At 36.3% G+C, this 230,686-nt stretch carries 201 protein-coding genes, 13 pseudogenes and 2 riboswitches (1 of these 216 cut by a window edge); of the genes and pseudogenes, 116 read left to right on the top strand and 98 right to left on the bottom strand.

The genetic code is table 11. The features are described from left to right. From ACIQZI_RS20595 to ACIQZI_RS20545, 11 genes and pseudogenes are all read left to right on the top strand, one after another. A protein-coding gene (locus tag ACIQZI_RS20595; protein WP_403076733.1) for a hypothetical protein crosses the window boundary here: on the top strand, nt 1-177 show its 3' portion. 258 nt of this gene lie to the left of the window's left edge; the window shows 177 of its 435 coding nt (coding positions 259-435); the start codon falls outside the window, past its left edge; it ends in the stop codon at nt 175-177. A gap of 303 nt (nt 178-480) precedes the next feature. After that, the gene (locus ACIQZI_RS20590; protein ID WP_403076731.1) at nt 481-621 is read left to right on the top strand and encodes a hypothetical protein; all 141 of its coding nucleotides are present in this window, start codon (nt 481-483) and stop codon (nt 619-621) included. Between the two features lie 249 nt (nt 622-870). After that, nucleotides 871-1,029, top strand: a complete 159-nt coding sequence (locus ACIQZI_RS20585; protein WP_403076728.1) for a hypothetical protein — start codon at nt 871-873, stop codon at nt 1,027-1,029. 526 nt (nt 1,030-1,555) lie between these two features. Beyond that, nucleotides 1,556-1,790 (top strand): annotated as a pseudogene (locus tag ACIQZI_RS20580) (transposase domain-containing protein); the annotation flags it as partial. 127 nt (nt 1,791-1,917) lie between these two features. After that, a complete protein-coding gene (locus tag ACIQZI_RS20575) occupies nt 1,918-2,961 on the top strand; it encodes a LacI family DNA-binding transcriptional regulator (protein ID WP_403076727.1) in 1,044 nt (347 codons plus the stop codon). A gap of 350 nt (nt 2,962-3,311) precedes the next feature. Next, on the top strand, nt 3,312-4,178 hold the full coding sequence (locus tag ACIQZI_RS20570) for a sugar phosphate isomerase/epimerase family protein (RefSeq protein WP_403076724.1): 867 nt from the start codon (nt 3,312-3,314) through the stop codon (nt 4,176-4,178). Next, the gene (locus tag ACIQZI_RS20565) at nt 4,175-5,284 is read left to right on the top strand and encodes a Gfo/Idh/MocA family protein (protein ID WP_403076721.1); all 1,110 of its coding nucleotides are present in this window, start codon (nt 4,175-4,177) and stop codon (nt 5,282-5,284) included. The genes ACIQZI_RS20570 and ACIQZI_RS20565 overlap by 4 nt, the downstream gene beginning before the upstream one ends. A 236-nt stretch (nt 5,285-5,520) precedes the next feature. Further along, a pseudogene (locus tag ACIQZI_RS20560) lies at nt 5,521-6,489 on the top strand (sugar phosphate isomerase/epimerase family protein). Between the two features lie 55 nt (nt 6,490-6,544). Further along, nucleotides 6,545-7,636: a Gfo/Idh/MocA family oxidoreductase gene (locus tag ACIQZI_RS20555; protein WP_403076718.1), complete on the top strand. Its 1,092-nt coding sequence runs from the start codon at nt 6,545-6,547 to the stop codon at nt 7,634-7,636. A gap of 198 nt (nt 7,637-7,834) precedes the next feature. Then, nucleotides 7,835-9,109, top strand: coding sequence for an MFS transporter (locus ACIQZI_RS20550; protein ID WP_403076715.1), 1,275 nt, complete (start codon nt 7,835-7,837; stop codon nt 9,107-9,109). A 254-nt stretch (nt 9,110-9,363) separates the two neighbouring features. Beyond that, the gene (locus ACIQZI_RS20545) at nt 9,364-10,332 is read left to right on the top strand and encodes an ROK family glucokinase (protein ID WP_403076822.1); all 969 of its coding nucleotides are present in this window, start codon (nt 9,364-9,366) and stop codon (nt 10,330-10,332) included. 126 nt (nt 10,333-10,458) lie between these two features. Here the strand turns inward: ACIQZI_RS20545 and ACIQZI_RS20540 are convergent. The 3 genes and pseudogenes from ACIQZI_RS20540 to ACIQZI_RS20530 all read right to left on the bottom strand — a co-directional run. Then, nucleotides 10,459-10,668, bottom strand: a pseudogene (locus tag ACIQZI_RS20540) (DDE-type integrase/transposase/recombinase); the annotation flags it as partial. A gap of 174 nt (nt 10,669-10,842) precedes the next feature. Next, nucleotides 10,843-12,255 (bottom strand): 6-phospho-beta-glucosidase, encoded by a 1,413-nt coding sequence (gene ascB, locus ACIQZI_RS20535; protein ID WP_403076712.1) that lies wholly within the window; start codon nt 12,253-12,255, stop codon nt 10,843-10,845. Then, nucleotides 12,252-14,093, bottom strand: a complete 1,842-nt coding sequence (locus ACIQZI_RS20530) for a beta-glucoside-specific PTS transporter subunit IIABC (RefSeq protein WP_403076709.1) — start codon at nt 14,091-14,093, stop codon at nt 12,252-12,254. Before ACIQZI_RS20530 ends, ascB begins: the two co-directional genes overlap by 4 nt. Nucleotides 14,094-14,369: 276 nt before the next feature. On the opposite strand from ACIQZI_RS20530, the gene ACIQZI_RS20525 reads away from it, so the two are divergent. Together ACIQZI_RS20525 and ACIQZI_RS20520 are read left to right on the top strand one after the other, a co-directional pair. Then, complete coding sequence (locus ACIQZI_RS20525) at nt 14,370-15,224, top strand: MerR family transcriptional regulator (protein WP_403076705.1); 855 nt, start codon at nt 14,370-14,372, stop codon at nt 15,222-15,224. A 52-nt stretch (nt 15,225-15,276) separates the two neighbouring features. Continuing rightward, nucleotides 15,277-16,143 carry an arginase family protein gene (locus tag ACIQZI_RS20520; RefSeq protein WP_403076702.1) on the top strand — a complete coding sequence of 289 codons (867 nt, stop codon included), beginning with the start codon at nt 15,277-15,279 and terminating at the stop codon, nt 16,141-16,143. Nucleotides 16,144-16,543: 400 nt separating this feature from the next. Here the strand turns inward: ACIQZI_RS20520 and ACIQZI_RS20515 are convergent, their stop codons facing one another. Continuing rightward, nucleotides 16,544-17,458 carry a tetratricopeptide repeat protein gene (locus ACIQZI_RS20515; protein WP_403076699.1) on the bottom strand — a complete coding sequence of 305 codons (915 nt, stop codon included), beginning with the start codon at nt 17,456-17,458 and terminating at the stop codon, nt 16,544-16,546. A 30-nt stretch (nt 17,459-17,488) separates the two neighbouring features. After that, nucleotides 17,489-17,710, bottom strand: a pseudogene (locus ACIQZI_RS20510) (IS1595 family transposase); the annotation flags it as partial. A gap of 221 nt (nt 17,711-17,931) precedes the next feature. Between ACIQZI_RS20510 and ACIQZI_RS20505 the strand changes: the two are divergent. From ACIQZI_RS20505 to xerS, 5 genes are all read left to right on the top strand, one after another. Beyond that, complete coding sequence (locus ACIQZI_RS20505) at nt 17,932-18,951, top strand: rod shape-determining protein (protein WP_403076819.1); 1,020 nt, start codon at nt 17,932-17,934, stop codon at nt 18,949-18,951. Between the two features lie 455 nt (nt 18,952-19,406). Then, complete coding sequence (gene mntA, locus ACIQZI_RS20500) at nt 19,407-19,814, top strand: type VII toxin-antitoxin system MntA family adenylyltransferase antitoxin (protein ID WP_403076696.1); 408 nt, start codon at nt 19,407-19,409, stop codon at nt 19,812-19,814. Continuing rightward, entirely contained in the window at nt 19,804-20,211 is a 408-nt protein-coding gene (gene hepT, locus ACIQZI_RS20495) for a type VII toxin-antitoxin system HepT family RNase toxin (protein ID WP_403076693.1), read from the top strand. The genes mntA and hepT overlap by 11 nt, the downstream gene beginning before the upstream one ends. Nucleotides 20,212-20,222: 11 nt before the next feature. Then, on the top strand, nt 20,223-20,381 hold the full coding sequence (locus tag ACIQZI_RS20490; RefSeq protein WP_403076691.1) for a hypothetical protein: 159 nt from the start codon (nt 20,223-20,225) through the stop codon (nt 20,379-20,381). 134 nt (nt 20,382-20,515) lie between these two features. After that, nucleotides 20,516-21,643, top strand: coding sequence for a tyrosine recombinase XerS (gene xerS / locus ACIQZI_RS20485; RefSeq protein ID WP_062187890.1), 1,128 nt, complete (start codon nt 20,516-20,518; stop codon nt 21,641-21,643). 865 nt (nt 21,644-22,508) lie between these two features. On the opposite strand, the gene ACIQZI_RS20480 is transcribed toward xerS, so the two are convergent. The 10 genes from ACIQZI_RS20480 to glpX all read right to left on the bottom strand — a co-directional run bounded on the left by ACIQZI_RS20480 (nt 22,509) and on the right by glpX (nt 34,662). Then, nucleotides 22,509-22,919 (bottom strand): hypothetical protein, encoded by a 411-nt coding sequence (locus ACIQZI_RS20480; RefSeq protein ID WP_403076688.1) that lies wholly within the window; start codon nt 22,917-22,919, stop codon nt 22,509-22,511. Nucleotides 22,920-24,582: 1,663 nt separating this feature from the next. Further along, entirely contained in the window at nt 24,583-24,987 is a 405-nt protein-coding gene (locus ACIQZI_RS20475; RefSeq protein ID WP_403076685.1) for a cupin domain-containing protein, read from the bottom strand. 131 nt (nt 24,988-25,118) lie between these two features. Next, nucleotides 25,119-26,363, bottom strand: a complete 1,245-nt coding sequence (locus tag ACIQZI_RS20470; protein ID WP_403076682.1) for a M24 family metallopeptidase — start codon at nt 26,361-26,363, stop codon at nt 25,119-25,121. A 180-nt stretch (nt 26,364-26,543) separates the two neighbouring features. Next, nucleotides 26,544-27,707, bottom strand: a complete 1,164-nt coding sequence (gene solA / locus ACIQZI_RS20465) for an N-methyl-L-tryptophan oxidase (RefSeq protein WP_403076680.1) — start codon at nt 27,705-27,707, stop codon at nt 26,544-26,546. A gap of 567 nt (nt 27,708-28,274) precedes the next feature. Continuing rightward, the gene (locus ACIQZI_RS20460; protein WP_403076677.1) at nt 28,275-28,418 is read right to left on the bottom strand and encodes a GapA-binding peptide SR1P; all 144 of its coding nucleotides are present in this window, start codon (nt 28,416-28,418) and stop codon (nt 28,275-28,277) included. Nucleotides 28,419-28,789: 371 nt separating this feature from the next. Beyond that, the gene (gene rpiB / locus ACIQZI_RS20455; protein ID WP_062187877.1) at nt 28,790-29,236 is read right to left on the bottom strand and encodes a ribose 5-phosphate isomerase B; all 447 of its coding nucleotides are present in this window, start codon (nt 29,234-29,236) and stop codon (nt 28,790-28,792) included. A gap of 102 nt (nt 29,237-29,338) precedes the next feature. Next, nucleotides 29,339-30,298 carry a 6-phosphofructokinase gene (gene pfkA / locus ACIQZI_RS20450; protein WP_403076674.1) on the bottom strand — a complete coding sequence of 320 codons (960 nt, stop codon included), beginning with the start codon at nt 30,296-30,298 and terminating at the stop codon, nt 29,339-29,341. 463 nt (nt 30,299-30,761) lie between these two features. Beyond that, nucleotides 30,762-32,765: a transketolase gene (gene tkt, locus ACIQZI_RS20445; protein WP_403076671.1), complete on the bottom strand. Its 2,004-nt coding sequence runs from the start codon at nt 32,763-32,765 to the stop codon at nt 30,762-30,764. A gap of 33 nt (nt 32,766-32,798) precedes the next feature. Continuing rightward, nucleotides 32,799-33,662, bottom strand: coding sequence for a class II fructose-1,6-bisphosphate aldolase (gene fba / locus ACIQZI_RS20440; protein ID WP_403076669.1), 864 nt, complete (start codon nt 33,660-33,662; stop codon nt 32,799-32,801). A gap of 25 nt (nt 33,663-33,687) precedes the next feature. Continuing rightward, nucleotides 33,688-34,662: a class II fructose-bisphosphatase gene (glpX, locus tag ACIQZI_RS20435; protein WP_403076666.1), complete on the bottom strand. Its 975-nt coding sequence runs from the start codon at nt 34,660-34,662 to the stop codon at nt 33,688-33,690. 567 nt (nt 34,663-35,229) lie between these two features. Here glpX and rpe point away from each other — a divergent pair. The 4 genes from rpe to hxlB (ACIQZI_RS20415) all read left to right on the top strand — a co-directional run bounded on the left by rpe (nt 35,230) and on the right by hxlB (ACIQZI_RS20415) (nt 38,324). Beyond that, nucleotides 35,230-35,895 carry a ribulose-phosphate 3-epimerase gene (gene rpe / locus ACIQZI_RS20430; RefSeq protein ID WP_403076663.1) on the top strand — a complete coding sequence of 222 codons (666 nt, stop codon included), beginning with the start codon at nt 35,230-35,232 and terminating at the stop codon, nt 35,893-35,895. A gap of 519 nt (nt 35,896-36,414) precedes the next feature. Beyond that, nucleotides 36,415-36,762 (top strand): winged helix-turn-helix transcriptional regulator, encoded by a 348-nt coding sequence (locus tag ACIQZI_RS20425; protein ID WP_403076660.1) that lies wholly within the window; start codon nt 36,415-36,417, stop codon nt 36,760-36,762. A 360-nt stretch (nt 36,763-37,122) separates the two neighbouring features. Beyond that, entirely contained in the window at nt 37,123-37,764 is a 642-nt protein-coding gene (hxlA, locus tag ACIQZI_RS20420) for a 3-hexulose-6-phosphate synthase (protein WP_403076658.1), read from the top strand. 2 nt (nt 37,765-37,766) lie between these two features. Beyond that, nucleotides 37,767-38,324 carry a 6-phospho-3-hexuloisomerase gene (gene hxlB / locus ACIQZI_RS20415; RefSeq protein WP_049683920.1) on the top strand — a complete coding sequence of 186 codons (558 nt, stop codon included), beginning with the start codon at nt 37,767-37,769 and terminating at the stop codon, nt 38,322-38,324. A 412-nt stretch (nt 38,325-38,736) separates the two neighbouring features. On the opposite strand, the pseudogene ACIQZI_RS20410 reads toward hxlB (ACIQZI_RS20415), so the two are convergent. The 17 genes and pseudogenes from ACIQZI_RS20410 to ACIQZI_RS20330 form a co-directional block, all read right to left on the bottom strand. Continuing rightward, nucleotides 38,737-38,957, bottom strand: a pseudogene (locus ACIQZI_RS20410) (recombinase family protein); the annotation flags it as partial. Nucleotides 38,958-40,096: 1,139 nt separating this feature from the next. Next, nucleotides 40,097-41,053, bottom strand: a complete 957-nt coding sequence (locus tag ACIQZI_RS20405; RefSeq protein ID WP_403076654.1) for an ROK family glucokinase — start codon at nt 41,051-41,053, stop codon at nt 40,097-40,099. A 138-nt stretch (nt 41,054-41,191) separates the two neighbouring features. Beyond that, entirely contained in the window at nt 41,192-42,268 is a 1,077-nt protein-coding gene (locus ACIQZI_RS20400; RefSeq protein WP_403076651.1) for a Gfo/Idh/MocA family protein, read from the bottom strand. 18 nt (nt 42,269-42,286) lie between these two features. Beyond that, nucleotides 42,287-43,078: a sugar phosphate isomerase/epimerase family protein gene (locus ACIQZI_RS20395; RefSeq protein WP_403076647.1), complete on the bottom strand. Its 792-nt coding sequence runs from the start codon at nt 43,076-43,078 to the stop codon at nt 42,287-42,289. A gap of 395 nt (nt 43,079-43,473) precedes the next feature. Then, entirely contained in the window at nt 43,474-44,388 is a 915-nt protein-coding gene (locus ACIQZI_RS20390) for a sugar phosphate isomerase/epimerase family protein (RefSeq protein ID WP_403076645.1), read from the bottom strand. A gap of 302 nt (nt 44,389-44,690) precedes the next feature. Beyond that, nucleotides 44,691-45,467, bottom strand: coding sequence for a Cof-type HAD-IIB family hydrolase (locus ACIQZI_RS20385; RefSeq protein ID WP_403076642.1), 777 nt, complete (start codon nt 45,465-45,467; stop codon nt 44,691-44,693). Between the two features lie 159 nt (nt 45,468-45,626). Beyond that, nucleotides 45,627-47,501, bottom strand: a complete 1,875-nt coding sequence (locus tag ACIQZI_RS20380) for a PTS sugar transporter subunit IIABC (protein ID WP_403076639.1) — start codon at nt 47,499-47,501, stop codon at nt 45,627-45,629. Nucleotides 47,502-48,223: 722 nt separating this feature from the next. Continuing rightward, nucleotides 48,224-49,591, bottom strand: a complete 1,368-nt coding sequence (locus ACIQZI_RS20375; protein WP_403076636.1) for an MFS transporter — start codon at nt 49,589-49,591, stop codon at nt 48,224-48,226. A gap of 319 nt (nt 49,592-49,910) precedes the next feature. Continuing rightward, nucleotides 49,911-50,078, bottom strand: coding sequence for a Spo0E family sporulation regulatory protein-aspartic acid phosphatase (locus tag ACIQZI_RS20370; RefSeq protein ID WP_403076633.1), 168 nt, complete (start codon nt 50,076-50,078; stop codon nt 49,911-49,913). 125 nt (nt 50,079-50,203) lie between these two features. Continuing rightward, nucleotides 50,204-50,305 (bottom strand): C-glycoside deglycosidase beta subunit domain-containing protein, encoded by a 102-nt coding sequence (locus tag ACIQZI_RS20365; RefSeq protein WP_403076630.1) that lies wholly within the window; start codon nt 50,303-50,305, stop codon nt 50,204-50,206. Nucleotides 50,306-51,068: 763 nt separating this feature from the next. Then, nucleotides 51,069-53,525 (bottom strand): GH39 family glycosyl hydrolase, encoded by a 2,457-nt coding sequence (locus ACIQZI_RS20360; protein WP_403076628.1) that lies wholly within the window; start codon nt 53,523-53,525, stop codon nt 51,069-51,071. A 363-nt stretch (nt 53,526-53,888) separates the two neighbouring features. Further along, entirely contained in the window at nt 53,889-54,629 is a 741-nt protein-coding gene (locus ACIQZI_RS20355; protein WP_403076625.1) for an amidohydrolase family protein, read from the bottom strand. 83 nt (nt 54,630-54,712) lie between these two features. After that, entirely contained in the window at nt 54,713-56,071 is a 1,359-nt protein-coding gene (locus ACIQZI_RS20350) for an MFS transporter (protein WP_403076623.1), read from the bottom strand. Nucleotides 56,072-56,199: 128 nt separating this feature from the next. Further along, a complete protein-coding gene (locus ACIQZI_RS20345; RefSeq protein ID WP_403076620.1) occupies nt 56,200-57,273 on the bottom strand; it encodes a Gfo/Idh/MocA family protein in 1,074 nt (357 codons plus the stop codon). 54 nt (nt 57,274-57,327) lie between these two features. Beyond that, complete coding sequence (locus ACIQZI_RS20340; RefSeq protein ID WP_403076618.1) at nt 57,328-58,434, bottom strand: Gfo/Idh/MocA family protein; 1,107 nt, start codon at nt 58,432-58,434, stop codon at nt 57,328-57,330. 17 nt (nt 58,435-58,451) lie between these two features. After that, the gene (locus ACIQZI_RS20335; protein WP_403076616.1) at nt 58,452-59,585 is read right to left on the bottom strand and encodes a sugar phosphate isomerase/epimerase family protein; all 1,134 of its coding nucleotides are present in this window, start codon (nt 59,583-59,585) and stop codon (nt 58,452-58,454) included. 16 nt (nt 59,586-59,601) lie between these two features. Then, the gene (locus tag ACIQZI_RS20330) at nt 59,602-60,060 is read right to left on the bottom strand and encodes a C-glycoside deglycosidase beta subunit domain-containing protein (protein WP_403076613.1); all 459 of its coding nucleotides are present in this window, start codon (nt 60,058-60,060) and stop codon (nt 59,602-59,604) included. A gap of 695 nt (nt 60,061-60,755) precedes the next feature. Between ACIQZI_RS20330 and ACIQZI_RS20325 the strand changes: the two genes are divergently transcribed. Continuing rightward, complete coding sequence (locus tag ACIQZI_RS20325; protein ID WP_403076610.1) at nt 60,756-61,463, top strand: IS6 family transposase; 708 nt, start codon at nt 60,756-60,758, stop codon at nt 61,461-61,463. Nucleotides 61,464-61,729: 266 nt separating this feature from the next. Here the strand turns inward: ACIQZI_RS20325 and ACIQZI_RS20320 are convergent, their stop codons facing one another. Together ACIQZI_RS20320 and ACIQZI_RS20315 are read right to left on the bottom strand one after the other, a co-directional pair. Next, nucleotides 61,730-63,187: a glycoside hydrolase family 1 protein gene (locus ACIQZI_RS20320; protein WP_403076607.1), complete on the bottom strand. Its 1,458-nt coding sequence runs from the start codon at nt 63,185-63,187 to the stop codon at nt 61,730-61,732. A 19-nt stretch (nt 63,188-63,206) separates the two neighbouring features. Further along, the gene (locus ACIQZI_RS20315; protein WP_403076604.1) at nt 63,207-65,057 is read right to left on the bottom strand and encodes a beta-glucoside-specific PTS transporter subunit IIABC; all 1,851 of its coding nucleotides are present in this window, start codon (nt 65,055-65,057) and stop codon (nt 63,207-63,209) included. A gap of 354 nt (nt 65,058-65,411) precedes the next feature. On the opposite strand from ACIQZI_RS20315, the gene ACIQZI_RS20310 reads away from it, so the two are divergent. Further along, nucleotides 65,412-66,536: an NADH-dependent flavin oxidoreductase gene (locus tag ACIQZI_RS20310; protein WP_403076601.1), complete on the top strand. Its 1,125-nt coding sequence runs from the start codon at nt 65,412-65,414 to the stop codon at nt 66,534-66,536. A 365-nt stretch (nt 66,537-66,901) separates the two neighbouring features. Then, nucleotides 66,902-67,090, top strand: a complete 189-nt coding sequence (locus ACIQZI_RS20305; protein WP_403076599.1) for a hypothetical protein — start codon at nt 66,902-66,904, stop codon at nt 67,088-67,090. An 8-nt stretch (nt 67,091-67,098) separates the two neighbouring features. On the opposite strand, the pseudogene ACIQZI_RS20300 reads toward ACIQZI_RS20305, so the two are convergent. Then, nucleotides 67,099-68,442, bottom strand: a pseudogene (locus ACIQZI_RS20300) (IS4 family transposase). Nucleotides 68,443-68,845: 403 nt separating this feature from the next. Between ACIQZI_RS20300 and ACIQZI_RS20295 the strand changes: the two are divergent. Both ACIQZI_RS20295 and ACIQZI_RS20290 read left to right on the top strand, forming a co-directional pair. Continuing rightward, a pseudogene (locus ACIQZI_RS20295) lies at nt 68,846-68,959 on the top strand (IS6 family transposase); the annotation flags it as partial. Nucleotides 68,960-69,078: 119 nt separating this feature from the next. Then, nucleotides 69,079-69,273, top strand: a pseudogene (locus ACIQZI_RS20290) (DDE-type integrase/transposase/recombinase); the annotation flags it as partial. Nucleotides 69,274-69,308: 35 nt separating this feature from the next. Here the strand turns inward: ACIQZI_RS20290 and ACIQZI_RS20285 are convergent. The 5 genes and pseudogenes from ACIQZI_RS20285 to ACIQZI_RS20265 form a co-directional block, all read right to left on the bottom strand. Further along, nucleotides 69,309-70,745 (bottom strand): 6-phospho-beta-glucosidase, encoded by a 1,437-nt coding sequence (locus ACIQZI_RS20285; RefSeq protein ID WP_403076596.1) that lies wholly within the window; start codon nt 70,743-70,745, stop codon nt 69,309-69,311. A gap of 13 nt (nt 70,746-70,758) precedes the next feature. Beyond that, entirely contained in the window at nt 70,759-72,708 is a 1,950-nt protein-coding gene (locus ACIQZI_RS20280) for a beta-glucoside-specific PTS transporter subunit IIABC (RefSeq protein ID WP_403076594.1), read from the bottom strand. 766 nt (nt 72,709-73,474) lie between these two features. Next, nucleotides 73,475-74,371 carry a MurR/RpiR family transcriptional regulator gene (locus ACIQZI_RS20275; protein WP_403076592.1) on the bottom strand — a complete coding sequence of 299 codons (897 nt, stop codon included), beginning with the start codon at nt 74,369-74,371 and terminating at the stop codon, nt 73,475-73,477. Nucleotides 74,372-75,579: 1,208 nt separating this feature from the next. Then, nucleotides 75,580-77,511, bottom strand: a complete 1,932-nt coding sequence (fbp, locus tag ACIQZI_RS20270; protein ID WP_403076589.1) for a fructose-1,6-bisphosphatase — start codon at nt 77,509-77,511, stop codon at nt 75,580-75,582. 128 nt (nt 77,512-77,639) lie between these two features. Continuing rightward, nucleotides 77,640-77,847 (bottom strand): annotated as a pseudogene (locus tag ACIQZI_RS20265) (fructose-bisphosphatase class II); the annotation flags it as partial. A gap of 23 nt (nt 77,848-77,870) precedes the next feature. Here ACIQZI_RS20265 and ACIQZI_RS20260 point away from each other — a divergent pair. Continuing rightward, nucleotides 77,871-78,074 carry a type 2 periplasmic-binding domain-containing protein gene (locus tag ACIQZI_RS20260; RefSeq protein WP_403076586.1) on the top strand — a complete coding sequence of 68 codons (204 nt, stop codon included), beginning with the start codon at nt 77,871-77,873 and terminating at the stop codon, nt 78,072-78,074. Nucleotides 78,075-78,465: 391 nt separating this feature from the next. On the opposite strand, the gene ACIQZI_RS20255 is transcribed toward ACIQZI_RS20260, so the two are convergent. The 17 genes and pseudogenes from ACIQZI_RS20255 to zwf all read right to left on the bottom strand — a co-directional run bounded on the left by ACIQZI_RS20255 (nt 78,466) and on the right by zwf (nt 99,102). Beyond that, on the bottom strand, nt 78,466-79,194 hold the full coding sequence (locus ACIQZI_RS20255; RefSeq protein WP_403076583.1) for a Fic family protein: 729 nt from the start codon (nt 79,192-79,194) through the stop codon (nt 78,466-78,468). Between the two features lie 55 nt (nt 79,195-79,249). Further along, entirely contained in the window at nt 79,250-79,372 is a 123-nt protein-coding gene (locus tag ACIQZI_RS20250; RefSeq protein WP_403076580.1) for a hypothetical protein, read from the bottom strand. 17 nt (nt 79,373-79,389) lie between these two features. After that, nucleotides 79,390-79,527: pseudogene (locus tag ACIQZI_RS20245) on the bottom strand (hypothetical protein); the annotation flags it as partial. Nucleotides 79,528-80,268: 741 nt separating this feature from the next. Next, complete coding sequence (locus ACIQZI_RS20240) at nt 80,269-80,421, bottom strand: hypothetical protein (protein ID WP_403076578.1); 153 nt, start codon at nt 80,419-80,421, stop codon at nt 80,269-80,271. Between the two features lie 271 nt (nt 80,422-80,692). After that, entirely contained in the window at nt 80,693-80,941 is a 249-nt protein-coding gene (locus ACIQZI_RS20235) for a ferredoxin (RefSeq protein WP_403076576.1), read from the bottom strand. A 32-nt stretch (nt 80,942-80,973) separates the two neighbouring features. Then, complete coding sequence (locus ACIQZI_RS20230) at nt 80,974-81,990, bottom strand: NAD(P)/FAD-dependent oxidoreductase (protein WP_403076573.1); 1,017 nt, start codon at nt 81,988-81,990, stop codon at nt 80,974-80,976. A 187-nt stretch (nt 81,991-82,177) separates the two neighbouring features. Further along, complete coding sequence (locus ACIQZI_RS20225) at nt 82,178-83,326, bottom strand: aromatic ring-hydroxylating oxygenase subunit alpha (protein WP_403076570.1); 1,149 nt, start codon at nt 83,324-83,326, stop codon at nt 82,178-82,180. Between the two features lie 254 nt (nt 83,327-83,580). Continuing rightward, nucleotides 83,581-86,025 (bottom strand): FAD-dependent oxidoreductase, encoded by a 2,445-nt coding sequence (locus ACIQZI_RS20220; protein ID WP_403076567.1) that lies wholly within the window; start codon nt 86,023-86,025, stop codon nt 83,581-83,583. Nucleotides 86,026-86,952: 927 nt separating this feature from the next. Further along, complete coding sequence (locus ACIQZI_RS20215) at nt 86,953-87,621, bottom strand: TetR/AcrR family transcriptional regulator (RefSeq protein WP_403076564.1); 669 nt, start codon at nt 87,619-87,621, stop codon at nt 86,953-86,955. 316 nt (nt 87,622-87,937) lie between these two features. Beyond that, a complete protein-coding gene (locus ACIQZI_RS20210) occupies nt 87,938-89,464 on the bottom strand; it encodes a glycine betaine uptake BCCT transporter (RefSeq protein WP_403076561.1) in 1,527 nt (508 codons plus the stop codon). A 1,144-nt stretch (nt 89,465-90,608) separates the two neighbouring features. Next, the gene (locus ACIQZI_RS20205; protein ID WP_062186866.1) at nt 90,609-90,788 is read right to left on the bottom strand and encodes an IDEAL domain-containing protein; all 180 of its coding nucleotides are present in this window, start codon (nt 90,786-90,788) and stop codon (nt 90,609-90,611) included. Nucleotides 90,789-91,640: 852 nt separating this feature from the next. Further along, complete coding sequence (gene eat, locus ACIQZI_RS20200; RefSeq protein ID WP_403076558.1) at nt 91,641-93,005, bottom strand: ethanolamine permease; 1,365 nt, start codon at nt 93,003-93,005, stop codon at nt 91,641-91,643. 519 nt (nt 93,006-93,524) lie between these two features. After that, the gene (locus ACIQZI_RS20195; RefSeq protein WP_403076555.1) at nt 93,525-94,103 is read right to left on the bottom strand and encodes a hypothetical protein; all 579 of its coding nucleotides are present in this window, start codon (nt 94,101-94,103) and stop codon (nt 93,525-93,527) included. 281 nt (nt 94,104-94,384) lie between these two features. Then, nucleotides 94,385-95,032: a 3-hexulose-6-phosphate synthase gene (hxlA, locus tag ACIQZI_RS20190; RefSeq protein ID WP_062186860.1), complete on the bottom strand. Its 648-nt coding sequence runs from the start codon at nt 95,030-95,032 to the stop codon at nt 94,385-94,387. Nucleotides 95,033-95,175: 143 nt separating this feature from the next. Continuing rightward, the gene (locus ACIQZI_RS20185; RefSeq protein WP_157279684.1) at nt 95,176-95,307 is read right to left on the bottom strand and encodes a GapA-binding peptide SR1P; all 132 of its coding nucleotides are present in this window, start codon (nt 95,305-95,307) and stop codon (nt 95,176-95,178) included. Nucleotides 95,308-96,376: 1,069 nt separating this feature from the next. Beyond that, nucleotides 96,377-97,408: a glyceraldehyde-3-phosphate dehydrogenase gene (locus tag ACIQZI_RS20180; RefSeq protein WP_403076551.1), complete on the bottom strand. Its 1,032-nt coding sequence runs from the start codon at nt 97,406-97,408 to the stop codon at nt 96,377-96,379. A gap of 233 nt (nt 97,409-97,641) precedes the next feature. Then, nucleotides 97,642-99,102: a glucose-6-phosphate dehydrogenase gene (gene zwf, locus ACIQZI_RS20175; protein WP_403076816.1), complete on the bottom strand. Its 1,461-nt coding sequence runs from the start codon at nt 99,100-99,102 to the stop codon at nt 97,642-97,644. Nucleotides 99,103-99,362: 260 nt separating this feature from the next. Here zwf and ACIQZI_RS20170 point away from each other — a divergent pair, with 260 nt between their 5' ends. Continuing rightward, nucleotides 99,363-99,740 (top strand): winged helix-turn-helix transcriptional regulator, encoded by a 378-nt coding sequence (locus tag ACIQZI_RS20170; RefSeq protein WP_172796909.1) that lies wholly within the window; start codon nt 99,363-99,365, stop codon nt 99,738-99,740. Nucleotides 99,741-99,984: 244 nt separating this feature from the next. Here the strand turns inward: ACIQZI_RS20170 and ACIQZI_RS20165 are convergent, their stop codons facing one another. The 3 genes from ACIQZI_RS20165 to ACIQZI_RS20155 form a co-directional block, all read right to left on the bottom strand. Next, nucleotides 99,985-101,973, bottom strand: coding sequence for a PAS domain S-box protein (locus tag ACIQZI_RS20165; RefSeq protein ID WP_483878426.1), 1,989 nt, complete (start codon nt 101,971-101,973; stop codon nt 99,985-99,987). A gap of 88 nt (nt 101,974-102,061) precedes the next feature. Further along, nucleotides 102,062-102,904: a CheR family methyltransferase gene (locus tag ACIQZI_RS20160; protein ID WP_403076542.1), complete on the bottom strand. Its 843-nt coding sequence runs from the start codon at nt 102,902-102,904 to the stop codon at nt 102,062-102,064. 38 nt (nt 102,905-102,942) lie between these two features. Then, nucleotides 102,943-105,699, bottom strand: a complete 2,757-nt coding sequence (locus ACIQZI_RS20155; RefSeq protein WP_403076539.1) for a response regulator — start codon at nt 105,697-105,699, stop codon at nt 102,943-102,945. A 503-nt stretch (nt 105,700-106,202) separates the two neighbouring features. Between ACIQZI_RS20155 and gnd the strand changes: the two genes are divergently transcribed. After that, nucleotides 106,203-107,114, top strand: coding sequence for a phosphogluconate dehydrogenase (NAD(+)-dependent, decarboxylating) (gene gnd / locus ACIQZI_RS20150; RefSeq protein ID WP_403076536.1), 912 nt, complete (start codon nt 106,203-106,205; stop codon nt 107,112-107,114). Between the two features lie 93 nt (nt 107,115-107,207). Next, nucleotides 107,208-107,357: a hypothetical protein gene (locus ACIQZI_RS20145; protein ID WP_403076534.1), complete on the top strand. Its 150-nt coding sequence runs from the start codon at nt 107,208-107,210 to the stop codon at nt 107,355-107,357. 197 nt (nt 107,358-107,554) lie between these two features. Here ACIQZI_RS20145 and ACIQZI_RS20140 read toward each other — a convergent pair whose 3' ends face one another. The 9 genes from ACIQZI_RS20140 to ACIQZI_RS20100 form a co-directional block, all read right to left on the bottom strand. Then, complete coding sequence (locus ACIQZI_RS20140; RefSeq protein WP_062186847.1) at nt 107,555-108,226, bottom strand: hypothetical protein; 672 nt, start codon at nt 108,224-108,226, stop codon at nt 107,555-107,557. A 3-nt stretch (nt 108,227-108,229) separates the two neighbouring features. Further along, nucleotides 108,230-108,919: a GNAT family N-acetyltransferase gene (locus tag ACIQZI_RS20135; RefSeq protein ID WP_403076813.1), complete on the bottom strand. Its 690-nt coding sequence runs from the start codon at nt 108,917-108,919 to the stop codon at nt 108,230-108,232. A 40-nt stretch (nt 108,920-108,959) separates the two neighbouring features. Continuing rightward, a complete protein-coding gene (locus ACIQZI_RS20130; RefSeq protein ID WP_062186843.1) occupies nt 108,960-109,814 on the bottom strand; it encodes a carbon-nitrogen hydrolase family protein in 855 nt (284 codons plus the stop codon). 378 nt (nt 109,815-110,192) lie between these two features. Beyond that, nucleotides 110,193-110,714: an RNA polymerase sigma factor gene (locus ACIQZI_RS20125; RefSeq protein ID WP_403076530.1), complete on the bottom strand. Its 522-nt coding sequence runs from the start codon at nt 110,712-110,714 to the stop codon at nt 110,193-110,195. 21 nt (nt 110,715-110,735) lie between these two features. Then, nucleotides 110,736-112,706: a DUF6449 domain-containing protein gene (locus tag ACIQZI_RS20120; RefSeq protein WP_403076527.1), complete on the bottom strand. Its 1,971-nt coding sequence runs from the start codon at nt 112,704-112,706 to the stop codon at nt 110,736-110,738. Then, nucleotides 112,681-113,580 carry an ABC transporter ATP-binding protein gene (locus tag ACIQZI_RS20115; protein ID WP_403076811.1) on the bottom strand — a complete coding sequence of 300 codons (900 nt, stop codon included), beginning with the start codon at nt 113,578-113,580 and terminating at the stop codon, nt 112,681-112,683. Before ACIQZI_RS20115 ends, ACIQZI_RS20120 begins: the two co-directional genes overlap by 26 nt. Continuing rightward, nucleotides 113,573-113,962 carry a GntR family transcriptional regulator gene (locus ACIQZI_RS20110; RefSeq protein WP_403076524.1) on the bottom strand — a complete coding sequence of 130 codons (390 nt, stop codon included), beginning with the start codon at nt 113,960-113,962 and terminating at the stop codon, nt 113,573-113,575. Before ACIQZI_RS20110 ends, ACIQZI_RS20115 begins: the two co-directional genes overlap by 8 nt. A gap of 233 nt (nt 113,963-114,195) precedes the next feature. After that, the gene (locus tag ACIQZI_RS20105) at nt 114,196-114,654 is read right to left on the bottom strand and encodes a hypothetical protein (protein WP_403076522.1); all 459 of its coding nucleotides are present in this window, start codon (nt 114,652-114,654) and stop codon (nt 114,196-114,198) included. 57 nt (nt 114,655-114,711) lie between these two features. Beyond that, nucleotides 114,712-115,962, bottom strand: a complete 1,251-nt coding sequence (locus tag ACIQZI_RS20100; protein WP_403076519.1) for a hypothetical protein — start codon at nt 115,960-115,962, stop codon at nt 114,712-114,714. A 585-nt stretch (nt 115,963-116,547) separates the two neighbouring features. Here ACIQZI_RS20100 and ACIQZI_RS20095 point away from each other — a divergent pair. After that, nucleotides 116,548-117,450, top strand: coding sequence for a hypothetical protein (locus ACIQZI_RS20095; RefSeq protein ID WP_403076517.1), 903 nt, complete (start codon nt 116,548-116,550; stop codon nt 117,448-117,450). 73 nt (nt 117,451-117,523) lie between these two features. Beyond that, nucleotides 117,524-117,673 carry a Fic family protein gene (locus ACIQZI_RS20090; RefSeq protein WP_403076514.1) on the top strand — a complete coding sequence of 50 codons (150 nt, stop codon included), beginning with the start codon at nt 117,524-117,526 and terminating at the stop codon, nt 117,671-117,673. A gap of 1,143 nt (nt 117,674-118,816) precedes the next feature. Here ACIQZI_RS20090 and ACIQZI_RS20085 read toward each other — a convergent pair. Next, entirely contained in the window at nt 118,817-119,020 is a 204-nt protein-coding gene (locus ACIQZI_RS20085; protein WP_403076512.1) for a phosphatase PAP2 family protein, read from the bottom strand. A gap of 674 nt (nt 119,021-119,694) precedes the next feature. Between ACIQZI_RS20085 and ACIQZI_RS20080 the strand changes: the two genes are divergently transcribed. The 7 genes and pseudogenes from ACIQZI_RS20080 to ACIQZI_RS20050 all read left to right on the top strand — a co-directional run bounded on the left by ACIQZI_RS20080 (nt 119,695) and on the right by ACIQZI_RS20050 (nt 125,706). Beyond that, complete coding sequence (locus ACIQZI_RS20080; protein WP_403076510.1) at nt 119,695-120,339, top strand: tyrosine-type recombinase/integrase; 645 nt, start codon at nt 119,695-119,697, stop codon at nt 120,337-120,339. Between the two features lie 273 nt (nt 120,340-120,612). After that, on the top strand, nt 120,613-121,674 hold the full coding sequence (locus tag ACIQZI_RS20075) for an FtsK/SpoIIIE domain-containing protein (protein WP_403076508.1): 1,062 nt from the start codon (nt 120,613-120,615) through the stop codon (nt 121,672-121,674). A 323-nt stretch (nt 121,675-121,997) separates the two neighbouring features. Beyond that, nucleotides 121,998-122,336: a hypothetical protein gene (locus ACIQZI_RS20070; protein WP_403076505.1), complete on the top strand. Its 339-nt coding sequence runs from the start codon at nt 121,998-122,000 to the stop codon at nt 122,334-122,336. A gap of 210 nt (nt 122,337-122,546) precedes the next feature. Beyond that, nucleotides 122,547-122,735, top strand: a pseudogene (locus tag ACIQZI_RS20065) (SDR family oxidoreductase); the annotation flags it as partial. 193 nt (nt 122,736-122,928) lie between these two features. After that, a complete protein-coding gene (locus tag ACIQZI_RS20060) occupies nt 122,929-123,735 on the top strand; it encodes an SDR family NAD(P)-dependent oxidoreductase (RefSeq protein ID WP_403076503.1) in 807 nt (268 codons plus the stop codon). A gap of 209 nt (nt 123,736-123,944) precedes the next feature. Next, nucleotides 123,945-125,123: a YhgE/Pip domain-containing protein gene (locus tag ACIQZI_RS20055; protein ID WP_403076500.1), complete on the top strand. Its 1,179-nt coding sequence runs from the start codon at nt 123,945-123,947 to the stop codon at nt 125,121-125,123. 43 nt (nt 125,124-125,166) lie between these two features. Then, on the top strand, nt 125,167-125,706 hold the full coding sequence (locus ACIQZI_RS20050) for a PadR family transcriptional regulator (protein WP_403076497.1): 540 nt from the start codon (nt 125,167-125,169) through the stop codon (nt 125,704-125,706). A 307-nt stretch (nt 125,707-126,013) separates the two neighbouring features. Here the strand turns inward: ACIQZI_RS20050 and ACIQZI_RS20045 are convergent, their stop codons facing one another. Next, the gene (locus tag ACIQZI_RS20045) at nt 126,014-126,241 is read right to left on the bottom strand and encodes a hypothetical protein (RefSeq protein ID WP_403076494.1); all 228 of its coding nucleotides are present in this window, start codon (nt 126,239-126,241) and stop codon (nt 126,014-126,016) included. 519 nt (nt 126,242-126,760) lie between these two features. Between ACIQZI_RS20045 and ACIQZI_RS20040 the strand changes: the two genes are divergently transcribed. After that, nucleotides 126,761-127,612 (top strand): protein-glutamine gamma-glutamyltransferase, encoded by an 852-nt coding sequence (locus ACIQZI_RS20040; protein ID WP_403076491.1) that lies wholly within the window; start codon nt 126,761-126,763, stop codon nt 127,610-127,612. A 293-nt stretch (nt 127,613-127,905) separates the two neighbouring features. Here the strand turns inward: ACIQZI_RS20040 and ACIQZI_RS20035 are convergent, their stop codons facing one another. The 3 genes from ACIQZI_RS20035 to ACIQZI_RS20025 form a co-directional block, all read right to left on the bottom strand. Continuing rightward, a complete protein-coding gene (locus tag ACIQZI_RS20035) occupies nt 127,906-128,088 on the bottom strand; it encodes a PspC domain-containing protein (protein WP_403076488.1) in 183 nt (60 codons plus the stop codon). Between the two features lie 148 nt (nt 128,089-128,236). Continuing rightward, on the bottom strand, nt 128,237-128,824 hold the full coding sequence (locus ACIQZI_RS20030) for a hypothetical protein (protein WP_403076483.1): 588 nt from the start codon (nt 128,822-128,824) through the stop codon (nt 128,237-128,239). 454 nt (nt 128,825-129,278) lie between these two features. Continuing rightward, nucleotides 129,279-130,262: an aldo/keto reductase gene (locus ACIQZI_RS20025; RefSeq protein WP_403076478.1), complete on the bottom strand. Its 984-nt coding sequence runs from the start codon at nt 130,260-130,262 to the stop codon at nt 129,279-129,281. A 281-nt stretch (nt 130,263-130,543) separates the two neighbouring features. Between ACIQZI_RS20025 and ACIQZI_RS20020 the strand changes: the two genes are divergently transcribed. Beyond that, entirely contained in the window at nt 130,544-130,990 is a 447-nt protein-coding gene (locus ACIQZI_RS20020) for a MerR family transcriptional regulator (RefSeq protein ID WP_403076808.1), read from the top strand. Between the two features lie 157 nt (nt 130,991-131,147). On the opposite strand, the gene ACIQZI_RS20015 is transcribed toward ACIQZI_RS20020, so the two are convergent. The 4 genes from ACIQZI_RS20015 to ACIQZI_RS20000 form a co-directional block, all read right to left on the bottom strand. Continuing rightward, the gene (locus tag ACIQZI_RS20015) at nt 131,148-131,333 is read right to left on the bottom strand and encodes an aspartyl-phosphate phosphatase Spo0E family protein (protein ID WP_403076472.1); all 186 of its coding nucleotides are present in this window, start codon (nt 131,331-131,333) and stop codon (nt 131,148-131,150) included. Nucleotides 131,334-131,368: 35 nt separating this feature from the next. Further along, a riboswitch (cyclic di-GMP riboswitch) is annotated at nt 131,369-131,451 on the bottom strand. Between the two features lie 199 nt (nt 131,452-131,650). Next, nucleotides 131,651-131,791, bottom strand: coding sequence for a DNA-binding anti-repressor SinI (sinI, locus tag ACIQZI_RS20010; protein WP_403076271.1), 141 nt, complete (start codon nt 131,789-131,791; stop codon nt 131,651-131,653). Nucleotides 131,792-132,038: 247 nt separating this feature from the next. Next, nucleotides 132,039-132,272, bottom strand: a complete 234-nt coding sequence (locus tag ACIQZI_RS20005) for a hypothetical protein (RefSeq protein WP_403076470.1) — start codon at nt 132,270-132,272, stop codon at nt 132,039-132,041. A gap of 59 nt (nt 132,273-132,331) precedes the next feature. Then, the gene (locus ACIQZI_RS20000; protein WP_403076466.1) at nt 132,332-132,526 is read right to left on the bottom strand and encodes a DUF6366 family protein; all 195 of its coding nucleotides are present in this window, start codon (nt 132,524-132,526) and stop codon (nt 132,332-132,334) included. Nucleotides 132,527-132,798: 272 nt separating this feature from the next. On the opposite strand from ACIQZI_RS20000, the gene ACIQZI_RS19995 reads away from it, so the two are divergent. Then, the gene (locus ACIQZI_RS19995) at nt 132,799-133,314 is read left to right on the top strand and encodes a helix-turn-helix domain-containing protein (RefSeq protein WP_403076463.1); all 516 of its coding nucleotides are present in this window, start codon (nt 132,799-132,801) and stop codon (nt 133,312-133,314) included. Between the two features lie 38 nt (nt 133,315-133,352). Here ACIQZI_RS19995 and ACIQZI_RS19990 read toward each other — a convergent pair whose 3' ends face one another. Next, nucleotides 133,353-133,853 carry a hypothetical protein gene (locus tag ACIQZI_RS19990; protein ID WP_403076461.1) on the bottom strand — a complete coding sequence of 167 codons (501 nt, stop codon included), beginning with the start codon at nt 133,851-133,853 and terminating at the stop codon, nt 133,353-133,355. Nucleotides 133,854-134,010: 157 nt separating this feature from the next. On the opposite strand from ACIQZI_RS19990, the gene ACIQZI_RS19985 reads away from it, so the two are divergent. Beyond that, on the top strand, nt 134,011-134,475 hold the full coding sequence (locus ACIQZI_RS19985; RefSeq protein ID WP_403076459.1) for a hypothetical protein: 465 nt from the start codon (nt 134,011-134,013) through the stop codon (nt 134,473-134,475). Nucleotides 134,476-134,737: 262 nt separating this feature from the next. Further along, the gene (locus ACIQZI_RS19980; protein ID WP_403076456.1) at nt 134,738-135,721 is read left to right on the top strand and encodes a hypothetical protein; all 984 of its coding nucleotides are present in this window, start codon (nt 134,738-134,740) and stop codon (nt 135,719-135,721) included. A gap of 452 nt (nt 135,722-136,173) precedes the next feature. Here the strand turns inward: ACIQZI_RS19980 and ACIQZI_RS19975 are convergent, their stop codons facing one another. Together ACIQZI_RS19975 and ACIQZI_RS19970 are read right to left on the bottom strand one after the other, a co-directional pair. Then, nucleotides 136,174-136,674: a DUF3986 family protein gene (locus ACIQZI_RS19975; RefSeq protein ID WP_403076453.1), complete on the bottom strand. Its 501-nt coding sequence runs from the start codon at nt 136,672-136,674 to the stop codon at nt 136,174-136,176. A gap of 233 nt (nt 136,675-136,907) precedes the next feature. Next, nucleotides 136,908-137,273: a DUF4030 domain-containing protein gene (locus tag ACIQZI_RS19970; RefSeq protein WP_403076450.1), complete on the bottom strand. Its 366-nt coding sequence runs from the start codon at nt 137,271-137,273 to the stop codon at nt 136,908-136,910. Nucleotides 137,274-137,481: 208 nt separating this feature from the next. Between ACIQZI_RS19970 and ACIQZI_RS19965 the strand changes: the two genes are divergently transcribed. Next, nucleotides 137,482-138,033, top strand: coding sequence for a site-specific integrase (locus ACIQZI_RS19965; RefSeq protein WP_403076447.1), 552 nt, complete (start codon nt 137,482-137,484; stop codon nt 138,031-138,033). A gap of 752 nt (nt 138,034-138,785) precedes the next feature. On the opposite strand, the gene ACIQZI_RS19960 is transcribed toward ACIQZI_RS19965, so the two are convergent. Continuing rightward, nucleotides 138,786-139,907: a hypothetical protein gene (locus tag ACIQZI_RS19960; protein ID WP_403076444.1), complete on the bottom strand. Its 1,122-nt coding sequence runs from the start codon at nt 139,905-139,907 to the stop codon at nt 138,786-138,788. Between the two features lie 1,365 nt (nt 139,908-141,272). Here ACIQZI_RS19960 and ACIQZI_RS19955 point away from each other — a divergent pair. Further along, the gene (locus ACIQZI_RS19955) at nt 141,273-141,758 is read left to right on the top strand and encodes a hypothetical protein (RefSeq protein WP_062186774.1); all 486 of its coding nucleotides are present in this window, start codon (nt 141,273-141,275) and stop codon (nt 141,756-141,758) included. Beyond that, complete coding sequence (locus ACIQZI_RS19950) at nt 141,758-143,413, top strand: helix-turn-helix domain-containing protein (protein WP_403076441.1); 1,656 nt, start codon at nt 141,758-141,760, stop codon at nt 143,411-143,413. Before ACIQZI_RS19955 ends, ACIQZI_RS19950 begins: the two co-directional genes overlap by 1 nt. A 459-nt stretch (nt 143,414-143,872) precedes the next feature. Here ACIQZI_RS19950 and ACIQZI_RS19945 read toward each other — a convergent pair whose 3' ends face one another. Both ACIQZI_RS19945 and ACIQZI_RS19940 read right to left on the bottom strand, forming a co-directional pair. Continuing rightward, nucleotides 143,873-144,502 (bottom strand): hypothetical protein, encoded by a 630-nt coding sequence (locus tag ACIQZI_RS19945; RefSeq protein ID WP_403076438.1) that lies wholly within the window; start codon nt 144,500-144,502, stop codon nt 143,873-143,875. Next, on the bottom strand, nt 144,483-144,956 hold the full coding sequence (locus tag ACIQZI_RS19940) for a hypothetical protein (RefSeq protein ID WP_403076435.1): 474 nt from the start codon (nt 144,954-144,956) through the stop codon (nt 144,483-144,485). The genes ACIQZI_RS19945 and ACIQZI_RS19940 overlap by 20 nt, the downstream gene beginning before the upstream one ends. Before the next feature lie 785 nt (nt 144,957-145,741). On the opposite strand from ACIQZI_RS19940, the gene ACIQZI_RS19935 reads away from it, so the two are divergent. The 6 genes from ACIQZI_RS19935 to ACIQZI_RS19910 all read left to right on the top strand — a co-directional run bounded on the left by ACIQZI_RS19935 (nt 145,742) and on the right by ACIQZI_RS19910 (nt 152,251). After that, a complete protein-coding gene (locus tag ACIQZI_RS19935; protein ID WP_403076433.1) occupies nt 145,742-146,842 on the top strand; it encodes a carbohydrate kinase in 1,101 nt (366 codons plus the stop codon). Between the two features lie 249 nt (nt 146,843-147,091). Then, nucleotides 147,092-148,006: an EamA family transporter gene (locus ACIQZI_RS19930; protein WP_062186764.1), complete on the top strand. Its 915-nt coding sequence runs from the start codon at nt 147,092-147,094 to the stop codon at nt 148,004-148,006. A 92-nt stretch (nt 148,007-148,098) separates the two neighbouring features. Further along, a complete protein-coding gene (locus ACIQZI_RS19925; protein WP_403076429.1) occupies nt 148,099-149,073 on the top strand; it encodes a carbohydrate kinase family protein in 975 nt (324 codons plus the stop codon). After that, nucleotides 149,057-149,986: a pseudouridine-5'-phosphate glycosidase gene (locus ACIQZI_RS19920; RefSeq protein WP_062186759.1), complete on the top strand. Its 930-nt coding sequence runs from the start codon at nt 149,057-149,059 to the stop codon at nt 149,984-149,986. Before ACIQZI_RS19925 ends, ACIQZI_RS19920 begins: the two co-directional genes overlap by 17 nt. A gap of 130 nt (nt 149,987-150,116) precedes the next feature. Continuing rightward, nucleotides 150,117-151,298, top strand: a complete 1,182-nt coding sequence (locus ACIQZI_RS19915; protein WP_403076426.1) for a NupC/NupG family nucleoside CNT transporter — start codon at nt 150,117-150,119, stop codon at nt 151,296-151,298. Nucleotides 151,299-151,321: 23 nt separating this feature from the next. After that, nucleotides 151,322-152,251 (top strand): nucleoside hydrolase, encoded by a 930-nt coding sequence (locus ACIQZI_RS19910; protein WP_403076423.1) that lies wholly within the window; start codon nt 151,322-151,324, stop codon nt 152,249-152,251. Nucleotides 152,252-152,498: 247 nt separating this feature from the next. Here the strand turns inward: ACIQZI_RS19910 and ACIQZI_RS19905 are convergent, their stop codons facing one another. After that, nucleotides 152,499-152,858, bottom strand: a complete 360-nt coding sequence (locus tag ACIQZI_RS19905; RefSeq protein WP_403076421.1) for a hypothetical protein — start codon at nt 152,856-152,858, stop codon at nt 152,499-152,501. Nucleotides 152,859-152,942: 84 nt separating this feature from the next. On the opposite strand from ACIQZI_RS19905, the pseudogene ACIQZI_RS19900 reads away from it, so the two are divergent. Next, nucleotides 152,943-153,148: pseudogene (locus ACIQZI_RS19900) on the top strand (IS66 family transposase); the annotation flags it as partial. Between the two features lie 364 nt (nt 153,149-153,512). On the opposite strand, the gene yppF reads toward ACIQZI_RS19900, so the two are convergent. After that, the gene (yppF, locus tag ACIQZI_RS19895; RefSeq protein ID WP_062186751.1) at nt 153,513-153,716 is read right to left on the bottom strand and encodes a YppF family protein; all 204 of its coding nucleotides are present in this window, start codon (nt 153,714-153,716) and stop codon (nt 153,513-153,515) included. Between the two features lie 315 nt (nt 153,717-154,031). Between yppF and ACIQZI_RS19890 the strand changes: the two genes are divergently transcribed. The 10 genes from ACIQZI_RS19890 (at nt 154,032) to lpdA (ending at nt 165,228) form a co-directional block, all read left to right on the top strand. Further along, nucleotides 154,032-155,411 (top strand): amino acid permease, encoded by a 1,380-nt coding sequence (locus tag ACIQZI_RS19890; protein WP_403076414.1) that lies wholly within the window; start codon nt 154,032-154,034, stop codon nt 155,409-155,411. A 357-nt stretch (nt 155,412-155,768) separates the two neighbouring features. Further along, nucleotides 155,769-155,871, top strand: a riboswitch (glycine riboswitch). A 262-nt stretch (nt 155,872-156,133) separates the two neighbouring features. Beyond that, nucleotides 156,134-157,384, top strand: a complete 1,251-nt coding sequence (glyA, locus tag ACIQZI_RS19885) for a serine hydroxymethyltransferase (RefSeq protein ID WP_403076411.1) — start codon at nt 156,134-156,136, stop codon at nt 157,382-157,384. A gap of 15 nt (nt 157,385-157,399) precedes the next feature. Then, a complete protein-coding gene (locus ACIQZI_RS19880; protein WP_403076408.1) occupies nt 157,400-157,912 on the top strand; it encodes a serine dehydratase beta chain in 513 nt (170 codons plus the stop codon). Beyond that, complete coding sequence (gene sdaAA, locus ACIQZI_RS19875; RefSeq protein ID WP_403076805.1) at nt 157,912-158,793, top strand: L-serine ammonia-lyase, iron-sulfur-dependent, subunit alpha; 882 nt, start codon at nt 157,912-157,914, stop codon at nt 158,791-158,793. Before ACIQZI_RS19880 ends, sdaAA begins: the two co-directional genes overlap by 1 nt. A gap of 13 nt (nt 158,794-158,806) precedes the next feature. Continuing rightward, nucleotides 158,807-159,916 carry a glycine cleavage system aminomethyltransferase GcvT gene (gene gcvT / locus ACIQZI_RS19870; protein ID WP_062186744.1) on the top strand — a complete coding sequence of 370 codons (1,110 nt, stop codon included), beginning with the start codon at nt 158,807-158,809 and terminating at the stop codon, nt 159,914-159,916. A gap of 94 nt (nt 159,917-160,010) precedes the next feature. Then, nucleotides 160,011-160,406 (top strand): glycine cleavage system protein GcvH, encoded by a 396-nt coding sequence (gene gcvH / locus ACIQZI_RS19865; RefSeq protein WP_403076404.1) that lies wholly within the window; start codon nt 160,011-160,013, stop codon nt 160,404-160,406. A 1-nt stretch (nt 160,407) separates the two neighbouring features. Next, nucleotides 160,408-161,760, top strand: a complete 1,353-nt coding sequence (gcvPA, locus tag ACIQZI_RS19860) for an aminomethyl-transferring glycine dehydrogenase subunit GcvPA (protein ID WP_403076401.1) — start codon at nt 160,408-160,410, stop codon at nt 161,758-161,760. Next, nucleotides 161,753-163,237 carry an aminomethyl-transferring glycine dehydrogenase subunit GcvPB gene (gene gcvPB, locus ACIQZI_RS19855; RefSeq protein WP_403076398.1) on the top strand — a complete coding sequence of 495 codons (1,485 nt, stop codon included), beginning with the start codon at nt 161,753-161,755 and terminating at the stop codon, nt 163,235-163,237. Before gcvPA ends, gcvPB begins: the two co-directional genes overlap by 8 nt. Nucleotides 163,238-163,428: 191 nt before the next feature. Continuing rightward, nucleotides 163,429-163,734 (top strand): iron-sulfur cluster biosynthesis family protein, encoded by a 306-nt coding sequence (locus ACIQZI_RS19850; RefSeq protein WP_403076393.1) that lies wholly within the window; start codon nt 163,429-163,431, stop codon nt 163,732-163,734. 93 nt (nt 163,735-163,827) lie between these two features. Beyond that, complete coding sequence (gene lpdA, locus ACIQZI_RS19845; protein ID WP_062186735.1) at nt 163,828-165,228, top strand: dihydrolipoyl dehydrogenase; 1,401 nt, start codon at nt 163,828-163,830, stop codon at nt 165,226-165,228. 235 nt (nt 165,229-165,463) lie between these two features. Here the strand turns inward: lpdA and ACIQZI_RS19840 are convergent, their stop codons facing one another. Beyond that, complete coding sequence (locus ACIQZI_RS19840; protein ID WP_403076389.1) at nt 165,464-166,348, bottom strand: LysR family transcriptional regulator; 885 nt, start codon at nt 166,346-166,348, stop codon at nt 165,464-165,466. A gap of 295 nt (nt 166,349-166,643) precedes the next feature. On the opposite strand from ACIQZI_RS19840, the gene ACIQZI_RS19835 reads away from it, so the two are divergent. From ACIQZI_RS19835 to ACIQZI_RS19820, 4 genes are all read left to right on the top strand, one after another. Continuing rightward, nucleotides 166,644-167,984, top strand: a complete 1,341-nt coding sequence (locus ACIQZI_RS19835; protein WP_062186731.1) for an ArgE/DapE family deacylase — start codon at nt 166,644-166,646, stop codon at nt 167,982-167,984. A gap of 408 nt (nt 167,985-168,392) precedes the next feature. After that, nucleotides 168,393-169,889, top strand: coding sequence for an NCS1 family nucleobase:cation symporter-1 (locus ACIQZI_RS19830; protein WP_403076386.1), 1,497 nt, complete (start codon nt 168,393-168,395; stop codon nt 169,887-169,889). 390 nt (nt 169,890-170,279) lie between these two features. Then, on the top strand, nt 170,280-172,421 hold the full coding sequence (locus ACIQZI_RS19825; protein WP_062186722.1) for a hydantoinase/oxoprolinase family protein: 2,142 nt from the start codon (nt 170,280-170,282) through the stop codon (nt 172,419-172,421). 6 nt (nt 172,422-172,427) lie between these two features. After that, a complete protein-coding gene (locus ACIQZI_RS19820) occupies nt 172,428-174,227 on the top strand; it encodes a hydantoinase B/oxoprolinase family protein (RefSeq protein WP_403076383.1) in 1,800 nt (599 codons plus the stop codon). A gap of 85 nt (nt 174,228-174,312) precedes the next feature. Here ACIQZI_RS19820 and ACIQZI_RS19815 read toward each other — a convergent pair whose 3' ends face one another. After that, nucleotides 174,313-175,155, bottom strand: a complete 843-nt coding sequence (locus tag ACIQZI_RS19815; protein ID WP_403076380.1) for a helix-turn-helix transcriptional regulator — start codon at nt 175,153-175,155, stop codon at nt 174,313-174,315. A 111-nt stretch (nt 175,156-175,266) separates the two neighbouring features. Between ACIQZI_RS19815 and fabF the strand changes: the two genes are divergently transcribed. Further along, complete coding sequence (fabF, locus tag ACIQZI_RS19810; RefSeq protein WP_403076377.1) at nt 175,267-176,502, top strand: beta-ketoacyl-ACP synthase II; 1,236 nt, start codon at nt 175,267-175,269, stop codon at nt 176,500-176,502. 203 nt (nt 176,503-176,705) lie between these two features. On the opposite strand, the gene ACIQZI_RS19805 is transcribed toward fabF, so the two are convergent. Beyond that, entirely contained in the window at nt 176,706-178,415 is a 1,710-nt protein-coding gene (locus tag ACIQZI_RS19805; protein ID WP_403076375.1) for a PucR family transcriptional regulator, read from the bottom strand. Between the two features lie 463 nt (nt 178,416-178,878). On the opposite strand from ACIQZI_RS19805, the gene ACIQZI_RS19800 reads away from it, so the two are divergent. The 12 genes from ACIQZI_RS19800 to ACIQZI_RS19745 all read left to right on the top strand — a co-directional run bounded on the left by ACIQZI_RS19800 (nt 178,879) and on the right by ACIQZI_RS19745 (nt 193,447). After that, complete coding sequence (locus tag ACIQZI_RS19800; RefSeq protein ID WP_403076372.1) at nt 178,879-180,180, top strand: MFS transporter; 1,302 nt, start codon at nt 178,879-178,881, stop codon at nt 180,178-180,180. 213 nt (nt 180,181-180,393) lie between these two features. After that, the gene (locus ACIQZI_RS19795) at nt 180,394-181,632 is read left to right on the top strand and encodes a M24 family metallopeptidase (RefSeq protein ID WP_403076369.1); all 1,239 of its coding nucleotides are present in this window, start codon (nt 180,394-180,396) and stop codon (nt 181,630-181,632) included. Between the two features lie 362 nt (nt 181,633-181,994). Continuing rightward, nucleotides 181,995-183,407 carry an amino acid permease gene (locus ACIQZI_RS19790; protein WP_403076366.1) on the top strand — a complete coding sequence of 471 codons (1,413 nt, stop codon included), beginning with the start codon at nt 181,995-181,997 and terminating at the stop codon, nt 183,405-183,407. A 182-nt stretch (nt 183,408-183,589) separates the two neighbouring features. Then, a complete protein-coding gene (locus ACIQZI_RS19785; RefSeq protein WP_403076363.1) occupies nt 183,590-184,369 on the top strand; it encodes a creatininase in 780 nt (259 codons plus the stop codon). A gap of 319 nt (nt 184,370-184,688) precedes the next feature. Beyond that, on the top strand, nt 184,689-185,258 hold the full coding sequence (locus ACIQZI_RS19780) for a DeoR family transcriptional regulator (protein WP_403076360.1): 570 nt from the start codon (nt 184,689-184,691) through the stop codon (nt 185,256-185,258). A 265-nt stretch (nt 185,259-185,523) separates the two neighbouring features. Next, a complete protein-coding gene (locus tag ACIQZI_RS19775) occupies nt 185,524-187,485 on the top strand; it encodes a primary-amine oxidase (RefSeq protein ID WP_403076357.1) in 1,962 nt (653 codons plus the stop codon). A gap of 488 nt (nt 187,486-187,973) precedes the next feature. Beyond that, the gene (locus ACIQZI_RS19770) at nt 187,974-188,207 is read left to right on the top strand and encodes a hypothetical protein (protein WP_062186699.1); all 234 of its coding nucleotides are present in this window, start codon (nt 187,974-187,976) and stop codon (nt 188,205-188,207) included. Nucleotides 188,208-188,265: 58 nt separating this feature from the next. Beyond that, nucleotides 188,266-189,675 (top strand): purine-cytosine permease family protein, encoded by a 1,410-nt coding sequence (locus tag ACIQZI_RS19765; RefSeq protein ID WP_403076354.1) that lies wholly within the window; start codon nt 188,266-188,268, stop codon nt 189,673-189,675. 682 nt (nt 189,676-190,357) lie between these two features. After that, nucleotides 190,358-191,518 carry a replication initiation protein gene (locus tag ACIQZI_RS19760; RefSeq protein WP_403076352.1) on the top strand — a complete coding sequence of 387 codons (1,161 nt, stop codon included), beginning with the start codon at nt 190,358-190,360 and terminating at the stop codon, nt 191,516-191,518. Nucleotides 191,519-191,771: 253 nt separating this feature from the next. Then, a complete protein-coding gene (locus tag ACIQZI_RS19755) occupies nt 191,772-192,164 on the top strand; it encodes a winged helix-turn-helix transcriptional regulator (RefSeq protein WP_062186694.1) in 393 nt (130 codons plus the stop codon). A gap of 166 nt (nt 192,165-192,330) precedes the next feature. Beyond that, nucleotides 192,331-192,972: a 3-hexulose-6-phosphate synthase gene (gene hxlA, locus ACIQZI_RS19750; protein ID WP_403076345.1), complete on the top strand. Its 642-nt coding sequence runs from the start codon at nt 192,331-192,333 to the stop codon at nt 192,970-192,972. Nucleotides 192,973-193,036: 64 nt separating this feature from the next. Further along, nucleotides 193,037-193,447: a cupin domain-containing protein gene (locus ACIQZI_RS19745; RefSeq protein WP_403076341.1), complete on the top strand. Its 411-nt coding sequence runs from the start codon at nt 193,037-193,039 to the stop codon at nt 193,445-193,447. A 330-nt stretch (nt 193,448-193,777) separates the two neighbouring features. Here the strand turns inward: ACIQZI_RS19745 and ACIQZI_RS19740 are convergent, their stop codons facing one another. Continuing rightward, nucleotides 193,778-194,014 carry a hypothetical protein gene (locus tag ACIQZI_RS19740; protein ID WP_403076339.1) on the bottom strand — a complete coding sequence of 79 codons (237 nt, stop codon included), beginning with the start codon at nt 194,012-194,014 and terminating at the stop codon, nt 193,778-193,780. Between the two features lie 452 nt (nt 194,015-194,466). On the opposite strand from ACIQZI_RS19740, the gene ACIQZI_RS19735 reads away from it, so the two are divergent. The 18 genes from ACIQZI_RS19735 to ACIQZI_RS19650 all read left to right on the top strand — a co-directional run bounded on the left by ACIQZI_RS19735 (nt 194,467) and on the right by ACIQZI_RS19650 (nt 212,191). After that, nucleotides 194,467-195,483, top strand: coding sequence for an ABC transporter substrate-binding protein (locus tag ACIQZI_RS19735; protein ID WP_403076336.1), 1,017 nt, complete (start codon nt 194,467-194,469; stop codon nt 195,481-195,483). Between the two features lie 173 nt (nt 195,484-195,656). After that, on the top strand, nt 195,657-197,825 hold the full coding sequence (locus ACIQZI_RS19730) for a BglG family transcription antiterminator (protein WP_403076333.1): 2,169 nt from the start codon (nt 195,657-195,659) through the stop codon (nt 197,823-197,825). Nucleotides 197,826-198,052: 227 nt separating this feature from the next. Continuing rightward, entirely contained in the window at nt 198,053-199,492 is a 1,440-nt protein-coding gene (locus ACIQZI_RS19725; protein ID WP_403076330.1) for a PTS transporter subunit EIIC, read from the top strand. Nucleotides 199,493-199,718: 226 nt separating this feature from the next. Further along, entirely contained in the window at nt 199,719-200,174 is a 456-nt protein-coding gene (locus ACIQZI_RS19720) for a cupin domain-containing protein (protein ID WP_403076803.1), read from the top strand. A gap of 366 nt (nt 200,175-200,540) precedes the next feature. Beyond that, a complete protein-coding gene (locus ACIQZI_RS19715; RefSeq protein WP_403076327.1) occupies nt 200,541-201,296 on the top strand; it encodes a hypothetical protein in 756 nt (251 codons plus the stop codon). Nucleotides 201,297-201,418: 122 nt separating this feature from the next. After that, nucleotides 201,419-202,837 carry a purine-cytosine permease family protein gene (locus ACIQZI_RS19710; RefSeq protein ID WP_403076324.1) on the top strand — a complete coding sequence of 473 codons (1,419 nt, stop codon included), beginning with the start codon at nt 201,419-201,421 and terminating at the stop codon, nt 202,835-202,837. A gap of 464 nt (nt 202,838-203,301) precedes the next feature. Further along, nucleotides 203,302-203,943, top strand: coding sequence for a 3-hexulose-6-phosphate synthase (gene hxlA, locus ACIQZI_RS19705; protein ID WP_062186692.1), 642 nt, complete (start codon nt 203,302-203,304; stop codon nt 203,941-203,943). 2 nt (nt 203,944-203,945) lie between these two features. Beyond that, on the top strand, nt 203,946-204,503 hold the full coding sequence (gene hxlB, locus ACIQZI_RS19700) for a 6-phospho-3-hexuloisomerase (RefSeq protein WP_049683949.1): 558 nt from the start codon (nt 203,946-203,948) through the stop codon (nt 204,501-204,503). A gap of 135 nt (nt 204,504-204,638) precedes the next feature. Then, nucleotides 204,639-205,385: an IclR family transcriptional regulator gene (locus tag ACIQZI_RS19695; RefSeq protein ID WP_062187925.1), complete on the top strand. Its 747-nt coding sequence runs from the start codon at nt 204,639-204,641 to the stop codon at nt 205,383-205,385. A 71-nt stretch (nt 205,386-205,456) separates the two neighbouring features. After that, nucleotides 205,457-205,870, top strand: coding sequence for a hypothetical protein (locus ACIQZI_RS19690; protein WP_049683945.1), 414 nt, complete (start codon nt 205,457-205,459; stop codon nt 205,868-205,870). Between the two features lie 388 nt (nt 205,871-206,258). Beyond that, nucleotides 206,259-206,621: a transcriptional activator HxlR gene (gene hxlR, locus ACIQZI_RS19685; RefSeq protein ID WP_062187923.1), complete on the top strand. Its 363-nt coding sequence runs from the start codon at nt 206,259-206,261 to the stop codon at nt 206,619-206,621. 237 nt (nt 206,622-206,858) lie between these two features. Further along, nucleotides 206,859-207,500 (top strand): 3-hexulose-6-phosphate synthase, encoded by a 642-nt coding sequence (gene hxlA, locus ACIQZI_RS19680; protein WP_062187921.1) that lies wholly within the window; start codon nt 206,859-206,861, stop codon nt 207,498-207,500. Between the two features lie 61 nt (nt 207,501-207,561). Next, nucleotides 207,562-207,975, top strand: a complete 414-nt coding sequence (locus ACIQZI_RS19675; RefSeq protein ID WP_049683945.1) for a hypothetical protein — start codon at nt 207,562-207,564, stop codon at nt 207,973-207,975. Nucleotides 207,976-208,114: 139 nt separating this feature from the next. Then, on the top strand, nt 208,115-209,110 hold the full coding sequence (locus ACIQZI_RS19670; RefSeq protein ID WP_403076316.1) for a heme-dependent oxidative N-demethylase family protein: 996 nt from the start codon (nt 208,115-208,117) through the stop codon (nt 209,108-209,110). 18 nt (nt 209,111-209,128) lie between these two features. After that, a complete protein-coding gene (locus ACIQZI_RS19665; protein WP_403076311.1) occupies nt 209,129-209,929 on the top strand; it encodes a dimethylamine monooxygenase subunit DmmA family protein in 801 nt (266 codons plus the stop codon). 23 nt (nt 209,930-209,952) lie between these two features. Next, the gene (locus tag ACIQZI_RS19660; protein ID WP_062187915.1) at nt 209,953-210,906 is read left to right on the top strand and encodes a PDR/VanB family oxidoreductase; all 954 of its coding nucleotides are present in this window, start codon (nt 209,953-209,955) and stop codon (nt 210,904-210,906) included. An 80-nt stretch (nt 210,907-210,986) separates the two neighbouring features. Continuing rightward, nucleotides 210,987-211,790, top strand: a complete 804-nt coding sequence (locus ACIQZI_RS19655; RefSeq protein WP_062187914.1) for a helix-turn-helix domain-containing protein — start codon at nt 210,987-210,989, stop codon at nt 211,788-211,790. 53 nt (nt 211,791-211,843) lie between these two features. Beyond that, nucleotides 211,844-212,191, top strand: a complete 348-nt coding sequence (locus ACIQZI_RS19650; protein ID WP_062187913.1) for a metal-sensitive transcriptional regulator — start codon at nt 211,844-211,846, stop codon at nt 212,189-212,191. 343 nt (nt 212,192-212,534) lie between these two features. On the opposite strand, the gene ACIQZI_RS19645 is transcribed toward ACIQZI_RS19650, so the two are convergent. After that, a complete protein-coding gene (locus ACIQZI_RS19645; protein ID WP_403076307.1) occupies nt 212,535-212,669 on the bottom strand; it encodes an FbpB family small basic protein in 135 nt (44 codons plus the stop codon). Nucleotides 212,670-212,918: 249 nt separating this feature from the next. Here ACIQZI_RS19645 and ACIQZI_RS19640 point away from each other — a divergent pair, with 249 nt between their 5' ends. From ACIQZI_RS19640 to ACIQZI_RS24315, 3 genes and pseudogenes are all read left to right on the top strand, one after another. Further along, nucleotides 212,919-213,437: a flavodoxin domain-containing protein gene (locus tag ACIQZI_RS19640; protein WP_403076304.1), complete on the top strand. Its 519-nt coding sequence runs from the start codon at nt 212,919-212,921 to the stop codon at nt 213,435-213,437. A gap of 16 nt (nt 213,438-213,453) precedes the next feature. Further along, nucleotides 213,454-213,615 carry a Fur-regulated basic protein FbpA gene (locus tag ACIQZI_RS19635; RefSeq protein ID WP_157279719.1) on the top strand — a complete coding sequence of 54 codons (162 nt, stop codon included), beginning with the start codon at nt 213,454-213,456 and terminating at the stop codon, nt 213,613-213,615. A 4-nt stretch (nt 213,616-213,619) separates the two neighbouring features. Continuing rightward, a pseudogene (locus ACIQZI_RS24315) lies at nt 213,620-213,852 on the top strand (transposase); the annotation flags it as partial. Nucleotides 213,853-214,039: 187 nt separating this feature from the next. Here ACIQZI_RS24315 and ACIQZI_RS19625 read toward each other — a convergent pair. The 4 genes from ACIQZI_RS19625 to ACIQZI_RS19610 all read right to left on the bottom strand — a co-directional run bounded on the left by ACIQZI_RS19625 (nt 214,040) and on the right by ACIQZI_RS19610 (nt 218,055). Beyond that, the gene (locus ACIQZI_RS19625) at nt 214,040-214,468 is read right to left on the bottom strand and encodes a ribbon-helix-helix protein, CopG family (RefSeq protein WP_403076300.1); all 429 of its coding nucleotides are present in this window, start codon (nt 214,466-214,468) and stop codon (nt 214,040-214,042) included. Beyond that, nucleotides 214,440-215,237, bottom strand: coding sequence for a ParA family protein (locus ACIQZI_RS19620; protein WP_403076297.1), 798 nt, complete (start codon nt 215,235-215,237; stop codon nt 214,440-214,442). Before ACIQZI_RS19620 ends, ACIQZI_RS19625 begins: the two co-directional genes overlap by 29 nt. A 1,070-nt stretch (nt 215,238-216,307) precedes the next feature. Continuing rightward, nucleotides 216,308-216,976, bottom strand: coding sequence for an RNA polymerase sporulation sigma factor SigH (gene sigH, locus ACIQZI_RS19615; RefSeq protein WP_403076798.1), 669 nt, complete (start codon nt 216,974-216,976; stop codon nt 216,308-216,310). A gap of 857 nt (nt 216,977-217,833) precedes the next feature. Further along, nucleotides 217,834-218,055, bottom strand: a complete 222-nt coding sequence (locus tag ACIQZI_RS19610; protein ID WP_403076294.1) for a hypothetical protein — start codon at nt 218,053-218,055, stop codon at nt 217,834-217,836. Nucleotides 218,056-218,152: 97 nt separating this feature from the next. Between ACIQZI_RS19610 and ACIQZI_RS19605 the strand changes: the two genes are divergently transcribed. The 3 genes from ACIQZI_RS19605 (at nt 218,153) to ACIQZI_RS19595 (ending at nt 219,628) form a co-directional block, all read left to right on the top strand. After that, a complete protein-coding gene (locus ACIQZI_RS19605) occupies nt 218,153-218,545 on the top strand; it encodes a hypothetical protein (protein ID WP_403076291.1) in 393 nt (130 codons plus the stop codon). Nucleotides 218,546-219,019: 474 nt separating this feature from the next. Beyond that, nucleotides 219,020-219,214 carry a DUF6366 family protein gene (locus ACIQZI_RS19600; protein WP_403076289.1) on the top strand — a complete coding sequence of 65 codons (195 nt, stop codon included), beginning with the start codon at nt 219,020-219,022 and terminating at the stop codon, nt 219,212-219,214. Nucleotides 219,215-219,397: 183 nt separating this feature from the next. Next, the gene (locus ACIQZI_RS19595; RefSeq protein WP_403076286.1) at nt 219,398-219,628 is read left to right on the top strand and encodes a hypothetical protein; all 231 of its coding nucleotides are present in this window, start codon (nt 219,398-219,400) and stop codon (nt 219,626-219,628) included. Between the two features lie 202 nt (nt 219,629-219,830). Here ACIQZI_RS19595 and ACIQZI_RS19590 read toward each other — a convergent pair whose 3' ends face one another. Further along, a complete protein-coding gene (locus ACIQZI_RS19590; protein WP_403076283.1) occupies nt 219,831-220,748 on the bottom strand; it encodes an aldo/keto reductase in 918 nt (305 codons plus the stop codon). Between the two features lie 79 nt (nt 220,749-220,827). Here ACIQZI_RS19590 and ACIQZI_RS19585 point away from each other — a divergent pair, with 79 nt between their 5' ends. The 10 genes from ACIQZI_RS19585 to ACIQZI_RS19540 all read left to right on the top strand — a co-directional run bounded on the left by ACIQZI_RS19585 (nt 220,828) and on the right by ACIQZI_RS19540 (nt 229,901). Next, a complete protein-coding gene (locus tag ACIQZI_RS19585; protein WP_403076280.1) occupies nt 220,828-220,962 on the top strand; it encodes a hypothetical protein in 135 nt (44 codons plus the stop codon). A gap of 404 nt (nt 220,963-221,366) precedes the next feature. Next, the gene (locus tag ACIQZI_RS19580; protein ID WP_403076278.1) at nt 221,367-221,576 is read left to right on the top strand and encodes a DUF6440 family protein; all 210 of its coding nucleotides are present in this window, start codon (nt 221,367-221,369) and stop codon (nt 221,574-221,576) included. 273 nt (nt 221,577-221,849) lie between these two features. Beyond that, nucleotides 221,850-222,551 (top strand): class I SAM-dependent methyltransferase, encoded by a 702-nt coding sequence (locus ACIQZI_RS19575; RefSeq protein ID WP_403076275.1) that lies wholly within the window; start codon nt 221,850-221,852, stop codon nt 222,549-222,551. A 270-nt stretch (nt 222,552-222,821) separates the two neighbouring features. Then, the gene (locus ACIQZI_RS19570) at nt 222,822-223,271 is read left to right on the top strand and encodes a DinB family protein (RefSeq protein ID WP_049681166.1); all 450 of its coding nucleotides are present in this window, start codon (nt 222,822-222,824) and stop codon (nt 223,269-223,271) included. Between the two features lie 1,079 nt (nt 223,272-224,350). Beyond that, entirely contained in the window at nt 224,351-224,491 is a 141-nt protein-coding gene (gene sinI / locus ACIQZI_RS19565) for a DNA-binding anti-repressor SinI (protein WP_403076271.1), read from the top strand. A gap of 696 nt (nt 224,492-225,187) precedes the next feature. After that, complete coding sequence (locus ACIQZI_RS19560; RefSeq protein ID WP_403076268.1) at nt 225,188-226,093, top strand: AEC family transporter; 906 nt, start codon at nt 225,188-225,190, stop codon at nt 226,091-226,093. Nucleotides 226,094-226,319: 226 nt separating this feature from the next. Further along, entirely contained in the window at nt 226,320-226,907 is a 588-nt protein-coding gene (locus tag ACIQZI_RS19555; protein ID WP_403076265.1) for a hypothetical protein, read from the top strand. A gap of 234 nt (nt 226,908-227,141) precedes the next feature. Next, nucleotides 227,142-228,131, top strand: coding sequence for an S-layer homology domain-containing protein (locus tag ACIQZI_RS19550; protein WP_403076263.1), 990 nt, complete (start codon nt 227,142-227,144; stop codon nt 228,129-228,131). A gap of 435 nt (nt 228,132-228,566) precedes the next feature. Then, entirely contained in the window at nt 228,567-229,112 is a 546-nt protein-coding gene (locus ACIQZI_RS19545; protein ID WP_403076260.1) for a GNAT family N-acetyltransferase, read from the top strand. A gap of 228 nt (nt 229,113-229,340) precedes the next feature. Continuing rightward, nucleotides 229,341-229,901: a DEAD/DEAH box helicase family protein gene (locus tag ACIQZI_RS19540; RefSeq protein ID WP_403076258.1), complete on the top strand. Its 561-nt coding sequence runs from the start codon at nt 229,341-229,343 to the stop codon at nt 229,899-229,901. 205 nt (nt 229,902-230,106) lie between these two features. Here the strand turns inward: ACIQZI_RS19540 and ACIQZI_RS19535 are convergent, their stop codons facing one another. Then, a complete protein-coding gene (locus ACIQZI_RS19535) occupies nt 230,107-230,262 on the bottom strand; it encodes a YjcZ family sporulation protein (RefSeq protein WP_403076255.1) in 156 nt (51 codons plus the stop codon). A 236-nt stretch (nt 230,263-230,498) separates the two neighbouring features. After that, on the bottom strand, nt 230,499-230,686 hold a 188-nt coding region (locus ACIQZI_RS19530), incomplete at its 5' end, for a hypothetical protein (protein WP_403076252.1).

The following is a 230,686-nucleotide window of genomic DNA, read 5'->3' as shown; positions in this document are numbered from 1 at the left end:
TTTAACATGCTCGATACAGATGAACTGTTTACTTTCAATGATATTCCTGCACTTGATGCTTATGGAAAGTCAATCCCTTATTATTGTAAGGTGACAGTTACAAAGGACCATATGTTTGAAATTGGTTACAAAATATATGATGCCAAAACAAGAAAGTTAATATTAACAAGCCCGTAGCCGTGTACACAGTGGTAAATGATAAAAGAGGCAATTACCTTTTTATCATTGATAGAAATTTTTCATTTGTGAAGAAATGCACTTAAACTATCGGCTGCTTGAATTCAACAACGCGACCACCAATTTGGTGGTCTTTTCAATGTACGAAAATAACTAAAATCATACATTTGAAAAGACTCCTTCTTCAACTAATGAAGCAGTTTAACACAATAATGTAGTTGGTTTTTCATGGTAAGATAAACAAAAAAATGATATAAGGAGGATTAGTTTGTGTAAATTAAGAAAGAGTTGGTTGGTAAAGCTATGATTGAATTAATTGTGGGTATTGCATTAGTGATTATTTTATTCACATCAACGTCAATGATAGAAAAACACTTAAAAGATTTAAAGCAGCAAAATGAACAAATCTTAAATGAGTTAAAGAAATTAAATAATCGATCATAAACGAAAATCCCCTCGACCAATTAAGGCGGGGGGATTTTTTATGCAAAAAGTTTGGTGAATGCATTTACTCCTGCTATTTCATGCGTGAAGCCTTTCACGGCTGCCCATGTTCCATTCCCATAAATAATACCTATTTAATTATTTATCACAACCTATAACATGTGATTATGTTAACGTACTTGAAGGTCATACGTATTTCACATGGAATCATACATATCTGAGTTTGAGTGAAATGAGGGTGAACAATCTATGAGTGTAGATCAAAAAGCATCCATACGAAGCATTTTAGAAGGATTAGCACAAGAAGGAGTAAAGACAGGTGATGTGGCTAAACAAATACCTGGCATAAGTGAAAAAACATTTAGACATGCATTTATAAAGGAGGAACTAACTACTTGCGTGGGCTAATTAATAGTATGTTTGAAACTAATAAAGTGACATAAATATGTATGAATCAAAAACCCACAGAGTACTTTGATAAGGATTTTCACTTTGATGTCGAAACTTGCGTTCTATTAATAGTAGTAAATGTAAGCGTTTTCTATTATAATGATAATGGGTTGGATGGCATGTGTGGCCGTCATAGTATCTGGCGTAGGTGGGGCCGATACCAGGGAGAGGGCTTAGATGAAATGTCCTTTTTTATTAGTTTAAAACTAGCATTTTTTATGAAGTTGAGAGGTTTCTTCAGAAGACGAAAATGCTGATGTACCAACGATATATAAAATCATGCATAAATAATAAAAATAAAAGACATTAAACCCTTTGGTACTCGAGGGGTTTTTGGTATGGTTACTTCCTGAAATTGCGATTATGTAAACTCTTCTTGAAATAAAATAAGAGGGTTCTGGTGCAAAAATTTCAGCTAACTTGAAATCAATCTCTAAATCTTGGACATACTGATACTACTAAACTAAAAAGGACGTGTATCGGTATGAAAAAACCAGTAGAATTCAAATGGAAACATTATCAGCCTGACATTATTTTATTAACGGTAAAGTCTCAGTTTTCGTGATTTGGTGGAATTGATGGAGGAACGAGGCTTATCCATGGCTCACACAACGATTATGCGTTGGGTACATCAATATGGGCCTGAATTAGATGAAAGAGTACGGCGTCATCTTAAGTTAACCAATGACTCCTGGAGAGTAGATGAAACCTATGTGAAAAGTCATCCTTAATAACTATGCGAATAACAATTAGACGAAATGTATAAGATAAGAGCAGTTGACAATTGGAAAGATAGTATGTGAAAATAAAGTAAAAACGTTTACATAATTAAGGGCTGAAGATTATATGAAAGTTACGATTAAAGATGTAGCTCGTGAAGCAAATGTATCAATAGCAACGGTTTCCCGCGTAATAAACGGAAAAGATAGGGTGAAGAAGGAAACCAGATTAAAAATTGAAAAAGCCATCAAAAAACTTAATTTTCGACCGGACCAGGCTGCAAGAACCATGATTATGAAAGAAACAAAGACGATTGGCTTGATGATTCCGGTGTTGACTAATGAATATTGGGCTGGATTATCCGAGGTGATTCAAGATACCTTGGGGGAAAAAGGATACACGTTGATTATTGGATCAGATAACATGAATCCGGATAAACAAGAAGCCTTATTCAATGTATTTCAGGAAAGAAAAGTAGATGGAATTATTGTAGGATCTGTCCTGTCGGATAAAACTGTAAAACATGTGGATGATTTGAAACAAGAAGGTACTCCGATCGTTTCCCTATACCCATTTTACTCGAATGTGAATTGTGTAACGGGTGATCATGTGCAGGGGGCAATGGATGCTGTTCAACATCTCCTTCAATTAGGTCATAGAAAGATTGCTTATATAGGAGCTGCCTCCACTTCCGATTACAGAGAAATGGGGTACAGGAATGCTTTAATGATGAGTAGCATTAAAATGGATGAATCAATCATCATAAAAACAAATGATATGGTGCGTAAATTCAGTCATTACGGCTATGAGTCAATAAATAAATTAATCGAAAGTAAAGGGGAATTTACTGCGGTTTTTTGTGCGAATGATTTAATGGCCATCGGAGCTATAAAAGCATTAAAAGAAGCAGGGATAAAAGTTCCTGAAGATGTAGCAGTTGTTGGGTTTGATGACATTAGTATGGCAGGTTTGTATCAACCTTCCTTAACAACTGTTCAACAGCCTATTAAAGAAATGGGAAAAGCAACGGTAGATATGTTATTGGAATTAATCCTTCACAAGGATGAACCCATAGCAAAGAAAGTGACGTTTCCGATGAAATTAATTGTTCGAGAAAGTTGTGGAGCTAAAAAGTTCATGCCTTCAGATAATAAGCAACTCTCATTATAGAACACGTAGGCTTGGTAGATTTTATTGTTCACGTTTATATAATTTAAACGTGAACAATATTTTTTATAAAGAATGGATACTGTAAACGCCTTTTTGTAGAAATTTATCATGGTGGATTATAATGGGATTTTCTAACGCGGAATGTAAACGTTTTTACTTTTTTGTGATAAATATCTAATAATTTTGTTGACCTAACTTTATTTTATGTGATATAACATATAATGTAAACGATATCAAAGGCTGATTAATAACAAAGTCAAAATGTTTATATGAGTTGAAAGTCTTTAAAATAAAATGTAAACGTTTAGACTTTTTTTGATTATCTATTACTACATGAGGAGAGGTTGGAGATGACCCTGCAAATTGGATTACAATTATTTTCGGCAAAGAAAGCTTTTGTTAATGATCGTCTAGGCACTTTGAAAAGAATAGAAGAAATTGGATATAAAAATATCGAGGTTCCTGTAGATTTTTCTGGGAAGGACCTTTTTGGAATCGGAGAACTGAAAGCATCTGATTTAAAAGAAATGACGGAACAAGCTGGTTTGAACATCATTGCTACTCATGTTTTGGTAACGGAGGAATCTCAATTCGATAAAGTAATTGCTTATAATAAAGAATTAGGGTGTGAAAAAGTAATTATACCGATTGCTTTTTTCAAGAATTATGAAGAGGTAATAGCATTTAGTGAAACATTAAATCGATATGGAAAACAATTACAGAAGCGTGGAATGAAATTATACTACCACAATCATTTCCATGAGTTCCAACGTTTCAACGGTCAATATGCGATGGAAATTATTTTGGAACATACAGATCAAGAGTTAGTTGGGGTTGAGCTAGATACGTACTGGGCGTTGAGAGCTGGAATCGATGTGAATGCTTATCTTGAAAAGCTGGCTGGTCGTTGTAGCTTAATCCATCAAAAAGATTTACCAGCCTCTGTGACACCAATCAATCTTTTTGAGATGTTGGATGAGAGAGAAGTAATTACACTAGAGACCTTCTCGCAATTTGGGAAACCTGAAAACTTTGCAGAAATTGGGGAAGGTGTAATGGATATTATGAGTATCATTCGTACAGCAGAGAAACTGAAAGATATTCAATATATTATTGTAGAACAAGATGCCACTGCGAAAGATGAATTGGAAAGTATTAGAATTAGCTATAAAGGTTTATCTAGATTAATCGAAAAAGTATTGGAGGGAACAGCATGAGTAAATTAAGAGTTGGGATGATTGGTTGCGGGGCGATTGCTGTACAGAAACATTTACCAGCCTTAATGAAGTTAAGTGATAAAGTGGAAGTGGTTGCGTTTTGTGATGGCAATGAACAAAATGCACGTAAGGTAGCAGAAAAGTTCAATAAACATGCGAAAGTTTATACAGATTATGAGGAAATGGTGAAAGATAGTGATATAGATATGGTTCATATTTGCACACCTAACGTATTTCATGCACCTATGGCAGTAGCAGCTCTTGATGCAGGGAAGCATGTCATGTGTGAAAAACCGATGGCCATTAACTCAGGAGAAGCAAAGAAAATGTTAGACGCAGCTAAGCGCTCGGGAAAGAAATTGACGATCGCTTATCAAAATCGTTTTAGAAAAGATTCATTATTATTAAAAGAAGCATGCGCAAGAGGGGATTTAGGAGAAATTTATGTAGCGAAAGCTCACGCTGTTCGCCGTCGCGGTGTACCAACTTGGGGTGTATTCATGAATAAAAAATTACAAGGTGGAGGACCGTTAATCGATATTGGAACACATGCGCTAGACTTGACGTTATGGTGTATGGATAACTATGAAGTAGAATCTGTCATGGGAGTGACCTACAACAAATTAAAAGATCAAAATCAAACGAATCTATTTGGACCATGGGACCCAGAAACGTTTAATGTAGAAGAATCTGCCTTTGCTTTTATTAAGATGAAGAACGGAGCAACGATTTACTTAGAAGCGGCTTGGGCATTAAATACTCTAGATGAGCGTGAAGCCATGACCACTTTATCAGGAACTAAAGGTGGAGCAGAAATGCGAAGAAACAAAGTAACGAACACGGACGAACTAGCCTTTAATGGGGAGATGTATGGGAATCTTGTGGAAACAAAATCGCAGGACGCAACAGGAATTGCTTATATCTCGCCAAACGAAGAGACAGAAGCAGATCGTGAAATTGGTCAATGGATCAACGCGATTTTAGAAGATAAAGATCCAGTTGTAACACCTGAACAAGCATATACAGTAACGAGAATATTAGAAGCTATTTATGAGTCTGCTGAAACAGGTAAAACAATCGAATTTCGTGAATTAAGTGTTCTTTAATAGGAAAGTATCAAAGTAGAGTTGGTTGATTATTGGCAATCAAAAATATAAACGTTTACACTATTTATGATGGAAATCATCATTAGTATTCTTATAAATATGTATTAATAAAGATGTAAACGTTTATATATTTTAGATGTTTTTATCAAAAGCTTGTCATAATCGACCCATACTCTTTTTAATTTATACTTGTATTTAAAAGGTACAAAGAGTTGCATACGAAAGGGGCAACCTACATGAAGCTAGGAGTATTTACGGTTTTATTTTCCAATCAGTCTTTTGAAGATATGTTAGATACTGTACAACGGGCTGGGTTGGATACGATTGAGATTGGAACAGGGAACTATCCTGGGAATGCACATTGTCCACTTGATGAGCTGTTAGTGAGCGAACCAAAAAGAAATGAGTATATGAATGCGATTCATTCTAGAGGACTACAAGTGAGTGCATTAAGTTGCCATGGCAACCCACTTTCTCCAGACAAAAATTTTGCAACAGAGTAGCACGAAACATTTGTGAAGACAGTGAGATTAGCTTCATTACTAGGTGTTCCGGTAGTGAACTGCTTTTCTGGAACTCCTGGGGATCACGAGGGTGCTAAATATCCAAACTGGCCGGTTGTCGCATGGCCGCCTGAGTATAACGATATTTTACAATGGCAATGGGAAGAAAAGTTAGTTCTATATTGGAAAAAATGGGGAAAATTTGCTCAGGATCTTAATGTGAAAATCGGTTTAGAATTGCACGGAGGATTTTTAGTTCATTCCCCATATACCTTGTTAAAGCTTCGCGAATTAACTTGTGAGGCAGTAGGGGCTAACCTCGATCCAAGCCATCTGTGGTGGCAAGGGATTGATCCTGTAGGAGCGATTAAAATTTTAGGAAAAGAACAGGCGATTCATCATTTTCATGCTAAAGATATTTATTTAGACCAAGATAATATCAACATGTATGGTTTAACAGATATGCAACCTTATACAACCTTACAAACAAGAGCATGGACATTCCGTGCAGTGGGCTGTGGTCACGGAATAGAAGAATGGTCCAATATCTTAAGTGCCTTACGGCTATATGGATATGACTATGTTGTCAGTATCGAGCATGAAGATGGCTTAATGTCTGTTGAGGAAGGATTTAAGCGGGCTGTTGATAATATGCAATCGATTATGATTCGGGAACAAGCAAGTGAAATGTGGTGGGCTTAATCCGCTGCATCATCCTGCTTATAAATAAAAACATAATGAATAGAGAGGAAGAGGTATGATGAGTAAAGTATTAAACGTTGGAATCGTTGGAACAGGGGAAGTAGCACAAGTTATCCATTTACCAATTTTGGCGTCCATGCCTGATAAGTTTCGTATTACTGCACTATGTGATGTCTCAGAAGAATCCTTGGCATACAACGGTAAGAAATACGAAGTAGAAAACTTATATACGGATGCGAAAGAATTGGTGAAACAATCCAACTTAGACGTAGTGTTTGTTTTAAACAGTGATGAGTATCATGCAGAAGTTGCTATTGATGCAGCAAACGAAGGAAAGCATGTCTTGATTGAAAAACCAATGGCCCTGACAATGGAAGATGCAGATGCCATTATTGAAGCGAAAAACAAGAATAATATCAAAATTATGGTTGGATACATGAGAAGGTATGCACCTGCATTTGAAGCTGCAGTGAAGGAAATCGGTGGATTGGACAAGGTGTTATATGCTCGAGTACGAGACATCATTGGTCCAAATGAATTCTTTGTCAATCAATCTGGTGCGAATCCAAAGAGATTTATGGATATTCCAGAAGCAGCGATTGTCGATAAGCAAGAGCGTGCTAAAAAATTAGTAACAGACGCAATTGGTGACGTAGATGAACAACTAACATTTGTGTACCGATTACTAGGTGGTTTAGGCAGTCATGATCTTTCAGTAATGCGAGAAGCTTTAGGGATGCCTCAATCTGTTATTGGTGCTGGTGTGAAAGGGAGGTTCTTAAATACACTGTTTGAATACGAGAACTTTAATGTGAGTTACGAAACAGGGATTGACCAACAAGGAAGATTTGATGCCCACTTAGAAATATACGGAGAAACAAAGTCCGTGCGAGTAGAGTATGATACACCGTATATTAAGGGTTTACCGATTAAATTTATTGTGAATGAAACAGTAGATGGTGCGTTTAAAGAAACGGTCATTCGTCCTACTTATAAAGATCCGTATACCATCGAACTTGAGAATTTCTATGAAGCACTTACAGGAGACGGTGAAATCAAAACGACTCCTGAAGACTCTAAAAATGATTTAGTAATCTTTAAAATGATCATCGATGCGTTAAAAACAAAAAAAGTACCCGTTTGTTAATGTTGAATCCCTTCAGAGATTGGTCGTTCGCTCCAATCTCTGAAGAACCATAGTTTTTTGGTACATTAATGAAAGCGTTTAACGAATCTTCGTATGAAGTAATTGTCATCGACATTGAAGGATACGAGACAGGGGATATGGGATCAAAACGACTCCTAAAGATGAAAAAATCAACGATTACAAATGGGCGGTGTAAACATGAACAGTGTAGCTGGAAAACAAAACATATTAGATAAAATAGGGATTCCATCCAATTTGGTATGGGGGTATATTGGCATTATCATTTTTATGATTGGCGAGGGATTGGAACAAGGATGGATTTCTCCATATATGATGGAGAGGGGACTTTCAATAGAAAGCGCGTCGCTGATGTTATCTGTATTTGGAATTGCCGCAGCGATTGCATCATGGTTATCAGGTGTGTTTGTTCAGACATTGGGACCTAAAAAGACAATGTTGATGGGTTTTGGGATGTTTGTGATCGGATCCATCATATTTATCAGTCTAGGAATCATCCCATTGAATTATCCTGTTATGTTAATCGCTTATGCAATAAGAGGATTCGGATACCCATTATTTGCTTTTGGCTTTTTAACTTGGATTTCATATCGTGCTCCTCAAGCTAAAATGGCAGCAGCAATTGGATGGTTCTATTTTGTATTCTCGCTTGGAATGAGCGTGATTGGACCTTTTTACTCAGGAATGATGATTCCTAAGATTGGTGAAATTCATTTACTATGGACTTCCATGATTTTCGTGACAATCGGCGGGATATTAGCACTGGTAGTTAATAGAGATAAGTTTGATCTAACTCAAATAAGTAGCGGTAATAAAAAAGAGGAAGTACTTAAGGGAATTACCATCATGTACACAAATCCAAAGGTTGCATTAGGTGGGGTTGTAAAAGTAATTAATGGTATTGGTATAGGTGGTTTTGTCATTTTCTTACCCACATACCTTGCGGAGTATGGTTTTTCAACGAGTGAATGGCTTAAGTTGTATGGATCTTTATTTACTGTAGCTATTATTTGTAATTTAGTATTTGGAACATTAAGTGACAAAATCGGCTGGAGAACTACTATTTCTTGGTTTGGTGGTGTAGGGAGTGCTCTCGCTGTGTTAGCTATTTATTACACACCACAGTTATTCGGACATAACTATTTCATGATGTTATTGGCAATGGCTTTTTCTGGAGCAACTTTAGCTGGGTATGTTCCCCTTTCAGCTTTAGTACCTTCGTTAGCTCCACGAGATAAAGGAGCAGCAATGTCCGTTCTAAACTTAGGTTCAGGATTATCACATTTTGTAGCGCCTGCTCTTGTTGGTATTTTTATTGGTAGTATAGGTGTAGGTGGGATCATGTGGATTTTCGTCATTTTATACTTAGCAGGTGCTGTTATGACTAAATTCCTTACATTGCCTAATGAAAAAAAAGGGAGTAAAGAGGAGAATCGTGAGGTAGTGAACCTATAATAGAAAGGACAAGAAACTTATTCAACTTAGATATACAGGTGCTATTATTCTAAATAAGTGCGTGTTCAGCATGAAAAAGCTACACAAGAGGCAAAAAAAGCTGCAAAGCGCTTTGAAGAGAGCTTTGCGGCCTTTTTTCTTTCTCTAAGACTCCTGTGTCACCTTGCGGGCGTGTGGAAAGGAATTATAACATACAAAGACCTAAAGAAAACGACAACTGAAACATTTAACTAAAGGGAAAAGGATGAATGATGATGTATGAAAAATGGTTAGTGGGCGTTGATATTGGTGGTACTACTATAAAAATGGCGTTTATCAATCAAAATGGCGAGATGATTCATAAATGGGAAATCCCAACAAACAAAAGTGAAAAAGCGCAACATATCCCAACTGATATAGCTAAATCGGTTGATCAAATTTTGGATGAATTGGGGCAACGCAAAAGTAAGTTAATTGGGATTGGAATTGGAGCTCCGGGTCCTGTTAATTTGAGAAAGGGTTCTATTGATGTGGCGGTTAACTTAGGGTGGGAAAACTTCCATTTGAAAGATCGTCTTGAAATGGAAACATCCTTACCCGTGATTGTTGATAATGATGCAAATGTGGCAGCGATTGGAGAGATGTGGAAAGGGGCTGGAGAAGGAGCAAAAGAGTTATTATTTGTAACGTTAGGGACAGGTGTTGGGGGTGGAATCATCGCCAATGGTGAAGTTATACATGGTGTAAATGGAGCAGGTGGTGAAATTGGTCATATCACCTCTATTGTGGAAGGGGGAGTACTTTGTAATTGTGGAAAAACAGGATGTCTTGAAACCGTAGCCTCTGCTACAGGCATTGTCCGTTTAACCATTGAAGAGTTATCTTCCACCCATATACCTAGTAAATTGAGGGACTTTTACAATGAACATCAAACCTTATCATCCAAACTAGTGTTTAATGCAGCGAATGAAGGTGATGAATTGGCTAAAAGAGTGATTGATTACGTCGCCTTTCATTTAGGTTTAGCGCTAGCGAATGTGGCAAACGGCTTAAATCCTGAGAAAATTGTCATCGGTGGCGGTGTTTCTAAAGCTGGAGAAGCACTGTTGGCACCGTTGAAAGAGCAATTTACCCGTTTTGCTTTTCCGAGAGTGGCACAAGGTGTAGAGCTAGCTATTGCCACATTAGGTAATGATGCTGGCGTGCTTGGCAGTGCTTGGCTTGCAAAAAAGAGGTTTACATGATATTAACATGCAACAATACCATGAAGTGGAACAATCGAACATTTTATCAATAATTAAACGAGAAGGTTCTGGTGCAAAAACTATTTGATGGAGGTATAGAATCTATATGACCTGTTCAATGACAGATTATGATGCCATTCCAAACAACTTATGTATGAATTTGACTTCATTTTGGACAGACTGCAACCGTTGGTGAAGCTGTCCTCGTTTCATCATATGCATGGCTTCGATGCCACTCAATATAGAAGTAGCTGTTTGAAAGGACTTGAATCCCAGCATGGGGCGTACTCGTTTCTTAATGAAACGGTGATCCTGTTCAACAATATTGTTCAGATATAGAAGAAACTCGTCAAAAAAGTAGTATCTGCCGATAAGCAAAAAGGAATACATAGGGATGAATAAATAGGTTGCACATCTTCAACAAACGGATCATTGATTGTTGAAGATGTTAAAAATGTGGGACAGATTGATAAAAAGCCAGGAATCAAGATCCTGGCTTTTTTACATACATTAACAATCTGGATATAGAATACGACCATTGCTTTGAATAACGCTCTTATACCAATAGAAACTATCTTTCTTTATTCGATTATAGGTTCCCGTTAAATCATCATATTTATCCACAAAAATAAAACCATATCTCTTTCGAAATTCACCAGTTGATTGACTGACCAAGTCCAAAGGCCCCCAACTTGTATAACCCATTAAATATACACCGTCTAGCAAAGCCTCGCCAACTTGTATTAAATGTTCCTTTATATAATCAATGCGATAGCCATCGTGAATTTGACCATCAACAACCTCATCATTCGCACCTAGGCCATTTTCAACAATGAATAGAGGTTTCTGATAACGATCATATAAGTGGTTGAGTGTAATGCGTAAACCTTTTGCATCAATTTGCCATCCCCATTCAGAAGATTTGAGATGTGGATTCGGTATGGTTTTAAAAATATTCGCTTCTTGCTCTTCTATATCATCCCTAGAAGTAGCACAACCACTCATGTAGTAACTAAATGAAACAAAGTCAACAGTGTGTTTTAATATTTCTTTATCCTCTTCCTCCATAGTGATAATGATGTTATTCTCCCTAAAAAAACGATTCATGTAACTCGGATAGTAACCCCTTGCTTGTACATCAGAAAAGAAATAAGATTCTCGTTCCCTTTTTATAACTTCAAGAGAATCATCTGGTCTTGGTGTAAGTGGATAAACGGCTAAACCTGCAATCATACAACCTAATTTTGCTCCATCAATGATTTCATGACATAATTTGACGGCTTTTGCACTTGCCACGAATTGATGATGTATAGCTTGATAAAGAAGCTGATTCGTTATTTCAACTTTGTCAGGTCTAATACCTGCTGCTATAAATGGAGCATGAAGTATCATGTTAATCTCATTAAATGTAATCCAATATTTCACAACATCTTTGTATCTATTAAATACAGTCTTAACAAAGTTCTCAAAGAAACCTATGACTGAACGACTGATCCATCCACCGTATTCTTCAACTAAATACATAGGCATCTCATAGTGTGATAGTGTTACTAGGGGTTCAATATTATGTCTTTTTAACTCGCTGAATAAAGAGTCATAAAATCTTAATCCATCTTCATTCGGTTCTGATTCATCCCCGTTTGGGAAGATTCTAGTCCATGCTATAGATACCCTTAGGCATTTAAATCCCATCTCTGCAAACAGGGCTATATCCTCTTTATATCGGTTGTAAAAATCAGAAGCCTTATGCTTTAGATATTCTCTATCTGGAGGGGATACAATTCTCCCGAGTATTCCTTCTGGTAAGACGTCTGCAACAGACAATCCTTTTCCATCTTCTAAATATGCGCCTTCTACCTGATTTGCAGAAAGTGCGCCCCCCCATAAAAAGTTAGAAGGGAATGTTAGACTATTATTATTCATTGATATTCACTCTTTTCTATTTTCATAATTTCTGCCCCTAGATCTGTTTGATTAGATGAATACAGAAGGGAAATATTATAGCCAGTACTGTTTGTGATAATTATTGGGGTGGTTATATCGTAACCCTTGTTGAGTATACTTTCTCGATCAAATCTTATGAGAATGTCACCAGACTTAATCTTTTGACCCTGCGTAACATTTTTGATGAAATGCTCTCCATTAAGTTCGACAGTATTTATTCCAATATGCAAAAGAATCTCAATGCCTTCGTTTGAACGAATACCTACTGCATGACCTGTCTCAAAGATCATAATGACCTCACCGTCTACCGGAGACACTAGGTCCATTTCTTTAGGCTTAATAGCCAAGCCAGGACCCATCGCTCCGGAAGAAAATACCGAATCATTCACTTTGGCTAGTTCAACTATTTCTCCAGCTAAGGGACTTTTAATAATTGTAGGATTACCGGTCTGGTTTGAGTCTGTATCCTTTTTAATATTTTTATTCTCGTATCCGAATAACCAAACAAAAAGAAGTGCTAATATAAATGAAGCTACTATACCAATAACGTAAGGCATTAATGGTGTAAAAGCACCAATGGATAATACGTTAGACAACATAAAACCGGATGTTGTTGAACCACCCATACCGATGATCGCCCCACCAATAGCACCAGTTAGTACTAAGATTGGTAAAGTTCTTCTATATCTAAGTATCAAACCGTACAAAATCGGCTCAGATACTCCGGCTAGCAACCCTGAGAGTGTAGCAGATCCAGCAATACCCTTAATGTTTTTGTCTTTTGTTCTCAACATAATTCCTAACGCTATTCCAAACATAGCGAAGTTAGTTGCGCCGGAGACAGCGATAATGGGGTCACCGCCCATTGCAATGTTAGAGAGCATAATAGGAACGAGTGCCCAGTGTAATCCTAAAATAACTAAGAGAAAATATGTTGCTCCTAAAACAGCTCCAAAAAGGAGAGAACTAAGGTCATTGAAATAAGCAATAACCCATGCAATTCCATTTCCTACATAAGTTCCAAAGGGACCAAAAATTAAAATAGTTAGCGGAACAATGATAATGATAGATAGTGTAGGGACTAGAATCATTGCCAAAGTCTTTGGCGTATAGCGTTTTAATACCTTCTCGATATAATAGAAGATGATGACCGCTATAAAAGTAGGGAAAACTGAAGTTGAATAATTAAAGAGTACAATAGGGATGCCTAGAAATTCGTGACTAGTTTCTGATGTCAACAACGCTGTGAAATTAGGCTCTAATAATGCAGCTCCGATAACCCCTCCAATGTAAGAATTAGCACCTATTTTAGAAGAAGCGGTAATACCAATTAAAATAGGGAGAAAATAAAATACCGCATTGCCTGCAGCAGATAAAACGGCATATGTTCCACCTTCATTAGACATCCAACCAAGAGTGGTTAAAACAATCAATATCGCTTTAATCATCCCAGATCCAATCAGGGCAGGTAATAAAGGCGAGAAAGTTCCAGAAATCAATTCAAACAAACGAGAGATTAACGTTTTATTGGCATCATTAGAGTTTTTCGGTTGTTTCTTCTCCTTAAATTCTTTGTCTGTCTGTTTCATTATTTCATCGTAAACGTTTGCAACTTCTTGCCCGATAACTATTTGGTTTTGTCCACCACTATTTACAACACTAATTACCTCTGGAATCTTATTCAAATCATGTTTATTCACTTTGCTTTCGTCGTTCAAGTTAAAACGTAATCTCGTTGCACAATGAAGAAGGCTGTGGATATTCTCTTTCCCTCCGACACCATTTATAATTAAATGTGCAGTCTTTTTATGATCCATTTGTTAGTTACCCCTTATTTTTTATTATGAACGTTTTATTATGTTTTTTGGACAGCGCTTGCAATTCCCCCTTCCATAAAGCAATATCCTCCAATTATTTCCTCAAATGAGTATAAGTCGTTCATTCTTAATTTCTTCATGCAGTGGGAAGGTGTAAGGAAATCCTTGAATAAGGAAATAATAAACCCTATAGTAACTATAGAGTCAACGCTTAACCTCATCTATATCTGTGAAATAAATATGTGTTGATTAAGATAATTTAGAGGAGAATTTTATATGAGCAAAAAGCTTTATTCAATAGGGGAAGTTGCTAAATTAAATAACATTTCTATTCAGACGCTGCGATATTACGACAAAATCGATTTGTTTAAACCCGTTTCTGTAGATCCGACAAGCAATTACAGGTACTATCATGAGAAACAGTTCTTTTATCTGGATATTATTAAGTATCTAAAATACATAGATACACCTCTGGGCCTGATTAAGGAAGTACTGACAAAAGACGCTACGCAAATGTTACCTTTTTTAGAAGAACAGGAACTTAGGATTGAGGAGAAAATGAGACAACTACGGCAAGCTAAGAACTTACTTTACAAACGTAAACTTCAAATAAAAGAGCAAAATATGTTAGCAAATAAACCGTTGGGACAAGTGTTTACTCGATTTGTAGAAGGGCAAGGTCAGTTACACGTATATACTAAAGACCTTACGCCTTACGGCAACCCAGATATATACATGCGTGACTTAGCGCTCTTATTAGAAACAAAAGAAGGTAGTATTGTTGATAATTTTTATGGGTGTGTTTATGGATTTAAAGATTACAAAGATACTTGCCAGATTTTTTATTCAAGTATCTATACAACGTTGTTTGGAGACGAAGAATTACCTAATAAGCCACAACCTAATATGACTAAAGAATACATTTCTAGTGGGATTTATGTGTGCATTTGTTTTAAGTGGTCCAAGTCTAATTATTTTCAGCATTACCAGATGTTATATGATTACATCATAAAAAATAACATCATTACCGAAGGTCCAGTTTACGAAGTTTCTTTGCCTAACAAATATCTTTCTTATGAAGAAGATGACTTTATAACAGAACTTAGAATTAAGAAGATAGAAAATGATTGACCCTATAGTTTGTATAGACTCTATGATTTAAACCATGAAAGGAGTAGATCATATGAGTAATAATAAACAAAAAAATACGTTAAGATTATTGTTCCCCCAATGGCAAGGTGGAGCTAATCCGAACTATTCATTAGGGGCAGAACTTTTGGCTTGGCTGGCTCCGGAAAATAAACAACCCATTGTGAGGGTCCAGGTAAGTCAAATTAGCACAGTAACTGAAGAGAAAGGAATTGTGGCAAGGAGTCAACTTCTTGAACAATTAGAAGCCGCTAATCATATCATTCAAGCTCATAAGCCAGATCGTATTGTTATGTTTGGTGGAGATTGCCTAGTTAATCAAGCTCCACTTGCATACTTGAATGAACGGTATAACGGTGATTTAGGGTTATTATGGATAGATGCTCATCCTGATGTTACAACGCCAAAACATTTTCAGAATGCTCATGCTATGGTGTTAGGTAACCTCTTAGCGGAAGGAGATCAAGAGTTTGCAAGTCAAGTAAAAACGCCATTCGATCCCCAAAAGGTAATGTTTGCTGGCTTAGAAGCAACAGCTATCCATGAAGCTGAATTTATTCAGAGAATGGGCATTAAAACAGCCTGTACAGAAGAGTTAGAAACAAATAGCAAACCAGTATTGGATTGGGTAAAAGAAAATAACATTAAGTATTTGGCTATCCATTTAGATTTAGATGTACTTGATCCGAGCATTTTTAGGTCGTCGCTTTTTGCTAACCCTTATGCAGAAGAGGAAATTGATGCCCCTTCTGGAAAAATGAATTTTCCTCAGCTCACTCGTTTAATACAAGATGTATCGAATCAAACAGAGGTGGTTGAATTAGGAATAACTGAGCATATACCATGGGATGCTATTAACTTAAAAAGCATGTTAAATAGTATACCAATACTCAATGATTAAAGTCTGATTAATAAACTGGCCATGAGTCTATTAGCTCATGGCCAGTTTATTAAGAATTGCTAGATAATCGTGCCCTTTTGTTGTAAAGAACTTATAAATAACAATTTATCGTGCTTTTTTTCATAAATGGTATGAATCACTTACATTATAAAATCAGTCGATTATATTGAATGCCAACTATCGAATTCAAATGGAGTTGCTTCTATTACTCAGTCGAATAAACAAGCTAAGTAGCAAGTACCTAGTTTGTTTATCTGATTTTTCTCTCCTCGACAGTTTTTTTATTTAAAACTATATATGTTGTTTCTTAAAAAAATGGCTCTGTTAGTTAATATTGTTGATATTCGTGTAAAAGAAAGGGACTTCCTATTGGAAACCCCTGTTCTTTTTCTATAATGTATTATGGTTGATACTCAGCATGATTATGGCGTGTGCAACCAAATAGATAACATGCTGTCTGGATAGATGTGTCAAATTTCATAATGGGAATATAACCAGACGAGAATTGTTCATACATTTGTTCATACTCTGTCTTTTCATCAAGTAACTCTTTAATGTTGGCTTCTTTATCGTTTTCTGACCAATTTTCATCACATTCATCTTCATATGCTTCTTTAATTTCTTCTATTTTTTGATGGATCACTTCATTCAGTATTTCATGAGAACGAGTTGTATTATTTAATTTCAACATTGAATAAGCATATCGACTAATCCAATTAGGTTGTTTCCAATAAACATTCCAACCCTTTTCAAACCATCTTATAGCTTCTTTATAACAACCCAATTCTACATATAAATCCGCAACATCAACTTCACCGACAAACTCATCGTCATTTTCAGCAAATGTATCAAGTTTAAGTTTTGCATCACTACTATTTCCTAATTCAATTAAACACTTTACATGACTATACATTGCATAATCAGAGTTTTCTGAAGCCAGAAGAAAATATTTTGAAGCATCTTTTATGTTACCAAGATGATAATTAGCAACGGCTAAATTATTATAAGCAGTTTTAGAAGGGAAGATAGAGATTGATTTTAGCAAAATATCTTTTGCGTATTTCCACTTTTCTTGCCTAATATAAATTTCACCTAATAAATTATATGGAAAATGTGAAGTAGAATTCATATTTATAGCTTCTTCCACTAAACCAAGTGCTTTTGTGTCATCATATTCCTCATAACAATATACCCAAGCAAGATTAGTTAAAGATTGTACATTTCTTGATTCGTATACTGCTTTTTGAAATAACATTAATGCATCTTCATATTCATTTTTTTCAAGTAAATCAATTGCTTTTTGATTGATATTCAAATATTTGCCCCTCTTGTTTGCAGTTTAAATTCAAAGGTCAAAGACTGATAGCCTTATCTTATCACAGGTAACATTAGTAGAGAATAAGCAACTATCCACAATCATTTTACTTATCGTAGTATTATCGTTACGGTGCTTAATAATTTCTAAGAATTGAAACCAACTCAAATAATGGTCGAGGTATTTAGAAGCCACGCCATTGAATCGGTCAATCCAACCTTTAAGACGACCGTGATAGTTATTTACATTTTTGGTTTATATTCATTATTTTATTAAGGAGCGTTAGAGCATGTGGATGAAGGGGATTGGGTTTTTATAGCAAGAAAAGGAACAGAAGCGTATCAACAAACATTTTAATTACCAACTACCTCCGATAAAGAACTTGTTCAATATCTTTTACAACAAATGGGTATGTAATATATAATTTATTCATTGTTCTGAAAATACAGTTTTTTCACGAAGGGGAAACCATGATGTTTGGGATAGGTACAAGAGATATTGGAATCGATTTAGGAACAACCAACACACTTGTTTTTGTAAAAGGGAAAGGTATTGTTTTACGGGAGCCTTCTGTCGTTGCTGTAGAAACAGATACAAAAAAAATTATTGCTGTCGGTAATGATGCGAGAAACATGATTGGACGTACTCCTGGGAACGTGGTTGCCGTGCGCCCAATACAAGATGGTGTCATTGCGGATTATGAAACAACGACAACGATGTTGAAACATTTCATAAGAGAAGCGCAAAAACAAAGTGTATCTGCCAACAAGCCGCATGTAATGGTGTGTGTACCATCTGGAATTACAACGGTAGAAATGCGTGCCGTGATTGAAGCAACTAAACAAGCAGGAGCACGCGATGCCTTTCCGATTGAAGAACCAATTGCTGCGGCAATTGGAGCCGGCTTGCCAGTTTGGGAACCGACAGGAAGCATGGTTGTCGATATCGGCGGCGGTACAACAGAAGTAGCAGTCGTTTCTCTTGGCGGAATAGTAACTAGCCAATCTATAAGGGTTGCCGGTGATGAAATGGATAGGGCAATCATTAGTTATATACGAAAAAATTATAATTTAATGATTGGAGAACGTACCGCTGAGAACATTAAAGTGGAAATCGGTTCTGCCGGAGATACGGACGGCATTAAAAACATGGAAATTCGGGGCCGCTATCTATTGACAGGACTGCCAAAAACTATTGAAATTCCGGCAGAGGAAATTCAGGTTGCATTAAGTGATACTATTTATGCCATCGTCGATACGGTAAGAAACACATTGGAAGAAACACCACCTGAACTTGCTGCCGATATAATGGACAGAGGTATCATGTTAACAGGTGGCGGTGCTTTGCTGCGTAATTTGGATAAAGTTATTAGTAAGAAAACAAAAATTCCTGTCCATATAGCGGTGGATCCTCTTGATTGTGTATCAATTGGAACTGGGAAATCCATAGATAACATTCATTTATTTAAAACCAAGGCAAGTGAGATCAGATAAATCCCCCCGTCAACCGGAAATTCATATTTGCAGCTTAATTCCATATTAAACAAACAGGGAATTTAATCGAAGTTCCATCGGTTATTATTTACTAGTATAGATCTTCAAGAAGAGGGCGTGATTGTGAAATAAAGAAAGTCTAATTTCTCGTTTGTAATACTGAGAAATTGGGCTTTTAACATTGGGATAACCTAAAGTTGTAAATCCGCTTTTATCTATACCTAGGAAAAAAAATCTTGATTTGAAAAGGGGTTTGATATTGTATAAATTTTTATGTCATTTTTAAGAATTCCTGTTTAAAAGTCTAAACTTTTGTGTCACTCGTCAAAATGAAAGGGAAGTAATCCTTTCATTTATTCAGTTTAATTATGCGTAAAATACTCATTTTACGATCAATTGGACATAGGAATGAATGTTTGGTATACTGTGTATATAATCATTAGGGAGCGTGTATTATGAAAACAGAAATGTTTCAAAAAATTCAAGAGTTCCTAATAAGCAAATTTAATCCTACATATATTATTGTTTTTGGTTCCTATGCTAAAAACTCTACACATAAAGAGAGCGACATTGACGTAGCTTTCTACAGCCAAGAGCCACCACTTACTTCATATGAAATTTTTTTAGCAGCTCAAGAATTAGCTGATAACCTTAAAATAGAAGTTGATTTGGTTAATCTAGAGACAGCATCAACCGTTTTTAAGGCACAAGTCTATACTACTGGTACTGTGATCTATTCAAAAGATGACACTCTTCTTAAAACTCATCAAATGATCGCACTTAGTATGTATGCAAAATTGAATGAAGAACGTGAGGACATCTTAAAAAATATCAAGGAAAGCGGGACCATTTATGAAAAATGATGTGATACTAAACAAAATCAGTGTGATTGAACGTTGCATAAACCGCATCCAAGAAGTATATACGAATGAACCCTCAAATTTAAAGGACTATACGAAGCAGGATTCTATCATCCTAAATATACAACGCGCATGTGAGGCCTCTATAGACTTGGCAATGCATATCGTATCCGAACAGCGCCTAGGTTTGCCTCAGAGCAGTAGAGATGCTTTTGATATGCTGCAGTCCCACTCTATTATAGACGAAGGTATTGCAAAACGACTAAAGGCCATGGTTGGATTTCGAAATATTGCTGTTCATGATTATCAAACCCTCAATATAGATATTCTGAAACAGATCGTCGATAACCATCTTAGCGATTTTACTGATTATACAAAACAAATCCTGAAGGCTCAGTAATGGGGTTTAATATGAAATACAAAATACGTGTTTTTTATATAAACTCTAATAAAGAAGCTTTAATTGTGGATGATGTTTTCGATACTAAGAACGCTGCTGATACGGCTATTGAGGAGATGAAAAGTAAATTTCCAGACATGTATGAGTACGTTAAATTGCCCGTTCAATAATGTGATTATTATTTACCCCTTCTTAGGTACATACAGATAAAATGAACCTTTAATATAAAATAATTATGTAAATAACTATTCGTAAAAATTGAATTTTACGCATAAATGACAACTTTCTACAAAGGAGACGACATATGGCCAATACTAGACAACATCAAGTCCACGAACAAAAATTAGAACAGTTGGTTATGTCCATGCCTTTCTACATCGTTGAGTACGTTGATAATAAAATGGATACCCGATCTCCTTCTACTCTTTTGAATTATGTTCTTGATTATAAATTGTTTTTGGAGTGGTTGATTGCAGAAGGACTTGTAGAAGTGGAGCATATTAGAGATATCCCACTTTCCGTGCTGGAAAATTTGAAACTAGTAGAAGCTCGGTCTTTTATTAAGTTTTTAGAACGAAGAAATATTCCCATCAATAAAAAAGAAACAAAAAAAGCCGAAAAAGTGTCCATTAATCGAAAAATCTCAGCTTTACGCTCCCTCTTTAAGTATTTAACTACACAGACAGAAAATGATGAAGGTGAACCTTACTTTTATAGAAACGTTATGCTTAAAATTGAAGTAAATAAGGTTAAGGAAACGCTAGGAGCACGTGCTTCTAGAATCTCAACAAAAATCTTTCACAATGATGATGATGCTCGATTTCTCGACTTTGTTAAACATGATTATAAAAAGGAACTACCTGAAACATCTCGAAAACTGATCTATTTTACAAGGGATAAGGAACGGGATTTTGCGATTTTATCTTTATTTTTAGGAAGCGGCATTCGAGTAAATGAGTTATCTAACTTAAGGCTACTGGATCTTGATTTTGAGGGAAACCAAATACACGTATTGCGTAAAGGTGGAAAAAAGGATGTTGTAGCGGTATCTCCTCCATCCATGCAAGACATTAAAGATTACCTAGCTATACGACCAGAACGTTATAACGGGTCAACTGAAGATATGGACTATGTCTTTTTGACTAAGGTCAATCATGCAGCAACTCCCCTTTCTAACCGGGCGATCGAAGCGCTTGTAAAGAAATATACAAAGGCTTTTAAATCAAATAAATCGATGTCGCCACACAAATTAAGGCATACGTATGGAACGAACTTAATGGAGCAGTCAGGAGATATCCATCTACTAATGACTCAATTGGGTCACACTTCAACAACAACAGCCGCGCTATATACGAACCCAGAACAGGAAAAGGCAAGAAAAGCGGCCGAACAGTTAGGCGAGCGTAGAACTAATTATAGTGAGCACCCTTAGGGCTAAATATCCTTCTTCTTACTATAAGTCGAATCTATGGATTTCGTTATTATCATACATTCATTTCCTTGATTATAGTCCGCAAGACTACTTTTGTATTTTAAGGAGATGTATGAATAGTTAACTATTTAAACTCAATAAATGGAGTAACGCTTGTCTTAACACTTTCATATTATATACAAGACGTGAGGAAGCACCTCGCGTCCCCTTAGATTGACTGTGAAAAGTCAGTCTTTTTTTGAGAATTTTCTATCACTTCATTATGAGGCTATAGCCAGCCTATCAAAACTCAACACTAATGCGAGAGCAACGGCTAGTACCATAGAAACAAGTGGTGGATTACTATCAAAAGCCACCCTCTTTTTGCACTTTTAATTATTGATTCAATAATAATATTTGGTCTATCAAGGTTTATCGGTATTAGGCGAGATGAATCTCTTTTTTTGTAGAGGAACACTCGCTCTTATTTTGCGATATTCTTGTACTAGTTGTTCTTTGAAAACTGAAGATATAGGGTTCTAGCAGGAAAAACGTCTGCTAGGTAAAATTTTCAACGTTCTTTCGCCCCACAGGCATCGAAGTTACTAATCCTTATCTGTATCACAACGTACAAGATAGAATGCTCTCTAACCGTTGGGACAATGGGGTTAGCTTACTCCAAAACTAGTGGATACACTGGTGTTCGTAGGAATCCCCCCCTTCAAATTTTCCATAGAAAATTATGTGGATGGTAGTTCAATGAATGGCATGAATACTAAAAAACCGATTGTTCTCAAGGAAAGAAAGATCGGTTTCGGTTCCACCCTTTTAATAAATTGAGTTAGGAATGGATATATTTTAGATTTATTTGTATCTCAGAGTAGTCCTACATCCGTACAATGACAGTTCCACCGCCACCCTGGACACACTTAGTATCTTCTTGATTTTGCATAGATTGTAACAATTGATTGTTCTGCGCAATCAATTTACTCAGTTGATCCAATTGATTCTCAAGACTGGTCAGGATTTGGAGTATATGTTGCGTATCTGATGATGTACCAGTATATGAATTGGTCGGATATGACGAATATGAATAGCCTTGAGTATTCCCATATCCATGGTTATTAGTGTCTTGAGAAGGGGACGGATAGGACATACCACCATGAGCTTGTGTTCCTAAGCTTGATCCCTGCGCTTTTATACTGTCCTGACTCAAGGATCTACCTTGATGGCGGATTTCCCTTTGAGTTTGAGGATAATAGTGCCAATTTGGTTCATAAGAATTGTGAGAAGACATCCGTCGTTAACCTCCTTTCATCATACAAACAGTTTATTCAGTTTTTCTTTTCCTGGTACATTCATCTAAAAGTTGATTGATTTGTTCAGCAATGTTTACATCTAAGAACAGTATAATGTTGTAAATCCGCATTGGGGTTTCATTCACTTTTTATCAAGGTTTGTAGTTTTAACGTACATTTTCTCCTGAGAGTTGTCTGTACCACATGCACTTCATAAGATTTGTATCCAAAAGATTATCATCGTATGTTGACTTTTATCTCAAACCTCCTCGACAGTCACGCCATATTATTATCCTTCCTGCTTATTTAGCATTAACGAGATAGAAGTGGAGTAAGCAACAGAAAGCTAACCCTCAGCTTTATATCTGAACAAACTTCTCGGTAGAATATCTATAAAAACTGTTATCCCACGTTCAGTAAGAACTCCAAAATTCTTTATTTAGGCCCTCTTTCATGTCAGGATGCTACAAAAAGGTCTCCGCGCAACATTGTATACAGTGCGGCAATAATGGATGAACCTTTTCACAATATGATTGATTTTCGGTCACACACTTTTTTTCAGAGTGTCGCAGGATGATAGAAAATATGGATTTTTACTAGCTTATGATTGTGAATAATGATGCAAAAGCTTTGTAATGGAATGAATGAGCAATAACCTTATAAAACAAATGTAATTTCGTCTGAGAGCGGATCTCAGATAGTGAAAATTAATTTATGTAGCAACTGAAAACCACACACAGAACGAACATTCCATTCTAAAATAGAAGTAAAGATAATTAAGGATTATCTTTACTATACATAATAATGTTATTTTATACTGAGTATAAAAGCAATAAAAATTAAATCTTTGAAAATTCTTAATAATTTGACTAGAGATCAATACTTGGCACATTACAAGAACGACAGCTACTCAACGAAAACAGAAATCTTTCTCTCTCAGAAAGTACTGAACAGGATTTTTCCACAAGATAAGCAGCTGTCTCCGCATACGGTAAAGCGTATCGTTCGGACGCCAAAACGCTGCTCCATTTTTTAACGAACCATTTCCTTTCTTTTCGGGATATTGGTTTTCCAGAAGTCAAAGCATATAATCAATATATTAACGAACAATATGCAGCTAAATCCACGATAAAGGAAATTGGCACTATATAATAGAAGAAACTCGTCACGAAGAAGCACAAACACGTGTTCAAGTCAGGGAATTGAGTCAAAAAGAGGCGGAATATCTAATCTCCTTTTTCCCAAAAGTGGTGAAAGTAAAATGGGATCAGGACCAGTTGGAGAAGTTGAATTATATGGAAGAAACTCGGATTATATCTGTGGAGAACCATGAAAAGAATAATAGCTACGAAACCTAGAAAAGATCATTACATGTAGCAGAGAGTGAAGCTTAGAATGAACTTATTAAAAAAAAATTACAGTATAAGATATTTTAGCTTAGAAGATTAATTAAATATTCTATCGAGTTGCTTTTCACGATATATGAGACGAATTATTATAACAGGAATCTTTCCACCTAATGCTTGGTGGATGGTATCAGACCAAGAATTCATTTGTATTATGCTGATTAAAAAAAAGAAAGTGATGGGGAGAAGTATCGCCCATCACTTTCTTTTTTTCTGTAGTTCCTATGTTCCAAGTTACCTTGATCTGACGGATGTCTTATAAATAAGAAGAATTAGCCGCTACGTTTTTGAAGTAAACTGCTTCCCCGTCACTTTCTCCATCGAAAATAACAGTTGTTTTAGGTGAGAAGATTAATACATCTCCTACTTCACCAACATATTTATTCCCTTCAACATCACGTACAACCATTTTTCCTCTTGTTACGATTTTAACTTCAGTAAAGTCAAATTCTGCTGAGTAATCAACGGATGGTTGCAAAGCGAAATAACCTAATGTTAATTCTTCTTTTACGTCCGTTAGAGGTAAATCAAGAATTTGTCCTTTTAATTCTGGCGTACCTCTTAATTCGCTTAACTCATGTAATTGATACGTTCCGGCCTTAATCAATTGAATTCCAGGTTTTTCACATAACAATTTTACGTCTTTAAGTTGTTGAGTCACTATTTTTCCACCTCTATACGTTTTCTAACTGTTGCAAGTGTATTTCATCACTTGACAGTTGAATTTGATTCATTTGTTTTAAGATTTGACGAAACTCTTGTTGTCATATCGCAAGTTATTGCGCAGTTATATTATTTTTTAATGATGTTATGCTCTGGTCCAAATGGGAATTTAGTAATGTTTTCTACGCTGTTGTTTTCACCAATTACAAGGATGTCATGCTCACGATATCCACCAGCACCTGGCTCTCCTTCTGGAATCATGATCATTGGTTCCATCGATATAACCATGCCTGGCTCAAGCACTGTTTCGATATCTTCACGGATCTCTAATCCTGCTTCACGACCATAGTAATGGCTAAGTACACCGAAAGAGTGACCATATCCAAACGTACGGTTTGCTAATAGGTTGTGCTCACGATAGATTTCATTCAATTCTGCTGCAATGTCCATACATTTTGCACCTGGTTTGATTAATTCAAGACCACGTCTGTGGACTTTACAGTTGATTTCCCATAGCTCTAGATGACGATCAGAAGATACTTCTTCTAAGAACAATGTACGCTCAAGCGCTGTATAGTAACCAGCGATCATTGGGAAACAATTTAGGCTCAGAATATCGCCGCGTTGTAATTTGCGGGAAGTTGCCCAGTTATGTGCACCATCTGTGTTAATGCCAGATTGGAACCAAATCCATGTGTCTCTTAGCTCTGCATGTGGGTATGTGCGTGCAATTTCACGTACCATTGCTTCTGTACCATGAAGAGCCACTTCGTATTCTGGGACGCCTTCACGAATCGCTTCTACAACTGCAGCTCCACCGATATCGGCAATACGAGCACCATTTGTAATCAAATCGATTTCTTCTGCTGATTTAAACATCCGTTGTCTCATTACATCTTGGGAAACGTCAACAAGCTCCGCTTCTGGTAGTGCATCTTGTACTTGGCGGCGTAAGCTTAAGTTTAAGTGATCGTCTTCAATCCCTACACGTCCACCTTTGAAGCCTGCTTCTGATAATACCTTTTTCACAGCATATAAGAAGTTATCTCTTCTCCAGTCTGTGTAGACTATGTTCTCATCAAAGCTGCGTCTCCATGGCATACCAGCATCGATATTTGCACTCACTGTTACATGCTTGTCCTGCGTCACAACAAGCGCATAGTTACGGTTGAATGAAGTAAATAAGAAATCACTGTAATAGTTAATATTATGGTAAGAAGTAAAGACCACTGCTTCAATGCCCGCATTTGCCATATATTGACGTAAATTGGAGTTACGGCGTGTCATTTCTTCTTTTGAGAAAGTAGGTTGTACTTTTTTTCCGCCATTTTGTAGAATCTTTGTTCTTTCAAGATCTGTCATTTGTTGTACCATCTGATTCACCTATCCTTTTCTACCATTTATATTTGAGTTTTTCTTTTATATCATTCTGTTTATACCGATGAAAAACAGATAACTCACTATTTGTGACTAGCTTTTTGGACATTGTTACATATCGTTCTAGCGCTGTAAGCTAGTAACTTAAACTTTGTTTCTTTATACAAAATCTCTAAATTAGATTGTTGTTGTTTGTTTTAAAGCAGGACGATTTATTGAGAATAAGGAAATATCATGTTCTGTTTTACCAGTTGTCGCTAATTGACTTAACACTTCACCGACTACACTTGAAAATTTAAAGCCATGCCCAGAGAAACCAGCTGCGATAAAGACGTTCGAATGTTCAGGGTGCGTATCGATAACGAAATGCTCATCTGGTGTTTTCGTGTACATGCAGACGGCCCCTCTTTTTAATTCTCCATTTGCTTCTGGCATATATTTTCCTAGGAAGTCGCGAAGATTACTTTCATCTTCCGGATAAGCGCCAAATTCACGGTTAATCGTATCTGGATCAATTTGTTGCCCATACGTATGGTAGCCGATTTTCAATCCACAGCCACCGAAGCTTGGGAATCCGTAATAAATACCATTTGGGACTTCAACCATGAACCCTGGATAGTCAGCAGCATTGCTGTACTTCGATTCATCGGATTCAAAGAAACCGACAACTTGACGGTATGGCTGTAATGGGATATCAAGATTTAATTTAGAAAGGAGTTTGCTATTCCAAGCTCCCATACTAACGATTAATTTATCAGCTGTATAAGATCCATTTGCTGTTTGGATTTTAACTATGTCCTGTGAAACTTCAAAATCCTCAACACGTGTATAGGTTAAAACTTTTGCACCTTTCGCTTCAGCTAGCTCGCGATACGCACGAATACAATTTTCACTGAACAATACGCCTGAGTTTGGTTCAAAAATCGCATTATAATTTTCAGGAACTGTTATTCCTGGCCAACGCTTATTGATTTCATCGCCTTCAAGTAAATCAACTGTCAATGAATGTTCCGCTGCTGCTTCCATCGTTTCTGCAACGAAATCAGATTCGCCTTTCGGACCAAATACTAGCACGCCTGTTTTCGTAAAAATTTTATGGTGTGTTTCATTTTCAAGTTCATACCATAACTCTTGTGCTCTTAGTGCAAAAGGAACATATTCTCTTCCTTCACCATAAGCATGGCGGATGATACGAGTATCACCGTGATGGCTTCCTTCTGTATGCGGCGGATCATAGGCATCCACCAATAATGTTTTGACTCCTTGTTTTGCTAATTGGTACCCTGCAGCCATTCCCATTGATCCTGCTCCAACAACAATCACATCAAAATGTGTACTCATAGTCGTCCCTCCAAATATAATGAATATGGATAATGAGTATAAGTGAAATCTATTCCACTTAATTCATTATTTTTAATGCAAGATAGTATTTACCTTGCAACAAGACTAAATCTTACAGATCTTCCTTATTCCTTTTTCAGCAGTTTTTGAATTTTACCTACTCCTTCATAAGTGAAAACCTATTTTCACAAAATAAATGTGAATTCATATAAAAGCGCTTTCACTTCACAAACCGCTATTTTACTAACTTGCAAAAAAACGTTTATAAATTGTAAGTATTGGGAATATTTACTCTATATCTGTATCTTACAGTCATTCAGTATGTGTAGCAATTGTGTAATGTTGCTTAATATTTTTTCGAAAAAAACTAATTATTGTGCATCATGAACAAACAGGTGAAATAATCGTTTTTTCAAGCCTCCATGCTTTATCTGTGCCCGCACTTTCCTTCTTGCATAATGAAAAAATAAAAAGTCGATTTCCTTCACATTTCAGGAAATCGACTTAATCTAAGTAATTTGATTTTCATAGAGTTTTTTAGCGGTTTAAGCAAAACAGATTCTGTTCTTAATCCTCTAGTAATTCACGGCTTTCACACTGTTCTTGCTTACACTCTGAATAGTAGACAGTCACTTTTTCTGTAGGCATCGTGTCAATGAGCTCTCCACAATGTTTACAAATAATCGAACCTTGCGCTATAGAATTTGACATGTTTCTCCCACCTTTTTTATAGACTACTTGTACCCATTCTCATATTATACAAATATTACCAATAAAACTTTGTAGTGATACTCTTTACGAGTAATAACTAATGCCCCCTGAATCTATAAATACCATTTCTACTTTTAAGTCCGTTGTTCCCTAAACTCTTTGTAAGCGTTTCCTTAATTTAATTATTACGCAAATGAGCCATCTAAACAAGTACACACTTTATTTTTACATAGTGTGTTAAAGGATACTTTCTTTACATTCCTCTGTTCTTCTTCCAAAGAAACAAAGACTGCTAAAACGAAGCTCAGCAGTCTGATCCATTCATTGAAATGCTTTAATCATATACTCACCCTTCTAATATTCTCGGTTTATTATCCAAGAGCGTTTTCATACTCGGTTATTTTACAGACGCGACTTTCGTGTCTGCCTCCTTCAAAAGGGGTCGTTAACCAGATTTCGGCAATTGCTCGAGCTAATCCCGGACCGATGACACGTTCTCCCATCGCTAACATATTGGTATCATTATGCTCCCTTGTTGCTTTAGCGCTAAACATATCATGCACTAATGCACATCGAATTCCCTTTACTTTATTTGCCGCAATACTCATGCCAATCCCTGTCCCACAAATCAAAATCCCTCGATCCACTTCACCGCTTGCTACTTTTTCAGCAACTGGAACAGCATAGTCTGGATAGTCAACCGATGTACTGCACTCACAGCCTAAGTCCTCGTATTCAATGTTCATTTCTTTCATTAAATTGATAATTTCTTGGCGAATATTTACTCCCCCATGATCTGAAGCAATGGCTACCTTCATGTCTTTTTCCTCCCTTTGATCCTTATCTAAGTCCTTCACAACATAGCTCTTCATCCTGCTGGTTCTACTAGTTCACGCTAATAATCTCTCATATCGCTCTCTTTATATAGACAGACTTCTTGCTAAATGGTACGTATCCATATCAATCATACGCTTATGCTCTAGTGCTTCTTCAAATGATGTATGAACGAGTTTTCCATCCCTTAATCCTACCATTACGCCTGAAACGCCCTCTACAAAGAGATCCACAGCTTTTGCTCCCATTTGCGTACTCATCATCCGATCGTAAGCGCTAGGTGAACCTCCCCGTTGAAAATGACCGAGAATGGTCACTTTTGTTTCAAATCCGGTTCTTTCTTCAATTACTTTACCAATTTCGTGACCTTTTCCTACACCCTCCGCTACTACGATAATGCTATGGATTTTCCCACGCGCCGCTCCCCGTTGAACACGATCAATCACATCTTCTACGTCATCAATCGCTTCTGGTATGATAATAGACTCTGCTCCAGCACACATACCTGCCCATAATGCAATGTCCCCTGCATTTCTACCCATGACCTCAATTACATACGTGCGTTCATGAGAAGAAGCCGTATCACGAATTTTATCAATAGCATCCACAGCTGTATTGACAGCTGTATCGAATCCAATTGTATAGTCCGTTCCTGCAATGTCATTATCAATCGTGCCTGGAATACCAATCGTAGCAAAGCCTTGGGCATTTAGTTTACTTGCCCCTTGAAATGAACCATCTCCACCGATGACAATCAAACCAGAGATCCCTGCACTTTCCATTTGTGCAATCGCTGTGTTCTGACCTTCTGCTGTCTTGAATTCGTCACATCGTGTACTTTGTAAAATCGTGCCTCCTCGATGCAGGATATCACCGACACTTTTAAAGTCCATCGGCGTAAAATTCCCAGCGATTAACCCTTTGTAGCCGTTTTGCACCCCATAAACTTCCAAACCTTTAAAAATTCCTCTTCTAACGACTGCCCGAATAGCAGTATTCATACCTGGCGCATCTCCGCCACTCGTTAATATGGCAATTTTATTCATCGCTCATTTCCTCCATCTTTACGGCATCATGATGTGCCAACATATAGACGCCTCGTATAGTGGTGAATAAGATTTATTTCATCTTGACGTACAAATGCTTCTCCTACTTGTATAGATAGAAAGTAGACAGGCTAATGGAATTCCTGTTATTATCTATATTTATTCTGAGAGACGACTATAATTCTCCTACACTTACCTTAATGGACCAAAACTTTAAAATAAGTAATCATTATAATCGCTCTACCTTTTTTTCAATGAAATGAATAGTATGGTTAAAAAAGGGCAGGTTCACCTATTGGTGAAATCTGCCCAAAATCCATACCAGCTTATTATAAAAACAAGCCATTTGAATTTGAATTCTGAGCCGTAACTTTCGTCTAGTTGGGCTCTTTTTCGTTCATTCAGATCATAATCGATTAACTGATTTTGCTAATTGCCTCGATTTTCATAGATTTCATCATGTTTACAGTAATCTTTTAAAGCGAGCGACGACATTTTCAACGGTAAAACCGTATGCCTCAATAATCTTGTCATAAGGTGCTGAAGCGCCAAATTGATCAATAGCTAATACATCTCCACTATCGCCAACATATTTGCTCCAGCCAATTGATGCACCCATTTCAATGCCCAAACGTGCCTTTACATGTTTCGGAATCACTGTTTCTTTGTATGCAGTCGTTTGTTTTTCAAAACGGTCCCAACATGGCATACTAATAACAGACACATATATTCCTTCTTCTGCCAACACCTCTTGTGCTTCAACTGCCAAGGAAACTTCAGAACCAGAAGCCAATAACAAGCCTGCAACATCCCCTTTTGCTTCTGAAATGACATATCCACCATTGCTAACACCGGCATACGCTTTTTCAGAATCAGCTAGGGTTGGTAAGTCTTGACGTGTAAGAATAAGAGCCGTTGGTTGATCTTTACTTTCTAGGGCAAGCTTCCAAGCAGCCGCCGTTTCATTTCCGTCAGCAGGACGAATGGTAGAAAGTCCAGGCATTGCTCGTAAAGAAGCTAAATGTTCAATTGGTTCGTGGGTTGGACCATCTTCCCCTACAGCAATACTATCATGTGTAAACACATACGTAACCGGAACCTGCATTAAGGCTGAAAGACGAATGGCCGGCCGTAGATAATCGGAGAAGACAAAGAAAGTAGCTCCAAATACTTTTACTCCTCCGTGCAGTGCCATTCCATTGAGAGCAGCACCCATACCAAACTCCCGAACACCAAACCAGATATTTCGCCCACCATAATTACTAGCGCTAAAATCCGTTTCCCCTTTTAATAAGGTTTTATTTGAAGAGGATAAATCAGCAGAACCTCCGAATAACTGAGGAACATTTTTATTAAGACCATTTAACACTTCACCGCTAGAAGTACGAGTAGCAAGCTTGTCTTCCCCTACACGGTAAATGGGAACATTCACATCCCAATTGGCAGGAAGTTCACCATTTATTGCAAGGGTTAACTCTTTTGCAGCATCCGGATACAGTTTTTCGTATCGAGTGAATAATTCATTCCACTCTTGTTCTTTTTGATTGGATGCCTCTTTAAGTTCAGCAAAATTCGCTTTTACCTCTTCTGGAATATAAAAATCTTCTTCATAATTCCAGCCGTATTGTTCCTTTACAAGCTTCATTTCTTCCTTACCTAACGGTGCACCATGTGAATCAGACTTACCGCCTTTATTCGGTGATCCATAACCAATGACTGTTTTCACTTCAATTAGAGTGGGTTGGTTCTCATTAGCTTTTGCTTTACTTAAAGCGTCTGCTATTGCTTTAATATCATTTCCGTCCTCAACACGAAGTACTTGCCAACCATATGCTTTGAAACGATCTTCAGCACTTTCACTAAAGGATTTATTCAGATCCCCATCTAGTGAAATATCATTTGAATCATATAGGACAATTAATCGGCCAAGCTGAAGATGACCAGCTAATGAAGCTGCTTCTGCAGAGACTCCCTCCATTAGATCACCATCACCACAAATGCTATATGTATAGTGATCAATGACATTCAAATCATCCACATTGTACGTAGTAGCTAAATGTCTTTCAGCCATCGCCATCCCAACAGCCATCGAAATCCCTTGACCAAGTGGTCCAGTCGTAGCATCTACACCTGCTGTATGGCCGTATTCAGGATGTCCCGGTGTTTTACTGCCCCATTGACGGAATTGTTTTAACTCCTCCATGGATAAATCATGCCCCGTTAAATGTAACAAACTATATAACAGCATCGAACCGTGGCCAGCTGACAATGTAAAACGATCACGATTAAACCATTTCGGATTACTTGGATTATAGTTCATAAACTGTGACCAAAGTGTATAAGCCATTGGAGCGGCCCCCATTGGCATACCAGGGTGGCCTGATCCAGCTTTTTCAATGGCATCGATGGAGAGGGTTCTAATTGTATTAATCGACAATTGGTCAACAGTTACTTTTTGTTCAATCATGTTTTTTCCCCTTTCTTTTCATAGATTTACGGATTAAGCTTGACCTGATGAACCAAATTCACGCATTTTGCCTTGTACAGTTTCTTGAATCGCATCGCGAGCTGGTCCTAAGAATTTACGAGGATCGTATACTTTATCATCATTACTCAACACTGCTCGAACAGCACTAGTAGAAGAGATTTGGCTTTCTGTATTCACATTAATTTTCGCTGATCCAAGTGAGATCGCTTTTTTAATATCTTTTGTTGGGATACCTGTTCCACCATGAAGTACGAGAGGTACACCCGTCAGTTCCATTACTTCCTTCATACGATCAAATCCAAGATTCGGCTCACCTTTATAAGGCCCATGGACAGAACCTAAAGCAGGGGCAAAGCAGTCTACGCCTGTTTCACGAACTAATTGATCACACTCTGCAGGGATCGCATAAAATGCATCTGCTGCATCAACACTAAGATCATCTTCTTGCCCACCAATTCGACCAAGTTCCGCTTCAACGGATACACCAACTGCATGAGCGATTTGAACGACACGTTTAGTGATCTCGATATTTTCTTCAAGTGGATGATGAGAACCATCGATCATAACCGATGTAAATCCAGCATGAATCGCTTGTACACATTTTTCTAAGCTAGAGCCATGATCAAGATGGATCGCGACAGGAACCGTTACATCATATTCTTCAATTAATTCTTTGACCATTGAAACGATTAATTTAAAACCGCCCATATAACGAGCAGCCCCTTCAGATACCCCAAGAATAACCGGTGAATTTTCTGCTTTTGCAGCGAATAGAATGGCTTGAGTGAACTCAAGGTTATTAATATTAAACTGTCCTACTGCATACCCTTTTTCTTTTGCTTGGATTAACATGTCCTTCATCGATACTAATGCCATATGAATCTCTCCCTTTTTTTATTTATTAGTGAAACGCTTCAACAAATTGATAATTCTTCGCGTTACCGCCAACTGCTACAAAAGAATGTGAAAGGATGAAACCATCATTGCGATTTCTAATCCCTCTCATTAGAATGCCATCAGTAATGCCTGTTGCGACAAAAAAACAATCTTCAGATTTCACAATTTCATCGATTGTTAAGGATTTTTCGGGATCCTTTATTCCCATTTTAATACAGCGTTCAAACTCTTCTGGTTCTTGAGGAGCAAGTTTTGCTTGGAAATCTCCTCCCATACACTTCAGGGCAACCGCAGCAATAACTCCCTCTGGAGCCCCACCCATACCTACCAATATATCCACATCTATTTCGTCGATTGCAGTAGCGATGGCACCTGTAACATCCCCATCAGCAAACAACTTAACTCTGGCTCCTGCATCAAGCACTTGTTTGATCAAATGATCATGACGTGGTCTGTCTTGGATCATAACCGTTAGTTCACTCACGTCTTTACCTATCGCTTTAGCAACTGATATCATATTTTCTGTCAACGTTGCATCTATGTTGATGGAACCTTTCGCCTTTGGCCCTACCGCGATCTTGTGCATGTACATATCCGGAGCATGTAATAAACTGCCTTTAGTGGAAACGGCAATAACGGTTAAGGCATTATCTTGACCCTTCGACATCATCGTAGTCCCTTCAACTGGATCAACCGCAATGTCTACTTCGGGACCATTCTTCGTCCCAAGCTCCTCACCAATATAAAGCATCGGTGCTTCATCCATTTCACCTTCACCAATCACAATCAAACCACTCATATCAATAAGATTCATTTGATTGCGCATAGCTTCAGTTCCTGCTCCATCCGCTTCTATCTTGTTTCCTTTTCCTACCCAAGGATAAGAAGCGATAGCCGCTTTTTGTGCGACAGTAAGAAAGTCCATAGCTAGTGTCTGAATATCTTTTTCATGAATGACATTATTGTTCAACTGATTCATCAGGTCACCTCCTGGTTAAGTATTCTAACAATCCATTACACAGTTTCTAAATTTAGTTCCCACCTGTACAGCCATAGTATATCTCGTATATTCTGCATCTGTAAGTACGCACTTTATTAACATATAGTATCGGGGAGTATACCTTTTACTAAATTTTCTGAATATTAAGCTCTTCAAAATTGTACTTTTTCAAAAGGTGAAGCTGGGCTAAACTTGATTGATCCCATTATTTTTTTTAAAAGATTCTGTTGTTTGTCTTCTTTTCACGCTTAATCTTTATTAAAATATGTTTTATAAGAAAATCCCATTATTCGGGAAAATACAGTTTCTTTATGTAAATATTTATGTAAGCATAAGTTCAACCGGGATATTTAATACATCCAATACAAAATGATAGTATAGTATAGGAGCTAGGGAACTACCCCAGTCCACACTGTTAAACAGACTCTATCTATTTTTGTCAACACACTAGTATCGAAGTATTTTCTAATTCAACAGGGAGAAACAGACATCATTCTAGCGAAAATGAATGTTTTTTTACTACTAAAAAAATCGGAGGATTTCATTATGATTAAAATTGCACCTTCTATTCTTTCAGCTAACTTTGCCACGCTTGGAGAAGACATAAAAGATGTTGAACGGGGGGGAGCTGATTACATCCACGTCGATGTGATGGATGGTCATTTTGTCCCGAATATAACCATTGGACCACTAATCGTCGATGCCATTAGACCCGTCACTCAGTTACCGTTAGATGTACATTTAATGATTGAAAATCCGGATCAATATATCGAAATGTTCGCAAAAGCAGGGGCCGATATTATTTCTGTACATGTAGAAGCGTGTCCACACCTACACCGCACCATTCAACTGATTAAATCAACTGGTGCAAAAGCTGGCATCGTCTTAAATCCGCATACACCTGTTTCCATGATTCATCATGTGATTGAGGATGTTGACCTTGTATTGCTGATGACAGTGAATCCAGGCTTTGGAGGGCAGTCGTTCATTCACTCGGTTCTACCTAAGATCAGAGAAGTTGCTGACCTTGTAGCGGAGAAAAACTTGGATGTTGAAATTGAGGTGGATGGTGGCGTGAATCCGGAAACAGCTAGACTTTGCGTCGAAGCAGGGGCCAATGTTCTTGTCGCTGGATCCGCCATTTATAATCAACAAGATCGTAGTCAGGCCATTCAATCCATTCGGCACGGAGTTAATACAGCTGCCATTTAACAATTCGTACATGTTGATTAGTAGTGTATCGTCCAGTAAACTTATGTGATAAATACACTCACCTATTCAAATTATATAGCCTTTTCTTTGTTGCATGCTAGTCATGCTACAGAATTCGCCAAGTGCCTTTCCTAAAAGCCTTGGCTTTTTCTTAAAATAAATTGTATAGGGAAAATAGTTTGTTTTAGCTAATCGCAGGTAGTTTAACGCGAATCAGTAGGAAATTAACGGGTTTTCAATAAAAAGTTCTAGAATATTTTATTTATCTTAAACATTTTAATCATTTTTCGTTTGAAGCAAAAAAATTACTTGCCCAACGATAACATTCTCTATCTCCTAAAACAAACAGGTTGTGCATGATTTGTGACACCGATATTCTTAATGAACCGTTCACCTTCTTCTATCATTTTCCCACCTGTATAGAATGTATTATCCTCATCCAGAAGTAATGAACTGGTAAGTAATGATTAAACTGATTATTGACGGGTTTATATCTTGTCCGGATTGGAGGTGACAAACATGATAGAGCTTTGCGGTAAGTCTTATAACTGTGAAAAAGAATTAACTCTTTCTGTTATCGGGGGAAAATGGAAAATGTTGATTTTATGGCATTTGGGCAAAGAAGAAAAGAAACGATTTAATGAACTGAGGTCTCTCATGCCAGGTATCTCTCCAAGAATGCTCGTCAGTCAATTGCGAGAATTGGAAGATAATTTCATCGTGCATCGTGAAGTTTATGCTGTCGTCCCGCCCAAAGTAGAATACTCGCTTACGGATCAAGGAAAAAGCTTAATGCCGATTTTGGAGGCTATGTATAGCTGGGGGAAAGAGTATATGGAAACGACCAATACTGTAAAAACACAATAAATATCATATACTAGATTAATAATGGGATTTTAATTTTCTAAATAATCAGTTTTTTTATCAAAAATACCACATACAAACACTTGTCAATAATGTCTCATAACCGTGTGCGGAACCCTAGTGGCAACTTACACACGGTTTTTTTGTTGCTCGTGTCTTGAATGTTGATTAATACGAGGATATAGTTCAATCCTATCATCGCACGATCAAAGTAAAACCTCCTACATACTACCTATTTTACTTTGATGGTGTATTTTTTAACACTATATGATAAAAAAGTGCGTACTTTGTTTTTTGAAAGTTAGAATATATACTATCTTTAGTAGCAATTATTTACAAACTATATTAAGGAGTGGGTTATTCATGGAACTACAATTGGCGATAGACCTAGTAAATACTGAAGAAGCAATTAAATTGGTGGAAGAAGTTAAAGATTTCATTGATATCGTAGAAATTGGTACACCGGTTGTTAAAATTGAAGGTCTTCAAGCAGTAAAAGCTATGAAGGAAGCATTCCCTCAATTACAAGTTTTAGCTGACATGAAAACAATGGATGCAGCAGGTTATGAAGTTTTAAAAGCAGCTGAACATGGCGCTGATATCGTCACTATTCTAGCTGTAGCTGAAGATGAGTCTATCAAAGGCGCTGTTGCAGAAGCAAAAAAACAAGGTAAAAAGATTCTTATTGATTTAATTGCTGTAAAAGATCTTGCTAAACGTGCGCAAGAAGTTGACGCAATGGGCGTAGACTATATTTGTGTACATACAGGTTACGACCTACAAGCAAAAGGTCAAAACTCATTTAAGGACCTTGAAACAATTAAAGGCGTTGTGAAAAATGCAAAAACTGCAATCGCAGGTGGTATTAAATTAGAAACACTTCCTGAAGTTCTTAAATCAAACCCTGACCTTATCATTGTAGGTGGCGGTATTGCTAACCAAGATGATAAAAAGGCTGTAGCACAAGAAATGCAACGCTTAATTAAAGAAGCGGTGACCGTTTAATTATGCAAACAACTCAGTATACCGAACTCGTTTTGCAAGAACTTCAACGAACAGCAGCGCTCGTTCGCGATGAAGATGCCGAACAACTCGTAAACGGCATTCTGAGCGCAAAAAAAGTATTTGTGGCAGGAGCTGGCAGATCAGGCTTCATGGCTAGATGTTTTGTCATGCGTATGATGCATATGGGGCTTGACCCTTATATTGTGGGCGAAACCGTGACACCTAATTTGGAAGAAGGCGATATCTTTATCATCGGCTCCGGATCTGGTGAAACGAAAAGCCTGGTTGCCATGGCAGAGAAAGCAAGAAGCATCGGTGCAACAGTAGCGGCAGTAACGATTTTTCCGAACTCCACCATTGGTGATTTGGCAGATATCGTCATTGAAATCCCTGCTCAAGCGAAGTCCGGTGTCGATACAGGGAATAAATCCATTCAACCAATGGGCTCTCTGTTCGAACAAAGCCTGCTATTATTCTATGATTCTATTATTCTCCGCTTCATGGAGAAAAAAGGCATGGATTCCGACAAAATGTATGGACGCCACGCAAATCTAGAATAGAATAACTGAACTTCCATAACGTAGAAATACGTTTTCAAAAAAAGGATGACTTTAAAGTCAATGACTCATTGACTTTATCGCATCCTTTTTTGAACTTTATCGTCTTGTCTTTTTTTCTCTCCTTCAGAAATTATAACAGATCCACTTATCTTTTTTTTAAATGATGTTCATCTCTGATTCTCTTTTGTTGAGAAATGTTTCCTAAAATTATAATCTTGCCTCTTTTTTCATTAGAAATCTCCTGAATTGAGGATATATTTTATTATCATAATTATCACCTGTTTATGTTAAATTACAACATTTATTCGCCGGTCATACTTTCGCATCACTATACAAGCATGGACATTTAAGGTTAAGTCTAAAAGCTGATACCGTCTAAAGACGGTGGAGTTAGACCACGTATTTGTAAATTAAATTGAGTAGTATCCAACAATAGCATATCCAAAACTACGATATCCGCCTGAATATTTTTTGTGATGTCATTAGAATATCTTCCTTATTCCCGTCAAAACGATCTAAGAAATGGATGTATAACACATCTCCTTTTCTCACCATTCGTTTAAGCAACTGATATTGAATTCGATTAAAATCTTTACCACTTTGTTTATCTATGAAAACATCTCGTTCACCAATCTCCTATTCTTTCATTGCTTCAAGTTGCCGTCCCTTATTTTGATCCTTGCTGCTAATAGATCTTTGAATATCCATCTGTTTCTACCTCATTTTCATTCCTTTTCCTATTATTCTACTAAAAACGTTCATAAAAGTATGCAAGCACAAACGAACGTTCTTAAATACTTTTTCTAGTTTTACGAACACGAAAGACTGCTGATTTAAAACAAAATAATTCGTTCTCAAAAGTGTACTTTTATGAACGATAAAACTAAAAGACCTTATAATATCAATTATAAATATTAAATCATTCATAGATTCTTAGCTGTACATATTTGGTTAAATTTGAAGGTGAAACTTAATTTTCCACTACATCGTTTAGGTTACATCATGCCGCCCGTAAGGTGAAAGTGTGTAATATCGTTAACGTTTTGTGCAAAAAGTGCGAGTTTATCAGGGTTCGGTTAATTTCTATCTGTAATATCTTTAATGGGAATTAACCCTTTTTCACAAGATTGCGTTAGCAAAATGTTAGCATTTTATATTAGGAAACTCTTGTGCGGTAAAACAATTATGTTACCTTTTTTTAACATTACACAAATATCAATGTTTATCTGTAGATAGACATCCAATCTATATTCATTGTCATTAAATAGTGTCTTATTTTGAGTTTCGATTGCTATATTCATTTTTCAAGAAATTGTTTACCACTAAGAATCTTTACCATTGTTTAAGCCGAACTTTATACCGGTATGTTCTACTACACTGGGCCAACTAAGTTTTAACCTACGGCAAATAGTAGTACTATAGACTTGACACTTCCTCTTTAGCAAATCATAGTCCCTTTGACTTGTTGATCCGATTCTTAGTAATTCTTTTTTCAAATTATCAAGAGTCTCTTCCATTGTTCTCACAACCATCACCTAGACGTTTGATTTTTTTGAAATTTTAATCATTTTTAACCAATTATTATAATAAGCTAGGTTAGACCAACATTAAAGAATATCCTTGCAGTATCCCATTCTAAAATATATAAGCCTTCCGTTTTAACATAATAAAACCACAAAAAAAAGAATACCGAGCAGAAAAAACTACTCAGTAAAATATTAAACCGTATTATCAGCTCATTCTATCACAGAAACAACAACTTTTTTCACTTGCTATCGGGAAATATTAACCAAAGAGGCAGCACCAATAACCCCAGCATCATTTCCTAACTGCGCTAGTCTCAGTTTTGTGCTTGTTTTTATCTGTGGGAATGCATATTTTTTGAAATACTTTTCGACTCCACTAATTAACATCTCTCCAGCTGCAGATACTCCACCACCAATGACGATTGTTTCAGGATGTAATACATTGGCGATATTACTACAAGCTAAACCTAAATAAAAATAAAACTTATCGACTACTATTTCAGCTAATTGATCCCCTGTTTTTGCTTGATCAAACACTGTTTTAGCAGTCACTTCTTGGCCATCATCAATCAGATACTTTAATTTGGAATCACCAGCATATTCTTCTGAAAGATCTCTTGCTATTCGAACTATACCCGTTGCACTTGCTACTGTCTCTAAACATCCAACGTTACCACAAGTACACTCGTAGCCAGTAGGATCAACATTAATATGACCGATTTCACCTGCAGCACAAACACCATGGACTAAATTACCTTCTGCAATAATTCCCCCACCTACACCTGTGCCAAGTGTCACGAATACAACATTGCCACTTCCTTCACCTGCACCTTTCCATTGTTCTCCCAAGGCAGCAACATTGGCATCATTGTCAATGTAAAAAGAAATTCCTGTTCCCGCTTCGATTTGTTCTTTTACTGGTTGTAATGTACGCCAGTTTAAATTATACGCACCAATTACAGTACCTTTATCTATATTCACTGATCCTGGAGAACCCATCCCGATACCAGAAAAATCATCAGCCGATAGTCCGTATATTTCAAGACGGTGATTAATGGATTTAACAATGTCAGGAAAAATATTCTTTCCTTCGTTTTTAATATCCGTTTTAATACTCCACTTTTGTTGTACTTCTCCCTCTGCTGTTAAAATAGCAAATTTTACTGTTGTTCCACCTAAATCAACACCAATTAATTTTTTCATGTTATCCTCCGCCTTTATTAAAAAAATACAGGTGAGATACCCCACTTTTCTATTTTTTTGTTGCATTTGACGATTTCATAATGATACTACGACAAGGTATCCGTTAAAATTAGTTGCCAATGAAGGAAACATTATTTTTTATACATTCACTACAGCTTTATGCTCAAATAAAACTGGTGCTTTGCTATCGGCAGCTTTATAGAAATGATCAATAATATTCATCATGTATACCCCGTCTTCTGCAGTTGCGTACAGTATCTCTTCATTTAATATACAATTCGTAAAATGTTTAAACTCATTCTTCAGTGTGATATTAGGATTTATATCAGGAATAATATCAATACATGTATCAAAGTGTTCGGAAAACAGCTTTAACTCTCCATTTTTATAGCTAGCCCCACCTCTTGTACCAAAGATCTCTACAAAAGTTTCATCTTTCTCAATGTTTGATGCCCAACTAAATTCGAAACTAATCGTCGCTTCATTCTTAAATCCAATTAATCCAACAGCTGTATCCTCAACATTAAAAATACCTTCTGGATTTCCTTTATAACCGTTACGATTTCGTGTAGTCGTGTTAGCAAAATTTTGATAAGTTGCACCAGTTATATAAGAAGGTTCTGGTAGTCCAAGGAGAAATAGTGGCAAATCAAGAAAATGCACCCCTAAATCAATCATGACACCACCACCTGATAATGCTTGATTTGTAAACCATGTACCTCTGCCTGGAATACCACTTCTTCTTTTCCAGCCAGCTTTTGCATGATATATGTCTCCGAAAAATCCTACATCTATATATTGTTTAAGTTTCACCATTTCGTTTGTAAATCTATTGTTGAGCCCAACCATTACCTTTTTCCCAGATATATTTTTAGCATCTACTATTCTTTGAGCCTCTGCTGCATTAATAGCTAATGGTTTTTCACAATGGACATTCACTCCATTTAAAAGTGCATAAACAGCAATGTCTGCATGAAGATGATTTGGTGTACAAATGCTGACAATATCTAACTTCTCATGCTTTAACATTTCACGATAATCACTATAAACACTTTCTATGTTGTATTTTCTTGCAACTTTAGTTGCATTTTCAATATTAATATCACATACTGAGACAAATTCAATATGATCAAGTTTCGTATAATTGCTTACATGCTTTTTTACTGCATTACTACCTGCACCAATCAATCCATATCTCAGTTTTTCATTAGTCATAATATTTCTCTCCAATTCTTATTTCAAAAACAATAATTCTCTCATGTAAGAAATTGTATAATCGATTCCTTGTTCCCCTAATTCACCCTTCCATACCGGCGAATGTGGCTCTATACTTAATCCACCTGTATAACCTTTCACTCTTAGTAAGGAAATAAATGTTTTCCAATCAGTTTGATCAAGTCCAACTGGGGGATCATCCACTCGTTCACCATTGATAATCATCGACCCCTTCAGGTGTACATGGTTAAAACGGTGACCCCAATCCATCGTCTCCTGTAAATAATCTCCGCCAAAATATCGACTATGGGAAGGATCAAATTTTATCCCTAACTCATTCAAGTGTCCGTGCACTAATTTCCAAGCGACAGGATTATGGACAAAGTTTACTTTGCGACAGTTATATGAAGATACCTTTACTCCCTTAGGTTTGGCATAGTCAATTAATTGCGAAATTAAATCTATAGCTGCTGAACAATTTTCAAAGTAGGATAGTTCCTCTACATAATTACAGCCGCTTACAAAATTAGGACATTCTAACTCACTTGCAACATCAATTAATTGAAAACACTTCTCTAATTCCTCATCTAGCACTTTGCCCTTTTCATCAATGCGCAGTGATTTCCATCGACCAATCGATTGCACATTGACAACGTATTTATTTTTATTATTAAATAATTCATTACGAGATTGATAAAACTCCTCTACATTGTTACCTTCGTTTATACATAATTCTATAAAATCCAAACCTTTTTCTTTAGCTCGCTTAAAATTTTCAACAGCTGGAGCAGATATGATTCCTAGTTGCATTGTTTCTTACTCCATTTCTTTATGATTAAATGAATACAAATTTATAAAGTTTATAAATCTATTTTAAGAAAGAATCTTGATATGTTCTTCCTAATAATTAAGGGATTTAATGATAAAATTTAATACAAATTAGCATATCTTTTTTGTCAAAACACAAAAAGGATAAAAATTAACATATTACTTTAATCCTCTTCACTACAATTATTTTGTTTAAACTATTAGTATCTTCTAACATAAAAACTCCTCCGAATACTGTTATGTTGGTTGGCGATCCAAACATATTCTAGCACCACGGAAGAGTTTTTTAATACCTCGCTGTAAGCTTTCCTGAATCCTAGACCGAGCCCAATTTTCTCCATAATAAGAGAGCGAAACATTTTCGCTCTCTTAATAAGTTAAACAACAAAGTTACGCATATAACGAGAACTTTGTTTAATTGAACGTTTTACATCATCGTAATCCTTCTCAAAAGCTTTATCTTCAATTTCAATACAAGTATATCCGTTATACCTAATATCCGTTAAAGTAGAAACATACTTAGCCCAATCAACATCACCTAAACCTGGCAGTTTTGGACTCATATATTCCAAAGGTGTAGCCATTACTCCTACATCTGCAAGCTTTTCATGAAACACTTTAATATCCTTATAATGAACATGAAAGATCTTTTCCTTAAATTGATAAAGCGGTTTTATATAATCAATTTGTTGCCAAATAAAATGAGATGGATCATAATTAAGACCGATAAAATCACTATTTAATATTTCAAAAACTTGTCGCCAAATATTAGGAGTAGTCATAATGTTTTGTCCTCCTGGCCATTCATCTTCCGTAAATAACATTGGGCAGTTTTCAATTCCAATTCGGACATTTTGTTTTTCAGCATATTTCACTATTGGCTTCCAAACAGTTTCAACTTCTTTTAGGTTTTCAGATATCGTCTTATGTTGCATGCGTCCAATAAAGGTAGTAATCATATTTACCTCAAGCATTTTTGAGGCATCAATTAGACTGTATAAATGATCAATCGCCTCTTGACGTTTCTCCAAATCTTCATCTAAAGGATTGGGATAGTATGCTAAAGCCGAGATTTCAACTCCTCTATCTCCACAATATGATAATATTTCTTCTGCTTTTTCTTTCGTCAAATTAACTGTATCAATATGAGAAACTCCAGCATAACGTCTTTCAGCTTTTCCCTTCGGCCAACAGGCAACCTCTACACAGTCTAATCCATTCTCGGCTACAATATCTATCATTTCCTCAAAATTACTTTGGTCTAAAATTGCGCTTACAATTCCTAGTTTCATATTCTGTCCTTCCTTCTTTTTAATTTCATGAAATATCAATATAGGGATGAGATAATACTCATCGACTTTTCCCTTTACTTAATAATATATCCAACGATAAAAACATTCTTCGTAAGTTATGGCCAATATGTACTAGTTATTTGGTAAATTAAAAGAATCAAGAACTTTTTAATTAGCAAAAAGACAAAATCTGATATATATTTGTTGCTGTCAAATATTAATCTTTTATTAATTACCTGATATATGAATTTAAAAGAACTCTGCCGAAATAATCAGACAGAGTTCTTCTTAAATTGCTTCGATTATAAAACTTCTAGATTTTTTAATGCTCGGTATATCCCATCATTGTCATTTGAATCAGTAATTATATCAGCTACTTGTTTTACTTGCTGACTAGCATTTCCCATAGCTATTCCAACCCCAGATAATTTCAACATCTCTAAATCATTATTTCCATCACCAAAAGTAATGATATCTTTTCTGGAGATATTCAGTTTCTCAGCAAGCTGAATTATAGTGGCAGCTTTAGATCCCATTTTTGGAATGACATCTACGCAATATTCATGCCATCGAACAAATCGGAATTCAGGAAAATCCGCTTCGAACTTATTATCAACTTCTTCACCAAAGAAGGCCAATCCTTGATAGATTTCATTTTCATCTGCATAATTCAAATCGTATTCTGGAAGTGAGCCACCAAGAGAGATCATTACTTCATCCATCTTTGGAACATTAATTGAGGAAGTTCGACGTATTCCATCTAAGCTTGTTACCGCAATATCAATTTTCTTTTGATTCAAAGAGCTAATTAATTCTTGTAATATCTTAGAATTAAGGGTATTTTTATAGACTTGCTGATGATTCATAAAAGCTGCAGAACCATTGCAAACAACGTAATTTTCAAGCTCTAATTTATCCAATATATCTTGAATGAGAAAACGGCTTCTACCCGTCGCTACCATTACAACATGTCCACTTTTTCTTAAGCTATCGAGAGATGTTACAGTACTATCGAGTATTTCTTTCTGACTATTCAATAGTGTTCCATCAATATCAAAGGCAAATAGTTTTCTTTTCAATTTAGATTCTCCTTGAATATATCCAAAAATTATTTAATTAGAGTTTTTTAATTCTTGACTATTCTACTAGCTTGTAATTTTATCGATAAAATTTTATGTTTTCTACTTAAAGCTAAAACACTATCATATTAGGGTTTGAAGCTAATAACCTTAATTTTCTCAATTATCATATGCTGCGTCATCAAAGCTAAACATCCATGTCGCTAGAAATGTAACTACTATCGTTATTCCTATACTGCACAATGCTAAAATAAAGTTTGTATTTGTACCATCTGGATTCATAAAAATTGGTAATGTAAAAAATGATGGCGGAGCAAAAGCAAATATTTTCACATTAGCAATTGCGCAAAAAATACCATTTGCTATACATCCAATGAATGTAGCATATAAAGGTTTCTTCAACCGAATAGTTATCCCGTAAAGCGTCGGTTCTGTAATACCACTAAAAAAAGCAGTAAATGCACTGTTAGCCGCCAATTGTCGAAGCTTATTTTTCTTAGTCTTAAGCATTACAGCTAAAGCTACTGCAAATTGAGAAAAATTCATACCGATGAATGCAATTAATAATAAATTATCATAACCAAGGTTTTCAAAATTAGATAAAATTAATATTGGTGTTAAGGCAATATGCATACCTGTCATAACAAGTAATGGAGCTAAGGAAGCTACTAAAAGTATAGCTAGCCAACTTGCATTGCTATAAATTACTGATAAAACACTACCTAATCCTTTACCCAAAAGAAATCCCGTTGGTCCAGTAATACCCAGAGTTATAGGTAACATAATTAATATTATAAGAAGAGGTTTAAAAACATATTTTGCGGCATCGGGTACATACCTGTCTGCAAATTTTTCTACATAAGATAAAACCCAAATGCTTAGAATAATAGGAATCAGGCTTGATGAATAATCAATTAGAGTTATAGGTATTTTAAAAAGATCTATGTTTCCCCCAATTTTTACTAATTCCAATATATTAGGATGAAGCATTAACCCACCAATGAATAAAGAATAAATAGTATTACATTTAAACCTAACGGAAGAAGTGTAAGCCAACAATATTGGTAAAAAATAAAAAACTACATTGGCAGCTGTACTTAAGATAGTATAAGTACTACTTTCTTGATTCATTCCGATTTTTGAAAGAACAACTAATAACGCTGAGACAAACCCACTAGCCATAATTAGTGGCACAGTTGGACTCAGTATGTCAGATAATACATTTAGAACTCTATTAACTATAGATCCTTTAACGTTTTCTTTTGCATCATCATTGGCACCCACATTGTAAAAATTTCGTATATTTTGATAGACCTTATTTACCGTATTTCCGATAACAATTTGTAGGCCTCCCATGGAGTCTACTACCCCCAAAACCCCAGAAATATTTTTTAGCCTCTCTCTATCAACTAATTTGTCATTGTTAAGAGTTACTCTTAATCTTGTTGCACAATGTCCCATCGATCGGATATTCTTTTCACCGCCTAACGCTGAAATAATCGAACTCTCCAATCTATTTTCTATATTTATATGCTCATTTGAATTCTCTATCTGATTTTCTGCCTCAATCTTTTCTAACCCAATTAATACTTTTTCTTTAGAAGCATGATTTTCACAAGTGAATTCAATCACTTCATAAGAAGAACTGTTTAATATTACTATAGGAATTACTGAATCATAACCATTTTGTTCGATTTCATTTAGATTAAACTTCATTATGAGATCTCCTGATTGGACAGAATCATTCTCTGTTACCATAGGCTCAAAAAAAACACCATTTAACTTTACGGTGTCTATCCCAATATGAATAAGTAACTCACATCCATTATTGCTTTTCAATGATATAGCATGTTTTGAAGGAAACACACTGACCACTGTGCCATCAAAAGGGGCATAAATTTCTCCAATTTCAGGTTTAATCGCAATTCCTTTTCCCATGATTTCATCAGCAAAAATTGGATCATTGACTTTTTCAAGCGGAACAACTTCACCCTTAGAAATTCCAATGATTTGTTCGACTATTCTTTCTCCCATTAGTTAAAATCCTTTCCTATTTTATATGATTAAAGAAAAATAAATCGCTTACATATTTTATTTTTATACAAAAACTACTTAATAAGAAGCTCAATGATTTACTTTTGTTAATGCTTTCAATCTATATTGTATAACATATCCCCTCTAAATTATTTGCGAATCATGTCCAAAATCTAATTGTTATTTGATGAAAAAGAAAAAGTCGAAAAAAATCTAAAAAAAACAGCAAAATTTAATATATATTTATTGTCCTTCATAATTATTATAGTGATAATATTGCACTGAACAATGGAATGGTTACGGAAAGTTTCTATTTGGCATGAGAACCTATACGATGAACAGTAAAACTACCAGAGGACTATCAAAAAAGGAGATTATAAAGAGCAAATTGACTCATGGGCCGTCTATTGCAAAATAAAAGTACAGAGATATACAGAGAATTCGTGAAGAAGATCACTGCATAAAAAAAGGCTTGCCCGCCCCAAAAATAACCTCTACTGTTTGATTGACGAAGTCTTACAGGTGGAGGAATCGAAAGGATGCTTATGGTTTCCGTAATTATCATAATTTCAAAAATACGGTTTTCATGTACCTTGAAAATATTTCCGAAAGACACAAAGAAGCAGCCAAGCGACTAAGGTCACCTGACTGCCGGCTGATTTCTATAGAATTTCTGTTAACCAACACTCGTTGACAAAGAGCCAAAAAATATTATTTAGTTTTTATTGTTCAGTAGGAATTGCATTCACTTTCAAAGCACTTTTATTTTCGAAATATTTCGTTTGAAGATTGATAATAGTAATTGACAACGCTGCTACAATCCCTGGAATAGCAAAAGTAAGAAACCAAACTGTGATTGATACATTAGCTGTTAAAAGCATACCACCTACGATTGGACCTAGCATTCCACCAATTCTACCTGTAGAATTAGCAAATCCTAAACCTGTGGTTCTGATTTCCGCAGGATAATATTGCGAAGTAAAAGTATTCATTAATGAATGTGCTGAAAAAGCAAACATCCCAATTAAAGCAACAAAAAAGTATAAAACAATTAAGTTAGCTTTAACACCCATTCCAAATAAACTAATTGCTCCAATTACATAAATCACAGGCATTAAAATTTTGAAACCAATTCTATCAACTTTTATTGCCCATAGAATTGTTCCAATCAAAGTCCCTAGATTTAAAACAATTGAAAATGTTAAACTTGAGCCAAGGGCATAACCATTTTGATTCATCACTTGTGGCAACCAAATATTCACACCATTTATTGTCAGTAAACCACAAATATAAATCAAAGTAATTAAGACTGTTCCAAGAAAAAATCTTTTGCTGAAAAGTTGTAAATAAGGTAGTTTTTCCACTTTTTTCTCTTGAACTTTAGTCGTTTCCATTGATTGTGCCGTAATTTCTAAAGTTTTTTTATAGTTTTCGTCAATTTTGTAAAGTAACTTATCTAATTTTTCATTTTGATTGTTTTTAGCTAAAAATTGCGCTGATTCTGGAATTATCTTTATAAAGATCGGAATTAAAATCAGTGGTAAAATTGATAACCATAAAACAGGTTCCCAACCAAATCGTGGCATAACATTCATCGCTACGAAAGGTGCAAGCATCCCTCCAACTTGGTTCCCACAGATAGCAAATGCAACCATTTTTGCTTTACTTGTTTTAGGGGAATATTCTGTTAGAAGTGAAATCACAATAGGTGTCGCTCCGCCACTTCCTACACCAGCCATAAATCGGCAAATCCCAAACATTAAACCACTATCGGTAAAAGTTGCAAGGACAATGAAAAAATTAAAAATGAAGATAGAAACAATCAATAATTTTTTCACACCAAATTTGTCAGCCAAAAAACTTAAGGATATTGCTCCAAACATCATCCCAAACATCGCTGAACTGCCGATAAATCCAACTTGTGTTGAACTAATATTCCATTCCTTTATAACAACTGGAACAATTGAACCAAAAACAGAAAGTTCGTATCCTGAAAAAGTAATGATGAAAAAACAAATGAATAATAACAACTTGTGAAATTTGGTAAACTTGCTATTATCGAGAAAAGAACTAAGGACTATTTTATTCATAAAAAAACTCCTTTTCTTATAAATTTTACAGATGGAAAATCATAAAAAATAAAACGATACGCCGCGTTTGATTTCTTCAAATGTTCTAGGTTCTTTCCTATTGATATCAAATATTTGAAGTTTACGTGTACAGTAACAATAAAGTCATTTAATTTTGAAGCGTTAAACTCGCATAAAACCCTTTTAAATTCAGATCAAACAAAAAATAAGTTGTTTAATTTCGATCGTAACATGAAGAGTAAATTCCAAAACTAATGATAATAAAGTTGTTTAAAATGTTAATATTCAAACTACTTTGTTGCCATTCAACAACATATTTTTATTTTTTATAAGAAAATTTTTGATAGATCGTGATGAGTTGGTCTAATTGCTGACTGCAATAGATGGTCTCACGGCTATTTAATCCACTTATTTTAGCAATCTGAAACAATTCTTTTCTCAGTTGATTAATTCTATATTCTATTGCATCTAACTCTATAAATATCATACAAACTCCCCTAATTACCTTAAACTGGTTATTAATAAAAATCCTTTCTTAGGTCGGTAGATTGATGAAGTCTTATATTTATTTAGTCTTTTCGCCTGCACATGTAATATTAAACAACTTTATTATCACTCAACATTACGTGGATATTCAACTCCATCCACTTTAATGTAGTAGCCATTATGTGAGGATAGGAAAACGCCTCGATAATTGGCAATTTTCATTTTCATCAACATCATTTTAGAGACTGCCTTAGCAGATTAAGACATTAGCAAACATTGTTTATCCTCCTTTGATTTATTTGCTTTCTATAATTTTATGCTATATTGTAAGCGGCAACTATGGGATATTTATTCTCAATATTGCTAAAATCATTCTTCTTTTCCACTTTCTATTGTTTGCATTTTTTGAGACAACAAAATCATAATGTTAAATTTTGTCTTCATCAAGAAATGTAGTTTTTCCCCAAAAAATAAGGGATCTAGCAACTTCCTAATGTAAAGTTACTCGATTCCCTATTGTGATTAAAACTTGGGACCATAGAGAGCAGGAAACTGATCGGCAGGAACTCCGCAAAAATATTAGACAAGACCTATGAATAAGTCATGATGCCTGTCAGAATGAACACAAATACAGAGATAATCAGATCTTAATTTTGATATTTTTCCATTTATTAAAAAGTAAGCGTCAAAAAGCCCCCACCTTCATGAGGATGGGAGCTTATATTATTATTTTGATAACTTGTTAAAGGCTACTGATAAAAAAGGAAATAGGCGAAACTCATTTATTATTATTAGTAAAATCTGATATATATTATCCTTTTAAATTATTGCGAGTTTAATCTTAACTTCCAACCTATTCAATTCCTTTGTTGAAAACGTGGAGAAATAGTATTACAAAAGGTTCAAGAATATACCATTTTACTTTTCACTCTGTAAACTAGTGTCTTTTTTCATATCAAACATCCAGTAGCCCAAATAAAACAATTTAATGTTACTTAGCAAAAATATGAAGATTGCGAAATTCGTTTGGTTTTAGCTGAACATTAAAATCTAATACATGCTTTTCTACTGTTATATAAGTATTTAAAAGTCTTGGTGTACTAATACGCTTCAGGTAATTTTGCTCACTTATGTTCAATTTTTCTTCTGAATTGAGTCTGATCCACTCATCCTGTACACTACCGTACTCACTGTTTATCAAACTTGTTTTAATAACATAAACGCCATTCTCGATGTTTTTTATCCTAATTTTTATATTGAGGGATTCGTGTTCTTCAAATAAATGAGACAAACTACTTACCTCAATTTTGCTTTCATCCATTAAGTAATAGTTAAAATTTAGTTTCTTAAAATTATGACAGGCTATTCTAAATGATCCTCTACTATTTCCTGTAATAACATAATTTTTTTCTCTTTTATAAATATTTTTATAAAGTAGTTTTAAAAAGGATAAAGCATAAAATGCTGGCTTAGGCACACCAGTTTTGGTTAACAATCCGCCCCCACCGAAAAGAAAACTTTGTGAATCATGAAAATCAGCATAAATATCAGTTCCAAGCCAATGTCCAAATATATCAGCGCATCCAATAGTTGAAATTGCATTTTGAATGAGAAAAGCCCCTTTCGCGCAGTGGTCATTAATCGGATTTCTATTAGATAGTGTTAAATTATACTCTGATACATGAACCGGTACGTCAGGAAAAGAGCTTAATTCCATAGATTCTCTTAGAGTTTCAAGGTTATGTTGAATAAAATACATATCTGTAGATTTTTTTTCATAATATGTGTTGGACTCCCTCTCTAATTGATATGGATAACAGGTAATTGATAAAAAATCTGGATATTCATTGTAACTCTTCCACATCTCCAATAATTCTGTAAAACCCATTTTTCCATAATGCTGTATAGGAAATCCACCACCTCCAATTTTTACTTCAGGCAAAATTTCCCTAAAAGTCTTAGCGATAATCTCAAACCTATGAAAATAATCTCTATGGACTGACTCTGTTTGAGGTTTATAATTATATTCCAAATCATAAAATACAATATCTTCCTTTTTCCAATATTCGAAATACCATTTTTGAACCTCTTCAGATCCATAGCGTTTTATAAAATGTGTTAATAACTCACCAAAAAATGAGGTCATTTCGTTTTCGGAGTCAAATTTTTGATTCCGTGGTATTTCCATTAGTGCACTCTGCGTATTCTTTAGAAGTCTTATCGGCTTGAACCCCAACTCAATATACGGTTTTAATTGATTATTAACTAAAAAATCGGTAACACTATCAAGTCGACTAAAGTTCAGATTTTCTTTAGGAGCATGAATATCCAAATATAATTCAGGTGCATAAATGTCCCAAAATCGTACATATTCTGCACCTAAATGTGTTTTCATATATAACATTTGTTCTTGGAAATCCGATTTAGTTAAGTCTACAGCAGTTCCTGCATTAATTAGTAGGGTGAAGTTACTATTCCATTCTTCTTCATCTAAATCACCTAGATCAAGAAATAAATGAATATCTTTAATCTCACCTTCTTCAAAAATCTGAACCGGATTCTCACTCAAATAATCTTCAAGTCGTTTCTTAACATTATTATTTTCATCACTTTTCTTATTACTTTCATTTTGTTTTGAAGTGTTTTTATTTTTTTTGAATTGTGAAGGTGTCATATTGTATGCTTCTTTGAAAGCTTTGTTATAAGCAGCTACGCTTGCAAACCCATTATTTATAGCAATTTTCATAATTGGTAAATCGCTATAAAGCAAATCAACCATAGCATGAGATAAGCGTATTGAAGTAATTAGCTCACTAAAATTAATATTAAACTTCTTTTTAATATATTTTGATAAATAAGCGGTTGATAAATAAAACTGGTCAGCTATATCTTGCAGAGAGATACTATCTTGATAATTGGCTCTTATAAATTGAAGAATCTCCTTCATCCTATCATCAGAATTATTATTTTCTTTTTCATACTTTATGTCATCGGAAGTCAATAAAAAGTTTTTAGTAATGACATGGAGTAGTTGATAATATAAACTTAATTTATAAATACTATTTTTTTTTGGTTCTATCAGATGTTGATTTAAAATTTGATCTATAATTCGTTTCAGTTCATCATATGACTCATTCTTTTCAAAAGTGGAATTACACCAAAAAATCATCATGTCTTTTGACAATAATTCTCTCACTTTACTATATGAGATAATAAATCTGGCTACAAATAAATCATCACTGCCATTAAAACTGTGTTTTCGGTTATAGTTCACAATAATTATGTCTCTTTGTGTTAATAAATAGTTTTCCCCTTCAACAGTAATCGACATATTACCACTTAAAACATATAATAGTTCAAAGTTTTCATGGTAATGAAGCTTAGTCTCAGAGTTAGTTATGAATTCTAAATCCATTACGGAGTCTGAAGAGAGGTAATCTTTTTCCACGTTTAATCACTCCACTTTTTCCATGTTTTAGCACTCTACTCTTTTTCATCTATGTTCCTAAGTATAACAAAAGTATATAGCTAAACATTAAGCTTTCTTTGACAAAAATAATGTAATCACTTTAATTGTGGTGTGAATCTAGGTCAAAAGTTAACCTTCCAATTCAAATTTATTACGTTGTAAACTGAGTACACAACATAAAGAAGAAATCTATAGTGAAAACAAATTTAAAAACCTTTTTAAACTCAAGTCAAGAGAAGCAGTTTTGTAGTTGATATGTTATTAAAAAAATAAGTAACAAAAAGAGCTAACTGTAGGTAGTAGAAATTTAAGGATTTACTACCTACAGTTAGCACGCTTAATTTATTTATCATCTTTCAAGCGGAAAACTCTTTGAAAATTACCGCCCATGATCATTTTCATTTCTTCAGTCTTATTTACTTCTTTTGCTGCAAGTTTTTGCTTCATAATTTCCATTTCAAATTCATAAAACGGATAATCACAGCCCATAAACACTTTATCTGGACATTGTTCGAGAACATGCATTACAGCCATTAGTGATGTAATTGAGGTATCCAAATAAACGTTAGGCACACGCTTAGCAACATCAATCGCATACTCTCCAGCCATTACCTCACCCATATGCGCCATCTGAATCGTAACATTTGGAAACTCGTTTCCAAGTCGTTCAAACATCACAGGATGAACACGATAGTCTTCAGAGGTACAATGAATAACAGCGTAAAGTCCCCGATCATTTAAAAGTTCAAACAATGGTCTTAACAACTCAATATTGGCTACACTAAAATTGCTAAACCATGGATGCAATTTGATACCATTGAATTTGAGTTCATCTAAACAATATAACAGTTGTACTTTAGCATCAGCATCGTTAGGATTGATAAACGCTATCGGGATAAATCGGTCAGAATAAGGCTTAATGATTTCCGACAATTTTTTTTGCTTTTCTAAGCCTGAAGCCAAAGTAAAACATACCACTTTGTCTATTCCGTTTTCATCCATTTTCCTAACTACAGTTTTCACCTCACTTCTGTCAAAACCAACCTCATCTGTCTTAATATGAACGTGTGCATCAATAATCATTTTTTATCACCTTTTCTTGCATTAATTTCTTTTCAAATAAATTCGAAAATATTTCATTACCAGGATGTCTTATCTAATTTTTATTAGAGATTTTCCGTAGTGTTTATATTATTTAGTACAGCCGTCTTTCTTTTTATAGTTAAATTGATAAGAACAAAAGAAAACGCTGCGATTAATCCAGTTGCTCCGAAAGTGATGAACCATACACTGATTGAAGCATTTGCAGACAATAGGATGCCACCTACAATAGGTCCTAATATACCACCAATTCTTCCAACACTGTTCGGAAATCCCACGGCTGTTGATCTAATTTCATTTGGATAATGCTGTGAAACAAAAGCATTGACTAAACTGTGTGCTGCAAACAAGAAGAAACCAATCAGAACTACAAATATATAAAGCATGACAATGTTTGCTTTAATTCCCATTAGCATAAGTGATAATGCTCCAATGCTATAAATAACAGGAAGTAAAACAGTAAATCCCTTTTTATCTGCAATACTTGACCAAGTAGCAGTACCCGCTATCGTACCTAGATTTAGAAAAACAGCAAACGCCAAACTAGAAGTTAAAGGATAACCATTACGAACCATAAGACCCGGTAACCAAATAATAACACCATTGATAAACAATAGACCCATGATATAAATAACACAAGATAATATGGTAACAAAAAGGAATTTTCTATCGAATAATCTTAAATATGAGACTTTATTGTCCTTTCTCATATGTTCTTTATTATTCTCTACTACCTGATCAACATTTATTTCTTGACAATACTCTTTGCTTATCTTTTCTAAAATTGCTTTTAACTGGTCTATTTTTTTGGCTTTAACCAAATATTGAGCAGATTCAGGTACATATTTAACTATAAAAGCCATGAACAGAATGGGGATTAATGCCATCCACAGCACTGGTCGCCAACCTAATTGAGGAATCACTATAATGGCAATTAGTGGCGCGATAAGCGATCCAACTTGATTGCCACATAAAGCAATAGCTACAGATTTACTCTTACTCGTCTTAGGTGCATATTCTGTAAGAAGTGAAATAACGATAGGAATTACACCACCAAAACCCATACCTGCAATGAATCTACAAAAAGCAAATAGATTAATATTATTTACCATTGATTGTGCAAAAGTAAAAATACTAAATATCAAAACTGAACTAATCAATAATTTCTTTGCACCAAATTTATCGCTAAAATAACTTAGGAAAAGCGCACCAAACATTGTACCAAACTCCGCTACACTTCCAACAAACCCTAGTTTTGTTGGGTCCACATTCCACTCCTCTGTAATTAGCGGAAGTATCGAGCCATATGCAGCAGCACCGTACCCGGTAAAAGCTATTAGAAAAAGCCCCAAACCTATTAAAGTAATATGAAACTTACTAAATCTACTATTATCAATAAACTGAGTTACGCTGTTCTCTTTCACCAGCAACACTCCTTTTTCTATCACAATTATACCTGTGAATTTGATCGATTTAGTTCTTATTACATCAGCTAATTCTCCGTAGAAACACCAACCCAAATCTAACGAACATAGATATAACGCTTACAAATTTAACCAAAAGGTACACTATTGAAAGTTTCTGCAGATTTCCAACAGGCTTCCATAACAGATAAAACTTTTCGAACTTCTTCAGGTTTAACAAGCATTTCAGCGTTTCCATCCAATGTTTGAAAATAGTTATTGAAAAACTCAATATAATCACTGCTAACCTTTGGAATTTCTTCTGTTACAATTAGTCCCGGATCTGGAATACCAAATGAGCGTGTTGGCCCGTAAGAAGCGGCGGATTTATCTTGATCTCCTGCGACATTTTCTAGTAATTTTGTTGTACGTACTATTTTCCCCTCTGGATCAAATTTATTTGCGTACATACTTCCCTTGTTGCCACCCATAAACCAATGTCTTTCAAACCAATCTGATTGATCCGATAGATAATATGTGCCAAGTTCGATTTCAGCAGTGACACCATTTTCAAATCGCAGGAGGATATTGAAGTAATCGTCTACCTCTTTATTGATTACATTCCTAACATCCGCAAAAACTGACTTCAAAGGACTTTCAATCATAAAAAGAATTTGATCTATCAAGTGTACTCCCCAATCGTAGAGCATGCCCCCACCTTCAGACTTAATAACATGCCAGTCATGCATATTTCCGTTAAATCCATATAATGAGCTTTTGATAGTATATACATCTCCAAGCAATCCATCGTCATAACATTTTTTAATACTACGAAAATCTTTGTCAAACCTTCTTTGTTGATGTACAGTAAAATGTACTCCTGCTTTTTCAACTTCTTCCATCATTTCATCAAATTCTTTTACTGATAGAGCAGCGGGTTTTTCACAGATAATATTCATCCCTGCTTGGGCTGATTTAATTACAAGTTCCTTGTGTTGATTATTATTCGCTGATATAATCACTCCGTTAATATCTGTATTCTCCAAAAGTTTATCTATATGATCATATACTTCAATATCAGGGTATAGCTCCCTTGCTTCATCAAGTCTTGCTTGGTTAATGTCACAAACCGCTACACAATCGCAGTTTTCAAAATTTTTCAAGATGGTGACATGTCTTCGACCAATAAAACCATAACCAATGACAGCATATTTGTATTTCATTGCTATTTTCCTTTCTATTAATAAAAGGCGGTTTTAAACCGCCCTATATTATTATTAGTCAAATTTTACTGTTACATTTTCATTAGAAGCCTTATAAATTGCGTCTAAAATCTGTGTCACTCTAAATGCTTCTTCTGGTTTCACACATGGCTCAGTGTCATTTAATATAGCATCAATCCACTGTTTTGCTTCAACAACACCAGGTGGCTCATTAACACCTTCAAAATAATCAACCAAAGCCTCACCTGATAATGTCTCTTCGCTCATTTTTCCATGCCGAACATGATTGAACCACAATTCGGCTGTCTGATAACTACCACCGTATTTAATTTCCGCACCTTCTAAGGTTCCACACAAAGTAGTTGCAGCTTCACGCGCGTCCATGTAGTTTAATGCCCAAGAGGCCCTTAGATTCACTAAAGCTCCATTTTTAAATTTAATGAATCCCATAGCAGAATCTTCAACTTCAAATGTATCAGTATCCCATGCCCCATAAGTATTCCCTAGAGCAGCTTCTGGTAGATTACCTAACTTATAGAAAACTTGACCACTAACACTGTCAACATCATAATTATCCATACACCATAAAGTGATATCTAAAGCATGAGTGCCGATATCAATTAATGGTCCTCCACCCTGTTGAGATTTGTCAGAGAAAACTCCCCAGGTTGGAACTGCTTTACGACGAATCGCATTTGCTTCTCCATAGTAAATATCTCCCAGTTCACCTGCTTCACTAGCTTTTTTAAGGACTTGCACATCATGACGAAAGCGATTTTGGTATGCAACTGTAAATTTTTTACCGTATTTTTTCCATGCATCCATCATTTTTTGTGCGTCTTCAGTTGTCGCTGCCATTGGCTTTTCACAAAGTACATGTTTATCAGCTGCGAAAGCATCAATTGTAATTTGACAATGAGAAACATTAGGTGTGCATACATGAATAACATCAATATCTTTATCTTTAAGCATCTCACGGTAGTCTGAATAAATTTTGACATTTGTTAAATTGTGTCGTTCCACAGTCGCTCGAGCTTTTTCTTCAATAATGTCACATAATGCGACCACTTCTGCTTTATCAGCTACTTTTGCTAAAGAAGGTAAATGCTTATTATTACAAATCCCACCAGTACCAATAATACCAATCTTCAATTTCTTCATTGTTGTATCCCCTTTCATTACTCACCAATTAGCCTTTTTAGCATTTCTTGATGTTTTCTTACTTGATCAATTTCACTAATCAAGTCCTCTACACCACGGTCTTGAAAACGACGTTGACCTTCATATTCTGAGTTTATATACCCCTCATAGCCATTCTCTTTCAAGAATTTGATAGGACCTTCATAGTCAATTGCAATATCTTGATATTGTCCTGTATTCCCTGGAATTTCAGACATATTATAGAATTTACCGTGAATACTAACGATATATGGCAGTATAGATTTCAAATCACTTGGTTTAGTACGTGATAACAGTAACGCCTGAGCCATTACTTCAAAGTCGATTTCTGTATAGTTAGGAACATTGTCCTTGATTAATTTTTGCATCTTTTGAAAAGCTGGTAATAGGTTTTCAGGTGCTTCGTTATGTTTTAAGTAACGATGGAATAATGATTCAACATTGCCCGCACTATATAGAGATAAATCAATATCATTTAATTCATTACTCTTACCTAGATAATTGTCCATGCACAGCTCAACTACTAAATCACAGCTTTCTTTTTTTGCACCTTGTCTAATATACCAATCTAAAGTAACCTCTGAAGGGCGAAAAGCGAAAATCCCCCAATCTGGAACAAGCCCTAAATGTTTTGTTCCAGTTTTTTCGCAATACTCAACAATCTCATTAACATATTGACCATTAATTGGAATTGGAGCATGAATTTCTTTCCCTAATTTGATATTGCATTCTTCAGCAACTGGTAAAGCTTCAATCATAATTTCTACTGGAGTTGTTGCTAAGGTTCGAACATTCTTAAATCCTAATTTTTTTGCTAATCTAATATCATTTTTCAAACGGTCAGCAGATTCAGAATATGTCATAACATGGTCTCTAAATTGTAAAACGTCGTGAAAGGCATCCATTGTAACTGGGTTTGTTCCATACTTATCCATCCAATCGAACCACTGGTTAAAAAACTCTTTTGGTGGATTTGGATACTGACGAAGAGACATCTCATCTAAAATTTCAATACCATCAGCACCATAAAGATTAGTACCAACTTCCTTAATCTGGCCCTCTAAATCTAACTCTTTGAAAAACTGAGTTTGTTGATAACTGTACAACGATACTCCACGTTTAATTTTTCCCATTTTAAGATGCTCCTTTCTATTCTTGCAGTTCTAATTCATACTTAATGACTTTTCTTGTTTTATCTGATCCAGCTCCAGTACCTGGCTCAGGTGAGTTTTTCACCCATTCCTCATCCGTCGGTAAGTATCCATAACCAGCAAGTACTGATTGCTGAAACTCAATTATGTGCTTTCCTGGTTCAAGTCCACCTTCTTTGGCAATATGAATGATCCCCTCATCATCGTAATCCCAATGTTCCCAAACTGCATGTTTGATTTCTTGAAACGATCTAGGCTCTTTCCCATTAATTTCAAACTTCTGTACATCACGCTTATAGTCAACACCGTCAACTTTAATGTAGTAACCATTATGCAAGGATAAGTAAACACCACGATAGTTTGCGTTTCTTGTTGCAAATTGAAAACCGATGACTTTTCCATTCTCATCCACATCATTTTTGAGACTGTCTTTTCTAATTAAGAAATTATCGAACATTTATATATCCTCCTTTTAATATGAAAGATTTTTGAAATCATGATCTTCACACATCGATGCTTAGTTCACGCATCAAAAATTTAGGAATTAACGAATTCTCTCCAGAAATACCAAGAGTGTATTATGTTTAATTTCTATAGTCATAATTTTATTCTTTTTCTGTCCTTTATAACTACAGCTTATTTAAGCAAATAAATAGTAAAAACCCACCACTTTATGCTCGACTAGTTTTATATAAAACAGCTTATAACAATATTTGATAGTTAAATTTTGTCCTACTAACTCTTGAGTACAGCTGCTCTATTTTGTGGGTCAATGCTCGGTTGCAGTGAAAACACACCTACGAGTCTATTAGACTGAAAAATGATTGTCTTTTTCATACACTTTAAAAAGTTGCTATAGGTAGTAACCTTCCTTAAAGAAGAAAAAATCCCACAAACCAGAAAAAGACGCACGTATCCCTGAAGGTAACGCTATCTAAAAAGGTAGCGTTACTTCCAAAGGGCGGTGCATCCGCTCACTCTATGTTTGTGGGATTTTCCCATTAAATTTAATATGAATTTTTATTTTGAGATAATAACTTAATGTGAATATGCTTTGTGCGGTTCTGGTGCAAAAACTTCAGAATATCTGCAAGTATTCTCTCAACCTTGGACATACTGATACTAGTACTCTAAAAAAAGGACGTGATCGGTATGAAAAAGCAAAATCTATTCAAGTGGAAACATTATCAACCTGATATTATTTTATTAACTGTGAGATGGTACCTACGGTACAACCTCAGTTTTCGTGATTTAGTCGAAATGATGGAAGAACGCGGATTATCTATTGCTCATACAACCATCATGCGCTGGGTTCATCAGTATGGTCCTGATTTAGATGAGCGAGTACGACGTCATCTTAAGCCAACCAATGATTCTTGGCGAGTCGATGAGACGTATGTAAAAGTCAAAGGTCAATGGATGTACCTATATCGTGCCGTTGATTCAGAGGGAAATACGATTGATTTTTATTTAAGCAAAACAAGAGATCATAAGGCTGCAAAGTGCTTTTTCAAGAAAGCTTTGCGGTCTTTTCATGTTTCAAAGCCTCGTGTTATCACAGTAGATAAGAACCCAGCCTATCCTATCGCAATTGAAGAGTTGAAGAAAGAGAAAAAGATGCCCGTAGGCATCCAAATAAGGCAGGTAAAATATCTTAATAACATAGTGGAACAAGATCATCGTTTTATTAAAAAGAGAGTTCGTGCGATGTTAGGATTAAAATCTTTTCGTACAGCCAAATCTATTCTTTCGGGAATAGAAGCGATGCATATCATTAAAAAAGGACAACTTGCTTTAGGGGACAAGTCTGTCCAAAATCAAGTAAAGTTCATTCATCAACTATTTGGAATGGCTGCATAAGCACAGATCCCATTAGGAATCTATATACCTCTTTTAAATAAATGCAATCTTTGCACCAGAACCCTTTATTAGATATGTAAATTCATATGCTTCATGATATGAAAATTCGTGGCAATTCAAACAAACGCAACCGTTTGAACTTTCACCATCATAAACTTATAGAAAATAATATTAATGCCCTAATAGTAATACACAAGGAATTATTTACGCGGTATCAAAAGAAGAAAATACACCGATCATCCGACCGATGTATTTCCCCCATAGATTTATAGATTTTCACCATTACTTTCAATAACTTTTTTGTACCAGAAGAAAGAATCTTTACGACTTCTCTCTAATGTACCGCCACCTTCATCATCTTTGTCTACATATACAAAACCATAGCGTTTCGACATTTCGCTTGTTGACATTGAGATGAGGTCAATCGGTGCCCAAGATAAGTAGCCCATTAAGTCGACACCATCACCAACGGCTTCCTTCATCTGTTCAATATGCTTACTTAAATAATCAATGCGGTAATCATCATGGATTGAACCGTCTTCTTCCACTTTATCATAAGCACCTAAACCATTTTCCACGATAAAGATTGGCAGTTGATAACGGTCATACATATCATTTAGTGCAACCCGTAAACCAACCGGGTCAATTTGCCATCCCCAGTCTGAAGCCTCTAAATACGGGTTTTTCAAACTGTTCATGAGATTTCCTGCTGTTACTTCTCCCTCTGGTGAATCAGAAGATAACATTGAGACATAATAACTCATTGAAATATAATCTACTGGATATTTTTTCAAGATATCATCGTCCCCAGCTTCTTTCACAATCTCAATATTGTTTTTGGCAAAGTAACGATCTAAATACTTAGGGTATTCTCCGCGAGCATGGACGTCTGTATAAAATAGATTATTTTGATTATCTTGCTGCGCTTTTAATACGTCGATAGGATTTGATGTGTTTGGATAGTGACTCATTCGCGCAAGCATACAGCCCATTTTTCCACCAGGAACAATCTCATGTAATTTCTTTGTTGCAAGTGAACTAGCTAGAAATTGATGATGTAGCCCTTGATATTTCGCTTGCACTGGGTCTTTTTCTTGGTCTGATAAAATTCCACCACCCGTATATGGGCTAATCGTAATCATGTTAATTTCATTAAATGTAATCCAAAACTTTACTTTGTCTTTATAACGAGCAAACACCGTTTCTGCATAGCGTACGAAGTGGTCAACTGTCTCACGACCAACCCAGCCATTGTATTTTTCTGTTAAGCCATAAGGCGTTTCATAGTGAGATAGTGTCACAACTGGCTCGATATTATGTTTTGCAAGTTCATCAAACACATTGTCGTAAAATTGTAATCCTGGTTCATTTGGCGTTTCATCGTAGCCGTTCGGGAAAATTCTTGCCCAGTGAATGGATAGGCGAAAAGCAGTGAAACCCATTTCAGCAAGCAATGCGATGTCTTCTTTATAGCGGTGATAAAAATCAATCCCCTCGCGCTTAGGGTGACGTGCTGTAGATTCGCCACTTAATGACTTTCTAATTTGTTCTGAAGTAATTTCCATTGCATTATCTTTCGTTCGTTGATCTTTTGGAATATATTCTACAAAGTCAGCTGCTGATAAGCCTTTTCCGCCTTCATCATACCCACCTTCGATTTGATTGGCTGCTGTTGCTCCGCCCCAATAAAAGTTCTTTGGAAATTGCGCTTTAAAGTGTGTCATAACGATCTCTCCTCGATTTTTATTTTACAACTGTCAAAACTATATGATTTAACGTAACATGCTGTGATTGTACGGGTATGACATCTAAATAATTTGCCGTATTCGTAATAATCACAGGTGTTGTCACCTTATACCCTGATTCTTGAATACCTTGAATATCAAATGTAACTAGTTTATCGCCTTTTTTAACGATTGCATCCGATTCTACATGTGCATTGAAATATTTCCCTTCCAATTGAACGGTATCAAGCCCGATATGGATTAACACCTCAACCCCATCTTCGCTAACTAGTCCAATCGCATGTTTTGTTGGGAATAACGTCACCACCTTTCCATCAAACGGTGCCACAACAATACCTTCTGTCGGCTCAATTCCAACTCCTTTGCCCATTACAACACTTGCAAATACCGGATCGTCTACTTCTTCCAACGGAATCACCTTACCCGTTAGTGGCGCTGTTAAAAGATAGGTTGCTTTTGATTCACTGCTTGTTGTTTCTATATTTGGATTTTCTTTTGTTACCTCATTTTGTTTTTTCTTACCTGTCGTACCAAAAATAAAGGCTAAGATTGTAGCCAAAATAAAGGATACACCAATTCCAATGCTATACCCTACTATTGGTGTAAACGCTGGAATGGTAAATAAACCAGGAATCGCAAATGCGAAGATTCTTACATCGAATGTTGCAATAATTGCACCACCAACTGCGCCCGATATAAATAATAACGGTAGTAATTTCCTGTACCTAAGGATTAGACCGTAAAGAATCGGCTCCGTAACCCCTGCAAATAAACCTGATAATGTTGCCGCAAAGGATAAGGAACGTAAATCTTTATCTTTAACCTTTAAATAAATCCCAAACGCGATTCCTATTTGAGCAAATGTCGCTGCTCCAGTAATCGGACCAATTATATCCCCACCGCGTGTGTAGTTATCAATTATAATTGGCACAATACCCCAATGCACACCTAAAATGACAAGAACTGGCCAAATACTTGCAATTAAAATCCCGGTAAGAATTGTTGACACACTTAATAAAAATGTAATCCCTGAGGCAATCGCTAAGCTAACATACTCTGCAAACGGCCCAAAAACGAGGGCTGTTAAAGGAACCATTACTAATAAACTGACCATTGGCACAAAAAATAACTGAATAGTATCTGGTGTATATTTTTTCAAAAAACGTTCTAAAGGTGCATACACTGCAATTCCAATTAACAATGGAAAGACCGTTGACGAGTAATCTGTTGCAATCAATGGGATACTTAAAAAACTTATATCACCCGTAAGATCAAGTAAAGCCGTAAAACTCGGTTCTAGCAACCCTGCCGCTATCGTCCCCCCTACAAATGGATTTACATTTAATTTCATAGCTGCTGAAATCCCTACAAAGATTGGTAAAAAGTAGAATATACCACCTGATGCTGCATTTAATACGGAATAAGTCGAGCCTTCGACGTCTATCCAATTTAAAATCGAAAGAATTGCAAGTAACGCTTTAATCATCCCTGCCCCTGCCAATGCAGGAATTAAAGGTGAAAATGTACCTGAGATGTATTCAAAAATCTTCCCCATTGTACCCGTTTTCTCTTTATTTTCACCTTTGTCAGCAGAACCACCACTTATATTGTGATTCTTCATAATTTCCGCATGGACTTTCCCTACTTTATTTCCAATAACGACTTGGAATTGCCCACCATTTTCTACCACTGTCATGACATCTGGAATATTGCTCAATGCTTCTTTATCCGCCTTACTATGGTCCCCTAACTTGAATCTTAACCGTGTTGCACAATGGACAAGCGATCGGACATTGCCTTCGCCACCTACCAATTCAATAATTTTATTGCCTAACTCTTTATTATTCATCCTTCTTCCTCCTTCTCCAATAAATTCAATTAAAAAAACCCGAAGAGAATACAAATAGACCGACGTCTATTTATACTTCTCCTCAGGTTTTGCCTGCCTAACAGTAACAATCCTGTGATTACTCGCATTATAAATGACTTACAATAAGCCGTTTCTTAACTATACAATCCGCGAAATATATCTGTTTGAAATTACATCATAGCAAAGCATATATATTTACATATCTATCAAAGTAGATATAATTGGTGTATGGATACAGTACTACTATATTAAAGCTTTGTCAAATGAAAAATAGCTTTAGTAAAACATCCATTACCTTCAAACAAAGTAGTATAAAAAATTAGGAGGATTACAATGAATCCAAATTACAGTAAATTATTTGAACCTTTTACCTTTCCATCTGGTGTAACTATTAATAATCGTATCGTAATGGCGCCGATGACAACCAATTCATCTTTTGAAAATGGCATGGTAACCACAGATGAGCATAGATACTATAAACGTAGAACAGCAGGACTTGGTGCAGTCATAACTTCTTGTGCGCAAGTAATGGAGAATGGTAGATTTGCAGGTTCACTTAGCGTAGCTTCTGATGATCACATTGAGAGTCTTTCAAAATTGGCAAAGACGATACAAAGCACAGGTACTAAAGCAATTTTACAAATCTTTCATGTAGGACGAATGGGCCCAAGCAGTACGTTGAAAGGAGAGCAACCGGTTAGTGCGAGTGCGATACCAGCACTGAGAGATTACGCAGAGAAGCCAAGAGCATTAACGGATCAAGAAGTTCGTGAACTGGTAGAAGCTTATGGACAAGCAACTAGAAGAGCGATTCAGGCAGGCTTTGATGGCGTTGAACTTCATGGAGCAAACACATACCTGATTCAACAATTTTTTTCTCCACACTCGAATCGCAGAGATGATGATTGGGGAGGTACACGTGAAAAACGGATGAATTTTCCACTTGCAGTAGTACAAGCAGCAAAAGAATCTATCAAAACATATGCAGAAAAACCATTTATACTTGGATATCGAATTTCCCCCGAGGAATTAGAAGAACCAGGGATTACATTGGATGATACACTACAATTATTAGACAAACTTAAAAATCAAGGTCTGGATTATATCCATATTTCAGTCGGTAGTGTGATGCAAAGCCCATTGCGAGACAAAAGTAATAAGAAGCCTATTATTCAAATCATTCAAGAACAAATAGGAAATGATATTCCTATTATCGGTATTGGACAAATTCAAACACCCGATGATGCTCTCAGCGCTTTAGATCTAGGAATTCCGCTTATTGCCATTGGGCGTGAATTAATTGTAGAGCCTGACTGGATCAAGAAAGTTAAAGAAGGAAAAGAAAGTTCTATTCGAACAAAAATTTATCCTCAAGACAGAGCAGATTTAATGTTGCCCGATGCCATGTGGGTAACTATAGAAAGCAGAGCTGGCTGGCTTCCGATTGTTGAGAAATAAATTAAAACTGATTATTAATAAAATCGAATAATGGATTTCAATCGAGGATGGGGGAGTGATTCACTTTCACACTTCCATGATTACTCTTTACACCAATAGAAAAAAGTAACCATTCCCTGCTATCAGCTAAGTAAGCAGGATGGTTACTTTTTATTCCCACAACAAGTCAAGCGCTATGTAAGCTGTATTGACTTAGTGTTGACGCACTCAGTCTTTTTTTAATATATATTTACTTTATCACAATATACACACTTTTTGCTCCTTGCGCTTCCCCTCCCTAAGCAAATCAGATTAGATAAAACTTCACATTTATGCGATAACAACAAAACTAACGTTCCTATTAGCGAAACCAAAGAGGTGTTGTTATGAAAACAGTTATTTTAGCAGAAAAACCAGATCAGACGGCTAAGTTGGCAGCTCCCTTTTCCTTTATGGGGTTCAGCCGCATACCCATCAAGCTAACGGCAGAAATTGTTAGAAGCGTGGCGACTCTTGCTCCAACACCGGTGAATATCAGAAAAATAAGCATAACAAAGAAACCTATTAAAATTTGATTTTTTCGCTAGGCAGCTTGTTTCTGCTTTACTGTCGTTTCATACACGATACCGAGAATGTCAAAGATTGTCTTTTTCTGATACCGATGACACTTACGCCCATTCTTTTTAAGCAATTGATAGAGGCGATGGAGAATCTTTAAGAGTTCATGTGTGCCACCAGACATAGCCTCAAATAATAATGGAAAATAGTCCTTAATCATATAAATCGACTTGTATTCGCTTAGCTCTTGTTTTTTCTTTTCCAGCAGGAGCTGTCGCATTTGAATCATCGTGGAGGAACAAAGGAGAATCCCAATGAGTTGTCCATATAAATGGCACTCTAGACGTTCTTTCTTGATGGTTTTACATTCATCGATTTCAAAGAAGGTCTTCCATGTTTTAAATAAAATTTCTATTTGCCAACGTAATGAATAAAGAGCGTGTACGCCATTTCTCGGAATTTCTTTTGGTGGTGTGTTTGTGATATATACGTTCATCCCCATTAGCTGTTTACTTTTTCCTTCATGACAACGGCTTGGTTTTTTAGCCGTGTCTCGGTTTGATCAGTTGTTAATCGGTGGATGATGACACGTGTTGGTAATTTGCTTATTTTCCCAATATAGACTTCCGAAATTTCCATGGTCTCACCTGGTGCCAGCTCTTTCATGATTTGCGCCATATCAAGCTGAATATATTCGGTCTGTTTCTTCATTGTACCGTTCTTGAAATATTCTGGCTCAGGGTTCTTGATATAAATGCGTGTATTCAACTTTAACCGTGAGATATAGTAGGCTTCCTTCTCATGAATGGCTTGTAAATCTCGCAAATCAAAATAACCTAAGTCACGTAGACATAAATCGCCTGCCACCACGCTTTTTAGACAATCTGTGCCATAGGTTTTGTCATTATTTTTACCCGGTCCTAGTTGCACGTTTAAGAATTGGCCACTCAGTAAATCGTATTCTAATTGGATTCTTCACACCTGCCGTATGACTACTTCCACCTGAACCTTGATAATCACTTGCGAAGGCATCTGGCAGCTGAAACACCGTCGCATCCAGAATCCGAATACATTTGAAAGTAGAAATCATGTGTGAAGATAGCGATTGTGTCGCACAAAGTTTCTGTGTTAGGAGCGAAGTAAAGACTTTTCGGAGGAATGCGACAGCCTCTGAATTAAACCGTTGATTCAGTCTTTCTTGGCTTATCAGTACACCTGTCGAAGCCTCTAACCGACTACATAGTTGCGTGAGTGATGTACTCGCGACTTCTTGGCTGAGCCAAACGCAAAGGGCGATGAGTTCATCTGCTTGATACTTACTAGATCGCTTCACAAAACCAACCTGTTTAGCGACTTTTTGTAGGACGATTGGAGATAGAAAGCGTTGTAATTCTTATGAGAATAGATGTAATTCTTCAGAAAACGAGAGATCCATGAAAAAACGTCATCCTTTTCAAGTATTTTACTGAAAGAATAACGTTTTTTTCATTTTGGGGGAAATTCGTTTCTTTAGCTTGATGGGTATGGGGTTCAGCCGACAAAACGCGGATATTATACGCTAACGACTACCAAAAACGGTCGTTTATAAATTAGTCTCGGTATCTACTTAAATAATGGTAATTATAGCTTGATTTCATCACCAAAACTCATAACCAAAATCAAAATACCAAAAGAAGTGTTAGAAACCCTTTTTGGTTATTTATATTTAAAAGCTTTATATATCAAGGTGTTGAGTCTTAACGTATAAAATATGCGTTTTGTCAGTGCTACCCCTAAGTGGTATAGAAGCCATGCATATGATTAAAAAGAAGCAGGTTCATCAAGGAGTGAAGTCTGCCCAAAATCAAAAAGAATTCATCCATAAATTGTTTGGATTAGCTTCATAAGTTAGCAATTTAAAGGAAACTCACACTCTATGTTTCTAACGAGTGATTTTTGCACCAGAACCGATTATTTCGTACCTAGTCATTTCCATCCTTAGCTTGATGGGCATGCGGCTGAACCCCTAGAACAGGATCATCGTTTTATAAAGAAGCGAGCTCGTTCCATGTTAGGATTGAAATCATTTCGTACAGCCACTTACATACTGAGTGGCATAGAAGCCATGCACATGATTAAAAAGAAGCAGGTCCATCAAGGGGTGAAGTCTACCCAAAATCAAAGAGAATCCATCCATAAATTGTTTGGATTAGCTTCATAAGTTAGCAATTTAAAGGAAACTTACACTCTATGCTTCTAACGAGTGATTTTTGCACCAGAACCCAATATTTCACCATTTGAGGAAATCAGTTCTGTATACCAATAAAATGAATCTTTTCTTAATCGTTTAAATGTTCCATTTCCTTCATCGTCCCTATCGACATAAATGAATCCATATCTTTTCTTGATTTCGCCACTTCCCGCAGATACAAGATCTGTACATCCCCACATGGTATATCCCATCAGATCAACACCATCGATTTCTATTGCATCTTTCATGGCGCTTAAATGCTCTTTTAAGTAATTAATTCTGTATTCATCATGGATCTTACCGTCATCTTCAATTTTATCAATAGCTCCCATTCCATTTTCCACAATAAACAAAGGCAACTGATAACGATCATACAGATTATTTAATGCAACTCTTAATCCTATCGGATCTATCTGCCAACCCCATTTGGTAATATTGAGATATGGATTTCTTCCTCCTTTTGCTACATTTCCAACCAGTTCCATCAACGGTTCATCACTTTCTACCTGGGAGAAATAATAGCTTAAACTAATAAAATCAACAGTACCATTCTTTAATATTTCTTCATCACCAGGTTCCATTGTAAATTCTCCATCTATTGATTCCTGAAACGTTTTGCATATATTTGTGTATTTTCCCCTAATCTGCACATCACCGAAATAATAAGTTTTGAGCATCTTATTCCTAGTCAACACCTGATCATAAGGCTTGCAAGTGTATGCATAAGTCAGTGGATATAAAAGCATACACCCAATCTTAAAATTCGGATTGATTTTACGTCCTTCGATGACAGTTAAGGCACTCGCTACCAACTGATGATGTGCTGCCTGTAATTTAACATTATTTTCATTTTCGTTCTCTCCATAAATGATTCCAGCCTGATGCCAAGGTCTCGGTGTAATCAAAATAGAATTTATCTCATTGAATGTCAACCAATACTTTACCTTATTCTTATAACGTTCAAATACCACCTTAGCATATTTTACTGCAAAATCTATGAGCCTTCTGTTTCTCCACGCTCCGTATTTTTTTACTAGATTTAAGGGCATTTCATAATGATGCAGTGTTACCACAGGCTCGATTCCATATTTCAGGAGTTCATCAAAGACATCATCATAAAATTTTAATCCTTCTTCATTAGGAACTTCATCATCTCCGTTTGGGAAAATCCTACTCCAAGCAATACTCATTCGATAACATTTAAATCCCATTTCTGCAAATAAAGCAATGTCTTCTTTATAATAATGATAAAAATCAGTCGCTTCATGACTAGGATAAAAAACTCCTTCTTTTACATAGTCGTCAATTGTTCGTATAGTTCCATGTTTTCCACCTCTTTCAACATCGGCAATACTTAATCCTTTTCCAGCTTCCAGATACGCTCCTTCATATTGATTTGCCGCAGTTGCTCCGCCCCATAAAAAGTCTTTTGATATTTTCATAGTTATAAACTCCTTATTGTCTAATTTTAAAAATTTCTTTTCCTGTTTCAATAATTTCATCTTTTTCAACTATTACATCTACCGCTTTATATGACGCAGTATTGGTTACAACTACTGGCGTGACCAATTCATATCCTTCCTGAACGATTTTTTTCATGTCAAATTTTATTAACAGTTGCCCTTTTTCTATTTTTTCGTTAATTTGAACAGGACATTCATAATATTTTCCATTAAGTTCTACTGTATCCATACCCACATGAATCAGTACTTCAACCCCATCTTCTGAGACAAGACCAATCGCATGTTTTGTTTCAGGAATCATTACAACGGTCCCATCGAATGGGGCTCTTACTTCACCAACAGAAGGAAGTATGGCAATTCCTTTTCCCACAGCTTCACTTGAAAAAACAGGATCTTTTATATCGGATAATAATTGCAAGCTACCAGGAATAGGTGAATTGACAATCATCTCTTTGGTTTTATCATTTCTTGTTTCAGCATCATTAAATTTAGTGTTTTTAACTCCAGCTACAATATTCAGATTTCCATCACCTGTTATGGTAACTACCTCTTCCTTATCCCTGTAGATGATTGCAGTAAGAATAAATGTGATTAAACAACCTATAATAATACTACTTACTATTCCAATGACACCATTCATATTCCCTGTATTAGGATCAATAAAGTTTGCAATTGCAAAAATACCAACTCCACCAGAATAAATACGTAATTTCATCATTCCGACCAATGCTCCACTAATACCAGCTCCCACACAGGCACAGAAGAAAGGAGATTTCTTAGGAAGATTGATTCCATAAATAGCCGGTTCTGAAACTCCAAACAGTCCGGAAATTGCAGCTGAAGCACATAAACCTTTTAGTTTCTTATCCTTTGTTTTTAACCAGACAGCGCAAACTGCAGCAGCCTGATTAAATGGTGCCACGAAATTTGGTGTAATTACCGTATCATATCCTAAAGTTGCAAAATTGTTATATCGAATTGCTGCGTAACTCCAGTGTAATCCAAAAATAACCAGAATCTGATGAACGAATCCTAATATCGCTCCAGATAACCAAGGAGCTAGATCGTAGATACTAACAGTTACATTACCAAGCATTTGGGATAATGTACTTGTAATTGGTCCTAAGATTAAGAAAGTTAAAGGTATAATAATAACCAATGTGAAAAAAGGCACTAAGAAAGATTTAACTACAGTTGGAATCACTTTTTTCAATTGTTTTTCCAGATATGCTGCAGCTACTACTGCGATAATCGCAGGTAGAACAGATGATGTATAGTTTCCAGTAGTAGGAAGAATCATAGGAATACCCAAAACTGTGGAGTAATAATCCAGTCCCATGATATTTCCAATAACACCCCCGTTTGAAATTCCTACAATAACTGGTGAACACATTGTCAAACCAATCATAAGACCTGTAAATTCATTTAGTTTGAATTTTCTTGCCGCTGTAAAACTGACGATAACTGGTAGAAAATAAAATAATGCATCACCTGTATTATATAGAAGAATATATAATCCATCTGTCTTTGATAACCAGCCAAATCCAAATGACATGGCTAGAAATCCTTTCAGCATACCACATGCACAAAGCGTACCGAGCAGTGGTGTAAATACCCCAGTCACTATTGAGATAAATTTAGCCAAGATTCCTTTAGGAAGCTCTTCATTTTCTTCTTCTGAATCTTTATTGGATAACTTTGCAATAGAAACAACGGCATCGTAGACATTTGGTACCTCCTGTCCAATAACTACTTGATATTGTCCTCCAGATTGAATAACGCTGATGACGCCATCAGTGTTTTTTAGAATCTCTGTTTGCGCTTTGCTTTCATCTTTCAGACTAAACCTTAATCTAGTCACACAATGTGTCAAGCCTACAATATTAGATTTACCACCAACATTTTGAATGATGATTCTTGCAAGCCCATCATATTTTTTCATATCGTACCTCCATGTTCTTCTATTTCCTTATAGCCAATTACCTATTTGATGGTACTAGTGTAGCACGTTCAATATAGAACAGCGTTTCGTAATTTCGGTCTTATAATCGCAAAATCATAACACGATGTTTTATTTTAAATTTATCCAAAAACAGTGATTTTGATATGTTTTTCTAGCTAAAAAAGGGAAGGCACTCTATCACAAATGTATGCCTCGCATGGCAAATACATTTATGATAGAGCCCTTCCAACAGAACGTATATTATCAAGAATTTATGGATTAATAAAGGGAACAGAAAATCTAATTGAGTTTGAGGAATAGCTGCAAAGGAATAGAAGAGATTTGAAAAGTCCCTATCGGTTATTATTCCTAGTAACAGCAGCCATTGCATTTATGTCACCAAAAACAGAAAAGAAAAACAGCTTTTTTATAACGTTATCCAACGTGCACAAATAATTAAAAATAACAATAAAAATGTATGTATACCGATTTTCATCAGGAATAAGAACTATCTTAAATAAAGATTCACAAGAAATCCATCATTTCAAATATATAGAAAAGGGATATTCTAACCAACTGGTATTAAAACTTTGAACAGGTAACTGGGTTGTTCGAGAATGATATTAATTTCACACTAACACCCTGTTTTACGCTGTTAACGTTTATTTAGAAGAAAGAAATACCGATGTATAATTTTCGCAATTTTTGATCTTTTTTTAAAAAATTAATTCGTATAAATGTTTTTATATTGATTTTATCACCTTTATTATTTTGTATTTTCCTCCATAATTCCTTCAGAAGTTGACACGCGATTTCTTTCAACTTTTCGAGAAATATCAATTTTATATTCCATATTCTTATCATATTCCACATTAAAATAACAGGAATAAAGAATATCCAGCAATAAAGCGATAGAAGATTCTGTCGCATAAGAAGCAATTTTTGAGTAAAGACGTTCTCTTGATGCGATAGACAACGTGCAATCTGCAGAATTACGAAGCAGATTTTCACCTAAACTTGTTATACCAATGATAGATACATCAGCCATTTTTAATTCTCTAGGTAAGGATATAGGCATTCTGTTCTCATCATTTCCAGAATAGGAAATAATGATTGCACAATCTCCTTTCTTTAATGTATATGATAATAATTTCATTTCTGATTGCGTGATAATCTCTACTGGTTTTCCTATTTGGATCATCTTGTGCTGGAATAGCTGTGCTAAAAAACTGTTAACACTTACTCCAAACATGCATACTCGATTTGCGCTTTTTAATATGTCTGCTGCTTTTGTTAATGAATATTCATCCAATAGTTCCAGAGTTTCCTTCATACTGATTGTTTTTATTGTATTTATTTTCCCAGCTATTTGCATGTATGTATCGTTTTGTGAAAATGGTATATTCATATCTCCATCTTGTAAATGGTTATCCATATAGACAATCTCTTGTTTATATCGTGAGATAAAATCAGTCCATCCAGAAAAACCTAAATTTTTTGCTACTCTTACTAACGTAGACTTAGAAGTATAGGTGGCATCTGCAATTTCCTGCATCGAATAGTTATTTAATTTTCTTCTTTCTTTTAAGAGGAAATCTCCAACAGTCCTTCTAGCATCATTATATCTATATGTTAACTGCTCGATTTTTTGAACTATTAGCATTGTAAACAAACCTCCTAAACCCAGTCACCACTTAGTAAAATACTATAATCGTCAAATTTAACCATCTTCTCATCAGGAGATCAAAAGCATCAATTGCTTATATGTCAGTTTCTGTTTTCCCCCGTGATAAAGGTTCATGTTTCCATGTACCCTAAACCCCATTTACATATTTCATGTAAGATCGGCATAAGAGATTTTCCTCTTTCAAGAGATAATATTCCACTTTAGGTTGTATCAGCGGGTATCATGTCCTATAATAAGATCATTGCATTCAAGTTCCTTTAACCTATCAAATTGTTACACCATTCAAAGCTCTCTTCAATCAACGATAATACGTAAGCAAATGGTTCAATATCCATATTCTCACACAATTCCTCTATTTTATACTTCTTTATAATAGTATCTATTAAAACAGTAAGTTCTTTTTAAAATAATATACACTGATTATAGTAATTCTGCAATAAAGTAAACTTTAAGTTTACTCTTTTCAGTCGATTTAAAAAAATTCAAATGATATGTTTTTATCAATTACCAAATTCAAAGGACTAATTCAAGTTGTCTCGGAAACCTAAATTTTCTGTTAATTTAAAATATTTTAATTCATCAACATCTTTTTCTAGCATTGCCTTCATTACTGCGGAGAACCCAGATAATGGTTCTGGTGCAAAAAATTCAGGGCAATTGCAAGTAATCTCTAAACCTTGGACATACTGATACTATTGGGATACCGCCACATTCCCCTAAAACATAGACAAGCTGCCTAGTAAAAAAATCGTATTTTAATAGGCTTCTTTGACATGCCTACTTTTTCATCACTCGCTAGTTTGAACCAAGAGTTCTTTCTTATCTAGTCATTTACGTTGTTAGCTTGATGGGTATGTGACGGTACCCTTATAATAACGGGACAGTCCAGAAAGTCAGTAAAAACTAACTTTCTGGACTGTCCCTAGAAATTGATTAAACTAAAATTTTTAGAATTAATTTAAGATTTTTTACATAATTCCTTGTATATTGGCCATTATCTTTCGATTCATCGACTTTTATGGTAATTGGTTTTAATCTCTTGGCTGATCAAATCGCGGCTTCCTGTCGTGCAAAATTAGGAAGAGTTATCCTTGGTTGTAAAAGTGAAGGCCCTGCTTGTTAACACAATGTTACTAAGCATTACTCTATATTATAGAATCTATTAAATAGTAATGCTTGATAACTCAATTCATATAGCGATATTCCATAAGACTTCGCAAAATAGAGACTTCCTGCAATAATTCCTCTCCAACATTCGTTTCTAGAACCTTTTTTCTTTCTAGTTCTTTATCCACCAATCTTTTTACTGATAAAACATCAGTTCCATTTAGCAGAACATCTTCTTTTGAATTAAAATGTTTATGCGCGACAAGTTGCATACCGTAGGAATTATATAATAAAGTGTATCCAGCAATCCCTGTTTTTGATTGATAAGCCTTAGAAAAGCCTCCATCAATGACAATCATCTTTCCATTTGCTTTAATTGGATTTTCTCCGTCAATTTCTTTAACTGGTGTATGGCCATTTATTACATGCCCTTGATCAGGATTAAGATCAAATTCTGTTAGAATTTTGCGGCAGGTTTCCTCATTTTCACGTAAATGGTAGTATGGATTCTTTCTCTCCTTGTGGGTTGCCTTATCCTTAATGAAATATCTTTCAAAGGTTGTCATTTCTCTTTTTCCAAAGAGTGATGAATATTCTCCTGTCCATAAATACCAGACCATATCTGTTGCAAGATCATTTGTCTCTTCGGGATGTGCAAATGCATGTCGTAAATAATGTTCAAAAATATCTAGTAAATCACGACCTGCATAGGTTTTATTTTCAATCACCATTTTTTCCATATTTCCTTTTTCATTTAAAGGAATACAGCCATGTATTAATAAGTTCCCGTTATATTTCAAATAAAGACTGCCTTTCTTCATAAGAAACTTCATATGTCTTGCTAACTTTTCTGAATGTTGGACAGAAAATAAAAGCTTATCCAGCACTTGCTCTTCTTCCTTCAATAGTTGATCAGCTTGTCCTTGATTTACCGTTGCAAAGCAAGTATTTTCTAGTGGGTACGTTTTCCCATGAATTGTTATTTCGTTTTTGCCATAATCAATTTTCTCCAGCAAAAGCCTTTCTGACATATTAAAGTTCGGGCGTCTCTTTATGATAGAGCTTTCAAGTTTGAACTGAATCATGGCAATGGCTTGATGAATTTTTGTAATTTGTAATAGTTCATGATTAGATAGTTTTTTATCTGAATGTCTCTTCGGTCTAAAGGCTGGATTGTCCTCATAGTATTTCTCCGCAAGATTAAGAAGTGGTCTAAGATTGATTCCATACACATCTTCAATAATATCCAAATTGTCGTACCTGGCACATATACGAATAATATTAGCGAGACAAACCTTTGAACCAGCAAAGGCACCTAGCCATAGTACATCATGATTTCCCCACTGAATATCAACAGAATGATAATTGATTAGAGTATCCATGATTTTATCAGGCTCTGGTCCGCGATCATAAATATCTCCCACTACATGAAGATGGTCAACAACCAACCTCTGAGTACTATAAGCAAGACCTATAATAAGCTGATCAGCCTGTCCTAGGGAAATAATTTGCTGGACAATTTTTATGTAATACTGTTCCTTATTCGTGGATTCATCCGTTTTGTATAGTAGCTCTTCTATAATATAAGCAAACTGATTAGGCAATGCTTTACGTAATTTTGAGCGTGTATATTTGGAGGAGGCATAAGAAATGAGCTTAATCATATGATCAATAATTTCTGTATACCATTGGTTTAATTCTTGTTCCTTATCAAAATCATTCTTTATTATCTGCAATTTCTCTTCAGGATAATAAACTAATGTCGCCAATTCATTAATTTCTTTTTCTGATAATACATCGTTAAAAATATCTCTTATTTTCTCTTTTACTCTCCCCGAACCATTTCTTAACACACGTTGAAAGGCTTGATACTCCCCGTGTAAATCACTGACAAAATGTTCTGTCCCCTTTGGTAGGTTAAGAATGGATTCAAGATTAATAATTTCAGTTACCACTTTTTCTTCACTATCATATTTTTTGGCGAGTAAATCTAGGTGTTTTGTGTTCAAGATCATGCATCCCCTTCAATTCCATCTAAAAGATTCCGAGTAAATACTTACACTAGAAAACTAAAATTGAGATTTTAACTATAATAACATTTTGATACAATTTTTGCTTGGCGATTGGATAAACTTCATTTCAAGGCAACAACCGCCAACATCCCTTCAGGAGCTTCTCCAGAACCAAGCATGATATCCACGCCTTGTATTCTCAATATCTGTATTAATCGCTGCTGCAACATCCCCATCTTCAACTAATTTAATTCGAGCACCAGAACGAACCTCTTGAAAGATTTGTTCATGCCGTTCTCGGTTTAAAATAGCAACAACCAAATATTCAATATCGAGTACATGATGATTATACGATTATGTCTATGATTGATCAGGCGCTAGGCATTTCTATTTTACCAAAACTTGTTTTAAGTAAATGCTCGTATAATATTGTAACGAAAGAAATCTCTCCATCTGTCATTCGTACTATTAGTCTTGCATACAAGGACAAAAGGGTATTGCCAATAGCAAGTAAATATTTTATTGACTTTATCATTGAAAGATATAGAAATCCTTTATGAAGTTTAATTAAACTTCATGTACACATAATTAAAAAATACATGGAAACAGTAAAATGTTAAATAATTAGTATAAGACATTCTTTCAAGGTATTTCTTTTTGGCTTTCAAATCATGTAATCAAGTTTCGTTATGAATAACTAAGATCTTCATTTAAATATCTACCATTCCTTTATTAAACAATCTGACCCAATTGCTGAACAAGAAAAAATCCTGCATATCAATACAGGATTTTTGATCAGATTTTTTTAGAAATATCGCAACTTTATTCAAAGCTTCACGTTTTTTTATAAACATCGTGTGAATCTATGTTTATGGCAAACAGAGTGAATCCATTTTGAAAAAGGATTGATCAATTTTAGTGGTGCTTCTCGACCTAAACACACCAATTATTTCAATATATAGCACTTAAATACAGATTTAGTGAATCTTCTACTTCTTTTGCAATTAACTGAATGAAATCACAATAATCCTTTGTCGTATGAGATTTATCTAAGGCTTCATAATAAGCTAATCGGTTTTCCACTTTAATAACAACTGCAGGAAAACCTGCCTTCATCAATTCTAAATTTAAAAGAAGTCGAGATGCACGCCCATTCCCATCAATGAACGGATGGATGCCAACGAATATTGCATGCAACATAACTCCTCGCTCCACTGGATGTAACTTTTGTGCCTCGGTGTCATACCATTTAATCAACTGTTCCATTTGTTCCTTGATTAAATAAGGTGCTGGAGGTATATGCTTTGCCCCAGCAATAAACACTTGTTGGTCACGATACACACCTGCGTAATCATCAACAATACCTTTTAAAACGAGCCGATGGAGATTTTTTATTTGCCATTCTGTTAGTGGCTCTCCTTTTTGCACAATTTCGTAAACGTACGCAATCGCATCTCGATGATTGATGACTTCTAAATGCTCTCGCATCGTTTTACCGCCGACAGTAATCCCTTCTAACACGACCTTTGTTTCGTTCATTGTTAATGTATTACCCTCAATAGCATTGGTATTATATGTCCATTCAAGCAATAGCTTTTCACGTAAACTCTTTAGCGTATATTTTGGCAATGGTCGTAAGGTATCTAAGCTCGCCTTTTTCTTATTTATTTGTTCAAACATCTAATTTCACCTCTATGCGCCGTCCTAATTTCTTATCTCAATTTTACACTAACTGTTAAATAAAAACAGCTTGCATTATTTCAATGATTAGCAAGCTGAAAACGTACATAATAACCAAAGCAGCAGCGACAAATACAATCATAAAAAATAAGAAATTTTTCTTTTTGATTGGCTCCATACCCTGCACCCCCGTTTCTAGATTTGTCTAAAACCTAAGAAAGGATATAAGTTTTTCCATTCTTCAACAGACAAATAAGAAGTACTACCACTGCTGTTTGCATTGATAAATTGACCATTCCCCACATAGGTGCCGACGTGAGAAACCCCAGGCTTAGATGTAGAGAATAAACGAAGTCACCCGGCTTCTGAGCTTCTGAAGCGGTACGTTCAAAACCGCGGGCTGTTTGGCCAGCGACTGTACTTTTGTTGATTGCCTATAAAAAACTGAGAAAAACAGTAAAATAGTAAGTAAACAGCATATGAGGCCGTTTTCATCGTCTTTGTTATCGTTTTCATTCCGAATGTTACCGATTTCAACAGCGTTGTTAAAATATTACTTATAAACCATAATAAGAGTATAAGAAAGGGGATGATATAAATGAAAAATTTCGTAGACACAGTTAAGTGGGGTATGAATATGTATGCAAATGCACTTGAAAGAATATGGGGAAAGTAATTGTAAAACCAAAGAAAATAATCGCATAAATTAGAAAGGGGATGACACATTTGAAAAAGTTCTTAGAATCATTAAAGTTCGGAATGGATATGTACGGGAAATCACAAGAATTAATGCGTAGAAGATAATTGAAAAACTAAATACAGAAAACATCTAACCAATTCTCAAGATATACTGAGAATTTTTTTATAAATCTCAATGAATCTGTCTCCACGCTTATATGACACCTTATCTTGTCCGCCCCTGTTCCTAAAAAAGCACGAAGGAGCAGACTTCTGGTCTTTTCCCCTGCATATAACACTCCGTTCCCCCTTTTATCTTGCTCTTCTTGAATATCCTGAGAAAAACATAAACGTCAAATAATACTATCGAGATGGCATTGCCATTTTTCAAACATCTCAACAAGCTGTGGGAGCAATTGAGATTGCCCTAATGGTTTCGATTTTCTCTGCACAATAAGCAAGTTCTTTAGCAGATGGAACTATGCTACCTGTAGCTGCTACATCTCGTTCATCACTTGTGTTTAACATCCGTTTAATTTTAGCCCTCATCCATGTTATCTTTTCATTGTTAATGAAAAAAACGCAATAATTGAATGAAACGAACAATAAGAAAGAGTAAAGGCAATGGTTCTAAAAAGGATTATCGCCGTGAATATGGCAAAAGTCATTTTTCACACATCCCCGTATAAAGCTAGATGAAATGACAAGGTTGTTTTATGAAAAAAAGAACTGGTTCTACGAATATGTGTAGAGTCAGCTCTTTTTATATCTCGAGCGTCAAATCTTTAATTGATGCTCCCTTTAGTAAAAATCCATCTGTTTATTCGAATTTATTTGCGTCACTGTCAAACTGGGCTTTTGCAACTTTAATAGATCCACTTGGGCAGCTTTCCAATGCATCTTGCATATCTTCATGAAGGTCAAAAGGAATTTCAACCATCCCTCTATTAGCATCCAAGGTTACGAAAGCAATCCCTTCCTCATCATAATCGTAGATGTCAGGAGCACATGCTCCACAAGTCCCACAAGCGATGCATGTTTCCTGATCAACCATTGTGTACTTGGCCATTCATATACCCTCCTGCAGAAAAAGTGACAAAGCTAACGAGTTGTGACGAAATCTGGTTTTTCCAAATTCATTGACGTACTGTGGCCTGGTTGTAATTTAGCTTCAGGATCGATATAGGCTTTTGCATTATTCACCGCAGTTGGCGCTTCCCCGAATCCAACTGCAATTAACTTTACTTTCCCCGGATAAGTAGTAATGTCCCCTGCCGCGTAAATACCAGGAATTGATGTTTCCATTTTTGAGTTGACTACGATACTCCCTTTTTCTATCTCTAATCCCCACTCTTTAATAGAGCCAAGTGAAGATTTAAAACCGAAATTCACGATGACCGCATCCACTTCAAGGATTTTTTCTTCTTGAGTTTTACTAGTAGAAATGACCAGCTTCTCAATCCTTTCGTTCCCTATAAGATCCTTTACTTCATAAGGTGTCAAAATATTGATGGTAGAGTTTCTAAGATTTTCTACACTATGCTCATGAGCACGAAACTTATCTCGGCGATGAATAATATGAACCTCTTGAGAGATAGATTCCAACATAAGTCCCCAATCAACAGCAGAATCCCCCCCGCCAACAATCGCAACCTTTTGATTCGCAAACTGATTCAAATCTTCAACAAAGTAATGAAGATTCTTTCCTTCAAATATTGCTGTTTTAGGATGGTCTAGCCGTGTTGGTTCAAAGGCACCTACCCCCGCTGTTAGAATGATCGCCTTTGAAAAGTGAACACCTTTGTTTGTTATCATTTCAAAATGACCGTCGAGTTTTTTTATATATCGAACACGTTCCTCTAAACAAACGGTCGGACTAAAATGAAAAGCTTGTTCTTTTAAAGCATGGATTAGTTCTTTAGCACGTATTTTGGGATAACCAGCAATATCGTAGATAAATTTCTCTGGGTAAAGGGCAGCTAATTGTCCTCCTAATTGTGGCAGACTCTCAATAATTTTCACTGTGCATTGACGCATTCCGCCATAAAAGGCGGTAAATAAACCAGTAGGCCCACCGCCAATAATGGTAAGGTCAAACAATTGATCATTCTGGGACATACCATTCACTCCTCAAAAGGATAAAATCTCATATCTATAATGATTTATAGTAAGATTCATATGAAACTAAGAGTCTAAGTTAACAGCTATCATTCCGGTATTTTCCAAAATAGTAGATTATCTTGTTATACGTTTCTGACTAACACTTCACTTTAGAGGAGATCACATCCTACATTAGATTTTTCTGTTAGGCATCTTTCATACCAACGGACTCTAAAACATAATCGTAAAATTTAGATACGTGATGTTCAATTGGTACTAAGATTCCACCATTTTTATAGGCTTTTGAGCCCATATTATCTTGACACCATTGACAAGCTTCGAAATCCTGCTCGTTCACGCGATGGAATAGTTCAACAGCGTCCATTGGATCAAAATCTGGTTTGGCCATTTCTTCAGGATCGAATAGCCAATCACAAATCACAATCGATCTTTCCGCACTTATTGGAATAATCCGGTGCGTAATAACATGATCCGGTGTTAAGTTGATGAATACATGCGGAATCATGGTCATGCCAAAATATAAACGGTCATCTTCAGGAAGCAATCCTTTTAACATCGGCCTATTGCCTTTCCCGCTAATGGAGAAGGCTTCTAAATTTTCATTAAAACTGGCCCCTAGACCCACTTGATTTTGTGTTCCGATACCTGATTTGAATTCAGGAAGAGCTGCTGTTAATTCAGGGTGAATGGCCGAGCAATGGTAACATTCCTGGAAGTTTTCTACAATGATCTTCCAGTTTGCTTTCACATCATACTCCTTAGAGTGAGCGACTCTTAACGTTGGAATTTGGTATCTGGCGAATGTCTCAAGTTCGCCAAAGCGATCCATAATTTGCGTGTCTAATTGCTGTTCCACCGACTCTGGATTTTCAGAAAAATTCAGCCAGATCAAGCCATGCCAGGTTTGAAGATGTACTTCTTCTAAGCCGTACGTATCATTATTCACTAACTCTTCATGGCATTCACTTGACTTGGGAACGCCACGTAAAGAACCATCAAGTCCATAACTCCAAGAGTGATATGGACAGCGGATGATCCCTACCTTGCCAGAAGGTTCGCTGCAGAGGGTTGCTCCACGATGACGGCAGGCATTTAAGAAAGCACGGAGCACATGGTCTTTGCCCCTCACAATCAGAATATTTTCGCCCTCAACTCTTGTTGTAATATACTGACCTGGGTTCGCTACCTCATATTCATAGCCAACGAAAAGCCATGATTTTGAAAAAATCTCCTTTTTCTCCAATTCAAAAATGGCTGGGGATGTATAAAATTCTCCTTTTAGTGTAGATCTGATTTTACCTTTACCATTTATCACGCTTTGATCCATCGCCATCTATTATTCCTCCTTTAGTCTTTTGAAAAGTTAACGAAACTATGTGGGAGCTTCCTTATAAATTCACAAAAATACATAACGCTACAGGCTGAATAATTCAATGGGATGATTTGTTTTACCACTTATCATCAGATCTGCTAATTGCTTCTACAACACTAGTAAATGTAAATCGATCCCTGCTGTACTACTTATCGTTCCAAATCGATCATCATGACATCATAATGTGTTCCCCTGTATAATTAGTTATCCTGACCTTATTGATGAGCAATCACAGCTGGCTTTGTCATCATTTTAGCTGTGTAACATTGTCCAAAGTATTCAATACTTAATTTGCCCTCTCTATTTACCGCTTCAGGTGATAACAGCGCATACACGATCCCCTTGCCTATGCTGTATTTATACCCAGCACTTGTCACAAATCCGACAACCTTTCCTTCATCTACTACCGGTTCATGCCCCATCACAACCATGGACGGATCATCTAGTAATAGTGTCGTTAACAATAACTTAGGCCCCTTTTCCTTACGATCTATCAATGCTTGTTTCCCAATAAATGTTGGTTTCGCAAGGTCAACCATATGATCGAGTCCTACTTCATATGGGTCATGTTCACTCCAGTAATCTTTCCCACTTCTTAATGAAAGGGATTCAATCCGTATGCTTTCAAGGGCCCGGTCACCTACAGGTACAAGCTGATATCGGTGGCCCGCTTCAAATAGTGCATCCCATAGCTGTAATCCTTGATCGAAAGTGGTGAAAAACTCCCATCTATCTGTACCTGCATAGGTATCGCATACAGCGAGGACTGGAGCATTTCCGATAAATACGTCTTTGGCTTGGCCAACCTCCCATTCACTACTGTCAAAAGTCTTTGGATCAAGAGCTTGCATCATCTCACTCGCTTTAGCACCTATGACACCTAGACCACACATTCCCGATGTTACATCTTGAATCACAACCTGGCTCGATATGGATACGTGTTTTTTCATCCAACTTGCTTCCACTGCTCCTGTACAAAGAACAAAGAACGTGGAGGCTTTTGTACGAATCACCTTTATTTCATCTTTTATCCCTGCTAATTCATGTAACATCAATGTACTTGTCACATGTCCAATCGGAATATCCATATTACTTGTGGTCAATTGTTGTAAAAACGCAAGCGCTCCTTCGCCACTAATTTCCAACCGCTTTTTCGCAGCTGTTGCGTCATAAAGCCCAACATGTTGCTGTAAATGAAGCTGTTCCACCTCAATAATCGGTGACCAATATTGGGCGGACCAGCCTTTTCGCTTCAAGATGGTATTTTCATAGTTTGCAACAAGCGAATCATTGGCTTCATACCATTGTGGCTGCTCCCAGCCAGATTTTTCGTTAAAATAAGCCCCTGCTGTTTTTTGCCGCATATAATATGGACTTACACGCATATCACGCGATGTTTCCGGCGGCATAAATGGATGGTGAACGTCATATACTTTTTCATAATTTTCAATCGAGCGCTTTTTATAATAAGCCGGGCTTTGTCCGTAGGTGTCAAAACGATTAATATCACATAATTCTAAATCCACAGTTGGCGCGCCATTGACAATCCATTCAGCCATTTGTTTACCAACGCCAGCAGAATGGGTGACCCAAATCGCTTCTGCTACCCAAAACCCTCGTACTTTCTGTGATTCACCGAGTAATGGCATCCCATCCGGTGTAAACGAAAAGATCCCATTTATTCCCCGTTTCACACCTGCTTGTTTCAACCCAGGAATGAGTCTTTTGGCATCTTGCCAAGGCTTTTCAAAAAAATCTTCCGGCGTAAATGGCTTTACAGATGGCATTTCTTTTGCTTCTCCATATTTTGAAATGTCACTCACTTCAACTGGCAGTGGGCGATGTTGATAGGAACCAATCCCGATCCCATTGAATACTTGACGAAAATACATGGCATTATCTTGATCACGGATCAGCGGGGCTGTTACTTCTTCTGATTCGCCAGCTAGTTCTTGTAAATCATTCGAAAATACATATTGATGAGCAATTGGTTGAAGGGGAATCGTGACGCCTACCATTTCCCCAATCCGAGGTCCCCAAAATCCGGCACAGCAAATAATCAAGTCAGCCTCGAATCTTCCAGCACTTGTTTCAACTGCTTTTACTTGACCATCCACAACTTCGACACCGGTCACTTCTGCGTGTCCGTAGAACTTCGTCCCACAGGATTCAGCAAACTTCGCCATTGTGTCAACTGCATGAAGGGGTTTAGCAATTCCATCTGACGGTACATACAGTCCACCTAAAATGTTATCTGGGTTAATGAGTGCGCATTTTTCCACACATTCTTCTGGTGTAAGAACAAATGCCTCCATCCCCCACGATTTTCCTACTCCTGCTTTTCGTTTCAAATCGTCTAATCGGTCCTTTGTATTGGCAACTTCAAGACTTCCTACGGAATAGAAAGATGGTTGTCCTGCATGACTCAACTCTTTAAAAGCCTCCACCGTTTGATTCGCTAATGTTGTCAGAACTTTGGAAAAGCCAAGTTGAAACACAAGTCCTGGTGCATGCGAAGTGGAGCCCCCTGTTTCAAATAATGGACCTTGTTCAATCACCGTAATGTCTCGTAGCCCCATTTTGCTTAAATAATAAGCGATACTACAGCCAACAACACCAGCACCAATGATGACCATTTTCTTTTTCTCCATCCCCTGCATCCCGCTCCCCCTGGATCATCTATAGTACATATTGTTGTGATCCTTCTTATTTTTTATGGAAATCAATTCAACCCCTATCTACAATTATTCCATTATAATCAGTAGATTGTGAGTGGCTCTCAAGCCTTAAAGGTTATAAAATGTTAGCGTTTACAATTATTAGAGTTAAAAGTCTAGGGTAATTTTTTGCGCTCCTTTTTATAAAGGGACTCTTCTAAATTCATCAGCCTCATTTCGTAATCATGATTAATTTATAATTATGATATCAACTTCTATCAATATTGTAAATGATAATTTTTATAACTTTTTAAAAATTATAAAAATTAAATATGATTACTTTTTTAATATATTGTAATCTTGATTGACTATTGCTAAAAATCCACGAAAGAGGTTTGTATATGCCGACTAAAAGTCGAGAAAAAATTAGGGACATGTGGAAAGAGTCCCTTGTATCATTTCACTGTTTATTTGATTTTAGGAGATTTTTATATGATTGGGTATTTTCGTCAATGTTCTTTTGGCAGACTTAACTGGAGGTTTTTTTATATTGACAAGATGAGGATTGGATGAGTGTTTTGGGGAGTAGTGGAACGAATCGTACAGTATACATCATCACCTTTGGGATAAGGGGATACAGTGGGATCTGCAAATAGAGCGATGATGTACACTTTTTTTCACTGGGGATTGTACCTTAGGGCGTCTATACATTTCTTGGTCTATGCTTCACTTTTTCCGATATCGTAAAAGTTTACTGGGATTAATTAGCTCCATTTTTTATCCCATTCTTGGTAATTGGATTATAGTTCTCGTATCAATAGGATTCTTAGTAAGTGGCAACTTAGAAACATTGCAATCAGTATTTCCGTTTGCTATCCACATAAACAAGTCAACAAATCACAATCATTCGAAACAAGAAGTTGATATGAGTTATCCAATTAAAGGTGTAGTATTACGAATATGATTGACCGTTATTTCTGTTGCTTCTTCAACTGTATAGATCGTTCTGTTATTGACGAACATCGTAAGCATCCCTTGCCAGATTAAATAATGACATTCTGCGATTCCCTCAGCATGCGTTTCTTGAATGTATCCTTCTTTGATACACTGTTTAAGGGAGATAAATGTTCGTTTAGATTGATCAGATTCTATAAGCATAAGCTTTAAATCATCATCAGCTAAAAATGCTAATAAATCTGTTGGGGAATAATCATAATACTTTTCCATATTGACCGGATGAGTACCTAAATCAGCCGAAAATACAGCATAGTAGATTTTTGGCGATTCAAAAGAAAATTTACAAAAGCATTCCCAAATCAAAAAATATCTTTCTAAAGGGGTTTTCGCTTTCTCAATATATTGTGGTAAAGCATCCGTATATTTTTTTACCATACTCATAGAAGCAAAGAAATTTAGATGGGATAAGTCTTCAAAGTAGTTATAAATGGTTGCACTATTATAACCGGCTATATCGGCGACCTTCCTTATTGTAACCTTATCAATCCCTTCTTTTTCGATAATATCAGCAGCTGCGTTAATAAAGTAAGACATCATACGGACCGTTTGCTTTTCCTTGTTTTTTTCCGTTTGTTTTTTCAATCTTTAACACCCCAAAATCACGATAATTAATTTTGAGTGTAACATAAAATAACTGATTCGCAAAAAACTTCAAGTCATTTGCAATGAATCTCTAAATCTAGAGCATACTTTTATTATTTTACGAATTCTTAAAATAGATGGCTTTCACCCAGAGTTCAATCCTCTGTAGGCTCAACAGAGGAGGATTGAACTTTGGGTGTTGAAATCTTCATGAACGTTACATTTTTCACTAGCTTCAGCTTTGTCGTGCGTAAGTCTACTCTACGGTATTCATAAAACGTAGATTTTCTATCATTCTTTCCCATAGGTCCGCTCATTATGAAATTTTTTCTTTAGGTTCTGAGATTTTATCTTCTTTTACCTCATTCTTTAATCCTTTATATAGAGACCAACACATGAAAACCATAATAATTGCAAAAGGGAATGCAACTGCAATAGAGGCCGTTTGAAGTACCTCTAAGCCCCCTGCTAAAAGTAATACAGCGGCAACCATTGACTGGATAATCCCCCAAGTAATTTTAATTCTATTCGAGGGATTTAAATTACCACTTTCACTAAGCATACCCAACACAAAAGTTGATGAATCAGCTACTGTTATATAATAAATAATCACCACTGCAAAGCCTATGATGTTTAACACAGAACTTGCTGGAAGATAATCAAAGAAACGAAACATTGATAAATCCACATTTGAAATAACTTGTTGTGCCAATTCCTTTTGACCTAAGTTATGGATCAGATGGAGAGCTGATCCTCCAAAGATCGACAGCCAAACAAACGTACCAAGTGCAGGGACAAACAAAACGCCTATTACAAACTCCCTGATCGTTCTTCCTTTCGATATTCTGGCAATAAACAGGCCTACAAAAGGGGCCCATGCAATCCACCATGCCCAATAGAATAAGGTCCAACTGCCATTCCATTTGTTGTCACCAAAAGGTTTTGCGTTTAAACTCATACTGATGAAATCATCTACATATCCGCCCATCGTATTAAAAAATACTTTAAAAATCGTAAAAGTAGGGCCCATGACTAAAACTAATAACATAATCAAAAACGATAGGACCATAGCAGTATTAGATAAGTATTGAATCCCCCTTTCTAATCCAGTGGATATCGAGATTAAGTACAGAATGGTTGCGACTACGATAACTGTGATTTGAATAGCAAGTGTATTTGGAATGTTAAATAGGGAATGAAGCCCACCTGAAACTTGCATTGCGCCTAAACCAAGTGAAGTAGCTATGCCAAAGACTGTGGCAAAAACAGCCAGGATATCTATTGTTTTTCCAATCGGACCATGAATTTTGTCTTTTAAAAGAGGGTAAAATGCAGAACTCACTAATGCGGGTAATTGTTTGTTAAATTGGAAAAAAGCAAGAGCTAAACCAATAACGGTGTAGATCGCCCAGGGGTGAAAACCCCAATGGAAAAATGAATACTTTAACGCTACATTAGCTGCTGCTTCTGTATAACCTTCTCCAGTAGGAGGGCTCGTATAATGAAATACAGGCTCTGCAACACTCCAAAAGAGAATGCCTACTCCCGTACCGGCAGCAAATAACATAGCCAACCAAGATATTGTTTTGAATTCTGGCTTGTCCGTTTTCTTTCCCAACCTAATATGACCATATTTAGACAACAATAAATAAACAGAAAATAAGACAAAGAACAGAGCTGCACTAAGATAAACCCACCCAAAATACTCAATGGTACCATCGAAAATGATATCGGTAATAGCTGAGAGACTCTCTGTAAAAAAAATACCCCAAATAATAAATGCGACCGTTAGTAGAACTGAAACATAAAATACAATATTTGCGTTTTTTCCTTTTTTACTCAAATTAACTCCTCCTTTACTTTTAAAAGTGGTTCATGAGTATTGGTTGTACGCGTTATGCTTGTATTTTCAATGAATAGATCCATAAGGTTAGCCAGGGATTTAAGGCTAATTTTAGAATACAATAGATTGATTGAAAAATGAGACAACATAAAGTCGTCATCGTATAAAGCCATCCAAGAATTCAATTATTTTTGTCACAAGCACTTAAAAAGACACGACTCTTTGTTTTAGCGAATTAATATGAAAATGAACCACAGGATGCAATCTCTAGTGAAAACACGCCACATAAAACAACATTTCGCTAATCGCAATGAAGCTACAAAAACCACATTATTCTTTCATTTTACGGAAACATCCCCTCCCCATTTTTATAAATGGATTTACCACCTAAATTGAAAACGCTTCCAAAAAAATCTTTCCTAGTAATCAAGATGTTAGCATATTAACTAAAGGACATTTCAAACAAAAATTTTGGAATGACTAATTACAAATACAGTCCCTTTCTACCTGGCTCTTCATGCTTAATTCTAATTATTTTCAAACTTGGGGTGCTCTCCTTTTTATAATCATGATTATCTAATTATTGTGATTAATTATAGTAGCATTTCCGAAGAATGTAAATACAAAATCGCTAATTAAAAAGAATATTCTGAATCACAATAATATTACTTATATTTTTTTGTGGAGTTGTTGCATATCTACCAAGTCGATGCTACGGTAGTCGTGATTATTTCTTGGAGCTCTTTCATTTAAATAAGAATTCGGTTCCGAACGGAGAATGCATGGTTGCCGATCACATAAGAGATTGCCCTAGATTTTTTGGCGTTTCAAAACCCGTTGCGATGAGCAGCAACCATTTACGCAAAAAATGCAGTGAGGATTGACTGCCTCACTGCATTTTCCATATCTCTTACCTCTTCAACTGTTGGATTGAAATAACATTTAATAACAAGCGTTATATATATTGCATATACGACTAATCGGGCTCTACATAGGAATGGATTGGTTTTTTAAACTGTTCATTTTATCAGGTACAGGTGAGCGACCCCTTCCTACTTATTGAGCTAACGCCCTACACATTCCTTGAAGAAGGGGACTTCTATTATTATTTGTTGAATTTTTACAATTAGTTGTATCAACTGTATTAATTCATATTTTTTAATTCTTCCGTTAATCGTATGAATTCTTCCTTATTTCGGGTTTTCAATGAGTGATCGATTGCCTTTTCTAGTTTCTCTTTTCGGAAATCACGAATGGCTTTGTCTAATACCATCTCAGCAGTCACTTCGGGCTCTAACGGGGTTCTAGGCAATTGCTTTTCCATATGCAATCAAGCTCCCTTCACCTTTTTCTATTCTACCTCTTAGTTACGCATAGCATAGATTATTAGTTTTTTATCGAAACGAGTGGATACACGGTGTTCGTAGGAATCCTCCACTTCAAATTTTCCATAGAAAATTAAATGAAGGTCATTCAAACTTTAGGTTTGATGGCGAACTGTGATTCACAAACCTCAGAACCCCAACCTGTTACAATGGATACTTTACCCTCTAATTCACCTGTAATATAACTCCTTTTAACATAATGATAACGCTTACAGATGTATTTGACAACTAACATGCTTACAAATTTCACACGTACTTTATATCGAACCCCCATTCGGTTCTTTTTCTGTTAGAAGTTGAATCTTCCTCGTCACAGCGCTGTCGATTGCCTCTTCTTATTCAGACTCATCTAAAATAAGTATGATTAAATTATTGGCATATATAATTAAGATCATTAATTCAATACGCCTTTCATGTAAATGTAGATAACAATTTTTTTATAGTCATGTTTATTTCCCCCTCTTATTGATTTTTTATTCCTATTCTTATATTCTCCGAGTTATCACACTTATATACCCATAAAGTATCAATATACGATTTTCCTTTTTAAAAGCATCTAGTAAACTCTTATATTTCTTGTAAAGTACTTCTTGCATACAAAATAGCATCTATCCATACTTGAAGACGGGATAGATGCTTTAGTAAAACGTATAGAATAGGATGTGACTATCCAACTGGTCCTTGATGCCGGTGGATACATCGCTGCCACAATTATTTCAAAAAGGCGGTTAGCCTTCAAACCCAAATACATGATCTTTTTCTAGGGTATGCGGTATCTTCTTTTTCACTTTTTACTTAGCCTCTACTTCTACATCTGCTGCTACTTCTTCCATAGCAAATCGTTCTTCTGGAGCATTTTTATTGATACGATACCTTGCCCAGACAAAGTAATAAATCACGGCTACTGTGAAAATGGCTACGTTAATAAAGAAGAAGGTAGGATCTTTAAAGATGCTGGAAAACAAAGCAATAATGCTTATGATAATAGAGATAATTGGTACTACTGGATAAAATGGTGCTTTATAGGGGCGTGCAAGATTCGGTTCTTTTTTACGCAGAATCATGAGTGATACATTCATCATAACGTATGATACCAATGCCCCAAACGTGGCAATTAATATTAATCGATCTGGATTAAACATTAGTACAAAGACGAAACCTATTACCCCTGGCACAAGAATCGCCATATAAGGAGTACGGCGTTTTTCGCTTAATTTCGCTAAAAATTTAGGAAAGTAACCAGCTCTCGCTAAAGCGAATGTTTGTCTTGAATAAGCCAAGATCGCTCCTGCTAAGCTTGATAGCATCCCGAAAAGACCGACTACAGAAAGGACACTAATTAACCATGAATTTTTATCAACACCGTTAGCAATTGCATAAGAGAGAGGGTTTGCTTCTGTAGACGTACCCGCAGATCCTCCAAGACCTACAGTGACCGTGACTACAAGGACAGCAAGGATAACAAGTGTAAAAATAGCCCTCATAATACCTTTAGGCATGTCTTTAACGGGATTACGACATTCTTCTGATAACATCGGTAACATCTCCATACAGATGTACAACCACATGGCATAAGGTAGAGCTGCCCAAATACCAGCAATCCCCCCAGGAATAAGGTCTCCCCCAAATAACTTCTCAGCACTAATATGTGGCATCCCATAAAAAGAGAATAGTAGGACAACACCTACAGATATCGTAACAAGAATCATTTCAATTGTTGCATATTCATTCACACCCAATATGTGTACAATAAAGAAAAATACATATAGAACTGCGGCAGCAAGAATAGGATGGATTTCAGGAATTAGAAAATTCACGTAATAACCAGCACCCGAGGTAAACACCGCTGTCCCTACGGCAAACTCCAAAGTAACACCCACACCCGTTATAAATCCGGCTAAAGGCCCCATTGCTCTCCGTGTAAAAGCGTAGGCTCCCCCTGCGTGAGGCATCGTTGTCGATAACTCCGAAAGTGACAAACACAGCGTCACATACATTACACCGATTATAGCAGTAGCAATTAACATGCCGACATAACCAGATTCAGCTAAGCCATAATTCCACCCAAAATAGGAACCTGAAATTACGATACCTACTCCTAATCCCCATATTTGTATCGGCCCTAAGACTTTCTTTAATTCCAAATTATCACTCATAAAAAGACCCCCATATATTAGTTTCTATAAATTGTCCAAAATAGCCATTTCCAAGAATGATTTTTTACTGAATTACCGGAAATAGGTGGATATTTATAGTGAGTATTTGAAAACAGCCTATAAAACACTATCTGATACCATCATTTAGCCTTTAAATATCACAATTATATGAAGATTTTTATAAAGTTTGGTTGATTGGAATCAGTAAAAAATCCCTAAAAATCACACATAATCAAAACTGGTTAAACAAGTTCAGAACATATTAAGCGATGCTTCTTCGATTTAGATCCAATTATCCTCGATTAAATAAGGCCATCATTATGTGGTGTTTAGAAATAAACTCAGCTCAATGTAATTTAATATTCAGAATTTCATTACATTAGATGAGCGTTAATAGGTAACTATTACATTATGATAATTTCCGCCACATACATTATAAATATTTAATTTACAAAAATCCCAAATTTTCGTGCCCGTATTCCGTTTTCTTCACTAGGTTCTCTATCGATGAAATTTTAATCATTTATGGTGGTGAAGATGTTCTTCTTGAACATTAGAATCGCTAAGTACAGGCTTTGTTTCGAGTTGCGCAAAAGTAAGTATAATGACGGTAGAAATAACTAATGTTACGATCCATGAAACAGTACGGGGATAAAAAGAAATGGATTCTTTAACACGTTTTAATTCAGAATTGATTAAGAGAATGATGAATAGAACACCGATCATAAAAAGAACATCTGTGAATACCAGCATGAGTACATAACGATCGGAAGGCAACATTTCTCCTAGCATCGCTCCCATCATTCCACCCATTAGTCCAGCTGCAGTTCCTTCCACAAGGGTAAGAAGGTTAATGGCTCTTCCTGCTATAATTCCCACTACAATACTTAAACTCATCGCTATAATAGTAGAAAGTGTTAAGTCCCCTTTTAATGCGATTCCCGCAATTAAGCCGATCACTAAACCACTAGCCATCACTAATACCATGACAACCGTCATACCTGTCATATTTTTCAACTTGTCTTTATGCTTATAAATATTTATGATACAGATAATTGTATAAATGATTACTAGTAACGTACTTATCACTAGTAACATAAGCATCCCCCCTGTTGAGAATTGGACTGGCAATTTCTAAAAAAAAGTCTACCAAACAAAAGATATCTTCATTTCCAAATTAATAGGATAAATCATTTAATTTGGAACGTTTTAATTTGTTAAGTAGTCGTCATTTGACAGCGCATACATTTTGTTAGTAACACCAGTTACGGACTCTTTAGATCCAACGTACCGTTCTATCAATCTTTCCACTTGATAGGCAGTGATTCAGTTTAACTGTTTCACACATTTAGCTGCATATTGAATCATCTACGCTGGCATTACCCTTGGCTAACTAAGCCTTGTTTCACTAATCTTTGCATCTGAGCTGCAACATCTTTTTTATCTTCTTGTCCAGTAATACCACCACCTACTATGACAAGGTCAGGCTCTGCTTGAATGACTTCTGGCAGTGTATTTAATTTAATGCCTCCTGCTACTGCTGTCTTCGCATTTTTCACAATCCGTTTAATAATTTGTAGTTGTTCAAATGAGTTTTCTCCGACTGCTTGAAGATCATAACCGGTGTGTACACAAATATAATCTACACCAAGTGCATCAATTTCATATGTTCGCTTTTTAATATCCTTTACATTAATCATATCTACAAGGATTTTTGTCCCATGTTTTTTAGCTTCCTCTACTGCGCCTATGATTGTGGCATCATCCGTCGCACCAAGAACCGTAATGATATCAGCACCCGCTTCAGATGCTTTCATGACTTCATACCCACCTGCATCCATAATCTTCAAGTCTGCTAATACTGTCAGTTTAGGAAATGCCTCTTTCATTTCTTTTACAGCTCGTAAGCCTTCATTAATAATAACCGGTGTCCCGATTTCTACAACATCAATAGATCTCTCTACTTCCCTCACTAACTTGATTGCTTCTGGGATGTTGACAAGGTCTAATGCTAATTGAAGTTCCATGAATTCTTCCCCCCTTATTATTTTTTATGAGTCAATTGTTCTATGACTCATTATAGTTCTTAATTTTCTGAAAATGAAGTATGCACTTTTTTATCATATAGTATATGAAATATACTTTAAAAGAGAAAATATTTTATCTATCGTTATTGTCCACCATCTACTCTTTTAGAGACATCTTCTAGACATGTACCACATTGTGAATAATGAATACTTACCTTTACACCCTCATAGTTTTCAATGATTTCATTGCAGTTTTTACAAATAATTGTTCCCATATGCTTGGCTCCTTTCAATAACAAATTTTTAAAATAACATGCTTACTTTCGTTCTATTTAAATAGTTTTTAACCATCATTTACCAAAAATACTTTTGTCGGATATTGTATTTGAATATTCGTTTACTCCTTTGTTCCATACAAATGGCCAGTATCTTAAGCCTCATATTCCTAGCAATTAGCTCCATCATCGCTAATTAAAAGACAAGTTAACTAATTTGTAGTCCTTCTCCAGATATTTGTGAAATGACTAGTAATCGAGTTCATCCCTTTATTTCTGACTGCGATTGACGTTGAACATCAATTTTTATTTCTTGGAATTCACTTTTTCCACACACATAGCATATTGTCACTTTCGTATAAAGAGTTTTGCAATGAATACAATATTTCTTCTCCATGGTAGCATTCTCCTGTTCTATATTTAAATAATCAAAACAAAAAAGAAAGCGCTTACTATATTCTGATCTTATATACTACAAAAAAGGTCAATTAAGTAGATTGTACAAAGCTTCTAATCTCCTTCATATAGTATAACTATGTTGCATTCTAGTCTTCGCTCCTACTTTAGTAACTGATATCATATTTCCAAAGTTGGTTCACAAACGAGATGGACTCCGATATCCACTTTGGGTTCTTTTCCTATTCTTTGCTTATCGTCACTATAAAGCGTGGGTGCATCTTCCATTTCCCCTTCACAACAATCTGTTCACTCACATCATTAACATTCATTCGATTGAAGATGGTTTCTGTACCAGTTCATTTATTCGAGCTATAACATATTTAATATTTAGGATAATCCGTGTACTAATCATTATAACTCGTATAATATCAATAAGTAAGTACGCACTTTATTATCATATAGTATCTAAAGTTATAATGTAGGTGATAAATTTGACGGGACATATTGACAAGAAGGCACAGGGACTCGCTATTATTGGCACCGATCAACAACTGTATATGTTCCCCGTTTTCTCACATTCTAATTCCACGAGCAAATTAACGTATAAGAAATGACGAGTCAGTCCTCGCTGGGGCAAGAACTGACAATAATATCATTCTTTTCTTTTATCCTACCCGACCTTAATTTGGGATAAAATTTTCAATTCCTTCGCAATAATTTTTACAAGCTCCACGACTCTGTTTGAATATCCCCATTCATTATCGTACCATGCTAGCACCTTCACTTTTCTATCTCCAATCACCATCGTAGATAGTCCATCAATAATAGCTGAATGGGGATTTGAATTAAAGTCAATAGAAACCAGCGGTTCGGTCGTGTACTCCAAAATCCCATGTAAAGAGCCATTTGCAGCAGATTGAAAGGCATCATTGATATCATTCATCGTTACGTCCTGTCTCAGGTCGACGACGATATCCACAAGTGACACATTGGGAGTAGGGACACGAAGCGCGATACCATGCATTTTGCCCTTTAATTGCGGCAACACAAGAGAAAGTGCTTTCGCGGCACCGGTCGTCGTTGGGATAATGCTCTGGCCGCAGGCACGGGCACGACGTAAATCTTTATGAGGATTATCAAGATTTTTTTGGTCATTTGTATACGAATGAACGGTCGTCATTAATCCATTTTCAATACCAAATTGTTCATCCAGTACCTTTACTACAGGAGCAAGGCAATTCGTGGTACACGAAGCATTTGAGATGATAAAATGCTTATCAATTTCTAAATCATGCTCGTTAACACCCATGACTATGGTCACATCTGCATTTTCCCCTGGAGCCGTTAAAATGACTTTCTTAGCCCCTGCATCCAGATGAAAAGCGGCTTTCTCCCTCGAATTAAATTTCCCTGTGGCTTCAACAACGATATCTATATCAAGTTGTTCCCAAGGTAAACTTCTCGGATCCATACTGCTTAATAACTGAATGCGGTGCCCATTTACAATTAAGGCTTGATCGCAAGAAACCACATCTCCCTCGAATTTACCATGGCTAGTATCATATTTTATTAAGTGAGCTAAAGTTTCAGCAGGATAGTTTGCGTTGATTGCTACTACATCAAGAGTTTCATCCAAGATTGCTTTACGGAACACGAGTCTACCGATTCTCCCAAAACCATTGATGGCTACTCTTGCCCTCATTTCTCGTTCCCTCCCGACATCAAATATTTTCAAATATCCATCACATTTAACACAAACATACATTCCATTCCCTACCACGGTTATATACCCATTAAACTGAAAAACTTCCACTATACATCTAAGGGATATCACAACATCTACGTTCAAGTTGTATTTCTTCTATGTCGCACTTGTAATCGGAGTTCACTCCGTCGGTAATTTATTTTAGTGTTTTTTCTAACAGCGTTGGTTACCTACCACCATTTGAATCCGTCCTCTTGTAATAATTGTTCAGATGCTTCTGGACCCATGGAACCTGACGGATATAAATGAAGCGGAAGATTATTTTCCTCAAATGCCTCTAAGATAGGTTCCGCCCATTTCCAAGATAGCTCAACCTCTTTCCATTGAACAAAAAAAGTGGAATCCCCATGCAGAGCATCAGATAACAGGAGCTCGTAAGCTTCTGGCATACTTTTTTTGTTAGCCAAAAACCTCCCTGTAACAGACTCATTTTTTCCATGGTTTAATGGATTTCTACTATTGAATTGTATGGAAATTCCTTCGTTCGGACCGATTTCAATAATTAGGAGATTTGGAGCTGTTTCTTCGTTTTTTTCCTGATATAAATCTTTTATTGGATTTTTAAATTCAATCACGATTCTTGTAGACTTCTCCTTCATCCTTTTGCCTGTTCGTATATAAAACGGAACTCCACTCCAAAAAGGATCATCAATCCACAAACGAGCAGCAATAAATGTATCATTCATTGAGGTACCCTCAATGCTAGGTTCATCTGTGTAGGCTGGAACTAGTTCTCCGTTCATATACCCTTTTTCGTATTGGCCGCGAACCACATCCCTCACTACTTCGGCCTTCAGTAATGGCCTAAGGAATTCCATGACTTTTCTCTTCTTATTACGAATTTCGTTTGCGCTGATCCGTGTTGGTTGCTGCATGGCCGTCATCATGACGAGTTGCAACATATGATTCTGGACCATATCACGAATCGCCCCTACTTGGTCATAGTATCCGGCCCTCTCTTCTACACCAACAGTTTCACTTGCCGTGATTTGTACATTAGCAATATGTTTATTATTCCATAATGATTGAAACATAGGATTTGCAAACTTGATAGATTCCATATTTTGGACCATTGGCTTTCCAAGATAATGATCAATCAGATAAATTTCATCTACTTCAAATGCTTCGCTTAGCTTTGTAATTAATGCTTGAGCTGATTTCAAATCGTGTCCAAATGGTTTCTCAATGACAAGACGCTTCCATCCTTTAATGGACCCTAATCCACTTTTTTTTATGTTCTGAGAAATCACATCAAAGAACTCTGGTGCGACAGATAAATAAAACAGCCGATTTTCAGGGATCCCCAACTCTTCTTCGCGTTCCTGCACCATGCCAAGTACCTGCTTATACCCGTCATGATCTGTAACATCCAACGAACTATAACGAAATGCACTTAGAAACTCACTCATTTTGGAAGCGTCCTCATTTTTTAACCGCTTAGAAAATGTTTGCAATGATTTTTCTACATGCATTTGAAATGTTTGATCAGACCACTCTCTTCTTCCTAAGCCTACAATTGTAAAGGATTTAGGCATTTTTCCATCTAAAAATAAATGAAATAAAGACGGGTAAATTTTTCGTTTAGCTAAATCTCCTGTTGCTCCAAACAAAACAAATGTCAACGAATCCAATTCCAATGGATTTAAAGTTTTAAAAGCATTTTCATCTACATTGATATCACGCGGAACCGCTACACCATTCATGCTATTCCCTCCCGTTTTTTAGCAAAACCCTTATATTTTTACATATGATTGAATGTACTGACTATAAATTTATTGTGAACCCTTCTAAAAATTATTATAATATTCGAACACTTTAATTGTAAGTACGCACTTTTTTATTATATAGTATAGAAAAGCACACTATTGTTCAGGTTATTCAATCCAATTATATGGAGGGAAAACAATTGAGACATCCTATTGACAAGACGTTTAACTGCGAGAAGGAATTAACACTATCAATCATTAGCGGTAAATGGAAAATGCTAATTATGTGGCATCTTGGGAAAGAGGGAACGAAGCGGTTTGGTGAATTAAAATCTATGATGCCAGGTATTACACAACGAATGCTTGTAAGTCAACTACGGGATCTTGAAGATGATCTCGTCGTGAACCGTGAAGTATTTCCCGTAGTTCCACCGAAAGTAGAATATTCACTAACCGAAAGAGGAGAAAGTCTCTTACCTATCCTTGATTCTATGTATGAATGGGGAAAAGATTATATAGAGACATGTTTGACAAACCAACCTGAGAAAACTAAATCCATGTAGAAACGCAAATAATGTAAGGGTTTTCAAGTGTTGATTCCCTCTCAATAATAGTAGACTTGATTAAGTTCAAAAAGAAAATGAAAGGTTTTACTAAAACAGGCTACTTAAAAGAAAAAATGAACGATTCCTCGTTCATTTTTTCTCTTAGCCAATCATCTTAAATGATCCAACCATAGCTCATATGAAAAGTACCATCGTATAATAGCAAATATTTTCATCATATTTTTCTAGAATTACCCGTCTGCTAGTTAATTACACTAATTCTTTCCTGTTGGTTGAATCGTATAAAAAAGACGGTTCCTTCCTCACTTGTTTTTAAATCAATGACCGCATTATGACGATTAGCAATACTATAACAGATTGCTAATCCCAGTCCTGTTCCCGTGTCTTTCGTTGTAAAGAAAGGAGTTCCGATTTCTTGAAGTAATTCCGTCTTTATTCCACACCCTTCATCATGCACTTCCAAAACAACCTCTTGATCTTCCATATACGTTTTTATTATTAGGATTCCTCCTGACTCCATTGCATCTAGACCATTTAAAGATAAATTCAAAATTAACTGGCTTATTTCCTTTTCATCTAGAAATAATTCAGGGCATTCGTTCAACTGAAGCAGGATTGTCTTACCCGTCCGTAAAGCCTCTGCCTGTATCAAGGGATAGAGTGCTTCAATAATTGGATTAAGGGGTTGAGGTGTTTTATAACTTACCTTATTTTTAGCTAAATTAAGATATTCAGTAATAATCGAATTAGCTCGATTTAGTTCTGCCAACATTAAATCAATATATTTAATGCTTAAATGTTCAGGATCGCCTTTTGACAATTCTAAAAACCCTCGGACTGTAGTCATGGGATTTCTAATTTCATGAGCAATACCAGCAGCCATAACTCCAATTAAATTCAAACGATCTAAACGAGCCATCTCATTTTCAAGTCGAACACGCTCCGTAATATCTGTAATCACTCTAAGAATACAAGTTTCTCCTTGAATTTCAATAATCTCCGTTGATAACAACCCTTCACGAACTTCACCAGACTTTGTCTGATATTGAATTTTTGCATTTTTAATACTCTTTTGGGTTTCCAAACTATGAATCTCTTCATTAATGGAATTTTCCGTAAGGTGTAAGATTGGGCTGTTTTGATGCATCACTTCTTTATAACTATAGCCAGTATTGTTTAACCATATTGGATTTACATTTATATATCTCCCATCTGTTAATGAGCGAATCTCAATCAAACAAGGACTTGATTCAAAAATTTTATAAAAATGTTCCTGTGAGAGGCGGAGATCTTCTTCGATTTTTTTTCGCTCTTCAATTTCTTTTCGGAGCTGCTCATTGGCGATCATTAGTTTCTGCGTTCTTTTTTCTACCAATTTTTCAAGAATCGTATACTGTTGTTTTTTTTCACTATCCGCTTTTTTCCGTGCCGTGATATCACGAATCGATAGGACATAAATATGTTCTTCATCTATTGTCGCTTCACCAATTTGAACATCAACGGGAAACGCCCCTCCTTTTTTGTGAGATGCAATGGCTTCAAGAAGTTGCCCTTTACTCTTCCGAAGAGCTTCCATTTGCAAAGGGGTAGATTCCTCATTAGGATACTTCACTTCAGGTAAAAGATTAATGACATGTTGCCCTAGTAATTCCTCCATAGAATAACCAAACATATCTTTTACAGCAGGATTGACTGATAAAATATAACCATGTACATCAAACGTAATAATCGTATCTAATAATGTTTCACCAATCACTCTAGCTAGTGCTTCATTTTTTCGTAAATCAAAAGTTGTACGTTCTAGTTGTTCATTAACGACTTGAAGCTCAGACCGACGACGTAAATCACTTTGAAGTTTCATTCTGTCATGATTTTGATAAATTTTTACAAACTCTTGCACTTTCATTTTTAACGTTTCAGGATGAAAAGGTTTAAAGATATAGTCAACCGCACCAAGGCTATAACCGCGCAGAACATGCTCTGTCGTTTGATTAATCGCCGTTATAAAAATAATCGAGATATACTTCGATTTTTCTCTTTCTTTAATGAGTTTAGCCGTTTCAAACCCATCTAACCCAGGCATCTGCACATCTAATAAAATGACAGCGAAGTCCTGTTTAAGCACACATTTTAATGCTTCCTCACCAGATCTTGCACTTACCAGATTATATTCAGAGGAGTTAAGCACAGCTTCCAAGGCTAATAAGTTTTTGGGATAATCATCAACCATTAAAATATTCACTTTTTGACTCGTTGTCTCGTTACTTGTCGTTTCAATTTCATGAATATCTAATGTATGGACTTGATTTGAAAAAAATTTATTGGATCCTTCGGTATAGTTTTTCAAGCGTATCAATCTCCTCATAATAGTTTGCAATGCTCGTAAATTTAATCGCTTCTTTACTGCCTAAACCAAGAATTCCAGATAAGCCTAAACTTTCATGAAGGAGATTGTATACTCTTTTTTGAAGCACTTTATCAAAATAAATCATGACATTCCGGCAGATAATCACATGAAATTCATTAAATGATCGGTCGGTCACTAAATTATGTTGTGCAAAGACCACGTTTTTCGTTAGGTATGAATGGAATATAGCATTTTCATGTTGCACTTTATAATACTCTGAAAAAGCTTTCGTCCCTCCTGACGCAAGATAATTCTTCGTATATAATTGCATTTTATGTAGCGGAAATTTCCCTTCCTTCCCAACATCTAAAACGTTTTCATTCATATCCGTCGCGTAAATCCTCGTTTTTTCATATAGTCCTTCTTCATGTAAAAGAATGGCCATCGAATAAACTTCTTCTCCAGTCGAACAACCTGCATGCCAAATACGAATATAAGGATAGTCCCTTAAAAAAGGGACTACTTTTTTTCGAAATGATAAAAAAAAACTTGGATCCCGAAACATCTCTGTCACATTAATAGAGAAATCATCAAGCAAGCGATTCATAACGAATGGATCATGAAAAATTTTCTCCTGTAAACCTGATATGCTTGCGATTTTCTCTTCACGTATGCGATTCCAAATTCTACGATTTAAGAACGGTAAGGTATAGTTTCTAAAATCAAACCCATAGTAGCGGTAAATCCCTTCTAGTAATAAATCAATCTCAATTTCTTCCAATTCATTATGGACCTTATATCTATTATTATTCATCTTTTGTCATTACTCCTTACATCACAGCAAACTCCCACCTATCTGTATAGCCATACCCTCATGATTGAAATAAGTTGCTCCAAATTTACCGGTTTACTAATATAATCAGATGCTCCCGCCTCAATACATTGATTTCGGTCATATTTCATTGCTTTTGCTGTAAGGGCAATAATAGGAAGACTTTGAAATTTGGGAATTTGACGGATAAATTGAATCGCTTCAAACCCATCCATCTCAGGCATCATAATATCCATTAGAATCAGGTCAACGTCTGAATTATTTTGTAAAGTTGCAATTCCTTCTCTGCCATTTTCCGCAAATATCACCTCAACATGATAACTCTCCAGAGCCGTTGTTAAGGCAAATATATTACGCATATCGTCATCCACGACTAGTACTTTCTTCCCTTCTAGCAACGCTTTTCTTTCATGTAACTGTTTACGTGCTTCTTCGGTATGCAGTGGAGGCACAACAGGAGTGATACGTCCAAGTCTAGGGTCCTCCAAAAGACCTGTGGCTACCTCTGCTTCAGAAAGTGATATTACCGATTTGTTCAAGTTTTTATTATTAGGCAAATATAAAGTAAATGTGCTGCCATTACCTTCTATACTTTCAACTTCAATAAAACCACCTAATAAGCGGGAAATTTCCTGACTAATGGAAAGTCCTAACCCCGTTCCTCCATATTTGCGGTTGATTGTTCCATCTGCTTGTTTAAAAGCATCAAAAATAATAGCATGATTTTCTGATGGAATCCCAATTCCAGTATCCTTAACAGAAAATGCAAGTTCTATATCTGAAAGGAGGAAATCACTCTGTTTTGAAAACATTCCTTTTTCAACTTTTTGAATGGTTAAGGAAACTGTACCATGATTGGTAAACTTAAATGCATTTGATAATAAATTATTCAAAATTTGCTGTAAACGATGTGTATCAGTATGAATATATATTGGCAAATTAGAAGCCATTTGAATGTTGAATTGAATATTTTTCTTACGTGCGACGGGCATAAATTGTGATTCAACAAATTTCTTCACGTCACTAAGGTTTACCTCATTCATCGTTATTTCCATTTTTCCCGCTTCCACTTTTGATATATCTAAAATGTCATTGATTAGATGTAGTAAATCATTTCCGGACGAAAAGATTGTATCCGCATAATTCACCTGTTTTGCTGTAAGATTTCCATCGACATTTTCTGCTAGCATTTGAGCTAGAATTAGCAAACTATTAAGTGGCGTTCTCAGCTCATGGGACATATTGGCAAGAAATTCCGATTTATATTGTGAACTAAGGGATAACTGTTGTGCTTTTTCTTCTAGAATACTTTGTACATTCTCCAATTCTCTCGTTTTCTTTTCAGCATTTTCATATTGCGTTTCGATTTGTTCATTAACGATTCTTAATTCCTCTTGCTGTGATTGAAGCTCTTCAGATTGACTCTGTAATTCTTCCGTCAATGCCTGCGACTCTTGAAGAAGCCTTTCTACCTGCATATGCCTTATAATACTTTGAATGTTGATACCAAGATTCTTTATGACCTCTTTTAGCAACAGTTGTTCTAAATGACTAAAAGATTGAAAGGATGCTAATTCAATAACAGACAATACCTCTCCCTGATATTCCACTGGTATAATGAGTACTTCTGATGGTGATGCCATACCCGTACCAGAAGTAATCTTAATATAGTTACTAGGAACTTGGTTAAGCACGATCATTCGGTTCTCTAATGCGCACTGTCCAACAAGTCCCTCCCCTAAACGAAAGGTATCTGTTCCTATTTTCTGCTGATTATAAGCATAGGCAGCAATTTTTTGAAAAACATCCTCATCTCCTATGCTCCGTTTTATATAGAAAATACCGTAATTCGCCCCTATAATCGGCGTGAGTTTTGTAATGAACATATTTCCTAAAGTCTCTAGGTCGTCTATTCCAGAGTACATGGTAGCGAATTCAGCCACTTTTGTTTTTAACCAGCTCTGCTCTTCAGTAGCATTTTTTAACTCTTTTTCATGAAGTGTATGCTCTTCAAGTGCTTGAGCCATTTCATTAAATGAGACCGCAATTTTCCCAATTTCATCTTTCGTTGTCATATTAATACGCGGTAATTTTTCCAAACTATTAAAATTCACTTCATCCATGACAGAACTGACCTTGTTTAGTCTTCTTGTGACATTCCACAAAATCCAACTTAGTAATGCGCTGCCCATGAAGTAATCTAGAATGATATATAGTTTAGTAACTTTCGTAGTTTGAGTATAATTTTTGAGAGATTGGTTTAATTCTTTTTTCGTTCTTTCCTTTTGCGCAGTTTGTAGTTGATTAGAAAGACCAATCATTGTCTCTCCAGCTTCTCTCCCCTGATCCCAGTAAAGTTGAGTTACTTCCTCTTTTTTATCTTCTTTTAATAGTATATCCATTTCTTTATCTATTTCAGAATATTTTTTTATACTAGTATTTAATTGCTTTACGATTTCTTGCGATTCTCTGCTTCCATCCAACTCTTGGTGGGCATCTATTGCTTTATTTACATTTTGGAGGGCATGATCCCGTTTTTTTGTAAATTGTTCTGTAAATTCACTAGGTGGATTGGCAAACAATTCTCTAGATTCTTTGCTGTAAACATTCAATCCCTCCTGTATAGATTGAGTCAAATTAAGTATCCTGTAGCTTTTTATATAATTTCTAATATCCTGTTCATAGTTATTCATACTAGTCCAGTGGTAAACACTAAATATCGCATATATCCCATAAATAATACCAAAACATGTAATGACCTGTGTTTTGAATTTCATATAATCCTCGTTCCTATCGATTATTTTACATTTCTCTAGAATACCATTTGCTAATGAATAGAAGATTGTTTTCTTATTACCTAGTAATTAATATAATAAAGTCAATTATAATAATATTCAAACTATTAATTTAGCTATATCAAATAATTCTAAATTACTAAGACTTTCTAATTAATGATCTTAAAACAAATTGTATATCCTACACTTTGTGAATCTGAATAATCTTAACCCGAGTATATTTTTCTATACTATATAATAAAAAAGTGCGTACTTACAATTTAGACTTTTCACCATTATACTACTAGTAAGACAATTCTAAATAAATGAAAATTTCTAGGCAAAAAGATCCATACAACTGTATCACCTAAATAACAGAAGGAGATCTCATTAGTGGTGTGACCGTTCTATGCGAGAGTTTAGAACGCTATAAAATCATGTGATAGCTTAGAGATAGTAAGCGGATTATTTTCTCAAATATAATGGGCGTTCGGGAGGGAATTAACATGAAAGTCGGCTTAATTGGTTTAGGGAAAATGGGATTAAATATCGGTCAAAATCTATTGGACCACAATCACGAAGTAGTAGCCTTCGATTTAAATGCAAACTCAGTTAGGGAAATGGAAAAGTCTGGAGCTGTAGGAGTATCTAGCATTATCGAACTCGTTAAATCATTAGAATCACCAAGAATTCTTTGGATCATGGTTCCCCATTCGGTTGTTGATTCCGTGATTAGCGAAATAACCCCATTTTTATATGATGGTGATATTGTCATTGAAGCTGGTAATTCCCACTATAAAGATTCCATTCGTCGCTACAATAATTTAAAGAAATTCGGGGTCAGATTTTTAGATGTTGGAACCTCTGGTGGGATGGAAGGTGCCCGTAATGGAGCTTGTTACATGGTTGGCGGAGATTTGGGCGCCTGGAATATAGTAGAACCTATCTTTCGGGATACAGCTGTAGAAAATGGCTATTTATACGCAGGAGAAGCTGGCAGTGGTCACTTTTTAAAAATGATCCACAATGGGATTGAGTATGGAATGATGGCTGCCATCGGCGAAGGTTTCGAGGTATTAGAAAAAAGCGAGTTTGATTATGATTTTGAAAAAGTAGCAAAAGTATGGAATAACGGATCGGTTATTCGTTCATGGCTTATGGAGTTAACCGAACATGCATTTTCTAAAGATTCCAGACTCGAAGAAATCAAAGGGACTATGCATTCTTCTGGTGAAGGGAAATGGACCGTCGAAACGGCTCTCGATTTACAAACCGCTACGCCTGTAATCGCTATGTCACTATTGATGCGGTATCGCTCATTAGATAATGATACATTTACAGGAAAAGTAGTAGCCGCACTACGAAATGAATTTGGCGGGCACGCTGTAGAAAAAGGGAAACAAACCACAAATGTTTAAAGGAATAAACGAAAAATGATTTGATGAAAGGAATCTGGAATGTTCCTTTAAAGAAAGGTGACAATCATGGCCATACTGTTCCAACAATATTTTTTGAGCGAAATAGATCGAGCAAGTTATGAAAATGATGTGCTTCATGTCTGGCCAGAATTAAGTGAAAAAATCTTTGATTTAGATGATTATGAGCTTGAGGAGTTAGTCGAACAAATTAAAAGAAAGAGCATTTTTTTGTGTAAATACTGACAAAAAACATCGAAGAATGCTAACTCATTCCATTTTCATGCATGGAGTTAATTAGGATGGATGAACATAAGTACCCCCTTACCGCAGTACTTGTACTGCGGTTATACATATAGTCATATTAATCCCCCTGCTTCTAAAGAGGCAGGGGTATCTACTATTCCATTTTGCTATCTAAAAACTATAATAGTTACGATTTCTTAAAAAGATAATAGCTTGACCATTTCCTTCGTTTCTAAGCTATCAACCATAGTGTGCCATGATTTTGGTTTATTTGGTAAAATAGAATAATATTGTTTCAAAAACGTTACGATAAGATCTGTTTGAAGTTCATTAGTACTTTTATTCATTGGCAGAAAACAAAGATCGAGTCCTGTTACAGCTTCCCCATCATTGCTCCAAGATGGATGAACATAAGGAAAGTCTAGACGCTTATACCCAAGATGAGATAAGACTTCACGGCGGACATATGGATTCATCGACTTAATCATGCCAAATTCATAATGCTCTACTTGGTAAGGATCGTAGATTTCAGCAAACATCCCAAATAACTCTTTGTCATTAGCCGCCGCTAAAGCGTTCAAATCATCTAATCTTCTATTCGCTAAAAATGGACCAATCCCTTGCCCATCTTGACCGATGATTGTAAAATCTGTCATCGCCACATTAAATTCTTTATAATAGCGATACTCTGTCGCGCCTACGACTTTGTTGTCATCAACAGCAACAAACACACGAATGTCTGGGTCTTCCAAAGGCTCTTTCCACAAATCGTATTCTAACACTTCATCTGCAGGAAATACATTTTGCATTAATTGATGCAATTGTTTGAAGTAAGGATCTTGTATACTTGTAATTCTGTAATATTCCATTTTTCAGCTCTCTCCTTGTTCCGATATTGGTAAGAAAAAGGGGTTTTTCCACTCCATTAATGCCCCAAAATCACATGATTCTTCATCTTTCAAATAATTCGCCACAACTTGAACAGGGGTTCGGCCACATTGGAGAAGAAACGTGATAACAGGATCTTTTAGTTCCCCTTTTACGACAGATTCTAAGTATTGATCGGGCGTCATTTCATGCACTTTTTTATGATAACCAGGCATTCTTCCTCCACCTAGTAATCGCTCTAGTCCTTTATAAACGACGACTTCATACATGGATAACATCAGCCATTTTCCTAATCCTAGTTTTCGATAAGAGGGACTCACACTAATATCTACGACATAGAGCGTATTTCCTTTTGAATTATGGTTCCGAATATACCCATTATCCGTAATCGCTTCCCATGTATGTTCTGGATGCTTGGAATCAAAATCAACCAACAAACTGGTCATTGAACCCACCACTTGACCATCAATCTCCATACAAAGAGCCCCTTCAGGGAATAATGTAACATGATTTTGTAACTGTTCCCTATTCCACCATAATTCAGATGGAAATGGTGGCGGAAAACACGCTTGTTGAACAGCGATTAAATCTGAAAAGTCCTTTTCTTGATAATTTCGGATCACAGCTGGGATCGGACGATTCTGATTGAAGACGAAAAACTCTTTTCGATACACATGATTCACCCCTACTATTTGTGCAGTGGCTCTTTTTAGCTCACCAATCTGGATATAAATCGGTTCGGCGATCACGCCATGTAGTAACGGAACCACTTTCACGAACACGGTATAACAATTCCAAATTCAAATCCGCTGTTACGATCATATCTTGATTGATTTCCCCTTCTACTAGAATACCACGTGGTGGAAAAGGAATATCATTTGGCGTGATCACTGCTGCTTGGCCAAAATTCGCTCGCATAAAGTCAACCGTAGGCAGCGCCCCTACAGTACCTGTCGTTACGACATAGACTTGATTTTCGATTGTCCTTGCATGGCTGGTGTAACGAACACGATGGAAGCCGTGACGATCATCGGTACAAGAAGGACTGAAAATGATATCGGCACCTTTAGCCTTCGCCATTCGAACGATTTCTGGAAACTCAATGTCATAGCAAGTCAACATGGCAATGGTACCTTTATCCGTCTCAAAAACTTCTAATTTTTCACCTGGAGCCATATTCCATTCTTTGATTTCCGTTGGAGTAAGATGAAGCTTTGCCTGTTCTGCCACTCTTCCATCTGGATAGAATAGATGAGCAACGTTATATAATTTATCGCCTTTACGGACGACATGAGTTCCCCCAATAATATGCATATTTGTTTGCTTCGCTAACTTTTTAAATAAAGATAGATATTGTTCTGTAAAGTCTGGAAGATCTTGAATCGTCAAAGCTTGTCCTTGTTTATCGCCAATGGACAGTAGTTGTGTAGTGAAGAATTCTGGGAATAAGATAAAGTCTGTATCAAATTCTTCAGCTGTTTTCATATAATGTTCTACTTGTTTGGCGAACTCTTCAAACGAGCTTATTGTATGTAGATGGTATTGCACTGCTGCAACTCTTAGTTCCATAATTTCCTCCTAACTTATCATCACTATAGAGGGTCTCTCTACCTATGATGCTACATTGATGGTTGCTATTGTTATTATTAGACACATCATGATTTTTAACAAGTACACACTTTAATGTTATATAGTGATAAAAAGTATACTTTCATGATATAAACTAAATGGATTATCCTTTTTACTCTAAATGAACTTTATCAGAAAAACCCACTTCATTAAAAGAGGGTTGCTCTGATTCATTCATTTTTTATAATTTCTTCTATGTAATTTATCTTTTAAATTAAATGGATGAAGCAATCCCCCAAATGGACATACCATTTAGCAGCATTTCTACGATCATTCAAAATGGTCATTTTAAGCTTACTGCAAGTTTATAATTTGCATTTAATACAAATCCACCCTTAGTTGTTCCTTCAAACTTTTCCTAGAACGAAAAATCCATGTTTTAATCGTGCCCGTTTTTATATTCATTTGTTGGGATATTTCTTCTTCTTTTAAGCCATGAAAGGATTTTAATAGAAACACTTTTCTTTTATCTGAATCCCACCCGCTTATTTGCAATCGGACAGCTTCCATTATCTCCATTAATTCGGCTGCTTGTTCTACAGAACTATTAATCGATTCAACGAAAAGCTGACCATCCTCAAGCGGTGAAATCAGATATCGATTTTCTTTCCTCAAATAATCAATAGCCGTTCTTTTAGCAACGACGGTCAGCCATGCACCTATTTTTTCAGAATCTTTGATTGTTTCCATTTTACTAAAAGCTTTAATAAACGTTTCTTGAACAACGTCTTCTGCAAGATAAGCATCTTTCGTCATATTAAAGATCATTCTATTGAGCTTTTTAGAATATCGCTGATAAATTTCAGCAAAATTTCCATCTAGAAGCTCACAATTTGTCATCTTCCTCATCCAATCTTTGCGTTATTTTTCAAAATGGTCCATAACAAAGTCAGGCATTTTATTATGGATAAAATCCATAAGCTCAACAGAATTACCATTTTCATAAACAAACAATATGACATATTCTCCGTCACTAGGCCATTTACTGTTTTCCAAAACCATTTCTATTTCTTTCTTATCTTTGACTTTTAACACTGAATTTTTTGATTTAAACTCTTTTATTAGTTCTTCGTTGCTATAAGAATGGAACAAATTCTGATCAATGTCTTTACGCGGAGCTATCCAAACCTGATAAAGATCATCCGCTGTAACTCTTGATTTTTCTAGCATATTATTTTGTTTGAGCCATCTTTCAAAATTTTCATAGTCAGGCATCCATTCTATATAAAGACGTTTATCATTATTAAGTAATAGTTCTATACCTGAATAACCTCTTGATTCATCCATCATTTCTTCATATGTTTCAGCTCGCAGATCCTCTCTTAATGCGGCTATACTATCAAGAATTTGTTTTTGCTCCGTTATGGAGGTCCCTTTATTTACCGGTGCATTTGAAGAAATGGCAATTTTATCAACCTTTGTCGCATCTAAGCTCAATATTGGATAAATCAATTCTTTATATTCTTTAGATTCATAGATTGGTTTTAAAAGATGCGTTAGAGAATGATTCTTAGGCACATTGTATTGGCGAACTAATTTCTTGCCATTCTCCAGCTCGTAAAAGAAAAACAGATTATCGTCATACCTATTTTCTTTCCTGGTCTTCACCTCTTCATTAATAAGCGTTTTGTGCAGCGCAAGGACATTTTGAATATTTTCACTTTTCTTTAAATAATTTGTTTGACCTAACTCGTCACTATCTGCATATCCATAAATACTATTACCTATATACACTTGCTTAATCTCATTAAATTCTGGAACTTTCTTTTCAAATCCAGTAAAATCGAATTGAAACAATACCAATATCAATCCGACTGATCCTGCGAAGTAGAGATATCTTTTATATTCTCCAAACACCCTCCATGTTTTCTCGATAATCATTTTCGCTCCGAAATACCCGAGCAAAGAGCCCGCAATATATCCAAAAATAAGCCATCCTCTACTATTTTGCGTTTCACCAAAATACATCCCACAGAAAAGCATCACACATAATGCCACCCCATAGATAAAAATCGGTTTAATAGCACGAAACGCCATTGCACTCGAGGCTGCTTCTGTGTGTCGCTTTTTATACAACCATAATGAAGCAAAATAAAGGACGACGATTAATCCACTGTACAGAAGGGCAGCAAAGATACTCATCCCGCGGTTTTCAAAAGACGCTCCATAGAGGATGGGTGAATAGGTTTCTATCTTTGAGCTGAGATAATACTCATACGAGAAGCCATGTACAAAATCCTTAATATTAAAGACCCCTAACACCAATATACCCGTTGGAAACAACAATAAAAGATATGTGAGTACCCCTTGGAGAATGGCCATACCTGTAATCATTCCCACAAAAACCGCACAAAAGAAAATAAATAAAGGAAATAACCATGTAATTCCTGTCCAAATTAGAATTTCTTCTATTGAAATAAGCATCCCTAAATCAAGTACACTTCTGAAAATGAAAACAGAACAAGAAATAACTAGAACAGGAATCGTTAAAAACGCAACTCCCATTCCTACATAATGATTAAATAAAACTTTTCTACTTATGGGTAGACTATGTAGAAAATCAGCGGCATCTTTCAAATGTACGTACAAAAATAAAAAGATTGCTAGAAGCACAGGTATAATTAACATTAGTCCATACTGAATTTCAAAAAGATAAGAAAATGGATTTTTTATTTCCTGATAATATATGTATTCGTCATTTGTATGCATCATCAACATCTTTAATGGTAGCGCAAAAACTAATCCTAGAAAATAAACGATGCCGATCCAGCCCATATTTCGAAAGATTTGCATACATATTTCTTTATTAAACCAAGATGTTTTCGATGGCATAGCCTACTTCCCCCATTTCGTAAATAAAAATTTCCTCCAATGTGAGCGGAAGCATGTCAAAGATGATCGGATTATACGTATCAAAGTGTGATTCTACCTCAGACTCTTTGCCACGAACCACACATAGCCACACACTTCCCCTACGTTCATAATGAAGGATCTTCATTTCTTGAAGCCATTCTTCTCTTGGTTCATTTTTAAAAGCAACTTGTATTTTATGGACGTCTGATTTCAAATCGTCCAAATCTTTTTCAAGTAGAACGCTCCCCTTATGTAGAATACCAACATGGTCGCAAATATCTTCTACTTCACGCAAATTATGTGACGAGATTAAAACAGTCATTTCTCTTTCAGCAACATCCTGTATCATCAGGTTTTTTATTTTTTTCCTTATGACTGGATCCAGACCATCAAATGGCTCATCCATAATCAGTACATCTGGCATAGCCGAGAATGCCAGCCAAAATGCAGCTTGACGCCTCATCCCTTTTGAAAATTTATGAAGCTTCTTATCCATCTCGATTTCAAAAATCCCCTGAAGATTTTGGAATCTTTCCTCATTCCAATCAGGAAAAATCGATGAATAAAAACTAGCCATGGTCCTCAACGTATATTGAGAAAAAAAGTATGGAGTATCTGGAAGGAATATGATTTTTTTCTTTATATCAACGTTCTCAAATACAGGCGTGCCATGAATCAATACATCTCCCTTATCCTGTTTAAGGATGCCAGCTACTATTTTTAATAGTGTTGTTTTTCCAGCACCATTCGAACCTAACAGACCATAGATTGAACCCTGTTTCACCTGTAAATCCACTGCCTGAACGGCTTCATTTCCTTCATATTTTTTATATAGCTTCTTACATTCAATCATCATTTTCCCCTCCCCCTACCGACGACTCCAAATCATGAATAAGCTCGATTAGCTCCTCCGGCTTCAATCCAAGGTACATAGCTTCAGAAAGTAGTTTCTTTAGTTCCTTTATAACGCTGACTAATTTTTCAGAATTTTTAATAAGACTAGTTGGATTCACAAAACTTCCCTTTCCCTTCACCGAGTAGATATACCCCTGTATTTCTAGCTCCCGATAGGCTTTCTGGATCGTATTAGGATTAATGGTTAACTGTCCTGCCAAGGCACGAACGGATGGAAGCTGCTCATCAGGTTTTAACACTTCACTAATAATGAGCTCCTTCAATTTATCAACCAACTGTTCGTAGATCGGCTGTCTACTTCTCATATCTAATTCAAACAATCAAAATCACCCTCACTATGCACTAAGTGTACTACGAGTATTAGTACACTTGAATTTTAAATCATAATTTTGGAAATAACAAGTAGTATTTATTTTGTTAGCGATTGAACTTTAAATAATACTGAAAAAAAAGAACTGATATAGGTCATATCGATAAATAACCATAAATAAAAGACCAACATATTGTTGGTCTCCAATCTAGCAAAACTTTAAGACAAAAATAGACTCATGTTTCAACCTTTTAAATTCGTCATTCTACCCATTTTCAACAATTTAGAAAGAGCCTCACTGGTTTCTGTTACACCTTCATTTTCCTTCTCAGCACTTTCGCTATCCGTGTTCACGTCCGTTGACTTGATTTGTCGAGAAGCCTGATGCACCATTTGACTGGCAAAAGTCGCGCTTTCAGGATTCCCGAGCATTAAAGAAACGACATTATATAGGATTCTCTTTCCTTCATCCGTTTTCAGTAGGGCTAATTGATCATTCGTAAAGGGGTCCATAGGAATAAAAATCCCGTTTTCCTTATATGATCCATTCCGCCCCCTTAATCCTTCTTCTAAAAGTGTACTCATAAGTTCATTTCGGCTGCTATACTGGTTTAATAATTCATTAAACTCATCAGCCCACTCAATCGTAGTTTTAGGGGTATATTGAAAGCCTTTGCCTGGAACCATTTTGCCCTTCGACAACGTTACCACCACCTTGTAGGAATGCAAAAGAGTGTGCCATTCCTTTTCTCAGAATTCTCATGCTTCTATTGTCTGTTTTTCAATTTCAGCAATGATATTTTTTAAGAGATACGCTTTACTAGTAAAGAAACTAGCTTCCTCAATATTAGGAGGAAATAGACAATCTTCATCTTTCAGTTCTTCTAAATATTGATGGGCAAATAGAAGTCCCCCACCGACAATGATCATCTGACCGACATTTGTATCGACGAAATATCGGATGATTTTATCTTTTACTTCTTCTGCATATTCTTGTGTATATTTTTCAACGATTTTCGTGATATCTCCTGTTTTAGATTGCCAAGTTGCTTTAAATACAGGAGTATATTTAGGCTTCTTAATCATTTTTTCAATTTCAGGCTTTATAAATTTTCTCATGAATTCTTCACGTGTAAATGAGATTTTAGGTGTTTTGCTCACTCTTTCAAAACGCGCTCGAATGCTTGCAAATTCTTCAAGGTTAGCCGCCTCATTCATGATCGAATCAATAAATTTATTTGTTCCGATTGAATAGTTTGTCGATTTAGTTGAATTTAGACCATTTTCATCATACAAAGCTAAATCCAATGTTCCAGCCCCTAGGTCCGCTATCGCAAACTCATTATGAATTTGCGAGGAAAACTCTGTTTCCACCACTTCGCCATCTACTAGGTCGAAAGCTAAAGCTAAGTAGCTTGTTACCCCTTCCACATTAAGCTGGACATCAGAAATATTGATCGTTATAGTTTTCCCTTTATAAGGCCCTTTTACAGCAGTAATTTCATGCGTGCCTTTATAAAGGTTAATTTTTTCTGTAGACGCTTGTTTTGCTTCTTCGATTGGAAGTCCAAAACTCAAAGGAACGTCCACTTTATTTTCTTTACCTGATTTCCAGGCAGCTAAAGCTAAGCCAGCTAACGTTGTCACGACATGGATTTCATTTCCAAGTTTATCTCTAGCCTCACTGTTTGTTTCTCTTAGGTTCTCTTTGTTATTCGTAGCAATTTGCGCATATTCCCCTACTGTGTAATAAGCATTCGTTCGATTCTTAGGCAAGGCATTACTTTTGATATGTAAATGAAGAATCATATCATCGGGAAATAATTTATCCCTGCTTTCATCTGGCATATCTTCTGCTGTTGTCTCAGCGTTCTCTCCTATGATGCTCGCTATATTTAAAGAAACAACGTTTCCTTTTTGATCGATATACGTAATTTTATTAGAAATGTTTCCACTATCTACTCCTGCTATTAAATAATCCTTCTTAAATAAGAAATCAAGTTTTGTCACGGTCTTCCTCCCCTGGACTAATCTAGTCTAGTCTACTTTATTATCCAATATATCCATACCCGCCCGCAAAGTCAATGATTTTCTAGCGATAAATTGACGTTGTCGCCATTTTAACGATAGGCACAATAACTAAATTTCACAAACACTAGACAACACACACTCCATTTCTGTTTTCTTACTACTTCAAATTACCGTTAAATTACTGTTAACGTCGATTTATCGATAATTTGCAGCAACCTTAAGGTTTGTATTTGCAGATAATTCATCGCTAATTGCTTTTTCTACCGATTAGTTAGCGCCTACTTAACGTTGTCTATATTTCGTTTTTTTAAATCGAATAACCAAATAAAGCTTTTGTTTATCCAAACTAGTCTAAACTAGTTTGGATTTAACGTAAAAAAGTATTAAACTAGTCTGAACTAGTTTAATACTTTTTTACGTTTCTCATTGCAATTACAGATATAGTTGCTTCACCCTTATATAATAGGTAAACTGTAATTAACGATGCTTTAACGCTTAACAACGGATTATGTTTTATAGCTAAAAATAAGATAACGTTAAACTAGCGTTAAAAGGAGGGGTTCCGTGTCAGATAGATTCAATAGTAATAAGGTTTTTGTTACTGATGCACTTCATTCCGATGCTTTATTTGCTTCATTGCTTTTGGACAAAGAGTTTCATTCAAAACTATACGATGAAGAGATTTTAGCATTGGATCCTACTACGATGTATTCAACGACAGATTGTTCTGACAAATTTTTTCACATCGCTAATTCGACGCTAAGATATTATGTCAGAATGCTAGAAGGGTATTTGGAGATCTATGTTGAAGGTAGAAAGAAGAGATTACCATTCCTTAGTGTATTTAAAATCCATATGGTTTTGTTAGCACTTGAAAGAGGAGAGACCATTTCCGATATACAAGTTAAGCTAGCTCTAAAATCGATCCCGCAACAAAATAGCGGGAATGCAAAAGGAAACAAATATAATGATGAGATTCTGGATCAATTATTTTCTGAATTTGAAAGAAGACAGACTGTGATCATGGAAACACACGCACTTCACAATACGATTAATCAAATCGAAAGAGAATTATTGAAAGGGACTACATCAAAAGCCGATCGAGAAAGACAAATTGAAATAATAGAAGAAAAGATAAAAAATCATCGGTTATATCGAAAGATGGATAGACAAGCAGGAAATGTTTTACGAAAAAGTTTCGAACTTAATAAAAGAACAAGTCTTTTCTCACTTTTTTCAAGAAAAGCTACATATGATCCAGAACAAATAGAAACAGAGATTCTAGTAGATGAAAAGCTGATTAAAGCTGATAATTTAGAAGTGGAATTTATTAAGCAAATCGAGATATTAAAACAGGAGATTAGCGAAATCGAAACAGAAGTAATTGCGTTGGGAAAAAGGTTAGCAGTAGAGTCCGCTCGTCTAACAAATGAAAGGGAACTACTTTTGCAAACCAATGAAGATTAACGGTTTGTTTAGATTTTAGCAGGTAGTGTGAAATTGAGATAAGAAATTAGGACGACGCATAGGGCGAAATTAGATGTTTGAACAAATGGAACAGTTGATTAAGTGGTCTGACAACGAGGCGCAAAAGTTACATCCAGTGGAGCGAGGAGCTATGTTGCATGCAATATTCGTTGGCATCCATCCGTTCATTGATGGGAATGGGCGTACATCTGCCTTCTTTTAAATTTAGAATTGATGAAGGCAGGTTTTCCTGCAGTTGTTCTTAAAGTGGAAAACCGATTAGCTTATTATGAAGCGTTAGATAAAGCTCACACAACAAAAGATTATCGTGATTTCATTCAATTGTAGAAGTTTCACTAATGCCTTATTTAAGTGCTATTTCTTAAGCTAATTGGGGGCTTTAGGTTAAAAGGCACCACTAAAAATGATCAATCCTTTTTTCAAACACGCTCTTTCTATTTGTTCATTTATCAAGGTTATTTGTATTAATTTGATCAAACTTTTTAAATCTACATTAATGGCCGTAATCTACCTTTTTCAATGTATGATATTCGTTATTTTCGTACATTGAAAAGACCACCAAAAAGAGCCTTCTTCTTGAACGGATAGAGGTGATAGTCGGGGATATTTTACAAATGTTTTTTGGTTCCTATGCTTGTATAAGTAGTAAGTACTCTTAGACATCTAACCAGAAGCTTATAGTCGATTTTATTTTATTACAAAATAAAAACAGACAATTTAGTAGTTAACTTCCTACAAATTGTCTGTTTCGTTGTTTATTTTATGCCCACGAACTTCTTTTGCTACAGCTTTTGCAGCTTCTTCTTTTGTATCAAAAATACGCCATTGATTGTTAATCATTGTCAATACCATTTTTACACCATCCCTTATCTATAATTTTATTTTAAGAAATTAGTCTTTTTGCTCTTTTCTATTTCGTTTCTATGGTTATATTATACAATTTGAAGTTTTTTTAATCAAAATCAATGAAAACGTAACCATTCACCATGAAAGCGAGAACATCACCCATGAAAGCGTAATTAATTTAATTATTCTTAAAATTTCATTGTATATCTCTTGTTTTCGTGTATTTTTAAAATAAAAAGACATTTAACATCAAGTGTCCCGGATTAATCTGAAAAAGTATATTACACGTTGTAGCTATTTTTCAAAATCTATTGCCCCATTATGCACACAGATTTGTAAAGTTTGTAAAAATCATTGTTTACAACACCTTAATTTTAAGTCGCAATATTAGGTTTAAAAAGTATGCATACTTTATACAAAACTAGTTACTATAATGAGATGTTATCGGCATTGAAAAAGGATCTCCCAATTTGGAATATCCTTTTATGCTGCTTATTTATCAACCTTGTCCTTGAAAAATTAGCCTTTTAATTAGTGAAGTTATAGGTTTTAGTTTGAATAAAACGTAATATGTAAGTAATGCTATTATCACTCCATTTAAAATCCCTGTAACTACATCAAAAGGATAATGCACCCCTACCCATATTCTTGAAAAAGCTACACCTATTGCGATGATCTGAAATACCTTGAATCCTTGTCCCATCTAGCTTAAATCCTATTTTTCTCCATCTTTTCCTTCTCTTATCTTTTGGGGCTTCTCTTTTGAGACCCAGTCCCAGCGTTCTTGTTACCAGGGGCAAAGTAAGCACCTATAATAGCGAAACAACAAGCAAATTTAGGTGTATCACAAAGGATTTTAACTAAATATTGTTACACAAAAATTATGTGACAGTATTTTGTTACACCATATTTAGCGTGTTTTGCATGAAAACAAAGCAAGATTGGATTTGTATCTAAATAGACCGTTTTTGTGACTACAAAATAAGTGCTCTCATTCGCACATTAGGTGATTGTACACACCACATGTGTTTAATGGTCTATCGTAATCTATAGTAAAGCTCTAACTCTAAGGATTACTTTGCCCCTGGTTGCATCGACGCTGGCATTAGTCCATTTATGATTAAATTACAAAAACGAAATATTCGTTTTAAGGGAATTGGACGGAATGAAATACACTGACTACATAGAACCGTTCGCTGATTACATGTTAGCAGAAGAAAAAAGCTGGGGCACCGTAGCAGGATATAAAGGATTTTTTATCATTCATAAACAAAAAAGATATTAAGAAGACAGAAAAAACGGATGTAACGGCTTATAAGGAGCTTTTAAGAGGACGTAAATTAAAAATCCTTTCTATACAATCGCCAATTAGTTAGTGTGAAACAATTTATAACCTTTTTAAATGACCGATTCGAATTAGGACTAAACGTTCGTATTAAGCAAGAGAAGACACAGAAGCAGTATTCATTAAAGGAGGATGAATTACTCACTGAATCGGATTACGAAGCCTTGATAGCAGCTACCGTCGCTAATAACGACATCAGATCCAAAGCTATATTCGAAGCGATGAATTATTCTGGATTGCGTGTCAGCGAAATGTTGCAGCTCCGCATGGATCACGTTACCTCTAACAAGAAAATTATTGAGGACATCAAAGGAAAAGGTGGTAAATATCGCGATATCTATATCAGTGATAAGTTAAGAGTATCCTTAAAAGCCTATTTAGAAGTAAGAATCCAGTCGTACTCCAGTACCACTAAATTATTATTTGTTGGCCAACGTGGTCCAATTTCGCGTCAAACGGGTCATAACAACATGAAGAAGTATGCTGCTGTTGCTGGAATTGAGTTATCAAAAGCTCATGCTCATAATTTGCTCCACTTATTCGGACTTCGCTTGGCTGCTAAAGGGGTTCCAATTCAGGATATCGCTAAATATATGGGGCATACGAGTATCGAATTAACGAAGATCTACCTGGAGAAACCACAATCTTATTTTGCTGATCTTATTGATCAATTATAGAGGAGTTAAAAATGGATTGGAAATGACAAAAAGGACAGGTGAAATTCTACCAGTCCTTTTTATTTTACCCGTAGGTTTCTCCATTATCGGCGAATTTACATACCCGAAGAGAGACCCTATTTCATACGATTTTTTGGATACTGAAATGGATACTTGAATGGATACTTGCATGGATACCAAGTATCCATGCAAGTATCCATCCAAGTATCCATTTTAGGAGTTTAAAACGTTGATATAACAGTGTTTTTAACGGTATTTCAAAAATCGATTTCAATGTGTGACTTATTTCGTATCTTGTGCACCTTAGAACAACAGTTTTCCACCTTCGTGAAAATTGGAAATTTTACAGACTTGAAAAAGGAAAAGTCGCTGACATATATATTTTCAATTCCTACTGGCATGGATCCAAATGATATTAAAAAGAAGGATTATTGTTTCATGCAAGTATTCGGGGAACAGATCGAGATTAAAGGAGACACCAAGATTTTTACACTCAAAGTGTACGTAGGAAACGGTTCAAACTTTATTCGTTATGACGCTGATTTGTTCCGAGAACAAGCGAATAAGATGCACTTACCCATCGTTTGTGGCGCTGATATGAACGGTGCTAACGTGCTATATGACATGGATGAACATCCTCATTTGCTCATAGCAGGTGAAACGGGATCAGGGAGATCTACGCAATTGCGCTCAATCCTCAGCTCGTTAATTCAATTTAAAAAGCCGGACCGCCTGCAGCTGTTCTTATGCGATCTGAAACACTCTGAATTTCATATATTCCGCAGGGTTGAGCATGTTCAATCTGTTCTGGTAAGTCCTGTAGATATGGCCGCAATGCTTGCACATCTTAGCGATGAATTAACAAAACGTGGTGATCTATTGGATGCTCACGAGCTATCGCATATCGATGAGGTAGCTTTGCTACACAAGGAAAAGGCCATCATGGCTATTATGGAGGACATAAGCGCTATTGGGAGAGCTTTAGGTATCTTCTTAATCCTTTTTATGCAGAGACCCGATGCAAAGCTCTTAGAAGGTGCTTTAAAGAATAATTTGACCGTTCGTATGGGGTTTAAGTGTGCCGATCTGATTAACACGAGAATTATCGGTACACCGGGAAGTGAAAAATTGACGGAAAACGGAAGAATGTTGCTAAAGTTGCAAGGTCAAGACGGATTAAAAGAGATACAGGCTCCATACTTAGCCTTAGACGATGCGAAAAGTATTTTAGAGAGTCATTTATCACCTTTTACTAAAAAACCGTTTAAAGAGTCAGCTAAGCCTTCTGATAACTATTCACAAATTATCGATGCCATATTCGAGGTGTTGGACTAATAAGAAAACGAGATTTGAACATTTTAGTCGATCTCACGCGTTTTCGCTGCATGACAAGGGACGATATTATCGCTCTGCATTTCAAAGGTCTTAGGAACCTCATAACATGCTGCAATACGGTTCTAAAGAGGTTACGAAGAGACGCCCAAATCGAAGTGAACACATCCCAGCAACCATATATCTATTTCCCTTCACCCGCTCCTATAAAAAAAGACTCTGCTAAAATTCCGCATTTCCTTAAAATTATTGATTTCTATAAGTCACTCGGCAATTTTTCCGAGCTAGAATCCTTCATAGTTGAACCTAAATACGGAAAAGGTTACATGGAACCAGATGCCTTCATGATCTGGAAACGTGCACCATTCTTCGTGGAGATACAGCGCTCAGTCTATTCCGAAAAGGTTATGAATGAGAAGTTTATGCGCTATGTCACGTATTACATGAGCAATGAATGGAAGCAAGAATCGTGGCAGCCGGCAGACAAAAAGGTTTTCCCGAAGATTATCCTGATTACCGACACCCGCTATAATTTACCGCGTCATTCTGGGGTTCACTTCTTTCAAGTGCAGGATATAAAACAGTTTTTAGTGTTTGCAACTAAAACAAGAGAGCAAAAAGCAGATTCGCCAAATATAAACGAAATCAAGATAAATATAGGGTAACGGGGGGCCAATATCGCCTCCTTGCTTAGTTAAAATAAGGAGTTTGTCTGAATGTATGATTTTAGTTATTTTCGTACATTTAAAAGATGCGAGTTTTATAAAATTCTTTTTTTACTAAACCCGTTCGTTGAAGAAAATACGAACTAATTTGTAATAAACATAAACTACTGAATAATCCACTAAATAACTAACACTCCAAATTACATTCCATTCATGAAATTTAATGCGTTGCCATACCATGGTGAAGCGGATGATATCGGATATACCGTTCTATTCCTTGCATCTGATGAGTCCAAATTCATTACAAGTCAGACGATCCAAGTGGAAGACGGTCATTACATGGCCGACCCAAGCATCTCTGACTTTAATGATTGTGTAACTAAACTATACTCTGGATAAGATCAACCTTATTTGAGGATGTTAGTTAGGAAGCTCTTATTAAAATTACCATACATACAATTGACTTTATAAAAAGAATAGAGTACATTGCTAAATGTACTTTAATCAAACCACTTTTATTAAAGTAGTTTGATTAAAATTTATTTTAACTTAAGGAAAGATGCAACATATCTTGAAAAGAAGGTGGATGATTATGGGAAGAGTGCAAGGAAAAGTAGCATTAGTGACAGGTGGGGCATCAGGTATAGGGTTATCGATATCCACATTGATGGCTAAGGAAGGCGCAAAAGTCGTGATTGCTGATTTTAACGAAGCAGGAGCAAAAGAAGCGGCTGAAAACATTAAAAAACAAGGTGGGGAAGCAGTTGGAGTTTTCTTGGATGCTGGAAAAGCAGACTCAATCCAGGCAGCTGTCGACTTCACAATTGAACAATATGAAACGATTACGGTACTTGTTAATAATGTAGGTTTGACTAACTTACATAAAGATCTTGATGTCGTGAATTTAGATTTGGAAGAATGGGACAGACTGATGGATGTGAATTTAAAAAGTGTGCTATTGGGAAGCAGATTTGCGATTCCTCACATGATTAAAGCGGGGGGCGGTTCCATTATCAATACGGCCTCCATGGCTGGATTTACAGGTGACTCTGTACGATCTGCATATGGGGCGTCCAAAGCTGGTGTAGTGAATTTGACCCGTTATATCGCTGCTCAGTATGGTAAAGATCATATTCGTTGTAATGGAGTGGCACCAGGTCTTATATTAACTCCTGCAGCGAAAAATAATATGCCTCCTGCCGTACTCGATATTTTTGCGAAATTTAATGCATTGCCATACCATGGTGAAGCGGATGATATCGGATATACCGTTCTATTCCTTGCATCTGATGAGTCCAAATTCATTACAGGTCAGACGATCCAAGTGGAAGGCGGTCATTACATAGCCAACCCAAGCATCTCTGACTTTAATGATTATGTAACTAAACAGTCGAAATAATCGTCTGGACATTCATATAACTAAACTATACCCTGGATAAGATCAGCCTTATTCGGGGTTTTTAGTTAGGTTTCTCTTATTGAAATAACCATACATACAATTGACTTTATAAAAAGATTAGAGTATATTTAACAAATTACTCTGATCAAAGTACTTTAATTAAAGTTCTTTGACCAGAGTGAATTTTTACTTAAGGAAGGATGCAACATATGAAATTTACTCAGTTCTTAAAAACAAAAGGCGCGAATGCTGCAATCTTCATGGGGATTTTCTACGCCATCGCAATGCTAGGCATTTTCTTACCCGGTTATACAGCGATTCCAGGAAATATCGATAAATTACCGATTGCTATTGTCAACGAGGATGCTGGTGAATACGGGGCAAAGATTGCCAGCCAGTTACAAGAAAATTTACCGTTTAAAGTAATCGAGACGGATTTAACGAATAAAAAAGCCTTAAAAGATTTAGAGCATAATGATTTAGGATTAGTCGTGCACATACCAGAAACATTCTCTTCGGATATGAAAAATGGCGAAACTTCATCCAGTATCGACTTTACGATTAATGAAGCAGGGGCAACAGTTGTTTCTTCTACTATGAATTCAATCGTTAAGGAAATTAACAACCTGTTAAGCGCACAATTCTCACAGCAAACAGCTCAAGGCGTGTTAATGAACTTTAATGTACCAGAAGAGCAAGCTGCTGAAATAGCAGAAAATATAGAAACTGCTTATGTAGGAAATGTAGTTACAATCAACGAAATACCAGACGGTATGCATAATAATATGCTACCAATGTTCTTATCAATGGCCTGTTATGTTGGTGCGATGATCGGGTCGATGCAATTAGTAGGAGCATTTAAAGCAAGCCGTGAAAAAGCGAGCAAAACACGCTTATTCATTTATGTACAATTAGCTGCGTTAGTGATTGCAGTTGTATCATCACTAGTCGCTACAGGCGTAGCATATTTAATCAATGAGCCAAGTGGTGACCTGTTCTTCAGTTTAGTAGGCCAACAAACTTTAAACTATATGGTATGTTTCAACTTCACAGCAATTTTAATCTTCTTATTAGGTGAAGGAGGAATGATTTTAAACTTACCAATTTTATTAACACAAACATTAGCAAATGGTGCCACAATTACACGTGATATGATGTACTTACCATATGAATGGATGAGCCACATTTCACCAATGTATTACTCGGTACAAGCGTACTTTGCAAATCTATATGGAAGCATTAGTCCAAGTCCATATATTTGGTCAATGGTTGCTGTTGGCTCGGTTGCGATCTTAATTAATATTATTATCGTCGCGATTTCCCACAAACCAATGCCAGTAGATGATTCAGCCACAGACGCTGAGAATACTACTGAAATCATAGCTTAGTTTTGCTAAAATAAGGACAATTATTCTTGAGGGAGCATAGAGAATGGACACACAAATTTTTATATTGAGCAAACTGATGGAGGGTAACACTTATCCTTATAAAATAAAAAAACAGCTTTCAGATCCCGTTCCATTAGATCAACTAGGTGGGGTGACAGAAAGTAAACTGTACTACCATTTTGATTCATTAGTAAAACAGGGTTTAATTGAGATAGTGGAAATCATAAAAGAAGAACATCGACCTGATAAACAAGTATTTGGGATTATGACTAAAGGTCGTGAAGAACTACCGAAAAAAATCTACAAAGTGTTTGAAAATGCGGATACTATTAGTGAAATGGTGGTAGGGTTATTAAACATCAAGTATGTGGATCGTGATAAAGTAGTAGAAATACTAGAAAAAAAATTAAAAAAATTTATTGCTCATTGGGAGCACATTATGACTTTTGACAAGCAGATTCAGATAGACAAAGATAAAGAAAATCTTAAAGTATTTCTTGGTGGCTATGTTTCAACTAGAGCAGAACACACAATTTCTTGGCTTGAAGAGTTAATTAAACGGATTCAACAAAGGGAAATATAAAGGGATTGTAAGTTGACCTAATTAAATTTACATCATATTACATTTTAGGTAATAATCAACACTTATTAAGTGCTGTTTTGCACATTTAACTTTAAAACCCAGCTACCTTCACATTAGAAGATCAGCTGGGTTTCTTCATTACTTGTCGTTGTTCTTCTGAATAAGATGTTAAAGGAGTAGGTTCATTATGTATAGATATCAACCCAAGCATTAATCATTAATTAGGGAATAGTCTAATGATCTAAATCGCTAGCGAAAAAGATTTTTTGTTTTTTTCTTACCAATCTAAAATTCAGGTTGTCTTAAATTAATTTGATCGTTTAGAGCATTTTTTCGAAAAAATCCTTCGAATAAAAGCCCCTATTAAAGCATAAATCAAAGATATTACTATTGCTCTTACAATCCCATTAAAATCTAAATCAAAAGCCTCTTTCCGTACTATTCCTTGAAATGGTAAATCCGAAGGTTCAAATATTATACCAATCACAATTATCCCAATAAAAAGGATAAAAAAATCTATTACAAACTGCTTCATATAAATTCATCTCATTCCTTTGGGTTTAATAGATGATCTATCCTCAAGTAAACTGCCCAGTTAGTTCAATAAAATATTTATCCTATTTTAAGTTGTCTTCAATCATTTCTCTGAACACGTTCATAGCTGCTTTCAATGTTACTAACTCCCCGATAACCTTACTTCCAGGGATGTTCTTTGAAAGTGATATACCTAAAAGATACCTTTGACACTTCCATATAGGAACTTCAATTATAATTTTATAATTCTCTATTTCTATTTCTACTGAAACGAAAGAAAAATATCTAGGTTTAAAATGAGAATTTTTAAATAACCTTATTTGTATCTAAACGACTTTAATGTCAATTAACATTTGTAGAACAAGAAAAATTTCATTCTTTTTTCTGCATTCTTAACATATGTAATGATCAGGGTTCTCAACCACGGCGATACCTAAAATTTAAAATAGACAGATTGTTTTTTTGTTTAAATGCACCAAGTAATAATACAACGATACTTAAGCTTGAGATGAGGGATAGGATGATCCAAATATCGGGGATGCATTTTCAACAAAGCAGCATGTGGCCGTCTGATAGTATTGAAAGTGTAATTATTCAACGAATGCAGGAAGATAAGATCGTTTATCCGTATCAATCCATCGAGGAATTATCGTTTGAACTCAAGTTACGAAAAAGCATCATTGCAAGTGCAAAATCTATGAACCAGGGTGATGCGCAATTTGAAATCTTAGCAAACTCTCGTTGTAATCCTCAATACTGGCATTTGACAAATACCGGTGGATTCCAGCTTAGGCATGATGTAATACCATCTGATGCGATACAAGACATTTACAAGAATAGTTCACTATATATGTTTGAATGTGCCACTGCAACAGTGATTATCTATTATTATGCCATTCTAAATAGTATGGATGAACATTTATTTAATCAATTATTCCAAAACCTCTATTTATACAGTTGGCATGTAGATCCTGATCTCGGTATACAATCCATTCATACGGATCATTACTTACCTGGAGATGTTGTTTATTTTAATAATCCAGACTTTGATCCAGAAACCTTCTGGTGGCGAGGAGAAAATGCCGTTGATCTTGGAGATGGTACATATTTTGGACATGGATTAGGAATTAGGACAGCTGAACAAATGTTTCAAGCTTTGAATAAACGGAGAAAACCAGGGAGTACTCAATTAGCCTATCTGATGAATTTAGTCATAAGGCCATCTTTTAAACATTTGGCAAAATTAGCGATGCTGCCACGTGGTTATACGGCTAATAAAATTCAACATGTCGTAATAAACCATAACGAAAGTTCGATTTCATATGATCGATATCTATTCTATTTAAATAAAGTGTACAATCAATTTCGATAGAAGTTGGGTTTCTGTTACACGACTAACTGGTCCGATTGCTGAACAAGAAAAAATTCTGTACCACAGGATTTTTGATCAAACTTTTTTACAAATTATCAAACTTTGTTTTAAAGCCACATTTACCGTTCTTTCAACTAATCCTCCCCTAATAGAAGAAGGATTTTTTCTGAATGTATGTTTTTAGTTATTTTCGTACATTAAAAAGACCGCTAATTGGCGGTCTTTTTCTTCAACTAACGCACGTTATTTGAAGGAGTAGTATCTTTTGCACACAAGGAATAAAATTGTCTAATTTAATATAGTGCTGAGTTTTTCTCAGGTAAAAATACTGCAAGAATTAAGTAAATAGAAATAGATATGGGAATAAAAATAAATAATAGCCTTACAGCAAAAGGGGAAATACCATAATGCTCAGCTATTCCTGCACATACTCCAAATAACGATTTATCTTTTGATGATTTTGTTAATCTATTCAATGCAACCCCTCCTTCTCTCCATTTATCATTTTTACCTAATTATACCATATGTGTTTTTTTTATTTCAGGAAGAGTTTACATAATCGAAATTATCGGCAAAAAAAGGATTGGGTACCTCTTAGATATCTAATCCTTTTTGTTTCTTTGGTCACTTTTCATATTTTTCTAGAAAGTCGGCTAAGGCTAAATGAAACACATCAGACTTATTGATCCTCTCAGCTTCACAAAACTCATCTAAACGTTTACCAATGACACGATCAATAACAATCGTCTTTCTTGTTTTGTCACTTTGTGGCAACTGTTTGACGCGATCATAAAGACTTGGCTCATTGGTTTGTGTAGTCGGGGTAACCTCTTGCCATGATTTAAGCATGTCCTTAATCATATGGATTTCATCTTGGGTGAACGGCTCATGAACAATAGGTGAATGATTCGTGAATTCCTTATTACTCTTTGCGAACTTCTGATTACTTTGTGTGAAAGGTATATGAACTTTAGGTGAACTCGATTTCACATAATCAAAAATACTTTTATCAAGGGGTTCTTCACCTTCTCCAATAAAAAACCACCCCTTTTGACCAGAGTTCCTAAATTCATATCCAGCCTCTTTTAATGCGTTTCTAAATGGTTTTTCACTTATGCCAGGTATTTGTTTAGCCACATCGCCTGTCTTTATTCCTTCTTGGGCCAATACTTCTAAAATGCTTCGTATGGATGCTTTTTGATTTACACTCATAGTTTGTTCACCCTCACTTCACTTAAACTCATATATGTATGATTCCTTGTGAAATACGTATGACCTTCAAGTGAGTTAACATAATCACCCTTTTAGCTGATTGTTTAATTAAGCACCCGTTAGTTTAGATCAGAGATTAGTTTTATTCCTTAAAGGGGTTCAGCCGACAAAACGCGGATATTATACGCTAACGACTACCAAAAACGGTCGTTTATAAAATAGTCTTGGTATCTACTTAAATAATGGTAATTATAGCTTGTTTTCATCACCAAAACTCATAACCAAAATCAAAATACCAAAAGAAGTGTTAGAAACCCTTTTTGGTTATTTATATTTAAAAGCTTTATATATCAAGGTATTGAGTCTTAACGTATAAAATATGCGTTTTGTCAGTGCTACCCCTAAAAGATCTAAAAAGTTCACTCCGAATCTATTGATCTTTTGTAACTATTTGTTAAAGACCGGTTCTTTTCTTTTCAGACTCATCGTAACGATCTCCCATTACATTGATCTTACGTATCTCTTTATCCAGATGATTTAATTCATCTTTTGAAAACGAGATACAGGCTGATGAGATGTTTTCTTTTAAGCGCTCTGGTCTTGTTGTTCCTGGAATAGGAACAATCCAGGATTTTTGTGCCAATGTCCAGGCCAATGCGATTTGTGCCGGAGTTGCATTTTTTGTACTTGCTATTTCCTTAAGTAAATGAACAACCGTTTGATTTGCCTCAAGCGCTTCCCGTGTAAAGCGAGGCAAACTTGCGCGATTATCATTGTCACCAAAAGTCGCATTCTTGTTAATGGTTCCAGTTAAAAATCCTCTACCCAACGGACTATATGGGACAAAACCAATCTCTAATTCCTCAAGGGTTGGGAAGACTTCTGCTTCAACTTTTCTCCACCATAAAGAGTATTCGCTTTCTACTGCAGCTAGTGGTTCAACTGAATGTGCTCTCCTAATAGTATCTGCACTTGCTTCGGAAAGTCCCCAATGTTTGATCTTTCCCTCTTTCTTAAGGGTTTGCATCGTCAACGCCACTTCTTCAATGGGTGTATGAGGATCGATACGATGAACGTAGTATAAATCTACGTATTCCGTTCTTAGTCGTCTTAACGAGCCTTCAATGGATTTACGAATTGATCCGGCGCTGCTATCAATTACTTGTTCGCCATCACCAATTCGAATACCACATTTCGTTGCAATTTTCACCTTATCTCTACGTCCTGATAATGCTTCTCCTACTAACTCCTCATTAGAATAGGGACCGTACACTTCAGCTGTATCAAATAGTGTCACGCCTTGATCTATCGCTAAGTGTACGAGAGAAATCATTTCATTTTTGTCTTTGGCTGGACCACGGTGGTAGTTTAAACCCATACATCCAAACCCAATTTCAGATACCTCTAACTTTTCTTTACCAAGCACTCTCTTTTTCATGCTACTCCTCCTTCATTTTCCAGAATAAATGTTGATGTTATGACTTGAGCCATCTTTGAAATATAGAGAGTGGAAAGGTTTCCAAACACGACTTAATCCATTTGATAATTCCTCGCTTTCCGATTTTTTTGTATTATAGGACATGCTTCTATCTGTTTCATCCAGTTCTTATTCCCCTCCTTTTTCTCATATTGACAAAATCAGCAAGGAATGATAGCTTCAGCCTACACCTTAGAGTTAACTGTAAGTCAATGGTTTTATAAAAAAATTATAGGAGGGGAATTATGCTCTATACGATTAGTGAAGCAGCTGTGAAAATGCAATTAACCCCGTATACTTTACGGTATTATGACAAAGAAGGGCTGATCCCCTTTGTGGAACGCAGCGCGGGTGGTATACGTCTGTTTAAGGAAAAGGATTTTGAGTGGATCAGGCTGATTGAATGTATGAAAACTGCCGGTATGCCGATCAAAGAAATCAAGACATTTATAGATTGGTATATGGAGGGAGACTCAACTCTCCAACTGCGCCGTAATATGTTCCATGAGAGAAAAAAGATTGTTGAGGAACATATTGAATTGCTGAATAAAACACTGGATACACTTAATTACAAATGTTGGTTTTATGATACCGCAGTTGCTGCAGGGACAACATCTGTGCCGAAAAACATGAAACAAGAAGATATGCCCAATGAAATACGCGAGCTGAAAGACAAAATTGATCTGTGAATCCCTGTAGAGATTATATTGGGTGTTTTTGCATATCTCCTAACCTATAAAAGATTCATTTCAGCATTATCCGCACTAAAAAAGGCTCTTCGGCTGGAAGATCCTTTTAAATGCTTGTTTAATTATAGAGCCCTATAATTGAAATGGGGATTTTATACTAATACGGGGATGCTATTAGTTTTATTTTGAGGTGTTTTTGGTAAACCATGATAAGCTGATCTAATTTTTGACTGCAATTAATGGTGCTGTGGCTATTTAAGCCTGTTTCCTTTGCAATCAGAATTAATTCCTTTTTCAATTCATTGATCCTATTTTCTAAATCGTCCATTTCTTCAAATTTCATCCAACAAGATAACCTCCTAAAATATGCGCATTATTTTAGGCAACTCAGCCATCATAGTTAAAACTTTAGATCTGTAGTTTTGCGTCCTTATTTTTCAATAAGTTTGCCTTTTCTCGTTATATATTACTGTAATTAGATTCTGAAATTTGTCGCATTTTGTTGTTGCTATCGGAATAATTGCCAAGAGGGGGGATTCATGGATCTTTAACAATATGGTCCTTTATTTGAACAAGAATCTAAAAGTAATTTATGCATACGTTATACAAATCCGGTTAACATAAAGTGAATTATAGGAAATTAAAGAGGTTGAGTGCCCTTTAGGTACTCAACCTCTTTTGATTTTCTTTTTCAAGTTTTTTAAATTCTATAAATGCTTTAAAATCTTCTTTAGATACTCCAGATTCTATTAACTCTTTGACTAATCGAAGCCATTTTTCATCTAATTGTTTATTTTCCATGATTAACCTCCTTGGAATTGGAAGTGTTTTACTTTACAATTCCATTTATATAAAAAGTAACAGTTATTTCTTATAATCCACAACGGAAATACTTGGGTTATAAGGTAAATCACTCCTAATAATTAAAATTGCATATCCTATTTATTTCTAGTTAACATAAAATTTCTTATCGGCAATAAAAAAAAGGATCTTCCAGTCGAAGATCCTTTTAGCTGCTTGTTGAACTAGAGCATATCCGTTAGTTCATTTAATTTTTTGAGGTTCTAAATTTCTTTTGAGAGAGAAAATAAGCTAATGTAGCAGTTAGCAAAACTACCAGTAACGGAATTGATGTCGTTCCAAACACTAATGTTTGACTTAAATTACCCTCTATTGAAGAATAATCAGGGGTATAAGAAGCAGTAAGAATCAAACCCGATGCTATTTGAAATACCGTATAAATTATTGCAAAACTAATTATAAACACAAGATACTTTTTCAAAATTGCCACCTCCTTACCTTAACTTACCATAATCCTTATTTTACTAAAGGAGAGTTAGTTTAATAAGAACATCGTGAAAGGATAAGTAATCCTCCAATAATTATAACTACGGTGATAATTTTGGTAAGACAACCTCCTTTTGTTAATGCTCCTAAATCACCAACCATTGAACGGTTAATAGAGTCTGAGAAATTGCCCATTGGATTTTTCTTATGTTCTTCTATTTGTTTTTTGTCTTGGTCATCTCGGTTCACAAAACCACCCCGTATTTTTTCCTTTAAGGGATTTTATTCCCCAACATTCATAACAATCCTGCTCTGTTAGTTAAAAATTTTTTTAAAGATCAAATGAATACATTATACAAATCCAGTTAACATAAGCGATGTTATAGGTTGTAATAAATAATTAAAAGTGAATATTGAATACTCAACTCTTCGTTGATACTAGAAGTTTACATATTTCAACTAAGGCTACAGTGTTTGTTTCTCTAACTTCGTTTATATTTTAGATAAAGGAGGAGATACAAATGGAATTAGGACATAAACTTAAAACCTTACGCAAAAAAATGGGCTACTCTCAACATCAGTTAGCTGAACAATTAAATGTTACTCCACAAGCTATTTCTAAATGGGAAAATGATAAATCTGTTCCTGATATTATGAATCTTGTTCAATTGAGTGAAGTATATGATGTAAGTTTAGACTATCTGATCAAGGCTGATAAAGATTTACAAAAGAAATTGTCTATTAATAAAACTCAACTAAACATATTCAAATACTTTATAATTTCCATCCTCTTAATATTATGCTTAGTTATATTACTCTTAACAAAAGCTCAATTCTTTATGTTCCAACATGGAATGGTAACCTATATATTTCTAGGATTCATTGTAATCTTTATTATTTCGATTTTGACTACTATATACATGTATGTCATTAAGAAAAATTATCTTGTATTCTTCTGGATAGCTTTTTTAGCGCTAAGTTTTATTGTTTTCTTAGGTTTTTTCTACAACTACATTATAGATCTATTATTCAGATAAAAAAGAGGTTGGGTATCTAAATGGTACCCAACCTCTTTTTATTCTAATAATCCTTTATCTTTGAATATTTTCCTTAATGATTCATTCACCAATTCAGATTTATAGTTTTTAGGAACACGATCAATGATGTTTAATATATCTTCATCAAAATAAAACCCTCTGTATACTCTTTTAGCGTGTGTTTTCTTACCTGCAAGTAACATATCGATTGAATCCATTTCATCATTGCTAGCACTAGCAGATTCAGCTTTGCCTTTGCTTTTTGTTTCGCTTGTACTAGTGCTAGCCATTTCACTTTTACTTTTATTGATTTCACCCATATAAGCGTTATTTTTTCCAAACAATGCACTAAAATCAACATCGGATGGCTCGGGCGATTCTCCTAAATAGTTATAAACACTTTTCTTGCTATCCCATTCATAACCTAACTTTTTAATCTTCAGTTGAATCGTTCGATCACTTACACCATACAATTCGGCTAGTTCTTTGATGGTCATTTCTTTCATCATAATTTTATGAATGATTTTACTTACTAGCATATGTAAAAGCCACCTACTTTCATTTTACTTTTACATACACATATTCATGCTAGCTTATTAAATGTCCTGCATGAAAGCCTTAATTGTTTACATAATCACCCTTATAGGAACCCATGTTATAATGGTATTTTTTACGATATCATAAAGGGGATAACACATGTACATCTGGAATCTAAAAGGTCTTGTTCAAGCTTTAAAAGAAGGAAGTCTATCCAATAAATCTAAAAGGCTCTATAAAGTAATTGGTATTTTTTTATTAGCTTTAGAATTATTAACATATCCGGTATTATTGGTGACTCAACCTTTCAATATCTTAGACATCATTGTTATGATCATTTATCTGGTTATCAATCTTGTGGGAATTTATATGGCATATACGATAAACCAACGAGGAGATGGGAAGGGGTTTTTGTTTCGCTACATAAGTTTATATGTCCCACTCACACTCCGTTTTTTTGTCTTTGTGCTGGTAGTATCGATAGTAGAATATACTATTATCCTCTTTATTGATCCTTCACTTTCTTTGGATGAGACCAATTGGTTCGATCTCATCATTTCTATAGGGACAGACATATATTTTAATATCTTAATGGTCAAATATATTAAAATCATAAATAGATAATTTGTATATCATATACAAACCTAGTTTACATAAAATTGCTTATAGGTACTGAAAAAGGATCTTCGGTTGGAAGATCCTTTTAGCTGCTTGTTCAATTAAAGCGCCCGATTCTGGAATAAGCTAATGAATATTTTGTTCGAACTGCGAAGTAATAAGTTCCGGTATAATTATCCCAGAACTTATAAAAATAGGAATTATTATGTATGATCTACATCTATTTTTCACTAATAAATACATAATGGATTTTGGAAGGAGGGAGAAGTTGATTAATAAAAAAGGAACAAAACTTATATTATTCTCAATCATTGGAATAGCAATTCTAGTATTAATTATAATTGTTCAAAAAGAGCAGAGTATAAACACCACAACTCCCGAAGTAAATGTTTCAAATGCATCACAAGAAGAAAATCAATTTGGTTTAGGCTATAGTATTGAAGTCAACAATAAAAATAGTAATATTTTAAATAAGGAAAACGCACGTTTATTAATGGATTCCCCTAATACTAAACTTGATGTTAGTTTTGATAATAGAGCAAAATCGGGAAATTTTATAATGAAGGTCTTCTACGATTATGAGGAAATCAATTTTAAAGTAGATCAAAGTAAATTTAATAACTCGTATACCTTTGAATTAGGTAAAGGAAAGAGAATTAATTTACCAATATATCTATCAGATAAAATAAAGGCTGACCACCATTCACATAAGCTAACGGTTTCTATCCTTGCTTCACCAGAAAAACATGCAAAAAATATTGAAGCTAAGACAAATTTTTTTGGAATTACTACAGATTATGAACTATTTTATAATGAAGCTGAGAGAGAGTTTGAAAATAATAAGACATATGAAAAACCTATTAAACTTTTAAACAATGCTTTTACTGGTTTAGTCATCAGTCAAGATTTCAATAATTTTAAGGAAGTTCCTCTACCACCGTATTCTACTAAGGTGAAAAAAGGAGAAAGGGTAAAATTTTCTTATAGGGCTGGAAACTATGAAAATGTCTCTGATTATTTAATCATGGTACTACTCGACTGGAATCAAGTTGAAATGGACAATGAAAAATATAAGCTTTTAAATATAGAAAATACAAAAGTGGGATATGGAACCTTTGAAATACTAGCACCTAAAGAGGCTGGTTTGTACGAGTTTACAGCTTACATTGTACCTGAACCGTTCGTAAATAGAACAATAGAAAATGATGACTTAATTGATCAAGCGTATAGATTTACATTAGAGGTTGAATAGTAAATATAATGTGACTGTTAACCTTCTTTTTTATAAAAATTAGAAAAGGTTTTCTGAATTTAACAGTATTCCTCAACAGCAGCTAAAAAGCAAATCCATCTCAGGTTTACAGTGGATTTGCTTTTTAGCGTTTTTTCTAAAATTTGATTTCAATTATCTTGAATGTTATTCGATAAAATGGCCCTTTAGTTGAACAAAGTTCCAAAGTATCACATGAATACGTTATACAAATCTAGTTAACATAAAGTCAACTATCGGAACTTCCGAAATATAAAACCCCTTGGTACTCAAGGGGTTCCGAATCGTCCGTTTTTATTGTTTATACATGATTTTATACAATGTTGATGAATCAACAATTTCGGCTTCTGAAGAAGCCTGGTAGCTGTATAAAAAAGGGGTGTTTTATACAAATTCTTCTTTCACATAAGCACCCGATAATTGAATAAGAAATTCTATTTTTGCCGTTCAATCCACTTATCAAAATTAAGTTCTAGCATATCCATAGGATCCTTACTATTACTAATTTCTAACTTAAATATAAAAATGCCCTCATCTAGTAAAGTACCTTTATATACCTCTGGTAGATCAGAAAATACTCCATCTGTATAGTAAACTTCCCAAACATCTTCATCTATCTGAAATGCTGTGGCTTCGTGTAGAACTTCATAATTATCGTTTAAACGACTTATGTGATAATGTTTGTAGTCAATAATCACCCCATCTGATAAATCTAACGAAAATTCGGTAAATATTTTCTGTCTCAACTCTTCGAATGATTCTTTAACTAACCCTAAAGTAATAACGTACCCTTTTTCTACCCCATTATTATCTATAGTTGTAAACTCTTCAAAACCAGAGTTATTCTGTATTTTACTCCAATTAATAATTACATCTCTTAATTCCAAATATACCTTAAGGTGATTGGGTAAAAAGATTTTATAATTTAGCTTCATATACAGCCCCCTTTCCAATAATTCTATAATTTTCATAATAAAAATTATAGTACGTCGCGTCTAAACTTCTTCAGCTAACTTGCTCCGTTAGTTGAAGAAGTTTTTTCTGAATGTATGATTTTAGATAGTTTCGTACATTGAAAAGACCACCAAATTGGTGGTCGCGCTGTTGTATTATAGCACCCGTAGTGTAATAAAAAATGTGTTCCTCTAATTCAGAAACTCTCCTTGACTTAATTTAGAGTTTTCTCATCTTTACTTTTTACATATATTTTATAGGAATCAATTTTAGATACTGAATTAAGTTCTTTAGATTTTAATATCTCACTAATCTTTACTTCTATGTCTTTAGCTAACTTCTTAGCATTTTTGTCAGAACTATTTATTGAAGTGTGAACAATAATTGATTTTTGGTAACTTAACACAATGACTACTTTATAATCTTTTAGACCTTCCATAATTTTATTCGTTATAAACAATGCCTCTTTGTTTGCATCTTCAGCTGAAACAACTGGTTCTTCAGAATAATTATTAACGTAAAAAATTGCACCAACAGCTATACAAACTATAACTACAATTCCAATAATACCTTTTTTCAAATAGGAAACACCTCCCAAACAATAGGTATGTCCAATTTTTAACAGTTATGTTCATTTTGTTTTGCTAACTTGCCCTTTAGTTGAACAAAAGATTCTTTCTGAATGTATGATTTTGCATATTTTCGTACATTCGAATTCTTGATATAAGTGGGTCCTTTTGATAAAATACCATTATCATACGTTTAATGTACGATAATGGAGGAAAATCATGAAAGAAAAGAACGTGCAGCCGTTGCGAACGGCCAAAGAAATTGAGGATATGAAATGGGCACTGCGTCGATACGGTTCCGAACGGGACTATTTTTTGTTTGTCTTTGGGATTAATACCGGGCTTCGGGTCAGTGATATTGTTCCATTGACCGTTGGTGATGTTCGAGATAAAAGTCATGTAATGATCCGGGAGAAAAAAACGAATAAGTCGAAACGATTTATGCTGCCGGTCAAGCTACGGGAGGAAATTGAGGATTATACGGCTCATATGAGCGACGAAGAATACTTATTTCCAAGTCGGAAGGGGAATGGACCTATTACACCCACACAAGCCTACAGAGCGCTTGTGAAGGCTGGAGACGTGCTAGGACGGGATGATATCGGTACCCATACGATGCGGAAGACATTCGGGTATGCGTATTATCGGAGAACGAAGGATCTTGCGTTTCTGCAGAATATTTTTAACCATTCCGCCCCATCGATCACCAAACGTTATATCGGGATTACGCAAGAGGAAATCGACGAAACGTTAATGGGTTTCTCTTTGTAAGATGTTGAAACAGGGAAAATTAAACACGACGGTTGGAAAGTAGATAACCCTAAACATTTAGAAAAACGTAACGATTAATTTGAATTTAGTTACTATAAATCACCCTTATTTACGAAACAAACCCCTGAATTCAGCCAAAATCAGGGGTTTGTTTCGTAAATAAGGATAAAGAAGCTGCCAAAATCCAAAAGGACGTTCTTCCGTTTTCTTTCGATTCCTCAAAATTTCTTAATGTATACCTTTTTTCAGATGATTACTTTTAAAAACAATATCCTATTGAATGACTAAATCGAATGGTTTGTATGAGATTTCTATCGTAAAAATTAACTTTAGTAAAAAAATCATATTTAGTAAAAAGAACATATTTAATAAATAATACAGTATTAATAAGCATGTTCAATGATGTCGTGTCAATCCTTTGTTAGAGAAGGATTCTAGTCGTTTAAGATGAGTGAGAATAACAGAATTTCCACGTTTCCACAGATAGAATAGTAAAGAATTCAGATGTACACAAGTTCATATGTAGATGATTGACATATTCACAAGGCTATATCTAGAATATCCACTAATTCACAAGTGGATATTCGGAATGATTTGGGCATAAAAAAAGATCCCTTTTGAAAAGTCTACTAAAATCTGTAAAAGAAAAAAAAGGGAAGACTTTTTTAAAGAGAATACTTCTAGTTTTTATTTTTAGTTAATTCGAATAGCCCTGTGAATGTCAATTTTTTTCACAAGGCTAAGCTATTCGATTAAATGACACCATTCAGTTCTGGAATTCGTCCGGTTATAGTGTGCTCTCTGATTTTGGCAGTAGAGATCAAGCCATAAGGAATCTTGTTTAATGCTCCAAGAAGATACTTTCTAAAGGCCATTCTGAAAAAGGCACCAATCGAGTAAAAATGGAAGGATCCTTTTCGATTTTTTTCCGTATGTATATGAGCTCCGATCTGATCCATCGTTTCCAAAAAGAAATCTTTTATGAATTGATCTCGTATGGTGTAGTGTATTTCATCATCATCTTTAAGATAATTCAATTTATTTATCACTTCTTGTTTAAAGGAAATCATGACATCAATTTGGTCTCTTGGTTTATAGTTAATTTGATGTCCTTCGAAGAAATAAGTCAGTTCTTTCGATAATTTTGCCATAAGTGGGCTCACATTAAATTCATCCGTACTCTCTTCCACGCATTCCTCCTTCAAGGTAAAGGAGACTTTCTTAATCCATATTTGCTTTTTGCGGAGCTCAATCCCTGTAAATTCAATGGAAAAAAGAGCCTCTAAAACGCTTAATGTTTTACGAACGCCTTTTGCATTTTTGTTTAGTTGAAGTTTGAGTGTTTTCATCGTCCGTTCTTGTTTTATTTTGTCGATTTCACTAGTCTTGCTAAAAGACATACCGGTACGGAACTGGTTAAGCAAGGATAAAAGTAGTTCGATTCCTTCAGGGTTGGACGTACGGACGAATTCAGCTAAGATATTAGTTTCAAAAAGAGCATGAGGAATAATAAGGTAATTAAGAACCCCGCCATTATGTTCAGGTGTATTATATTTTTCAACATCTTTTAACACCAAAACAGGCAACCCTTCGCGGATTTCCTCTTTAACAAAATGATGATTTTCTAAAAAACGCTTTCCTCCCCAAAGAGTGGAGTAAGAGATTCCTAGTTTTTTTGACCAGGTAGAAAGGTTGTATTCTTTAAGCATGCCCCGTTGATTTTGTTCTATATGCATTTGCTTTAACATGGTCATGTACACAACATAGGCAGAAGCAGGAGGGCGTTCAGATGATTGATCGCGAATAAAGCGGAATTCTTCCAAGATAGCTTGATGCATTCTAAAACCCTCAATTCTTACTTTGGAATCTGTCATTTTTAGCCCTCCTTTCGTCTATAATCTTAAGTTGATTATAGCAAAATGGAAAATGAGAAAACGAAGCCCTTTATTAAGCGATTTTAAAGTTGCACAGTGGTCGTCAAAGCCTTGCGCCACAAGGGTTTGAAAAAAGATGAATTTTTTTTGTGTGAGAGCAAACGTCATTTATTTTATCGATTTGTGCACGATGTGAAAGGAAACGTCATGAATGGATTTTTAAAAAAGTGAACAGAAACGTTGATATATCAACGTTTCTATAAAAAAATGGATTCTTAAAAAAATCAAAATTATGAAATTCACACAGAATTATGTGCAAGTTACTGTGAGAGCAAACGTCATTATCTGTCGTTTTTAAGCAAAAAGCGAGAAGAAAATTACTATATTTTACATTTATTCTTAAAAATGAGGGGAATTTGCTTATATTTTGATAAAATGCGAAGGGGGTTACGACTCATTTCGTGCATTATCGTTTCTATGGACCGTATGATCCAGGTTTTATTCCGCATTAACGGGCAGCAAAATCTCCACTGATTGAAGTTTCATGTTATTTCAATCATCAGTGTCAATTATATAGACAAAGAGGGGGGAGCTGAGCCATATTTAACGATTTGTGCACATTGTGAAAGGAAACGTCAGGCATGAAAAAAGTTGCACATACGATGATTGGTGAAGTTTCCAGTGAAAGAACGAGCTATATTTTCTAGGTCATTGTATGTGTAGAAAAGGCCTCATCTTGATTTTTAATCGTCACTCATTGTGCGCATTGTGAGAGGAAACGTCAAGTATGAGAAAAGTTGCACATATGATGATTGGTGAAGTTTCCAGTGAAAGAAGGGACGATACTTTCTATGGATTAGGTAGAAAAAGGCCTCGTCTTGACTTTCAAAGGTCTATCATGGTTCATAATGTGAAAGGAAGCGTCAAAGGTCATTGAATTCTTGTATAGATGTGGCTCAAAGAAGTTTTGATCGTTTTAAAGTTGAACAAGTCAATGGATAAGATGTAGCCTAATAGTTTCTAATAAAACAGGCTTGAGAAATAACGGAATGTGCATATTGTGAAAGGAAACGTCAAAACGAGGAAAAGTTGCAGGGTCGGGCAAATGGTGTGCAGGATAGGATGTGAATAAGTACGAGTGGTGGTAGTTACGATTGTTTGATGTTTCAAAAAAGGATTTAGAAAATGAATGTGCACATTGTGAGAGGAGACGTCAAACTGAAAAAAAGTTGCACGATCTACTATTTCGTATGTTTAGACAGGTAGCAGTCAGATTTGACATATAAAACAATAGGTAATCATGTTGACAAATGCAACATACCTCACTCATAATTATTTTAATATGAAAATTGAAGGGGAATCGGTATGAGCTTTTTAGTAGGCGTTAAAGAAACGGGGGAAATTTTAGGGTGGGATCGTAGAAAGGTCTCTACCTATCATCTCCGTGGCGTATTGCCTAAACCACTGGTGAGTTTATCGAGTGGTCCTATATGGCTTAGAAAACAGATTGAATCTTATAAAGCCGGAAAGGAATCTGGTGTAACGATTTATTATAGTAATCATCGACTTATCTATGAATGCAAGAAAAATCATACTTTCATAGAAACTTGTTATTCACCTGAAGAATTTAAGGAACATAAAGGAAAGTATATCGTGTATAAGGAAAAAGACGTCCAACATCTGAAAAAAGTCATCTTGGAGAAAAATCCGATTGCTCAATTCCTATCGTTTGAAACCATTAGTTTTCTATATGATTACGGTATCATCGAAACGAATGTGTTTCATGAATATATTCAACAGTACTTTTATGAATACATAGAGCCGACTATAGAAGGGCGGGGTGAAGAATAATGATTAATAGCTTGCAAAGGAGAATATTGAATGTCACGAACATGATATTCCCAGATCATCCTCAACTCTACGTCGAGTGGAACATGGATATAAAAAACTTGATGGCAAGTGAAGAGTATTCTCAGCCATCTCAATCCTTAAAGGCTTTTTTTGTGATCATGGAACGATTAGTGAAAGAACATGACTTGGAATTCGAGAGTATGGAACAATGGGCTTCTAATTATTTAGAGATAATTAGAAATTTTGTTCTTCCATACATACGATATACCGATGAAGAGACTGTCTCCTACTCTCCAAAAACTAGCAATAGGGAAGTAATAAATTCCATGTTAAATCAAAGTTTTGCCGAGTCTGGATCTGCTTTATTGTTCCATAAGTTGAGGGATACGATTAGTAAAAATGAATTTGACGTCGCAACAGCTGTTCCCACTGCTAGAATTTCGGAAAAAGCACTAGAAGCGACAGCCCAAGTAAGGGCAGAAAGTGACTATTTGAAGATAAAATCCAATGCCGCGATTGAACAATGGAAAAATCTCACTTCTCAGGCCATCACGTCGATGGATGATTTAACGGCAGACATTTTTGATATCGTCTCGATTCTATGGATGCAGCAGGCCACTCACAAAGATCAGATGATTCATTTTCACACGGATGATGCTTTGAATCTAAGAAGGTTGCAAGGAAGGAATGAAGACCCTGACGGCTACCAAACCTCTTACCGAAAAAAAGAACGGGATGACATTATGAAAAGGCTAGCAGCTCTCAGTACGATCTGGATTAGGATTGAGCGAGAAAATTTGAGATTCATCAATGAAGATCAGGGTAACTTTGAGGAAATCGGACAAGTACAGTTTAATCCTTTATTTTTGGTGGATAGCGTGACGGTGGCTTACCGTGGAGACAATCCGATTGGGATTTATGAATGTAGCATCCGTCCGGGTGAATTGCTGGCAAACTTTCTGTACGGATCTCAAAAGAGTAGCGGGTTACTGGCATTGAAGACACTTGAATACCACCCGACGAAGCAAAGGTACCATAAACGGTTATCACGTTATCTATCTTGGCAATGGAGAATTCGTCAAAAGAGCGCGGACTATCTAAGAGCCTATTATATCGGTGGAGAAAAAGGTCTGTTAAAAGTTATGGACTTGGATGTGAATCCGCGATATGGTTCAAGAATTAAAGAGCAATTTGAAGAAATACTAGACACCCTGCAGCATGACGGCATTATTAAGGGGTGGAGTTACAAGGACAAAGGGATTGAACAGAAGATTGATCAAGAACGAAACTGGTTTGCTACTACTTGGTTGAAGGCACGCGTCCAAATCATTCCGCCCACCGATATCACAGGGATAGTAGACGACAGGGATTTATTGTTGATGGAGAGCGTAGACGATGACACTGTGAATTTATCGACGATGTTGAAGGGCATGACAGAGAGAGAGGTTGCAGTAACCATAGAAATGAATGAAGAAAAGCAGGTAACTCCTGAGACCATCAACAAGGAACGAACAGACCGAGGGCTAAGCCTTCTAGAGGCGGCTAAGGAAATGGGTATTTCCCATAGTACCTTGTCTCGATACGAACGAAACTTGATTAAACGTCCTTATACAGGTAGTTTAGAAAAAATGAAGGAATGGCTACATGAAAAATAAGCATTTCGCGGTGCTTATTTTTTTATCATTTTTAGGCGAGAATCCCCCTTCCTCTACGAACCCACCCTGCCAAAATGCAATATGTATTTGTCTATATTTCGCCATGCTTATTCTCTCCTTTGTAAAAGTTTTGTTCACGATCACACCTAGCATTCAACAAGAAAAAACCTCTTCGACTCTTTAATAAGCAATTTCATTCAAAAAGTAGCAAGCCAATATAATTTTTTTAGAGTAGCTTTCCATGTTGAATGGATTGTCTTAAAAGGATCTGACTCTTAGTACGAATGTCTATCATGTAAACGGCCTATCAGCTGCAGCATAATTCTTTTTCTTTTCTCTTTCTTTTTCTTTTTATTATTCTTATTCTTCCCCCTAGTCTATGGATACCGTATCAATACAGTATCCATATCGATATCTGGAACGGACTTTTTTGTTTAGGCATGATCGCTCTTCCGTCGTTCAATGATGAGACTTCAGATGAAACAGGATGTTTTTTTGAACTTTCTCTGAGTTTCCATGTTTTTTTATTTGGTTAATGAAATCTGAATAAAGGATCGTCAATAAATCTTCAATCATTATATGTTCTTCTTTGAGGTAAGGGGAGAGGTCATGTAAGAAGATTTCACCTCTTAATATTTCGGACTCTTTGATTCGAATCGTGAGATGGGCCTTTTTTTCTTTTTCAGGTTTTGTCTCGATGATCTCATCTTCCGTGGATTCATAAGAAAACACATGCTCCGTCAATGCCTTCATGACTCGTTTTTCCGTTCTTTTCTTTCCTAAATAGTCCGCCTTTCCTGACAGGAGAAATCCCGCTACTTGCTGAAATTCTGTTCCTTTCTTGATTTGTGTAATGAAGTCCCGATAGAGTAGATGAATCAAGACAGCCAAATCGAAACCTAGTGGAACATCTTCGTATAGATCGAGCATGTCTTCGATGAACACTTTACCTCTTAAATAATCATAATATCCAATGACTAAAGTTAGGTACTTTCGGTTGTGAAAGATATATTCAAAGAAACCTTTTGGAGAAGACGTTCCTGTTAACTTTTGCTGCAGAAGATTTAAGTTACTGTAAGATTTTTTCAAGAGAACCACCCTTTTCAATCCAGAGTAAGACGCTTGCCATCATAAAAAAAACGACCTTTCGTTCAGATACTTGTTTTTGAATGGCTAGACCATATGGCCCGCCGATTCTCTGATATTCCTGTTCCTTAAGCATCGTATGCATATACGTTTTCGTATCTTGATAGGGGAGGGTCCAATCTATAATTTCGGTGTGATGCAACCCAAACTGCAAAAGCGAGGTATTAAAAACAGTCTGACTTAAGGCTTGTCTAGCTTGAGTATAATAAAGCCCGTTCATTTGCTTACAGTAAGTCCGCAGCTTCATCTGCATGACGGTTGTCACTGGGAATTTGATGTTATGGCATTTATCTGAACGCGTTTGCCGCTTCCTCTTAAGGGGCCGTTCCGATTCTTCTTTTGTTGAAATACCTTTTTTTAGCGGCTTGTCCTGAAACATTGGGTTTAAACTTTCCACTTCCCATCCTCCCTCTCGTACTTTTCGAATCTAGCTCATGGTCACTTTTCCATTTTTCCATGCTTTATAAGATATATAGAGAAGAAGGGGGGATTTTAGACCTCTTTTGTATATTTTCCTAGAATAAGGACATAATGGCTAATACGAATTTACAGAAGAAAGGAAGAGATGAAGATGGCGAATAAAAAGAAGGATGAGGATGTTATCAAACAGTTGAAGAAAGCGGTAAAGGAGGCAAAAAAAGCAGGCGTGAAATTAATTAAAGTAGAAGTGCGATAACAGGTTACATACAAAACGGGTAAGGGAATTATTTTTGAGAATAGGCCTTCAGTCATGCGTTCGGAAGTTTACATATATAAACTAGTTTAATCTAAACTAGTTTAGTTTACGATTTACACTTTCTTTAGATCAACGATTATCTTGATATTATTGGCATGGGTGGACAGGATCTTTCATCCTATTTCTTTCCGCTTTGCCTTCCTCAAGACTATTTTTCTATGTATCTCATGGTCACTTTTCCATGCTTAATCGAAAGAGGAGAAGGGTAATCTTGAAAAGTGTATCTATAATCAATCACATTCTACCTAGTAAAATAAACAGGAAAAAAGCTACAAACTAATTTAATTGTTGCTTTTTTCCTGTTTATTTTTAAATTGTATCATATAGTATTTTCGAACTACGAAATAATAGTTTTGAATAAGTAGTCCCTTTAATCTGTTGCATACGACGAATGTTAAGTATTATACTCAATATTAACAGATGTTGTATAAAGGGAAGGGGAATACATGGTCAAGGATCAGCACATTTTGTCTTTAATTAAAGAAAATCCATTTATTTCTCAACAAGAACTATCAGCAAAACTTGGACTTTCTAGATCAGCGGTGGCTGGATATATATCCACCTTAACGAAAAAAGGAGAAATACTCGGACGTGCTTACATCGTACGGGAAGAGTCACGAATCACTTGTATCGGTGGAGCCAATATAGATCGGAAGTCACAAACTTTGAAGCCGATTCAGTATGGTACTTCCAACCCTGCAACGGTTAGACAGTCTTGCGGAGGTATTTCTCGAAATGTAGCAGAGAACTTAGGCAGGTTAGGATGCCAAGTGTCACTGATCACTTTAATCGGAGATGATCAAGAAGGAAGATGGCTTTTGGAAGAAACGAAACGCTATGGAGTAGATGTTAGCCAATGTTTAGCAATAAACCTGGAAAAGACAGGGACTTATACCTCGATTCTTAATGATACGGGTGAAAAGATTCTTGCTGTCGCTGATATGCAAATCTATGACCAGTTCAGTATTGAATTTATTGAAGCGCGGTGGTCGCATCTGGCATCCTCTCATATAATATTTGCTGACTCCAATCTTCCAGAAGAAACGTTGACCTATCTTATTAAAAGATGCGAAAAAGAGCAACTGACTTTATGGGTGAATCCCGTTTCAGCACCAAAGGCGTTGAGACTGCCTTATAATTTACAGGGCATAGATTTGCTGATTGCGAATCGTGAAGAAGCAGCCGCCTTGTCTCAAATGGAGATTGAAACGATTGAAGACTGTAAGAAAGCGAGCGAGCAAATAATACAAAGAGGCGTCAAGCAAATTATTGTTACGTTGGACGGACTGGGTGTATTTTGGTCGGCCCATGATGGAAGACAAGAGTATCTGCTTCCAATACAAACTGGTATTTTGGATCGTGCTGGAGTAGAAGAATCGTTGATAGGCGGTGTTCTATTCGGCATGAGTCATGATGAATCCTTTGAACAAGCTGTACGTTTAGGTATGGCAGCTTCAGCGATCACTTTGCAAACACGGGATACAAATGCGGATTTGACAGCAGAACAACTGTATTCGCTTGTTGAAAATAGCTTTAAGAATGTTTAGACCCCTTAATTCACCATATTAAGGTGATTTTGTTGTTTGATTTTTTGCAAAAGAAAAGAAACAAAGTGAAGCGAAAGAATTAAGAGTAGGCCGATATTTCCTTATGACAAGGGCAGTATCGGTTTTTTTGTGCATAAAAATGGTCATATAGCATTTACTAACAAATGTCTGTGTGATAAACTTTTGTTTTCTAAGAATTGAGGTGTTACTTAGATAGATCTACTTAAGACATGAAAGGGGAGAAAATCAATGAGAAAGAGCTATTTGTATCCTTTGTTGGTGGTTATAGGGGCTTGTAGTTATGGCATCGTTTCAACCATCATAAAGCTGGCAATGCGTGAGGGATTTTCAGCCTCGGAGGCCGTTACGAGTCAATTTGTTATCGGTTTTGCTATTGCTGTTTGTATATTTGTTAGCCAAGGGAAAAAAGTAAATCTGAAAGGAATGAAAAGTATTATTCCCGCTGGTATTTTTACGGGGCTGACTAATATTTTGTACGGTCTTTCATTGAATTATTTACCTGCTTCTTTGGCAGTCGTTCTTCTATTCCAATTTACATGGATAGGTATGTTAATCTCGTGTATTGCAAATCGGCAATTTCCCAGTCGAATGGAGTATATTTCTCTCATTTTATTGTTTGCCGGAACTATACCAGCAGCTGGTTTAGTAGATGTCGACTTATCGACGATCCCTATCCAAGGTTGGTTGTGGGGATTAGGAGCAGCTCTTTGTTATTCCCTATTCTTATTTTTTAATGGCAAATCAAATGCAAAGATGACGACTTCTAATCGTTTAGTATTGGTTTCTTTCTTTGCTTTGATAACAACATCTGTCTTTCAGTCTCCACAAATCATTTGGAATGGGACACTGCTTAGTGAAGGGCTTTGGATGTTTGGTTTAGCGTTAGGTCTATTCGGAATGGTTGTTCCGGTCTTCTTATTTAGTATTGCTATTCCAAAAGTGGGATTAGGTACTTCATCCATTTTGAGTGCAGTTGAATTGCCAATCGCAATGATTGTATCCGTCTTGTTATTAAATGAAACGGTTTCAATCGTGCAAATGGTGGGTGTATTCATCATTATTGTTGGAATATGTTTACCTACATTAAGTGAAAATGTAAGGCTAGGGGGAAATAAAAATGAAAAGAATAGTATTTTAAACTAATTTTTAAAAATTCATTGACAATTCAATTTGTAAGCGTATACTAAACATATGTTTACTGATTAAACAATTGTTTTAAAGGGGAGGTGTTGAGTTTGACGAATGCTTTTCATGAGGAAAAACAAAAATTCCCCATTATCTGTATAGGGGGAGCAAATGTTGATAAAAAGTTATACATCAAAAATGAAAGGGTTTACCAAACGTCTAATCCAGTAAAATCCTCAAGGGCAGTTGGTGGGGTAGCAAGAAATATTGCTGAAAATTTAGGGCGGTTAGGCGAAGAAGTTGTTTTGTTTTCAGTAAGAGGGGATGATCCAGATTGGTCGGATATTTACAAATCATCCTCACCTTTTATGAATTTAAATCATGTCACGAAGTTTGAAAATTCTTCGACAGGTTCCTACACAGCCGTTTTAGATGAGCATGGCGATTTATCGATCGCCTTAGCAGATATGGATATTTTTGATCATATTACACCTGAGCTGCTTATGAAAAACACCGATATTCTTATCAAAGCTAAATGTATTCTAGTGGATTTAAATTGTTCTGGGGAAACCATTGAATTTCTATGTGACTTCACATCAATACATAGTATTCCATTGGTTATTATCCCTGTTTCATCGCCAAAAATGAATAGGCTTCCAAAGACTTTGAGTGCAGTGAGTTGGCTCATCGTAAATAAAGATGAAACAGAAACGTATATGAATATCAAAATCAACGATAAGAAAGATTGGGAAAACTCGGTAATGAGTTGGTTAGAATTAGGGGTAAAAAATGTGATTGTAACGAACGGATCACAAGGTGTCATGGCAGGGGTTGAAAATGGTGAGCTTCATTACTACCCAGCTATCGAAACCCCTATGGTTATTGATGTTACTGGTGCAGGCGATTCATTTTGTTCAGGAGTGATTTATTCCTGGTTACAAAAGAAAGAATTGGATTGCGTTATTAATTCGGGTCTGGTTAATGCACATAAAACAATTATGTCAAAATATACAGTTAGACAAGAACTGTCACAAACACAATTTAAATTGGATATGGAGGAATTTTTAAATGAAAAAGTATATTGAATTATCACAAGAGGTACAACAAGCAAAAGAAGAAGGAAAAGCAATCGTTGCTTTAGAATCTACGATTATTTCTCATGGTATGCCTTATCCTCAAAACGTAAAAATGGCTCGTGAAGTGGAACAAATTGTTCGAGATAACGGGGCTGTTCCAGCAACAATTGCGATCATTGATGGGAAAATTAAAATTGGTTTAACGGATGATGAATTGGAGTTATTTGGTAAAAGTTCAGATGTTGCGAAAGTATCAAGACGTGATTTAGCTCAAATTATTGCTACTAAGAAATTAGGAGCAACGACTGTTGCGACAACGATGATTTGTGCGGACTTAGCAGACATCAAAATCTTTGTAACAGGTGGTATTGGCGGGGTTCATAAAGGGGCAGAAACGACGATGGATATCTCAGCTGACCTTGAAGAATTAGCTCAAACGGATGTAGCTGTAATTTGTGCAGGTGCTAAATCAATACTAGATTTATCGCTTACACTAGAATACCTTGAAACAAAAGGGGTACCTGTCATTGGCTATGAAACAGAGTGCCTGCCAGCATTCTACACTAGAAATAGTGAATATCAATTAAACTTCTCTACGGATTCAATCGATGTGATTGCTGAAACATTAAAAGCAAAATGGGAATTAAACCTTACTGGTGGAGCAGTAATTGCGAATCCGATTCCTGAAGAGTTTGCGATGGATGAAGAGTATATCAATGGCATTATCAATCAAGCAATCAAACAAGCAGAAGAAAATCATATTATTGGTAAAGATAGTACACCATTCTTGCTAGGAAAAATTAAAGAATTAACAGGCGGTAAAAGTCTTGATGCCAATATCGAATTAGTCAAACATAATGCTAAAGTAGGAGCCGAAATAGCAGTTAGTTTCAACAACAAAACTACATTAGTATTAAACTAAGTTCGTCATTAGCATAAACTCAACTTCTATAAAGGTAGCTGTCTTCGATTAATGTTAACAACTAGACTTTATAGAAGTTGTTTTTTTTGAAAATAATTGTAAACGTTTCCATTTAGAGGGGAGCCTGAATATGAATTTTATTTTCTTACTAACAGGAATTTTACTTGTTTTTGTTGTTGCTTTTTTAGTAAGTAACAATAGAAAACAAATAAAATATAAACGTATTTTGATCATGTTAGCTGTGCAAATCATTTTAGTTTACTTCATGATGAATACGAGTATCGGTTTAATTGCGATTACTAAAGTAGGCGTTTTTTTTGAAAAATTAATGAAAATTGCTAATTCGGGAATCCAATTTGTATTTGGTGATATGGTGAATGAAGGTGGATTTACGTTTTTCCTATCCGTGTTATTACCGCTTGTTTTCATATCTGTTTTAATAGGAATACTAAATTATATAAAAGTATTGCCATTCGTCATCAAATATATCGGTTTCATTTTAAGTAAAATAACAGGAATGGGTAAACTAGAAAGCTATTTCGCTGTATCTACAGCTGCACTTGGACAACCAGAAGTGTTCTTAACCATTATCAAACAAATTCCCCTTCTATCACCAAAAAGACTTTATACCATTTGTACGTCAGCAATGAGTGCAATAAGTATGGCAATGGTTGGGTCTTATATGACCATGTTAGAGCCAAAGTATGTTGTAACAGCTGTTGTATTGAATATCTTCAGTGCACTTATCGTTGCTAATATTATTAACCCGTATGATTTAGACGAGGATGAAGATTTAATTAAAATTGAAGAAAAAGAAAGACTTCCGTTCTTCCAAATGATTGGCGAAAGTGTAATGGATGGATTTAAAATTGTTATAATTGTTGCCGCTATGCTAATGGGGTTTATTTCCTTGATGGAATTGATTAATGTGGTTTTTGTAGGCGTATTTCAAGTCTCTTTCCAAACGGTTATTGGGTATATTTTTGCACCAATCGCTTTCTTAATGGGTGTTCCATGGGCAGAAACTGTACAAGCAGGTGGAATTATGGCGACAAAACTTATAACGAACGAATTTGTTGCTATGTTGAATTTTGGGGAAATTTCAAACCATCTTTCCGATAAAACCATTGCTATTGTATCCGTTTATTTAGTGAGTTTTGCGAACTTTGGAACTATAGGTATTGTGGCAGGTTCAATCAAATCAATTAGTGAAAAACAAGGAAGTCATGTTGCAAAATTTTCATTGAAATTATTGTTAGGTGCGACATTAGCATCTGTCATTTCGGGAACAATTATGGGTATTGTCATGTAAATTTATATTAGGAGTGAATGATTATGACGACAAGAAAAATTATTATGGATTGTGATCCAGGACATGATGACGCTATTGCGATTATTTTAGCTGCTGCAAGATCGGAATTGGAAATTTTAGCGATTACAACCGTTTCTGGAAATGCAGAAATTGAAAAAACGACGATGAATGCCTTAAAAATATGTGATTTAGTTTCACTAACGGATGTTGTGGTATCAAAAGGGGCAAGTGATCCATTGATTCGGATCCGAGAAACCGCACCTGGTATTCATGGAGATTCAGGGTTGGACGGTCCAGAATTGCCCGAACCTTCTCGTAGTTGGAGTGAGGAGCATGGGGCTGATACGATCATAAGACTGTTAAAAGAGTCAAAAGAGCCCGTGACCATTCTACCAACAGGTCCATTGACAAATATTGCTATAGCTTTATCAAAAGCACCAGAAATTAAGGACAATATCGAAGAAATTGTTCTTATGGGTGGAGGAACATTTGGCAACTGGACGCCAACGGCTGAATTTAATATTTGGGCGGATCCAGAAGCTGCAAAAAAAGTATTTGATAGTGGGATTCCGATCGTTGTGATGGGATTAGATATCACACATCAAGCCTTGGCAACAAAAGAAGTGATCGATCAAGTAAATGAAATTGATAACCATGTAGCAAAAATTGTTGGTGAATTATTAGTATTTTTTGCATCCACATATAAAGAAATGTTTGATTTTGATGGGGCACCCGTACACGACGTATTAACTGTCGCATATTGTGTAGCACCAGAATTGTTTAAGATGAAAGAGGTCAATATTACCGTGGAAACGAAAGGCGAATTTACCGCAGGAACCACGTTGGTTGATCTACATGGGGTGACTGGTAGAAAAGTGAATGCGAAGTTTGGAGTAGAACTTGATGTAGAAGGTTTTTGGCAGCTAATGATTGAGGCACTTAAAAAATACTAGAACTTACTAGCCTTTGCTCTCTGGGAGCAAAGGCTACGAACCATCCGTATACTTATATTCATCATATTAAAAAAGATAGATTTGAATGTTACAAAATGTGCTTTATGCTAGGCTGCTTCAATCGTGCTGACAAACAGAGGGAACAGATAAAAGGATTTCCTTATCCATCAAAGGTCATTCAGCTATTTCTGAATAATGATTCTGTTGAAAGATAGGGATCTATTAGCTAGAGAGTGTTAGAAAAGGCCTATCGTGATTCCTCTTTTCTTAATAAGAAGCTGAGACTCTTTAATGTGTGGAGTCTAGCGGTAAAAATAAATAAGTCATCGTAGTTCCTTTCTACATATTCATTAATAACGTCGATCCCTTTTCTAAATCTCTCGACTAATAAATAAGTATATTGTTCATTCCAGCAAAACTGATTGATTCTCTGAAGTTCATCAGCAAGTATTTGGAGCTTATATTCCTTAACGAAAAGCTTTAGTTGATACACTTTATCCATATTTAAAATAAGGCTGCTTTTCTTATCTTGGTTTTTATAAACAAATTCTATAAATCCATGTATATTTTCAGCTAAAAGATTCGCAATTTTCATATTGAAATTCATATTTCCAACTCCTCAATGTATGCAAACCAATACATTATTATGAAAATTGTATGATTTGGATCGGTATTTTAACACTAAAATACACCTTTTGATAATAATTTGGCCGAACGAGATTTACGAATGACCAAAGTGAAACAAAAAGTTTCAGATACATTCCGAAGTGAAATGGGCGCACAGAACGTCACAATGGCACGAAGCTTTTTAAGCACACTGAAAAAGCAAAAAAGAACCTGTTTGAATCCATTAAACAAGTGATAAAAACAGGAGAAAAAGGATCGTTTGAAACCTAGTTTACGAGGTAATACGTGATGAGTTTCCTCTATTTGTTGAGTAGTTACAAAAATACTAGAATCCAATATAGAAGGTCGTAATTTGAATAATGCAATTTTTAATAGCGAAAATTTGAAAAATAGCCTTTGCTCAATGGGAGCAAAGGCTATTAATAATCTTTTACAACTATGAAGCCATTAGCCTAAAGATTCTCAACATATTGCAAAGGCTTTTTCAAGCCCCCACTTCAAGATTCGTTAGAATCTAAGTGGGGGGAGTTGACTGCGTTTCATAATAGATGTTCCTGTTTACTAACCATGTGTATTAGATTCTAGAATAAGTAAAAGAGTATATTGTTAGAGTGGTAAATATTCTGTAGATTTTTCAAAGTTCCCTTGTTTTTATGAAGAATGATATTGGCTTTTCTGCTTCCAGTTTGTCCAGTTCAAAGAAAAGTTTTTTGTATTCAACAATCGATAGTTCCCCATCAATATACCCTTTTTGAATATAGTCTAATAATTCATTGGCATGTAATGGGTTTCTCTTTTTTACAAGTTCAAAACGATGTATTAAGTCTTCTACTAACATAGTAATCCACTCATTTCATCTTTGTTTTTGCAACATGTCTTCATTTTTGAAAAGTATACCATGTAGATGGTTGGATATTTTCTTTTTTGAAAATTCAAACTTACGACATTTTTTTACAATTTATTAACAAAGTTCCTAAACGAATACTCTAAGGAAGGGAATTGTTTTGGATGTTTTTATAGAATATTCGCTATATTATAAATGTAAGCGCATTCTTTTCGGTGTCGAATTGACGGATAATATGGTAAACTTTTATTAAGCTATTAATATGTTAAAATTGCAAACAACCTAAAAAAGTAGAGAGTGGGAAATTGTATGCAGGAACAAAAACTGGCGAGAGGTCTAAAAAACAGACACGTGCAGCTAATTGCTATTGGCGGGGCGATCGGAACGGGATTATTTCTTGGAGCAGGAAAATCGATTCATTTAGCAGGGCCGTCGATTTTATTTGCTTACATGATTACAGGCGTCATTTGCTTTTTAATCATGCGCGCACTTGGAGAACTACTCCTATCCAATTTGGAATACGACTCTTTTGTTGACTTTGTAAAAGACTATTTAGGGAACATGGCCGCATTTATTACCGGCTGGACTTACTGGTTTTGCTGGATTTCAATCGCAATGGCCGACTTAACAGCAGTTGGTCTCTATACCCAATATTGGCTTCCTGATGTACCACAGTGGATGCCGGGATTAATTGCACTTGTCATTTTGCTCATGATGAACCTTGCAACCGTAAAACTTTTTGGCGAAATGGAATTCTGGTTCGCATTAATTAAAGTCATCGCGATTTTAGCACTCATTGTGATCGGTATTTTCATGATTATTAAAGGCTTTTCCACGAATTCAGGCGCATCCAGCTTCACGAATCTATGGAGCCACGGAGGCATGTTCCCAAATGGCATAAATGGCTTTATCCTTTCATTCCAGATGGTCGTATTTGCGTTTGTTGGCATTGAACTTGTAGGACTTACAGCAGGTGAAACAGAAAATCCAGAAAAGGTGATCCCACAAGCAATCAACAATATCCCGATTCGGATTATCATTTTCTACCTTGGCGCACTTATTGTCATCATGAGTATTTATCCGTGGAATGCCATCAATCCAATGGAAAGCCCATTTGTCCAAGTCTTCGTGGCAGTTGGAATCGCAGCAGCTGCTGGTATTGTCAATTTTGTCGTCCTAACATCCGCAGCTTCAGCATGTAACAGCGCTATTTTCAGTACAAGCCGGATGGTATACTCCCTTGCCAATGATAAAAATGCACCTATACCATTTACAAAACTTACTTCTCGTAAAGTACCTTCCAATGCATTATTCTTTTCAACTGTTGTCATTCTAATAGCCGTTGTTTTGAATTATGTCATGCCAGAAGGCGTATTTACGCTGATTACAAGTATTTCTACGGTATGTTTCATCTTTATTTGGGGAATTACTGTCATCAGCCATTTGAAGTACCGCAAAACAAGACCAGATCTAGCGAAAGTGAACAAATTTAAATTGCCACTATATCCATTTTCCAATTACTTGATCCTTACTTTCCTAGCGTTCGTTCTTGTCGTACTTGCACTTGCGGAAGATACTCGAGTTGCTTTGTTCATAACTCCTGTTTGGTTTATTTTGCTGATTACGATCTATAAGATGCGGAAACCAAAGGGGGATCATGTTGATCAAAGAAAAACAGTGGGAAATTAAGAGGGAACGGACAAAAATCCCGCCCGTGTCCTATAAATGAAATAAGAGCAAAAAAGCCTGTGTTAATCATCTGAGGCCACTGAAAAAGTCCTTTTAAAGCTAACGACCTACTCTATATAGGTTGTTAGCTTCTTCTATTGTCTGTATATTAATAAAAATCTTCGCTACTTTCAAAATGAGTTACTTTTTCAGTGCGTTCTGATCATCTATATAGGTTTTTTGATCGTATTCGTTTCGATTCAACTACCCACGCTTTTAGTCAACCAAATCTAAATAAATGTTAGCGTTTACAAAATAACCTTGACAGATCTACCTTATGCAACTATTCTGAATATAACAGTAACTAAATATGAGCGAATGACGGTTGTGGGAGAGTGCAATGTAACAAGCCACCGAAGGAGCAAGTTCCAAAAAGACCCTTGGAGCAAATCTCTCAGGTAGATGGAACCACAATCGGACGCACCTCTGGAGAGCGCGTATAAGTAGTACGCCACCAAAGGGGAACGACTCTATGAATCATAGGGTTAAACTCTCAGGTAAAAGGACAGGGAAGGGTAGAGAAAGTCACGCTACCCTTTTCTGTCCTTTTTTGCGTGCAAAAACGGGAGCGTATCTCCACAGTTTTCTCAGAAAAGAAGAGTGATAGTGAGAGAGTGGTTTCACTAGCTAAGTTGAAAGGATTCGAACATGGTGTCGTACAAAAAAATTGAGGGGGAGTATATATGAGTTTACAGCAAAATGATTCTATTATTTTTGGAGCGATTGAAAAGGAACGAGAGCGCCAACTTCAAACACTTGAGTTAATCGCATCAGAAAATATTGTAAGCGAAGATGTATTAGAAGCGATGGGAAGCGTGATGACGAATAAATATGCAGAAGGGTATCCAGGAAAGCGTTATTATGGCGGGTGTGAATTTGTTGACGTGGCAGAACAAACAGCGATCGAGCGCGTAACGGAGCTATTTGGCGCTAAATATGCCAATGTTCAGCCACACTCAGGAGCACAAGCAAATTTTGCCGTTTTCTTCGCACTGCTTCAGCCTGGAGATAAAGTAATGGGAATGAACCTTTCACATGGTGGACATTTAACACATGGAAGCCCTGTTAGTGTTTCAGGAAAATGGTTTGACATTGTATCTTATGGTGTGAGGGAAGATACGCAAGTCATTGATTACGATGAATTAGAAGAGATCGCCAAGAAAGAAAAACCGAAATTGATTATTGCAGGGACAAGTGCTTATCCAAGAACGATCGACTTTGCTCGCTTTAGAAAAATTGCTGATCAAGTCGGGGCAAAACTTATGGTCGATATGGCGCATATTGCAGGACTAGTAGCAGCTGGACTTCATCCATCTCCAATTCCATATGCCGATGTTGTGACAAGTACGACACATAAAACATTGCGTGGCCCGCGTGGCGGTATCATCTTAACAAATGATGAAGAGATGATTAAAGCGGTTAATAAATCGATATTCCCTGGTATTCAAGGTGGACCACTGATGCATATCATTGCTGCAAAAGCGGTTGCTTTCAGAGAAGCTTTACAACCAAGTTTTAAAGAGTATGCCAACCAAGTTATTGACAATGCGGCAATACTTGGCGAAACCTTAAAGAATGAAGGAGCGGCCCTCGTTTCTGGTGGAACAGATAATCATATTGTCCTATTAGATTTACGTCCATGGAATTTAACTGGAAAAGAAGCCGAGAAATTATTAGAAGAAGTGGGCATTACCGTAAATAAAAATACGATTCCGTTTGATCCAGAGAAACCATTTGTTACGAGTGGAATCCGTATCGGAACAGCTGCGTTAACAACGCGTGGCATGAAACAAGAAGAAATGGTGAAAATCGGAAAAGTGATCGCGGACGTTTTAACAAATAAAGGCGATGAAGCCGTTCTTGAAAAAGCAAAAGTAACAACTAAAGCGATTTGTAGTGCGTATCCGTTATTTCAACAAGCAGTAACGGTGTAAGAAAGGGGGAGAATCATGGAATTTCAAAGTTGTTTTGACATAATCGGCCCAATCATGGTCGGACCGTCGAGTTCTCATACAGCTGGTGTTGTATCGATTGGAAAATTTATTTATGAACTGTTAGGAGATTATCCCCAAGAGACCAACATTGTATTTTATGATTCGTTTGCTGAAACCTACCAAGGACATGGAACAGATAAAGCACTTCTTGGTGGATTACTCGGGATGAATACCGATGATTCCGAAATCAAATACGCATTGGAAAAAGCAAAAGAATGTGGTATGCAGTACCAGTTTGAATTCGAAAACATTTGCGAGTATATGGACCACCCAAATACAACCATTGTAACAGCAAAACGTGATGATCATGTTGTCACGGTTGGTGGTGTATCACTCGGAGGTGGCCTATCGAAGATCTTTATGATTGATGATGAGATGGTATCGATTCGTCTTAGCGCTGGAGATGATTTTTCGATCCTTGCGAAACCTTATCAACGGAAAGAGAAAGTATTGGTGAAGGCGATATGATGGAAATTCAGTCTATGAAAGAGCTTATAGAAGCTTGTGAACGGGAAAAAAAGTCCATTAGTGAAATGATGTTAATGGTGGAAGCAAAAAAGTCAGGAAGAGACGAAGATACGATTATTCGCATGATGGAAGAGCGATTGATCAAAATGAAAGAAGCAGTGGATAGTGGGATTAAAGATGCTTCCACGGCGCCAAGTGGGATTTCTGGCGGTGATGCCGTGAAGATGTCTGAATACGTTCGGCAAGGTAAATCCCTATCAGGCAATTATATAAGCAATGCTATGAGCTATTCATTAGCCACTTCTGAAAATAATGCCAGAATGGGCGTCATTGTGGCAACGCCAACTGCTGGAGCAGCAGGGATTTTACCTGGCGTATTATTTTCGCTTCATAAAAATGATGGCACACCTTATAAAGAGTTAGTGAAGGGCTTGTTTACGGCAAGTATGCTAGGGCTTGTCATTGCGAACCGCTCGTTCATCTCAGGAGCAGCTGGAGGCTGTCAAGCAGAGGTCGGGTCTGCAACAGCGATGGCAGCTGGAACAATCGTTGAGTTAAAAGGTGGGACACCACAACAAGTCGTGAATGCAACCGCTATTGCGATGAAGTCCCTTTTAGGCTTAGTTTGCGATCCGGTCGGAGGGCTTGTTGAAGTTCCTTGCATCAAACGGAATGTAATCGGTACTTCCATTGCCTTTTCAGCGGCTGATATGTCCCTTGCTGGTGTTGAGAGTCGGATTCCGTGTGATGAAGTCATTGAAGCGATGTATAAAGTTGGAAAGGATATGCCGCGGACGCTTCGGGAAACCGCTCTTGGTGGGCTAGCGATGACCGAAACGGGTAAAGAGGTAAAAGAACGTCTATTTTGCAGAAAATCTTAATCGGGGGTAAATCATGAGTACAGAAACAGCATTAAAGCAAACACCACTTTTTGAAACATATGGAAAATATGGAGCGAAAGTGATTGATTTTGGTGGTTGGGCTTTGCCCGTTCAGTTCTCAAGCATTTTAGAAGAACATGAAGCGGTACGTACAGAATCAGGCCTTTTTGATGTCTCTCATATGGGGGAAGTACTTGTAGAAGGAAAAGATGCATGTGCTTATATCAATCATCTTGTAACGAATGACATAACGAAACTTGCGATCAATCAGGCACAGTATACGGCAATGTGCTATCCAGACGGTGGAACGGTCGATGATATATTAGTGTACAAATTGGCGGATGAAAAATATTTACTCGTGATTAATGCTGGAAACATTGAAAAAGATGTGGAATGGATGAAGAAGTATGTCAAAGGAGACATGAAACTTGAAAATATCTCCGATGATATCGCTCAACTAGCGATTCAGGGACCAAAGGCAGAAGTGATTTTACAAAAGGTAACGGATACTGATTTATCAGCAATTGGTGTATTTAAATTTGCACAACATGTTACTATTTCTGGCATTACAGATGTGCTTGTTTCCCGGACAGGCTATACAGGAGAAGACGGGTTTGAACTCTATTTACAAAAAGACCAAGTGGTAGCACTTTGGGAGAAGCTTTTAGAAGTAGGAACATCAGAAGGATTAAAACCGTGTGGCCTTGGTGCCCGAGATACACTTCGCCTAGAAGCGCGTCTTCCACTATATGGTCAAGAACTTAGCAGCGAAATTAGTCCACTTGAAGCAGGAGTCGGTTTTGTCGTAAAAATCAATAAAGAAAGTGACTTTATTGGAAAAGCGGCACTTTCTGCACAAAAAGAAGCTGGATTAACGAGAAAAATCGTAGGGATTGAAGTAACAGGTCGGGGGATTCCACGTCATGGCTATAAAGTAGTTTCTGAAGATGGCGAGGAAATAGGAATCGTTACATCAGGCACACAATCACCATCATTGAAGAAGAGTATCGGCCTTGCTTTGATCTCTGTGGAACATGCTGAAGTGGGGACGTTACTAAAAGTGGAAATCCGTAATAAGCAGATTGATGCTGTTGTTGTAAAAACACCATTCTATAAAAAGTAATTTCTAAGTTTACTAGCATCATGCTAAAGATAAGGATGATGCTAGTAACTCGATTTCATATCAGAATATACAAAAGCTGAAAGGACGAAAAACAATGACAAAAGCGACAGCAAATTTACTATATAGCAAAGAGCATGAGTGGGTGGAACAATTAGAAGGTAATCGTGTTCGGATTGGGATCTCTGATTATGCCCAGAAGGCGTTAGGGGATATCGTGTTTGTTGAGAATCCTGAAATTGATGATGAAGTAATCGTCAATGAAACGATGGGAACAATCGAATCCGTTAAAGCAGTTTCTGAACTATACTCTCCTGTATCAGGTACAGTCGTGGCTGTAAATGAAGAGTTAGAAGGCGCTCCAGAGACGATTAATGAAAATCCATTTGAAGCAGGATGGTTAATCGAAGTAGAAATCTCTAACCCAGAAGAGTTGGAATCGCTTCTTAATGAAGAAGAGTACGAAGCATTTACGAATGAAGGAGAGGAATAATATGACTTCAACTTACAGATACCTCCCTGATACGAAACAGGATCAGGAGGAAATGCTCGAGTTTTTACAGGTTTCTTCCATAGATGAATTGTTTGAAGATATCCCAGCTGATATTAGACTACAAGGGGAGCTAAATATCCCACAGGCCGTTCCTGAACCACTTCTCATGAAGAAAATGAATCAGCTTGCTACGAAAAACATAAATGCCAATCAATACCCAACATTTCTCGGTGCAGGTACGTATGATCACTACATTCCTAGCGTAGTCAACCATATGATTTCACGCTCTGAATTTTACACAGCTTATACTCCATACCAACCAGAAATCAGTCAAGGTGAACTCCAAGCGATTTTCGAATTTCAGACGATGGTATGTGAATTAACAGGAATGGATGTAGCGAATTCTTCGATGTACGATGGCTTTACATCGCTTGCAGAAGCAGCATCACTTGCTGTTGCATCAACAAGACGTTCAAAAATTCTTGTATCGAAAGCAGTGCATCCTGAGTCTCGGGCTATATTACGTACGGTAGCAGATGGTCCAGGATATACAGTTGAAGAAATCCAACTGACTGATGAGATTACTGATTTAGGAAAATTAAAGGAGCAAATTGATAAAGATACAGCAGCAGTCATTATTCAATATCCGAATTTCTTTGGTTCAATTGAAGATTTAACGGAGATTAAGAAAATTGCCGAAGAAAACAAGGCTCTTTTCATTGTAAGTGCCAACCCACTCGCACTTGCACTTTTACAGGCACCTGGGAAGCTTGGGGCAGATATTGTGATCGGTGATATGCAACCATTAGGCATTCCGATGTCATTTGGTGGTCCACATTGTGGCTATTTTGCGGTCAGTAAAAAATTTATGCGTAAAATACCAGGCCGGATTGTCGGCCAAACAGAAGATGAAAAAGGCCAACGCGGCTTCGTATTAACACTGCAAGCCCGTGAACAGCATATCCGTCGTGATAAAGCATCATCCAATATTTGTTCGAACCAGGCATTAAATGCTCTTGCCTCTTCAATCTGCATGACATCACTTGGCAAGCAAGGGATTCGTCAGATGGCTCAATTAAATTTGGAGAAAGCAGACTATATGGCAAAAATGCTGAAACAGAAAGGGTTTGTCATTCTGAATCAATCCCCATTCTTCAATGAGTTTGTTGTCGAGCTTCCTCGTCCAGTCAAGGAAGTTAATGCGAAACTACTAGAAGCGGGAATCATTGGCGGCTTTGATTTGGAAAGCGATTATGGCCATGAAAATCAAATGCTACTTGCTGTGACTGAACAACGAACCAAAGAAGAGATTGATCAATTTGTAGAGGTTTTGGAGGCGATTGTAAATGGTTGAATACAATGATTTGATTTTTGAAATTAGTCGTCCAGGACGTATCGGTTCAAGTCTTCCGGAAAGTGATGTGGACTCTGTTGATATTACTAATAAACTTCCGAAGCATTTAATTCGTGACGTACCTGCAGAACTCCCGGAAGTATCAGAGTTGCAACTTGTAAGACATTACACAGCGCTCTCTAATAAAAACCATGGGATCGATAACGGCTTTTATCCACTTGGTTCTTGTACGATGAAGTACAATCCGAAAATCAATGAAGATGTTGCACGTTTGGAAGGGTTTAGCCGCATTCATCCGTACCAGCCTGTTGAAACGGTACAAGGTGCATTAGAAGTGCTATATGAACTACAAGAAGAGTTAGCAGTCATCACAGGAATGGATGCGGTCACTTTGCAGCCATCAGCGGGAGCTCAAGGTGAATGGACAGGGTTAATGATGGTGAAAGCCTACCATGCCCAAAAAGGAGAAACGAGGAAGCAAGTGCTTGTTCCAGACTCTGCACACGGTACGAACCCTGCAAGTGCAACAGTAGCAGGTTTTGAAACGATTACGATACCATCCAATGAAAATGGATTAGTAAATTTAGAAGAGCTAAAGAAGCATGTCGGTCCAAATACAGCGGCTCTCATGTTGACAAACCCGAATACACTTGGTCTTTTTGAAAAAGAAATTGTAGAAATTGCCCAAGTCGTTCATGAAGCGGGCGGGTTATTATACTATGATGGAGCAAATGCAAACGCCATTTTAGGTAAAACAACACCGGGGCAAATGGGCTTTGATATTGTGCACTTAAATCTCCACAAAACATTTACGACACCTCATGGTGGCGGTGGACCAGGTGCAGGTCCAGTCGGTGTGAAAGAGAAATTGATTCCTTACTTGCCTGTGCCACGCGTTGAAAAAGACGGTGAGAAATATGTATTAAACTCAGATCATCCACTCTCGATCGGTAGAGTAAAAGGATATTACGGTAACTTCGGTATTCTATTACGTGCCTATACGTATATTCGTACAATGGGACCAGAAGGATTGCGTCAAGTATCGGAAAGTGCTGTCCTTCATGCGAATTATCTTCGCAAACGATTAGAGCCATATTTTGAAGCGCCATATTCACAAATATGTAAGCATGAATTTGTTCTATCTGGCTCTAGACAGAAAAAACTTGGAGTTAGAACACTAGATATGGCCAAACGATTGCTTGATTTCGGTTATCATCCGCCAACTATCTACTTCCCGTTGAATGTAGAGGAATGTTTAATGATTGAACCGACTGAAACAGAGTCAAAAGAAACCCTCGATGCGTTTGCAGATGTGATGATTCAAATCGCCAAGGAAGTGGAAGATAATCCTGGGGTCGTTTTAGAAGCACCACATACGACAGTCATTGGTCGATTGGATGAAGTACAAGCTGCGAGACAACCTATTTTGCGTTATGAAAAAGCAGTAGAAGTTGAGAAAGAAACGGTAAAATCCTAAATGAATGATTGAGCATGAACCACCGGGAATGAAAATAGCGAGAAGATCAGTTTCTCATTATTTCACACTCGGTGGTTTCATATGAGTGCAGAAATGCCAATTTTCTTCTACTTATCATGCAGATGAACAGGTCTGAGCCGTTCAGGTGAGTGCTTCATCAAAAAATAGGCGGCTAGAGGAGGGAGAAATTGATGGTCATCAAGATATCAGAGGTAGCCATGAATAAATTGCAAGAAGTGGCGTCTCAAGAAAAACTAGTTCCAAGAATTGACGCTGATGTTGCAGGTGGCTGTGGTTTGTCAGTAAAGTTCTCCATTGTGTGGGACGAACCTCGAAGAAACGATACCATTATTGAATATGAGGGAATTCAGATTCGCTTGGACCATTTTACAAAACGCTATTTAGATGAAGAGACACAAATTGATTATCTAGACGATCAAGGCTTTATCGTGGGAGAACAGTTTTCCTCTAGTGCCTGCGCAATAGAATTAGATTGATAGACTCAGAGATTGCTAACCGTTTTTTCTTCTTGGGTACATAGATTGGCGTTATTTTTTGATCAAGATTGAAGTAAAAGGGGGAAATAGTAGATGAATCAAGAATATGATGTGGTCATTATCGGTGGAGGAACTGGTGGGTATGTGGCTGCCATACGTGCGTCGCAATTAGGATTAAAGGCTGCGGTTGTAGAGCAAGGAAAACTTGGCGGGACATGCCTTCATGCAGGTTGTATCCCGAGTAAGGCGCTATTAAGAAGCGCAGAAGTATATGCGAATACAAAAAATGCAGAGAAGTATGGAGTCATTGCTCCTGAAGTAGGTCTGGACTTCCAAAAAGTACAAGCTCGCAAAGAAGAAATCACAGAACGCTTATTTAAAGGTGTTCAACATTTAATGAAAAAAGGGAAAATCGATGTGTACGAGGGAAAAGGCAGTATTCTGCAGACAAAAGATGTTTTAGTAAAATTGAATCAAGATGATCAGGAGACGATCTTAACCACCCGAAATATTGTCCTAGCAACAGGATCCCGGCCAAGGACACTTCCCGGTCTAGAAGCAGATGGGCAGTATGTGATGACATCGGATGAAGCGCTACAAATGGAAGAGCTTCCAGATTCCATCCTTATTGTTGGCGGAGGCGTGATTGGAATCGAATGGGCTTCGATGCTGATAGACTTTGGATTAGCGGTGACAGTGATCGAATATGCCGATCGCATTTTACCGACAGAAGATAAAGATATTTCAAAGGAAGTTCAGCGTTTAATGAAGAAAAAAGGCGTGAAAATCGTAACAGGGGCAAAAGTGCTTCCTGAAACGTTAGAAAAAGGCGAGGGTGTTTCTATTAAGGCAGACTATAAAGGGAAAGAAACGTCCTTTTCAGCTGATAAACTATTAGTATCGGTTGGAAGATTGCCAAACATAGAAGGGATAAACCTCGAAAATACGAGTGTTGTGGTAGAGCGAGCTTGTATTCAAACAAATGAGTATTATCAAACGAATGAACAAAACGTATATGCCATTGGTGATGTGATTGGTGGGTTGCAGCTTGCCCATGTTGCTTCACATGAGGGGATCATCGCCATTGAACATATTGCAGGGGAGAACCCAGTACCACTTAATCCAACGCTTGTTTCAAAATGTGTATACAGTAGCCCAGAGGTCGCAAGTGTTGGACTAACAGAAGAAGAGGCAAAGGAAAAAGGATATCAAGTAAAAATAGGTAAATTCTCGTTCCGTGCGATTGGGAAGGCTCTTGTTTTTGGTGAATCAGATGGTTTTGTTAAACTTATTGTAGAAGAAGGGTCTAATAAGTTGTTAGGGACACATATGGTTGGTCCTCATGTAACAGATATGATTACAGAGGCAGGCCTTGCGCAAGTATTAGAGGCAACGGCCATGGATATTGCCAATACGATCCACCCTCACCCAACATTAGCGGAAGCGATTGGCGAGGCAGCCCTGGCTGTATATGGGAAGGAAATCCACGCTTAGGATAGTTGATGAATAGAATAGCCGTAAACCCCTCTTCCTCCATCTAAGAAAGGCAATAAGAAATGATAGGGGGAGAGGAGTTTTCTTTTCAAATAAGTCTGATAAAGGATTTAAGGCTTAAACCATGCCATTTTGATTAATCCTCACGTTAAATCTTCTAATTTCTCCGTTTACAATGAATATGCAAAGAAATTCGAAATATTAAACTTTCTCCACTTTTTCATTTTCAATAGAGTTAAATGGTAGCTTCATGCAAAAAGGAAATAAAGGAGTGAACAACTGGAGAGGTTTCTTTCTTGCTCCAGGCTGCGCCAATTTTGCATGTTGTATAACTTTTTTTGAGTTGTAAGTAGACAATATCATCGTTTTTTACAAATTGAATGGAAGACGGAAGTAAAGCAATACCGATTCCGGAAGCAACAAACGATAATGCCGTATGTAACTCTAGTGCTTCTTGGGTCTTTTTAGGACTAAAGCCGGCATGCTGACAAAGGCTAATGATCGCATCATAATAGCTTTCTCCGGCTTTTCTAGGTGTCATGATGAACTGTTCGTTAGCGAGGAGAGAGACATCGATAGGCTCTGTTTTAACTGCTAATCGATGTGTTTTAGGTAACGCAACAATAAATGGTTCTTCCCGTAGCATTTCTACATGAAACGATCCATTTTCAATCGGGAGATTCAATAAGCCGACATGAATGGAGCTGTCGTGAAGTGCTTTCATTTGTTCAGTTGATGACAATTGTCGTAGGACGATATTGATATTTGGGTATTGTTCTTGAAACCTTCGGAGTAATAGAGGAAGGAGTTCAAACGCGATGGATCCAGTAAAGGCTAATATTAATTGACCAGATTCCCCTCGAGCTATACTACTTGCCTCTTCACAGGCCAAGTGTACACGGTTTAGAATTTCATAGGCTCTCTTTAAAAAAACTTCACCAGCTGACGTTAATTCCACGCGCTGCTTCGTTCTGGAAAATAAAAGCACATCTAACTCGTTTTCCAATTGCTTAATTTGTTGGCTTAAAGGTGGTTGTGCCATTTGTAAACGTTGGGCAGCTCGACCAAAATGAAGCTCCTCTGCAACTGCAATAAAGTATTTTAAATGACGTAGTTCCATGTAGCCACCTCTTCATATTTAAAAAGTATTAACTAGTAAACAAAGATGTATTAGAAAAAAATGGGTAGTTATAGTATGTTTATTTTATCAAATATTTAGAAAAATGTGAATACTTTGATAGGTGGTCATTGCTAGATTTATATTTTCATTTTATAAATCATGTATGAGACAAAAAACAGGGGGGATTTCAGCTCTAAACCAAAAAACTCGCTCTTTCAAGCAGGGATGAATCTAGTAAACCAAAAAAATTATGAGCAGTTAAAAAACACCAATCAAAAATTTAGGAGTGTTGGAAATGGAAGTTTTATTGTCAAATGGAGTACGTGAAAAGGTAAGCGATTACATGAAAGAAAACCGTGAAGAGTTAATTAAGGGGCTCCAAAAATTAATCCAAATCCCAAGTGAAACTGGTTATGAAGGGCCGGTTCAAGAACATATTAAAAATGTTATGTTAGACCTTGGTCTTGAAGTAGATACATTTGAAGCGGATCCAGTGAAAGTAAGACAGCATCCAGAATATACAGAGTCAGAAGTAGAACGTAAAGTGGGCTTTAAGAATCGTCCGAATGTTGTTGGGAAATGGCATGGATCAGAAGATGCACGGTCACTTTTACTTTTTACACATGTTGATACGGTACCGGTTGGGGATGAGATCCACTGGAATTACCCGCCAACTGAAGGTGTAATTGAAAATGGACTTATGTACGGAAGAGGAACAGCTGATAATAAAGGCGGATACGGTTCTATCCTTTTTGCACTGCAGGTTATTAAAAATATGGGTCTAAAGCCAAAAGGAAATATTACAACCATTTCCGTTGTTGATGAAGAGGTAGGCGGAGCCGGCGGAGCTGTTGCAATGGTTCAATACCTTGAAGAACAGAACTTTAAAGCAGATGCATGTATTTATCCGCATCCATTAACAACTGGTGCAGGTCCACAAATTGCTTGTGCAGGCGGATTGATTTTTAAAGTAAGAGTGACAGGTGTGGCCGCTCATAACTTAAACGGACAAGTTGGTGTGAATGCAATCGGCAAAGCAATGAAAATATATGACGCTTTAGTTGAACTGGACAATAAACGCGTAGAAACTGTCAGCTATGCTCCGTTTGAACGTTATTTCGCCGCTTCAGATATGCAAGTCCGTTCAAGTAATTTAACACCTGCAATGATTAATGCTGGTGAATGGGCATATAAAGTTCCGGCTGAATGTGAATTAACTGGAACAATTGGCTACCCGCCAAATGAAACACTTGAAGAAGTGAAAGCACAGATTGAACACGCAATTAAGGAAGTTGCGGCTAATGATGAATGGTTATCTAAAAACCCGCCGGAAATTTCTTATGAATGGCATACAAGCCCAGCGGAGATCAGTCCAGACCATCCATTTGTGCAAATGGTTAAGTCAAATATTGATGAAGTTGTTGGTAGAACAACGGAAATTTATGGAATGCCTACATTCAGTGATATCCGCTTCCCGCTTATTTATATGGATATGCCAGCAATTATTTATGGACCAAAAGGCGGCAACCTGCATGGAGCAGATGAGTGGGTAAATATCCAAGATTGGTTAGATTGTGTTGAAACGAATGTTTTAAACATTTTAGAATGGAGTGGCTATGAAGAGGTCACAAAGTAAACGTAGAGACGCAATAGTTTGATCCAGTTATCCCCGAGATAAGACTTCACTCCAAAATGGGGACGATGATATTCAAGGAGTGAAGTTATTTTTTATAAAATAGACGCGTTAAGTTACTAAAGAATAAGTTTTGTGAAAGCATCATTGATTGAACTGGAAGATACGAAGACTTCTGCGAAAATGCGACAGCTTGCAGACGTCCCCTAAAACAAAATCAATACTCAAGTTAACAAAAGCTAAAAAGAACAAAATGTGTAGTCCATCCCCTCTCTTCGGAAAGTAGGAATCACACAAACTCCTATATGTAAACTTAAGATTTCCGCTTTATTTGTAAGCGCTTAATATTAAGAGGGACTTTTGTAAGACCTGTTCCATGAACCATATAAAATTTAAAGGAGTATTAGGAATATGGCTGTGAACCAACCTAATTTTCAAGAAGAGACGGTAAATTCTCTTAGTAACGATGATTTGTTACCGGTACGAACGGAGGAGCGAACTTGGAAAACGCAAAACTTTGCCACGATGTGGATGGGGGTTATTAATAATATTCCCACATATGCAACAATAGGAGGATTAGTTGTTTTAGGGTTTTCTCCATTACAGGTGATCCTGATCATAGGTATTGCCTCGCTGATTCTGTATGGTGCTTTATCTCTTAACGGTCATGCGGGGGCTAAATATGGAATACCATTTCCAGTCCTCGTGCGAACTTCTTATGGAATCAGAGGGGCAAATGTTCCAGCGATATTACGTGGAATCATTGCAATCGTATGGTTAGGGATTCAAGCGTATGCAGGAAGTGCGGCGTTTAATATCGCCATTACACTGCTTTGGCCAGGTTTTGCTTTACTTGGTGGGGACTGGACATTTTTAGGGATTGGGCTACCAGGTTTACTTTCCTTTGTATTATTTTGGTCCATGCACTTTTTAGTTTTAAAGAGGGGAATGGAGTCCCTCAAGAAATTTCAAGCGTTCACCGGACCGTTAGTGTATATCGTATTAATCGGCTTGCTCTGGTGGGCAATTGATACGGCAGGCGGAATTCAACCAATCATTACTCAAACTGGAAAATATGAGACGTTTGGAGAATTATTCTTTCCATTTATCAGTGCAGTAGCAGGTATAATCGGAATTTGGTCAACGTTAATATTGAATATACCGGACTTTACTCGATTTGCTAGATCTCAGAAAGATCAAATAAAAGGCCAGTTATATGGGTTGCCAGTTACGTTTACTATATTTACAGTTGTTACAGTTGCAGCAACATCTGCAACGACAATCGCTTTTGGTAACCCGATTGGAGATATCATTGTTACTCTCCAACAATTCGATAGACCGATTGTTATTGCAATCGCAGCTCTTATTCTTTCAGTGGCTACAATAACAGTGAATGTGATTGCGAATCTGGTTTCACCTGCTTATGATTTAGCGAACTTATTTCCGAAGTGGATTAGCTTTAAAACGGGCTTTTATATAACGATGGCGGCAGCTCTATTTACAGTGCCGTGGAAATTGATGGAAAATGCTGATGCAATCTTCACTCTTCTTCACTTAATTGGAGGAGCGCTTGGTCCAGTAGCCGGTGTAATGATTGCCGACTATTATATGATTCGTAAAAGAAAGCTTAATATAAACGATATCTATTCTTTAAAAGGGGAGTACACGTACTGGAAAGGGTATAATTATAGAGCATTTGTAGCGACGGGGTTTGGGGCAACAGTCGCTTTAATAGGGGCATTTGTTCCTTCATTAAAAGGACTGTATGATATCTCATGGTTTTTAGGAGTCATTCTTTCCTTTTTCGTTTATATCGGTTTTATGCGTTTGCACCCTCCTGTCAATAATCAGGGAGAAGACAATCAATTGGAAGACATGACGAAAGGAAATATGAAAACGGGAAATTGATAGAGCCGATTGTTGCATAAATGATATAGATATGTGCAATTACAATTTATTGAAAATTCGGTATATAATAAATTGGTAATAAGATAGGATGTATCTATGCACAAAGAATTGGTGAATTCTTGTAAAATCGAACTCAAGTATAAGCATCTTGTCTACATGATGAGCGCTAGATTTTGAAACTAAGATGACTATGTACTATGTCTAGGGGGAGGATCTGCGAGTATTGGTCCAGGGATTGAAAGAATCCTGACAATAAGTACAATACAAAAATTAGATCTAAATATTCAACATTTTTGTAAACAGCTTACTGTATTCGAGAGATTGTTTCATAGAAAAAGGTAAAAGCGCTTTATAATTCTAATGAAGTAACAAAGAAAAGGAGCTGGTCGCATGGTTCGAATAGGCGTTGACGTTGGTGGTACATTTACTGATTTAATACTTGTGGATGAATTAACGAATCAAATTCACGTACACAAGGTTCCAAGTACACTTGAGGATCAGTCGATAGGCGTGATTAATGGTATCCAAAAACTGTGTAAAAATGCTAATGTTCCTATGACAGATATCGATTATGTGCTTCATGGCACAACAGTCGCTACGAATATTACCATTGAACGTAATGGAGCTGTAGTTGGGATGTTAACGACGAAGAACTATCGGGACATTTTGCATATTGCGCGACATAAAAAGACAGAGAATTTCTCCATCCAGCAAGATCTCCCTTGGCAAGCAAACCCACTAGTATTACGCCGAAACCGTATTCCTATTACTGAAAAGCTGCAAGCTCCAGACGGTCGAGTAAAAGTACCGATGAATGAAGAAGAAGTTCGTCAAGCGGTTGAAAGACTCAAAAAATCTGAAGTGGATATTATTGTTGTATCATTCCTCTTTTCCTTTTTAAATGATGAACACGAACAGCGGGCAAAGGAAATCGTAAAAGAAATGTGGCCGGAAGTGCAATGTTTTACCTCTAGTGAAATTGCCCCTCAAATGCGAGAGTATGAAAGATTTAGTACAGCAGCAATGAATGCCTACGTAGCGCCGCGCGTCAGCCGATACTTAAGTCACTTATCTAGTGCTTTAGACGAGGCTGGAGTTAAAGGAGATCTTCATATTATGCAATCTTCTGGTGGAATGGCCACTAGTGAAATGGTGACAGAAAAGCCAGTCACTTTGTTAAAGTCTGGACCGTCGGGGGCTGTTTTAGCTACTGCTTGGTGGGGAGAGTTGGAAGGTGTTCCTAATTTAATTAGTGTTGATATTGGCGGAACGTCAGCGGATATTTCTGTTATTCCAAATAATACGCCGAAAATTATCAATCCACGTGATGCCGAGGTAAACGGCTATCCTGTATTGGTTCCGATGATTGATGTGGAAGTGATTGGTGCTGGTGGTGGTTCAATTGCTTATATCGATGCTGGCGGTGCATTTAGGGTAGGGCCGAAGAGTGCGGGTGCTCATCCTGGACCAGCTTGTTATGGACAAGGAGGAGAAAATCCTTGTGTGACAGATGCCAATGTAATTCTTGGACGACTTGATCCGGAGCAGTTTCTAGGAGGAGATCTTCAACTACATCCTGAATTGAGCTTTAAAGCGGTTGAGGAGAAGCTTTGTCCGAAGCTCAACATGTCAGCGGAAGAGGCGGCTCTTGGTATCTTGAAGATTATTAACAACTTTATGGCGCTTAGCATCCGTGCAAAATCTGTAAGTAAAGGAATCGATCCACGTGAATTTGCTTTATTTGCAGCAGGTGGTGCTGGACCACTTCATTCTGTTGATTTGGCGGAAACGATAGGGTGCAATCTTGTTATTGTTCCGAATTATCCAGGGATTAGTGCAGCAACAGGTCTCTTAGTAGGTGACATTAAATACGACTTTATTAAATCGAATATTAGTCGTCTTGACAATATAACAGATGAAACAATCGACTCGATGAATGCAGATTTACAGGATCTTGAGGAACAGGCTTATACTCAATTGATTAAAGATGGCATTAAGCCTGATGATATTTTGATCGAGCGCATTGCCGAGTGCCGCTATGCTGGACAAGGATTTGAATTACGTGCATCCATTCCAGAAGGGATACTGACTGATCAATCTATAGAGACGATTCGTCAAAGATTCGATGAATCACATGAGGAAGAGTATGGTCATCATTTTCCGAACAATGTTGTGGAGCTGATTACATTACGAATCGTGGCAATTGGAAAAACCCCTTCATTAACTTTGCCGAAATTAGAAAGTGGTAATCGAATCAATCCAGAGGCTGCCTTTATGTATGAGCGAGAAACTGTATATGAGGTAAATGGAGAGATTAAACGTTTCTCAACTCCTCGTTACGATCGAAGTAAATTATTAGCACATGACTTAATTCAAGGACCAGCAATCATTGTCCAACGTGATACGACAACTTCGATCCCACCTCATTGGCAAGCGACTGTATCAGATAATGGCACATTATTTGTCGCTTCAAAAGTGACACAGGGCGGCGCAGCAGAATCAGTAGAAAAATATTTCTCGAAGGTGAGGTAAATAGATATGACTATTAATCACATGAGCTCTACTGTTATTCAAAATAAAATAGATCCTGTGACCTTGCAAGTAATCGGTGGAGCATTAAAGACAATCGCAAAAGAAATGGCGCATGTTATGTATCGGATGGCTTATTCATCGCTTATTCGCGAATCTGAGGACCTTGGAGCAGGAGTATTTGATGTTTTTGGTAATACATTAGCTGAGGCGGATTCTACCCCCATGCAATTAGGTTGCTTACCTGGGTATATTCGAGGCTTCCAAGAAAAACTGGGGGATAATCAGCATCCAGACGATATTATTTGGAATAATGATCCTTATGCGGGAGCTTCTCATTCTCCAGATGTTGCTTTATGTCAACCGATATTTTATAAAGGAGAATTGGTCGGATATGCGGGTGCAACTGCCCATCATTTAGATATGGGTGGGGCACAGCCTGGGCTGATGGTTGATGTACCGGATGTGTATGCTGAAGGCTTGATTTTAAATGGCGTCAAACTATATGACAAAGGGGTACGGAATGAAACCCTAATTGAAGTTATTCGTCAGAATGTTCGGACACCGAATGAAGTCATTGGAGATTTAGAAGCGCAAGTTGCAGCCTGCCGATTAGGGGTTAAACGTTTCATTGAGTTGATGGACAAGTACGGGAAGGACACAGTGCTTTCAGCTTGTGAAGAGTTAATGAATTACTCTGAGCGGATGATGCGAAAGGAAATTGCCAAAATTCCCGATGGTGTCTATGAGGCAGAATCTTGGTTGGATAATGATGGGCGTCATCTAGATATACCTCTTAAAGTACATGTGAAACTGACGAAACAAGGAGAAGAACTGGAAGTAGACGTTTCTAAATCTAGTGATCAAGTTTCCACGGCCTTTAATGTAGCATATTCCGGCGCTCTTTGTGTAAGTGTTCATAGTGTCTTGCGTTCCATCTTTTTAGATACATTTATGACGGAAGAAGATGTTCCAGCGAATGAAGGAGCGTTCCGCCCGATTAAAATTACAGCACGTAAGGGAAGTATTTTTAATCCGATTAAACCGGCGGCTCTATTTAGCCGTGCCAATCAAGTAAACACAGTAGCAGACTTAATTATTAAAGCACTAGCACCGATTATCCCGAATCAGACATGTGCAGGTAGTTCAGCCAATATACAATTTGCTTCGTATGCGGGACTGGATGAAAACAATGAATACTGGGTGTATATTGAAGTCAATGAGGGGTCTTATGGTGGCCGCCCAGGTAAAGATGGCATGGATGCTGTAGATTTTAGCTCATGGAATACAATGAATAACCCAATTGAAGATCTTGATATGCATGTTCCTCTCGTATGTGAACAATATGAACTTCGCGAGGATACAGGAGGAGCTGGAAAGTGGCGAGGTGGTCTAGGGATCGTAAGGTGGAACCGCTTCTTAACCGATGGCTTTATGACGATGGAAGGGGACAAACATACGGTACGACCGTGGGGGTATAACGGTGGACTTCCTGGAACGAGCGCAAATCTAATTAAAAATCCAGATCGTACAGCTGAGGAACTTCCGTCTAAACTTAACGGATATCGCTTCCAAGCTGGAGAATCGGTGCAGATATTAGTCCCATCTTCTGGAGGATACGGAGATCCACTTGAACGACCTGCAGAGCAAGTGCTTGAAGATATATTAGATGAAATTGTCTCAGTTGAAACAGCCTATAGAGATTATGGAGTTGTCATCTCTGATATGGAGCTTGATATTAGAGCTACAGAAATAAGACGAGCAGAAATGAGAAGCACGCGAGGCGATTTGCCAGTCTATACTCAATAAGATTTTTAAGGGATAAGCAAGCAGCCAATTGTCTGTCAAAGGACACGTTGGCTGTTTTTCCTATTCAAACAACGAATCTAGTTTTTTATAGATTATTTTCAATTAAGCGTTTTAATTTTTCTTCTGTGCCAGTGTGATCAACCGGTGTATAAACACTGCATCTTAAGTCGAGATCTCCTTGTACTTGTAAAGAAGTGAGACTAAATACCATTTTACCGGCTTTGGCATGACGAAATTCAATTAAAACTTCTGGAGCCGAGCTCACTTCACCTCGATTCCATAGTTCTTGGAACTCTGGAAAGCGTTGTTCCATTTCTTCAATGAACTGTGAATACCAATTGTCAGCAAAATATTGTCCATAATAGGTCCGAAAAATGGCAAGAAAACCTTGTGCAAAATGCTCCCAATTCACTGCCAAACTCTTAAATTCTTTTCTTGCAAATAATAATCGAATCAAATTTCTCTCTTCAAATGGAATCGTATTAAAATCTAAAAATACGTGTGCGGCTGCTTGATTCCAGCCAATGATATGGCAATGCCTGTCTGAAATAATCGTCGGGCAGTATTTGAGCTCCTGTAAGATTTTATTTAATGAAGGGCTGATTAAGGTTTCTTCTTCCAATGAGAGCTCGTGATTGATCCCTTCTTCCAAAGCCAAAGCGAATAAATATTTTTTTTCATCAGGCTTTAATTGCAGGGCATTAGAAATAGCCTCTAATACAGAAGTCGATACTTTAATGTCTCTCCCTTGCTCCAACCACGTATACCACGTTGTGCTTACAGAAGCTAATTGAGCCACCTCTTCCCTCCGTAGGCCAGGCGTTCTTCTTCTTTTACCAATCGGCAATCCAACCATATGTGGATGGATTTTGGAGCGCCGCGTTTTTAAAAACTCTGATAGTGCTTGAAGCCTCGTCTCCGAATTCATTTTCCTGCTCCTTTTTTAATGTAGTGTAAATTATACCAGGATAAACAACAAATTGTAATAGGATGAAAAATGGATAAAATTAGAATAAAGACGATATGAGGAGGCGTTTAAATGAAGCGAGTAGTCATTACTGGAATGGGTGTTGTTTCACCAATAGGGAATGATATTGATACGTTTTGGGACCATTTATTGAAAGGGAAATCAGGAATTTCATTTATTGATATGTGGGATGTCTCCGATTTAAAAACGAAAATAGCTGGTAGTATTCGGGACTTTGATGCTGAAGGCAGATGGGGGCGTAAAGAAGCACGACATATGGATCGCTTTTGTCAATTTGCGTTAGCTGCAGCTGAACAAGCTTTGGATCATTCCCAATTAAAGCTGGATAAACTAGATAGAGAGCGGTTTGGCGTATATGTTGGTTCAGGAATAGGGGGGATCAATACGTTTATTGAGAATGTGAATGTGCTAAACGAACGAGGACCGAAAAGAGTAAGTCCAAGCTTAGTACCGATGATGATATCTAATGCGGCCGCCGCTCAAATAAGTATTCGATTTGGTGCATATGGTCCATCTATGTCACCTGTAACTGCATGTTCGATTGGTAATACATCGATTGGGGAAGCGTTCAATGTAATTAGAAGTGATGAGGCGGACGTGATATTTGCAGGTGGATCAGAAGCTGCCATTACGAAATTATCTTTGGCAAGTTTTAGCAACGCAACCGCTTTATCAACGAGAAATGAAGAGCCTACTTTAGCGAGCCGACCATTTGATGTGAAGCGTGATGGATTTGTGATGAGTGAAGGAGCGGGGATCCTTGTGTTAGAATCACTAGAACATGCCTTACAACGGGATGCTCTGATCTATGGGGAAGTAATCGGATATGGTGCAGGGTCAGATGCGTATCATATGGTAGCCTCACATCCGGAAGGAAGAGGTGCTTATTCAGCTATGAAAAGTGCCTTGAATAAGGCGAATATAGCTGCAAATGAGGTAGACGTTATAAGCGCTCATGCAACGAGTACGTATGTAGGCGATATTTCTGAAACACTAGCGATTAAGAAGTTATTTGGGTCAGATGCCTATCAAGTGCCAATTACAGCTAACAAATCGATGCTCGGTCATATGCTCGGAGCTGCTGGTGCGGTCGAGGCAATTGCTCTAGTGAAAAGCTTAATACAGGGTGTCGTACCTCCAACTATCAATTTAGAGACTGCGGATCCGGAATGTGATTTAAATTATGTCTCAGAAGATGCACGGAAAGCTGTATTAAATATAGGTATATCTAATTCATTTGGTTTTGGAGGTCATAATTCTACGATTGTATTGAAAAAATATAATTAAGTGATACAAAAGTTTGTCCCAAAACAGCTGAGCTAAAATCTAATATCAACATCTATATATAGGGAAAAATGAACAGCGTATAGAGTTAGTAGCTTGTTTTGGGACAATCCTGCTTTGTTGGATTTATTACCTGAGTAACAAATATTATAATCACTTTTATCCGATATCCTCACAATGTGTATTTGGTCTTCTAGGGAGGATATTTACATGATAGAGTGCGGAATCTTTTCCTCTTTATCTTCATCAACTTCTGTTTCGAAACCGGGTCCGTGACTTTGATTTGCAAGTGATTCAAGGGTTAAAGCGATTTGGATCCAAAATTGGCACTTTGAAGACGATAAGCTATCTCCCAAATGCTGTTCAATCCGGTCAATTCGATATCGTAATGTATTTCGATGAATATGTAGAGCTTTCGCTACCATTTCGCGATTATAGTTATGGGCAGCGAGACATTTTAGCGTTTCATAAAGCACCGAACCTCGTTCAGAAAGAAGTTCATCTGGTAAAATTAAATGGCGAAATGCTAGAGCTTTAGTTTGATCCATACCACCATAAAGAAGTAACTCTTTCTGCGATTCTTCAGCAAAATAGGCTCCACCTTCAGGATCTGAAAACTGAACAAGTGGTGTCAAAGATTTTGCCTCCTGATAGCTTTCAACGATAGAGAGCCAATCTTCCTTCATTTCACCAAACACAAGAACTGGAACGATTTGCTTATAAATTCTTTGTACATGACTGTATAAATCTTTTAAATGGGCTTTAATGACCGAATATTCAAGACTAGAGGAAATCAATAAAGTTAATCGACCTTCATATACCTCACAGAAGCCATCAATCCCTTCTGTTTCGTTAATCCACATTGTACATTCATTACTCAAAAAATCCATCTCTACGGATAAGCTAAGCGGGATCTCCTTTTTTCCAGGGAGGACAAAACCTGCCATCCAATTCTCGTTCGGAGCCAATCCAAGCTTGCGTACTCTTTCTTCCATTAATACAGAGGCTGTTTTAGGACTTTCAAATAGTAATTCCATTAATTCTACTTTAAATTGCCTACTTGTAACTCCTACGACTTGTTGATTTAGGTGGATATCTAAAAGAACAGTTGCCGCATATTCAAGGGCATGCTTATGCGTTTCTTCCACCTGCTGATTATGGAAGAGAAGCCAAAGCGTTCCTGAATAATTCCCTTCAATTTGAAGTGGTATAGCCATTGCCTCTGGTAAAGTGTTAGTAGGTATTCTTAGAGGTTGGCTCTCTCTTAGAATCGGTTCGTTTTCAGGAAAATTACGATCCAAAATTTCATGTAGTATCTTGGATAAATGATCCATTATATTTGGGAGATTTATACGTTTGCCTCCCGTAGGTATGACTTTATTCAAAACTTTGTTCGCAGGGTCGGTGATGATAGTAGGACAATTAAAATGCTGGGAGAGGATGCGACAAACATCCATACCATTATTTGCTACGCGTAATTCTCCGGCCAATTCTGAAGGAAGTTGTGCAGCCAATTCTTTTTTTCTAAACTCTCGTCTCATAATTTCTTGGTGAATCGATTGGGTTATTTTAATGAACTGTACATGGAAGGGTGTTTCTAAAATCGGGATACCATATTTTTCACCAAATTCCAAAACGGATGGGGGACATTCATCAAGGTAACGACCAGTTGCAAACAAAATACCGGAAATTTGATGCCGTAAAAATCCTTTAAGAAGTCGAGCTTCTGATGCTTGATCATGCGGCCATACTTGTCCACATGTCATAAGTAGCTCTCCTCCTTCAAGGAAGTGCCTCATGTCATCATGATCAATAACGTGTGCCCAGCGGATTTTGCGATACAAACCTCTTTTACCTGCACGAACTGTTACATTATTCTTCCCCGTTAGAAGTATTGCTTCTTTTACTGTGATCAATTACATGTCCTCCTTTGTGCAAAACATACAAAAAATGAAAAAAAACAAATGAATTTAAGCACAATATCCAATTGTATTCAGAATTAATGGAATGTTATCATTCTTATTATAGGATAGCGCTTACATTATATCTATACAGAATATGTTAAATTTAAAAGAATAGTGGAATGAAGTGTTGAAAAGTAAACAAGCTTAGATAGAAGATTGTTTATGAAAAGGAATAGAGGTGCTCAGATGATCGATTTTATTCATTTCTAGCGGTATATTATGGTTCATAATGAGTCTGAGAGATTTTCGAGGTCAAACATTCATAGCTAGCTGCAATGCTATCATCTTTTTCTGACCTATTATCGTAATCCTGCCTTTGGAAGCCAATATAAAAGATTTTTCTAACTTCAATTGTCAGAAAGTTTAAAATTTTCTATATAATATGCTGAATTCGGAAGACATGGAGGTAAAATGAATGTCCATACAACGACAGGTAGAAAAAAACATAGGAAGTGAAAAAACACAAACCACTGGGGTGAAACAAGCCGTTTTTGGGGCGGCGATTGGAAATTTGATCGAATGGTTCGATTATGCTTCATATGGGTATTTGGCTACAATCATTGCTGCAGTCTTCTTTGCTCCAGGCAACGAGAAGGCGGCCTTGCTCGGAACGTTTGGAGTGTTTGCCGTATCCTTCATAGCAAGACCAGTAGGAGGTCTAGTTTGGGGGCATTATGGGGACAAGCTTGGCCGAAAGCGTATTTTAACTCTTACCATCATTATGATGTCACTTGCGACGTTCGCAATCGGTCTCATACCTAGCTATGCCACGATCGGTATTGCAGCACCACTGCTACTTCTATTATGTCGTATCGTCCAAGGGTTTTCTGCTTCTGGTGAGTATGCTGGAGCTTCCTTGTTTATAGCGGAATACGCACCGAACTCCAAAAGGGGACTTCTTGTCAGTATGGTTCCAGCAAGTACGGCTGCTGGATTATTACTTGGCGCTTTGACAGCGCTCCTTCTTCAGTACAATCTGTCGCAAGATGCTTTACATAGCTGGGGATGGCGCATTCCCTTTCTTATCTCAGGACCACTTGGTTTAATCGCTCTCTATATCCGTATGAAACTTGAAGATACGCCTGTTTTTACGGAGAAGGAGCACGGAGAAAAACAAGAACCGATTTTTAAGAGTGTCCGTCAGAATGGGAAGCAGCTGCTCGTTGCATTTGGAGTCATCTGTTTGAATGCAGTCGGCTTCTATATCATTCTCAGCTATATGCCAACTTATCTAGTGAATGAGTTGGGGTTTGACAGTATGAAAGCGATTCTTACAACGATTGTCTCATTAACAACTTACGTAATCCTTCTCCCATTCGTCGGTACACTCGCCGATCGGGTCGGCAGAAAGCCAGTGCTTATTGGTGCTAGTATACTGTTTATGCTATTTACTATTCCAGCTTTTTTACTTCTTTCCCAAGGTGGAATGTACGCTATATTAGCACAAATATTACTTGGTGCCATATTAGCAGGAAACGATGGCGTGCTCGCAACCTTTTTATCGGAGATGTTTCCAACCAATGTACGGTACACTTGTTTCGGATTGTCTTTCAATATGGGGAACGCTATTTTTGGGGGAACAGCTCCATTCGTTGCAACCTTCCTGATTATTCAATCAGGGAACACATTTGCTCCTGCTTTCTATTTGATGGCAGCTGCTTTCATCGCCTTTATCGCATTATTGCGAACGAAGGAGACGGTGAACAAATCGCTGTAGCAGGAAAAACGATTCCTGATTAAATATGAGAGAGTTGGTGCACCGTGCAGAACATACTAAGTATTCATTGTTTTGAAGATTGTCGCACTTATCTCCTGAGCACACGTGATCCTACGTATTACAGTGAGCGCACGCTGGTCATCTTACTGATTGGAAATTTGAAAGAGTAATAGTAATGATAAGTAAAATTATGGAAAAGGAAAGGTGATAAACATGGTACAACAAATCACAGATCTTGAAAGAACAAAAATTTTACAAAACGGCGGTAAAAAAGTAAAGCCCACTTTTTCAAAAGAAGAAATGACTCGTCGTAATACGAATTTGCGCCAATATATGGCCAAATCCGGAATCGATGCGGTTGTGTTCACTTCTTACCATAATATTAATTATTATAGTGACTTCTTATATACATCTTTCAACCGATCTTATGCGCTTGTTGTTACGCAAGACAAGCATGTGACAGTAAGTGCCAATATTGATGCTGGTATGCCATGGAGACGCAGTTTTGATGAGAATATTGTGTACACGGACTGGAAAAGGGACAACTATTTATATGCTGTTAAAAAGATCTTAACAGAATCAGGCTTCACTCGTGGCCGTCTTGGCATAGAAGATGATCATTTGACGCTCGCTTTACGTCGTCAGGTACAGGATGCCCTGCCAGAGGCAGAACTCGTAGACATCTCCCAGGATGTTATGAGACAACGGATGTTTAAGTCTGGTGAGGAAATTGATCTCATTAAGAATGGTGCCCGGATTGCAGATATCGGCGGGGCAGCCATTGTCGAAGCCATTCGCGAAGGCGTACCGGAATATGAAGTAGCTCTCCAAGGTACAGAAGCGATGGTACGTGAAATTGCTCGTACGTACCCTCACGCTGAACTGAGAGACACATGGGTTTGGTTCCAATCTGGCATCAACACGGATGGTGCACATAACTGGGCAACTTCCCGCAAGTTACAGCAAGGAGATATATTAAGTCTGAACTGTTTCCCGATGATCGCTGGCTACTATACAGCGCTTGAGCGTACATTGTTCTTGGAAGACGTGTCTGATCGCCATCTTGAGCTATGGGAAATCAACTGTAAAGTACACAGACGTGGCCTTGAATTGATCAAGCCAGGAGCTAGATGTATGGATATTGCCACTGAATTGAACGAAATCTACCGCGAGCACAATCTTTTAGCGAACCGAACATTCGGGTATGGACACTCATTCGGTGTACTTAGCCACTATTACGGTCGTGAGGCAGGATTGGAGCTTCGGGAGGATATCGAGACCGTACTAGAGCCAGGTATGGTTGTGTCGATGGAGCCCATGATCATGGTTCCAGAGGGAGAGCCAGGAGCTGGTGGATACCGTGAGCATGACATCCTTGTGATTGGCGAAAACGGTGCAGAGAACATCACTGGATTCCCATTTGGTCCAGAACATAACATTATTAAAAAATAATTCACTTGTATCTTTGCTGCGGGATACTAAGGTTGGGAGCCGACTATAAACGATTCATGAAGGTTCCTTCCTCTCGGGCAAGTAATATTAAACATTGAAGAAGAAACTGACGGATTCATTGGATTTTTAGGTAAGTTAAATTGAAAAGAACAAACCAATAAATCAATGTATATAGCACTATATTTAAAAAGAAATTCATTTAATCTCATAAGTGTACGATTCACTTGAAGAGTTCTCAGCTGATCTGTGAAATGATGATCCTAAAATAAAAATTCTACTTAGATATGCTTAGTGGATTACACTCACAATAAATACTTTACATTTGTGTGATAAATAATCTCTATAAAAAGGAGCTTTCTAATATGAATGAAGAGGTAAAGCTGCAGAAAAGTCTGAAGATACGACACTTGATGATGATCGCATTTGGTGGATCGATTGGCGCTGGCTTGTTTGTGGGCAGTGGGGCCATTATCCAGATTACTGGACCAGCAGCAGTTTTTACAGCACTTATGGCTGGGATTCTAGTCATTCTAGTCATGAGAATGCTAGGGGAAATGGTCGTTGCAAAGCCTTCACTAGGTTCGTTTTCAGATTATGCACGAGAGGCAATGGGGAATTGGGCCGGCTTTACGGTAGGATGGTTGTACTGGTACTTCTGGGTCATCGTCATTGCTGTTGAAGCAATCGCTGGTGCTGCGATATTGAAAAGTTGGATCTTTCCTGATATGTCACTTTGGCTTTTAAATCTATTATTGCTTATCGCACTAACAATAACGAATATTTTTTCGGTTAAAGCTTTCGGTGAATTTGAATATTGGTTTTCATTGATTAAAATTGTTGCGATTCTTTTGTTCTTAGCTCTCGGAGGAGCGTATGTTTTAGGATTTCTACCAGGTACAACCATGGACTTTTCTAACTTGACGGCACATGGTGGATTCACACCACTTGGTTCAGCAGCAGTATTTATTGCTGTCGCCACAATTATTTTTTCCTTCGTTGGTTCAGAGATCGTCACGATTGCGGCGTCAGAGTCAGCTGAATCTGAAAAAGCAGTAGTAAAAGCGGTAAACTCTGTTATTGTTCGGATTATGACGTTCTATGTAGGCTCTGTATTTTTAATTGTTACGATTGTTCCGTGGAACAATTCTGAAGCGCTTACAAACCCTTACGTCAGTGCTCTCCAAATTATTGGTATACCATATGCTGATAAAATTATGAATTTAGTTGTGGTTACAGCCGTACTCTCTTGTTTAAATTCAGGCATATATACAGCATCTCGAATGTTGTTTGCTTTAGGAGATAAGGGAGATGCTCCAAAGTGGATGATGAATGTGACAAAGAGAGGTGTACCATTAAAGGCGATCTTGACATGTACAATATTTGGTTTCATTTCCGTGATCATGGCTTTCATATCACCGGAAACAGTGTTTCAATTCTTGTTAAACTCTTCTGGAGCCATTGCTCTTTTTGTCTACCTGCTGATTGCTGTTTCTCAATTGATACTTCGCAAAAAAATAGAACGTGAAACGCCAGAACGTCTGAAGCTACGTATGTGGGCCTATCCATACTTGACCATCGCATCGATCATAGCAATGGTTGCCATTATTGTAAGTATGGCGTTTAGTGCTTCGACCCGTTCACAGTTAATATTAAGCTTATTGAGTGCGATGGTTGTTATTCTCCTTTATGTAATTAAAACGAATATTTCTCGGAAGAGAGCAGCCAAAAACGCTTTGAATGAGGAATTATCTGAAGTAGATGTTAAAGCGAAATAACATCGATGAAGATCACTTGTGGTGGGGGAGAGTAGACCACTCTCTCTCCCCTTAATAAGCAGGTGTAGGAATTATGTGAACATCCAATCAACTAATCACAGATAGAAAACGTCAGTGAATTTTTTATAAGGGCTACTTAAAGTGATATTTTACTAGATTATTATTTTGGAGGCGAGTTAGAAATGAATAAACATCTACTAGCGAATATGACTTGGCAAGAATATCAATCTAAAATCAAAGATAGTATTTTAATATTACCAATTGGGTCGACAGAACAACATGGCCCACACTTACCACTGGGTGTCGATGCCATGCTAGCTGAAAACATGAGTTTATCGATAGCGGAAAAAATAAATGCCGTCATCGCACCGACTTTATCTTACGGGTATAAATCACTGCCAGCTAGCGGCGGTGGACCCATGTTTCCAGGTACGATTGATTTGAAAGGAACGACTGTCATTTCCTTAGTCTATGATTTATTGGAAGAGTTTTTACATGACGGATGGCAAAAAATATTGTTGGTAAGCTGTCATTATGAAAATGAAGCCTTTCTTGCTGAAGCAGCGGATCTTATTATGAGAAGTCGAACAGATGAATTCCCTAAAATTCTACTTACAAATTGGTGGGATAATTTAGATGAGAGTATCATGCCGCAAATATTTGATGAAATAGAATTTCCAGGATGGGCTTTAGAACACGCTGCCATTACGGAAACGTCGATGATGATGCATTTTGCCCCAGAGCTTGTGCGTGAAGAGTTTATCATAGATGAAGGGATGGAAGGGCCACCTACCTATCAATGTTTCCCACCATCACCAACATTGATTCCACAATCAGGTTGCCTTCATACGGCAAGATCCAGTACGGCTGAAAAAGGGCGATTAATCGTTGAAAACTCTACAAATAATATTGTTTCTTTCTTGGAAAAGGAATTTTTCGCAAAAGTGAAGATTGCGGATTGACAGAATCCTTCATGTGAACAGAAGAGGCTTTCCTTAGGAAAGTCTCTTTGCATGTCGCCGTATACAAGCCTACAAACCATCTTAGTTCTAAGGGAATTCCTAATTCAAACACTTGGTATATTTCATAGTTTTGACATCCAGATAATCAATTAAATTCGTGTATCTATGTTATAGTTCAACATTTTTTTCCGTTTTTTACAATGAAGAATTCGAACAATTGGGTAATATCATAGAGATCACTATACCTGAATTTTATTCCATTCAGTTGAAGATAGTATAAAACGATTCTGATGTATTTTTTAATGAACGGAGGGATAACATGTTGCCGTTAGAGCGAAAACAACAAATCTTAACGTGGTTAGAAGAAGAAGAAACGTTACGAATTTCTGAAATTAGTAAAAGGTTAGATGTGTCGATCATGACCGTCTACCGTGATTTGAAACAGCTCATTGCAGAACAGAAGGTAATCAAAACATCTAATGGAGTGATGTCTACAACAGAAAACGATGTGACAACTAAAAATTGTTCGTATTGCAATAAACATTCAAATACCAGATTATCGGTGCAACTCGTCAAAGTAAATCATCGAGTGGAACACACATGTTGTGCTCACTGTGCGCTATTACGATATCAAGATATAGAAAAGAAAGTGTCTCAAATTATTTGTTATGACTTTTTAAAAGAAACAACGATAAGTGCTAAGATTGCGACGTTTTTGTTTAATGCAGATATCCAACTAAATCACTGCCAGCCACAAGTGCTTATTTTTGAGTCTATGAAACAAGCCAAGCAATTTCAATTAGGATTTGGTGGCGATCTCTATCAGTTTCATGAAGCCATTGAAATCGTTAATAAGATCATGGATGGTGAAAGTTGTCATCATCTTTAATTAATTGTTAGAAGTACCCAATCTTCCATATCAAAATAATGACTAATGACTCAGTTTATTTTTTTTGAAAAGTGAGAAGGTTCCGTTTTTTACAATTAATGAAACAATGAAAGCGTTATTATTTAGTTATATCAATCGTTCCTTCCTATACAAACGTTAATAAATGATAGTTTCAGCCTAGTGCTGAAGATAACGGGTCAGAGGAAGTTACAAAATTAGTAGTTTGTATAATTAAAATATAACTAGATGAAACGGAGGATATTGCATGGAAACTCAAGAACAAGTGTTAAAAAAGGTTGCCCATCCACTAGAACCACTAACAGGTGAAGAAATTTCAAGAGCTGCTGCAATTTTAAAAGCGCAAAAGAACTTAAATGAGAGTGCCCGATTTGAACAAATTGGATTACACGAACCTCCAAAAGATGTTGTTTTAAACTTTAAAGAGGGAGATCCAATTAACAGGGAAGCTTTTGCCGTTATAATTAATAGAAAAGATAGCACTACACATGAGGCTGTTGTATCTCTTACAAATGAAGAAGTGATTTCATTTAAACATGTTCCAGGTGTTCAGCCATCATTCCTTCTTGAAGAATATTCTGAACTAGAGGCACTAGTAAAGAGTCATCCTGACTTCCATGCAGCTCTTAAAAAGCGCGGTATTGAAGATCCAGATTTAGTTATGGTTGATCCTTGGTCTGTTGGATACTTTGGAATCGAAGAAGATGAAGGAAGAAGACTGTTACGTGCCCTATGTTTTGTTAAAGAATTTCCTGAAGATAATGCATATGCGCATCCACTTACAGGTTTACTTCCAGTTGTTGATATGAACAAAATGGAAATTGTAAGAATTGAAGATCATGGTGTACAACCAATTGCGCCTAAAAACGCACTTTATAAACCTGAACTAAATGATGAAATCAATGTACGTACAGATCTAAAACCGTTAGAAATCGTTCAGCCAGAAGGTCCTAGCTTTACAGTTGAAGGACATAATATCAAATGGCAAAAATGGGATATCCGTATTGGATACACAGCTCGTGAAGGACTTGTTCTTTATACAGTAGATTATGAGGATAAAGGAAAGAAAAGACCAGTTCTATATCGTGCAGCTTTATCAGAAATGGTTGTTCCTTATGGGGATACAAATCCTGCTCATAACTGGCAATGTGCGTTTGATGCTGGTGAATACGGAATCGGTCAATTGGCAAACTCTTTAGAGCTAGGCTGTGACTGTGTCGGTAACATTCACTATTTTGATGCTGTAATGGCTGATAGCCAAGGTGGCGTTCATCGAATTCCTAATGCAGTTTGTCTTCACGAAGAAGATGCTGGAATCGCATGGAAGCATACAGATTGGAGAACAGAAGATGTAGAAGTACGCCGTTCACGCCGTCTTGTCATCTCATTCTTCACAACTGTTGCAAACTACGATTATGGATTCTTCTGGTACTTCTATACAGATGGAAGAATTGAACATGAAGCGAAGCTAACAGGTATTCTGAATGTTGGTGCACTAGAAGAAGGCGTGAAAACAAGATATGGAGCAGAAGTTGCGCCGCAAGTCTTTGCGCCAGTTCACCAACATATCTTTAACTACCGTATTGATACGCATATTGATGGTCAAAAGAACTCTGTTCAAGAAACGAATACCGTTGCGTCACGTCCTGATGAAAACAATCCACATTTAAATGGTTTCTACCATGAAACAACAACATTTAAAACAGAATTGGAAGCGCAGCGTAAAATGAACCTTGAAACAGCTAGAGGATGGAAAATTATTAATCCAAACTCTAAGAACTTTATTGGTCAGCCTGTTGCTTACGAACTAGTACCTGGTGAAAACGCTTCTCCATTCTTACATGAAGAGTCAAGTATTATGAAACGTGCTGGATTTATTAAAAATCACTTGCATGTTACACAATTTGACAGTGATCAAATGTATGCTTCCGGAAAATATCCAAACCAAAATAAAGGCGGAATCGATAGCTTAGAGCATTATGTAAAAGAGAACCGCTCAATTGACAATGAGGATATCGTTGTTTGGTATAACATGGCTGTTCACCATATTGTTCGCCCTGAAGATTGGCCAGTAATGCCAGTTCACCATATCGGATTCAAATTAAAGCCTCATGGCTTCTTTGATGGAAACCCAGCGCTTGATCTTCCACGTGCAACTAAGGATGAAAGCAAGAGCTGCTCTAATACTGAAGGAAAAAGTTGCCATTAAGAAATAAAAAAGTCGCGTGAAAAGGGAATTGATTACAATTCCCTTTTCGCCTTCTTATTATAGAAAGAGAATGATCCTGTTGCAGAATATAACACCCTTTTTTAGTTTTTTTTATAAAGATCAGTTCGTTTCGAAGCGAGATAGAGGATATAACTGGCATGATGGTTGTAATGGTATTATGGATGAGGAGCAGTTTAATCATCGGATAAATTATCAGAATTTTCCATAAATTCAACCAACTGTTAGATTTTATTTCCATAAATCATTACAATCGTTATTTCAGCTATTTTAATAGTCGCTTTTTAGCCCAATCGATCGATAATTACATTCAAGTAGATGACCATGAATATCATTACTGATAAAAAATCCTATTAATGGTATTAGAAAACTCACATAATGATTCGAGACGTCAACGTCTAGTCGTTTGTTAACTTGCCAAGAGAACATGTTTTACGAAAAGTTTAACAAAAACTATATGAGGTGAAATTATGAGAGAACAAGAAGCAATGTTGAAAACGGAAGCTTTTGAAGAGACAACGTATGCGTCTACGGATCAGTCATTTGTGGATCAATTGTATGCAGATCTAGACATCAGGCTTGCTGAAATTGAAAGCAAAGACCATGAAGTGAAAAGAATGACGTGGAAAGATTCTTCTTTATCATTGTTTTTGGTAGAAATCATAAGTGTTTTTTTAGTGTATTTAATTATGAATTTGAATTGACTGGCTGTGATAACCAGAATGTTTAAAGCAGTTTCTATAAAAGAGGGGGGATTTACATATGAGTGATAATAGCATCTCAAAAGATGTAGCATTTGGATTTTTACCGGCGAGAAAAAGCGATCGAGTATTAGGGTTTTGGAGCCTGCTTCTGATTCAACTCGGGACAGGTTTATCATGCTTTAGCCTGCTTACCGGTGGAGCCACAGGAGCCTTGTTAGACGCGAAAGATTCCATTGGAGCCATTTTATTTGGAAATGCGATTCCAATGATATTAATCATACCAATTGCCATTTACTTTGCCCGATATGGAATCGACACAATTGTTGGTTTTAGAAGTTCTTTAGGGTATCTAGGATCTAAATTGTTTTGGGGGTTATTTGCTGTAACAACATTAGGATACACGGCATTTACGATGTTTATGTCAGGGGAAGCGATTGTAACCATATTAAACATGTTCCATGCTAGCGGTATATTGACAACGAGTAGTTTTGGAGCGCCTTTTTTCTCAGTTGTTTTAATTCTTCTTTGTCTATTCGTCACATCCAAAGGTCCAATTATGATTAAATATTTTAACTGGGTTGGAGCGCCGGCCATGTTTGTTTTAGTTTTAATCTTGCTAGGAGTCGTTTTGTTTGGACAAAATTTAGACAAGGTGTTTGCCCTTCAGCCGATAGGACCATATGATTCGGTTGGAAGATCGTTAGCAACAGCGATCGAGTTAAATGTCGGGCTTGGTTTTTCCTGGCTCCCTTATTTGGGCCAATATAGCCGTCTTGCTAAAGATGAAAAGGGTGCATTTAACGGCGGGTTTTTAAGCTATGGAATCGGTTTATGCGTCGCTGCTATTTTAGCCGTTTTTATGACGCTTGTTACAGGTTCAATCAATCCAACTGATTGGATGACACAAATGGGCAGTGCTTGGCTTGCTGTCATGGGATTAGGACTTTTAATATTAGGAAATGTTACAGCAGCGATTTTCTTCATGTACGCACAAGCAATCAGTTTTAAAACGATCTTTCCTAAACAAAAATGGGGGGTTGCTTTAGCAACGAATGTACCTGTTATCTTGTTAGTTCTTACTCCTGCTTTTTATAATTCATGGAATATTTTCATTGTCATTATTGCATACGTTATGTCGGTAATTGGTGGAATTGTCGTCGTGGATTTCTTCTTTGTCAAAAAACAAAATATTTCCGTGCGAGATTTATATGATACAAACGGAATTTATAAATACTGGTATGGGATTAATCCTTCAGCTGTATTAAGCGTAATCGTTGGAACAATCTTTTATTGGAGTGTGTATAATCCATTATTGGATCAGCCAAGTGGAATCTTTATTTACATTACTGCTGGTATTCCAACGTACTTTGTTGCAGGCGGCTGTTATTATGTTTCGTCGAAATATATTTTCCGATCGAAGGCAAATACAGCTAGTCAAATAGATATCGCGACAAGAAAAACTAGTTAAGTCTATTAGAACTAAGGTTTGTAGAAATAAATGGAGTAAGGGAGAATGTCTCCAAAGGGTCTGATCCCTTTGGAGGAGACATTCTCCTTTTTTTGAAGAAGTAAAAGGAGTTAAGGCTTTTCAATAAGGTATCAAAAAAGAAAATGATATACATTTACCCCCTTTTTTTATATTAAGGTGAATTAAAATACCAGAAGACAAATCTCCAAAAATTCTTGGAACCCCATATAAAATTAATTTTTGCTGGCTTATCACGTACATATTTGGTTTGATAATGAAGAAATTAAAAATGAATAGTTATTAATCAAGCAATCTTCCTTTTGTTGTTTTTGTATATATTATTTTAATTGTTTTAAATGTTTTATTGTTTTCGGATGTCGAAAGCTGTTGATATATAAGGGTTCATCGGGGGTAAACCGTACATAATTGGTTCTAAAGCGTACTTTTTTGGTTTCAATCCGTACATAATTGGTTTTAAAGCGTACTTTTTTGGTTTTCTAAACCGTACATAATTGGTTTCAAACCGTACTTTTTTGGTTTCACCCGTACAAAGTTGGTTTCAAAGCGTACAAAAAATAAATTTGTACTTTTTAAAAATTCAGCTAAATAGTAAAATAGAGAAAGAAGTTCATATATTACTATTACGAACCAAAAATGTACGGGTAAAAGAGGGTGAATTGAATTGGAGCGTCAAGAGGTACGAACTAATAATAACGTTGTGACTAAATCAAATATTTTAATTGAAGCTAATTACAAATTAACAATTACTGAACAAAAGATTGTTTTATATTTAGTGAGCAAAATTCGCAAAGATGATGATGATTTTAAAACCTATACACTCCCAATTAAACAATTTTATGAATTGCTGGGTTATAAGGGTAATCCAAAGTACTCTGAAATGAAAAAGATCACAAAAAATTTAATTGGAAAAGTAGTAGAAATAAAAGAGGAGAAGAAGCTCAAACAAATGAGTTGGTTATCCTATGTTGAATACAATGAAAATGACGGTAGTGTTAATTTATCTTTTGATCCACGGCTTAAACCTTACCTTTTACAACTAAAAAGAGAATTCACCTCTTATAAGTTAAAAAATGTAATGGAATTAAAAAGTGGATATTCAATAAGGATTTATGAGATTTTGAAAAAATGGCAAACCATAAAAGTGGTAGAACTCCCTTTAAAAGAATTGAGAGAAATGGTTGGAGCCACTGATAAATATCATGAGTACCATAATTTCAAAAAAAGGGTATTAACATCTTCACAAAATGAAATTGAAGAAAGAACTGATATCGCTTTTGATTATGAAGAAATTAAAAAGGGAAGAAAAGTTGTTTCGATTCGGTTTATGATTCATTCGAAAAACAACACAATTAAGCAGGAGGATGAAATAATTAACCAAAATGATGATTGGTTTGAATCTCTCTACATACAACTCCATCACACTTTCAAACAACATAACTACACCTTAACAAAAGAAGTTGTAGAAAGATGGGTAGGACTAGCTGATAAAGTATGGAGTGGTAACAAATATGTAGAAGTAAATAAGCTAACTCAACAATCTTTCCAAATCGATAACATTAAGAATCATATTGCTTTTATCACGTATATTCTCAATGAAAAAGTAAATTGTGTTGAAAATGGAACAAGTCATTATCAAGTTAGTGTAGAATCAGTCGCTAAGAAAGGAATTAGAAAGGAAATAATTCCAAGTTGGTTTGAAAACTATAAGGTAGTAGAGAATACAAAACAACCAGATTCCGATCCTTCATTTGAAAATACACGTTTGGATGAGATGCTGAAAGGTTTTGAAAAACAATTGAATAAGTTTGAGACTCCCATCTAGCCATGATCGAAATAGTAAAGCAGGACAAAATCTTAGAAATGAAGTGATAAGACTTTTAACTTTAGGAACTTCGGGGATCGCCTAATCCAAAACGGATCGATAGATTGGTATTCTTAGGAATCTCTTTCTTCAAACAAACGTAAGGGTGCAAAGGAGGGGGAGACTAATTGTAAGTACTGACATTGATTGTTGAATAGTGAGAAAAATCACACTTTAATAGTGTATGATAGTGATAATAGAGGAGGGATAACAAATGAGTCATATTCGTGGAAAGACGTTCAATTGTGAAAAAGAATTAACACTTTCTATTATCGGAGGGAAATGGAAGATGCTGATCATGTGGCATCTTGGGAAAGAAGGGACAAAAAGATTCGGAGAATTGAAATCTCTCATACCTGCCATCACCCAAAGAATGCTTGTCAGTCAGCTGCGTGAACTGGAAGAAGATCTCATTGTTAGTCGTAAAGTCTATCCTGTCGTGCCACCAAAAGTCGAATATTCCCTAACGGATCGAGGGCATACTTTAATCCCGATTCTCGAATCTATGTACGTATGGGGAAAAGATTATACGGAATTTATTTTAAATCATACATTAGAAAAAACAAATGAACACGATTTAAGTATAATGATCAACAATGACCAGTAATATCTATCATTCAAGTAATAAGGATAGCGGACTCTATTTTATTAATTCCAATAGTATAATATTTAACACTATATGTTAATAAAGTGCGTACTTTATTTTCTGAAAATTATGACATATACTGAGTGTAGTACTAATAAATCAATTATATGAAGGAAGTGGCCCAATCATGGAACTACAATTGGCGATAGACCTAGTAAATACTGAAGAAGCAATTAAATTGGTGGAAGAAGTTAAAGATTTCATTGATATCGTAGAAATTGGTACACCGGTTGTTAAAATTGAAGGTCTTCAAGCAGTAAAAGCTATGAAGGAAGCATTCCCTCAATTACAAGTTTTAGCTGACATGAAAACAATGGATGCAGCAGGTTATGAAGTTTTAAAAGCATCTGAACATGGCGCTGATATCGTCACTATTCTAGCTGTAGCTGAAGATGAGTCTATCAAAGGCGCTGTTGCAGAAGCAAAAAAACAAGGTAAAAAGATTCTTATTGATTTAATTGCTGTAAAAGATCTTGCTAAACGTGCGCAAGAAGTTGACGCAATGGGCGTAGACTATATTTGTGTACATACAGGTTACGACCTACAAGCAAAAGGTCAAAACTCATTTAAGGACCTTGAAACAATTAAAAGCGTTGTGAAAAATGCAAAAACTGCAATCGCAGGTGGTATTAAATTAGAAACACTTCCTGAAGTTCTTAAATCAAACCCTGACCTTATCATTGTAGGTGGCGGTATTGCTAACCAAGATGATAAAAAGGCTGTAGCACAAGAAATGCAACGCTTAATTAAAGAAGCAGTTACCGTTTAATTTAAATCAACGACCATACATGTAAGGAAATTAAAAATATTTTAAAAAATAGAGGTGTTTATAAATGAGCCAATCAACAGCAGCAACAAACTACAAATATTTGAGCCAAAAACCTAGTGTCCAAATTATTAAGGCAGGAACTTATAAAAAGCTAGAATTGAATGATATTTTAGGAGTTCCGGCACTGAAAAGCCAAATCATTGATGTACCTGTAACAGCAACTGAAAATGCCCTTTCAATGGGGTACTTCTCTATGCAGCCTGGAGAAGAATTTGAATTCGTGTATGAATTTTTAGAAGTGAAGTTTGTATACAGAGGTAAATTTGTCTTACGGGACAAGCAAGGAAACAAATATGTAGCTGAAGCAGGAGACGTTGTTATTTTTACTCCTAATGTACCGATAATTTTTGATGCTGAAAGCGATGGAGATGCTTTCTATACAGCACATCGTCTGCCAGAACCAACATTTATGTAAAGAAACAATCGACGGTGATTCGTTTCTTCAAAAATTTAAAAGAAGAAATAGTTGTCTAGGAATAACATTATTAAACACTCTGTAGTAGCTTATTATGCACTATAGGGTGTTTTTATAATTATCTTGCCAAAGAAGTTTTACAAGTAATTATTAATCTTAAAGAGAAAACGTTGTCATTAATATATTAATCCATATTTCCTACCGTATCTAGAAAAAAGAAGTTTGTAACTATTCAGTTGAGTATTAGCTAGCTTACTAGAAAGGCAAGGAAAAGAAGGCCAGCCTTCTTTTCCTTGCCTTTTAGGAGCCTTACGTTGAAAACAGATTGTTCTATTTATTAGTACGAACCGTCTCTTTGACGGTCAGCAAACCGATTTTCTTTGCTTTACATGTCATTCGCTTAAATGTGGCTCTGCTTATCTCGTATCCATTCGCCTTGTCGTCGATGGCGGCCAAAATCGTATTGATCTTGGCCGTTGAAATGCCCAGTACTTTAGCTACATATCGGATTAAGCGTTTTAAGGCGATCCGTTCAGATGTGGTAAAATGCTGCTTGTATTCAATCATCCATTGTTTCCAGCTCCTTTACGACACAAAAGACGCTACTATCGCGTCGGATAACAACGTCCTCCTACCGTAACTGGTACGGTTTTCCCTTGCTACGAACCTTCATACACGCTACAATTAACGGCAGAATAGTACGAGTAAGGGCCAAGGTAAGTGTTGTCGCAGGGAGTTTGCGATGACGGCGTATGAGTGTCCCATCACTACATATGCACGCCTGGTTCTTTTTTTGCTCATTTTGTAAGTTCCTTCATTATTGTTTCAATGAAGTTAAAACGATATAATTTTCTGAATGTATCGAATATTAGATGTATAATAAGCTGATGGGATATGGATGCATCTCTTCAATCAAAATTCAAAAAGCTTCAGTGTAAGGCTAGCGCTTTATCTTCATGAATTACGCCGAATGATAGCGCTATTATATGAAGAAAGTATGAAGGTAGAGGGAGATTTCAATGAAAAAGAGCATGAGTTTCATGTTCATAATAACTCTTATTTCATCGTTTGTCCTTGCTGGTTGCAGTAATTCTAGTGGATCTATCGTACCAACTAGAGCAATTGGGACAATTAAATTTGCGGATGCAGGTTGGGAAAGTATTAGAGTACACAACGAGATCGCAAGAATTATTATTGAAGACGGTTATGGGTATAAAACAGAATTAATTCCGGGATCTGAAACAGCTTCACTTTATGCGATAAGTACGGGAAGTATGGATGTTTATATGGAGATTTGGTCGGGAAGCTACCCGATAGAATATAAATCTGCCATTGAAAATGGTGATATTATAGAAGTATCTGTAAACTCAGAAAGTACGCGGCAAGGCCTTTATGTTCCAACCTATGTTATTGAAGGGGACCCCGAGCGTGGTATTGAACCGACAGCCCCTAATTTGAAATCGATTCATGATTTACCTGAGTATTGGGAAATTTTCGAAGATCCGGATGATCCAAATAAAGGACGTATTTACGGGGCGAATCCAGAATGGAATGCTAATAAAGTGTTTCGAGAAAAAATGAAAAACTACGGGTTATACAAAACATTCAATTATTCTGAATCAGTGACTCAGCCAGCATTAAATAAAACATTCATTAATGCCTATGAGAATGGTGAGCCATGGGTAGGCTACATATGGACACCGACATGGACGGCCGGATTGTATGATATTACCGAACTGAAAGATGAGCCATACAATGAAAAAGATTGGTTAAATGGGTACCGTACAGAGTTCCCTTCACAAAGATTAACGATTGCTGTTCACAATAAGCTGCCAGAACAGGTGCCAGAAGTTTTTGCGTTTTTAAGCAACTATTCTATAAGCAATGCCATTACGACTGACTTTTTAGCTTACATGAAGAAATATGATACAACTACACATGAGGCGGCTATATGGTTTTTAAAAGAATATGAAGAAGTATGGACAACTTGGGTTCCCGATAATGTAAGTAAAAAAGTGAAAGCTCAGCTTCAATAAAACATCAATAGGGTTGTTTTATGCAATAAACTATTGAGGGACTAAGGGAAAGTCCTTTTTATCGTTGATATCTAATTTTGATAGTCAATGCAGCAATAGGAAGTCACTCTTTTGACGGCCAGCGTATAGCCTTCTATAAATAGAATGATTATATTTGGAGGGAGATAAACAAAGTGAAACAACAAATTCCTATTTTAGATTCTCGCCAAAAAGAGCTGTTAAGGACGCTGCTAATAGCTAAAAAACCTATTACTTATAAAGAGTTATCTGAAATGTTTAAATTAAGTACAAGAACAATTCAAAGAGAAATGAAAACGCTTAAATCAATCTTAGAGGCCTACGATTTAAAAGTAGAGAAACAAATTGGAGACGGTTTTGAATTGAAAGGATCCGAGGAAGGGAAGAGATGGTTAAGAGAACACATAGAGCAGGCAAAAACGTTTTCCACGTACTCTCCAGAAGAACGACAGGATGGAATGACTTATGACTTATTGCTTTCTAAAGAACCGATTAAGCAATTTGTGTTTAGTAAAAAGTACGGGATTACGGAAGGGACTGTCAGCTCTGATTTGGACAAGGTGAGTATTTGGCTTGAAAAGGGGGGGATTACACTCATACGAACGCCGGGAATTGGCGTATATATCAATGGGCAGGAAAAGCAACGGAGGACGATGTTGTCCAGGTTGCTCCACAAGGATATAATGTTTGAGGAATGGCTCGAACTTTTCCATAAAAAGACAGAGTTAGGGGGGGGAGAGGTGCAAGATCAGTTAGGTATGATGATTCGAAATCGTTTACTAAAGTTTGTTCAAATTCATAACATCTTGGATGTTGAGCGTGTTGTACACCAAGTCTTAAAAGAGCAAACAGATATCGAATTAACAGACAGGAACTATGTAAATCTAATTGTTCATCTAATGCTTGCAGTCGAGAGAATAAAAAGCGGACAGATCATTCAAACATCCAATGTGCCTAATGTATCTCAAGACTATGAATTTGATCAATTAATCTATTCACTTGCGGAAAAAATTGTTGAACGACTTGAAACCATTCTTGCCATTTCAATACCTAAAATCGAAGTGAATTATATTGCTCTACATTTATCAGGGGCCCGTCTTTCTAACCGAAAAGAAAGGGAAAACTATGAAAAAGAAGAATTTACTTGGATTGAATTGACACAAAGCTTTATTCGAGCAGTGGAATACCATCTAGATGAATCGTTTGAAGGGGATGAACTTCTTTTTGATGGGTTAGTTTCCCATTTTGCTCCAGCCTTTACCCGTTTAAAATACGGGCTTCAAATACATAATCCGATGCTCGGGAAAATTAAAGAAAGGTATCCGGAAACGTTTTCTGCATGTAAGGAAGCGTGTGAGCTTTTAGCAAATAGAACGGGCGGCCCTATTCCAAACGATGAGGTCGGTTATTTAGCGATGCACATCGGAGCTGCGCTTATTCGGAAGAAAGATACTTTAAAAAGTGAGTATAAAGCCATTGTTGTATGTTCTAGTGGACTTGGAACGTCAACATATTTGGCTTCAAGGCTACGTACTGAAATGCCGAATTTGAACGTAGAAGCAGTTGTCTCGATGAATGAGCTTGAAGGATGTCTGCAGGAAAAGGCGGAAGTGGATATTTTGATTTCGACAATAAACCTTCCTTTTGTGAAACATAATAACGTCGTCATTGTAAGCCCATTTCTCAAACCAGAAGATCTATCAAGAATTCAAAGTGCCTTGTTCAAAGTAAATAAATCAAAGCCCATTCAAAAGAATGTACAAAATACGAACGGGAAATCATCTTCTGTCATGTCCCTTGCAAAATATGGGGAAGGTATGATTCAAATTTTACGAAATTTAAAAGTCTATAATGATGTTTATGTACGCCCTCCTGTTACGATTCCCAGCATTCTTAGTGGGATTAAAGATATTGAGGAAGTAAGTGATTTTGAGAAGCTTTCCAAAGATCTTGAAGAGCGTGAGCAGCAAGGTGGGTTTGTAATAGATGATTTGGCGATGATTCATGCTAAGTCAGAAGGATTAAATAACTTGCTTGTTGTCGTTTTTCGAATGAAAGAACCTATTTTATGGCCTTTTGCTGATGATGAAGAACAGTCTGTTAATACAGTACTCTTATTGGCGGCACCTCAGGGGGCGCCAAAAGAGCATATAGAAATGATCAGTAACATCAGTTCCATGTTAATAGAAGAATCATTTGTTAACGTATTAAGAGAATCTACGGCAGATGTCGTGAACAGTTCGTTGGAAGCTGTATTATCGGAGACATATGAAAAGAAAGCAGCGCGTTTTTTAAAGGAGATTCAGGGAAAGTCAACATCTTGATAATGCGAACGCTTTTGGCCCCTACTTTAAGTTGCCAACAAACCAAGGAGTACCTTACTGACCTAATAGTTTACATCAGTCATCCAACGGTTTTCTCCTCTACCCATTCGATTACGGAAAGGAGGAAGTGCAGGAGATATTATTGTTAGCAAAAGCGCCATTCCTCCTCTGTTTAACACTGGGCGTTGCCTGTTCTGTGTTTGAAGCAGAGGTCTTCCTGCGTGAATATGATGAAGAAACTAGGCCAATTGTTGAGCGCCATCGTTTACCAAAATATTGCGGTCATTATAGTCGCAGGAATCATTCAAGGAGTTTTTGGGGTTTATGGATGGTGGTATAATGATAGAATTTTACTTTTATTGAATCCTATTAATAACATTCTTTTGCCTATTTTATTAGGTTATACAGGTGGGCGATTAATAGGGGGACAGCGGGGAGCTGTTGTAGCTTCCATCGTGACATATGGATTAATACTATCAAGTTCTACTCCGGCCATCTTTGGTGCCATGATAATCGGACCATTAACAGGTTGGCTAATAAAAAAGCTTGATCATATCGTAAAAAAGAAATTACCCGGTGTTGGATATGAATTGCTCATTAGTAATGTCTTAGCTGCGATGATTGCTACTATACTCACGATTTTATGTTTTTTTTATGTAGGACAAACATTTTCTGCTGTCGTGGAATGGCTCACAAATCTATTAGAAACCATTATTTACTCAGGCTGGCTCCCACTGACGGCCACAATCATTGAACCTGCAAAAGTGCTATTTTTAAATAATATTATCAATTTTGGAGTATTAGGCTCTCTCGGGGTTCAGCAAGCAGAAGAGCTCGGTAAATCTATTTTTTTCGTGTTAGGAGCAAATCCGGGACCGGGACTAGGTATTCTTCTCGCTTGTTGGTTGAAAATGGGGATTGAACAAAGGAAGGGTGCAAAACTAGCTGTTTTTATCCATTTTTTTGGTGGTGTACAGGAAGTTTATTTCCCGTACGTTTTAATGAATCCGCTTTTAATTATTCCACTTATTGTAGGAGGAATGATTGGGGTGTTTACATTTCAAATGTTTGATGTAGGTCTTGTCGCTATTCCATCGCCATCTAGTATCTTCTTGTTTATCGGTCTGGCGCCAAAAGAGGATATACTTTTTATCATATTAGGTATATTGCTTTCAGCTATAGCCACCTTTTTTTGCAGTGTGATTCTTTTAAAACGAGTGCCAGATTCTCCTCTTTTATTGGAAAATAGTGAATATGTAAAGTTTCAACGTGTAGAGAAAGATGAAAAACCAATCACAAAAGAGACGATGGATAATATGACTGATCCATCTATGAATAAAGAAAGAGGTGAGACAGAAATTATTTCAGCATTTTCCAATATAGATAAGCTTGAAAACATCTTTTTTATTTGTGAAGCAGGAATGGGTTCAAGTGCAATGGGAGCTGCGATGTTAAAAAAGAAGCTCAAACAAGCCAATTTGACTATAGAAGTTGAAAATGCCTCTATTAGCGATATTCCCGAATATGCAGACCTTATTATTTGCCACGAGAAGTTCCTTTCTGTTGTACAAAAAACGGTACCCAATAAAGTCTGCTATTCGCTTAGGTCTTTCACCGATATGAAAGGTTATGATGAACTGGTGGAGCATATAAACAATATTGTTTAATAGCCAATGTCCAAAATGAGTTAAGTTCAGGCATACGTTATGTAGATCTAGCATGGTTCTACACAAGTTAAAAAGTAATATGGCTGTTAGTGTCTAAGTATACCCTTCTATCTTTGCATTAGAATAGCACTATCATCAGTTTTGTCGCACGTTGAACGCGACAAAACTGATGGAACTGAAGCAAGTAAATATCATTTAATAATGCTAGAATTAAAGTAGAAAGAAGATTCAGATAAAACTAATAAAATTAATTGGAGTGAAAAGAATGAGCAGAACAGCTACAAAAGACAACTATACTTATTTAAGTCAAGGTCCCGGATTACAATTAATTAAAGCTGGTACTACAGAACTAAAAGAAGTCAACGCGATACTAGGAATCCCAGAAGTGAGAAGCCAAATTATTGATATTCCTATTACTCAAGCTGAAGGTGCTGCAACATTAGGTTTATATGCAATGCAAAAAGCCGAAAAAGGCTTTGATTTTAAATATGATTACTTAGAAATTAAAACGGTTGTTAGTGGCCAATTTATCCTTAGTGATGATCAAGGAATTGATAGAATGGTAGCAGAAGCTGGTGATGTAGTTATCATCAACGCTGGTACTACGGTTACATTCCACCCTGAATGCGATGGAGTAGCAACTTATGTTGCACACAGATTGCCAGAACCTATATTTGCATAATCGATCGTTTAACTAGATTTTAAAGTTGAAGTATAGATGTTCCCGTTTGCACAAATGAAAGCGCTGCGCAAACGGGTTACTTTTCTCTCTATAAATCAGAAAACTTTGAATGTTCTTGTGGTTGAATGGAAATGAAGGCCGTTTTATCAAATAAGAAAATAAGTAGTCCACTTAATGATCAAACCTCAAAAGAAAGCGATTTCATTTTGTAGCAAAGTGAGTTTAAGCTAAACTTAATTCGACAAATAATTAATATGTAATCTCAAGTTAAATACATGAGGCCATATTTCCTTTCCTATCTAAAAAATAGAGATATTCCATTTAAGTGTTCTTATAATCTATGAAACGAAAAGGGGTTATTAAACAATGCATACGGTCAATGCCATGAGCTATCAAGATTTTGATTTTGAGCTGAATGGTCAGGAAGCTTTATTAGAAGATATTTTTCCAGGTTTCAACGAACATGATCGCATCGGGGTCGTCGTCAGAGAAGTTGGCGGAGGGACAGGTGCAAGTGCCGTGTTGATGTCAGCGCTTACGCGGTTTTATGATTTTTTCCGACCGAATCTTGGGGTTGAACCAGGGCAACAGTTTATTTATCCCGAGTTCTTTGTCTTTCATGTCGGTGAAAAGTATATGACACATTATTGGATGGACATATGGCCACCGCATAAAGAGGTTATCGTGGAAGATGATCCTGAGCAAATTTTAGAGGCAATTAATGACCGCGGTATTACGCGCTTGCTTGTCGAAGATATGGATCTTCTTGAGCCTATTTTTTTAAAAGAAACTGTAAATGCTGCTAAACATCGTATTGTTACAGCGTTAGCCTATTCACCATCAGGTCGCATTGAAAATAGTGATGTGAAAATTACGAGTTGTGAAGCAGCTGAGAAAAATGTAATGGACACAATTAAAATGTCAGAAGGTCTTTCAAATGACACCATGGAAGAGTTGTTTCAAAGACGGGAATCATTAAAGATAAATGGACGTGTAACAGAAACGTATCGCCGCATTGAAGTAGCAGATGCATTGCACATGCTCACTCGCAATATTGAACCAGGTCCAACAACACGAAGCTATTTTGCTCTACTAGAACTGGAAGCTGAAATAGAAGCGTAGATATCGCAAATCATGATTATACGATTGGCATAGATTCAACCATCGTTTTCTTACCTTATATTTTCCTTTCAATTAACTGATAATTCCTAATATTTGGATAATTTTCAAAAGGAGATGAAATTATGGCTGGAGGGTCATTGAACGTATCAGGACAAACAGAGGGTTTAAGCGAAAAAGAATTAATGAAAGATGATTATTCATTAAGTAAAGTGCCTACTGAAAAAAGAAATATGGGCTTACTAAGTGTTGCAAACATCGCTTTAGGTATTTCTACAGCCATCTTCTTTTTTCAAATGGGGAGCGTCATGGCCATTAAATTTGGCGCGATGAATGCGTTGGTGTCAGGAATATACGCAACAATTGTTGCTGGAATCATCAGTACAATTATTGTTTATTTATCCGCAAAAACGGGAATGAATGTAAACTTATTATCCAGGGGCGGAGGATTTGGTTATATAGGTGCTTCATTAACCTCACTCGTTTATGCCTCAAACTTCATTATGTACTGTGCATTTGAAGGAATTCTCATGGTGTATGCTGTGAATGAATTCCTCCCAGCCATTCCAATGTGGGTGTTAATTGTTTTCTTTGGATCAGTTGTTATTCCTTTAAACTGGTTTGGGATTAAGCAATTGGATAAAATACAAAAATTTACATTGCCGATATTTATCATTATGTTAGCCATCGCTTTGATTGTCTCTTTCATTAAACCGTCAGCGTATGATGGGAACTTTTTGACCTATGTGCCAGATGGAGTTAAATTTGGAGGAACAGCTTTGCTTCTTTGCATAGGCATGCAAAATGGATTATTAGGTCTAATGGCTTTACTTGCATCAGATTATGCGAGATTTCTTAAAAAAGATGACGTTAAAGTAGGGAAGTATATTATCGGGTTTTTCCCTCAGCTCCTTTGTTTTTTCATCATGGGTCTTATCGGTATCTGGTTTGGAGTTCGCATGGGAGAAGCTAACCCTGGTGTTTATATGGTTCAACTCCTAGGTATAGGGGGCGTATTTTTTACGATTTTGACGCAAGTTCGTATTAACATTACGAATTTATACAGCGGTTCATTATCTCTGTCCAGCTTTTTTGAGAACGTGTTTAAATTTAAACCAGGAAGACCGTTTTGGGTAGTCGTATCAGGCGTAACCTCAATCGCTTTAATGCTAGGTGGCATACTAGATCATTTAAGTGGTGTACTAATCGCTCAAGGGATTTTCCTAATGGCATGGGCAGCTATCTTAATAAGTGATGCATTCATTGTTAAAAAAGTATTAAAAATCGGCCCTACTTATTATGAACATAGACAAAAGAATTTGTTCAAATGGAATCCGGTTGGCGTCGTTGCTTTTGTAGTAGCGAGTATATTTGGTTCTATTGCTGGCTTCGGATATATGGGGACGTTCTTACAAAATACATCTGCATTCTTTTCCTTTATCATCGCGTTTGTGGTCACAATTATTATGGCAATTGCTACAAAAGGGAAATACTATGTTAGAGAAGAAGCGAAAGATATTCCAGTTGAGGAATACATCGCTTAAGTTAATAATGTATAGATTAACTTGATCATAGGTGTTGTGTAAGGAATCACTCCAGATCAATCAAGTTAAGCCAATGATTGTATGTTTAATAGAAAGTCTATCCTTCTTTTATTTCTTAAAAGAAGGATTTTTATTATGGCCCTTTAATAAGTAGAACCGTTGTCCGACAAAAAGAAAAGCCCATATCTGTGGAGTTTCAGACTGTTTTCTTCTGTAGAGGACTGTCTGTATTTTTTAGTATTCTATTGATAGATTTGAGCCGATGCAATACCTCTCAAACGAATGTTCAAATGGACGATTTTAATATGGAAATCAATTTTCCTTAAGAAGGAACTCTCTATAGTATAATATTTATCACCATATGTTAATAAAGTGCGTACTTTATTTTCTGAAAATTAGGACATATACTGAGTGTAGTACTAATAAATCAATAATAACAATTATATGAAGGAAGTGACCCAATCATGAAATTACAATTAGCACTTGATCTAGTTAATATTCCAGAAGGCATCAGCGTCGTAAGAGAAGTAGAGGCATTCGTAGATGTCGTTGAAATCGGTACACCTGTCGTTATTAACGAAGGGCTTCGCGCTGTTAAAGAAATGAAAGAAGCATTCCCTAATTTAACTGTCCTAGCTGACCTAAAAATCATGGATGCAGGCGGATATGAAGTAATGAAAGCATCTGAAGCTGGTGCTGGTATCGTAACAGTTCTAGGCGCAACAGATGATTCAACAATTAAAGGTGCAGTAGAAGAAGCAAAAAAACACGGATCTGAAATTCTTGTCGACATGATCAATGTAAAAGACATTGAACAACGTGCGAAAGAAGTAGACGCTCTAGGTGTTGATTATATATGTGTACATACAGGGTATGACTTACAAGCAGCGGGTGAAAACTCATTTGAACAACTTAGAACGATTAAACGCGTCGTGAAAAACGCAAAAACAGCTGTAGCAGGCGGCATTAAATTGGAAACGCTTCCTGAAGTGATTCAAGCACAACCAGATCTTGTAATCGTGGGAGGCGGCATCACAGGGAAAGACGACAAAAAAGCCGTCGCACAAGAAATGCAACGATTAATTAAAGAGGCGGTGACCGTTTAATTATGCAAACAACTCAATATACTGAACTCGTTTTGCAAGAGCTTCAACGAACAGCGGCGCTCGTTCGCGATGAAGATGCTGAACAACTCGTAAATGGCATTTTGAGCGCAAAGAAAGTGTTTGTGGCAGGTGCTGGCAGATCAGGTTTCATGGCTAGATGTTTTGTCATGCGTATGATGCACATGGGATTGGATCCATATATTGTGGGCGAAACCGTGACACCTAATTTAGAAGAAGGCGATATCTTTATCATCGGCTCTGGATCTGGTGAAACGAAAAGTCTTGTTGCCATGGCAGAGAAAGCAAAAAGCATCGGAGCTACAGTAGCAGCAGTAACGATATTCCCGAACTCCACCATTGGTGATTTGGCAGATATCGTCATTGAAATCCCTGCTCAAGCGAAGTCCGGTGTCGATACAGGGAATAAATCCATTCAACCAATGGGTTCTCTGTTCGAACAAAGCTTGCTATTATTCTATGATTCTATTATTCTCCGCTTCATGGAGAAAAAAGGCATGGATTCCGATAAAATGTACGGACGTCACGCGAATTTAGAATAGGATCGAGTCGTCTATTATTCGATGATCCCTTTCGTTAGATCGCAAGACAAACTATCCATGTTTCTATGATTCATTTTGGAAGTACTCTTTTATAAAGACAGCAACTTATCAATATCTCAATCAAGGAGAAAATGTATGTCGGAGGTTATTCGGAAGTCTGTTGCATTACTCACCACCATCGTGCCGACTGAGGATCAAGAGGAGTGGAGTGCGACTGAAGTAAGCCGCCAACTTGATATTCCTATTCAAACGGTGCATCGATTACTTTCAAGTCTTGCTGAATATGGTTTTGTATTTCAGAATCATGAAACCAAAAAGTTCCGTTTAGGTTTAACTTTGATGCAATTAGGGTTCTCGATACGGGATAATTTATCCATTCGAAATAGTGCACTTCCGACTATGGAAAAGCTGATGATGAAAACCGGAGAATCCGTTTATTTAACCGTTCCAGAAGGTACTGAGGGAGTAATTGTTGACTGTCTTAATAAGAATTTGCTTTCAAAGGAGAAAGAGATTGGGAAGAGAACGCCATTATGTGTTGGTGCATCGAATCAAGCAATTTTGTCTCATCTAAGTTCAGATATGAAACAGCAGATCATACAAAAACTTGTTGAGCAGGGTGAAATAAGTGATGTAAACACATTAGAAAGCGAATTAAAACTTATTACGAAATGGAAGATTGCTAACTCTTTTGGAGAAATTACTAAGGGAACGGTTACTATAGCGGCACCTATTTTTTCTTGGGAAGGGAAAGTAGTGGCTTCCATCAGCGCTGTTTTTTCGGAAACGAATAAGGATCACCATTCTAAATATATTATGAGTGAAGTGAAGAGAGCGGCAGGGATCATTTCTGAAGAATTAGGATGGTTAAAATCCAGTTAAATAATATGCTAGGCAGAAATAGAGTTCGATTGAACGAATATAAAAAATAAAATGGATAAGGAGTGTCAATAATGAGCCAATCAACAGAAGCAAAAAACTATAGCTATTTGAGCCAAAAACCAGGGATCCAAATTTTTAAACCAGGTACGTTTGATAAAATTGAATTGGATGGACTTTTAGGCAAACCAGATTTGAACAGCCAAATCATTGATGTACCTGTAACAGCAACTGCTAATCCTCTTACAATCGGATTCTTCTCTATGCAACCAGGAGATGAATTTGAATTCGTATATGAATTTTTAGAGTATAAAGTAATCACAAAAGGTAAATTTGTCTTACGTGACAAGCAAGGGAACAAATATATAGCTGAAGCAGGCGATGTTGTTCTCTTCACACCGAATGTTCCGGTTATTTTTGATGGTGAAAGTGATGGAGAAGCAATCTATACGAAACATGCTGCTGCTGATGCTGCATTTATGAAATAAGAAAAGTGGACTGTCAAACATCAGGATCAGACTTTGTTAGATGACAGGAAATAAAAGAGCTCGTTTAGGCAGCTTTCGTCCAGTTCATACGGGCGAAGGTTGCTTAATTTTGTTATTTAGCATCGTTATAACAGAATCGACCCATCCATTTGCCTTTCTGACCCCTCATCCTTCTTGCTAAAAAGGTTGTTAACAGTTCTTGTAATCTCTCTTCTAAAGATTTATTACAATTTGGTTTGCCATGCGTCCATTCAGTCAGGTTAGAAAAATTTTTAGAAAATATTTTATTATCAGAAAATATTGTTTGTAAATATGCAGTTTTTTGTTATATAGTGTAAGAAAACATACTTTAATGATGAACGCTAACATGATAAGGGAGGGATAACGAATGAGCCATACTCGAGAAAAGACATTTAATTGTGAAAAAGAATTAACACTTTCTATTATCGGTGGGAAATGGAAGATGCTGATTATGTGGCATTTAGGGAAAGATGGGACAAAAAGATTCGGCGAATTGAAAACCCTCATACCGGCCATTACTCAGAGAATGCTTGTTAGTCAGCTTCGAGAATTGGAAGAAGATCTCATTGTCAGTCGTAAAGTTTATCCTGTCGTTCCGCCCAAAGTCGAATATTCACTAACAGAACGAGGTCATACTTTAATTCCGATTCTCGAGTCTATGTATGTGTGGGGGAAAGATTATACTGAAAGCGTTTTAAATCATACACTAGAAAAAACGAATGAACTCTAAATAAGAAGGCGGATATTTTGCAAAAAACGCTAAAAAAATCATGATAGGCAAGTAGCAGAATCAGCTAATATTCGGGTAATATTGACAGAATAATAGGAAGAAAATACTTCATAAATCCCAATAGTATATTTTATGACACAATATGATAAAAAAGTGCGTACTTTGTTTTCTGAAAATTAAGACATATAATAAGATCAGTACCAATTACTAACTACTTTTATAAGGAGTGTCCTATTCATGAAATTGCAATTAGCACTTGATCTAGTCAATATTCCAGAAGGTATCAGTGTCGTTAGAGAAGTAGAAGCATTCGTAGATGTCGTTGAAATCGGTACACCGGTCGTGATTAACGAAGGGCTTCGCGCTGTTAAAGAAATGAAAGAAGCATTCCCTAACTTAACGGTCCTAGCTGATCTAAAAATTATGGATGCAGGCGGGTATGAAGTGATGAAAGCATCTGAAGCTGGTGCTGGTATTGTAACGGTATTAGGTGCAACTGATGATTCGACGATTAAAGGTGCTGTCGAAGAAGCGAAAAAACACGGATCTGAGATTCTTGTCGACATGATCAATGTGAAAGACATTGAACAACGTGCGAAAGAAGTAGACGCTCTAGGTGTTGATTATATCTGTGTACATACAGGGTATGACTTACAAGCAGCGGGTGAAAACTCATTTGAACAATTGAGAACAATCAAACGCGTCGTGAAGAACGCAAAAACGGCTGTAGCAGGCGGCATTAAATTGGAAACGCTTCCTGAAGTGATTCAAGCACAACCGGATCTTGTAATCGTTGGCGGAGGTATCACAGGGAAAGAAGATAAAAAAGCAGTGGCACAAGAAATGCAACGCTTAATTAAAGAAGCGGTTACTGTTTAATTTAAATAAATGACAGGATATATAAGAGAATCCAAATAAAAAAATAATAGGAGTGTTAATAATGAGCCAATCAACAGAAGCAAAAAACTATAGCTATTTGAGCCAAAAACCAGGGATCCAAATTTTTAAACCAGGTACGTTTGATAAAATTGAATTGGATGGACTTTTAGGCAAACCAGATTTGAACAGCCAAATCATTGATGTACCTGTAACAGCAACTGCTAATCCTCTTACAATCGGATTCTTCTCTATGCAACCAGGAGATGAATTTGAATTCGTATATGAATTTTTAGAGTATAAAGTAATCACAAAAGGTAAATTTGTCTTACGTGACAAGCAAGGGAACAAATATATAGCTGAAGCAGGCGATGTCGTTCTCTTCACACCGAATGTTCCAGTTATTTTTGATGGTGAAAGTGATGGAGAAGCGATCTACACGAAACATGCTGCTGCTGATGCTGCATTTATGAAATAAGGATCACCCAATTTAAAAGTTTAGCTGACATGTACGAACGACAAAAAAATTATGTACGAAAAGACATTCTATAGGTAGATCGTTCCTATAGAATGTTTTTTCTAAAAAAAGACGAATCTTTTATCAAGGAGAGAAAATAATGAAAAAAAGTACTCCTACCCCTATAAAAGCAGAAATTCCTAATCGGCCTATAGTCGAACGTTTCCCTTTCCCGTTTAAGGGAGACTCCCATGATTTTTCAAACAACTCCACACCACTTGATCCGCCGTTTGTGCTTGATATTACACCTGAATATATTGAGGAAATCAAACTAAAGCGGCAACTTCTAGATAGCAGAAAAGAACAAACCTATCAATCTTACCCTCATTCTATTGAAGCGCAATGGGAAATTTTGGAGATGATTATGGATGAGATGGCATCCATTCACCCGAATTATTTCAGTGTCTTTAAAAATGGAAATCAGTGGATGTTCCAAAATAACATTCTTGAAGAAGAATATTCATTTACTTTCGGCGATTGTTCAAGTTTACCGTATGAGCCATTAGACTTTATTGGTCGCCATGTACAAGCAGATTTGATTTATCTTGCACAAAAAGACGGTGATCTTTTCCTTGACGCGGGACAATTATGTTTCCCAGCTAATTGGTCCCTAGCATTCGATCTAGGTATGGACTTTTTATCTATTCATTTTCCTGTGCCATCCCGTTTTACGAATACTGGGTTAGCTGAGAAAATCCGCGGATTCATTTTAAGAATGGAAGCTGGAAAACCGTGGACTCGATTTAATTGGACAATGACCGTTGAGCCAATTCTTGGTACATCACCTGAAACGTTTGATGAGTGGGGACCGAAAAAAGACGATGTAACCAGTGAAAATGCAGGAAAACTAGTATATTTTAGAGTTGAAGATCAAAGATTATTCCGACTCCCACGTAGCAATGGAATTTTGTTCAGCATCCATACCCATATTATTACGTTGGAAGAATTAACTAAAAATCGCAAATGGACGGGCCAACTTCGCAATGTACTAGTTGATTTGGCAGATGATATAGCAGAATACAAAGGTTTGCTTTTCTATAAAGATAAATTAGTAACATACTTGGAAAAAAAGCTAGAAGAGACTTTTTCAAATTAACTAAAGGGATGAGGAAAATTGAATACAGTTAAAGGCAGAGTAATACAAGTAGAGAATTCATTTGATCAAGGGTTTATAGCAGAAGTGAAATTGCTTTCCGGTTCTAATTCTCAAATGATAGGCTTTGCGAAGCAAATTATATGCAATCAAACTCGGTTCAAGCTTCCTGTTTATTTGGTCGAAACCGGTAAACAGGAAGGAACATATCGCCTGCTAATGAATACAACAACTTATCCAGAACAAGAAAAAGTGCGCTTAGTAGAACAGTTCAAAGATCAGGAATTCGAGTTGATTGTGGAGGAAGATCCATATTTTGAACTTCATCACAACTGTCAAAAAATGCTATTAATCATTGACCAATCGGCTCTTTTTGTTAATTTGGCTGAAATAGATTTTCTGTCATTAAAAAATATCGAATTCAATGTATTTGTGATAGCTGAAGAAAAAGATCCTATTTTGGATTATCTTCAAGAGAAGTATGGTCGTAACATTACCATTCTATCATCTTTTACGGCTGATGACGTTCAAGCCGTACTGGATAAACAATTAATAGGTACAAAACTGTTTATATCTGGGGACTGGTCCATGGTTCGAGATATCAAACAAGCTGGATATTCAGTAGGGTTTACAGATAAGGAAATGCAAACGAAAGAGATTGGAATAAAAGAGGAAAAAGTATATTGTGTAAAATGTTACAACCATAATATGAAAACAAACCGCAGTGAAATAACATGTGTACATTGTCATACAGTTCTCGACGTTTCTAATCATTTTTCAAAAAGACTGGATGCATACTTAGGCTATATCCATGTGGTCTAAGTTTAGAAAGGAGAATCGACAAAATGACTACGGGTATCATTGATGTTATTGTAGATAAAATAACCATTGAATCGCCATCGGTTAGAAGTTTTCAGCTAAAAGCAGCAGATGGTTCTGCCTTGCCACGTTTTAGTGGTGGGGCCCATATTACGACAAAGATTAAGAGTGAACAAGCCCTCTTTGAACGCCATTATTCATTAACAAATGATATCGATCAAAATGAATACTATCAAATTGCTGTCGGCCGAAACACAAACTCGCGAGGGGGTTCTGTTTATTGGCATGACTCTATAAAAGAAGGGGATCAGCTAGAGATTAGTTATCCGAAAAACCATTTTCCTCTTAGCTTTAGTGCTAAACATCATGTTTTTATTGCTGCTGGTATTGGAATAACGCCGTTTCTTGCTATGGCGTCTCATTTGAAAAAGCAAGGAAAAACGTTTGAATTACACTATGCAGCTCCTTCAAAAGAATTGTGCGCGTTTTATCCTTTTCTGTCATCTGTTTATCCAGAAGAGACTCACTTCTACTTCTCAAGAACGGATCGAAGAATGACAACGGAAGTGATGAAAAACCAACCGATAGGCACTCATGTTTATTTTTGTGGAACGGAAGGAATGGTAAAGGAGTTTGCAGAAGCTGCAAAATTATACGGATATCCTGAAAGTAGCATTCACTTTGAACTTTTCACACCGCCAGATTTTGGTCCATTGTATGCATTTGAAGTGGAATTGAAACAAAGCAAGCAGGTTCTTCAAGTTCCTGAAGGGGCCACATTATTAGATGTTTTATTGGAAAATGATATTGATGCACCATATTCTTGTAAAGTTGGTGGATGTGGTAGCTGTCAAGTGAATGTGTTAAAAGGGGAAGTCGATCATAGAGATGTGTTCCTTACAGATGAAGAAAAGAACGGCGCAAATGTCGTTTTGACATGTGTCTCACGAGCAAAAGGATGTTTAGTTTTGGACTTATAAATTATTTGAATATTTTGCAATTATCATAAAAATGCTAGTACACTATATTGAACGTGTATGAATCAGGGGAGTGCAACCTAATGAAAGCCCTTACCTATTTCCCAGCCCAACCCGAAGTCCAGTATAAGATGGATAATTATATCGAGCAGAGACCATTAAATCGTCTCATCGGTAAAGATATTGCCTTATATTATCAGTTTAAAACCCAAAAGGAAACAATCAATACTTTTGCACTTATACCTGATGGTTGCTTTGATTTATTATTTTGTTGTTGTCCAAAACATTCATCTATTTTTCTATGGACGAGTCCACTCGAGCGGAGAGAGCAGCAACTTGATTTTCAAGAAGGCTGTGAATATTTTGGTGTTAGATTTCAGCCTGAGCAGGGGCTTTTGAAAATAAATTATTCGATGAGGGATCTTCTAGGTAAAAAAATCCCTTTAAATGATCTTATATCTGTAGACCCATCCCTAATGGAGAAAATATTACATGCAACTAGTTTTGTTGAGAGAATACGTTTATTTGAAGTATTCGTTAATAGCATATTGACTCCTCCTAGTAGTCACAATATAGTGAGATATTGCATTGAAAAAATTTATTTAGCAAATGGGAACATTAGTATTAATGATTTAACGGAAGATACCGGATATTCTGATCGGTATATTCGCAAGAAATTTGCAGAGGTAATTGGTTTTTCACCAAAGCAATTTAGTGAAATTGTTCGCTTTCAAAATTCATTAGCTATGATTTTTGAAAGCAATGCTCATAATCTAGCGGATATCGTTTATCAAAATGGATATTATGATCAGGCCCACTTTATTAAGGGGTTTAAGAAATTTGTCCATGTCGCACCAACCCAATTTATAGATAGTCTCTATCGGTGACAGAACGATGTGAGATTAATAGGTTAGTATCATATGTGCAAGGTGGATGAGAAATGGAGACAAAAATAAAGGAGACTGACCATTTAATTCATGATGAATGCAGTGTAATCTCCACTCAAAATAGAAAAAGTCACAATTCTGAAACAGTAAAAAAAAATTTAACGACACGTTTAAATCGCATCGAAGGTCAAATACGGGGAATTAAGGGTCTGATTGAGAAGGATACCTACTGTGATGACGTCATAACACAGATAGCAGCCACGCAAAGTGCCCTAAATAGTGTTTCCAAAATATTATTAGAAGGCCATTTGAAAACCTGTGTAGTAGACCGGCTGAATGAGGGAGATTCGGAAGTTATTGATGAGGTATTAGTTACCGTTCAAAAGTTAATGAAACGATAAGAGTGACGTGGATAACGGCATGGAATAGTAGTAGATAGTCTTTAGGTTGCTTGCTAATGAGAGAAAATAAGAAAGTTTGATAGGAGTGCTAAAGTGAACATCTGAAAAAATAAAGAAAACAAACATTTCTGGAAGGTAATCTCACCCTTATGTTTCCTTCCAGAAATGTTTGACGTGTGAACCAACTTGAATAGTAAACCCTCTGAAACCGAGGGCCTTGTGAAACAGGGCCTTTCAACCATAATATGTATACAATACCTCTTACAAAATCGTAAGGAGTCATACCTTCCCTACTGTGATATTAAACGAAATCGAATTGTATATCATACAAAAGCTAGCTGTTTTAAGCTAGCTTTTTAAGTTCATGGCGTAGTTCTAAACGTATTTCAATTTTTTCGATTGCTTGTTTATCATTAAGTAATTCTTGTTTATTCTCTTGCAAAAGATCTTTAAATGATTTTTTGTTAAGTTTCTTCAACACGAAACTCCTTTCTTTTCGTATAATTCTAAGGATAACGTCCTAGAAAACCCACATATCTAAATAATAAAACAATTCTTTTGTTTTTGTATTACAATCATTCAATAGTTTTGTAAATTATTTATGTATATTTACATAATAAAAGTAGGTGGTTATTAATACGAAACATAATTAATTGACATTGAGAATCATTTTCATTTATACTCAAATGTATATTGAAAAATATTCTCAATTAGGCAGGTGGGTTTGATGAAAGTATTCATTGGATATATCAGTTTATCTGGAAATACAGAGAGAATGGCTGTAATCATTAAGGATAGATTGGCTGCTTGTGGGTGTAATGTAGAGATGGAAAGATTGGATACGATCGAAGCGGATACCTTAAAGGACTATGATTTGGTCTTAATTGGTTCATATACATGGAATAAGGAAGAATTGCCTTATGAGGCAATGGAATTTTATGAAGAACTCGGGCAGGCAGACGTTCATGGCGTAAAAGCGGCATGTTTTGGCTCCGATGATTTATTCTATACGAATACGTATACAGCGATAGATATACTTTTGAAGAAAATGAAGGGGAGCGGGGCATATGTATATGATAAAACTTTAAAAATTCATCAAAAGACAACTACATATGACCAAACAAAGAAATGTGAAGACTTTGCTGATCAAGTTCTTAGGTGGAGTAACAAGCGGAAGAAATGGAGACTCTTTTCGAGAAGTCGTGTCCTAAAAATCCCTCATTATGTTAAATCTGTATCTCTATGAAGGAGGATTCTCCACGATGACTCAAACAAATATAAATGAAACACCAAATAAAGACGAGTTGATTCAAGAGTTATTGAAATGCGGAATTTATAAAAAGTATGATAAACAGCTATATGAACTTTCAATTGTGGTTCTTGAACAAGAGCTGTGGGAGTGGTCAATAAATAGGAGAAATTGATTGATTTAATCAGCCTAAATAACTAGTTGCATTTCCCAGAATTGATCCAAGTGTCTTTGAATCGGGTCCATTCAAAAATACTCTAAATCGATATACTCAAAGAGGCTCTAGTAGACTACGGCACATCTTGTATATTGTTATTTGTAAAAAGAAAAAAACAGATGGAATCATTCCTCGTAACAGCGATTAAGAGAGTTTTATGATAAGAAACGTGAAGAAGGAAAACCTTTTAAGGTCTAACAAATATGAGCAAGTTGTAAATCCAATTCGATTGACTTGGAGAAAGGTTAAAGCGTTTGAAAAATAAGACATAAGTTATGGGAAGGGAGAGAAGCGGATCATAACTCATGTCGAAAAAATCGATTAGTAGATATATAGAAGCCGGCTTAAAGCCGGCCATTTTATTTAGCACCTGAAAAGGTGATTATTTTTTTTCTAAAACATCGTAATCCTCTAATAATCTTCTAATTGCTTGGTTAATCAGCTTGGATTTGTCCCCTTTTTCGCCCCTAGCTGCGATTTTATCCACTTCAGTAGCTAGGTCAGCATCCATATAGAATGAGGTGAAGACTTTCTTCGGCTTTTTCTTCGGTACCTTTTTTCCAGACGCTAAATTTCTAAAATAATCATCATCATCATCGTTATTAACAATAACAACATTGTCATTGTTGACATATGTTTCAATTTTATTATTAATTTCATCCTCATCTTTGTTGTTGATTGTGACAACATCTTTGTTTTCATCTTCGGTGTTAATTTTGTTATTATTTTTCTCTGTATCATATGAATTAAAGAATGTCTGAGTAGCATTTGGCTTTTTAATCTTATCTTTGAGGTTGTTTTTGCTGGACACGTTTTTTCAACTCCTGTACAAAAGGATTGTAAAATTCTAATGCGTTTTTTAGTTCTGAATTTTTTTCAAATCCTGATATGGCTAATCGCCTGGTGGAAGCTTTTCTTCTTATTATCGTTTCAAACTTTAGGTTAGGATAATCTTCTTCGATGGCTTCCTGCATAACTTCATTTTCTTTAGCTCTAGCATCAATTAGAGAAAATAGAATTCCAGCTGTTTTTAATGTAGGGTTATATCGTTCTCTGGCCCCTTCAATGATTTCTAAGAATTTTGGAATAGCATAATAGGCAAACATCGAACCATCGAACATAACAACAGCATAACTACCTGCTTCTGAGTATGTACTTAAAGGCATGATAGTTTGTTCGGATAATGCGGGTGGTGTATCAATAATAATCCAATCGTAATCCTCCATAACAGGCTGGAGCGCTTTTTGTAGAGCATCTAAATTCAAGCCTTTTTCAAACATTTTTCTGGGTAAAGTAGCTAGAAAATCATTAGAAGGGATTAAATCTAAATTCTCTGTAACTTTTATGATATAAGAACGTGAGTCCTCGTTTAAAATGGCTTCTAAAATGGTCTTTTCTTCAAAGACATTGCAGATGTCATATTCGCCGGTCAAAAAGCTAGTTAAATTCCCTTGTCCATCCATATCGATAGCCAAAACTTTATCCTCTTTACTTAATAGATAAGAAGTAATGCCACTGCTAGTCGACTTGGAACAGCCACCTTTACTAATTCCAAATGTTATAATTTTTGCTGTCAACATTAACACCTCTTTCGATAAATACCATAAAGAATATGGATTCTTGTTTACTTATAATCTGATCAAGTTATCTCTATAATTATTGAATTTCATCATATGCATATATATTAACATATATAATGACATATGTTCTGAGAATGTTTTTAATATACATAATGATGACATTATTAACAAACAGATATATTTTATTATTGTTGACATTGTTATTGCTATCTAATGACAGATATGGACTCTGTTAGATGATTTTGATAAAAGAGTCAGGCATAGAAGGAGTGATTAATAGAATCGATGATTGTGTTACTGGAGGGTCAGGACAGTAGGGATATACGGTGAGATCCATATACACAGAGTCTAAATATTTTATATATCAAAAATGTTAATAATGATGAAAATAACATATGTGTTAACATATATAATGACATATATGTTGAAAACAATTTAGATGTATATGACTATAGATCTAATTAATTATAACTTTATAAAGACATGCGTATATTAGAAGTTTAATTTGATGGTATAATTGCATCCCTTTTTTAGTCTGATCATTTCAGTAATCTATTTTCAAGTAAAATTTTCGATTGGGGAATAAGGAAAGGACGATTTCTATCACCTTCAGGGAAGAGTACCCCTTCCTCAAGGAATGCGAGGGGCGTAGCCCAATGAGTAGCGAGGGGTGAATTGTTTTTTTGTGAAGTAGAACATTAGTTCATATGATGCGATATTCCTGAACAGATTGTTCATTGACAACTGAACATAGAAGGTTAGTACGAGAAAGGCTTCGTACTGTAACATGTTCAAGCTAAAACTAACAGCCGAGGCACACAACTGTGTCAACTACACTAACGTTAAGCGTTCAGAAATGTTCGATACGTTAGAAACCCCCACTTCAAATTTTTGTTAGAAAATGAAGTGGCGGGAGTATTCATATCTGCCTATTTAACATATAAGCAATGAAAAAACCACAGAAACTGACTTGGCCCTCCAAGCAATTTCTGTGATTGAAATTAACGACGTATTTAATTTTCACAAAAAAACGGGGCTAGTTATCAATGCGGAAAATTGACACGAAGTTATCAGATAGCCATTCTTATCTTCAAATGCTGTTCAAGTTTTCTTTTTACTCGTTGAAGAGCATTATCAATCGACTTTACATGCGTGTTTAATTCTTCAGAAATTTCCGCATATGATTGTCCATCCATATATAAGGTCAACACTCTTCTTTCTAAATCACTAAGCAATTCTGCTATTTTTAGTTCTATATCATTAGCTTTTTCTTGGTTAATGATTAATGCTTCCGGATTTGTTATTTTTTCTCCGGATATCATATCCATAAGCGTATAGTTTGATTCCTCAGCATAAAGGGGCTTGTCCAGAGAAACATACGAATTCAGAGGGCCATGCTTTTGACGAGTAGCCGTTTTGATCGCCGTAATAATCTGTCTAGTGATACAAAGGTCAGCAAAAGCTTTAAAAGAGGTCATCATATCCTCTCTAAAGTCACGAATCGCTTTATATAGACCAATCAATCCCTCTTGAACAAGATCTTCTTTATCCGCGCCAATTAAAAAGTATGGTCTTGTCTTCGCACGAACAAAATTCTGATATTTAGTAATTAAAAAAGTCAATGCCTCACTATCTCCACTATGAGCCATCTTTACCAAAACTGTATCTTCTAATTTAGCATAATTTTCAATTATCCGTACTCCGGTGTTTACACTCACTCGTACCCCTCCGCCACTCAATTGAGTTCTGATGTTTAACAAACCTATATAGAAATAATGAATTCATTATGAAACTAGCGCTTGTTGACCGAATTTATTATCTCTTGACCATTTCTCTATCAAATTAATAGTATAAAGGATAATAAATGAAAACGCTGTCGGAATATGGCAAAATCAAAAATACTATTGAAATAAGATAAAGTTTGATTAAGCATTTTTGTTAAGAGTTTTTTCTTATGCTAAAGGATGGCTGTAGATCATAATACATAGTGTATTGATAAATGATCAAACATTCGTATAAACCACTATCATTTCTAGTTGGGGGATAGCTTGTATCTTCTTTTTAGCTTATTTGTTTTACCCAGAGGTCCGGGTTCAACAAAACATAAATAGCACCTTCTACTGGGCGTGCTTTCTTTTAGTGATCGATACAATCTTGCAACTGACACGCCTATGGATCCTGTATTTCCTTTTATCGGGGGATATATTCGTGTTAAATAACAATGTAACGAACAGAAGATCGAAACGGAAAATAACGATCAAACGAAGGAAGGAACTCGGGAAGGCATTCACTTAGCAACAAGTTCTTATTAACTATTAGTGTTGAAGAGTGATACAAAAACTTAGACTATAAAAACATGATTATAACAAGGTTTATTTCTTAATGATCTAGGATTTTGTGTCAATAATTATTAACACAAGACTCTAGACGCTCTAGTTTTTTGACACAAAGCTTTAGACACTCTCGATAAATGACACAAAAGTCTAGACACTCTTGTACTACAACTCTGGTTATCAACGAACGAAACTTTATTTAACAAACGAGCCATATAATTACAGGATTGTATTTAAACTAAAGGGGAACCCGCAAACCCGTGTTAATGCCAAAGACAAATAAAAAATAGTCCCGTTCGGAACCATATCGCCGTAGCGCTCGTTTCATATCCTCGATTTCTTTGGCCGTTCGCAATGGCTGCACGTTCTTTTCTTTCATGATTTTCCTCCGATATCATATATTCAACGTATGATATTGTTATTTTAACAATAAGATCTAATGTTATCAACGATTTGAATGTACGGAAATATACAAAATCATACATTAGGAAATACCCCATCTTCAATTATTCGATTAGAGGGTATAATAGCTAATTAAGATTAAACTAAATTTTTAAAAACCATTGCGGAAGGACCATTCCATTGAAATATTTACAAAGGGATTTTTCCCTCGACTTAAATGAGTTAATTAAAGCTACTGAACAATCTTTTTATGAACATATCGAATTATTATTAAGTGAATATACCCCTACTTTTACTGAGAGAAACCAAAGTATTAACCTTGAATTAAAAAAATACGGAACAGACCCTTTTAAACCTGGATATTTTTCTTTCGTTTCAGTAGAAATAGAACTAGAGGAATCTAAAGAGAAATACAAAATTATAATTGAAGTTCCTATATGGAAGTGTCAAAGGTATCTTTTAGGCATATCACTTTCAAAAAACATCCCTGGAAGTAAGGTTATTGGAGAGTTAGTAACATTGGAGGAAGCTAAGAACGTGTTCAGAGAATTTATTGAAGACAACTTAAAGTAGGGTAAATATTGTATCGAACTAACGGGTGCTCAAGAATTAGGGTAATCATCTGGAAGCAATGGAAGGTACCGAAGAAACAAATCAAATCGCTAATTCAACTAGGGATTCCGAAGGAAGAAGCGAAAGGGTTAACCTACTGTCGAAAAGGTTATGGGTATATAGGTTTATCGAAAGTCGTCCAAAGAGCCATCTCAAACAAAAGACTAAAGCAGAGGGGAGTACCCTCTGCTTTAGAACGTTACCTAAAAGTACGCACTGTAATATAAATTGAAACGCCGTATACGAGATCCGTACGTACGGTGTTGTGAGAGGGGCGAAAATATTATCTTATTTTCCCTTTACTCGATTGCCGATAAGGTACTTTATGTTAACTAGATTTGTATAACATATTCATCTGATTTAACTAACAGAGCAGGATTTAATATGAATGTTGAAGAATAAAATCCCTTCAAGGAAAAAATACGAGGTGGTTTTGTGAACCAAGATGACCAAGACAAAAAACAAATAGAAGAACATAAAAAAAATCCAATGGGCAATTTCTCAGACTCTATTAACCGTTCAATGATTGGTGATTTAGGAGCATTAACAAAAGGCGGTTGTCTTATAAGAGTTATTACTTTGGTTATAATTATTGGAGGATTACTTATCCTTTCACAATGTTCTTATTAAGCTAACAGCTATAGTAAAATAAGCATAAAAAAAGATCTTCGATTGAATGATCTTTTTTTTAATGCCGATAAGCAATTTTATGTTAACTAGATTTGTATAGAGCATTCATGTGTTCCTTAGAAACCTTATTCAATAAACGGGCCAGATTGTTTGATAGTATAGGATAGATTGGAGGTTGGCCCTATGGCTTATCTATTATTCTTAGTGGGAATTATTTTTTGTATATGGCAGTTGTCCTTAGCGAGAAAAGGAAAGGTAAAAACATCTTTACTTATTGCTATTTTATTCAGCGTGATTGCAGTGCTAATGATTCTTTTTTCCGTAGATTTTGTAAAGATATATCAAACTATAATCGCCATTATATTATGGGTTTTATTCGGTTTAGCGCTGGCAAAGAAAGGCATCACTAATTAGCAATCGGGCGCGATTGTTGAGCAACACAGGTAGAAAATGATCAAACTTTTATATAAAAATCGTCCTCGTGAAATATTTAAAGAGCCTGTTTTGATCAATCTTTTTTTCAAAAGCAGGCTCTTTTATATTTGGAAAACAACATAATAAGACGTGTTTTTGATCAAACTTTTTTTAATCCCAACAATATTATAGAAAAAAGAAATTAAGGCAGTACATTACCTGCAGCACGATAGATGCCATACCACTCCTCGCGAGTAAGAAGGATATCACCTGACTTACAGCAATCCTTTAAACGGCCTTCATTCATCGTACCGATAACCGGTTGCATGTTTGCTGGATGACGCAATAACCACGCGATAGCGATGGTTGTGTTGCTTACTTCATATTTGTTCGCGACTTCATCAATCTTTTGATTCAATTCAGGAAACTTGTCGTTACCTAGGAATACTCCATCAAAGAACCCATATTGGAAAGGGGACCATGGCTGAATGGTAATATCGTTCAGTCTGCAATAATCAAGTATGCTACCATCTCTGTTCACAGCAGAATCATTTTCCATGTTCACATTAAATCCATTAGAGATCATATTTGCATTGGTAATACTTAATTGAAGTTGATTAGCAATGATTGTTTGCTTCACCGACTTCTTAAGTAATTCGATCTGCATTGGATTCTGATTGGAAACACCAAAGTGACGAACTTTTCCTGAACTTTCAAGAATATCGAAAGCTTCTGCCACTTCTTCTGGTTCAACCAACGTATCCGGCCGGTGTAGCAGCAGAATATCTAGGTAATCTGTATTTAATCTCTTTAAGCTTCTGTCAACTGATTCTAAAATATGTTCTTTTGAAAAGTCGAACATTCCTTCTCGAATACCGCACTTAGATTGCAAAAAAATCTTTTCACGAATATCATCGTTCATATGGATGGCTTCAGCAAATATTTCCTCGCATGTTCCACCCCCATAAATGTCAGCATGGTCGAAGAAATTTGCACCTAATTCAAGTGCTGATTGGACAAAGTGCTCAGCTTCGGCCTTTTCCAGAGAATTAATGCGCATACAGCCGACTGAAACAACTGGCACCTCTAAAGTACTTTTTCCAAGTTTCATAGTCCTCATGATATATCCTCCTTGATTGTAATTGTGTAATTTCATATAATGCGTTTGAACTTTTCTTCCACGCTGGTGGCAAAGGTATATGTATACAATGGAAAATTCAGCGTATGTACCCCTTATTGATTGTGACACACAGGTAAAGCGTGTTCAAGAAATTATTACGCAGTATTCAACCTTGTTCTCCATGCAGAAGGAGTTGTTTTTTGTAATTATTTAACTTTATTTTATAGAATATTTTCGTAAAGTGAATTAGTATTTATATTATTATAAATGGGGATATTTTTATGGGGACTTTGGATATTCATTGCAACTAACTAATAACCTTATTCCACAATCGAGAGCTTTAATTAAACAAGCAGCTAAAAGGATCTTCACTGGGAGATCCTTTTTCAATACCTATAAGGGTGATTATGTAAACTCTTCTTGAAATAAAATAAGAAGAGTTTTTTAATCTAGCTTATTAAGCTAACGGGGCAGGTTAATACAATGGGCTGTTTTCAAAAAAAACGTTGCTTTTTTACTACTTTTGCAATAATCACCTGCTAAGATCGTAGTATAAAAAGGTGTTATTTGAGATTTCAGTAATAGTGTTAACATTTAAATGAATATGGGGGCGAAAAAATGTTTAATAATGACTCAGAGAAGAATAAAGGCTCAAAGAATAGAGTTGAAGAAATCCTTGCAGAAAATGGCGTGGCTAATGGAAACAGAATAATAGTAGATAAAGAAACAGGAATTCATTATTTATTTAGTTGGAGTGGATATGCAGGGGGGATTACCCCGTTATTGGATAAGGATGGAAAACCAATGATAAAACCAAATAATGAATAACACACTTTATCTTGTTCAACTATATGGTAGCTTTAATTCAACAATGTGACCACCAAATTGGTGGTTTTTTCAATGTACGTAAATATACAAAATCATACATTCAGAAAAATTTTTATTCAACTAACGAAGCAGTTTAGTCCAAAATGAAATAGTAAAATATAGGTTGATTCAAGTGGAGAAAAATAATAGAATAGACAAAATATTCTAAATGTAAATTTGGTAATTAAGATGATAGGCTTTTCTATTTCTAAACTTTTATAAGGGGGAGAAAAAATGGAAACAACAACTTGGCAGCGACAAGATGTTACACAACATTATCTTGAACAGGTTCGAGGGGGAATTCCTTTTGGAGCTGAACAAGCCAAAATTATGCTTCAAGTAGTCAATCATTTTACTCGTAAACCGAAAAGAATTATGGACTTGGGATGTGGAAACGGGTTTTTGGCTGAAATTTTGCTTAAATCGTATCCAGAAGCTTCTGCCGTGTTATTAGACCATTCCGAACCAATGATTGAAAATGCACGTGTCCACATGAAAGATTATAGGAATCGTTGTGAGATTATACTTGATGATTTTAGTCAATCCATTGGGCAGTATGCTGAACCAGAGACAGTGGACTGCATTGTTTCTGGGTATGCCATTCATCATCTTCCTCATACAAAGAAAAAGGAACTGTATCAAGAAATATACAAAGTTTTAGCACCAGGCGGAGTTTTCATAAATGTTGAGCATACAGCTTCTGCTACTCCTGAAATAGAAAAATTGCATGATGAGCTTTTTATTGACCATCTTTCAATTCATAATAAAAAAGATAGACAAGAAATAGCTAAGGAATATTATAACCGCCCTGATAAAGAAGATAATATACTGGAAAGAGTAGATATTCAGGTTAATTGGCTTAGAGAAATTGGCTTTAAGCATTCGGATTGTTATTTTAAGTGGATGGAACTTGCTGTTTTTGGTGGAGTAAAATAAACAGAACTCAAGGTTTCTTATTCAATTAAATGGGTGCTTAATTCAACAGCGCGACCACCAATTTGGTGGTCTTTTCAATGTACGAAACTATCTAAAATCATACATTCAGAAAGACCCCATCTTCAACTAAAGGAACAGTTTAGTTGAAGAAGAATCCTTTTATTTCAATTGAATTAATGGAGTTATACGGTAATATAAAAATGAAGGAAATTTGATTTTTAAAAGGGGAAATCGTATTGAAAAATTCAATCATTGGTGGTGTGATTCTCATTGAAAACTATCCAAAAGATGTATGAGCATTTAAATTGGGCTAATCAACGTATTCTTGAAACATTGCAAAGTATTGAAGATAAAAATCAAGAGGTAAACCGTTTGTTTTCCCATATCCTACTTGCAGAAAAAATATGGATAACTAGATTACGAGGATTGGACAGTTCACGACTGCCCATCTGGTCAGAGGTCGATATTGAAGTCTGTGCAGAGCTTGTTATGCAAAATAAAGAGAGCTTAACAACGTTTCTTACTAATTTATCAAATACTGACCTAGATAAATTAATAACCTACACAAATAGTAAAGGAAAAGAGTTTAAGAATTCTGTACAGGATATTTTAACTCATGTAGCATTGCATGGTCAGTATCATCGAGGACAGATTAACTCACGACTTCGATCCGATGGTTTTGAACCAGTTAATATTGACTTTATTACATTTGTGAGATAGATGTATTCGGGGTAGCCTTGTTCAATACTAGTTTATGATATACGACTGTGTTCCACTGACGGGTGCTTTAGTGAAAGAAGAATTTGCATAAAACACCCCTTTTTTATACAGCTACCAGGCTTCTTCAGAAGCCGACAATGTTGATTCATCAACATTGTATAAAATCATATGTATAAACGATAAAAACGGACGGTTCGGAGCCCCTTGAGTACCAAGGGGTTTTATGTTTCGGAACTTCCGAGAGTTGACTTTATGTTAACTAGATTTGTATAGAGTATTCATGTTTTTACTCGCAACCCAAGTACGTCTAATAGTTTCGCCGACATATTCTCTATATTCCACAGCTTTAGTGTTTCTATCCATACCTGCCCAGAGACTAGGAATAACCGAAAAAGTATTTGATATTAATGATATAATTTATTTACAATAACATACAATTCAAGTGAAGATTGCGTGGGATTTAATTGTTAATTACGGTATTTTTCTATGTAATGGCAACTCTTTTAGTCATTAGATTTGCATTATTAGGGTTTTCGATGGTAAATGGGACATTTGTAAAAGACGTTGAGAAGGTTCTTGATAAACCAAAAAAATTCAGTTTTTTCAACCTACCCGAAACTGTAGGGTACTTCATTTTAGGCATTTTTGTTGTGGTTTTTCACCTCATATTTCCGAAGAAAGCCGCAAATATTCTGGTTAAAATCGTATACCTGTTAATCGGGATTCTGTTCCTTGCTTTCGCAATCTTTTTCTTGTATATAGTAATTACAGAGGGAAATTCGATTATATCCGATGTAACAAATAACAAATGGTAAATATCTTACAAAGAAAGAGCATCCAACGATGCTCTTTCTTATATTGTTTAATTGGTTAAAACTCGTTCTAAATACACTGTTATTTTCAATACCGATAAGGAATTTTATGTTAACTAGAAATAAATAGGATATGCAATTTTAATTATTAGGAGTAATTTTACTTATAACCCATGTATTACCGTTGTGGGTTATAAGAAACAACTGTTACTTTTTATATAAATGGAATTGTAAAGTAAAACACTTCCAATTACAGGGAGGTTAATCATGGAAAATAAACAATTAGATGAAAAATGGCTTCGATTAGTCAAAGAGTTAATAGAATCTGGAGTATCTAAAGAAGATTTTAAAGCATTTATAGAATTTAAAAAACTTGAAAAAGAAAATCAAAAGAGGTTGAGTACCTAAAGGGCACTCAACCTCTTTAATTTCCGATAATTGACTTTATGTTAACTAGATTTGTATAGAGCATTCATGTGTTCCTTAGAAACCTTGTTCAACAAACGGTAACGTATTGATAAAGAAGGTATTTTCCATCCAAGCTGGATGGAAAATACCTTGTATTCTTAATATGATACAAAACTGCCAGTAAAATGGTTGGTTTTGTCTTTTTTTTTGCTGTAATTATTAATCGGAAAGCAATATCAGTCTAAAACAGTAAAAATGAAAGCTGCCCCAGAGAATGTTTTTATATGCTGCAGTGGTAAAATATATGTAAGCTTTACAATGCTTAAGAAAGGCGTGAGGGCTGTGGAAGGTCGAAATAATTTGTCTTTTGATGAATGGATTATTGCATCTTATCGTATGCAGAGAGTGGATTTCTACCCTTTTCAATTTCACTCACATCACGAATTTGAGATTTATTTCTTCTGTTGATTAAAACCGTTCTAGCAAATGTTTTTTGCGTCAACACGCAATAAAATTGAATTGCGCCCAACCAGAGGCGTTCGTGATTCTTGCGTTACCCAAAAATAATATAAGCGAGGAGTGTTTACATTACCATAGTAAATGGTGTTGCTACCCTTCTTCTTGATATCACTAAAGAGACAAAATTTTATCATTAGCTTTTTAAAAACTACAATTTTGCAGAGGAGCAACTTAGAAATGAATCAAGCATTTATAAATATATTACTTATAATTTGTTTAGGTTATCTATTAAAACGTATAAACATTTTTAAGGAAAAAGATGGAGCAGTAATTTCAAAAATTATTTTTAATATTACCCTACCAGCTTTGGTCATTGTGACATTTAATTCTGTTAAAATTGAACCTTCTTTAATTTTGTTACCGGTCATCGTCATTATTTTTGGACTAATTTCTGCGTTTCTTACTTTTTTTGTATTTAAAAAAGAGGAAAAAGAACTTAAAGGCACTTTACTAATGCTTGCTCCTGGAGCTAACGTTGGATTATTTGCATATCCTATTGTTCATGCTATGTGGGGAACAGAAGGTTTAATGTATTTTGGAATGTTTGATGTAGGAACTGCAATTGTTATTTGGGTAATTGGCTATATATTAGGTAGCTATTTTTCAGAAGAGGGGCTGACACTTAAGCCTGTTGCAATTCTAAAAAAACTCGGAAATTCCATTCCCTTAATGACTTATATCGTTGCTAGTATTCTAAATTATAGCCATATCCAATTGCCTTCTACGATAATTGATGTTGCTACTACTATATCTAAAGCAAATATGCCGTTGTCATTATTATTATTAGGACTATATTTGAATTTTACATTTGACAAAAAATATTTTAGACCTATTATGAAATTTTTAACTTTCCGATACGGTTTAGGGCTACTTTTTGGTTTAGCATTATACTTCTTCCTTCCTTTCGATCAAATGTTTCGATATACACTCTTAATCGGACTATTACTACCAGTTGGAATGACAGCTTTAGTATTTGGAATTGAATTGAAATATAGGACCACCCATTTAATTGCCATGATCGCAAATATCACAATTTTGATTAGTATTGTCATATTATATGTTTTTGCTATCTTTATACTTTAAATTATTGGTTTCAGGTACGGAATAAGTCATAGATGAGGACTAACACAGTATGAACACATTATGTAGGAGTCTATTCGAGAATATAAGCAGTTAAAAGGATCTTTCAAACCCAAGGATCCTTTTTCAATACCGATAAAGGTGATTATGTTAACTTACTTGAAGGTCATACGTATTTCACATGGAATCATACATATATGAGTTTAAGTGAAATGAGGGTGAACAACCTATGAGTGTAGATCAAAAAGCATCCATACGAAGCATTTTAGAAGTATTGGCCCAAGAAGGAATAAAGACAGGCGATGTGGCTAAACAAATACCTGGCATAAGTGAAAAACCATTTAGACATGCATTAAAAGAGGCTGGATATGAATTTAGAAACTCTGGTCAAAAGGGTTGGTTTTTTATTGGAGAAGGTGAAGAACCCCATGATAAAAGTATTTTTGATTATGTGAAATCGAGTTCACCTAAAGTTCATACACCTTTCACACGAAGTAATCAGAAGTTCACGGAGAGTAATAAGGAATTCACGAATCATTCACCTATTGTTCATGAGCCGTTCACCCAAGATGAAATCCATATGATTAAGGAAATGCTTAAATCATGGCAAGAGGTTACCCCAACTACACAAACCAATGAGCCAAGTCTTTATGATCGCGTCAAACAGTTGCCACGAAGTGACAAAATAAGAAAGACGATTGCTATTGATCGTGTCATTGGTAAACGTTTAGATGAGTTTTGTGAAGCTGAGAGGATCAATAAGTCTGATGTGTTTCATTTAGCCTTAGCCGACTTTCTAGAAAAATATGAAAAGTGACCAAAGAAACAAAAAGGATTGGATATCTAAGAGGTACCCAATCCTTTTTTTGCCGATAATTCCTTTTATGTTAACTAGATTTGTATAAGGTATTCATTTGAAGCTTTGGGATCTAGTTCAGTTAATTCAGCAGGTTAGTTGAAAAAAATTTAACATTTTGGGTTTGTTAATATTTACCTGTTTAATTAAAGGTGATAGAATCATTTTAATAATTGAAGAATAGGAGATAACCCATTGAACAAATATTCGCTATTCACAGCTGCAACAGCTACCACAGTAGCCATTTCTAGTTTAGCAGTTCCAGCGAGCGCAGAGTCGAACCACCCATTTACGGATGTAGGAAGCCAGTATGATGAAGCTGTCAGCTTTTTATATGATAGAGAAGCAATCAACGGTATTTCGGCAACAAAATTTGGCGCAAGCCAAACGTTAACACGAGGCGATGCGGCCGTTATTTTAGCTAATATGCGCCTGTTTGATACGAAAAACGCTCCTGATGCAGGTTTTAGAGATTTAAATGCCCGCGTAAGGGGATCTGTCAATGCTCTTGCTGAAATCGGCGTAATTTCTGGTGTGACGAAAACAGAGTTCAAGCCAGGACAGACCTTAAGCCGTGGCGCAATGGCTAAATTTCTTGTAACAGCATATGAATTAGAGAAGTATGCAAAGCAAACGCCATTCACAGATGCCGGTGGCGTGTTCAAGCCTTATATTGAAGCTTTGCATGGAACCGGCATTACATCAGGAAAGACTAATACATCTTACGGCACAAACCTAAATATTACTCGTGGCGAATTTGCCAATCTGTTATATAGAACGTATTTCTTCGTATTGGGAAACGAAAATTTTTATATTCCATGGGTTGCAAATGCGCAAGTGATTTCTACTACTCAAACGAAAATTAATTTGACTGAAGCAGTGCCGAAAGAATATATAGCAGGCGATGTAATGGTTTGGCTGCAATTCAATGTTCAGTATAGCAATGGAAGTGTAGTAGAATTTGATCCTGCTTCTTATTTTCTTACAGCTGACCGTAAAGCTCTTGTGATCAACCACACGAATCTATCATTAGCCGGTAAAAAAGGAACGATGATCATTAAAGACTTCAAAGGTAAAACAAAAGCCTCATTTGATTTTGCAGCAGTGAAAATATCTTCAAGTACAAACGTGGATTCTTCATTCACTCATGCGGATGCTCTGCCTGCAACGCAAGCAACAAAGTAAATAAACACTAAAAAAGCCGGCATTATGCGGGCTTTTTTAGTGTTTATTTTCTAAGAGTTACCGTTATGAAGATATATTAAACATCATTGATCGTGTTCCTAAAAACTATAAATCTGAATTGGTGAATGAATCATTAAGGAAAATATTCAAAGATAAAGTATTACTAGAATAAAAAGAGGTTGGGTACCTTTTAGATACCCAACCTCTTTTTTGCCGATAATTGACTTTATGTTAACTAGATTTGTATAGAGCATTTATGTGATCCTTTGGGACCTTGTTCCACAATCGGGCCATTATCTTGAATATCGCTTAATAAGAAAAATTGGATATTTATGTTAAGATATAAAGAAAATTGTGATTAAATATACTTATACTAAAGGTCAGGATGCCTTAATTGGAAATTACTATAATGATAATCGAAAGAGGAGTAGGATTGTGTTGGTACATAAGGTAGATGATGAAGTCTCTTTGAGGTTGTTCAACAAAGATGACGCAGAGGAGTTCTACGATTTAACAATTAGTTCAAAATCCTATTTAAAAGAGTGGCTTGGTTGGCTCGATTATACTAAGAGTGTAGAAGATACTGCACAAAATATTATATCAAGATGTAATGAGCTTGTTGATAATGGAGGATATCCTCTATCGTTTGCTATTATATATAATGGGAAAATTGCAGGTACAATCGGATTTAATGAAATACATAATGCTAACAAAATTGGTGTTGTCGGTTATTGGTTAGGTGAAAAATATCAAGGTAAAGGTATAATGTCTAAAGCACTCAAAGCATTAATTGATTACGGATTTAATGACCTTAAACTAAATCGAATTGAAATTAGTGTCGCAGTTGAAAATAAAAAAAGTAGAGCGCTACCTGAAAGGTTTGGTTTCAAAGAAGAGGGAAAAATAAGACAAGCAGAGTGGTTATATGACCATTATGTAGACCACGTTATTTATGGACTCTTGGTTAATGAATGGAAATAAACTATCAATTGTTCAACACCCTACTTCAACTAACAGGGTATTTAGCAAAATAACTGATGAACTATATTGCAGTTTTAGTGTTGTACAATATTCCACAATTGGGCGCTTTAATTGAACAAGCAGCTAAAAGGATGATTATGTTAACTAGATTTATATAAAGTCTACATGTAATATTAGATAATCTTTTTAAAAATTGTAATAGTAGTTGTGTCAGGGAGGTAATAAGAAATGAAAGTATTCTTTATATGTGGACCGCATGCTGTAGGAAAAATGACAATCGGTGAAGTAATATCAAAAAAACTAGATTTACCATTGTTACATAATCATATGACATTGGAGCTAATTCAACCATTTTTAGGTTGGGTGCCAGCTACTTTTCAACTTTCTGCTCAATTTAGAACAGCTATATTCAATGAAATAGTTGAGCAATCGGGAAATAAGGGGCTAATTTTCACATTTGTAATGGCTTTTGATGTACCGCAAGATGTTGAAGAAATTAATGGATACAAAGAGGTATTTTTATCTAAGGGTATCGATGTCTTTTTCGTCGAACTAAAAGCAGATTTGGAAGAAAGATTACATAGAAATAAAACTGAAAATCGATTAGCTAAAAAACCCTCAAAACGTAATTTGGAACATTCTGAATATGAATTGCTTGAATCTTATAGAACACATCGATTAAATTCATTGCCCAGAGAGATAAAAGATAAACATTATTTTCAATTAGATGTAACAAATCTAACAGCTGAACAAGCAGCTGATAAAATAATTGAACATTTTAATAACTAATAGATAGTTAGTTCCTAATAAGCTAGATTAATGGGTGAAATCAGTACATTAAAAAGACCCTTTTTAGTGGTCTTTTCAATGTACGAAAATAACTAAAATCATACATGCAGAAAAACCCCTTGTACAACTAAGGAGTAGGTTTAATAACCATCTATAATTTAAAGAAGAACGGCCTATGACGGTCGTCCTTTTTGTTACTTATTTATTAGCAGAAGCCTCCGTAACCGCCACCGTAACCATAGCCACCGCCGCCGAATCCACCGCCACAACTACAGCCAACAATGATTAAGAGGATAAACAAAACCACTATAAAGGCAAAACCGCCACCAAAACCAATACCGCCATCTACACAACCTGACATATACAAACATCTCCTTTTGTATTAAAGGAGGCACTTACTACTTGCATGGGCTAATTAATTGTATGTTTAAAATAATGAAATGACACAAATATACGATAGTTATCATTATGCATGATGCTGTGCTCCAGGAAACCAGACCGACACTTATAAGGATTAGTTGAACATGTAAAAAAAGGCCTCAGTTAAAATGAGCCCTTTTTTACATGTTCAACTAATGTACATCGTTCAACAAGCCCTTAAGCTTCAGGAAACTCACGGTCTTCTCCAAATCCAACTATATCATCTAATCGAAGAAAATATTTTAGAAATTGTTCAAGCGTGGAACCATTACTATTACTTTCAACCTCTACGTTTTCAGGAGTTGTCGTATTTCGTGTAGGCACTAAAACAATGAAATCTTTATGAACTTCACTCACTGTGCCTT

It is taken from the genome of Peribacillus sp. NPDC096379 (genome assembly GCF_044762875.1).
GTDB lineage: Bacteria > Bacillota > Bacilli > Bacillales > DSM-1321 > Peribacillus.
This window is presented reverse-complemented; position numbering and strand designations above follow the sequence as displayed.

Coding starts and splice junctions, on each gene's coding strand:
- ACIQZI_RS19785 (WP_403076363.1), top strand. CDS start 183,590: ATGAATAAACATCTACTAGCGAATATGACTTGGCAAGAATATCAATCT.
- ACIQZI_RS20280 (WP_403076594.1), bottom strand. CDS start 72,708: ATGAAAAAATATGATGGGCTTGCAAGAATCATCATTCAAAATGTTGGT.
- ACIQZI_RS20060 (WP_403076503.1), top strand. CDS start 122,929: ATGGGAAGAGTGCAAGGAAAAGTAGCATTAGTGACAGGTGGGGCATCA.
- ACIQZI_RS20260 (WP_403076586.1), top strand. CDS start 77,871: ATGTCTATGATTGATCAGGCGCTAGGCATTTCTATTTTACCAAAACTT.
- ACIQZI_RS20015 (WP_403076472.1), bottom strand. CDS start 131,333: ATGAAATTTGAAGAAATGGACGATTTAGAAAATAGGATCAATGAATTG.
- ACIQZI_RS20525 (WP_403076705.1), top strand. CDS start 14,370: ATGAGCAAAAAGCTTTATTCAATAGGGGAAGTTGCTAAATTAAATAAC.
- ACIQZI_RS20395 (WP_403076647.1), bottom strand. CDS start 43,078: ATGCAACTAGGAATCATATCTGCTCCAGCTGTTGAAAATTTTAAGCGA.
- ACIQZI_RS19660 (WP_062187915.1), top strand. CDS start 209,953: ATGACTACGGGTATCATTGATGTTATTGTAGATAAAATAACCATTGAA.
- fba (WP_403076669.1), bottom strand. CDS start 33,662: ATGGCATTAGTATCGATGAAGGACATGTTAATCCAAGCAAAAGAAAAA.
- ACIQZI_RS19955 (WP_062186774.1), top strand. CDS start 141,273: ATGAGCTTTTTAGTAGGCGTTAAAGAAACGGGGGAAATTTTAGGGTGG.
- ACIQZI_RS20545 (WP_403076822.1), top strand. CDS start 9,364: ATGTATGAAAAATGGTTAGTGGGCGTTGATATTGGTGGTACTACTATA.
- ACIQZI_RS20165 (WP_483878426.1), bottom strand. CDS start 101,973: ATGGTTGATGATTATCCCAAAAACTTATTAGCCTTGGAAGCTGTGCTT.
- lpdA (WP_062186735.1), top strand. CDS start 163,828: ATGAATCAAGAATATGATGTGGTCATTATCGGTGGAGGAACTGGTGGG.
- ACIQZI_RS19535 (WP_403076255.1), bottom strand. CDS start 230,262: ATGTCAGGTTGTGTAGATGGCGGTATTGGTTTTGGTGGCGGTTTTGCC.
- ACIQZI_RS19965 (WP_403076447.1), top strand. CDS start 137,482: ATGAAAGAAAAGAACGTGCAGCCGTTGCGAACGGCCAAAGAAATTGAG.
- mntA (WP_403076696.1), top strand. CDS start 19,407: ATGAAAACAGAAATGTTTCAAAAAATTCAAGAGTTCCTAATAAGCAAA.
- ACIQZI_RS19650 (WP_062187913.1), top strand. CDS start 211,844: ATGGAGACAAAAATAAAGGAGACTGACCATTTAATTCATGATGAATGC.
- sinI (WP_403076271.1), bottom strand. CDS start 131,791: ATGGAAAATAAACAATTAGATGAAAAATGGCTTCGATTAGTCAAAGAG.
- ACIQZI_RS20025 (WP_403076478.1), bottom strand. CDS start 130,262: ATGAAAAAGAGAGTGCTTGGTAAAGAAAAGTTAGAGGTATCTGAAATT.
- ACIQZI_RS19655 (WP_062187914.1), top strand. CDS start 210,987: ATGAAAGCCCTTACCTATTTCCCAGCCCAACCCGAAGTCCAGTATAAG.
- tkt (WP_403076671.1), bottom strand. CDS start 32,765: ATGATTGAACAAAAAGTAACTGTTGACCAATTGTCGATTAATACAATT.
- hxlB (WP_049683949.1), top strand. CDS start 203,946: ATGCAAACAACTCAATATACTGAACTCGTTTTGCAAGAGCTTCAACGA.
- sdaAA (WP_403076805.1), top strand. CDS start 157,912: ATGGAAATTCAGTCTATGAAAGAGCTTATAGAAGCTTGTGAACGGGAA.
- ACIQZI_RS20205 (WP_062186866.1), bottom strand. CDS start 90,788: ATGGAAAAGCAATTGCCTAGAACCCCGTTAGAGCCCGAAGTGACTGCT.
- ACIQZI_RS20380 (WP_403076639.1), bottom strand. CDS start 47,501: ATGGGAGAAAGAATAGTCGAACAAATCATTGGAATTTCTAAGGGTGAA.
- ACIQZI_RS19755 (WP_062186694.1), top strand. CDS start 191,772: ATGAGTCATATTCGTGGAAAGACGTTCAATTGTGAAAAAGAATTAACA.
- ACIQZI_RS19745 (WP_403076341.1), top strand. CDS start 193,037: ATGAGCCAATCAACAGCAGCAACAAACTACAAATATTTGAGCCAAAAA.
- ACIQZI_RS20520 (WP_403076702.1), top strand. CDS start 15,277: ATGAGTAATAATAAACAAAAAAATACGTTAAGATTATTGTTCCCCCAA.
- ACIQZI_RS19575 (WP_403076275.1), top strand. CDS start 221,850: ATGGAAACAACAACTTGGCAGCGACAAGATGTTACACAACATTATCTT.
- ACIQZI_RS20585 (WP_403076728.1), top strand. CDS start 871: ATGAGTGTAGATCAAAAAGCATCCATACGAAGCATTTTAGAAGGATTA.
- ACIQZI_RS19950 (WP_403076441.1), top strand. CDS start 141,758: ATGATTAATAGCTTGCAAAGGAGAATATTGAATGTCACGAACATGATA.
- ACIQZI_RS20040 (WP_403076491.1), top strand. CDS start 126,761: ATGATCCAAATATCGGGGATGCATTTTCAACAAAGCAGCATGTGGCCG.
- ACIQZI_RS20170 (WP_172796909.1), top strand. CDS start 99,363: ATGGAGGGAAAACAATTGAGACATCCTATTGACAAGACGTTTAACTGC.
- ACIQZI_RS19930 (WP_062186764.1), top strand. CDS start 147,092: ATGAGAAAGAGCTATTTGTATCCTTTGTTGGTGGTTATAGGGGCTTGT.
- ACIQZI_RS20330 (WP_403076613.1), bottom strand. CDS start 60,060: ATGTTCGATAATTTCTTAATTAGAAAAGACAGTCTCAAAAATGATGTG.
- gcvH (WP_403076404.1), top strand. CDS start 160,011: ATGACAAAAGCGACAGCAAATTTACTATATAGCAAAGAGCATGAGTGG.
- ACIQZI_RS20320 (WP_403076607.1), bottom strand. CDS start 63,187: ATGACACACTTTAAAGCGCAATTTCCAAAGAACTTTTATTGGGGCGGA.
- ACIQZI_RS20155 (WP_403076539.1), bottom strand. CDS start 105,699: ATGAAATTCAAAACACAGGTCATTACATGTTTTGGTATTATTTATGGG.
- ACIQZI_RS19975 (WP_403076453.1), bottom strand. CDS start 136,674: ATGAAGCTAAATTATAAAATCTTTTTACCCAATCACCTTAAGGTATAT.
- ACIQZI_RS20220 (WP_403076567.1), bottom strand. CDS start 86,025: ATGCAGGGGATGGAGAAAAAGAAAATGGTCATCATTGGTGCTGGTGTT.
- gnd (WP_403076536.1), top strand. CDS start 106,203: ATGAAAGTCGGCTTAATTGGTTTAGGGAAAATGGGATTAAATATCGGT.
- ACIQZI_RS19710 (WP_403076324.1), top strand. CDS start 201,419: ATGGCTGGAGGGTCATTGAACGTATCAGGACAAACAGAGGGTTTAAGC.
- ACIQZI_RS20375 (WP_403076636.1), bottom strand. CDS start 49,591: ATGAATAAAATAGTCCTTAGTTCTTTTCTCGATAATAGCAAGTTTACC.
- ACIQZI_RS20285 (WP_403076596.1), bottom strand. CDS start 70,745: ATGAAAATATCAAAAGACTTTTTATGGGGCGGAGCAACTGCGGCAAAT.
- ACIQZI_RS19840 (WP_403076389.1), bottom strand. CDS start 166,348: ATGGAACTACGTCATTTAAAATACTTTATTGCAGTTGCAGAGGAGCTT.
- gcvPA (WP_403076401.1), top strand. CDS start 160,408: ATGACTTCAACTTACAGATACCTCCCTGATACGAAACAGGATCAGGAG.
- ACIQZI_RS19960 (WP_403076444.1), bottom strand. CDS start 139,907: ATGACAGATTCCAAAGTAAGAATTGAGGGTTTTAGAATGCATCAAGCT.
- ACIQZI_RS20195 (WP_403076555.1), bottom strand. CDS start 94,103: ATGTTACTAGTGATAAGTACGTTACTAGTAATCATTTATACAATTATC.
- ACIQZI_RS19935 (WP_403076433.1), top strand. CDS start 145,742: ATGGTCAAGGATCAGCACATTTTGTCTTTAATTAAAGAAAATCCATTT.
- ACIQZI_RS20575 (WP_403076727.1), top strand. CDS start 1,918: ATGAAAGTTACGATTAAAGATGTAGCTCGTGAAGCAAATGTATCAATA.
- ACIQZI_RS20125 (WP_403076530.1), bottom strand. CDS start 110,714: ATGACAAATTGTGAGCTTCTAGATGGAAATTTTGCTGAAATTTATCAG.
- ACIQZI_RS19920 (WP_062186759.1), top strand. CDS start 149,057: ATGAAAAAGTATATTGAATTATCACAAGAGGTACAACAAGCAAAAGAA.
- ACIQZI_RS20140 (WP_062186847.1), bottom strand. CDS start 108,226: ATGGAATATTACAGAATTACAAGTATACAAGATCCTTACTTCAAACAA.
- ACIQZI_RS19670 (WP_403076316.1), top strand. CDS start 208,115: ATGAAAAAAAGTACTCCTACCCCTATAAAAGCAGAAATTCCTAATCGG.
- gcvPB (WP_403076398.1), top strand. CDS start 161,753: ATGGTTGAATACAATGATTTGATTTTTGAAATTAGTCGTCCAGGACGT.
- ACIQZI_RS19830 (WP_403076386.1), top strand. CDS start 168,393: ATGGCTGTGAACCAACCTAATTTTCAAGAAGAGACGGTAAATTCTCTT.
- xerS (WP_062187890.1), top strand. CDS start 20,516: ATGGCCAATACTAGACAACATCAAGTCCACGAACAAAAATTAGAACAG.
- ACIQZI_RS20590 (WP_403076731.1), top strand. CDS start 481: ATGATTGAATTAATTGTGGGTATTGCATTAGTGATTATTTTATTCACA.
- ACIQZI_RS19775 (WP_403076357.1), top strand. CDS start 185,524: ATGGAAACTCAAGAACAAGTGTTAAAAAAGGTTGCCCATCCACTAGAA.
- hxlB (WP_049683920.1), top strand. CDS start 37,767: ATGCAAACAACTCAGTATACCGAACTCGTTTTGCAAGAACTTCAACGA.
- ACIQZI_RS19725 (WP_403076330.1), top strand. CDS start 198,053: ATGATGAAGAAACTAGGCCAATTGTTGAGCGCCATCGTTTACCAAAAT.
- ACIQZI_RS19560 (WP_403076268.1), top strand. CDS start 225,188: ATGAATCAAGCATTTATAAATATATTACTTATAATTTGTTTAGGTTAT.
- ACIQZI_RS19715 (WP_403076327.1), top strand. CDS start 200,541: ATGCATACGGTCAATGCCATGAGCTATCAAGATTTTGATTTTGAGCTG.
- ACIQZI_RS20365 (WP_403076630.1), bottom strand. CDS start 50,305: ATGAAAATGAAAATTGCCAATTATCGAGGCGTTTTCCTATCCTCACAT.
- ACIQZI_RS20530 (WP_403076709.1), bottom strand. CDS start 14,093: ATGGATCATAAAAAGACTGCACATTTAATTATAAATGGTGTCGGAGGG.
- ACIQZI_RS20240 (WP_403076578.1), bottom strand. CDS start 80,421: ATGAGGGCTAAAATTAAACGGATGTTAAACACAAGTGATGAACGAGAT.
- ACIQZI_RS19695 (WP_062187925.1), top strand. CDS start 204,639: ATGTCGGAGGTTATTCGGAAGTCTGTTGCATTACTCACCACCATCGTG.
- ACIQZI_RS20550 (WP_403076715.1), top strand. CDS start 7,835: ATGAACAGTGTAGCTGGAAAACAAAACATATTAGATAAAATAGGGATT.
- ACIQZI_RS20070 (WP_403076505.1), top strand. CDS start 121,998: ATGGAACCAGATGCCTTCATGATCTGGAAACGTGCACCATTCTTCGTG.
- ascB (WP_403076712.1), bottom strand. CDS start 12,255: ATGAATAATAATAGTCTAACATTCCCTTCTAACTTTTTATGGGGGGGC.
- solA (WP_403076680.1), bottom strand. CDS start 27,707: ATGAGTACACATTTTGATGTGATTGTTGTTGGAGCAGGATCAATGGGA.
- ACIQZI_RS19690 (WP_049683945.1), top strand. CDS start 205,457: ATGAGCCAATCAACAGAAGCAAAAAACTATAGCTATTTGAGCCAAAAA.
- ACIQZI_RS20480 (WP_403076688.1), bottom strand. CDS start 22,919: ATGTCTTCTCACAATTCTTATGAACCAAATTGGCACTATTATCCTCAA.
- ACIQZI_RS20130 (WP_062186843.1), bottom strand. CDS start 109,814: ATGGAACTAAGAGTTGCAGCAGTGCAATACCATCTACATACAATAAGC.
- hxlA (WP_403076658.1), top strand. CDS start 37,123: ATGGAACTACAATTGGCGATAGACCTAGTAAATACTGAAGAAGCAATT.
- ACIQZI_RS19640 (WP_403076304.1), top strand. CDS start 212,919: ATGAAAGTATTCATTGGATATATCAGTTTATCTGGAAATACAGAGAGA.
- ACIQZI_RS19825 (WP_062186722.1), top strand. CDS start 170,280: ATGGTTCGAATAGGCGTTGACGTTGGTGGTACATTTACTGATTTAATA.
- ACIQZI_RS19740 (WP_403076339.1), bottom strand. CDS start 194,014: ATGATTGAATACAAGCAGCATTTTACCACATCTGAACGGATCGCCTTA.
- hxlA (WP_062186860.1), bottom strand. CDS start 95,032: ATGGAACTTCAATTAGCATTAGACCTTGTCAACATCCCAGAAGCAATC.
- ACIQZI_RS20115 (WP_403076811.1), bottom strand. CDS start 113,580: ATGATTGAATGTAAGAAGCTATATAAAAAATATGAAGGAAATGAAGCC.
- ACIQZI_RS20250 (WP_403076580.1), bottom strand. CDS start 79,372: ATGGAGCCAATCAAAAAGAAAAATTTCTTATTTTTTATGATTGTATTT.
- ACIQZI_RS19990 (WP_403076461.1), bottom strand. CDS start 133,853: ATGCTAGTAAGTAAAATCATTCATAAAATTATGATGAAAGAAATGACC.
- ACIQZI_RS20315 (WP_403076604.1), bottom strand. CDS start 65,057: ATGAATAATAAAGAGTTAGGCAATAAAATTATTGAATTGGTAGGTGGC.
- ACIQZI_RS19675 (WP_049683945.1), top strand. CDS start 207,562: ATGAGCCAATCAACAGAAGCAAAAAACTATAGCTATTTGAGCCAAAAA.
- rpe (WP_403076663.1), top strand. CDS start 35,230: ATGATTAAAATTGCACCTTCTATTCTTTCAGCTAACTTTGCCACGCTT.
- ACIQZI_RS20230 (WP_403076573.1), bottom strand. CDS start 81,990: ATGTCCCAGAATGATCAATTGTTTGACCTTACCATTATTGGCGGTGGG.
- ACIQZI_RS19780 (WP_403076360.1), top strand. CDS start 184,689: ATGTTGCCGTTAGAGCGAAAACAACAAATCTTAACGTGGTTAGAAGAA.
- hxlA (WP_062186692.1), top strand. CDS start 203,302: ATGAAATTACAATTAGCACTTGATCTAGTTAATATTCCAGAAGGCATC.
- yppF (WP_062186751.1), bottom strand. CDS start 153,716: ATGTTAGTAGAAGACTTAATACATCGTTTTGAACTTGTAAAAAAGAGA.
- ACIQZI_RS19995 (WP_403076463.1), top strand. CDS start 132,799: ATGGAATTAGGACATAAACTTAAAACCTTACGCAAAAAAATGGGCTAC.
- ACIQZI_RS19610 (WP_403076294.1), bottom strand. CDS start 218,055: ATGTATGATTTTGTATATTTCCGTACATTCAAATCGTTGATAACATTA.
- ACIQZI_RS19790 (WP_403076366.1), top strand. CDS start 181,995: ATGAATGAAGAGGTAAAGCTGCAGAAAAGTCTGAAGATACGACACTTG.
- ACIQZI_RS19620 (WP_403076297.1), bottom strand. CDS start 215,237: ATGTTGACAGCAAAAATTATAACATTTGGAATTAGTAAAGGTGGCTGT.
- ACIQZI_RS19800 (WP_403076372.1), top strand. CDS start 178,879: ATGTCCATACAACGACAGGTAGAAAAAAACATAGGAAGTGAAAAAACA.
- ACIQZI_RS20565 (WP_403076721.1), top strand. CDS start 4,175: ATGAGTAAATTAAGAGTTGGGATGATTGGTTGCGGGGCGATTGCTGTA.
- ACIQZI_RS20405 (WP_403076654.1), bottom strand. CDS start 41,053: ATGAAAAAATTAATTGGTGTTGATTTAGGTGGAACAACAGTAAAATTT.
- ACIQZI_RS20505 (WP_403076819.1), top strand. CDS start 17,932: ATGTTTGGGATAGGTACAAGAGATATTGGAATCGATTTAGGAACAACC.
- ACIQZI_RS20085 (WP_403076512.1), bottom strand. CDS start 119,020: ATGGGACAAGGATTCAAGGTATTTCAGATCATCGCAATAGGTGTAGCT.
- ACIQZI_RS20030 (WP_403076483.1), bottom strand. CDS start 128,824: ATGAGTGTAAATCAAAAAGCATCCATACGAAGCATTTTAGAAGTATTG.
- rpiB (WP_062187877.1), bottom strand. CDS start 29,236: ATGAAGGTAGCCATTGCTTCAGATCATGGGGGAGTAAATATTCGCCAA.
- ACIQZI_RS19795 (WP_403076369.1), top strand. CDS start 180,394: ATGGTACAACAAATCACAGATCTTGAAAGAACAAAAATTTTACAAAAC.
- ACIQZI_RS20075 (WP_403076508.1), top strand. CDS start 120,613: ATGTGTGACTTATTTCGTATCTTGTGCACCTTAGAACAACAGTTTTCC.
- ACIQZI_RS20310 (WP_403076601.1), top strand. CDS start 65,412: ATGAATCCAAATTACAGTAAATTATTTGAACCTTTTACCTTTCCATCT.
- ACIQZI_RS19555 (WP_403076265.1), top strand. CDS start 226,320: ATGAGTGTAGATCAAAAAGCATCCATACGAAGCATTTTAGAAGTATTG.
- ACIQZI_RS20050 (WP_403076497.1), top strand. CDS start 125,167: ATGGACACACAAATTTTTATATTGAGCAAACTGATGGAGGGTAACACT.
- ACIQZI_RS20570 (WP_403076724.1), top strand. CDS start 3,312: ATGACCCTGCAAATTGGATTACAATTATTTTCGGCAAAGAAAGCTTTT.
- ACIQZI_RS19770 (WP_062186699.1), top strand. CDS start 187,974: ATGAGAGAACAAGAAGCAATGTTGAAAACGGAAGCTTTTGAAGAGACA.
- ACIQZI_RS19590 (WP_403076283.1), bottom strand. CDS start 220,748: ATGAGGACTATGAAACTTGGAAAAAGTACTTTAGAGGTGCCAGTTGTT.
- ACIQZI_RS20055 (WP_403076500.1), top strand. CDS start 123,945: ATGAAATTTACTCAGTTCTTAAAAACAAAAGGCGCGAATGCTGCAATC.
- ACIQZI_RS19835 (WP_062186731.1), top strand. CDS start 166,644: ATGGAAGTTTTATTGTCAAATGGAGTACGTGAAAAGGTAAGCGATTAC.
- ACIQZI_RS20355 (WP_403076625.1), bottom strand. CDS start 54,629: ATGATTATTGATGCACACGTTCATATTAAGACAGATGAGGTTGGTTTT.
- ACIQZI_RS20460 (WP_403076677.1), bottom strand. CDS start 28,418: ATGTCAAATTCTATAGCGCAAGGTTCGATTATTTGTAAACATTGTGGA.
- ACIQZI_RS19910 (WP_403076423.1), top strand. CDS start 151,322: ATGACGACAAGAAAAATTATTATGGATTGTGATCCAGGACATGATGAC.
- ACIQZI_RS20275 (WP_403076592.1), bottom strand. CDS start 74,371: ATGCTAATAGTTCAAAAAATCGAGCAGTTAACATATAGATATAATGAT.
- hxlA (WP_403076345.1), top strand. CDS start 192,331: ATGGAACTACAATTGGCGATAGACCTAGTAAATACTGAAGAAGCAATT.
- ACIQZI_RS19635 (WP_157279719.1), top strand. CDS start 213,454: ATGACTCAAACAAATATAAATGAAACACCAAATAAAGACGAGTTGATT.
- ACIQZI_RS19815 (WP_403076380.1), bottom strand. CDS start 175,155: ATGAATTCGGAGACGAGGCTTCAAGCACTATCAGAGTTTTTAAAAACG.
- ACIQZI_RS20340 (WP_403076618.1), bottom strand. CDS start 58,434: ATGAAGAAATTGAAGATTGGTATTATTGGTACTGGTGGGATTTGTAAT.
- ACIQZI_RS20225 (WP_403076570.1), bottom strand. CDS start 83,326: ATGGCGATGGATCAAAGCGTGATAAATGGTAAAGGTAAAATCAGATCT.
- ACIQZI_RS20370 (WP_403076633.1), bottom strand. CDS start 50,078: ATGATATTTATAGAGTTAGATGCAATAGAATATAGAATTAATCAACTG.
- ACIQZI_RS20185 (WP_157279684.1), bottom strand. CDS start 95,307: ATGGGAACAATTATTTGTAAAAACTGCAATGAAATCATTGAAAACTAT.
- fabF (WP_403076377.1), top strand. CDS start 175,267: ATGAAGCGAGTAGTCATTACTGGAATGGGTGTTGTTTCACCAATAGGG.
- ACIQZI_RS19820 (WP_403076383.1), top strand. CDS start 172,428: ATGACTATTAATCACATGAGCTCTACTGTTATTCAAAATAAAATAGAT.
- ACIQZI_RS19540 (WP_403076258.1), top strand. CDS start 229,341: ATGAAAGTATTCTTTATATGTGGACCGCATGCTGTAGGAAAAATGACA.
- ACIQZI_RS20470 (WP_403076682.1), bottom strand. CDS start 26,363: ATGGTACAACAAATGACAGATCTTGAAAGAACAAAGATTCTACAAAAT.
- pfkA (WP_403076674.1), bottom strand. CDS start 30,298: ATGAATAAAATTGCCATATTAACGAGTGGCGGAGATGCGCCAGGTATG.
- ACIQZI_RS20235 (WP_403076576.1), bottom strand. CDS start 80,941: ATGGCCAAGTACACAATGGTTGATCAGGAAACATGCATCGCTTGTGGG.
- ACIQZI_RS19850 (WP_403076393.1), top strand. CDS start 163,429: ATGGTCATCAAGATATCAGAGGTAGCCATGAATAAATTGCAAGAAGTG.
- ACIQZI_RS20180 (WP_403076551.1), bottom strand. CDS start 97,408: ATGAGGGCAAGAGTAGCCATCAATGGTTTTGGGAGAATCGGTAGACTC.
- ACIQZI_RS20425 (WP_403076660.1), top strand. CDS start 36,415: ATGATAGAGCTTTGCGGTAAGTCTTATAACTGTGAAAAAGAATTAACT.
- ACIQZI_RS20555 (WP_403076718.1), top strand. CDS start 6,545: ATGATGAGTAAAGTATTAAACGTTGGAATCGTTGGAACAGGGGAAGTA.
- ACIQZI_RS19890 (WP_403076414.1), top strand. CDS start 154,032: ATGCAGGAACAAAAACTGGCGAGAGGTCTAAAAAACAGACACGTGCAG.
- ACIQZI_RS19915 (WP_403076426.1), top strand. CDS start 150,117: ATGAATTTTATTTTCTTACTAACAGGAATTTTACTTGTTTTTGTTGTT.
- ACIQZI_RS20345 (WP_403076620.1), bottom strand. CDS start 57,273: ATGAAATACAAATATGCTGTCATTGGTTATGGTTTTATTGGTCGAAGA.
- ACIQZI_RS20305 (WP_403076599.1), top strand. CDS start 66,902: ATGAAAACAGTTATTTTAGCAGAAAAACCAGATCAGACGGCTAAGTTG.
- gcvT (WP_062186744.1), top strand. CDS start 158,807: ATGAGTACAGAAACAGCATTAAAGCAAACACCACTTTTTGAAACATAT.
- ACIQZI_RS20325 (WP_403076610.1), top strand. CDS start 60,756: ATGAAAAAGCAAAATCTATTCAAGTGGAAACATTATCAACCTGATATT.
- glyA (WP_403076411.1), top strand. CDS start 156,134: ATGAGTTTACAGCAAAATGATTCTATTATTTTTGGAGCGATTGAAAAG.
- ACIQZI_RS19580 (WP_403076278.1), top strand. CDS start 221,367: ATGTTTAATAATGACTCAGAGAAGAATAAAGGCTCAAAGAATAGAGTT.
- glpX (WP_403076666.1), bottom strand. CDS start 34,662: ATGAATCAGTTGAACAATAATGTCATTCATGAAAAAGATATTCAGACA.
- ACIQZI_RS20390 (WP_403076645.1), bottom strand. CDS start 44,388: ATGAAACTAGGAATTGTAAGCGCAATTTTAGACCAAAGTAATTTTGAG.
- ACIQZI_RS20335 (WP_403076616.1), bottom strand. CDS start 59,585: ATGGGAAAAATTAAACGTGGAGTATCGTTGTACAGTTATCAACAAACT.
- eat (WP_403076558.1), bottom strand. CDS start 93,005: ATGAGTGATAATTTGGAATTAAAGAAAGTCTTAGGGCCGATACAAATA.
- ACIQZI_RS20120 (WP_403076527.1), bottom strand. CDS start 112,706: ATGCCATCGAAAACATCTTGGTTTAATAAAGAAATATGTATGCAAATC.
- ACIQZI_RS19880 (WP_403076408.1), top strand. CDS start 157,400: ATGGAATTTCAAAGTTGTTTTGACATAATCGGCCCAATCATGGTCGGA.
- ACIQZI_RS19735 (WP_403076336.1), top strand. CDS start 194,467: ATGAAAAAGAGCATGAGTTTCATGTTCATAATAACTCTTATTTCATCG.
- sinI (WP_403076271.1), top strand. CDS start 224,351: ATGGAAAATAAACAATTAGATGAAAAATGGCTTCGATTAGTCAAAGAG.
- ACIQZI_RS20090 (WP_403076514.1), top strand. CDS start 117,524: ATGTTTGAACAAATGGAACAGTTGATTAAGTGGTCTGACAACGAGGCG.
- ACIQZI_RS20255 (WP_403076583.1), bottom strand. CDS start 79,194: ATGTTTGAACAAATAAATAAGAAAAAGGCGAGCTTAGATACCTTACGA.
- ACIQZI_RS19985 (WP_403076459.1), top strand. CDS start 134,011: ATGTACATCTGGAATCTAAAAGGTCTTGTTCAAGCTTTAAAAGAAGGA.
- ACIQZI_RS19765 (WP_403076354.1), top strand. CDS start 188,266: ATGAGTGATAATAGCATCTCAAAAGATGTAGCATTTGGATTTTTACCG.
- hxlA (WP_062187921.1), top strand. CDS start 206,859: ATGAAATTGCAATTAGCACTTGATCTAGTCAATATTCCAGAAGGTATC.
- ACIQZI_RS20160 (WP_403076542.1), bottom strand. CDS start 102,904: ATGAATAATAATAGATATAAGGTCCATAATGAATTGGAAGAAATTGAG.
- hxlR (WP_062187923.1), top strand. CDS start 206,259: ATGAGCCATACTCGAGAAAAGACATTTAATTGTGAAAAAGAATTAACA.
- ACIQZI_RS19585 (WP_403076280.1), top strand. CDS start 220,828: ATGTATACAATGGAAAATTCAGCGTATGTACCCCTTATTGATTGTGAC.
- ACIQZI_RS19905 (WP_403076421.1), bottom strand. CDS start 152,858: ATGAATTTCAATATGAAAATTGCGAATCTTTTAGCTGAAAATATACAT.
- ACIQZI_RS20400 (WP_403076651.1), bottom strand. CDS start 42,268: ATGACTAATGAAAAACTGAGATATGGATTGATTGGTGCAGGTAGTAAT.
- ACIQZI_RS19595 (WP_403076286.1), top strand. CDS start 219,398: ATGGCTTATCTATTATTCTTAGTGGGAATTATTTTTTGTATATGGCAG.
- hepT (WP_403076693.1), top strand. CDS start 19,804: ATGAAAAATGATGTGATACTAAACAAAATCAGTGTGATTGAACGTTGC.
- ACIQZI_RS20490 (WP_403076691.1), top strand. CDS start 20,223: ATGAAATACAAAATACGTGTTTTTTATATAAACTCTAATAAAGAAGCT.
- ACIQZI_RS20045 (WP_403076494.1), bottom strand. CDS start 126,241: ATGAAGCAGTTTGTAATAGATTTTTTTATCCTTTTTATTGGGATAATT.